Raw genomic sequence first — 224,599 nt, forward strand, 5'->3', positions numbered from 1 at the left:
TTCGCCCATCACCGCTTTGGCGTGCTGGCCCCTGATCTGCCCGGTCACGGCCGCTCCCCCGGACCTTCGCTCGGCAGCATCGCCGAGATGGCCGACTGGACGGCGGCCCTGCTCGATGCGGCCGGAGTTACGAAAGCGCATCTGATCGGCCATTCCATGGGATCGCTGATCTCGCTGGAGACGGCCGCACGTCACCCCGACAAGGTGTCCGCGCTCAGCCTGATCGGCACGGCCGCGACCATGACGGTCGGCCCGGATCTGCTCAAGGCGGCCGAAGCCAATTCGCAGGATGCAAACGACATGGTCTCGATCTGGGGCCTCGGCTTCAACGCCGAGCTCGGCGGCAGCCTCGCGCCGGGCCTGTGGATGCATGGCGGCGCGCAGGCCGTGTTGAAGCATTGCGAGCCGGGCGTGCTGTTCAGGGATTTATCAGCCTGCAATGCTTACGCGAATGCGCTTCAAGCAGCCGCGAGCGTGACGGTGCCCACGACGCTCATCCTCGGCGAGCGGGACATGATGACTCCGGTGAAGGCCGGCAAGGCACTTGCCGCGGCGATCCCGCATGCGAAGACCGTCGTGGTGCCGGGCGCCGGCCACATGATCATGGCCGAACGCCCGGATGAATTGCTCGTTGCGCTACGGAACTGACAGGATCAATCGTCCGTCTTGCGCGTTGCGGTCAGACATCCCTGTGAATTGCAGAGGGAACTGGACCATGCCAAGACAGGAAGTCATTCGCAAAGCCAGGCAAGACAAGCGTGCCGGAAAATCGGCAAGCACGCAGGCCGGCGAATTCGTCAAGGACCAGATCGACAAGATCCGCAAGGGCAAGCATGGCGCGCGCTCGACGAAACAGGCCATCGCAATCGGTCTGTCCGAGGCGCGCCGCGCCGGCGTCGATCTTCCGCCGCCGCGCAAGGGACGCGTCAAGAAGGCGACGCGTCGCAGCGCCAAATATGCCTATGAGGTCGGTCAGGGCAAGCGCACGGCGAAGCGCCGGCCGCGCGTGTCGCGGGCCGTCGAGAAGGTTTTGAAAAAAGAGCCGCGCTCGACCGCATCGCGCAGCGCACTGTCGAAACAGGGCAAGCGTGCCGCGAGCCAGCGATCGGCCGCGTCGCGTTCAGCCACCGCGCGCAAGGCAAGCCGCACCAAGGGTGCCAAGGCCCGCTCCACCGCCGCGAAGAAGGCGGCGCGCACCAGGGCGCGCCGCCGGAGCTGATCAATCCGCGCGCCGGCTCCGCTCGGAGAACACCGCGCGTGCGGCGCGCTCGGCCTCGCGCGCCGAGCGGAACTGCCGGCCTTCGAGGCTGTCGAACAGACGCTCGGAGGAGAAGAAGCGGAAGCCGCGCGTATCCTTCGTGACGATGCCGGCGGCGCGGTCGTGGATTTCGATGATGTAGGCATTCGATTGAATTTTGGACATGACTGCTCGTCCACCGGGGTCTCGGCGTTGCTGCTAGAAGACGGCGGTCAGCAACAACAACAGGCGCCGGTGGCCGCTGAGAAACAGCGCGGCGTCATGCACGCATGCATGTCATTGTTACTGCGCTGGTGATCGGTTCTCATATCGCGGCTTCGGCTCGAGGAGCAGTGTCGATGCCTGGAATATCGAGCGTTTAGCGCGATCGGTCAATGAAATGGCCATCCATAATTGCCACCGGCGCGCATCGGCACTTCTCCGGGCGCGAGCGCAGGCAAACGAATTCATCTCGCGATGAGTTCTTCTCTTGCGGGAGAAGGGAAGACGCATCACCACATCGTCGCGGCCGCCCGCTCGGGCCAGGCGCGATCATATTCCGCGCCGCCGACCTTGTTCTCGCTCATCTCGGCGAGGATCTGGCCGGGCGTCGGCAGCGTCTTGGGGTCGATGCGCTTGTCGGGATTCCAGAGATCGGAGCGGACGATGGCGCGGGCGCACTGGAAGTAGATCTCGTCGACCGTCATCACCATGACACTGCGCGGCGCCTTGCTTTCGACCTTGAACGAGGCCAGCAGCTCGGGATCGATCGAAAGATGCGCCCGGCCATTGGCCCGGACCGCATTGCCGGAGCCGGGGATCAGGAACATCAGGGACACCCTGGGATCGCGCACGATGTTGCGCAAGGAATCGACCCGGTTATTGCCGCGGCGATCCGGCAGCATCAGCGTCTTCGGGTCATGAATGCGGACGAAGCCGGAGAGATCGCCCCGCGGCGAGCAGTCGATCCCCTCGGGTCCGATGGTGGCGAGCGCGGCGAACGGCGCCTTTTCGATGAAGACGCGATAGAGCGGGGTGACGTGGTCGGCGACTTTCACGGTCGAGGCGTCGTTGGTGACGCCGTAGATGGCCTCGAGCTGCTCGACCGTTTCAATCACCGACATTCCAGTCTCCTTGTTGCGCGGGCTATTCGTGCCAGCCCTGGTTCTTGATCACGCGCAGAAGCTGGTGGCCGTGATACTCTGCGCCGCCCGCGTTGAGGATGGTGACGTCGGCCTGCGCCGATGCGTCCTCGACGCTGCGCGTCAGCCGTTCCGTGATATTGCCGTCACTGTTCCGGGCGCGTGCGGCAAGCCGCTGCGCCAACACATCCGGCGGCGCCGTGATCGCGACCACCACGACGTTGGCGTAAGCTTTGCGTAACGCGCCGATCACCGTGCGCGACACATTGGCCACGACGGCGCGTCCGGAACGAATATCGTCGTTGAGGTTGCGCGGCAGCGCGTAGCAATGCCCATGCGCTTCCCATTGCACGGCGAAATCCCCACGCTCGAGCGCGCGGCGGAACTCGTCAGGGTTCACCGCGACATTGTCTTCGTCGGCCGAGGATTCGCGGGTCACGACACGGCGCGGAAAGACGATGTCGTGGTCCTCGATGCACGCCGCCCGCGCCAGCCGCAGCAGCGTGTCCTTGCCGGCACCGCTGGGACCGACCACGAGCACGAGCCGGCCAGGGCCGATCGCGCCCGTCTGCGCTCCCGCCATGGTGACGGTCTCGCTCATGCCACGCGGCTCCCTTCGCGCCAGACGCTGCGGACCGCGGGGACGCTGCCGGCAACATGCACGCGGATCAGATCGGCACGCTTGCCGACGGCAATTTCACCGCGGTCGGACAGGCCGACCGCCTCGGCGGGCGCCTTCGTCACCGTGCGGATCGCCGCCGCAAGGCTGATGGCGGGCACATGCTCGGGCAAATGCAGCGCGGCCATCAGGAGGCTCGAGGGGATGTAATCCGACGACAGGATATCGAGCAGGCCTTCGCGAGCGAGATCGACCGCGGCGATGTTGCCGGAATGCGAGCCACCGCGCACGACGTTCGGCGCGCCCATCAGGATGTCGATGCCGGCCTCGTGCAGGCCGCGCGCGGCCTCCAGCGTGGTCGGGAATTCCGCGACCGAAACCCCATCGCGCACGGCGTCCACGACGTTCTCCTCGGTGGTATCGTCATGGCTCGCCAGCGGGATCTTGTACTTGTGTGCCAGCGCCACGATCTCGCGCATGTTGGTCGCGGCATAGGCCTTCTGATACTCGAAACGCTTCGCGAACAGTTCGTCGAGTTGGGCGTCGGTCTTGCCGCCGCCCTTGCCGCGGTAATAGTCGCGCAGCTTGCCTTCGTCGCGGAACTGGCGCTGGCCGGGGGTGTGGTCCATCAGCGACATCAGCCGCACGTCGGGACGGTCGATCAGCTCCCTGGCCTCCTCGACCACGCTCGGCATCGGGATTTCGCAGCGCAGATGCAGGAAGTGATCGGCGCGCAGCAGGTCGGCATCGCGCGCGGTCGTGATGGCGGCTGCGAGCGTGCCGGCGCGTCCGTCGACTTCCTCGGCGCCGTCCTCGCGCCAGACCCGGAGCGAGTCGAACACCGTGGTGATGCCCGATGTCGCGAGCTGGCCGTCGTAGGAGACGACGGCGGCGACCGGATTCCAGAACACTTTCGGCCGCGGCACGTAATGCGCTTCGAGATGGTCGGTGTGGAGCTCGATCAAGCCGGGCATGATCAGATCGCCGCCGGCATCCTCTGCCCCCGCAGGCACCCTGCCCTCCCCGATCTCGGCAATACGTCCATCGGCGAGAGCAAGCCAGCCCTGCTCGATCACCCGTTCCGCCAGCACGATCCTGGCGTTGGCGATCACGATGTCCTTCTTGGCGTTCATGTCCATTTCCTTCAGGCCGCGGCGGCGAAGTTGGTAACGTCGACGATGCGGTCGGCAATCTGATGACGGATTTCGTCGTCATGGACAATGGCAACCATGGCGACGCCCTGGCGCTTCTTTTCGGCGACCAGCCCGACCACGACGGCGCGGTTGGCTGCGTCGAGCGAGGCGGTGGGCTCGTCGAGCAGCAGGATCGGCAGGTCCGAGATGAAGCCGCGCGCGATGTTGACGCGCTGCTGCTCGCCGCCGGAGAAGGTCGCCGGCGGAAGCTGCCAGAGTCGCTCGGGGATGTTGAGCCTATGCAACAGTTCACCAGCACGGGCCTGCGCCTCCGCGCGCGCCACGCCGTTGACGATCAGCGGCTCCGCGACGACGTCGACGGTCGCAACCCGCGGCACCGCGCGAAGGAACTGGCTGACATAGCCGATGGTCGCGCGGCGGATGTTGAGGACCTGCCGCGGCTCGGCGGTGGCAAGATCGACCAGCGCGCCGCGATGGCGGATGCCGATGCGGCCGGAGTCGCAGCGATAATTGCCGAAGATCATCTTCAGGATCGACGATTTTCCGGCGCCTGATGGCCCAGACAGCACGACGCATTCGCCGGGGTCGACGTGGAAGGTCACGCCGCTGACGACAGGCAATTCGATGCCGCCCTGCAGGTGCATCGTAAAAGTCTTGTTGGCGTCGGCGATGTCGATCATGGCGGTCATTGGAAAACTCTTCTCGCAAGGCTCATGGCGTTGAAGGCTCATGGCGGCAGGATCGAGGAGACGAGGAGTTGAGTGTAGGACTCGCGGGGATCGTCGAGCACCTGGTCGGTGAGGCCGGTCTCGATGACGCGGCCGCCCTTCATCACCATCACGCGGTGCGACAGCAGGCGCGCGACCGCGAGATCATGGGTGACGATGATGACCGCGAGGTGCAGCTCGGCGACCAGGCTGCGCACGAGGTCGAGCAGGCGGGCCTGAACGGAAACATCGAGGCCGCCGGTCGGCTCGTCCATGAACACCAGCCGCGGCTCGGTGACGAGGTTGCGGGCGATCTGGAGACGCTGGCGCATGCCGCCGGAATAGGTCCGCGGCGCATCGTCGATGCGTGCGATGTCGATCTCGACACGGGTCAGCCAGTCCGAGGCGGTATCGCGAATGCGGCCGTAATGGTTCCAACCCACCGCCATCAGCCGCTCGCCGACATTGGCGCCGGCCGAGACCGCCATGCGCAGGCCCTGCGCGGGATCCTGGTGGACGAAGCCCCAATCGGTGCGGAACAGGAAGCGCCGCTCGGCCTCGCCCAGCGTAGCGAGATCGCGGGTGGCGCCGTCGCGCATCCGATAGGAGACGTGCCCACCGCTGGCCGCGAGCTGACCCGACAGGAGCTGGAGCAGCGTCGATTTGCCCGAGCCGGATTCGCCGACGATTGCCAGCACCTCACCGGGATAGAGTGCAAAGGACACGTCGCGGCACGCCGCGATCCGGCCGTAGGACTTGCTGAGGGATTTTGCGACCAGCAGCGGCTCGTCGTTCTCGAGCATGTGTTGATCAGCCATTGGATGCCTCCTGCGCCTTGTCCTTGTACGGCGCGGCGCTGAGGCTGCCGTGATGGCCGGCGGCCTGGCGGCCCTCGCAATAATCGGTGTCGGAGCAGACGAACATGCGCCCGCCCTTGTCGTCGGTGACGATCTCGTCGAGATAGGAATTTTCCGCGGCGCACAGCGCGCAAGGCGCGTTGAAGCGATACGGCTCGAAGGGATGGTCCTCGAAGTCGAGCGACACGACTTGCGTATGGGGCGGGATCGCATAGATGCGCTTCTCGCGGCCGGCGCCGAACAATTGCAGCGCCGGGCAATTGTCCATCTTGGGATTGTCGAATTTCGGCGTCGGCGACGGGTCCATCACGTAGCGCGCGTTGACCTTCACCGGATAGGCGTAAGCGGTCGCGATGTGGCCGAAGCGAGCGATATCCTCATAGAGCTTCACATGCATCAAGCCGTATTCGGCGAGCGCATGCATGCGCCGCGTCTCGGTCTCCCGCGGCTCGAGGAAGCGCAGCGGCTCCGGGATCGGCACCTGATAGACCAGCACCTGATTTGCGTGCAGCGCCGTCTCCGGGATGCGGTGCCGGGTCTGGATCACGGTCGCATCTTCAGTCGCGGTCGTCGTGGCGACGCCGGCGGTCTTGGCGAAGAATTTGCGGATCGAGATCGCGTTGGTGGTGTCGTCGGAGCCCTGGTCGATCACTTTCAGCACGTCCTCGGGCCCGAGGATCGCCGCAGTGACCTGGACGCCGCCGGTGCCCCAGCCGTAGGGCATCGGCATTTCACGGCTGGCGAACGGCACCTGATAGCCGGGGATCGCGATCGCCTTCAGGATCGCGCGGCGGATCATCCGTTTGGTCTGTTCGTCGAGATAGGCGAAATTGTAGGTGGGCGCGTTCATTCCGCGGCCTCCTTCATGGCGTCGGGCGCATTGGCTTCAGTGAATTCCTTGCGCAGCTTGCGCAACAGGCCGAGCTCGGACTGGAAGTCGACATAATGCGGCAGCTTCAGATGCTCGACGAAGCCGGTCGCCTGGACGTTGTCCGAATGCGACATCACGAATTCTTCGTCTTGCGCAGGGGCGAGTGCCTCTTCGCCGAGCTCGCGCGCACGCAACGCGCGGTCGACCAGCGCCATCGACATGGTCTTGCGTTCGCTCTGGCCGAAGGCGAGGCCATAACCGCGCGTGAAGCACGGCGCTTCGGTCGCGGAGCCCTTGAACTGGTTGACCATCTGACATTCGGTGAGCTCGATCGAGCCGAGCGGAACGGCGAAGCCGGCGTCTTCCGCCGAAAATTCGACATCGACCTCGCCGAAGCGAATCTCGCCGGCGAAGGGATGGTTGCGGCCGTAGCCGCGCTGGGTGGAATAGCCCATCGCCAGCAAGAACCCTTCGTCGCCACGCGCGAGATTTTGCAGGCGCAGGTCACGATCCGCCGGAAAGTTCAGCGGCTCGCGGGTGAGGTCGCCGACGCTGGCGCCCTCTTCCGCTTGAGGCGAGGATTCGATCAGCCCGTCGCGGCCGAGGATATCCGTCACCCGCGGGGTGGGCACTGTCGATGCTTCGGCCGTCGCCGGCGCTTCCGGCACGAAGCCTTCGGCGAGCGAGGGATCGAGCAGACGGTGGGTATAGTCGAAGGTCGGCCCGAGAATCTGGCCGCCGGGAATGTCCTTGAAGGTCGAGGACACCCGCCGCTGCACCCGCATCGCGCCGGTCTCGACCGGCTCGCTGGCGCCGAAGCGCGGCAGCGTGGCGCGGAAGGCACGGACCAGGAAGATCGCCTCGATCAGATCGCCGCGCGCCTGCTTGATGGCGAGCGCCGCGAGCTCGCGGTCATAGAGCGAGCCTTCGCTCATGACGCGGTCCACGGCGAGACCAAGCTGCTCCGAGATCTGGTCGAGGGAAATTTCCGGCACGCTTTGATCGCCGCGCCGCGCACTGGCGAGCAGGCGATGGGCGTTCTCGATGGCGCGTTCGCCGCCTTTGACTGCGACATACATGCTTAGCTTCCCTTGCTCACGACACGCGTGGTGCGCGGGATCGCAACCACGGCGTCATCGGCCACCAGCACCACATCGACGCCGCGCGGAAACAGCGCCTCATTAATACGAAGTCGCTCGAACAGGTCGAACGGCTTGATCGAGGCCTTGAGCGTGGCGACACCGTCGATGCCGGGGCCGCGCAGCTCGAAGCTGCGTCCGGCGTCAAGGCTATCGACCTGGACGATCAATGTGGTCGAGCGATCCGGATATTCGCTGGTGCCGAGCGCGAAGCGCTCGAGCGAAGACAGCACTCCGCCGTCGCCGATCAGCGCGAAGCTGGCGATCGAGGGATCCTGCACCACCGGTGCGCCGGTGTGGAACTTCAGCCATTTTGTCACGTCGGTGCTTTCCGACATGCGCGCATCGAGCCAGAGCGGCGTGTCGTGGTCGAACAGCGTCAGCGCGATCGCGGCCGTGCCGCGCATCATCGTTTGAGGCGCTCCTGATGTCGGCACGATGCGCTGGACCGATCCCGGCCGCGCCATCGCGTCCATGACCGAGCGAAAGGTCGATTGCGCCGACAGCACCTTGTCGGCGAACCCCGGCGGCAGTTCCGCAATCGTGGTCATGATCTCACCCCTCACCGCGCACCATGGTGTAGAAATCAACCTTCGTCGCGGCGGTCTCGGCCGCCACCTGTTTGCGCTTGGCCATCAGCTGCTCACGCAACGGCGCGATAATGTCCCGCTCCACCGCGCCGCCGAAATCGCTGGACTGCACCAGCGCATCGCACAGCGCGATCAGCCGCGCCTTCTCGCCGTCGCGACCGAGCGTGTAACCGAAGCCGACCTCGCCGCTCGCAAGCCGCACCGCGGCGCGCGACACCGTGGCCTCGCCAAGGTTGAACGGCGCGCCGTCGCCGCCGACCCGGCCGCGCAGCATGACGAGGCCGTTTTCCGGCGCGCGCAGATCCTGATGCGCTGGCAAAACGAGAGCGCGGAGGCGGGCGGCGATCTCGCCCGCCTCTGCGTGCGCCAGCACGGCCATTGCGGCCTTGCGCTGGGCTTGCTGATTGTTGTGCTGGGTCACCACATCCACCGACTTTTCTGCAGAACTTGCCGAATCCAAGTTGTCTATGATACTAGACAACTTGATAGCGGAGCGCCATGACTGTTTGGTGACAAGGGCGTGATTTCTGGAGTAGCTTCCCGGCCACATGAGCATGCAGGACACAGCTTCCTCCGGCGTCGCATTGTGGCGCCTCGTTGCCGACGGCATCGAGCGCGGCATCGCCGACGGCCGCTTTGCGGCCGGCGACAAGCTGCCGGGCGAGGTGGAGATCGCCGAAATCTATCGCGTCAACCGCCACACCGTGCGGCGCGCGCTGGCCGCGCTTGCGGAGCGCGGCATCGTGCGGGCCGAACGCGGTAGCGGAACCTACGTCGAGGCGCAGAAGCTCGCCTATCCGCTGCGCTCGCGGACCCGTTTCTCCGAGATCGTCGGCGCGGACGGCCGCGAACCGCATGGCCGGTTGATCGAGGCGTCCGATGATGTCGCGACCCGCGAACTCGCGCGGGAACTCGGCCTCAAGACCGGTGCACCGCTGGTGCGGATCGAGGCGATGCGCCTCGCCGACCGCACACCGATCTGCGTCTCCACGACGTGGCTGTCGGCGCAGCTGTTTCCGGGTGCGGGCGACGTCTTTGCCGCGACCCGCTCGATGACGAAACTGCTCGAGCATTACGGCGTCCGCGACTATCGCCGCGGCGCGACCCGGATCACCGCCGGCATCGTTGACGCAACCGACGCCGCACGGCTCGATCTGGCGCTGGGACGGCCGATCCTGGTGGTCGACGCCACCGATCACGATCTCGACGGCAAGCCGCTGGTCACCAAGCATTCGCGCTTTGCGGCGGAGCGGGTGGAATTTTTGGTGGAGTCGTAGGGTGGGCAAAGGCGCACTTGCGCCGTGCCCACCATCCATCCAGTGCTGCGATTGAACTGGTGCGCACGCGGCGCTTTACCACCCTACGAAATCGTGATCAGGCCACCGCCCTTCGCCCAATAATCGCGAAGCGCAGTTTTCCCGAGACGAAATCGATCGCGGCGACCGCGACCAGGATCATCAGGATCAGGAACGACACCTTCTGCCATTCCAGCACGCGGATCTGCTCGGCGAGTTGGAGGCCGATACCGCCGGCACCGACGATGCCGATGATGGTAGCCGAACGCGTGTTCGACTCGATGAAATAGAGCACTTGGCCGGCGATCACGGGCAAAACCTGCGGCAGCAGACCGAAGCGGATCTCGTGCAGCGCACTGCCGCCGGAGGCGCGGATGCCCTCGACCTGCTTCTGGTCCGCGCCCTCGATCGCCTCCGAGAACAGCTTTCCAAAGGCGCCGAAATCGGACACGGCAATGGCGAGCACGCCGGCAAACGGGCCGAGCCCGACCACGTTGATCCAAACCAGCGCCCAGATCAGCGTATCGACGCCGCGGATCGAATCCAGGAAACGTCGAATCGGGAAGCGCAAAATGCTCGACGGCACCACGTTACGCGCGGCAAGAAGACTGATCGGCAGCGCGAACACCGCAGCCAGCGTCGTGCCGAGCAGCGCGATCGACAGCGTCTCGCCCAGCGCCTTCAGATAGATCGGCAGCGACGAGCCGGGATCCGGCGGAATCATCATCAGGCTGATCCAGCCGAGCTGGCTGAGGCCGGCGACGAAGCGCGAGGGCGAGAAGTCGAGATCGACGAGGCCATAAATCAGGATCGCGAGCGCCGCGACGATCATCCCCGGCATGGCGAGCCGCGCCGAGGCCGGCCGGTCGAACACATCGGAGTAGCGCGCGCGAAGCGCGGCGATGTCGATCTCCTGCGGCCCCGTCACGTCCGCGTCTCCCTGCCGAACAGGCGGCCGCGCAGCCAGCCGGTGCTGATGTCGATAATGAAGACCGTGACGATGATGGTGAGCAGGATGGCGCTGACGTCGGAGTAATAGAACTTGCGGATGGCGACGACCAGCTCCTGGCCGATGCCGCCGGCGCCGACGAATCCCATCACGGAGGCCTCGCGGACGTTGATCTCGAAACGCAGCAGCGCGTAGCTGGCATAGCCCGCCGTGACCTGCGGCAGGATGGCGAAGCGCATGCAGGAGAGCCAGCTCGCGCCGGTCGAGCGGACGCCTTCGACCGGCTTCATGTCGGCGTTCTCGACGATCTCGGAGAACAGCTTTCCGAGCGCGCCGGTGGAGTGAATCGCAACGGCCAGTACGCCCGCCATCGGTCCGAGCCCGAAGGCGATCACGAAGATCAGCGCAAACACGATGCCGGGCACCGTGCGGGCGAATTCAAGCAGGCGCCGCACCGCGAACCGCAGCCAGGGCGCGGGCGAGGTGTTTTCAGCCGCGAAGAAGTTCAGGCAGAAGGCAAAAGTCGCGCCGATCAACGTGCCGACATAGGAGATCAGCAGGGTCTCGCCCAGCATCCTCAGCCATTTGCGCCAGCCCCAGAGCCACTCGCCGACATCGGTCCAGACCCGCTGCCCGCTGTCGAGTGTGAGGATGCGGTCGAAATAGCTGATGAAGTTGCTGTAATGGGCGAACAGCGTCCGCAGATTCACTTCCGCGCCGATCGCCGCCAGAAGCAGCGCAGCGGCGAACACCACGGCTCCGAACAGGAGGCGCCCTCGCCTGCGCGCGACCGCCTGGCGATAGGCGGCGTTGAGCACGGCGAGCTGCTGCTCCGGGAGGATCGAAACCGCGACGGTCATCTTGGCCAGGAAAAATGGTCAATCAAAGAGAAAGAGCCGGGTCCATCGACCCGGCTCCAGTGGCATCGTCCCGAAACTCAGGACGCCTTCTTCTTACGCAGCGCATCGACGAACTTGATCAGCTCGATCGTGCCATCCCAATCCTTGGTGGTCGCGGGATGAAAACCCTTCTTCTGGCCGTCCTGGAGGCGGTCGAAGGCAGCCTTGTCCTTGGCCGGCGCGTCGAAGAACGCCTTCGCGATCGCGGCCTTGGCCTCTTCCGGCAGATCGGAATTGTAGGCATACGGGCCGTTGATGATCGGCGCCGACTTGTGGATGATGCGGAAATCATCCTTCTTCATCGCCGAGCCATCGGCATTCTTCAGCATGCCCTTGGTCAGCATCTGCGCCAGCGTCGAATCGTCGTCGCTGGTCCACTGGTTGGCCGCGACGTCGACCGTGCCCTGCGCCAGCGCCAGGATCGCGTTCTCGTGGCTGCCGGTAAAGACGACCTTGCTGAAATAGGTGTCGGCGTCCGCGATGCCCATTTTGTCGAGCTCGAAACGCGGCACGTTGTTGCCGGAGGTTGAGTTCGGGTCGACCAGGCCGAGGTTCTTGCCCTTGAGCTGGTCGATGCTCTTGTAGGGGCTGCTCGCCTTGACGAAGAACACCGAGTAGTAGCCGGTAGAGCCGTCGGAGTTGATGTCGTTCGCGAAGGCGTCGGTCTTGACGCCGGTCAGGCGGGCGCGGGCAAACGACGCTGAGCCATAGCTTGCGATATGAATGTTGCCGGCACGCTGACCTTCGATGACGGCCGCGTAGTCGTTGGCGATTCGCAGCGTGACTTTCACGCCCAATTCCTTGGAGAGATAGTTCATAAACGGCGCCCAGCGCTCGGTGACGCCCGAGGCGTTTTCCGCCGGAATGACCGCGAAGGTCAGTTCGGGATATCTAGCTTTCCAGTCCTCGGCGGAAGCCGAGGTCGTGAACGCGAGCGCGGCGGCGCCGGCAAGAATCAATCTGCGAGTGATCATGATAGCCTCTTCATTGGTTGAGGTCGGTTGACGCAAAACTGGTGGGTCCTGATGCGGCGCCGCTCAGGCGGCGGCCGCCGTTCCAAGCACCGGAATGCCCTGTCGCACCGGTGCGAGCGTGCCGCCCATGACATCGGCGGCTTCGAGATCGTAGAGCTCGCGCGCAACGTGCTCGGTCAACTCAGCCGGTGCGCCGTCGAACACCACGCGTCCCTGCGCCATGCCGATCAGGCGGTCGCAATAGCTGCGCGCCAGGTCGAGCGAATGCAGATTGCAGAGCACGGTGATGCCAAAATGCTTGTTGATGCGCAAAAGCGCATCCATGACGATCTTGGTGTTGCGCGGATCGAGCGAAGCGATCGGCTCGTCGGCGAGGATGATGTCGGGCTGCTGCACCAGCGCGCGGGCGATCGCGACGCGCTGCTGCTGGCCGCCGGAGAGTTGGTCGGCGCGCTGGGCTGCTAGCGGGGCGATGTCGAACTGCTCAAGCGCGGACATCGCCAGCGCCTTGTCCTGCTCGGGCCAGGTCTGCGACAGCGAGCGCCAGGCCGGCATCGTCGCAAGCCGTCCCATCAGGACGTTGGTGAGAACATCGAGCCGGCCGACCAGATTGAACTGCTGAAAGATCATCGCTGAGCGCGCCCGCCACTGCCGCAGCTCCTTGCCGCGCAGCGCCGTGACGTCGAGGCCGTCGAACAGGATGCGGCCCTGCGAAGGGGCCGCGAGACGGTTGATGGTCCGCAGCAGGGTCGACTTGCCGGCGCCGGACCGTCCGATCACGCCGACGAAGCCGCCGGGAGAGACTTGAAACGAGGCGTCGTCCACCGCGGCTTTCACGCCGAAGCGACACGTTAGACCTTCAACCACCAGCATGCAGGGCTCCAGAGTAGCTGGGACCCACCGCTAACGCCGGCGCTTGACACTTGTGTGACACGGACGTTGCGGTGCGGCGATCCTACACACATCATCCCCTGTTCATCCCCTGTCATCGCGTCGTCATGACATTGTCATCAAGCCGCTCGAAGAGAAACGCCCGCCCTCTCGTTCGGATGCAACATGGCCGCCAAAGCTCTTTCGGTCCAGCCGACCATCGATCCCTCGGCGAAGCTGCACGACGCCAGGCTTGGCGCCTATACCGAGGTCGGCGCGCGCACGATGCTACACGAGGTGACGATGGGCGATTACTCCTATGTCGTGAACGACGCCCAGATCACCTACACCACCATCGGAAAGTTCTGCTCGATCGCGGCGATGACACGGATCAATCCGGGCAATCACCCGATGCACCGCGCCACGCAGGCGCACTTCACCTATCGTTCGAGCGCCTATTTCGAAGGCGAGAGCGACGACACGGAATTCTTCGACTGGCGGCGCCAGCATCACGTCCATATCGGGCATGACGTCTGGATCGGCCATGGCGCGATCGTGCTGCCGGGCCGCAACATCGGCACCGGCGCGGTGATCGCGGCCGGCGCCATCGTCACCAAGGACGTTCCGGCCTACACCATCGTCGCCGGCAATCCGGCGCGCATCGTTCGCCGGCGGTTCTCGGAAGAGGTTGCCGGACGGCTCGCCACCCTCGCCTGGTGGGATTGGGATCACGACAAATTGCGTGCAGCATTGCTCGATTTCCGCAAACTCGGGATTGAAGATTTTCTCTCGACATATGAAGCACGAGGAAGTTCTCTCAACAATTCTGTTGGCAGCAAACCAAGCGCGGTCGCGTGACAGACATTTTCCTTGAGGGCGGCCGAACCCTGATCCGCTCCGAGCTCGTCGAAACTTCTCTTGCCCTGTCCGGAACGGACATCGCAGAGATCGATGCCTCTCGCGGCCGGGCGCGGCTGGCTATCGACGCGCGCGACCTGCTGGTCCTGCCTGGCATCGTCGATCTGCATGGCGATGCCTTCGAGCGGCAGATGATGCCGCGCGCCGGGGTCGATTTTCCGATCGACGTGGCGCTCGCCGATAGCGACCGCCAAGCTATCAGCAACGGTATCACCACGGTGTTTCACGCCACGACCTGTTCGTGGGAGCCGGGCCTGCGCAGCGCCGACAATGCGCGCGGCCTGATGGAGGCGATCGAACGGCAGCGCCCGCAATTCGCGGCCGATACCCGCTTTCACCTGCGCCACGAGACCTACAATCTCGACGCCGAAACGGAGATCAGCCAGTGGCTCAGCGATGGGCGCGTCGACCTGTTCGCCTTCAACGACCACATGGACGGCACGGTTGGGGACATGGCCAAGCCGCGCAAGCGCAATCGCATGGTGGAGCGCACCGGCCTGTCGGGCGAGGATTTCGACCGGCTGGTCCGACACGTGCTTTCGTACGCCAGCGAGGTCCCTGCTTCGGTGTCACGGCTGGCCGCCGCGGCCCGCGCCGCCGGGATGCGGATGCTCTCGCACGACGACGCAACGCCGGCGATGCGCGAGGGCTTTCGCGCCATGGGCGTGGCGATCGCGGAATTTCCGATCAACGAGGAGACGGCGCGGGCGGCGGCAAGCCACGGCGACGACATCGTCTACGGCGCACCGAACGTCGTGCGCGGCGGCAGCCACACGGGCTGGACCAAAGCATCCGACATGATCGCCAAGGGGCTCTGCTCGGTGCTGGCCTCGGACTATTACTATCCCGCGCAGCTGCTCGCTGCGTTCCGCCTCGCCGCCGATGGCGTGCTGCCGCTGACCGAGGCCTGGAACCTGGTCTCCGCCGCGCCGGCGCGCGCGACCGGCCTTGCCGATCGCGGCGTGCTCGCGGAAGGCCGGCGCGCGGATATTGTGCTGGTCGATGACAGCGTGCCGCTGCGGCCGCGGCTGATCGCCGTGATATCGGGCGGCAAGCTCGTGCATCTCACCGACGCGACGCGGTTGCTTGGCATGGCAGCTACCCCGCGCGAAGCTGTCGTCGCGGCATAAACCCGCTATGCTCGGACGATGACCGCCCCCTCCCGCTACGCGATCTATTTTGCCGCAGGCAGCGACAGCGCCCTCTCCCGCTTCGGCGCGGAGCTGCTCGGTTACGATGTCTATACCGGCAACGAGCTGCCCTTTCCCGCCGAGGCAGCGCGTCTCGCGCCGGACTGGCGCGACATCACCGCCGATCCTCGCAAATACGGTTTTCATGGCACACTGAAAGCGCCGATGGCGCTCGCGCCGGGCAGGACGGAGGCGGAGCTTTTGGCGGCCTGCGTGGCCTTCGCTGGCGAGGCGCGGTCGATCCCGGTGATCCGCCCGATTGTCGATGCCATCAGCGGCTTCATCGCGGTCATTCCGGCCGAGCCGGTCGATGCGCTCCAAGAGTTCGCCGCCGATTGCGTCCGCGCGTTCGATGGCTTTCGCACCGCCCTGACGGCGGAAGATCGCGCGCGGCGCAAGCCCGAGAAGCTCAGCGAGCGGCAGCGCGACTATCTCGACCGCTGGGGCTACCCCTACGTGATGGAGGAATTCCGCTTCCACATGACGTTGACGGGGCGGCTGGACGTGGAGCGCCGCGGCCCGATTCTGGAGATGCTGCGCGCGCGGTTCGCGGCGCTCGGGCTTGATGCGCTGGCGATCGATCGCATTGCGCTGTTCAAGCAGGATGATGCGGGGGCAAGGTTCCGCATTGTGGGCGAGTGGGTGCTGGCGAGATAGCTCCCTCAAGCTCCGTCATTGCGAGCGCAGCGAAGCAATCCAGACTGCGTCCGCGGAAATAGCCTGGATTGCTTCGTCGCTTCGCTGCTCGCAACGACGATGAGTGAGTTACTTCCCCCACCGCAACGCCAGCGCATCGCGCTCCTTCGCGAGCTCCAGCAGCCCGGCCCGCGTCGCCGGGTGCAACGGCTGCAGCGGATGCCGCACCGTGTCCGACTTGATCACGCCGCCGGCCTGCATCATCGCCTTGCAGGCGATCAGGCCGCATTGGCGGTTCTCGTAGTTGATCAGCGGCAGCCAACGTTCGTAGGCGGCTTTGGCCTCTTCACGCTTGCCGGCGAAATAGGGATCGACGATCTGGCGGATGCCGTCGGGATAGCCGCCGCCGGTCATCGCGCCGGTGGCGCCGGCGTCGAGATCGGCGAGCAGCGTGATCGCCTCCTCGCCATCCCAGGGCCCCTCGATATCGCTGCCGCCCGCCCCGATCAGGCTGCGTAGCTTTGACGCAGCGCCTGGAACCTCGATCTTGAAATAGCGGATGTTGGAGAAATCACGCGCCAGCCGCGCGAGCAGCTCTACCGACAGCGGCGTGCCGGCGACAGGCGCATCCTGGATCATGATCGGAATTTTGATCGCGCCCGACAGCACCTTGAAGAATTCGACGACGCCTTTCTCGGGCACGCGGAAGGTGGCGCCGTGATAGGGCGGCATGACCATGACCATGGCGGCACCGGCCGCCTCGGCCTGCTGGCTGCGCGCGGCGCAGACGGCCGAGCTGAAATGCGTGGTCGTGACGATCACGGGAACGCGGCCCGCGACGTGCTCCAGCACCGCATGCATCACGGTCTCGCGCTCCGCATCGGTGAGCACGAACTGCTCGGAAAAATTGGCGAGAATGCACAGACCATTCGAGCCTGCGTCGATCATGAAATCGATGCAGCGGCGCTGTCCCTCGAGGTCGAGCTCGCCGCGCTCGTCGAAGATGGTGGGTGCAACCGGGAACACGCCGCGATAGGGGCGCTGGGCCTTGTGTTGGGGCGTGACCGGCATCGAACTCTCCATCCCTGATATCTCTTACATCTGCCGCGGCGCTCGCGCAGCGTCACAGATGTACCCGCCGCGCGCATCTGCGGCAATGCCGATCGCGCGACGTAGGGAGGGAAGATTGTCGAAGTTATGCGGTCCTCACCGCGCCCAAAAAGCCCTCGACCGCCACGCGGAGACGATCGGCGTCGGCGGACATTTTCGACACGGACACCGACAGCACCGAACCGGCATTGCCCGTTTCCTGGTTGAGCCTGGCGACGCTGCCGATGGTGTCGGTGACCTCGCGGGTTCCCTGCGCGGCCTGCTGGAAGTTGCGGGAGATCTCGGTGGTGGCAGCGCGCTGCTGTTCGACCGCTGCCGCGATCGCCGTCATCTTCTCGTCGATGCCGCTGATCGCGCCGCCGATCGCGCGGATGGCAGTGACCGCCTGGCCCGTCGCGCCCTGGATCTCCGCGACCTGGCGGGAGATCTCTTCCGTCGCCGTCGCCGTCTGCGAGGCGAGGCTCTTGACCTCGCCGGCGACCACGGCGAAGCCGCGGCCGGCCTCGCCCGCGCGCGCAGCTTCGATGGTGGCGTTCAACGCCAGCAGATTGGTCTGTCCTGCAATGGCATTGATCATCTTCACGACCTCGCCGATGCGGCCAGCGGTCTGATCGAGGATCTCGACCGTCGCATTGGTCTGCGCTGCCTGCGACACGGCTTCACGGGCCTCGCGTGCGCTGGCCTGCACCTGCGCGGAGATCTCGCCGACGGACGCGGAGAGTTCTTCGGTTGCGGCCGCGATGGTCTCGAGATTGTTGGTGGCCTGTTCGGCGGAGGACGAGACCGCCGCGGTCTGGCTGCTCGATTCTGACACCAGCGAGCGCACGTCGGTCGCGGTGGCATCGAGCTCCTTCGTCGACGCCGCAACGCTGTGAATGACGGCTTGCACGGTGTCGTCGAAACTGCGGCAAGCCGCATCGACGGTACCGGAGCGGGCGAGCTGCAGCGCCTGCTGCGATTCGCGTTCCCGGCCCAGGCGTTCCGCGGTCGCCGCGCTCTCGCGCAAGCTTTCGAGCGCGGCGGCCATGGTGCCGAACTCGTCGGGATACCTGGATTGCGGGACGGGCGTCGCGTAGTCGCGGGCGCTGATCTTGGCGATAGCATCCAGGATGGCACGCACCGGGCGCATGAGGCGGTTGCGGATCACGTACACGCCGGCCAGGGTCACGGCGAGCGCGAGCAGGAACGCGAGCGACTGCACGACGAGATTGGTGAGCGCCCTAGCCTGCACCGTCTCCGCCCGGACGATCGACTGGTCGAGCGCCTTGTTCGCCACCGCGACGATGGACGCGAAGGGTGACTGACACAGCGTATTCCATTCCGCGGCGGGCATCGCGGGCTTGCCGCTGCCGTCGAAATTCTTGGTGAGGTCGCCGATCTGCTTGAGGGCACCGTCGGTCTTGGCCTTCGCGTCCGTCGCTGCCGTCACCAGCTCCGCCGCTACGCCCGGCGCAGCCAGCAACTCGGCCATGCCCGCCCAGCCGGAGGTGATCGTGCCATCCCATTGCGCCACTGACCGCTTCTGAACGTCGTCGAGCGGCTTGCTGCCGTTGACGTTGGAGCGCAGCGACGAGCAATGGATTCCATAGCGATCGCGCACCTGCCAGGCGAAGCGCCGGACCTGGATCATGCGTGCGATGAAGGGGTCGTCCATCCAGGCACGGTTCGACACCGCGGTGGAGGCGAGGTTGGCCGTGTCGATCACCTTCGTGACGGCGTCATACCAGGAGTTGGTGCGCTCGATCTTGCGCTCGGCACGCGGACGCTTGGCCTCGTCGTAGAACAGCTGGAATTGCGGCGCCGCGGCGCTCCAGCCCTGCTTCAATGTGCCGGCGAGTTCGTCGCGGCGGGCGAAGTCGACGGTGGCAAGCGCGGCTCCGATCGCGTCATAGCCGCCCTGCTCGGCCTTCTCCGCCGCCTCTAGTTTTGCTCGCGGATCATCCTCGCCGAGAATCGCGCTCTGGGCATCGCCACGATTGTTGCGCAGCGCCAGCACGCCATGGAAGATCGCCTTGTCGGCCGCGGCAAGCCGCGCGGTCTCGAGGCTGTCGCTATAGCGGCCGAACGCCCCGACCATCTGGATCGCCGTGGAGGCCAGCGCACCCGCGGCCAGCAGGGCCATCAAGGTCAGGAGGAGCGAACTTACCGATTTCTTAAACATTGCCATGGTGTCGGGGGCCTATTCTTTCGAGCGCCACCTTGCCCGCGACATGCCAATGTTCCGTTAAGGTTTTAATCGAATTGTCGTGAGTTTCCCGGCCCGACAAGCCTTCCTGCAGCCCGGACTTCACGCAACTTTCGTGAAATCCGGCGGGCGGCGCTCCGCAAATGCCGTGAAGGCCTCGCGCGCCTCGGCGGTACGCAGGCGCAGTCCGAACTGCTCGCCTTCGGCATTCATCTGCGCGACCAGCGCCTCGCCATTGCGCATCAGCTTCTTGGTGGCGGTGAGCGCGCCGGCCGGCTGACGGGCAAGACGCTGCGCCAGCGCGAGCGCTTCGGCATCGAGCTTGTCGAGCGGCACCACGCGGTTGGCGAGCCCCCATTCCAGAGCGGATTTGGCCGGCACGGTCTCGCCCAGCGCGAACATCTCGTAGGCCCGCGCGTAGCCGATGCGCGCCGGCATCAGCAGGCTGGAGGCGGCTTCCGGCACAAGCGCAAGGCTGACGAAGGGCGTCGACAATTGCGCGTTGTCGGCAAGCACGACGAGATCGCAATGCAGCAGCATCGTGGTGCCGACGCCGACGGCGCGGCCCTGCACCGCCGCAACCAAGGGCCGGGTGCAGCGCGCCAGCGACTGGATGAAGCGCACGACGTTGCGGCTTCCTTCCGACTTGCCCGCTGCGACCGCGGCGAATTCGCCGACGTCGTTGCCGGCAGTGAACATGTCGCCTTCGCCGCGGATCAGGATCACGCGGGCCGACGCATCCGACTCGGCGGATTCGATGGCGTCGGCAAGTATGCCGTACATCGCATCCGTCAGCGCGTTCTTCTTGTCGGGGCGCGCCAGCGTGAGCGTGAGAATTCCGCCGTTGTTCTCGATCCGGACTTGGTCAGTCATTCGTTCGCTCCTCTTGGGAATTTATCCTGAATGCGCGTCAGCCAGCGCGCGACGACGTCGATCTCCGCGCCGGTAAATCCTTCCGTCAATGCCGCATTGACCTTTGCTGCGCTGGCCTTCGCCTGCGCCAGCGCCGTTCGCCCCTTCGGCGTCAGCCAGACGCGCCAGGCGCGACCATCCTCGTGATCCGCGCGCCGCTCGACCAGTTTAGCCGCCGCCGTACGGTCGACCAGCCCCGAGATGCCGGCCGGCCCCATGTCGAGCGCCGCGGCGGCCTCGCCCATCAGGACGCCGTCCTGCTTGCCGAGGATGAACAGGAGTCCTGCCTGCGCCGGCGTGACCTCGCTCGAAGGCTGCCCCGCCATCCAGCGCTGCAAGCGCCGCTGCGCGACGCTCAGCAGGTAGATCAGCCGATGATGCCCCCCGCCGACTTCTTTATTTCGCATGCGAAATATATAATCGAAGCGGCCCGGAATGTCAAAGGACGGCAGCTGGATCGATGTGCCACGGCATCGTCGAGCAACAGCGCCGCACCGGCGCACCAGAACCTCACCCACCAATCGCAATTAGTCGCCGCCGCCCAGCTTGACGATCGCTTCTTTTTGTTCCCTATTCGTTCTATTCAATCATAGATTGTATCGAAGACCTTTCGTGATGAACAGTATGCGTGGCGAGAACCAGCCGACCCAGCTCGTAATTCATAATGACGATGATACGCCGGACCAATTCGTGATGGATCTGCTTCGGCAGGTTTTCGGCAGATCAGACCGTGAAGCGACCGCGCTCATCACCCAGATCGAGCAGAAGGAAAAAGCGGTTTGCGGGCCTTACCCGCAATCGGTTGCCGAAGCCCTTTTCAAATCTGCGCAACAATCCATCGAATTGGCCGGCCACCAACTGCAGGTCACGCTAGAGGCGGTCAAGACTCCTTGCGAACTCTGTGGCAAGCCTGAGGGACAGACCGACGTTCGTATCGGCGACCGAACGGTCTGGCTGTGCAGCGACTGCATGCGTGCGGCGGATGAACCCTCGAACGAACAAGAGGAAGATTTCGACTTTGCTTGCGACGTTCTCGATTGGCACCTTGCCAGCACCGCGCGCAGCAAACTCGTGACCACGATCCGCCAATTTCCCGGCCACATGCGGGTCGATCTTCAAGCCGCGGTCGACCGGCTCTTCGGCAAGGCCATCCGGCTGGTGGGACTGAACGAGGAGCAGCGCTACGAAACGCTGTCGATCCCACGACTGCTCAAGGAGGGCCGCTATGCGATCGCGATTGCCCGCTGCAATATTCCGACGTCGATGTAGGCGAGAAGAGCCCGGTCAAGTGTCTGGATAACGGACTATGGCTGTGTGAGCAGGATCATCTCCGCTATGCGGTTTTGCTCTGCGCACACCGCGAATACAGTCGCGAGCCCGGCATTCGGATCGAGATCCTGGTGCCTTCAGGTTCCGCAGGCGCGGCTCTCGTCCAGCAATGCTTCAATGAATTGGAGGAAGCCGTACAGGCTGCGCGGACCTATCGCGGCAAGATCCTGTCGCTCGATGCCGACTCCGACTATCGCGGTCGCTCGCGCGGCATCACGGTGCATCGCTTGCCGCAGGTCGCGCGCGACGAGGTGATTCTGCCGGAGCAGACCCTGCGGCTGCTCGATCGCAACGTTCTGACCTTCGTCAACACCCGAGACCAATTGCGCCGGCTGGGTCAATCGACACGCAAAGGCATCTTGCTGTACGGGCCGCTGGGCACCGGCAAGACCCACACGATCCGCTATCTCGCAACGCATTTGCCCGGGCATACGACGTTGATCATCACGGCCGAGCAGATCGGTCTGCTCGGCGCCTATATGAGCCTGGCACGCCTGCTCCAGCCGTCGATGGTGGTGATCGAGGATGTCGATCTCATCGCCCGCGACCGCGATGACATGGGGCCGTGTGCGGAATCCATGCTGAACAAGCTGCTCAACGAGATGGACGGGCTGAAGGAAGACGCCGACATCCTGTTCGTTCTGACCACCAACCGGCCGGAGGACATCGAGGGAGCTCTCGCGGGTCGCCCCGGCCGCATCGATCAAGCTATCGAAGTGCCGCTGCCCGACGAGACCGGCCGCGGCAAGCTGGTCCGGCTCTACGGCAGGGGACTGCCGCTCGAGGGGGCGGTGATCGCGGAGGCTGCCCGACGCAGCGAGGGCACCAGTTGCGCCTTCATCAAGGAGCTGATGCGGCGGCTGGCGCAAGGAAGCATCGCACGGGACGGCGGCAACACCGTGATCTCCGCCGATATCGACGAAGCCCTTGACGACATGCTGTTCTCCGGCGGCCGGCTCAACGCGCAGCTGCTCGGCGGCGCGCAGGCAATGGCCGCCGGGTGACGCTCCGAAGTGGCGCGCCGGCTACGGCGCGCAGGTGAAGCTCGCTGCCTCCGTCACCGGACCGCTCTTGTAGTGCGGCCAGGCCGGCCAGCGGCACAGCGGCAGCGCGCGAAGCGTCGCAAAGGACGGCGCTTCGACCTTCTGCTCGGCGACTTCCAAATCGCCGGGCGCCTTGCCCTTTTCGACCCAGTCGACCAGCGCGCTCAGCATGTCGACATTGGCCGGCGCGCCGGAGCCGACATGGTCGACCCCGGGCGCGGTGTAGAGCCGCGCGAATTCGGCCGTCTCGGCCTTGCCGAGCTTGCGTTCGACGCTCTCGAAATAGCGGATGCCGGCATAGGGGCTCTGCGCGTAGTCCGCCATGTGTTCGAGCATGATCAGCCGGCCGCCGCGAGCGCGGAAGCGGCTGAGGTCGGGATCGGTGGAATCCATCAGGCTGGAGACCTCGAGCAGCCGCCCCTTGTGCTCTTCGGGCTTATAGGTCGTCACGTCGAGCTTGGGATCGCGCGCGAACACATATTGGATGCCGCCGGCACCGTAGATCCAGGCGATGCCGTTATTGGGCGCAGGCGGCTGCGCAGGAGACGCCGTGCCGAGCCACCATGCGACCCAGCCGCCGGTCGGCCCAACCGCCGGCGTATCCTCGCCCGACACGCCCCAGCCCGGATAATCATCGAGACCATTGGCGAGGGGAAACGGGAATTTGTAGGTCGCATGCAGGGTGTCGATCGCCTTGATCTGCGCGTCGGTGAGGCATTGATCGCCCGTCTTGCCGCTCGCGCAACGCAGCGTCTCCGCCTTGAACGCCGCCTTGCAGGACACGGGATCTTGCACCAGCGCGTCGTCGGAGCCGTCGGCCTTGTCGCAAGCCGCGCGCACGGCGTCGCCGACGAGCTTCACCTGCGCCGGATTGATCCAGCCATCGCCCATGGTCACGAGACCCGAGCGGGTGCCGGCATGCTGCAGGCCGACCCAGTTGATGACGGGCACGCGGGCAAAGATGCCGTCGAAATCATCGGGATAGCGCTGTGCCATGGTGAGGCCTTCGCGGCCGCCTTCGGACGACCCCATGAAGTACATTTTCTCAGGCCTCTTGCCGTAGGCGCGCTGCATCAGCGCGACGGCGGCATCTCGTACCTTCTTGTAGGCGCGATGGGCGAAATTCTCGAAGGCTTCGTCGTTGAGCGCGAACAGTTGCGGCGGCTCGCCCGGCTTGGACTCATGACCGGAATCGGTCCCGTAGGTGACGAAGCCGCGCGCGAGCGGCGACGGCTTGTCGAAGGGATAGGCCGGCGGCAGCGTCAGGCCCGTGATCAGCACGCCGTTGAATCCGCCCCCGCCATATTGCAGCGAGCGGCCGTTCCATTCGACGGGAAGATTGACCTGAAATCTGATCGGCGGCGCCTTGGGATCGGTGGGATCGATATGGCCGAGCACCTTGCAGAAGCCGGGATTGGCGGGCGTGACGCGCCCCGACGGCGTCGGGCCGCGTTCGGCGACGGCCAGTTGCGACGGCGCCAGCAACGTCGCCGAATCGATCTTCACGGCGTCAGTGCCGCCGACCAGGCCCTTGCAGACGGCGTCCGCATCCTCGGCCAGCGTCACCGCTGCAGCGGAGTTCGCGCCCAGTGCAGTCACTGCGCCCACGAGCAATACACACAGCTTCGCACGCCCTTGCGCCATCGTTTCCCCCTGCACTTTCTGTTCTCGTTCGTTCCGCCAGCAGGCCGTATTCAAGGCGCCTTCCGACCGGCCGTCAATGACGCTAGTGCTCAAACACCAGCCGCGCGCCGACAGTGCCCTCGAGGCTGCGGATCTGCTGCAGCAGCGCGCCTGAATCCTGGCCGCCGAGGTCGGCGTCGAGCACGACGTAACCGAGGTCGCCGGAGGTCTCCAGATATTGCGCGGCGATATTGATGTCGCGCTGCAGGAACACTTCGTTGAGCCGGCGCAGCATGCCGGGCACGTTGCGATGGACGTGGCTGAAGCGCGCGCCGGAGGGGCGCAGATGCAACTGCACCTCCGGAAAATTCACCGCCCCCGTGGTCGAGCCGGTGATGAAGAAGTCGACCAGCTTGCGCGCTACCTCGCCGCCGATGCGCTCCTGCGCCTCCTCGGTCGAACCGCCGATATGCGGGGTGAGGATGACATTGCCGAGGCCCTGCACCGGGCTCTTGAAGCGATCGGAGTTCGAGGACGGCTCGACCGGAAACACGTCGATGGCGGCGCCCGCGAGGTGACCGTCGCGCAGAGCTCCCGCCAGCGCATCGAGATCGACGACGGTGCCGCGGCTGTTGTTGATCAGGAGGGAGCCGGGCTTCATCGCCCGCAGCTCCTTCTCGCCGATCATCCCGGCGGTCTCCGGCGTTTCCGGCACATGCAGGCTGACGACGTCGCTCTGCGCCAGCAGCTCCTCCAGCTTCTCGACCGGCTCGGTGTTGCCGTGGCGGAGCTTGTCGGTGCGGTCGAAATAGATCACGCGCATGCCGATCGCCTCCGCCAGGGTCGAGAGCTGCGAGCCGATATTGCCGTAGCCGATGATGCCGAGGGTACGGCCGCGTACCTCGCGGCTGCCGGTCGCCGACTTGTCCCAGCCGCCCTCATGGGCCGACACCGAGCGCGGGAAGATGCGCCGCAGCAGCATCACGATCTCACCGATCACGAGCTCGGCGACGCTGCGCGTGTTGGAGAACGGCGCGTTGAACACCGGAATGCCGCGCTTGCGCGCCGCCAGCAGATCGACCTGGTTGGTGCCGACGCTGAAGCAGCCGACGGCGAGAAGCTGGTCGGCCGCTTCCAGCACCTGATCGGTGATCTGGGTGCGCGAGCGGATGCCGAGCAATGACACGCCTTTGAGCGCCCGCCGCAAATCCTCGCCGTCCAGCGCCTTGGTCAGGCGCTCGACATTGGTGAAACCCGCCGTTCTGAACAGGTCCACGGCGCTGTCGTTGACGCCTTCAAGCAGCAGCGCCTTCGCGCTCCGCTCAGGGCTTTGGCCTGGGACTGACATGAAATCTCCGTGGGTCACAGCTTCGCCGCAGCTCATAGACCGCGGGGGATGCGCAGCACAATAGGGTTCGGATACGGGGAGAAGATGGCGGGCGCTCGTCAGATCACGTAAAACCCGTGCGTGCCGTCCAGACGCAATTGTTCGACCAGGCCATACTCCCAGTCGAGATAGTCCTGCATCGCACGCTCGTCGACACCGGTGCCTTCATAGGGGCGGCGGTAACGGTAGGCGGGGTCGGGCTTGGGCAGGACGTGCGGCGGACCGATTTCGAGCGCGCCGTCATAGCCACCTTCCCGCACATAGACCTCCCAGCCCATCTGCGCGAGCCAGGACGCCGTCATGTCGGCGCGGACGCCCTTGTCGTCGGTCAGCGCGATGCGCGCGCCGCGCACCGGTGCGGCCATATCGGTTTCCTGGACCAGCTGTCCGCCGGGATAGTGACGAAACCCCGGGAGATGGCCGGCGGCATATTCCTCGGCGTCACGCACGTCGAAGCGATAGAGCGTGCGATCGGTCTGCGCGACAAGCCCAGCCATCTCGCTCGCACCGATGTGGCGCACACCGGCGCGATAGGCGACGTCGCGCGCATTGGCCGGGCCGCCCTCGAACGGCCCGATCGCGCCACGCCGGTCGGCACCGTGGTCGAGCGTATGCCGCGCCAGCGTCCAGCCGATGGTTCCGTTGCGCAGCGCCCGGACCTTGTTCGGCACGCCGGCATTGATCAGCGATTGGGTGCCGATGATCGAGCGGGTGCGGCCGGCGCAATTCACGATGATGGTGGTGTCGACATCGGGTGCCGCCTGCCCTGCCCGCAGCACCAGCTCCGCGCCGGGCACGCTGACCGAGCCCGGGATGTTCATGGTGGCATACTCGTCGAAGCGGCGCACGTCGAGGATCGCGATGTTGGCCTTGTCCGCGATGAGTTTTGCCACCTCGTCGGCACTGAACGACGGGGTGTTCCGGCGCGATTCGACCAGCTCGCCAAAGGCTTTTGAGTAGGAGTTGACGTCCTCGAAGATTTGATAGCCGGCGTCGCGCCAGGCCTTCAGCCTGCCATCGAGCGCGCGGACATTGGTATAGCCGAGCGCGGCCAACCGCTCGGCGCCGGCAGTGACGAGGCCCTCGCCGTCATCATAGAGCACGATCGCCACGTCCTTGCGCGGCAGCCGCACCTCGGCTTCGATCCCGATCCGGTCCGCGGCCATGTTGGCAGCAAACAGCGGATGTCCCGTCGCGAAACCAGCCTCGTGCCTGAGATCGAGCAGAGCGATCTCCTCGCGGAGCAGCAGTGCCCGGCGGATATCGGCGGAAGTGACGGTCGAAGGCTTCATGAGACAGGCAACCTTGGGGGACTTGAACGGGACTGGTTCTTGAATGATTGCCGGCCGGTTGGCCAGCCCGATCCGGGGGGTATGGCTCCGACCGGCGGGCGCGCCCACCGTGGTCCCCGGCTGAAAATCGTTTCGTATGCCGCGCTTGAGGGCTAAAGTTCCGAATCGTCTGGGGGGCGCAATATGAAAGTGCTAAATTCCTGGTGGTGTTTCTGGCGCTTCCGGGCGTCGCCATGGCCGCGCTCACCTATGCCGAACGCAAATCGCAATTCGAGCGGGCAATGGCCTCGATCATGGCCGCAGCGACGCCGGCCGTACACCCAACGCTTCGCGACACGCTGATCAAGGACTATCTCGCCTGCAAACCCAACAAGGGACAGGCCGTGGAGCTCGTCAATGCGAGCTACCTTCGGACCTGCGAACAGGACGACGCTTCGGCGACGGGAGACCGTGCACTGGAATCCTGTCAGCTTCGCTACGGCAAGCCATGCGCCCTGCTGGCGGTCAACGAGGAAATCGTCGCTGAAGGCGAGCTCGCGTCGAGAGACATGCCGCGGCTGCATTATGCAGGCAAGTACGACTTGTCGCAGATTCCAATCATCCGGCGGATCACGCGACAGCGCCCTGACGTGCAGAACTACGACAAGGCCATGGAGCCCAAGGCGATCGCGATCCATCCCTGGGGTAAGCTGTTCATCTCGGCAGGGGACCCCAGCCTTAAAGACGCCCAGACCTCCGCGCTTGCGAAATGTAACAGCGATCCCGCGCGGAACGGCCGGGATGGCGGCTGCTTCGTCTACGCCATCAACAACGACATCGTCCTCGACGAACGGCGCATGCAGGCGAAGTGATACGACGACGGCGGCTCACCCGGGCAACACCAAGCCCTGTCGAAGCAGTCCGCCCGTTCACTCGCCCGGCACGAGCTGCCCGAGCGGTGACTGGGCCGGCCGCCGCAGCTTGCGGCGCGACAGATAAAGCAAAATGCCGGTGACCACGAACAGCGGCATCAGCGCGGCCGCGATCATAAACGCAAGTTTGCCGGGCCAACCCAGAATCGCACCGCGGTGGATGTCGAGCACATTCGCAATGATCTTCTCACCGAACACCTTGTCGGCGTAGCGTTCCGCAGAAACGAATTGGCCGGTAACGGCATCGACGCGGAATTCGTCGCGGGTGGTGTCGAGGGTCGAGTCTTTCCCCCAGGAGCGGATCCGGATCACCGTGCCCGGACCGGCGGGCAACGTCAGCAACGCCTTGGAGAAGCGGCTGCCCTCTTCGTGCAGGAAGGCGCCCCACGCGCGATCAAAGCCGATCGGCTGTGCCGTCTCGCTGGCGCCTGCAGGCATCTTCGGCTGCATCTTCGCCGAGGCGGCCTGCGGGCGCGACAGCAACCAGACGGCACCGTCCTTGTACCAGTCGAACGAGTACCACAGCCCGGTCAGCGTCATCACCAGATAGACCGGCAGGACCCAAGTGCCGATCACCGCGTGCAGCGAGCGATGGAGGCCGCGTCCGCTGAGGCCGAGATTGGGCTTCAGCCACATCTTCGCGCTGCCTGCACGCCGCGGCCAGCGCAGCACGAGGCCCGAGATGAGCATCACGATCAAGCCGAGCGCGGCCACGCCCGTGATCTGACGCCCCCAGCCCTTGGCGTCGCCGGGAATCAACAGCCAGCGATGCAGCTTGCGCACGGTCGCGAAAAACGCTTCGCCGCGAGGTGCGCCCAACACGCGCGCGTCATAGGGATCGACATAGAGCGAGGACGGCCGCGCGCCTCGTTCGTCGCGGGCGAAGCGCACATGCACCGCGGCGGACGGATCACTTGCTAGCGTCACGGCGGAGACCTTGCCGACATCCTGCGCCGCAGACAGGCGCGCAACCAGTTCGTCCGGCATCAGCGCCGGTGACTGGCGCGGCGCGACCTGCATGATGCCGGCGTTGAGATGATCGACGATCTCATCCTCAAAACTCATGATCGCGCCGCTCAACGCGATCACAGCAAGCAGCAGCGCGAGCACGAGGCCGGCGATGGAATGGACCTGGTGGAGGGCGGCCTTGATCGCGCGCCAGCACTCACGCATCGGCGCCGGTCCTTCTGATCTGCACGACCGGGAAATCGGCTTCCTCGCGCCACACTGTCATCGCTAGAACTTCACCGTCGTCGACAGAGATACCCGGCGCGCGTCGCCGATCGCGACGTTTAAGGCGTTCCCGGTGGTGGACGTATAATAGACCTTGTCGAACAGGTTCTTGACGTTGAACTGATAGGTCACCGGCAGATTGTCGACTTTGGTGTCGTAGGTCGCAAAGATGTCCGCGACGGTATAGGCCGGCATGAAGAACGTGTTGGCGGCGTCGCCCGGTCGGTCACCGACGTAGTGCGCGCCACCGCCAAGCCGCAGACGTCCGGGCAGCGCATCGCCGAAATCGTAGACGAGATAGAGCGAAGCCGTGTTCATGGCGGCGTTCAGGAGCTTGGCGTTACCGACAGCGGGATCATTGATCAGCCGGGCATCGGTATACCCATAACTTCCGATCAGGCTCCATTGATCGGCTAGTTTGCCGGTCACGTCCAATTCGACGCCGCGCGACCTGGCCGCGCCGGAGGCACGCGCCGCCGACTTGCCTCCGCCGATGTCATCCAGCACCAGCACATTCTTCTTCTGGATGTCGTAGACGGCCAGGGTGCCCGACAGCCGCTTGTTGACATCGAACTTCAGACCGGTCTCCCATTGCGTTCCTTCTTCAGGCGCGATGGTGGAGTCGACGACAAAGCCGGTGGTGAACGCCGCGATGACCGATGTCGGCTTCAGCGACTGCGTATAGCTCACGTAATAGGAGAGCTGATCGTTCAGCTTGAAGATGACGCCGCCTAGCGGCAGCACCTTGTCACCCGCCAAATTGGTGTTTGTGATGAAGTTGGGCCGGCCTTTTCCCGCGAACTGCTCGTATTCCATCCAGCGCACGCCTCCGACCACGGACAGCCAGTTGGTCAGATGGAAGGTGTCCTGGGCGAAGAAACCGCGGGTGCCGAGCTTGTCCGTCTGCTCGCTGTCCACTGGCGAAACGGTCGTGCCCGGCACGACCAGCCCGTAGATCGGGTTGTAGAAATTGAAGCTCGCCGTCGCCTGCCGAATCAAATCGTGGCGGTCGATCGTGCGATAGAGCGCCTCGCCTCCGAACAAGATCTCGTTTCGGAAGCCGCCGACCCAGACGTCACCCTGCAAATAGGAGGTGCCGTAGCTGGCGTTGCTCAGCGAGTTACGCGTGCCGTCGTTGCTGCGGGTCTCGACGCCAGTCGTCGCGTTGACGCCGGTGATGCGAAGTTGGTTGGCACTGAACGTCTCGGTGTTGTAGCTGTAGGCTGCGGTGACCTTCCAATTGTCGTCGAGCTTCTGCTCGACCGAGGCCTGCACCAGGTCGGAGATGCCCCACATGTTGTTGAAGGGCTCGTCGAGCCGGCGCGTCTTCGGGATCGCCAGCGGAGCGCCCTTGACGAAGGCAGTGCCGCGGTCGAATGGGTAGATGAATTCGCGGTGCTCATAGGTGAGCTGGACCGTCGTGGTGTCGCCGTACCAGGCCAGCGACGGGTTCACCAGCATTTCCCTGTGGCGGCCGAAATTGCGCCAATAGTCCTCGCTGACGCCGTAACCGACGAACCGATAGGCAAGGCCTTGGTCGCCGATCGGACCGGTGATGTCGAGCGTGCCGTCGGCGCCGTTGCGATTGTTCGCGAATGTCGAGCCGAGCAGCGTGACCGAACCGTGCTGGTAGAGCTCCGGACGCTTGCTGATGGTGTTGACGATGCCGCCGGGATCCATGATGCCGTAGAGCAGCGAAGCCGGCCCCTTCAGCACCTCAACGCTTTCGACCGCGGCGTTCAGGCTGCGCCCCTGCACCAGCGGCATGCCGTTGCGCATGATCGAGCCGTCGCGGTTGTCGCCGAAGCCACGGCGGATCACGGCATCCTGGGTGCCGGCGAGCGTGTTGGTCTGGGTGATCCCGCTGATGTTGACCAGCGCGTCGTCGATATTGCGTGGCAGTTGGTCCTTCAACACCTGCGCGGGCACGACGTTAACGGATTGCGAGGTGTCGAGCGGAGAGGCCCCGCTGCGCAGCGTCGTCGCGCTCGGCATCGCGCGGTAGCCGAGCTTTGCGGCTTGTTGCGCGGCGGCATCAGCCGCGGCGCGTTCCGATGGCGTCGGAGCCGCGGGGGTGGTCGCATTGCGGCTGCGCTGACGTGCGGCCGCTTGCGTCCGGCGTTGAGATGTTTCCGATGCGCGCGCCGTTTTCGGCCGCGGCGCCGGCGCTTCCACCGTCACCGGCGGCAGTGCGGATTGGGCCTGCGCGGTCGCCGAGCTGGAGAAAAATTCGGCGAGCAGCACGGCCGCTCCGATGAGAAGAGCCGCGCGGCTGTCGCCGGCAGGCGTTCGGCGGCCGCTGACGCGCTGGCCGTCCAGATAGACACGCACTTTCGATTCACTTCCAGGTCAGACGCAGAAGCTGGCGCGTCTAACAGCCGCTGTGCGTGAAGAGAACCGCAAGCGGACTTGAATCGCTCTAGTGTTGAATGGTTCTAGGCTCTAGTCGCGGTATTCGGCAATCCTCGATTGATTGCGCAGCGGTCGCGACACGCAGCGCGCGAATTCGCGGCAACTTGTCACGGTTTTGCGCGTTCTCACGCGATAGCGGGAGCCGTCAGCTCGTCGAGCTTCCGCTTGAGCGCGGTGCCGTCGGACAACGCCCGGAGCGGCGGCCGCACGCGCAGCCAGCTCGCATCGCCCGTCTGTGCCGCGAGGATGGCTTTCAACGTCGTGAGGAAGGATGGTGATTTCACCACGATGTCCACGGCAGCCTGCATGCGTGCTTCGACATCCTTGCCGTCGATCATCGCCTTGACCAGCTCCGGCGCGATGTTGGCCATGCCGCAGATGGTGCCGGCACCGCCGGCGGCGATCGCGCGGGCGATGTCAACTTCGTTGCCGACGGTGATGGCGAGCTCGGGAGCGGCGGCACGGAACGCCTGGAACTGCTTGAAGTCGCCGCTGGAGTCTTTCAGGCCCGCAACGACCTTGCCGTAGCGCTTGCGCAAATTCGCGGCGACGCCGGTCGGGATCGCGACACCCGAGATCTGCGGGATATGATAGAGGTAGGCGCGCAGGCGATCGTCGGCGACGCGGTCGAGGATCGCCGCAAACGCATCCTCGATACCCTCAGGGGTGACGCTGCGGTCGAAGTAAGGCGGCAGATACAGCACGTGACGCAGGCCGAGACCGAGCACGGCGCGCGTCAGAGCGATGCTGTCGCTGATCGCGGGGAAGCCCCCGCCGATTCCAATGCGGTCCGGCGCGACGCCGGCCTTGAGCACGGCTTCGATGGTCGCGACCCGTTCGGCGACATTGAACGAGGTGCCCTCGCCGGTGGTGCCGAACAGCACGACACCGTCGACGCCCTTGGCGAAGAGTTGCTTGGCGTGGGCGGCGAGCTTTGCGGAGTCCACGCTGCCGTCCGTCGCCAGCGGCGTCGCCGACGCCACCCAGAACCCGCGAATTGCCTCGGTCATCACACCAGCCTTGTTTTTGCTTTACTTTCTGCCTTGTACCTTACATACAACAAACACGCAAACCCTTTCCGCCGTCATGGCGGACATAACACGCAGCCAGATTCCGAGGAGGTCTCGCATGAACATGGTGACCCCCATCGAGCGGCCCGACCAACTGTTCGGCGCCCTGCGCGACAGGCTCGGCGCGGCTGCTGTGCTTGTCGGCACCGACGTGCCCGCGCGCAATTGCAACGACTGGAGCGCGAGCCTGCCGCAAACGCCGCTGGCGGTGATCCGCCCGGTCGACGCCCAAGGCGTGGCGGATGCGATCGCGACTTGCCGGCAGGCACATCTGCCGTTCGTGCCGCAGGGCGGATTGACCGGGCTGTGCCGCGGCGCATCTCCTGAAGCAGGCTGGGTCGCGATCTCGCTGGAGCGCATGAGCGGCATCGAGGAGATCGATCACGCCTCGATGACGATGACGGTGAAAGCAGGTACGCCGCTTCAGACGATCCAGATGGCGGCTGACGAAGCCGGGTTCTTCTTTCCGCTCGATCTCGGCTCGCGCGGCTCCTGCGCGATCGGCGGCAACCTCTCGACCAATGCCGGCGGCAACCGCGTGATCCGCTACGGCATGACGCGCGAGTTGGTGCTCGGGCTCGAAGTCGTGCTGCCCGACGGCACCATCATCACCAGTCTCAACAAGCTGATGAAGAACAATGCCGGCTATGATCTGAAGCATCTCTTCATCGGCTCGGAGGGCACGCTCGGCATCATCACCCGCGTGGTGCTGCGGCTGTTTCCAAAACCGCGCTCGACCATGGCCGCGCTCTGCGCGCTCGAGGACTATGCCGCGGTGATCGCGCTGCTCGGCGCCGCGCGAAGCGGGCTCGGCCCGCTGCTGTCGGCATTCGAGGTGATGTGGCCGGACTATTGGGACGTGATCACGAATCGCGCCGGCGTCAAGCCGCCGGTCGCGGCAGGCCACGGCCTCTACGTGCTGGTCGAAGCGCAGGGCACCGACGAGAGCCTCGACGCGCCGCGCTTCCAAAGCTGGCTCGAAGAGCTGATGGAGCGCGGGTTGCTCGCCGACGCTGCCGTGGCGCAATCGCTGACGCAGACGCAAAGCTTCTGGCGCGTGCGCGACATCTGTGCCGAGTTCGGCCAGGTGCTGGGGCCGCACATCTCCTACGACATCGGCCTTGCCGTGGCGCGGATGGACGAGTTCGTCACGCGCTGCAAGGCGGCGCTCGCAAAGGGCATCGAGGGATGCGAGAGCGTCTATTACGGCCATATCGGCGACGGCAATCTGCATCTCGTCTCCTGGGTGACTGGCCTTGCCGTCGAGCAGCAGCCGAAGGAAGCGATGGACGCGATCATCTACGGTCTCGTGCGTGAGATGGGCGGCAGCGTCTCCGCCGAGCACGGCATCGGCACGCTGAAGAAGAAGTGGCTGGGTCATGCCCGCAGTGAGGTCGAGATCGCGCTGATGCGGACGCTGAAGGCCGCGCTCGATCCCGATCATCTGCTCAACCCAGGCAAGGTGATCTGAGAGAGCCGATGCGACCGCTGAAGCTCGATGCACCGAAATCGCTGTCGCAACGGGTCGTGCAGCGGCTGCGCCAGGCCATCATCGACGGCGAGTTCGCGCTGGGTGCAGCCATCTCGGAGGAGATGGTGGCAAACTCCTTCGGCGTCAGCCGCACCCCGGTGCGCGAGGCGATGGGTCAGTTGCAGGCGCAGGGCCTCGTGGTGATCCGCCCGCAGGTCGGCAGTTTTGTCTTTACGCCAAGCGCCGAAGACATCACAGCGCTCTGCACGTTCCGAATCGCGCTGGAGCCCAAGGCCGCCGAGCTCGCCTTCCATCATGATCGCGCCGGTGCGATCGCGACGATGAGCGAGGCGATCGCGGCGATGGAGCCGGCGATTGCGGCCAGGGACAATATCGCCTACGGGCGCGCCGATGCCGCCTTTCACGAGGCGCTGTTCGCCCATTGCGGCAACCGCTATCTCGCCGAATCCTATCAGCTCGCATCCAGCCGCGTCGCAGCACTGCGCACCAATTTGACTTCGCCGATCGACGTGCGCACACGCACGTCCTTCGACGAGCATCGCAAGCTGCTCGATCTGTTCGCCCGCGGCGAGTTCGCCGCCTTCGCGACGCTGATGACCACGCACGTCACCAATTCGGGCGTGGTCTACGCAAAAGCGCTGCAGGTGGATTGAGCGCTGCTACCGCGCATTTTTCGTGCCGGGCCTGTCCAGAAAATCCAGCGCGGTGTTGATCTGTTCGAGCTGGTGTTCGATTTTGTCGCGGTCCTCGACCGTGGGCGCCTTCTCGAGCTGCTCAACCAGCTTCTGCTTTCGAAGCAGCAAGTTCTCTATGACTGTACTCACGGCTCCCCCATCCGCCAGAGGCGAACATCGAGGCGATACTAAACCCCGGGCGCGAGCGCGCGCCAGCCGGGCCGGCGCAAACCCTGCATCAGAATGTTCGCGAGGGCAGTTGGTTCCTGCGCATGACCCGAGAAGGTGCACACCTGATGGCGGCGCTCGCGAACGGTTAACGGGTTCGCACGCCCGGGCTGCCGGCCAGGAACCGCATCTTTCACGCGCCTGTCGGTTGTATTCGCCGTCTCGGAGTCCTATGCGTAGGCGCCATGGACATCCAGATCATCGCCGCCGAAAAGCCCCTGATGGCGCAGGCACGCCCGCACGAGCCGGCGCCATTCCTCCCGATGAGCCGCGCCGAGATGGATGCGCTCGGCTGGGACGCCTGCGACATCGTGCTGGTGACGGGCGATGCCTATGTCGACCATCCCAGCTTCGGCATGGCCATCATCGGCCGCCTGCTGGAGGCGCAGGGTTTTCGCGTCGGCATCATCTCGCAGCCGGACTGGCATTCGGCCGAGCCGTTCAAGGCATTGGGCAAGCCAAAAGTCTTCTTCGGCGTCACCGGCGGCAACATGGATTCGATGGTGAACCGCTACACCGCGGACCGCCGCTTGCGCCATGACGATGCCTATACTGCGGGCGGCGAAGGCGGCAAGCGGCCGGACCGCTGCACCGTGGTCTACGCGCAGCGTTGCCGCGAGGCGTTCAAGGGTGTCCCGGTCGTGCTCGGCGGCATCGAGGCCTCGCTGCGCCGGATCGCGCATTACGATTACTGGTCCGACAAGGTGCGCCGTTCGGTGCTGGCCGACGCCAAGGCGGACCTGCTGCTCTACGGCAATGCCGAGCGCGCCGTCGTCGAAGTGGCCAACCGTCTTGCCGCCGGCCAGGCGCCGCGCGAGCTCGACGACATCAGGGGCGTCGCGCTGTTCCGCCGCGTGCCCGACGATTACACCGAGCTGCACGCCGACGATATCGACTCCGCCGACGAAGGCGCTTCGCGCACCAAAGGCTTGACCGTGATCCGTCTGCCGGCGCTGGAGCAAGTCGAGCAGGACAAGGAGGCCTATGCCCGCGCGTCACGCGTGCTGCACCGGGAGAGCAATCCCGGCAATGCGCGGCCGCTGGTGCAGCGTCACGGCGATCGCGATCTCTGGCTCAACCCGCCGCCGATCCCGCTGACCAGCGAGGAGATGGACGCGGTCTACGATCTTCCTTACGCGCGCGCCCCGCATCCGTCCTACGGTGACGCGAAGATCCCGGCGTGGGACATGATCAAATTCTCGGTGACGATCATGCGCGGCTGTTTCGGCGGCTGCACCTTCTGCTCAATCACCGAGCACGAGGGCCGCATCATTCAGAACCGCTCCGAGGGCTCGATCCTGCGCGAGATCGAGAAGATCCGCGACAAGACGCCCGGCTTCACCGGCGTCATCTCGGACATCGGCGGTCCCACCGCCAACATGTACCGGATGGCGTGCAAGGACCCGAAGGTCGAGGCGGCGTGCCGGCGGCCGTCCTGCGTCTTCCCCGAGATCTGCCCGAACCTCAACACCTCGCACGACGATCTGATCCGGCTCTATCGGAAGGTGCGCGAGACCAAGGGCATCAAGAAGGTAATGGTGGCCTCCGGCGTGCGCTACGACCTCGCGGTCGAAAGCCCCGAATACATCAAGGAGCTCGTCACCCATCACGTCGGCGGCTATCTGAAGATCGCGCCGGAGCATACCGAGCGCGGGCCGCTCGACAAGATGATGAAGCCCGGCATCGGCGCCTACAACCAGTTCAAGCGCATGTTCGATGCCGCGGCCGAACAGGCCGGCAAGAAATATTATCTGATCCCGTATTTCATCGCGGCGCATCCGGGCACGACCGACGAGGACATGATGAACCTCGCGCTCTGGCTGAAGAAGAACCGCTACCGCGCGGATCAAGTGCAGACCTTCCTGCCCTCGCCGATGGCGACCGCGACGGCGATGTACCACACCGGCGTCAACCCGCTGCGCGGCGTGCGGCGCGGCGGCAGCGACAAGGTCGAGGCCATCAAGGGGCTGCGCCAGCGCCGCTTGCACAAGGCGTTCCTGCGCTACCACGACCCCGACAATTGGCCGGTGCTGCGTGAAGCCCTGAAAGAGATGGGCCGCGCCGACCTGATCGGCTCGCGCCCCGACCAGCTGGTCCCCGCGCACCAGCCGCCCGGCACCGGCAAGGCCGCCGGCACGCGGCGACCGGTTCGTCCAGACGGCAAGACCCAGCGGTTCACGACCAAGAATCTGCGGGTGATGAAGTAGCGGGCGAGCCGGGCCAGGTCCGGTTCATCCTCGCACTGTCGTGCTCTCAAAACAAAAACCTCGAAAACAACCCCATGCACAGTAGCCGGCATGAGCGGGATCAATGACTTAGGTGCTTTGCGAATCCGTTGAATCCGCCGGGCAAGATAGCGAAAAACGAAAATTAGGTTTTGGCGAAATATTGACTCGTCGGGCAAAACAGGCGCACGATGCCATTGTCGCGGCACGCGTGACAGGGCGAGCCCCAACCGCTACTCCGGATCGATATCCTCGAGCTTCACGCCACCTCGCGCGCAGGCTCGAAACAATCGTCCTCAGACTTGAATCCATTCAACACAGCAGACTCGGTGCGCGCCCGGATGCGCTGGGGAGCGTAGTCGTAAACGCGCTAGCTCGCGGGGTAGCCGGTGTCCGCTCTGTCCGCGAAACCGGACATGGCCAGTCCGGCTTTGTGAGTCAGCTTCGGGCCAGCAGCGGAAGTGCTGGCTCTGCGTTGCTGCTGACCTAGTTTACTTTCTCATCGGACCTAGAAGGTCCCCAAGCATATGCCTCTTCGGGGCTGCTAAACGCTCGTATGATGGGTTCGGAGAAGCCAAGCACCTCGTAGCAGTAGTCGCCTCCGACAAAGGAGAAGTGCCGCGGCTTCCGACCGACCGGATCGGTCGCAGCGTAGGCTTTCAGCAATGCCGAGTTCTCAGCTTCTTTAACGTAGACTCCGCCGTCGTAGCGGCCAGTTGTTTTGTCCCCGTGATCGGCGACCGAATAGATCATTTCTTCGATGCCCGAATAGATCTCGCAGGACATTTCGATGCCGTAAGCGCGAAGGCCGGGGTTCGGTGCCACCACGATGAGATAGAGAACGCCGCGCCAAAGGCCTTGATCGAAAACAAAAGGTGGGCGTTCGATGCCATCGATTATCGAAGGGTAGGGCCGCCATTTGATAGTGGAATCAGGAAACAATTGGAGTCCTTTTCGGTTTGAAAGTTGCGTCATGCCGACAACAAGGCGCTGGGTCAAGATTGTCGCAATGGCCAGAAGCAGACCTCGCAGCTCATTGGGCTTTCTATTCCGACGTCGAGGGCGGAGTGGACCTCTCTTCCCCTGGGAGAAAAGGTGGCGTCACCCGAACTGCGCGACCACGGCCGACCACAGACGCCAGATTTCGGGGGACTTTTCATCGACGGCGGTCTGCACCATGACCAGCTTCGAGGGCGGATCAACGAGGATGCGCTGCCCGAGGTGCCCCAAGAGCGCGAATTGCCGTCTGCTGCCGGGAAACAGGTAGACCTGATAGCCGTACCCGAACCCTCCCTCGGCTTTTGCCAGATACGTCTCGGAGGCAAGCACCGTGGTCGCATCAATCATCCACTGTGCCGGTATTATCTGTTTGCCTTCCCACGCTCCGTTGTGGGCCAGCAGACGGGCGAGCCGCGCGTAATCGCGCAGTACCGCATTGAAGAACCCGTGCGCTACCTCACGGCCATCCGCATCAATCAGCCATTTGGCATCCGCTTCCGTGCCGATCGGCTGCCAAACTTTTTCCTGGAGATAGCCGCACATTGATTGACCGGTCGCGTAATGCAGCACGAGACCAAGCACGTCCGTCTCGATACTGGCGTAATGGAATCGCGTCCCCGGCGGCGCGATCCGTTGGTTGAATTGCGCGATGCTGGCAACGGTGCCTTTTTGGGAAAACCAGTGTTTGCGCACCATGTCGCCCCACAGGCGATCGAGGTCGTCTCCGCTGCCTTTCGCTTCATCGTTCTCTTCACCGAACTTCACGCCAGACGACATGTGCAGCAGCGCGCGGATCGGCGTTGCACCGTATTCCGTGCCCTTCAAGCCGGGAACATAGGTCTCCGCAGCATCGTCGATCGACTTGATCGCGCCTTCCGCGGTCGCGATCCCTACCAGCATGCCAGTGATAGATTTTGCCATCGACTGCGATATCAGCCGGTCTCGATCGGTGCGGCCGTACTGATAGCACTCAACCAGAATCCGGTCGTCCTTAGCGATCAACAGGCCCGTCACCGGATTGCGCGACAGATAATCCGCAAGCGAAGCGCGGTTTCCCTTGTACTGGTAGCTGACATCCGCCGGCGTTCGCTTGAATGGCCAGGATGTGGCCGCGCGATCGACGTGGCGTGTCGGGAATATCTCATCGTAATGACTGAATGCGCCGACGCGGTATTTTGGCGAGGCCGGATTGCCGGGCTGGAAGATCCTCCACCGGTCCTTGATCGGGTAGTTCTCGGCCGCGCCGTAAAGTTCGGCGTCCGGGCCATCGGGGAAAAAGGACGGACCACCACCGATTTCGGCAGCCCAACTCCATTTCGCCGGCGCCGCAACGCAGGTTGCCGCCAGTCCGGTCAGCATAGAGCGTCGCGAGAGTGCATTCCCGGCGCTGGTATCGGACTTTAAAGGCCTTCTCATTGCTCATTGTTCCAAGCTACCGCTGCGCCGCTTGCAAGAGCGATAAAATCGCGCCTTCGCAAACTTGGCCCATCCGACCTTGAAATCGCTGGAGAGGGGCCAACTGCTCCTCACCGCGAATGCTACGGCGCGTAACATTGAGCCAAGCAGCGTGCTGTGTCAATGGCCTACAGCTTTTGAGCGAGGTCCGATTTGGGTCGATTTTGTTGCAAAAGTCGGTCACAAGCGGACCTGCACCGGCTGCTCGCGGCAGGTCAGCTGTGGGCCAAGAGGAGACTAACCAGTCTGAGCGCGAACATACGTCTCCGCTTCTTCGAGCAGGTGATCGAGCGAGCTAACGGCCGTATCGAGCACCAGGTGTTCTCGATCCCACGGTTCATAGTCTCGGTTCACTACCTCAGCCCACGTTGGCTGCTTGAGACCGCTGATGTCTGAGGTGCGTGTTTCCACTCGTTGTCGATGCAAGATCAGGTCGCTGCAAACCACTTCAATCTCAACGACGCATGTCGACTTCTGAGCGGCGACCTGTCGCCATCCGACGCGGCTTGCCAGGACTGGATTTACGCAGTCTACGACAACGACACGACCAAGCTCGAGTTTTTCAGCCGCGAGTGCGGTGGCTACCACATAGCCCATCGCGCCGACCCTATGACCTGCGGTCCGTAGCGTCTGCTCAACGGCATCGATACGAAGGTACGTGGCCGCGAGACGTCTGGTCAGCTCCCGGAAAACTGTTGTCTTGCCCGTGCCGGGAAGGCCACCAAAGACTATCAGCGCTGGTGGACGGCCTGTCATGCGACATCATCGGCCGGCATTCGGAAGTCCGCAATGGTCACCGGCGGTCCTCCACCGGCTGCGTGCGGCAGGTCAGCTAGCGGACAAGATGCGACATCCCGGGTCGATGAGCTTCCAGTATGAGCGGCAAAAGTTCTGAATCATGCCAGAGCTTTGGAATGCACAATGATAAATCCTTCGCGATGGCGGAACCGCGGAACTCGTCGCTCAGACGCCCGGTTCCGGGTCAACACGGTTCCTCAATTAACAAATGACCAGAGCGTTCCACACGTAGATCGGCGACGTGTGTCTCGCGCGCTACAGCAAATCCGATGAGTTGGGGTAGCGTTTGGCACACCTATTTAAACCTGAGAGACTCGAAATGAAAAAGTTCCTTCTCGCTACTGTCGCTTTCGCCGCCCTAGCGGGTACAGCATCGGCAGCTGATATGGCCGCGCGTCCTTACACCAAAGCCCCACCGATGGCGGCCTCGCCGATTTACAACTGGACCGGCTTTTACATCGGCGGTCACGTCGGCGGCGCATTCGGCGGCAGCAACAACATTCTGGCCCCCGGCTTCACCGGCACCAGCAGCAACGATGGTGTGTTCATGGGCGGCGCGCAGGTCGGTTACGACCATCAGTTCTCGCCGAACTGGGTGCTGGGCATTGAAGCGAACTACAGCTTCCTCGACACCAACAACAATCCCTTCGTCAACCGTGGGCTCGGTTCGGTCACCGGTCGCCTCGGCTACACCTGGGGTCCGGCGCTGCTGTACGTCAAAGGCGGTTACGCCTGGGCTGACTCCCGCCTTACGAACGGTTTCGGCGGCGGCACCTTCACCAACAACGGCGGTGGTCGCGACGGCTACACCGTGGGCGGTGGTCTCGAATACATGTTCGCCCAGAACTGGTCGGGCAAGGTCGAATACCAGTACTACGATTTCGGCACGCGGAACGCTCTCTTCACCAGCGCCGGCGGTGTTGTTACCGCCGTCGGCTTCCGCAATGACGAGCACACCATCAAGGCCGGCCTGAACTACCGGTTCAATTGGGGCGCCGCGTCGGCTTCTCGTTACTGACGGCTTACGTAATATACCTAAAGGGCCAGCCATACGGGCTGGCCCTTTCTGCTAAGACGGAATGGCTGGCGCGAGTTGGCGGCTTGCGTTTTTACGAAGCTCTCCAGAAACTACTTGATGTCAGTTCATGATCGGACCTCCACTCCTGTGGTGGAAGATTACCGAGCCTGAACAAGATGTAGCCTCTGCTGAGAGGCGACCAAAATACGTTCGGTTGCTCGCGACAGCAACACCGGGCAATGCGCTGAATTTCAGATCCGGGTCAAAAAGGCGTGCTTGCAGCTTTGTCCGCTTAGGTGCTTTCCCCCGCGCGACATCACCTACAAGCACACGCCCTTTCTACGTTTGCCATCTTTCCTACGGCCGAGGTGTCGCAAACTCCGCCCGTCGTCCATATGTTGCCTTCATGAAAAAGATCGGATTCCTCTCCTTCGGGCACTGGACGCCCTCGCCGCAATCGCAGACCCGCTCGGCCGCGGACACGCTGCTGCAATCGATCGAGCTTGCGGTTGCGGCCGAAGAACTCGGCGCCGACGGCGCCTATTTTCGCGTGCACCATTTTGCGCGGCAGCTCGCCTCCCCCTTTCCGCTGCTGGCCGCGGTCGGCGCCAGGACCAGCAAGATCGAGATCGGCACGGCCGTGATCGACATGCGCTACGAGAATCCGCTGTACATGGCGGAGGACGCGGGCTCCGCCGACCTCATCGCCGGCGGGCGGCTGCAGCTCGGCATCAGCCGCGGCTCGCCCGAGCAGGTGATCGACGGCTGGCGCTATTTCGGCTACCAGCCGGCCGAGGGCGAGAGCGACGCCGAGATGGGCCGGCGTCATGCCGAGGTCTTTCTCGACATCTTGCGCGGCGAAGGTTTTGCAAAGCCCAACCCGCAGCCGATGTTTCCAAATCCGCCGGGGCTGTTGCGGCTCGAGCCCCATGCGGAAGGCCTGCGCGAACGGATCTGGTGGGGTGCCGGCTCGAACGCGACGGCGGTCTGGGCCGCCAAGCACGGCATGAATCTGCAGAGCTCGACGCTGAAGAACGACGAGACCGGCGAAGCCTTCCATGTGCAGCAGGCCGCGCAGATCCGCGCCTATCGCGCCGCGTGGAAAGAGGCCGGCCATACCCGCGAGCCTCGCGTGTCCGTCAGCCGCAGCATCTTCGCGCTGGCCGACGATCGCGACCGCGCCTATTTCGGCGGCGAGCGCGGCAGCGAGGACCAGGTCGGCTTGATCGACCCGCGCACCCGCGCGATCTTCGGCCGCTCCTATGCCGCGGAGCCGGATGTGCTGATCGAGCAGCTCCGAGCGGACGAGGCGATTGCGGAGGCGGACACGCTGCTGCTGACGATCCCGAACCAGCTTGGTGTCGACTATTGCGCGCACGCCATCGAGGCTATCCTCACGCACGTGGCGCCCGCGCTTGGGTGGCGCTGAGGCGAACGATCGACTTGGCGAAGCGCGCGCTCTCAAAACAAAGCGGCGCTGGCAGCCTGTCCGTAGATCATTGCGGCCACGAGAGAGAGCAGCAAGCCCGCGCCCGAAAAGATCACGAGGACTTTCAGAGTTTCGACGTCGACGTTGGTTCTCGTCGCGCGGGATATCGCCTTTGCAAGTGCAGCCATCATCGCCAGCTCCGAACACGCCGCGCGGAGGCACGGCCTATTCCATCTAGCGTGATTGGGCGCATTTGCGTGTGAAGCAGATTACAGGTGATCTTTTGCGTGCTGAACCACACGGCAGCGATGCGCGAAGAAGATCCAACCGGATTGTCTCGCCTTGGCGCCAAGGATGCCGCCAGCAGACAAACGCTGATCCGGCCGTCAAATCCCGCCGGGAAGCTCAACGCCGGCTTCCGTCAGGTCACGGAGGAATTTCCGCACCAGGAGCATGTTGGTTCTCTGCAGCTCGTGATTATTGCCGAACTTGAACTGGTTGGCTTCGGTTACGATCAGTCCCTGGTCGGTCTCGCGGAAAATGCCTTGCTTCTTCAAGCGATCGGCGCGCCGTCGGACGGTTTCGATCGGCAGACCGAAAAAGCGGGACAGGGCGGCACGGGAAACGCCCTGCTTGATCCTATCCGGCTCAACCGCCTGGATGCTGCCAAATTGCCGGTCCAGTTCGGGGTTCTTCATGATCTTGAGAACGTTGGCGTTCAAGACCGCATGAATGATCATCAAGTCCAGCGGATCGAAATCGTAGTGGCGGAACATTTCGCTGGCTGCGCACAGCATGTAGGCCAACGAGTGGCGAGAGACGGTTCGGATCAAATCCGCCGCGATGTCCTCGCCTTCAGTCGTACCAACCATGGCCAGTGCCCGCTTCTACGGATGTCCGGTTCGACGCCCACAAGCCGGTTCTATGTATCCTTGGCGCACCGCGCGTGAGGCAGGACCGGTCTGCTGTTTCCCCCAATATGGGTATGGTCGCGATTCCAGCGGGTCAATAGCTGGCTTGTCGGCAATATCATTTTCACCGATACGAGGTTGAGTTGCCGGGCGCGCAATTGGCGCGTGCCAATTGTGGTCATGGACCAAATGACATTTATCATCGAAGCTATTAGAGACGACTGCCGCACCGTGGATTTCCGTGACAGCGCGATCGTTGCGGTGATCCTGGCCCGCAAGCACGCGGTGAATGGTTTTGTGGTTTCGATCACGGCTCCGGACGGGCAGCTTTTTTCAGCCGATCAGTTCAACCATTTGCTGGCGAGCAGGGGGCTTGGTTCGAATCCAGCGGCGCAGGAAGTTGGGCGGCGCTAAAGCGGGCGTTGTTACGCGCCATCTTGGAACCGGTGCAACCATTTGCAGCGGCTTCGGTAGCGGTGCGAGCAGGGCATCGTCGGCGCGCCGGCCGATTGGATAGAGACTGATCTGCGGAATGTAGCCCTAGGTTTTCGGAAATCGCATTCGTCTTCGCCCGATCAGTGCTCGACCAAGGGAATGAAGAGATCCGAGCCTATGATCCATTCACGGAGCGGACCCGGAGCAGTGGCTCGCGCTGGACGAACAAGAACGTATCGATTGTGTGACGGAGTATCATCGGCGCGCGCGGATCCACCTCACGCGCGCGACATTGCACGCCGTTATTCACGCCGTCGTCGAGAGCCAGATTGCGGATCGCGAACTGCCGGTCCGAGCCGCGGCGCAACGGCTGATGTCAGAGGGGCTCGATCGTCACGAAGCCATCCATGCGATCGGCTCGGTGCTGGTCGGATACTTGAACGACCGGATGCGCGGACTCAGGTCGGGCGGCGGCGACCTCGATACGAGGTCCGAGCAGGATCTGAACGAGGCTTATTTCGCCGAGCTGGAAGCCTTGACCGCGGAAGGATGACTTCACCGCGGAAGGATGACTTCACCGCGGAAGGATGGCTTCGGTCCGCGTGACCAGGCGACAGTCGGTACCGAAATGGCGCGCCCGGAACGATTCGAACGTCCGACCCTCAGATTCGTAGTCTGATGCTCTATCCAGCTGAGCTACGGGCGCGTTTTTCGCTGACAGTGCGGGCGTGGCCCGCAGGCAGCCCCCGGCGACGCCGGAGGGGTGCGAAAGAGCGCTCTGACTAACCGCTCTTGCCCCGATTGGCAAGGTCCGGATTGGGGAGATTTTGCTGGGAAATGAGAGTTTCCGCACTCAACCGCGAGCCGACTATGCCCGCGCCCGCTCGTTACGGACGGAGAGCAGTTCCACGGGGCGGTCGGGGATGACGATCCGGAAGGTGGCGCCGATGGTGCCTTCGACCAGATGGATGTCGCCGCCATGGGCGCGGACCAGCTCGGCGGCGATGGCAAGGCCGAGGCCGCTGCCGCCGGGGCGGCCGGAGGTCTGGAACGCCTCGAACAGGTGATCGCGGGTCCTCTGGGGCACGCCGGGGCCGGTGTCGGAGACTTCGAGGATGGCGACCGCGCCCTCGCGTTTTCCCGTGATCCGGATCTGCTGCGCGCCGCCCTCGGCCGAGGCATGGCTTTCCAGCGCCTGGGCGGCGTTGCGGACGAGGTTGAGCAGCACGCGAAACAGCTGGTCGGGATCGGCGTCGACCGCGAGCCCGCGCTCGATTGCGGCGACCCAGGAGATCGAGGCGTCGGAGGCAAGGCCGGCGGTCTCGCGCACCTCCAGCACCACCGGCTCGATCATGATCATGCGCCGGTCGGGCGCGGCTTCCTGGGCGCGGCCATAGGACAATGTCGACTGGCAGAAGGCGATGGCGCGCTCGAGCGAGCGCACGAGCTTTGGCGCAAAGCGCTGCACCCGCGGATCCGGCACGCTGGCGAGCTGGTCCGACAGGAGTTGCGCCGAGGCCAGCAGATTGCGCAGATCGTGATTGATCTTGGACACCGCGAGGCCGAGGGCGGCGAGTCGGCTCTTCTGATGCAGCATCGACATCAGGTCGCGCTGCATGTCCGACAATTCGCGCTCGGCGACCCCGATCTCGTCGCTGCGCTGGCTCGGTACGATGATCCCCGCCGAACTCTCGGGATTTTCGTGGAAGCCGACCAGGCTCGCGGTCAGCCGTCGCATCGGGCGCACGAAGAGATAATGCATGGCGAGATAGACGAGGCCGGCGGTCAGCACCGCGATGATGAGCGCGACCACCACGACGTTGCGGGAGAAGCGGTACATCGACTGCCGCAGCGGCAGCTCGTCGGTGACGATCTCCATGAACTGGGCGTTGCCGACGCCCGGCCCGACGATCCGGATGGCCTGGTTGCCGGTCTCCAGCATCATCCGGAACGAGCCGGTGATCGCCTCCCACGCCGTCATGTCGCGCAGGTCGATGTCGTGCTCGATCGCCGCGGGTAGATTGTCGCTGGCGAGCAGACGGCGCTGCTGGCCCATCTTGATGGCGACGGCGCGCGCATTGATGCTCTTCAGGATCTGGCGCGAGAGCGAATCGGGGACCATGCCGAGCGGCGCGGCATCGAGCACCAGCGCCGCCGTGTTGGCCGCCGCGACGCGGTCGTTGAGCCGGTTGACCCAGAAGTTGGCGATGGCGGGCACGTAGAGCAGGATGGCCGCGATCATCACCAGGGGAACGGTGAGCAGCAGCAGCTTGCCGGACAGCCCAAGCCCGCGCGTCCCCCGCGGCAGCGCCGTCGGCGGGTCCCGCTGATCCCCATCCTGGATCGGCTGGAGGTCTGTCGCTGCCACGAAATTCGCCCTCGCTGCCTTTACCGGATTAAAGATGTCGCCGGGTGAAGGGTCTTGGCGCGTATCAAGATGCGGCCCGCCCCCAGCGCGGTCAAATTACAGATCGTCAATCTGCCAAGGTCGGATGTAAGCGCAGATTTGGCGAGTCGCCACCTCAAGGGTTAAAAACCCCGCACAAACAGCGATATTCGCCGGAATTGAGCGCTTGTGCGGCGTTGACGAAAAGAAGGCGCTCGCTTATAAGCCGGCCAATTGTCCGCGATGACCCGGTGTGACCGCCGGGAGCGGCTCTCTTGGGGCCGAAAAAGGCCCGTTTTGGGCAGCATCTTCCGGACTTTATCATCAATTCTACAGGCAAATTGCCCGGTCAGCGGAGAAAAACCCGTGAAGCGGACTTATCAACCCAGCAAACTGGTGCGCAAGCGCCGTCACGGCTTCCGTGCCCGTCTCGCCACGGCCGGCGGCCGAAAGGTGCTCGCCGCCCGCCGCGCCCGCGGCCGCAAGCGTCTGAGCGCCTGAGCCGGACCCCCTTTTTGGGATTTCATCATGGATCGGCTGAGGCAGCGGGCGGATTTCCTCGCCGTTGCCAATGGCGCGCGGGTGAATAGTCCTGCGTTCGTCCTGCAACGCCTTGACCGCCAAAGCCTTGACCACGACGATCGCGGCCCGATCCGGATCGGCTTCACCGTCACCAAAAAGAACGGCAACGCCCCCGAGCGCAATCGCATCCGGCGCCGGCTTCGCGAACTGGTGAAGCGGCTCGATCCGATGTCGATGCAGCCCCATCATGATTATGTGCTGGTCGGCCGAAGGGACGCGCTCTCGCGCGGCTTCGCCACCATGCTCGACGATCTGCGCATGGCGTTCGCGAAGCCCGCGCGGCATACGCACAAGGGACGCGGCCCAAAAACCAACTCAAGAACCGACGGCTCAAAGCCCGGCCCCGCTCCTGCGACCAGCCGCAAACCGGATTGATGACGAGAGAATGATGACTGACAACCGCAATACCATCCTCGCCGTCATTCTGTCGGGCTTCGTGCTGATCGCCTGGCAATATTTCTACAACATGCCGGCGATGGAGAAGCAACGCGCCCTGCAACAGACGCAGGCCGAGCTGCATAAGACCACGCCGCAGCCGACGGCTTCCGGGACGCCGAGCGCCACGCCGCAGCCCGGCAGCGCAGGCGCGCCCTCCGCTCCCCAGATCGCCAATCAACCGGCCCAGCCGACCGTCAGCCGCGAGGCGGCGATTGCCGCCTCTCCGCGTGTCAAGATCGATACGCCCCGCTTGACCGGCAGCATTGCCTTGAAGGGCGCGCGCATCGACGATCTTGCGCTGGTGCAGTATCGCGAAACGGTCGACCCGAAGTCGCCGCCGATCATTCTCTATTCGCCGTCGGGCACCGCAGAGCCCTATTACGCCGAATTTGGCTGGGTAGCCGGAACGGCTGGCACAAAGGTGCCCGACCGGACCACCGATTGGCAGCAGGAGGGCACCAACAGCCTGACGCCGTCCACGCCGGTCATGCTGAAATACGACAATGGCGAAGGCCTCACCTTCCGCCGCACCGTCACGATCGACGACCACTACCTCTTCAGCATCAAGGACGAGGTGACCAATGTCGGCAACGCGCCGGTCAAACTCTTTCCCTTCGCACTGATTTCGCGCCACGGCACGCCGCAGGTCTCGGGCTACTACATCCTGCATGAAGGCCTGATCGGTTACCTGGGCGAGCAGGGTTTGCAGGAGAAGGCCTATAAGGCTGTCGGCGAAGCACCCGCGATCGGCAACGGCGGACACGGGTTCGAATTCAACAACGTCACCAATGCCTGGCTCGGTATTACCGACAAATATTGGGCGTCTGCGCTCCTTCCCGACACGTCGGCAACGCTCAAGGCCCGTTTCGTCGCCGAACCCGGCACCCAGATCCGATACCAGACCGACTATCTGCAAAGCGAGCAGACGGTCCCGATCGGTGGCACGACGACAACGAACGCGCGGCTGTTCGCGGGCGCCAAGGAAGCCGGCGTGGTCGGCATCAACTTCCCGCTCGCCGGCCATGGCGGCTACAACAAGGAGCTCGGCCTCAACCATTTCGACCTGTTGATCGACTGGGGCTGGTTCTACTTCATCACCAAGCCGATGTTCCTCGGCCTCGACTTCTTCTACCGCTTCTTCGGCAATTTCGGCATCTCGATCCTGCTCGTGACCGTGATCGTGAAGCTGTTGTTCTTCCCCTTGGCGAACAAGTCCTACGCCTCGATGGCGAAGATGAAGTCGGTCCAGCCGCAGCTTCAGGCTCTGAAGGAGCGCTTCCCCGACGACAAGGTGAAGCAGCAGCAGGAGATGATGGAAATCTACCGCAAGGAGAAGATCAATCCGGTCGCCGGCTGTCTTCCGGTGGTGATCCAGATCCCGGTGTTCTTCTCGCTCTACAAGGTGCTGTTCGTCACCATCGAGATGCGGCACGCGCCGTTCTTCGGCTGGATCAAGGATCTGTCCGCGCCGGACCCGACCAATCTGTTCAACCTGTTCGGGCTGATCCCGTTCGACCCGACCACGATCCCGCTGTTCGGCCACTACCTCGCGCTCGGCATCTGGCCGATCATCATGGGCATCACGATGTGGTTCCAGATGAAGCTGAACCCGACGCCGCCGGATCCGACGCAGCAGATGATCTTCAACTGGATGCCGCTGATCTTCACCTTCATGCTGGCGGGCTTCCCGGCGGGCCTCGTGATCTACTGGGCCTGGAACAACACGCTCTCGGTGCTGCAGCAGAGCTTCATCATGCGCCGCAACGGCGTGAAGGTGGAGCTGTTCGACAATCTCAAGGCGACGTTCGCGAAGAAGGCGACGTAGCGGTCGTCATTGCGAGGAGCGAAGCGACGAGCAATCCAGAGTCCCTCCGCGGATGCATTTCTGGATTGCTTCGCTTCGCTCGCAATGACGCGGACAGACAGAAAGCTTTCGCATGACCGACGACAAAGATGCGAAGCTGATCGAGGTCGGGCGAAAGCTGTTCACGCGCGACTGGCAGTTCATCTGGGCTTCGCCCTCGACTGAAACGCTGCCGCCGATGGCGGGGCTGGAGATCGCCTTTGCCGGCCGCTCCAATGTCGGCAAGTCCAGCCTGATCAACGCGCTGACCGGCCGCAACGCGCTCGCGCGCACCTCGCACACACCGGGCCGCACCCAGGAGCTGATCTTCTTCGAGGTCCCCGGGAAAGGCGAGCTGCGCCTCGTCGACATGCCCGGCTACGGCTATGCCAAGGCCCCGAAGAGTCAGGTCGCGTCCTGGACCGAGCTGATCCACAAATTCCTGCTCGGACGCGCCAGCCTCGCGCGCGTCTACGTGCTGGTCGACGCGCGGCACGGCCTCAAGGACGTCGATCTCGAAGTCCTGAAGACTCTCGATCGCTCCGCGGTCAGCTACCAGCTCGTGCTGACCAAGGCCGACCAGATCAAGGCCACCGAGCTCCAATCGCGCATCGTCGAGACCGAGGCCGCGCTCGCCAAGCGTCCGGCCGCGTTCCCGAACGTGCTCGCGACCTCGTCGCGCAGCGCGACCGGCATGGCCGAGCTGCGCGCCGCGATCGCAAAGCTGCTGGAAGAGCGGACCTCGTGATGGCGGCATTCCGGCTGCTGATCGGGCTTGCCGGTCTGATGGGCGCTGCCGGCGTCGCGCTGGCCGCCGCTTCCGCGCATGGCGGCGATGCGAGCCGGCTCGCCGCCGCAAGCGCCATGCTGCTGTTTCATGCAACGGCCGTGCTAGCGGCCGTCGCCCTGCTCGGCCGCGACCTTCTGCACGGCGGAATTGGCATCGTCGCCGCGTCCGGCTTCGCAGCCGGCGCCGCGCTGTTCGCGGGCGATTTGACCTTGCGGCAATTTGCCGGCCATTCGCTGTTTCCCTATGCGGCGCCGACCGGTGGATCGGTGATGATTCTGAGCTGGCTGGCGGTGACGCTCGCGGCGGTGGTGGTGAAGCGCAGTCCGTAGCCCGGGGACGAAGACCACTTTGCGCCCCGCCCGCCAATCGGATAGAACGCGGCCCGAGTATCCCGCCAGCGAGATCCGCCTCATGACCGAAATTTCCCCGCTCGACCAGGCCCGCATCCTGTCCGAAGCGCTGCCGCACATGCAGCAGTATGACGAGGAAACCATCGTCATCAAGTATGGCGGCCATGCCATGGGCGACGAGGAGACCGCGAAGAATTTTGCCCGCGACATCGTGCTGCTCGAGCAGACCGCGATCAATCCGGTGGTGGTGCATGGCGGCGGCCCGCAGATCGCGACCATGCTCAAGCGTCTCGGCATCGTCTCGGAATTCGCAGCCGGCCTGCGCATCACCGATGCGGCCACCATCGAGATCGTCGAGATGGTGCTCGCCGGCTCCGTCAACAAGCAGATCGTCGGCTACATCAACGAGGCCGGCGGCAAGGCGGTGGGGCTATCAGGCAAGGACGCCAATATGGTGAAGGCGTCGAAGACGACGCGCACCATCATGGATCCGGACTCGCACATCGAGAAGGCGGTCGATCTCGGCTTCGTCGGCGATCCCGAGAAAGTCGATCTCACGCTGCTCAACCAGCTGATCGGCTACGAGCTGATCCCCGTGCTCGCGCCGCTCGCGACCTCGAAAGAGGGCCAGACGCTGAACGTCAACGCCGACACTTTCGCCGGCGCCGTGGCCGGCGCGCTGAAGGCAAAGCGGCTGCTGCTGCTCACCGACGTGCCGGGCGTGCTCGACAAGTCCAAGAAGCTGATCCCGCAGCTCTCGGTGAAGGACGCGCGAAAGCTGATCGCCGACGGCACCATTTCCGGCGGCATGATCCCGAAGGTCGAGACCTGCATCTACGCGCTCGAACAGGGCGTCGAGGGTGTCGTCATCATCGACGGCAAGATGCAGCACGCGGTGCTGCTCGAGCTCTTCACCAACACCGGCACGGGAACGCTGATCCACAAGTGATGCGAGAGGCGCCACGCATGAAAGCCGTCATGGCCGGGCAACAGCGCGAAGCGCGTCTTCGCGAAGATGTCCCGGCCATCCACGATCTTTCGTCCCGCGCCAAGAACGTGGATGCCCGGGACAAGCCCGGGCATGACGAGCGGAGCGCGAGGCGGCATCGACGCTCCACTCTCACCCGCTTCCTGATGACGCTCCCCGCCGCAGCCGTCTCGTTCGTCTTCTCCTCCGCGCCCGCCTTCGCCGACCTCAAGATCTGCAATCGCATGTCCTATGTCGTCGAGGCCGCGATCGGCATCGACGACAAGGCGGCGACCGCCACGCGCGGCTGGTTCAGGATCGACCCCGCCACCTGCCGCGTGGTGGTGCAGGGCACGCTCTCCGCCGACCGCATCCTGCTCAACGCCCGCGCGCTCGGCGTCTACGGCGCATCCCCGATCCCACAGAACGGCAGCGACACGCTGTGCGTCGCGCAGGACAATTTCGTCATCGCGGCCGCGCGACAGTGCCGCAGCGGCCAGACCCAGGCCGCCTTCACCCAGATCACGCCGACGCAAGGCGCGGACGGCAATTTCGTCGCCTATCTCGCCGAGGACTCCGAATATGACGACGAGCAGGCTCGCCTTGCCGGCATCCAGCGGCTTTTGGTGATCGCAGGTTACGACGCCGCGCCGATCGACGGCGTCGACGGACCGAAGACGCAAGGCGCGTTGGCCGCTTTCCTGAAGAGCCGCGGATTGTCGTCCGACATCCTGTCGTCGCCGAACTTCTTCAAGACCATGGTCGATGCCGTGCAGACGCCGTCTGCGACCGGCCTCACCTGGTGCAACGACACCGCGCACAAGGTGATGGCGGCGGTCGCCACCGACGACGGCAAGTCGGTGACGAGCCGCGGCTGGTATCGCATCGACCCCAAGACCTGCCTGCACCCTGATGTGAGCGGCCAGCCGAAGCAGATCTTCAGCTTCGCGGAAGCCATCGACGCCGACAACCGAATCGTCAAGCTGAAGGACAAGCCATTGAACTGGGGTGGCGACAAGCAGCTTTGCACGCGCGAGACCAAGTTCGAAACCAACGAGCAAACCGACTGCGGCGCGCGCGGATTCGCGGCGACGGGCTTCGGCGCGGTGGACATGTCGAGCGGCGGCAAAACGCTGCGGTTTGCGATGCCGTGATTGCTTTTGTGATGACGCAACAAACACCATCGTCGTCCCGGCGAAGGCCGGGACCCATAACCCCAGGATTGGTTTTGCGAAGAACGACGATCAGGGTGCCCCATTGATAGATCACGCGGTATGGGTCCCGGCGTTCGCCGGGACGACGACGGAAAGCTGGGGCCCCTCTCCGATAACGAATAGAGAGCCGCAATGACCTCACCCCGCGCCTTCGGCCATGTCGACACCTGGGTGTTCGACCTCGACAACACGCTCTATCCGCACCACGTCAATCTGTGGCAGCAGGTCGATGCGCGGATTACCGAGTTCGTTTGTAATTGGCTGAACCTGACACCGGTGGAAGCGCGCAAGATTCAGAAAGATTATTACCAGCGCTTCGGCACCACCATGCGTGGCATGATGACCCTGCACGGCGTCCGCGCCGACGACTATCTCGCCTACGTCCACAAGATCGACCACTCGCCGCTGGAGCCGAACCCGGCGCTGGGCGAGGCCATCGCAAAACTGCCGGGACGAAAGCTGATCCTGACCAACGGTTCGGTCGATCATGTCGATGCGGTGCTGGCGCGGCTCGGCTTTGCCACGCATTTCGACGGCGTGTTCGACATCATCGCCGCCGACTTCGAGCCGAAGCCGGCGCCGCAGACCTACCGCAAGTTTCTCGCCGACCATTCGGTTGATCCGACCCGCGCCGCGATGTTCGAGGACCTCGCCCGCAACCTCACTGTCCCGCACGAGCTCGGCATGACCACCGTGCTGGTGATACCGGACGGGACGAAAGAGGTCGTGCGCGAGGACTGGGAGCTGGCGGGCCGCGACGCCGCCCATGTCGACCACGTCACCGATGATCTGGCAGGGTTTTTGGGCAGGCTGTCCTCTCTCTCCCCACGTCGTCCCGGCGAAGGCCGGGACCCATAACCCCAACACTCGGTTGTAGCGCGCAACTGGTAACTCCGAGTCTTCGCCAAACTTGACCCTGTGGGTATGGGTCCCGGCCTTCGCCGGGACGACACTGAGTATGCCTTGACTCCGTCCCCCCAAATCCCGAAAAAGCGCTCCAAATCACCGCAAATTCCCGCCCGCCTCTGAGGAAATCCCGATGTCCCTGTCCGCCCTCGAATCCACCATCAACGGCGCCTTCGACGCGCGCGACGGCGTCTCGACCTCGACCAGGGGCGAGGTCCGCGACGCCGTGGATCACGCGCTGGAGATTCTGGACAAGGGCGACGCCCGCGTTGCCGAGCGCGGGGCCGACGGCAAGTGGAAGGTCAATCAGTGGCTGAAGAAGGCGGTGCTGCTCTCGTTCCGCCTCAACGACATGGGCGCCATTCCCGGCGGCCCCGGCAAGGCGGCCTGGTGGGACAAGGTGCCCTCGAAGTTCGACGGCTGGGGTGAGAACCGCTTTCGCGACGCCGGTTTCCGCGCCGTCCCCGGCTCCATCGTGCGCCGCTCGGCCTTCATCGCCCGCAACGTCGTGCTGATGCCGTCCTTCGTCAATCTCGGCGCCTATGTCGATGAATCCACCATGATCGACACCTGGTCGACGGTTGGCTCCTGCGCGCAGATCGGCAAGCGCGTGCACATCTCCGGCGGCGTCGGCATCGGCGGCGTGCTCGAGCCGCTGCAGGCCGAGCCTGTCATCATCGAGGACGATTGCTTCATCGGCGCGCGCTCCGAGGTCGCCGAAGGCGTGATCGTGCGCAAGGGCGCGGTGCTGTCGATGGGCGTGTTCCTGGGTGCTTCGACCAAGATCGTCGACCGCGACACCGGCGAGATCTTTATCGGCGAAGTGCCCGAGTATTCGGTCGTCGTTCCCGGCGCGCTGCCCGGCAAGCCCATGAAGAACGGCCAGATCGGCCCGAGCACCGCCTGCGCCGTCATCGTCAAGCGCGTCGACGAGCGCACGCGCTCCAAGACCAGCATCAACGAGCTGCTGCGGGATTGAGAGTCTAACTTTCTCACCGTCACCCTGAGGTGCTCGCCTCTTCGGCGAGCCTCGAAGGGCGACGGCCCGGTTGCCGGCTGAATCGTGGCCGCTCATCCTTCGAGGCTCCCCCTGCGGTGCTCTGCACCGCAGGCCTCGCACCTCAGGATGACGGGTCTGGCAGCTCCGTCGAACCCACCCTCCCCCCACCGCGACCAACATCCGGGCGACCTCTCCCGCCCGGAGCCTTTGGCATGGACTGGACCTGGTATCTCTTCCGCTTCGACGGCCGCATCAACCGCGCCTTGCTGTGGCAGGCGCTGCTGATCGTCATGGTGCTGGCCTGCATGCTCGGGATGATCGACCAGGCCATCAAGGTGCTGAACGGGGCCGCGACTTTCGCCTTCAACTTCAAGGTCGACTTCGATTTCGGTGTCGACGACATCTTCAACGTGGTCGATCCCAGGGCCTATCGTCTGCTGGCAACGACCGATCGCGCGACCCTCATCCTCAAGGTGCTCGGAAGCTCGCTATTCCTGTGGATCTATCTCGCGACCGCGACCAAGCGGCTGCACGATCGCGACCGGAGCGGCTGGTGGCTGGTTTCGTTCTTCGTCGTGCCCGCGTTGTTCGACCAGTTCTCGGACCTGCTGCCTACCGAATCAAACTGGGTTGTTGCCCTCGCCTGGGCCGTGCACATTCCGTGGTTTTGGGGCCTCGTGGAAATGTTCATTGTGCCCGGCACCTCGGGCGACAACCGGTTCGGCGCCGATCCGTTGGCCGACGTTGAAGATGACTCGGCGCCCGCCCCGCCGCTGGCGAAAACCTGGGACCAGCAGAGCGAGATCGAATTTGTCCCGCCCAGTGCTAGCCCACCCGGCGGCATGCATGTTAAGCGGGGCGCATGACCGATGCTCTCTCGATTGCCCGCGATCTCATCCGCTGCCCCTCGGTAACCCCGGCCGATGCCGGTGCGCTGGGCGTGCTCGAACAAGCCCTCAATGCGGCAGGCTTCACATGCCACCGCGTGACCTTCAGCGAGCCCGGCACCGCCAACGTCGACAACCTCTATGCGCGGATCGGCACTGACGGGCCGCACATCACCTTTGCCGGCCACACCGACGTGGTGCCGCCTGGCGACGAGAGCGCCTGGAGCGTCGGCGCGTTCTCGGGCGAGGTGAAAGACGGCTTTCTGCATGGCCGCGGCGCGGTCGATATGAAGGGCGGCATCGCCTGCTCGGTCGCCGCGGTGCTGGGGCATCTCGCCGCGAACGACGGCAAGCCGCGCAGCGACGGCCAAAAATCGGGCTCGGGTTCGATCTCGTTCCTGATCACCGGCGACGAGGAAGACGTCTCCATCAACGGTACCATCAAGCTGCTGAAGTGGGCGGCGGAGCGCGGCGAGAAGTTCGACCATTGCGTGCTGGGCGAGCCCTCCAATGTCGAGACGCTCGGCGACACTATCAAGGTCGGCCGCCGCGGCTCGCAATCCGGCACGCTGTATGTCGACGGCGTGCAGGGCCACGTCGCCTATCCGCACCGCGCCGCCAATCCGGTGCCTGATATCTCGCGGCTGATCGTGGCCATCTCGGACGAGCCGCTCGACCATGGCAGCGCGCAGTTCCAGGCCTCCAATCTCGAATTCACCTCGGTCGACGTCGGCAACACCGCCAACAACGTCATCCCGGGACAAGCCCGCGCAAAATTCAACATCCGCTACAACGACAACCACACCCAGGCGAGCCTGCGCGAGCTGGTCGAGACGCGGCTGACCAAAGCCTGCGGCAACCGCATTCGCGCCCGCATCGTCTGGGAGCCCTCGAACTCGAACGTATTCGTGACCAAGCCCGGACCGTTCACCGAACTCGCGGTGTCCGCGATCGAGGAGGTGACGGGCCGCAAGCCGGAGCTGTCGACCTCAGGCGGCACCTCGGATGCGCGCTTCATCTCGAGCTATTGCCCGGTGATCGAATTCGGCCTGGTCGGCCAGACCATGCACCAGGTCGACGAACGTGTGCCGGTTCAGGATCTGGAGCAGCTGACCAAGGTGTATCGCGGGATTTTGGCGAGGTATTTTGGGTAGGGCGCGATTGCCTGCCCAAACTCCGCTGTCATCGCCCGCCTTGACCGGGCGATCCACTAATTCGAGACAGCAGTGATTGATCCGAGGGGCCGCGGCGTACTGGATTCCCCGCCTTCGCGGGGAATGACAGTGGTGGGCGTGGCGAGAGTTTCTAGCCTCGCGCTCTAATAATCTACCTGCATCAGATACAGCCCGTCCGGCGGGGCGACGATGCCGCAGGCGGCGCGGTTGCGCGCGGCGAGCGCTGCGGAGAGATCGTCGGCGGTCCAGCGGCCTTCACCGACCCACATCAGCGACCCCACCATGGAGCGCACCTGGCTGTGCAGGAACGAGCGCGCCGAAGTGAGAATAACGATCTCGCGCCCGTCGCGCAGCACGTCGAGCTGATCGAGCGTCTTCTCCGGCGATTTGGCCTGACACTCGGTGTCGCGGAAGGTGGTGAAATCGTGCTTGCCGAGCAGGCGCTGTGCCGCCGCATGCATCGCATCGGCATCGAGCCGGCGCGGCACGCGCCAGGCGTGGCCGGCATCGAGCGCGAGATTGGCACGGGTGTTGACGATGCGGTAGCGGTAGTGGCGCTTCACGGCCGAGAAGCGCGCTTCGAAACTATCAGGTACGATGTCGGCCTCGAGCACGGCGATCGGATGCGGGCGCAAATGCGCATTCAAGCCGTCGCGAAAACGGCCCGGCGGAAACTGCTTGTCGATATCGACATGCGCGACCTGGCCACGCGCATGCACACCGGCATCGGTGCGCCCGGCGCCGTGCACGCGCGCATCCGCGCCGGTCATCGCCTTCACCGCCGCTTCCAGCGCGCCTTGCACCGAGGGCAGCGTCTCCTGCACCTGCCAGCCGAAGAACGGTGCGCCGTCATATTCGATGATGAGCTTGTAGCGGGGCATCAGGCCAGCCGCATCGGCGGCTTCAACGGTACGCCGCGCAGGAAATCCGCGGCCTGCATGCGCGCCTTGCCTTCGCGCTGGAGCTCGATCAGACGGATTGCACCGTCGCCGCAGGCGATGGTGAGGTGATCGTCGAGCACCTCGCCGGGTGCGCCCGCGCCTTTCGCCAGCTCGCAACGCAGGATCTTGACCCGCGCATTCTCAAGCTCGGCCCAGGCGCCGGGAAACGGCGACAGTCCGTGGATATGACGCAGCACCTCCCGCGCGGGCCTGGTCCAGTCGATCCGCGCTTCGGCTTTGTCGATCTTGGCGGCATAGGTGACGCCGTCCTCGCTCTGCTTTTTGAGCTGGAGCCCGCCGCGGTCGAGCGCGGCCATGGCGCGCACCATCAGGTCCGCACCAAGCCGGGACAGACGATCGTGCAGATCGAGCGCCGTCATGGTGTCCGTGATCGCGAGACGCTCGGCCATGGCGACGTCGCCGGTGTCGAGGCCAACATCCATCTTCATCACCATCACGCCGCTCTCGGCATCGCCGGCCATGATCGCGCGGTTGATGGGAGCTGCACCGCGCCAGCGTGGCAGCAGCGAGGCGTGCAGATTGTAGCAGCCGAGCTTTGGCGCATCGAGGATCGCCTGCGGCAGGATCATGCCATAGGCGACGACGACGGCGGCATCGGCGTCGAAGGCGCGGAATTCTTCCAGCGCCTCCGGCGTTTTCAACGTCTTCGGCGTCAGCACGGGCACGCCAAGCTTTCGCGCGGCCTCTTCCACCGGGGTCGGCTGCAATTGCAGGCCGCGCCGGCCGCCGGGCTTGGGCGCGCGCGTATACACGGCCACGATCTCGTGGCCGTGCGCGACGAGCTCGAGCAGCGTCGGCACGGAGAAATCGGGCGTGCCCATGAAGATCAGGCGGAGGGGCATGTGGCGGCGCTCGGTAAGGCTTGTTTCTCCGTCATGCCCGGGCTTGTCCCGGGCATCCACGGTCTTGGCGACAAAGCAAGCAAGGCGTGGATGGCCGGGTCAAGCCCGGCCATGAGGACGAGAGAGAACCCGGCTCACTCCGCGCGCTTGGCGGCTTTCTCGAACTTCTTGATCACGCGGTCGCGCTTGAGCTTGGACAGATAGTCGACGAACAGGACGCCGTTGAGATGGTCGATCTCGTGCTGGATGCAGGTGGCGTAGAGGCCTTCGGCGTCCTCCTCGTGCACCTTGCCGTCCAGATCGATGTAGCGCACCCGCACCTTCGCGGGACGCTCGACCTCCTCGTAATATTCGGGGATCGACAGGCAGCCTTCCTCATAGACAGACAGGTCCTCGGAGGAGGCGATGATTTCCGGATTGATGAAGACGCGCGGCTCGGGCTTGGTCTCGCCGTCCTGGTCGGGCTTGGCGAGGTCCATGGTGATCAGCCGCAACGGCCGCGCGACCTGGATCGCCGCGAGCCCGATCCCGGGCGCGTCGTACATGGTCTCGAACATGTCGTCGGCAAGCTTGCGGATCTCCGGCGTGACCTTCTCGATCGGCTTGGAGACCAGACGCAGCTGCTTGTCGGGCAGGATGATGATTTCTCTGAGGGCCATGGCCGCGATTTAAGCCGCGCGCCCGATGCGGTCAATCCGGCCCGGAACCCCGTTAACCCTCCGCTAACCATAAAACTTCAGGTTTCGTTAACCATAAAATTTAACGGGGCATTTACCCTAAATGTTCGCTATTCGTTCGTGCGGCCGAGCGAATCGGCTAGAAGCAGGGGCATGAACGAGATCATTTTCATGCTCGGCGACTGGCCGGTGCGCACCGTGGACGCGCTGATCGGCTTCGGTGCCCTGGTCCTCATCCTGATGGTGGTGATCGCCGTCGTGATCGCGCGCTCCGGGCGGCGCGGGGCGGAACTCGCGATGGCCAACGCCATCCGCGCCGACGAACTCGAGGAGCGCATCAGCCAGATGCTGCATGCCCAGAGCGAGGCTTCGGGGCGGGTCGACGCCATGACCCAGACGCTGGCCGGCCGCCAGGCCGACATGGCACGCGCGGTCAACGAGCGGCTGGATTCGGTGACCCACCGCGTCGGCCAGTCCATGGAGCACACCACCCGCAACACCATGGAGAGCCTGCGCGCGCTGCACGAGCGGCTCGGCATCATCGATAGCGCGCACAAGAACCTCACCGACCTCACCACGCAGGTGACGACCCTGCGCGATGTGCTCGCCAACAAGCAGTCGCGCGGCGCCTTCGGTCAGGCGCGGATGGAAGCGATCGTCCAGGATGGTCTGCCGAAGGGCGCCTACGAGTTCCAGTTCACGCTCTCGACCGGCAAGCGTCCGGACTGCGTCGTATTCCTGCCCGACCAGCGGCCACTCTGCATCGACGCGAAGTTTCCGCTGGAAGCGATGACCGCGCTGCATGACGCGCGCACCGACGAGGAGAAGCGCATCGCCACGCAGCGGCTGCGCGGCGATGTCATGAAGCATGTCAGCGACATCGCCGAGAAATATCTCGTCGCCGGCGAGACCCAGGACATGGCGCTGATGTTCGTGCCGTCGGAATCGGTCTACGCCGAGATCCACGACGGTTTCGACGACGTCATCCAGAAGGCGTATCGCGCCCGTGTCGTGCTGGTGTCGCCGTCGCTTTTGATGCTGGCGATCCAGGTGATGCAGCAGATCATGAAGGACGCGCGCATGCGCGACGCCGCCGACCAGATCCGCACCGAGGTGATCAAGCTCGGCGACGACCTCGGCCGCCTGCGCGATCGCGTGCTGAAGCTCCAGAAGCATTTTGCCGACGCCAACGAGGACGTGCGGCAGGTGCTGATCTCCGCCGACAAGATCGAGAAACGCGCCGGGCGCATCGAGGAGCTCGATTTCAGCAAGAGCGATGCGCCGGAAGCGCCGCATCTCGTAGCGACCGGCGCTGCCGAACTGTTCCCGCGGAAGCTCCAGGCGGGGGAGTGAGATTGTGGCACACTGTCATGCCCCGCGAAGGCGGGGCATCCAGTACGCCGCGGCAGTCATGATTGAACCGGGACGCTGGTGATTACTGGATCGTCCGCCTTCGCGGACGATGACAGCGGAGGGAGAGGTAGCAGTTGGGCACACGCCACTACTACGTTTACATCCTCGCCAGCAAAATCGGCGGAACGCTGTACATCGGCGTGACCAATGATCTCATTCGTCGCGTGGCGGAACATAAGTCCAAGGTCATCGAGAGCTTTACGGAGAAGTACGATGTCGCAAGGCTCGTCTATTTCGAGCAGTTCGACGATCCCGAGAATGCTATCAAAAGGGAGAAGCGGCTGAAAAAGTGGAACAGGGCCTGGAAGGTTCGATTGATTGAGAAGAGCAATCCGAAATGGAACGACCTTTATCCCGGGATAGCCGGCCCACCATGAGTCCGTCATGCCCCGCGAAGGCGGGGCATCCAGTACGCCGCGGCGGCCGCGATTGAACCGAAATGCTGGTGGGTACTGGATCGTCCGCCTTCGCGGACGATGACAGCGGAGGGGGCGACGACACCTCCTCTTTGGCTGGCAGGAGCGACACCTCACTTGTGGCCGCCAGAATCTGCTAACACCACCCCATGACCGCACCCGACGCGACCTCGACTGCCGGCCCCGGCACGGCCCCCACCTCCTGGCGTGACAGCCTTGCCGTTTACCTGCAGCCGAGGGTGCTGATCGTGCTGTTCCTCGGCTTCTCGTCCGGGCTGCCGTTGGCGCTGTCGGGCTCGACGCTGCTGGTGTGGATGCGGGAATCCGGCGTCGATCTCAAGACCATCGGGCTGTTTGCGTTGGTCGGCACGCCCTACACGCTGAAATTCCTGTGGGCGCCGCTGGTGGATGCGATGCATGTGCCGCTGTTCACGCGCGCGTTCGGGCGGCGGCGCGGCTGGCTGCTGTTCTCGCAATTGCTGCTGATCGTCGCCATCCTGCTGCTGGCGCTGACCGATCCCGCGCGCTCGCCGTTCTACGTCGCGCTCGGCGCGTTGCTGGTGGCGACGGCCTCGTCGACGCAGGACATCGTGGTCGATGCCTTCCGCGTCGAGAGCCTGCCGGAAAGCGAGCAGGCTGCCGGCATGGCGTCCTATGTCGCGGCCTATCGCATCGGCATGCTGGTCTCGACCGCCGGCGCGCTGTTCATCGTCTCGGGCTTCGAGAGCACCGGCATCACCCGCACGTCCGCCTGGATGTGGGGCTATGTGGTGATGGCGGCGATGGTGCTGATCGGGACGATCACGGCGCTGGTCGCGACTGAGCCCGAGCAGTCGGTGCGGGCAGAAGCCGCGACGCAGACGCAAACCGCGTTCGCGCGCGTGCTGCACGCGGCGGTCGGAGCCTTCTCGGAATTCCTGACGCGCAAGGACGCGCTTGCGGCACTCGCCTTCGTCGTGCTGTTCAAGTTCACCGACGCCTTCTCCGGCACGATGACCGCGCCGTTCGTGATCGACCTCGGCTTCTCCCGCAACGACTATGCGGCGATCGTGAAGGGCGTGGGCCTCGCGGCGACGCTGATCGGCGGCTTTGCCGGCGGCTTCGTCGCCCGGCGCTATTCGCTCGCAACCAGCCTCTGGATCGGCGGCGTGGTGCAGGCGCTCGCGAACCTCTCCTTCTCCTGGCTGGCCTTCGTCGGCACCAGCCAATGGGCGCTCGCCTTCGCCATCACTTGTGAGAACTTCACCAGCGCCATCGGCACGGTGATCTTCGTCGCCTATCTTTCGGCGCTCTGCCAGAACCCGCTGCACACGGCGACGCAATATGCGCTGCTCACCGCTCTTGCCGCGGTGGGGCGGACCTATCTCTCGTCAGGCGCCGGCTTCGTGGCTGATACGACTGGCTGGCCGCTGTTCTTCGTGATCTGCATGCTGGTGGCGATCCCAAGCCTGGTGCTGCTGGCCTGGCTGCAGAAGCGCGGGCATTTTGATGCGCTGGGGCCGATGAGGGTTTAGACCGGCTCTCTCACCTTCGTCATTGCGAGCGAAGCGAAGCAATCCAGACTGCCGCCGCGGAGGCGGTCTGGATTGCTTCGTCGCAAGTGCTCCTCGCAATGACGACGGAGAGAGCAGAGCGAATCGCCTCTACTGCTTCTTGATCAGGCTCCACTTCGTGATCACGGCCTCGCTCATCTGGCCGGGGTCGCTGGCGCAGGCGACTTCGTCGACCTTGACCGAGATCTCCTTGCCGGCGAACGTCTTCAGCTGTGCGGCCTGCGCATCGCCGCTGGGAACGAGCTGGAAGGTTTCGGGGCCGGTCTCGAGATTGCACAACCCGTTCGGTGGCGGCAGCCGGCGCGGCTCGGAGGTGATCTGGTAGGTCGCAACCCGCTTGCCGACGTTCTTGACGTCGCGCACTTTCATCGTGTTCAGCTCGCCCGAGAGCACCTCGCCGGCATTGATCGGCTTGCCGGGCTTCGACGGCGGCGGAGCCCCGTCGTCCTGCTGCGCGGAGATAGCCGGCGTCGCCAGCATCGCCATCGTCGCAACCAAAGCCCATCGTGTGGCGAAAAGTTTCGTCATATCGTCCGTTCCGTAAGTCTGGATGTCTAGAACAGGGTACGCTGCCGCATCGCGGCCGATAGCGTACCTTCATCGAGATAATCAAGCTCGCCGCCGACCGGCACACCATGGGCGAGCCGGGTTACTTTTACGTTGGCGTCCTGAAGCAGGTCGGTGATGTAGTGTGCCGTGGTCTGGCCGTCGACGGTGGCATTCAGCGCCAGGATGACCTCATGCACCTGCGCCTCATGCGCGCGCGCGACCAGCGCCTCGATGGTGAGGTCCTGCGGGCCGACGCCGTCGAGCGGCGACAATGTCGCGCCCAGCACGTGATAGCGCCCTTGAGTGGCATTGGCCCGCTCCAGCGCCCAGAGATCGGCAACGTCGGCGACGACGACGATGATCGAGGGATCGCGCCTCGGATCGGTGCAGACCGTGCAGGGACTTTGCGTGTCGATGTTGCCGCAGGTCTTGCAGACCTGGACCTTCTCGAGCGCGACCTGCATGGCCGAGGACAGCGGCATCATCAGCGCTTCGCGCTTCTTGATCAGATGCAGCGCCGCGCGCCGCGCCGAGCGCGGGCCGAGGCCCGGCAGCCGCGCGAGAAGCTGGACTAGCCGCTCGATTTCAGGACCCGCAACAGCGCCCATCCTACTGGCCGAACAGCCCCGACAGCCCCGGCGGCAGGCCGAGCCCCCCGGTGAGCGACTGCATCTTCTCCTGCATGGCGGCTTCCGCCTTGCGGCGGGCCTCGCCGAACGCGGTGACAAGCAGATCCTCGAGCACTTCGCGCTCTTCCGCCTTCATCAGCGAAGGATCGATCTTGACGCCCTTGACGTCCATCTTCGCGGTCATGCGCACAGCGACGAGACCGCCGCCGGAGATGCCCTCGACCTCGACGTTGGCGAGCTGGTCCTGCATCTCCTGCATCTTGGATTGCAGCTGCTGCGCCTGCTTCATCATGCCGAAAATATCGACCATCGGTGCTGTCCTTGGAAAATTGGCTCTAGAGATCGTCGCCGTCGGAACCGTCGGGCGGATCGTCACTGCCGTAGTCGGCGTTAATATCGGATTCCGGCGCCTCGGGGGCAAGCCTGCGGACCTCGACGACCTTCGCACCCGGAAAACGCGACAGCACCTCGCGCACGCGCGGATCGGCCTCGGCGGTGCGCGCATGTTCCTGCTTGGCCGCCTGGCTCACCGAGCGCAGCGTCGGCTGGCCCGGCTCGTTGGAGACGATCACGGTCCAACGGCGCCCGGTCCAAAGCTCGAATTTGCGCGCGAGATCGGAAATCATGGTCTTGGAGGCGTTGGGCTCGAGCGCAACTTCCAGCCGGCCCTCCTCGAAACGAACGAGGCGCATGTCGCCTTCGAGCGCGCCCTTGGTGAGGAGGTCGCGCTTCTGCCCGGCCAGCGCAACGAGCTGGGTGAAGCTCGTGACGCGCAACACGGGCGCGGCAGCTTGCGGATCCGGCGCGGGCGTTGCCATCTGCGGACGGGCACCGCCGCCGCCGAACGAGGACGGTGAGGATGTCGGCATGCGAACTGGCGCTGCGGACGCCACCGGCCCCGCCGGCGCGTTGCGCGCGGCACTGCCGCCGCTCACGACCGGCGAACCGCCGCCGTTCTGCTCCAGCATCTTGATCGCTTCGTCCGGCGTCGGCAGGTCGGCGACATAGGCAATGCGCACCAGCACCATCTCGGCGGCTGCCGCGGGCCGCGTCGCGGCCTGCACCTCGGTGATGCCCTTGAGCAGCATCTGCCACATCCGCGACAGCACGCGCATCGAGATCTTCGAGGCGAAATCCCGCGCGCGCACGCGCTCGGTCTCGCCATAGGCGACGTTGTCGGCGGTCGCCGGCACGATCTTCACGCGGGTGACGAAATTGACGAACTCGGCGAGATCCGAGAGCACCACGATCGGATCGGCGCCGACGTCGTACTGGTCGCGGAACTCCCTGAACGCGGACGCGATGTCGCCACGCGCCAGAGAATCGAAAAGATCGATGACACGGGTGCGGTCGGCGAGCCCCAGCATCTGCCTGACGGCATCGGCCTTCACGGTGCCCGCGGCATGCGCGATGGCCTGATCGAGCAGCGAGAGCGAATCCCGCACCGAGCCTTCCGCGGCGCGCGCGATGATGCCGAGCGCTTCAGGCTCGATCTCGACGTTTTCCCTGGCCGCGATGTTGGCGAGATGCTTCATCAGTACGTCGGCCTCGACGCGGCGCAGGTCAAAACGCTGGCAGCGCGACAGCACGGTCACCGGAACCTTGCGGATCTCCGTCGTGGCGAACACGAACTTGGCGTGCTCCGGCGGTTCCTCCAGCGTCTTCAGGAAGGCGTTGAACGCCGCCGTCGACAGCATATGGACTTCGTCGATGATGTAGACCTTGTAGCGGGCGCTGGCCGGCGCGTAGCGGACGCTGTCATTGATCTGACGGACGTCGTCGACGCCGGTATGCGAGGCCGCGTCCATCTCCAGCACGTCCATGTGCCGGCTTTCCATGATCGCCTGGCAATGCACGCCGAGCGTCGGCATCTGGACCGTCGGGCCCTTCACCGAGCCATCCGGCATCTCGTAGTTGAGCGCACGGGCTAGGATGCGCGCCGTGGTGGTCTTGCCGACCCCGCGGACGCCGGTGAGAATCCAGGCCTGCGGAATGCGGCCGGTCTCGAACGCATTGGAGACGGTGCGGACCACGGCCTCCTGGCCGATCAGATCGTCGAAGCTGGAGGGACGGTATTTCCGCGCCAGCACCCGGTAGGGCGTGCTGGCCTGGCCGGCGCTGTCAGAGTTGGGAGGGGCGCCAGCGTCGGTCATCGGTCGATCCGCAATGAAGTGTCTTTCGGCCGGCTTTTGCGGAAAGGAGCGCGCTGGCGGCCCGAGCCGCCGGCGCAATTCGCTCGGAAAAACAGGTAGGAGACTGACGAGCGACCCGATCCGGACCTCGTTAGGGCTGCTTCCTTCCGGACCTGACCCGGTTGGCGAGTGGCTCGTCCACCGCCAATCTCCCGATCCCTATTTGGGGCCAAAAGGACCGGAAAGCAAGCGGGTATCGGCTTGAACGGGCTCCGCTTCATGATGGTTTGCCCAGCATCCGGGCAATTCCCGGCCTGCCCAGCCGATAGGCTGTGCTTTCACTGCCGGAGGCGCCTTGGTAAGAACGCTGCCGGAACTTCTTCCAACAGAAAAGCGATTGATCCCAATGGTTACACGTCGTGATGTTGCATCGATTGTCGGACTTGGCGCGATTGGCGCGGCGACGCTGGCCTCCCCGGCCGTGGGGCAGACCGCCGATACCAACGAATCGACCTTCGCCCGCATCCGCCGCACCAAGAAGATGCGGATCGGCGCGGTCGGCGGCGGCGCACCCTATTACATGAAGGATCTTTCGACCGGCCAGTGGAAGGGATTTTACGTCGACATCGCCAAGGCGCTTGCCGAGGACATGGAGGCCGAGCTCGACATCACCGAGACCACTTGGGGCAATTCGGTGCTCGACCTGCAGTCCAACAAGATCGACATCTTCTTCGGCCTCAACCCGACCCCGAAGCGCGCGCTGGTGGTCGACTTCTCGGTGCCGGTCTTCAACAACGCCTTCGGCATCCTCTGCAAGAAGGACTTCAAGCCGAACAGCTGGGCCGAGTTGAACTCGCCCGACGTCAAGATCGCGGTCGACCAGGGCTCCTCGCACGACCAGGTCGTCAGCCGCCTGACGCCGAAGGCGCAGATCTCGCGGCTGAAGACCGCCGACGACGCCACCGCCGCGCTGCAGACCGGCCGCGTCGACGCGCAGTGCCTGATCACCATGCTGTCGCTGACCGTGCTGAAGAAGAATCCCTCGCTCGGCCAGTTCGTGCTGCCGACGCCAATCTTCGCCACCACCTCGAACGCCGGCTTCCGCCGCGAGACCGACAAGACCTGGCGCGACTACGTCAACACCTGGATCGACTTCAACAAGGGCCTCGGCTTCATCCGCAACGCGATCATCACCAACATGGAGCTGGTGGGCGTGACCGAGGCGGACATCCCGCCGGGCGTGTCGTTGTAGTCTTCCACTGTCATTCCGGGCGCCCGAAGGGCGAACCCGGAATCTCGAGGTTCCGGGTTCGATGCTTCTGCATCGCCCCGGAACGACAATGCCGGCGGTCAAGCCGTACGACGAGTGACACACGCATGTATCAGTGGGACTTCGGCATCCTCTGGAGCTATCGCTGGCTCTTTCTCAACGGGCTCGGCGTCACCGTCGGCTTCACATTGGTCATCGTGGTGCTCGGGCTCGTCTTCGGCCTGTTCGGCGCGTTCGGCACCCTGTCGCGCTTTCGCGCGGTGCGCCTGATCGCGCTCACCTTCATCGAGGCGTTCCGCTGCACGCCGATCCTGGTGCAGCTGATCTGGTTCTATTACGCGCTGCCGATCCTGGCCGGTGTCGAGATGACGCCGATCACCGCCTCGGCGCTCGCGCTGTCGCTCTATGGCGGCTCGTTCTATTCGGAGATCATCCGCGGCGGCATCATTTCGATCGACCGCGGCCAGTCCGAAGCCGGCGCCGCGCTCGGCATGACGCCGGGACAGAGCATGCGGCGCATCGTGCTGCCGCAGGCGATCAAGCGCATGATCCCGGCGCTGATGAACCAGTCGATCATCCAGTTCAAGAACACCTCGCTGGTCTCGGTGCTGGCGGTGCCTGATCTGGTCTATCAGAGCCAGGTCGCCGCCCATGACAGCTACCGTCCGCTGGAAACCTACACCGCCGTCGCGGTCGCGTATGCGGCCATACTGATTCCCCTGACCATCATGGTCCGGCGCGGCGAGAAGCGACTGGCGGTCGGCGAATGAGCGAGACTTCCAAGGACGCTTCCAAGAACACCTCCAAGATCGAGATCCGTGGCTTGCGCAAAAGCTTTGGCAGCAACGAGGTTTTGAAGAGCATCAGCCTGGACGTCGCCAAGGGCGGTGTCGTGGCGCTGATCGGCCCGTCCGGCTCCGGCAAGTCGACGCTGCTCCGCTGCATCAACCTCCTGGTGGCGCCCGACGGCGGCAGCGTTCGCGTCGGCGACACGCGCTTTGCTTTCGGAGAAGGCACAAAGCTGCCTGACGTGAAGACGCAGGCCAAATTCCGCGCCACCACCGGCATGGTGTTTCAGCATTTCAATCTGTTCCCGCACATGACGACGCTCCAGAACGTGATGGAGGGACCGGTCACCGTGCGGCGCATGGTGAGGGCTGACGCGGAGAAGCTGGCGCGGGCCCAACTCGCGAAAGTGGGCCTTGCAGAGAAGGCCGACCAGTATCCGGCAACGCTCTCCGGCGGACAGAAGCAGCGCGTCGCGATTGCGCGGGCGCTCGCGATGGAGCCGGACGTGATGCTGTTCGACGAGGCCACCTCCGCGCTCGATCCCGAGCTTGTCGGCGAGGTGCTCGCCGTGATTCAGCAGCTGGCGTCGGAGGGCATGACCATGGTGATCGTGACCCACGAGATCGCCTTTGCCCGCGAAGTCGCCGACCGTCTGATCTTCATGCGCGACGGCGTCGTGGTCGAGGAAGGACCGGCGCGGCAGGTCATCGATCATCCGCAGGAAGCCGCGACGCGCGCCTTCCTCAGCCATTTCCACCGAACCGGCGCATTGCCGCCGGCCAACGCAGCATCGTGATGTCCGAAATCAATCGCGTCTATCTCATCACCGGCGCCGCCAGCGGCATCGGCCGCGCCACTGCAAAACTGCTCGCGGGGCCCGGCACCGCGCTGCTGCTGCACACGCGCTCCAACGCAGCCGGCCTCGACGCCACCGCGGCGGAAGCCGAAGCGCAAGGCGCGATCGTCGCGAAATGCCTCGGCGACCTCGCCGAGGAGGCCGCGGTCACCGACGCCGTCGCCGCTACACAAAGCGCCTTCGGCCGACTCGATGGATTGATCCTGGTCGGCGGCCATGCCCGCCGCGGCAGCGCGATCGGTACGCCGACGGATCAGTTCCGCAAGGCGATGGACGAATCGGCGCTGGCGTTCACACGGTTGGTGGACGCGGCGCTCCCGCTGCTCCGTGCGGGGCAGGATTCGCGGATAGTGGCAGTGTCGTCGTTCGTTGCGCACGCGATCCGGCCGGAGTTCGCGCCCTTCGCAGCGACGGCCGCGAGCCGCGCCGCGCTCGAAGCGCTGGTGCGCCTCACCGCAGTCGAACTCGCCAAGGAGGGCATCACCGTCAACGCCGTCGCGCCGGGCCTCATCGTCAAGGACAGACCCAGCGAAAGCCGGCTGTCACCTGAGCAGATCGCCGCGACCGAGGCGCTGATCCCGATGGGTCGCCGCGGGCGGCCGGAAGAGGTCGCCGAGATCATCGCTTTCCTGGCCTCCCCGAAAGCATCCTACGTCACCGGCCAAGTCTGGCACGTCAATGGAGGCCTGACATGACCGAAGCAACCGTCGAACGCATCAGGCTGTTCCTGATCGAAAGCCCGATCAAGATGGCGCGCCTGCAAGGCGTCGGCAATGTCAAGGGCACGGTGAAGCGCGTGCTGCTCGAACTGACGTCGAGCGACGGCGTGATCGGCTGGGGCGAGGCGGCACCGTGGGAAGTGTTCACGGGAACGCCGGAAGCGGCCTTCTCCGCGCTCGACATCTATTTGCGGCCAATCGTGCTCGGCAAACCGGTGCGTCGCATCCGCGCGCTGATGGCCGAGCTCGATCGCGCGCTGGTCGGACATGCCGAAGCCAAGGTCGCGATCGAAATGGCGCTGCTCGACATCGTCGGCAAGTCGTCGGGACTATCGGTCGCCGACCTGCTCGGCGGCCGCGTGCGCGACGCGATCCCGCTGTCGTTCTCGATCGCCGATCCCGATTTCGCCGCCGATCTCGAACGCATGCGGAAGATGGTTCCGGACGGCAACGTCATCTACAAGGTCAAGACCGGCGTGAAGCCGCACCGCGAGGATCTCGATCACCTCGCGGCGATCCGTAACGAGTTCGGCGACAAGGTCGATCTGCGGGTCGATTACAACCAGGCCTTAGCGCCGTTCGGCGCCATCAAGATCCTGCGCGACGTCGAGCAGTTTGCGCCGACTTTCATCGAGCAGCCGGTGCCGCGCAAATTTCTCGACGTGATGGCGCAGCTCACCGCGGCGCTTGAGACGCCCGTGCTCGCGGACGAAAGCTGTTTCGACCGCCGCGACATGATGGAGGTGGTGCGCCGCGAGGCTGCAGATGCCGTCTCGGTCAAGCTGATGAAGGCCGGCGGCCTGTTCGAGGCGCAGGCGATCATGGCGATCGCCGACATCGCCGGCCTGCCGGGCTATGGCGGCACGCTGTGGGAGGGCGGCATCGGGCTCGCCGCCGGGACGCAGCTGATCGCGGCGACGCCGGGAATCTCGCTCGGCTGCGAATTCTACATGCCGCACCACGTGCTGACCGAGGACGTGCTGGAAGAGCGCGTCGCCAATCGCGGCGGCCACGTCGTGGTGCCGGACGGCCCCGGCCTCGGCATTCGCGTCAGCGAAGCCTCGGTCCGCGCCAATGCGCGGGTGCTTGCGGAGGGGTAAGACGTCGCCACACATTCGCTGTCGTCCCGGCGAAGGCCGGGACCCATAGCCACAGGGGGATGTTTTGCGAAGATTGGTCGTTCGGGATCAGCACCAACCGCAAACCATAGACCTCGCGGTATGGGTCTCGGCCTTCGCCGGGACGACAACGGTGCATGCGGCCCCTGCGGAGGCTCATCCTTCCCCAATCAAACTCCGTATCGTATGGTCGGAGCAAATATTCAGGGGTTCCGCCCCGCCATGCCCGATTCCCAATGGGCCATCCGGAAACCTTCATGTCCGAACCCGCCTGGTCGCTGCACTCCCGCCTGAAAGAGGACACCATCGACATCGGCGATTTGCCGCTGTCCAAGGTATTGGTCATCAAGGACGCGCATTATCCCTGGCTGCTGCTGGTGCCGCGACGCGCGGATGCGGTCGAGATCATTGATCTCGACGAAGTGCAGCAGGCGCAGTTGATGACGGAGATCTCCCGCGTCTCGCGGGCGCTGAAGGAGATCACCCAATGCGACAAGCTCAACATCGCGGCACTCGGCAACCTCGTGCCGCAGCTTCACGTCCACATTATCGCGCGCCGCACCAGTGATGCCGCCTGGCCGCGGCCGGTCTGGGGCGTAATGCAGCCCTTGGCGCACGACGCCACAGAGGTGCAGACTTTCATCAGCGCGCTTCGCCGCAAGATCTGGTTGGGTTGAAAGAACAAGACATGTCAGCATTCGACTCGTTTCCGCTGGGGCAGCCGGCCTTCGTCACCAACATTCTCGACCGTGCCGCGCATCTGCGCCGCGATGACGAAAAGCTGTTCGCGCTGGAGCAGAAGCCGGCCTCGCGCGCCTATGTGGTCTACCGCGACTCGCTGCTGGTGAAGCGCGAGGGCGAAAAAGTGCGCGCGCTGCTCGGAATCGACGAGGCGCTGAAATGCGGCGCCAATCCCGGCACAATCTTCTTAGGCTTACGCGACGGCGCCGCGATGTTCGGGATGGGCCTGTCGCAGGCTGCGTCCGAGAAGCTGATCGGGCGCGAAGACTACGCCCTCAGTGAGCTGCGCGGCATGGCGATGCAGGGCGCGGTGCCGCCGCAGGAGCTGTCGGCGATCGCGATGGCGAAGTCGATGGTGAGCTGGCATCAGCGCCACGGCTATTGCGCCAATTGCGGCACGCGTACCGGGATGAAGGAAGGCGGCTGGAAGCGGGAGTGCCCGAGTTGCAAGGCCGAGCATTTCCCCCGCACCGACCCCGTCGTGATCATGCACGTCGCCGCCGGGGACAAATGCCTGCTCGGCCGCCAGAAGCAGTTTCCGCCGGGGATGTATTCGTGCCTCGCCGGCTTCGTCGAGGCGGCCGAAACCATCGAGGACGCGGTGCGCCGCGAGATCCTCGAAGAATCCGGGATTCGCTGCACCGACGTACAATATTATATGACCCAGCCCTGGCCCTATCCGTCGTCGCTGATGATCGGCTGCAGCGCGCGGGCCGTGAGCGAGGACATCGTCGTCGATCACTCCGAGCTGGAGGATGCGCGCTGGTTCACGCGTGAGGAGGCCGCTCTGATGCTGACGCGAACGCATCCCGACGGGCTGGCCGGCCCGCACCCGTTTGCGATTGCGCATCACCTGCTCGGCCGCTGGGTGCACGACAAGAGCTGACCGCCGATGGCGCACTCCGTGATCGCGCCGCGCATCCTCTGCATCGGCATTCCCGTGCGCGACCTGACCTTTCGTGTCGAGGCCGTGCCCGCGCGCGGCAGCAAGGCGAATGCCAGCCATCTCGCGGAGATCTGCGGCGGCAACGCGCTCAATGCCGCGATCGCCATCGCGCGGCTCGGCGGCCGCGTCTCGTTCGCAGGTCCGATGGGCGATGCGCAGGAGACGTCGAGCGACTTCATTCTCGAGCGCATGCGATCCGAAAACATCGACACAAGCCATATCGTGCGCATACCTGATGCGACCACGCCCGTCTCTGCCATCATCATTGACGCGACGGGCGAGCGAACGCTCACGATCTATCGCGATCCGGCCCTTTGGACAGTCGAGCTGCCCGACGCCGACAAGCTGCTCGCCGATTGTCAGGCGGTCCTCGTCGAGAGCCGCTGCGCATCGTTCTGCACGGATCTCTGCACTGAGGCACGCCGGCGCGGCATTGCCGTCATCGTCGGCGTCGATCGCGCGATGTCGTTGCAGGACGGCCTGCTCACGGCCGCCTCGCACCTGCTGTTCGCCAGCGAACAGGTGCAGGAGACCGCCGGCATCGCCGACGACGGCGAGGCGTTGCAGCGCCTGGCCGCGCTCACGCCCGCCTTCCTCGCCGCGACCCGCGGCCCGCGCGGCACGATCTGGCTGAACGAGAGCGGCGAACTGGAGCAGACGCCGGCCTTCCCGGTTCAGGCCGTCGATACGCTCGGCGCCGGCGACGTCTTCCATGGCGCCTTCACGCTTCGCCTTGCCGAAGGCGGCGGCGTGCGGCAGGCGCTGCAATTCGCCGCGGCCGCCGCGGCGCTGAAATGCACCCGCCACGGCGGTGGCCTCGCCGCTCCGCAACGTATTGAAGTCGAAGAGTTTTTGAACATGTCGCCGGCGGCGACGCTTGAGCGGGCGCCGAGATTATAGACTTGCTATAGAAAGATTTTCTCTATATCAGGGAAATCGACCCTCGATATGGAACAAAGTTCTTCAAATGACCGATCTCGCCGTCCCGCTCCCCGAGACCAGCCGCCGCCTCGACGCCATCGACCGTAAGATTCTGATGGTGCTGCAGGATGATGCCTCCCTCTCCGTCGCCGAGATCGGCGACCGCGTCGGCCTGTCCTCGACCCCCTGCTGGAAGCGCATCCAGCGCCTGGAGGCCGACGGCGTGATCACCAAGCGGGTGGCGCTGGTCGACCAGAACAAGATCGGGCTCGGCATCTCCGTGTTCGTGTCGGTCGAGAGCTCCGACCATTCCGACGCCTGGCTCAAGAAGTTCGCCGAAGCCGTCAGCGCCATGCCCGAGGTGATGGAGTTCTATCGCATGGCCGGCGACGTCGACTACATGCTGCGCGTCGTCGTCGCGGACATGCAGGCCTATGACGTGTTCTACAAAAAGCTGATCAGCGCCGTGCCGCTCAAGAACGTCACCTCGCGCTTCGCGATGGAGAAGATCAAGTCGGTCACCGCGCTGCCGATCCCGGCGGTGGTGGCGGCGTAGGGCTCACCACACGCAAACTGTCATCGCCCGGCTTGACCGGGCGATCCAGTATTCCAGAGACGACGATGGATACGGATAAGCCACAGCGTACTGGATGCCCCGGTCAAGCCGGGGCATGACAGCAAGTGAGGCTAGCCTCGCGCCTCAGATCTTCTGATTGTACTCGCCAACTTCGGGATGGGTGCGCAGCACGCTGTTCACCATCTCGAACATGTCGTGCATGCGCTGCTCGGAGACCGGGCTCTCGACCACGACGACGAGTTCGGGCTTGTTGGAGGAGGCACGCACCAGGCCCCAGCTGCCGTCCTCGACCGTGACGCGGACGCCGTTGACTGTGACGAGATCGCGGATCGACTGGCCGCCGATCTTGGCGCCCTTGGCCTGCAAGCCCTCGAAGTGCTTCACCACCTTGTCGATCACGCCGTATTTGACCTCGTCGGCGCAATGCGGCGACATGGTCGGCGACGACCAGGTCTTCGGCAGCGCGTTCTTGAGATCGGCCATCGACTTGCCGGGGGCGCGATCGAGCATGTCGCAGATCGCGAGCGCCGAGACCAGACCGTCGTCATAGCCGCGTCCATACGGCTTGTTGAAGAAGAAGTGGCCGGACTTCTCGAAGCCGGCGAGCGCACCCGTCTCATGGGTGCGGCGCTTCATGTAGGAATGGCCGGTCTTCCAGTAGGTGGTTTTTGCACCCTGCTTCTGCAGTACCGGATCGGTGATGAACAGGCCGGTCGACTTCACGTCGACGATGAACTGCGCATCCTTGTGGATCGCGGACATGTCGCGCGCCAGCATCACGCCGACCTTGTCGGCAAAGATTTCCTCGCCGGTGTTGTCGACCACGCCGCAGCGATCGCCGTCACCGTCGAAGCCGAGACCCACATCGGCCTTGTGCTGCAGCACCGCGTCGCGGATCGCGTGCAGCATCTCCATGTCTTCGGGGTTCGGGTTGTATTTCGGGAAGGTGTGGTCGAGCTCGGTGTCGAGCGGGATTACCTCGCAGCCGATCGCCTCCAGCACCTGCGGCGCGAATGCGCCGGCGGTGCCGTTGCCGCAGGCCGCGACGACCTTGAGCTTGCGCTTGAGCTTCGGACGGCTGGTGAGATCGGCGATGTAGCGCGCCGGATAATTCTCGTGGAATTGATAGGAGCCGCCGGCCTTGTTCTTGAACTCGGCGCCCAGCACGATCTCCTTCAACCGCGTCATCTCGTCGGGGCCGAAGGTCAGCGGGCGGTTGGCGCCCATCTTCACGCCGGTCCAGCCATTGTCGTTGTGCGAGGCCGTAACCATGGCGCAGCAGGGCACGTCGAGGTCGAACTGGGCGAAATAGGCCATCGGCGTCACCGCGAGCCCGATGTCGTGCACCTTGCAGCCGGCTGCCATCAGGCCGGAAATCAGCGCATATTTGATTGAGGCCGAATAGCCGCGGAAATCATGACCGGTGACGATTTCCTGGCTGACGCCGAGCTCCGCGATCAGCGCGCCCAGCCCCATGCCGAGCGCCTGGATTCCCATCAGGTTGATTTCCTTCTGGAACAGCCAGCGCGCGTCGTATTCGCGAAAGCCCGTCGCCTTCACCATCGGCTCGGATTCGAAGGCATAGGTGTTGGGCAGCAACACGGATTTCGGCTTGGGGAACATTGAGACGGTCTCGTGAAAAAGAGCCAGATTTGATGCAGCCTTAGCGAATGCCGGGCCGCAGCGGAAGGCGGGAATGGCAGCTTATGGATGATAATTGCGGCAGTTTGGTAACGGGGAAATCTGGCCGCGAGAGCGGCCGAAATAGTGATCTTCTTGAAATATGTGCTCGCTGGAGCCTTTGGGAGAACCTTTACTGCTCCAGCACCATCTGGCCGTTGGCATATTCGAAGCGCTTGAGGCGGGAGAGGAAGGAGAGGCCGAGCAGGTTCTCGGACAGCGCCTCGTCGGGCAGCACCATGGCATCGACGTCGCGCACGATTAGGCCGCCGACATCGAGCATGGCGATGCGGGTGCGCGCGGCCTTGATGGTGCCGTTGGCGGTGGAGACGGTGGCGTTGTAATCGCCGCGCGAGGGACGCAGGCCGAAGCGGGCGGCCGAGGTCTCGTTCAGCGCAACCACGGAGGCGCCGGTGTCGACCATGAAGCCGATGCGCTGGCCTTCGATCCGGCCCTCGGTCTGGAAGTGGCCGCGGCCGTCGCGGGGGATGTTGAGGCTGCGGCCGCCGGCCGGCGCGGTGGACGCGACTGCTACCGTACGCGGCACCGACGTCGCCGAAGCGGAGCTCATCCTGTCCGCCATCTGCGCCATGAAGGTGCCGAGGCCGATCATGATCGCCGCGAAGATCATTATGTTACGCATCACACCACTCGAAGCCGAAGCTCGATTTCACCACGCGGCAGGCCACTCCGCGAGCGACGCTGCGGCCAGAGCTGTGCTATTTTGACGAAAAGGATGAGCAGACGGTTAATGCGTGTTCGTAACGCTCACGTCCCGCGCGGCTTGACCCGGCGGGTCGGCAGCGCATTCGCCGGATCTTCCGGCCAGGGATGGCGCGGGTAGCGGCCGCGCAAATCGGAGCGCACTGCACTGTAGCTGCCGCGCCAAAAACCGGGGAGATCGCGCGTCACCTGCACCGGGCGCTGCGCCGGCGACAGCAGTTCCAGCACCAGCGGCACCTTGCCGGCGGCGATCGAGGGATGGGTGTTGAGGCCGAACAATTCCTGGAGCCGCACCGCGATGGTCGGCCCCTGCTCGGCTTCATAGTCGATCGCGAGCACGCTGCCTGTCGGCGCCTCGAAATGCGTCGGCGCCTCGCGGTCGAGCCGCGCGCGCATCTCCCACGGCAACAACGCCATCAACGCGTCGGAGAGATCGCCGGCGGAGATATCCTTCAGCGCGATCTTGTCGTAGAGCGCCGGCACCAGCCAATCGTCGCGCCGCGCGATCAACCCATCGTCCGACAGATCTGGCCAGCTGTCGCCCTCGGCCTTGCGCAAGAACATCACGCGGTCGCGCCATTGTTTGGCTAACTTCGACCAGGGCAGCCGGTCGAGGCCAGCGGCGATCAGCCCGTCTGCGAAGATGCGCGCAGTGTCCTCCGAGGGCGACACGGCAAGTGTCGCCTCCGAGAGCGTGATCGCGTGCAGCGCGCGCTTACGCCGCGCCCGCAGCGCCATCGCGCCGCGATCGAACGAGATCTCCTCGACGGATTCGATATGCTCGGCGAAATGCTGCTCGATCTCGTCCTGCGAGATTTGCGCTGCGAGCAGAATCCGCCCGCTCGCCGCCGTGCCGGTCATCTCGCCGATCGCGATATAGGGCGCGCGCGCGAGCGACGAGGTCTGATCCACGGCAGCGCCTCGACCGTTGGCGAGCACGAAGCTGCCATTGCCGCGGTTGCGCGCGACGCGATCCGGGAAGGCGTAGGCCAGCATCAGGCCGGTCGAGAGATCACCTTCGCCGGTCGCCATCTTCTCTGACGCCGCCACCTGCGAGGCCCAGCGCCGCGCGAGGTCGCGCGCGCTTGCGGCCCGCGGGGAACGGTCGCGGCGGAACTGATCCCGCCGGTGCTCGAGATCGACGCTGTCGCCGCCGAGCCCGCGCTCGGTGATGATCGCGGCGATCTCGGCGGCGGCTTCGCCTTCGCCGGCACGATGCGAATCCACGATCATGCGCGCGAGCCGCGGCGGCAGCGCCAACGCGCGCAGGCTCTTGCCTTCCGCGGTGATGCGGCCATCGCCATCGAGCGCATTGAGCTCGGCGAGCAGGCTTTTTGCTTCCTTCCAGGCCGGCTGCGGCGGCGGGTCGAGAAACGACAGCGCGGCAGGGTCGGCGACGCCCCATTGCGCGAGATCGAGCACCAGCGAGGACAGATCGGCGCTGAGGATCTCGGGCTGGGTGTAGGGCGCGAGCGAGGCTGTCTGAGGTTCGTCCCAGAGCCGGTAGCAGACACCGGGCTCGGTGCGGCCGGCGCGGCCGCGGCGTTGGTCCGCCGCCGCGCGCGAGACGCGCACGGTCTCGAGCCGGGTCAGGCCGATGTCGGGCTCGTAGCGCGGCACACGGGCAAGACCGGAATCGACCACGATGCGTACGCCCTCGATGGTCAGCGAGGTCTCCGCGATCGAGGTCGCCAGCACCACCTTGCGCGTGCCTCTGGGCGCCGGCGAGATGGCACGGTCCTGCACGGCGGCGTCGAGCGCCCCGAACAGCGGCACGATTTCAATGCTGGAATCCTGTATGCGTTCGCCGAGGAGATTCTGGGTGCGGCGGATTTCAGCGGCGCCCGGCAGGAACGCCAGCACCGAGCCGGCATCGGCCCGCAGCGCCGAGGCGATCGCATCCGCCATCTGCCGCTCGATCGGCGCGTCCGCCTTGCGGCCGAGATAGCGCGTCTCGACCGGAAAGGCGCGGCCCTCGCTTTCGACGACGGGCGCTTCGCCGAGCAATTTTGCCACGCGGGCGCCATCGAGCGTTGCCGACATCACGAGGATGCGCAAATCCTCGCGCAGGCCGGTTTGCGCATCGCGCGCGAGCGCGAGGCCCATGTCGGCATCGAGCGAACGCTCGTGGAATTCGTCGAACAGGACGGCGGCGATGCCCGACAGCTCGGGATCGTCGAGGATCTGGCGGGTGAAGATGCCCTCCGTCACCACCTCGATGCGGGTCGCGCGCGAGATCTTCGAGCCGAAGCGGACGCGATAGCCGACAGTCTCGCCAGCGCGTTCGCCCAGTGATTTGGCCATGCGGTCGGCGCTGGCGCGCGCCGCGATGCGCCGCGGCTCCAGCACGATGATCTTCTTGCCTTTGACCCAAGGGGCATCGAGCAGCGCCAGCGGCACGCGCGTGGTCTTGCCGGCGCCCGGCGGCGCCACCAGCACGGCGGCATGATGCGCCTCCAGCGTGCGCGAGAGCTCGTCGAGCACGGCATCGATCGGGAGGGGCGTGTCGAAACTGCGGGGCAAAGCTCGCTTCCGTCATCACCCGCGCATGCGGGTGATCCAGTAAACTCGAATCCCGGTTATTACGAAGATTGCGGATTACTGGATACCCCGCCTTCGCGGGGTATGACAATCATTTGCCGCTATCAGCCCTGCACCGGCGGTCGTCCAATGCTCTCATATACGAAGCCAGCCGCGGCCATTTCTTCGGGGCGGTAGATGTTGCGGAGGTCGACGATGACGGGCTGCGCCATGGTCGCCTTCAGCCGATCGAGATCGAGCGCCCGGAACTGCACCCACTCGGTGACGATCACGATCGCATCGGCGCCTTCCGCGCAGGAATAGGCATCCTCGCAATAGGTGATGCTGGGCAGCTCACTCTTCGCCTGCTCCATGCCGACGGGATCGAAGGCCTTCACCTTCGCACCCATGTCGATCAGGCCGGTGATCAACGGGATCGACGGCGCGTCGCGCATGTCGTCGGTATCCGGCTTGAAGGTGAGGCCGAGCACCGCGATGGTCTTGCCGCGCAGCGAGCCGCCGAGCGCCTGGCTGACTTTTCGCGCCATCGCCCGCTTGCGGTTCTCGTTGACCGCCAGCACGGATTCGACAATGCGAAGGCTCACATCGTAGTCCTGTGCGATCTTGATCAGCGCCTTGGTGTCCTTCGGGAAGCACGAGCCGCCGAAGCCGGGACCGGCATGCAGGAACTTGGTACCGATGCGGTTGTCCAGGCCAATGCCGCGGGCGACCTCCTGCACGTTGGCGCCGGCCTTTTCGGAGAGGTCCGCGATCTCGTTGATGAAGGTGATCTTGGTTGCGAGGAACGCATTCGCCGCGTATTTGATCATCTCGGCGGTGCGGCGTTCCGTGAACATCAACGGCGCCTGGTTCAGCGACAGCGGCCGATAGATGTCGCTCATCACCTTGCGGCCGCGCTCGTCGGCGGTGCCGACGACGATGCGGTCGGGAAATTTGAAGTCGCGGATCGCCGCGCCTTCGCGCAGGAATTCGGGGTTCGAGGCGACGACGACGTCCGCCTTGGGATTGGTCTCGCGGATGATGCGCTCGACCTCGTCGCCGGTGCCGACCGGAACGGTCGACTTGGTCACCACGACGGTGAAGCCGGACAGCGACTGCGCGATCTCTTTCGCGGCGGCATAGACATAGGACAGATCGGCGTGACCGTCACCGCGGCGCGACGGCGTGCCGACCGCGATGAAGACGGCATCGGCATCCGCGACCGGCTTGGACAAATCGGTGGTGAACTCCAGTCGCTTGGCCTTGACGTTGGTCGCAACGAGCTCGTCGAGCCCGGGCTCGTAGATCGGGATCTCGCCGCGATGAAGGGCAGCGATCTTCTTCTCGTCCTTGTCGACGCAGATGACGTCGTGACCGAAATCCGCAAAGCAGGCCCCGGACACCAGTCCCACATAGCCCGTGCCGATCATAGCAATGCGCATGAAAAACCCTGTTTGGCTTGGTTAACGAAACCGCAATTCCAAGGCGGTTTAGCATTTTCCCGTGGTGAGGGAACAGCCCGCGTGCAAAAAACGGCACGGCAATTGTACCGGTTAAGAAATCGTAAGCCGCAAGGCGCCAAACTGCTCCGCGTTCACACAGATCCTGGCGGAACACGCCTCGAAAAGAGACACCATGGCACCATCAGGCACAATCGCCGCGAGCGGGGGACTCAAGGCCCCGGCTGCTGCGCGTGTCGATTGGATCGATTACGCCAAGGGCATCTGCATCGTCATGGTCGTGATGATGCATTCGGTGCTGGGGGTCGAGCTCGCCGCCGGTGAGACCGGCTTCATGCATGTTTTGGTGGCCTTCGCAAAACCGTTCCGGATGCCGGATTTCTTCCTGATTTCGGGCCTGTTCCTGCCACTGGTGATCGACCGGGATTGGCGAACCTATCTCGACCGCAAGGTGGTGCATTTCGCCTATTTGTATGTCGTCTGGGTGACAATCCAGTTCGGCTTCAAGGCCCCCGCATTCGCGGCGGAAACGAGCTGGCGCGACGCCGGCTTGCTCTATCTGGAATCCTTCGTCGAGCCGTTCGGCACGCTGTGGTTCATCTACCTTCTGCCGATCTTCTTCGTCATCACAAAATTGACACGGCGCATCCCGCCGCTCGCGATCTGGCTGATCGCGGCCGCACTGGAGACGGCTCGTGTCGCAACGGGCTGGACTGCGATCGACGAGTTCTGCGCGCGCTTCATCTATTTCTATTCAGGCTATCTGTTCGCGCCCTACGTGTTCGCGCTGTCGGACCGCGCGCGCAATCATCCCGCATGGGCGCTGACAGCGCTCGCGACATGGGCGCTGGCCAATGCCGGCCTCGTTGCGCTCGGGGCCAGCGAATGGAAAATCGTATCGCTCGCGCTCGGCTTCGCCGGCGCCTGCGCCATCATCACGATGGGCACGCTGCTCGCGCGCGTGCAATGGCTGAACGTCTTCCGCTTCTGCGGCGAGCATTCGATCGTGATCTATCTCGCCTTCTTCCTGCCGATGGCGGCGACACGAACGCTGCTCTTGCGCACGGGCATCATTCCCGACATCGGCGCGGTGTCGTTGATCGTGACCATCGTCGGCGTGATCGGCTCACTCGCGATCTGGCAAATCGCATTGCGCCTTGGCGGCAGTTTCCTGTTCGAGCGACCTGATGCGTTCTGGATCGCACCGAAGAAAACAGGGCCGCGGTTGCAGGCGGCGGAGTGATACTCTGCTGTCATCCCCGCGAAGGCGGGGATCCAGGATTCCAGAGGCAGCAGTCGCATACGGATAAGCCCTTGCGTACTGGATTCCCCGCCTTCGCGGGGAAGGACAGCGGGGGATGCGGGAAATGACAGTGGGGATAGCGGCTCCAGCAAGCCAAAAATCCACCTCCCGAGGCTGTCAAATCCCGCAAAAATTCATACATTGCGGCCATGCCCAAGAGCTCCCCGAAGACCACCGCCCAAGCTGACACCAAGGCTGCCGCGCCCAAGGCCGCCGAAACCAAGCCCGCTGCCGCGACAGCTGCTGCCAAGCCCGTCGCCGCGAAGGCGGCCGGCAAGGGCGACCATGTCTTCCTGGTCGACGGTTCCGGCTACATCTTCCGCGCCTACCATGCGCTGCCGCCGATGAACCGCAAGTCCGACGGCTTGCAGGTCAATGCCGTGCTCGGCTTCTGCAACATGCTGTGGAAGCTTTTGCGCGAGATGGCGGAGGACAACCGGCCGACGCATCTGGCGATCATCTTCGACAAGTCGGAAATCACCTTCCGCAACAAGATCTATCCTGAGTACAAGGCACACCGGCAGCCGGCCCCGGACGATTTGATCCCGCAATTCGCGCTGATCCGCGAAGCGGTACGCGCCTTCGACCTACCTTGCCTGGAACAGGTCGGCTTCGAGGCCGACGATCTGATTGCGACCTATGTGCGGCAAGCCTGCGAGCGCGGCGCGAGCGCGACGATCGTGTCCTCCGACAAGGACCTGATGCAGCTCGTCACCGATTGCGTCACCATGTACGACACCATGAAGGACCGCCGCATCGGCATCCCCGAGGTGATCGAGAAGTTTGGCGTGCCGCCGGAGAAGGTGGTGGAAGTGCAGGCCCTGGCCGGCGATTCCACCGACAACGTTCCTGGCGTACCCGGCATCGGCATCAAGACCGCGGCGCAGCTGATCGTCGAATATGGCGATCTCGAGCAATTGCTGTTCCGCGCCACCGAAATCAAACAGCCGAAGCGGCGCGAGGCGCTGATCGAGAACGCCGAGAAGGCGCGCATCTCGCGGCAGCTCGTATTGCTCGACGACAAGGTCGACCTCGACGTCCCGCTGGACGATCTCGCCGTCCACGAACCCGATGCGCGCAAGCTGATCGCGTTCCTGAAGGCGATGGAATTTTCCACGCTGACGCGCCGCGTCGCCGAGTTCTCGCAGATCGATCCGGCCAACGTCGATGCCGATCCGGGCTATTCCAGCGGCGCCAGCGTCTTCTCGCCGCTGCCGCCTTCGGACGTCGTGCCAGCCCCGGGAGCCGGCGCGCCGGCGCAAGCGCCAGTGGGCCAGCGCAATGCATCGGCGACCAAGGAGGACAAGGCCGCGAGCCCGAAGGGCGCGCCGATCTCTCTCGCCGCCGCGCGCGAAGAGGCTTTGCGCAAGCTTCCGGTCGACCGCAGCAAGTACCAGGCCGTCAAGACGCTGGCGGAACTGAACGCGTTCATCGCGCGCATCCATGATGCCGGCCATGTCGCGGTCGAGATCCGGGCAAACTCGATCGACCCGATGCAGGCCGATCTCTGCGGTATCGCGCTGGCGCTGGCGCCGAACGAAGCCTGCTACGTGCCGCTGGCGCATAAGCAGTCCGGCGGCGGCGCCGGCCTGTTCGACGCAGGCCTCGCGCCCGATCAGGTCAGGCACAGTGATGCGATCGAGGCGCTGCGGCCGGTACTGGAATCACCAGGCATTCTCAAGATCGGCTTCGACGTCAAATTCACCGCGGTGATGCTGGCGCAGCACGGCATCACATTGCGCAACACCGATGATGCCCAGCTGATCTCCTACGTGCTCGACGCCGGCCGCGGCTCGCATGCGCTGGAGCAGCTGTCCGAGCGCTGGTTCGGTCACGCCATGCTCAAGGAGAACGAGCTGCTCGGCAGCGGCAAGGGCAAGATCACGTTCGACCAGGTGCCGATCGACAAGGCCGCGGCGCTGTCGGCGGAAGGCGCCGACATCACCTTGCGCGTCTGGCGCGTGCTGAAGCCGCGCCTTGTCGCCGAGCACATGACCACGGTCTACGAGACGCTGGAACGGCCCCTGGTATCGGTGCTCGCGCGCATGGAGCGGCGCGGCATTTCGATCGACCGCCAGGTGCTGTCGCGTCTCTCCGGCGACTTCGCTCAGACCGCGGCCCGCGTCGAAGCCGAGATCCAGCAGATCGCGGGCGAGCCGGTCAATGTCGGCAGCCCGAAGCAGATCGGCGACATCCTGTTCGGCAAGATGGGACTGTCCGGCGGCACCAAGACCAAGACCGGCGCGTGGTCGACCACCGCTCAGGTGCTCGACGAGCTCGCCGAGCAGGGCCACGACCTCCCGAAGAAGATCCTGGAGTGGCGCCAGGTCTCCAAACTGAAATCGACCTACACCGACGCGCTGCCGACCTACGTGAATGCCCAGACCCACCGCGTCCACACGACCTACGCGCTGGCCGCGACCACGACCGGCCGGCTGTCGTCGAACGAGCCAAATCTGCAGAACATTCCGGTGCGCACCGAGGACGGCCGAAAAATCCGCCGCGCCTTCATCGCAACGCCGGGGCACAAATTGGTCTCCGCCGACTATTCGCAGATCGAGCTGCGGCTGCTCGCCGAGATCGCCGACATTCCCGTGCTGCAGCAGGCGTTCCGCGACGGTCTCGACATTCACGCCATGACGGCGTCGGAAATGTTCGGCGTGCCGATCAAGGGCATGCCGAGCGAAATCAGGCGCCGCGCCAAGGCGATCAATTTCGGCATCATCTACGGCATTTCGGCATTCGGTCTCGCCAACCAGCTCGGCATCGCGCGCGAAGAGGCCTCCGCCTACATCAAGAAATACTTCGAGCGCTTCCCCGGCATCCGCGCCTACATGGACGAGACGCGCGACTTCTGCCGGAACCACGGCTACGTCACCACGCTGTTCGGACGGAAGATGTACTATCCCGACATCAAGGCTTCGAACGCCTCGGTGCGCGCCTTCAACGAGCGCGCCGCGATCAACGCCCGGCTCCAGGGCACCGCCGCCGACATCATCCGCCGCGCCATGACGCGGATGGAGGCTGCACTCGCCGAGAAGAAGCTTTCGGCGCAGATGCTGCTCCAGGTGCACGACGAACTGATCTTCGAGGTGCCGGACGCGGAGGTCGAGGCCACGCTTCCCGTCGTGCAGCACGTGATGCAGGACGCGCCGTTCCCGGCCGTGCTGCTCTCGGTGCCGCTACATGTCGATGCACGCGCAGCCAACAATTGGGACGAGGCGCATTGAAGCTACGTCTTCGCTTCGCTCCTTCCAAACTTACAGTGTCGTCCCGGCCCCCCGTGCGCAATTGCGCACTAGGCCGGGACGACGCTGGAGGGACACGCACAAGCTGAATTGTCCTCCGAGCAATTGCGCGATGGCGGCGCGATCGCCCGCACATTAAAATCGTGCCGTCTCCCGCACCGGTTCAGCCATGCCCCACGCCTCCGCCCTGCTCGGCTTCGCTCTCGTCTGCCTCGGCCTCGTGCTCACCCCCGGGCCGAACATGATCTACCTGATCTCGCGTTCGATCACGCAAGGGCCGGCCGCGGGCATCGTCTCGCTCGGCGGCGTGGCGCTCGGATTCGTGTTCTACATGCTGTGCGCGGCGTTCGGCATCACGGCGCTGCTGCTCGCCGTTCCCTTTGCCTATGACGCGTTGCGCTTCGCCGGCGCCGGTTATTTGCTGTGGCTGGCCTGGCAGGCGGTAAAGCCGGGCGGTCGCTCGCCATTCCAGGTCAAGCAGCTTGCGATCGACAGCCCGCGCAAACTGTTCGCAATGGGGTTCGTCACCAATCTGCTCAACCCGAAGATCGCGATGCTCTACCTCGCGCTGCTGCCGCAGTTCATCGATCCCACCGCCGGCAGCGTGCTGACGCAGTCGGTGGTGCTCGGCGCGATCCAGATCGCGATCAGCGTCAGCGTGAATGCCATGATCGCGCTCGCGGCAGGATCGATCGCGCTGTTTCTCGCAAACCGGCCAAGCTGGATGCTGGTCCAGCGCTGGCTGATGGGCACGGTGCTGGCCGGGCTTGCGGTGCGGATGGCGGTCGAGGCGCGGAAGGTGTGATTTTCACCTCTCCCCGTAAGAACGGGGAGAGGGAGAAGAGCCACCCTCAATCCAGCTTCGCCTCCATGCCCCGCTTCACCGGCGGACGGGCCATCAGGGCCTCGTACCAGCGCTTGACGTGGGGGAAGTCGGCCAGGTCAACCTTGTGGCGAGGGTGACGCCAAGCCCAGCCCAGGATAGCAAAATCGGCAACCGATAGCTCGCCGGCGACGAAATCGCGGGCCTCCAGCCGGCGGTCGAGGACGCCGTAGAGCCGTCGCGTCTCCGCCATGTAGCGCTTGAGGCCGTAGGCGCGGTCCTGCTCGTTCTCGAGCGCGATGAAATGGTGCACCTGGCCCGGCATCGGCCCGAAGCCGCCCATCTGCCACATCAGCCATTCATAGACGGGGATGCGGCCCGAAAGCGATTTCGGCAGGAATTTGCCGGTCTTTTCGCCGAGATACAGCAGGATCGCACCCGACTCGAAGATGCTGACCGGTTTGCCGTCCGGGCCATCGGGATCGAGGATCGCGGGGATCTTGTTGTTGGGCGAGAGCTTCAGGAACTCCGGCGCCATCTGCTCGCCCTTGCTGATATTCACCGGGATCACCTTGTAGGGCAGCCCCATTTCCTCCAGCGCGACCGAGATCTTGCGGCCGTTCGGCGTGTTCCAGGTGTGCAGCTCGATGGTCATTTGTCGCGTGTCCTTCCCCGGGGATATCCGGCATCCACCTACTCCAGAACGTTGCACCCCCACAACCGACGGGCCGGGATGGCCGATCCCTGTTGACGGGGGAAGCCCCCTCTGGAATGTCGGGGCCGTCGCGGATAAATTCCGCCACCTCCAAAAACGCTCCCGAGGGCCCGCCGTGTCTAAATCAGCCTCCCGCGCCCGCCTGTTCGAGATCATCCGCCGGCGCTCTTTCGGCCGCGGCGAGGTGACGCTCGCGTCGGGTCGCAAGAGCGACTTCTACTTCAACCTCAAGCCGACCATGCTCGACCCGGAAGGTGCGACGCTACTCGCCGAGCTGACCTATGAGGCGCTGAAGGACGACCAGCTCGATTTCATCGGCGGGCTCGAGATGGGCGCGGTGCCGCTGGCCGGCGCGCTGGCGCAGATCTCCTGGATCAAGGGCCATCCCATCGCGGCCTTCTTCGTGCGCAAGAAGCCGAAGGAGCATGGCGCGAAGCTCGCGATCGAGGGGCTGCCCAAGGGCGAAACGCTGGAGGGCAAGCGCGTCGTGATCGTCGAGGATGTCACCACCACCGGCGGATCGGCGATGAAGGCGGTGGAAGCGGTACGCGAGACCGGCGCCGAAGTGGTGCTGGTGCTGACCATGGTCGACCGCGAGGAAGGCGCCGACGACACCTTTGGCGCGGCCAACCTGCCATTCCGCTCGCTGTACAAGGCGTCGGAGTTTTTGAAGGCTTGAGGGGCTAAACTTTCTCCGCCGTCGTGCCCGGGCTTGACCCGGGCATCCACGTCTTTGCCGCACCAGAGATCGTGGATGGCCGGGACAAGCCCGGCCATGACGAGGTCCACCTCGTCCGGCGACACCGCTGCCCCTCAACCGCTCATTTACCATCCCGCCTTATGGTGAATCATGTGCTGAGACCTGAGGGTCCCGGCCGGTTGGGTAGCGTCGGGTGGAGTAAGCGTTTGCGTACAGTCATGTCCCATGCGCGCCGGTGGCGTCGCGCGATACTCGCAGCCGCCACATTGGCAGCACCGCTGCTTGCGGCTCCGGCCCCGGTTTCGGCCGAAGGCCTCTTCGACTTCTTCTTCGGCGGAATGCAGCAGCAGCGGCCGCAGCGTGAGGTGCCGCAACAGGCGACCTCCTACGCCGATCCCTTCACCGGCCAGCAGAATGCCGCAAGCCCGCCATACGTGCCGCCGACACGTGCGGCCGCGGCCGGCGGCTCGGGACCGGCGTTCTGCGTGCGCAGCTGCGACGGCAAATATTTTCCGCTGATGCGCGGCCTCACCTCGCCCGCGCAGATGTGTCAGGCCTTCTGTCCTGCAAGCGCGACCAAGATCTATTTCGGCTCCTCGATCGACGGCGCGGCGTCGCAGACCGGCGAGCGCTACGCCGATAGCGAGAACGCGTTCGCCTATCGCAAGGCGCTGCGCACCGACTGCACCTGCAACGGCCGCGAGCCGGTCGGCCTCGCTCCGGTCGATCTGGCGCTGGACTCGTCGCTGAAACCCGGCGACGTGATCGCCACCAGCGACGGCCTCGTCGCCTATACCGGCATCCGCGTCGGCAACGACCAGGCCGCGGACTTCACCCCGGTCGCCTCCTATCCCGGTCTCACCGCGCAGGTTCGCGCGCGGCTCGGCGAGATGAAGGTGGCGCCGGTGCGCGCCGAGACGGTGGCGGCGGATAGCCCCGCCGCGGAGATCGTGCGCGAGACACTGCCCGACGTGACGGTGCCGAAAACGCAGAAGCCGGCGAAGCGGGCGGGGCTGGAGTAGCTCTCAGAAGCGCTGCGCTGCGTCCGGGGCACGAGACCGTCACCGTCCGATGATCACGCCGATCACATTCGGCGCCGCCAGATATTTCTCCTCGATTGCCGCGCGCGCGGCGGCGCGGTTGTCTGCCGTGAGCAGGCCGCGCTTCTCGGCCAGGATCATCCAGCAAAAACCCCACCAATCAGTGAGCATGCCCTGATCGTCGACGAGGTCATACCCCTGCTCGGCGGCGAAGATGCGCGCATGCGCTTCGTCCAGCGTATCCAAGAACAGATGGTCCTCGGCCGAGAACAGATCGTCGCTGACATCGTCGATGGTGTAGCCCCAGATCGACTGGCACACCGCGTTGAACTCGCGGTCGAACTGGTCGTCGTCGACCGCGTAGCGCCGCGCCGCCTGATGCAGCCGCGACAGCGAGCGCGCGAAATCGGCGATCCTGGTGAGGGCAAATTGATCGAAGGCAATGGTGGACATGTAGTCCTCGCGAAGTCTGTCAGACGCTAGATATTGTGCCGGCAACGCGCCGAATCACAATGATATATCAAAGACTTGCTAAAGTGTTCTTAATTTGTTCCGAGGCTTGCCGTTGTCGTCCGGCGAAGGCCGGGCCCCATAACCACCGTTGCCAGACGTTTTCAGAATCGGTGCCCAGCGATGAATGCACCAGCCGTGTACTACGTCTACATTCTCGCGAGCCGACGTTACGGCACGCTATATATCGGCATCTGCAACGACCTGGGCAATCGATTGTCACTACATCGTTCGGGACGCGGTTCGAAGTTCGTCAGCAAGTACGGCCTGACGCGGCTCGTCTATGTCGAGACATACGCAATTCCATCCGAAGCAATCGCACGTGAGAAAGCGCTGAAGGAATGGCACCGCGACTGGAAGATTCGCCTGATCGAACAGGAAAATCCGGATTGGCGCGACCTGTCTCATCTTCTCTGACAGCGGTGGTTGTGGGTCCCGGCCTTCGCCGGGACGACACCGTTTTTGTAGCGCGCGACCAGCCTCACATCGCCGACATCAACCTATCCCCGCACGCGCTCGCATAAAACTTGCCGCCGCATTGGCGCTTGATGGCGGCGCAGCGGGCGGCGGGCGTGGCGTTTTGCGGGAGCGAGACCGCGCAGCTCAGGCCGTCGGCGCTGCGGCCCGTCTTGCCGGCGGCGAAGGCGGCGCTGGACGCGGTGGTGCAGACGACGAGGAAGGTGGCGGCGGCGATTTCGATCAGCCGTCTCATCAGAGCTTTCATCGGAGAGTTCATGGGGCGCCTCCTCCACACTGATGGCTGAATTGGCCGCCATTCTAGCACCAAATCCACGTTTCCCCGTATGCGTCCGGGTTCCCAAATCGGCCCGTTCCTTGCATAATTTTACGCCAACGCAGTGCACGGTCGCACCAGCAATGGTTCCGGTACAGAGGCAAGATGCGTAGGGTCAGTAGTGTTCTCGCGACCAGGAAGTGACGACTTTGCAAGATTCATCGTTCCAGCCCAATTTCCCCGCCCCCAACCAGCCCATCGACGAACTCGCGCTGGCTGAGATCAAGGGCGCGATCCTGGCGAAGCTGCGCCTTGCCATCGGCAAGGATGCGGGCATGGCGACCAAGCACGACTGGTACCAGGCCGCGGCGCTGGCGCTGCGCGACCGCATCGTGCATCGCTGGCTCACGGCCGAGAAACACAGCTACGATGCGGGGCGCAAGCGCGTCTACTATCTCTCGCTCGAATTCCTGATTGGCCGCCTCTTCAGCGACGCGCTGAACAATATGGGGCTATTGAAGATCTTCGAAGTCGCGCTCGGCGATCTCGGCGTCTCCTTGCCGGAGCTGCGCAAATGCGAGCCGGACGCGGCGCTCGGCAATGGCGGCCTCGGACGGCTCGCCGCCTGCTTCATGGAAAGCATGGCGACGCTGTCGATCCCCGCGATCGGCTACGGCATCCGTTATGATTACGGCCTGTTCCGTCAGATCATCAATCAGGGCTGGCAGCAGGAATATCCGGACGAATGGCTCGGCTTCGGCAACCCCTGGGAATTGCAGCGGCCCGAAGTGATCTACGACATTCGCTTCGGCGGCGGTGTCGAGCATGTCGAAGACAAGGGCCGCGATCGCGCGATCTGGCATCCGTCCGAGACCGTGCAGGCGATGGCCTATGACACGCCGATCGTCGGCTGGCGCGGCCAGCACGTCAACGCGCTGCGGCTGTGGTCGGCACGCTCGCCCGATCCGTTGAAGCTCGACGCATTCAACACCGGCGACTATGTCAGCGCCAGCGCCGAGCAGTCGCGCGCGGAAGCCATTTGTAAATTCCTCTACCCGAACGACGAGAGCCCGGCGGGCCGCGAGTTGCGCCTGCGCCAGGAATATTTCTTCGTCTCGGCTTCGCTGCAGGACCTGATCAAGCGGCACCTTGCGTCGGATGGCCAGCTCCGCAGCCTGTCGAGCAAGGTCGCGGTGCAGCTCAACGACACCCATCCGAGCCTGGCCGTCACCGAGCTGATGCGGATCCTGATCGACGATCACAATTTCCGCTGGGACGAGGCCTGGAAGATCACGGTCGCCACGCTGTCCTACACCAACCACACGCTGCTGCCCGAGGCGTTGGAGACCTGGCCGGTCGAGCTGTTCGAACGGTTGTTGCCGCGGCATCTCGAGATCATCTACCGCATCAACGTACAGCACCTCGCGCTCGCAGAGGCGCGCGCCCCCGGCGACATCGACTTCCGTGCCTCGGTCTCGCTGATCGACGAGCGGAGTGGCCGGCGCGTGCGCATGGGCCAGCTCGCCTTCGTCGGCTCGCACCGCATCAACGGCGTCTCGGCGATGCATTCGGACCTGATGCGCGAGACCGTGTTCCATGACCTCAACCATCTCTACCCCGGCCGCATCACCAACAAGACCAACGGCATCACCTTCCGCCGCTGGCTGATGCTGGCGAACCCCAAACTGACAGATCTGTTGCGCGAGACCTGCGGCGATGCCGTGCTCGATGATCCGACGCAGCTCAGCCTGATCGAGGCCCGCGCCAGCGACGTCGAATTCCAGAAGAGGTTCCGCGCAGTCAAGCTTCACAACAAGACGGCGCTGGCGCGCCTGATCGGCGAGCGGCTCGGCATCAAGGTCGATCCGAGCGCGCTGTTCGACGTGCAGATCAAGCGCATCCACGAATACAAGCGCCAGCTTCTCAACGTCATCGAGACCGTGGCGCTGTACCAGGCGATCAAGGACGACCCCAACGGCAACTGGGTGCCGCGGGTGAAGATCTTCGCGGGCAAGGCGGCGGCGAGCTACCGCTACGCCAAGTTGATCATCAAGCTGATCAACGACGTCGCGGAAGTCGTCAACAACGATCCCGCGATCGGCGGCAAGCTCAAGGTCGTCTTCCTGCCCGACTACAATGTCAGCCTCGCCGAGGTGATCATTCCCGCCGCCGACCTGTCCGAGCAGATCTCGACGGCCGGCATGGAAGCCTCCGGCACCGGCAACATGAAACTGTCGCTGAACGGCGCCCTCACGATCGGCACGCTCGACGGCGCCAACATCGAGATCCGCGACCATGTCGGCGCGGAGAACATCGCGATCTTCGGCATGGAAGCCGGCGATGTGATGATCCGGCGCAAGCAGGGGCTGGACGCCTCCGACGTGATCCGCAATTCGCCGAAGCTCCAGCGCGCCATCAACGCGATCGGCGCCGGCGAATTCTCGCCCGGCGATCCCGGCCGCTTCGAATCGATCGCGCACGCGCTCCGCTATCTCGACCACTACATGGTCAGCGCCGATTTCGATTCCTATTACGAGGCGCAGCGCAGCGTCGATGCGCGCTGGCAGGTGGCGCCGGCCTGGACCCGCGCCTCGATCCTCAACGTCGCGCGCATGGCGTGGTTCTCCTCCGACCGCACCATTCGCGAATATGCCGAGGAGATCTGGAACGTGCCGGTCAATCCGACCACGCCGCTCCTGCCGACCTTGCGCGACGTCGCGGGCTGAATTTCCGCGACGTGAAATCGGTTACTCACGAGGTAATTGCACAAGCCGGCGGCGAACGTGATATGACGTCCGTCATTGAACGCCGGATCGAATAATGCACGCCAAGCTCCCGCACCCTTTCGACGACGCCACCGGCGTCACCGCCGGTGACTCCAGCTGGCAGGGGCACACCAGCGACGACTATTGGGCGTTTGTCGGCCCGTTCGGCGGCGTCACGGCCGCGACTATCCTGCGTGCGCTGATCGAGCATCCGGAACGTGCCGGCGATCCGCTGGCACTCACCGTCAATTATTGCGCGCCGATCGCGAAGGGACCGTTCGATCTGGACGTGCGGCTGGTGAAGGCCAATCGCTCCAGCCAGCACTGGAGCGTCGAACTGTCGCAAGGCGGCGGCGAGGTCGCAACGCTCGCCACCGCCGTATTCGCCGAACGCCGGTCGTCCTGGGAGCACAGGGTGGCGCAATGTCCCGATGCAAAGCCGTTCGAAGAGACGATGCCGTTCCCGAAGATCGCGGCGTCCTGGGCCAACCAGTACGAATTCCGCTTCGTCGAGGGCGAGATGCGGATCGGCCCGCCCAAGCCCGAGCTCGCCAGCACTTACTCAAAGCTCTGGATCAGCGATCGCGAGCCGCGCAAGCTCGACATGCCGTCGCTGATGTCGATGTCGGACGCTTTCTTCGGCCGCATCTTCCACGCACGGCGCGAGCTGGTGCCGTTCGGCACGGTGTCGCTGACGACGTATTTCCACACCGACAGCGAAGAGCTCGCGGCCGAGGACATCACCCGCGTGCTGGCGACCGCCGATTCGAAGATCATGCACAAGAGCTACGCCGACCAGAACGCCGAGCTGTGGTCGCCGAACGGAAGACTGCTCGCGACGAGCACGCAGATCGCCTATTTCAAGGTGTAGCTGCTTCCGCAAGTTCGTCATTGCGAGCGCAGCGAAGCAATCCAGACTGTTTCCGCAGAGGGATTCTGGATTGCTTCGCTGCGCTCGCAATGACGGTGGAGAGACATCTCGAAAAGCAAAAGGGCGGCCTCACGGCCGCCCTTTCGAATTTCAAACGACGCAAGCTTACTCCGCCGCGAGCTTCACGTCCGGTGCAGCGGCGCGGACCTCGGCGTCGACCTGGGCTTCGAACTTAGCAAAGTTCTTCTGGAACATGCCGACGAGCGCGCGGGCGGTCTTGTCGAACTCGTCCTTGTCCTTCCAGGTGTTGACCGGGTTGAGGATCTCGCTCGGCACGCCCGGCAGCGCGGTCGGGACCGCGAAGCCGAAATATTTGTCGGTGCGGAATTCGACGTTGCGAAGCGAGCCGTCGAGCGCAGCGGTCAGCAGCGCGCGCGTCACCTTGATCGGCATGCGCGAGCCGGTGCCGTACTTGCCGCCGGTCCAGCCGGTGTTGACCAACCAGCAGTCGACATTGTGCTGGGCGATCAGGTCGCGCAGCATGTTGCCGTAGACCGAGGGATCGAGCGGCAGGAAGGGCGAACCGAAGCAGGTCGAGAATTCCGGCTGCGGCTCATTGCCGAGACCGCGCTCGGTGCCCGCGACCTTGGCGGTGTAGCCCGACAGGAAGTGATACATCGCCTGCGCCGGCGAGAGCTTGGCGATCGGCGGCAGCACGCCAAAGGCGTCGGCGGCGAGCATCACCACGTTCTTCGGCTGCGGGGCGCGGCCGGTGCGGGAGGCGTTCGGGATGAATTCGAGCGGATAGGCCGAGCGCGTGTTCTCGGTCTTGGAGCCGTCGTCGAAATCGACCACGCGGGTGTCTTCGTCGAGCACGCAATTCTCGAGCACCGCGCCGAAGCGGGTCGAGGCGGCATAGATCTCGGGCTCGGCTTCCTGCGACAGCTTGATGCACTTGGCGTAGCAGCCGCCTTCGAAGTTAAAGACGCCGTTCGGGCCCCAGCCGTGCTCGTCATCGCCGATCAGCGTGCGGTTCGGATCGGCTGACAGCGTGGTCTTGCCGGTGCCGGACAGGCCGAAGAAGATCGCGGCATCACCCTTGGCGCCGACATTGGCCGAGCAATGCATCGGCATCACGCCGCGCTCGGGCAGATAGTAGTTCAGCGTGGTGAAGACCGACTTCTTCATCTCGCCGGCGTAGTAGGAGCCGGCGATCAGCACGATCTTGCGGGCGAAATCGATCGCGACGACGTTCTCCGACTTGCAGCCATGGCGCTTCGGATCGGCGCGGAAGCTCGGCATGTCGATGATGGTGAGCTCGGGCACGAACGCCGAGAGCTCGACCGCCTCGGGGCGGATCAGCAGCGTGCGGATGAACAGCGAGTGCCAGGCGAGCTCGGTGAAGACGCGGGTCTTGATGCGATAAGCCGGATCGGCGCCGCCGTAGAGGTCCTGCGCGAACAGCGACTTGCCTTCGGCGTGCTTGAGGAAGTCCTGGTAGAGCGTCTCGAATTGTTCTGCGGTGATCGACTGGTTGCCGGCCCACCACATCTTCTTGTCGGTGGTGGCGTCACGCACCGTGAACTTGTCCTTGGGGCTGCGGCCGGTGAACTCGCCGGTGTCGGCGCAGAGCGCGCCATCGGCCGACAGCACCGCCTCGCCCGCGGAGAGCGAGTATTGATAGAGTTGCGGCGCACCGAGGTTCCAGTGAACCTGCTTGAGATTCTTTAAGCCGAATTTGTCGGCGCCGAAGGCACCGTTGCGCACGCCCGTCTCTTGCACGAAAAATCCTCCTAGAACCCACTCAGCGCGATCATGCTTGGCGCCGCCGCGGTCACCGTGATTACAGGCCGTCCGGCCTCGGTTGGAACGACCTAATACTGATGAACGCTGGCGTTGCCAAGCTGATCCCTTAGGATTTGGTTTATTCAAGGACCGCGCCAAACGTCGCGCATGTCAGCTCTGAGCAGGCGCATCAAAAAATCGGCAATGATCGCGCAACCAAATCGGCGTTTCGGCGTTTCCTGAGGTTATTGCGACGCACAATGTCGAAGACAACTGAAGGACAACCGCAGTCCACCCTATCGTACCGCGCCTTCGCCGATGAGCGCGAAGGGCCCCCACATCGCAGGATAGGCGTTGCGCGGTGACGAGGTGTCGTCAACATAGGTTAACATTGCGCGGCGCAAGGCTTCGGCACGGCCGATTTTTGGTTCGTTTTTGAGCAGCTCGAAAGTCATCGTGGTCAGACGTGTGGCAGCTTCCGAATCCACGGCCCAATGCGAGACCAGGAGTGCGCGCGCACCGGCGTAGAAGAACGAGCGCGCCAGTCCCGACAGGGCCTCGGCGCCGGGCTTGTCGCCCGCGATGGTGTTGCAGGCCGACAGCACAACCCAATCCGCGTTGAGCTTGAGCTGAGCGACTTCACTTGCGGTGAGCAGACCGTCGTCGAGCTCAGTGGGCTGATCGGGAATGGAGAGCGCGAGCGAGGGCTCACCCAGTCCCTTGATGTCGCCGGCAACCAGGCCGTGGGTGGCAAAGTAGATGATGCCGTATTGAGCAAGCGCTGCACGCTTGAGCGTCGTCTCGCTGGCGTCGCGGCCGAGATGAATATCGGCCTCGGCAGCCCCGACATCCCTGGCCACCGCGTTCAACTCATCGGCGGTGTCGGGCAGTTGCGGCAGCGCCTGCGCAAGCCGCGTGCGATCGACGCCGGCACCGCGCCAGAAGTCGCTATAGGCGATGGTCGCGATGCTGCGCGCGGCGACCTTGCCGTTGGCGGCGCGCCGCTCGGCGGGCGCTTCCACTGCGGGATTGAACACGGGATCGCCAAAGCCTGTCATCGGCTTCACGCTTTGATCCCGACGCGCGAAGGCGCGCAGCGATTTCAGACTGACCACCGACGGCAGCACCGAGACGGCCTGACGCCGCAGCAGCCAGGCGGCGCCGCGATAGCCTTCGAGCGTGTCCGGGATCGCAGCCTGCGGCTTCTCGGTGACGAGCAGATGAAACGGCAATGCGGTCAGCGCAGCCGACGGCACCACCAGCAGGCTGCGCTTGTCCTTTGCCAACGCCTCGACCGGACCGAGCAGCGCGACATGGAGTTCGTTGGCGAGCGCGAGATCGAACAATCCGGATTTGCCGGAGGCATCGCGCGCTTTGCCGACATCGAGTCCCTTGCGGAATGCCGTCACCTTCTGCGTCAGCGCATCCGCGCCGAGTGGAATAGCCTTCCAGTCGACGCCCTCGCGCGTGATCGCGATGACATAGCTCTGCGTGTCGACGACGGAGTAGAGCACCATCGCCTCGTCGGCCGACAGCAGCAGCTGGATGTCCTTTGCCGTCAACGGCAGAGGATTGGAGAGCGACGCGTAGTCGGGAAACTCGACCGCGAGCGTCTTCAGCAAGCCCGTACGCTCGTTGGCAATCGTTGCAATCCGCGCGCGGCTGCGCTGCTCGGTTGCGAGATCGCGCTGCGCGGATTGCTTCGACACCGCCGTGACGATCGCCTTGTCGAGTGCCTCGGACTCAGCCGCGAGATCCTGGTCCCGGCGCACCAGCTCGGCGAGGCGGTCGCTGCCGGCGGCAAGCCGCACCGCGAGCTTGTTCACGGCGGACGCCGCGGACGATTGTGTGCCGCGCTGGATCGCGGCGAGGGCCTCGTCCAGCGCCTTGTCGCCGGGCAGCAGATCCTGTTGGCGCGCGGCAAACAGGACCGGCAACACGACGCGCAGCTGGGCGCGATCGCTCCGAAGCGTCTTTTCCGTGAACGGCAATGCGTCCGCGGTGCGCCCGGCCACGTAGAGGAAATAAGCGAGATTGCTGGTCGAGGTCATGACGTCAGGATGATCGGGCCCAAGCGCATTTTCGCGGATGAGCAGCGCGCGGCGAAAGAGCGGCTCGGCGTCGCCGTAGCGTTGCTGGTGCTCGTAGAGGCCGGCGAGATTGTTCAGCGAGCGGGCAACGTCGGGATGATCCGGTCCGAGCACCTTCTCCCGGGTCGCGAGCGAGCGCTTGATCGGCGCTTCCGCGTCCGTATCGCGGCTGAGATCGCGATAGACCTGGCCGAGATTGTTCAGGACGGTGGCCACCGCCGGATGCTCGGGTCCGCCGGCCTTCTGGTAGATCGCGAGCGCGCGCTGAAACAGCGGCTCGGCTTCGGCATAGTGCTGCTGCTTCACATAGAGCGTGGCGAGATTATTGAGCGACTGGCCGACATCGGGATGCTCGCGCGACAATCCCTTCTCGCGAACGGCGAGCGCGCGCTTGAATAGAGGTTCGGCCTCGGCAAAGCGGCTCTGCCGCTGGTAGAGCGCGGCGAGGTTGCTCAGTTCGGCTCCGATCAACGGGGTTTCGAGACCGAGCGACTTTTCCATCAGCATGATGGCGCGCTTGTAGAGCGGCTCAGCCAGATCGTCGTGGCCCTGACCGGCATGAACCTGGCCGAGGTTGTTCAGCGCGGCGGCGAGTTCGCGACCTGTGTCGCTCTTCTCCAGGTTCGCGACCATACCTTGCGCCAAAGGCAGTGCTTCCGAATATCTGCCGGCGCTCATGAGGGTGTTGATCCGCGCGCTCTCCGCGGCGAGACCTTTCTGGGCGACGCTAGGCGTGACAAGCGATGCGGTGATCGCGAGCGTCAAACCCGCAACCACCGTCCGTCTATTCCATTCTGCCATGACGCTCTCGCCGCCGCCTTCTGACCGGTAACGAACTTGGGTCGCGGCGATGGGCAGCAGCGTTCAATGTGTTGCGCTCTGGTCCATCCTGGTGCGCGCTTCGCCGGCGAGGCGAACCAGCATCTTGCGCAGCGCCGTGCCATCAGCGACGCGCTCCGGGAAGTCCAGCCGCAAGACGGTCTGGCCGTCCTGCATGTCGAGGCCCTCCGGATCGCAGCCTGTGCAGCGCCAGTCGCCGGCAGCAGCGCCCAGCAGTTCTGTTGCATAGAGTCCCATGGCGTCGCGGTGGTCGGCATTCATGTGCTCCACCGCGCCCTCCTCCGCCGCCAACAAGTCCTCGGCCCCCGTGAGGTCGGTCAGGAATTGCTCCGGCTTGAGGTCGACGATCCGACCGAAGCCGGCGACCAGATGAGTTCCCGTGGGCCGAATCCGAAAGAAGGAGAAATCCTTAAAGGAAACAAAGGTTTCCGCTGAGGGATGAGCATTGAGATACCGTCGCCGGAGCAGATCCTTGTCCGTATCGGCCGACTCGGCATGGCCGGACAGCATGATCCGGGCGCCTTCCAGCGGATCGCCCGCCGCCCGCTCGTCCAGCATCAGGGACACCCGGCTGTCGGCCAGGATGTTCCTGGTGTGCACGGCCAATGCCGAGATCAGCAGGATCGGAGAGCCATCCGGATGGCTGGCCAGATTGACCAGGGAGCAATAGGGATCGCCGCTGCCGGCCATCAATGTCGCCAGGGCCCCCTGCCGTGACCGCCGCAGCAGCGATTTGGCGAGCCTTCCGGGGTCGAAATCGGGGGTCGGTTGCATCGGCTTTCTCGGGTCAGGTGGTTGCATGGAGGGCCTTTTTTCGGGTAAACCGGGGCCCGGTTATGGGTCGAGATGCGGCGAATCTGCCGTGTTTCGTGGAACTTGGTCACACTTCAGCCTAGCTTGCATTGCTCGGTGACAAGGTTCGAATGCCAACATCGGCACCCATGTATGCGGCGCATCAGTGGATTGCTCGCCGTTTCAAGCCACGACCCAAACGGAAAGCAGAAAGCAGAGGCTCATGCCCACAATCGCTTTGGTCGACGACGACCGCAACATTCTCACATCCGTCTCGATCGCGCTGGAGGCCGAAGGCTATCGCATCATGACCTACACCGACGGCGCCTCCGCGCTCGACGGTTTCCGCACCACCCAACCCGATCTTGCCATCCTCGACATCAAGATGCCGCGCATGGACGGCATGGAGACGTTGCGCCGGCTGCGGCAGAAATCCGACCTGCCCGTGATCTTCCTGACCTCCAAGGATGAAGAGATCGACGAGCTGTTCGGCCTCAAGATGGGCGCCGACGACTTCATCCGCAAACCGTTCTCGCAGCGCCTGCTGGTCGAGCGCGTCAAGGCGGTGCTGCGCCGTTCGGCGCCGAAGGACCCGACCGTCACGCCGAAGGAGAACGACGCCAAGGCGCTCGACCGCGGCCTGCTGCGCATGGATCCTGAACGGCACACCTGCACCTGGAAGAACGAGCCGGTGACGCTGACCGTCACCGAATTCCTGATCCTGCAGGCGCTCGCGACCCGGCCCGGCGTGGTGAAGAGCCGCAACGCGCTGATGGACGCCGCCTATGACGACCAGGTCTATGTCGACGACCGCACCATCGACAGCCACATCAAGCGGCTGCGCAAGAAGTTCAAGGTGGTCGACAACGAGTTCGAGATGATCGAGACGCTCTACGGCGTCGGCTACCGCTTCAAGGAAGCCTGAGGCGCGCGCGCCTCCACGAAAGACCGAGAGCATCGCCGGTTCTGATTCCATCGGGACCGGGATGGCTCTAGGATGCGGGGACCTTCGCACGAGCTGTCCTAACGCGGGCGTGAGCATTGCTTGACCGAACGCAGCCTGACGAGAACCAGAACGCCGAGGACGTCACCGCCCACGGCGCTCCGGATCAATTGGCCGAGGACAAGCCGGCCGTACTGGGCTGGCGTCCGCTGAACTGGCTGAAGCGCGCCGGGCAGTTCTTCTTCGCGCTGTCTTTCTCGAGCCTGACCCGCCGTATCGTCTCGCTCAACCTCGCCGGCCTCGTCGCGCTGGTGGCGAGCATCCTCTATCTGTCGCAATTCCGCGCCGGTCTGATCGACGCGCGCGCGCAGAGCCTGCTGGTACAGGCGGAGATCATCGCCGGCGCCATCGCGGCCTCCGCGACGGTGCAGACCAACGCCATCACCATCGACCCCGACCGGTTGCTCGACCTCAAGCCGGGCGAGACCTATGGCGGCTCGGACGAGTATTCCCCGCTGGATTTCCCGATCAATCCGGAGCGCGTGGCGCCGGTGCTGCGCACGCTGATCTCGCCGACCAAGACGCGCGCCCGCATCTACGACCCGAACGGCAGCCTGCTGGTCGACAGCCGCAGCCTCGATACCGTGGTGCGCTTCCCCCTGCCGTCGGTCGCCGCCGAGAAGCCGGGCATGGTCGAACGCGGCATGGTCGCGGTCCGCACCTGGCTCAATCGCGGCGACCTGCCGCTCTATCGCGAGCTCGGCCCCGAGAACGGCAATGGCTATGCGGAGGTCGGCGACGCGCTCCAGGGCCAGAAGCGCTCGATGGTGCGGGTCAATGCGCGCGGCGAGGTGATCGTCTCGGTCGCGGTCCCCGTGTTGCGCTCGCGCGCCATCCACGGCGCGCTGATGCTGTCGACGCAGGGCGACGACATCGACCAGATGGTCACCGCCGAGCGCCTCGCGATCCTCAAGGTGGGCGGCGTCGCCGCCGCGGTCATGATCATGCTGTCGCTGCTGCTCGCCAGCACGATCGCAGGTCCGGTCCGCCGGCTCGCCGACAGCGCCGAACTGATCCGCCGCCGGATCAGGACCCGGGTCGAGATTCCCGACTTCACCCGTCGTCGCGACGAGATCGGCCATCTCTCCGGTGCGCTGCGCGACATGACCAGTGCACTGTACAGCCGCATCGAAGCGATCGAAATGTTCGCCGCCGACGTCGCGCATGAATTGAAGAACCCGTTGACCTCGTTGCGCTCCGCGGTCGAAACCTTGCCGCTGGCGCGCAACGAGAACAGCCGCGCGCGGCTGCTCGAGGTGATCGAGCATGACGTCAAGCGGCTCGACCGGCTGATCTCGGACATCTCCGACGCCAGCCGTCTCGATGCCGAACTGCAGCGCCAGGATGCGATCCCGGTCGATCTGCGCCGCCTGCTGACCACGCTCGTGTCCGTCGCCAATGAAACCAAGCTCGGCCATGACGTCGCGGTCGAAATGCGTTTCGAGGGCCGCGGCCCGACCGACAATTTCGCCGTGACGGGCCACGATTCGCGGCTCGGACAGATCGTCTCCAACCTGCTCTCGAACGCACAGTCCTTCTCCGAGCCCGGCAACAAGGTGCGCCTCACCTGTCGCCGCGTGCGCGGCGAGATCGAGATCGTGGTCGACGACGACGGGCCCGGAATCCGCGACGACGCGCTGGAGCGCATCTTCGAGCGCTTCTACACCGACCGCCCTCATCAGGGCTTTGGCCAGAACTCCGGCCTCGGCCTGTCGATCTCCAAGCAGATCGTCGATGCGCATGGCGGACGCATCTGGGCGGAGAACCGTCCCGGCCCGGCGGACGAGGACGGAGCGCCTAGTGTTGTCGGCGCGCGCTTCGTGGTGAGGCTGCCGGCGCTATGAGCGACGGCGGCCCCAGCATTCACGCCTCGGCGGTCAAGGTTGGAGATCTGGCGGTGCTGATCCGCGGGCCCTCGGGCTCCGGCAAGTCGCGCCTTGCCTTCGATTTAATCATGGCGGGACGTAGCGGCGTGCTGGAAAGGGCCGTTCTGGTCGGTGATGACCGTGTCCATCTGGCGACACTCGGCCGCGAAATTGAGGTCCGCCCCGCCCCGGTCCTGGCCGGCCTGATCGAGATCCGGGGGCTCGGAATCCGGCGCTGCGACTTTGTGGAGCATGCGACCCTCGGCCTCGTGGTCGATCTGGACGCCGCGGATGCGGAGCGGCTGCCGCCGGCCGAATCCCTGAAAACAGCCGTTTTAGGTGTCGAAATACCGCGAATCCCAATCGGCCGCGACTATTCGCCCCTTCCTCTGGTTGTCGCGGCCTTGACCACTACCAAGAGTTCATCTTCCGTTAACCCTTCAGGCGATTGTTTGAAGGGAAATGGTAACCATATGAACCCCACACTCGCGACCGAATAGACCGGCGCAGCTCCCCTTATCCATCCGTCTAGATTCAGGGAGATACGCAACATCCCCTCTTGCGCGGGGGCTCTGGATGGTCAAAGTGGCGCGTTCGTGCGGTGCACCAAAAGCGCCCGCGAGGAGTTTTCCGATGATTGGTCTAGTACTTGTGACCCACGGGCGCCTTGCCGACGAATTCAAGGCAGCGCTTGAACATGTCATGGGCCCACAAAAGCAAATCGAAGCGATCACGATCGGCGCCGAAGATGATTCCGATCTCTGTCGAAGCGACATCATCGAGGCGGTTAACCGCGTCGATTCCGGCGACGGCGTCGCGATCCTCACCGACATGTTCGGCGGCACGCCGTCCAACCTGGCAATATCCTGCATGAGCCGGCCGAAGGTCGAAGTGCTCGCGGGCATCAACCTTCCCATGCTGGTGAAGCTCGCCAAGGTGCGCGAGGAGCGTCCGCTACCCGACGCGATCGCGATGGCCCAGGAAGCCGGCCGCAAATACGTCACCATCGCCAGCCGCGTCCTCGCCGGCAAATGAGCGACGAGGCGCCGCAAGCCGGGACGGGCGTGCCCGCGGGCGCGATCTCCAAGGACCTCCTGATCATCAACAAGCGCGGCCTGCACGCGCGGGCCTCCGCCAAGTTCGTCCAGGCCGTGGAGCGCTTCAGCGCGCAGGTCTGGGTGACGCGCGGCGGCGAAACCGTCGGCGGCACCTCGATCATGGGCCTGATGATGCTCGCCGCCGGTCCCGGCACCACCATCACGGTCGCCGCTTCCGGCGATGATGCCGAAGCCGCGCTGGCGGCGATCACCGAACTCGTTGAAAGCAAATTCAACGAGGAAGGGATTTAGGCGGCGTCGCCTCGATCACTTCCCCGGCGGCGCGATGTAGATGTTCCAGCTCATCGACGGACCGGCCTTGCCGTGGGTGAAACGGCGCGTTGTCATCACGATGCGCTCGGCGTTCGGCGCAACCTCGGACACCCATTTCTCGAACGCCGGCAGGCGACCGTCGGCCGGATCGAACACGCCGATGAAGCCGAATCTCTTGACGTCATCGGGCGAAATCAACCCGGACCCCCAGGCCTCGAGCGGCGTGAACGCGGCCGGATGATCCGGGCTGTAGAACACCATCGGCTGGATCGACTCCATGGTGCCGGCGACGACCGCCCAGCGCGAGGCGAAGCGCGCGTGCCAGGCCTGCGTCAGCTCGCGCGCGAGATCCGAGCGCGCGCCATAGGTCGCCGTGTTGCCGGCATTGGCCGCCATCTCGCGCGCAGCGATCCAGGGCGAGGCAGCGAGCGTAGCGACGCTGAGCACGAGCCAGATCGCGACAATGTTGAACACCGCAGCACTCTGCACCCGCAGCGCCGGGATCGCGACCAGCGCGAGCGGCACCAGGAAGAACAGCGAGATGCCCCAATCGGTCTTCATGTAGATGCTGAAGGCCAGCGCGCCGAGCGCGGGTCCGACCGCGACGATGATCTGAATGAGCCAGACGTTGCGCGCCTGCGAAAGGTTCACGCTGGCATTCGCGCCGCGGGCCCAGGCCCGCGTGACGATGCGCAACGGCGCACGCAGCAGCAACCTGAACCAAGGCGGCACCAGCGCCATTGCCAGCGCGGCCAGCGCCACCGGCAATGCCAGCAGCGCGACATTATGCAGGACATAGCCGGCCACGAGCTGATGCACCTGGCCGCTGTCCTCGAGGCTGTAGGTATCGCCGGCATAGGTCAGCGGCACGAAATGCGCGTCCGCCAGCCAGACGATGTGCGGAATCATCGCCACCACCATCGTCGCGATCGCAGCCCATGGCGCCGGTGACGACAAGAACCTCATTCGCTCCGGATGGATCAGCGCGGCAAGCCCGATGGCGCCGATCATGGTCAGCACCCAATATTTGGTCATCAGCGCCAGCGCGCCGGCAAGGCCGAGCAGGACTCCGGATTGCCAGCTCCGCTTCTCGAACGCATTGAGATACGCGAGCACGAGGAGCGGCAAAGTGACGAGCTGGAGCAGGTCGGGATTGTACTTGAAGCCCTTGAAATTGAAGATCGGGTAGAGCGCGACCATCACCACGACCAGGAACGCGCGCCGCGCATCCACGACGCGCAGCGCGATGAGCCAGCAGATCACCATACCGGTGCTGACGGTCGCCATCGCGAGCGCATAGGTCGCCCAATCCGTCGGCGGGAACACTGTGAACCAGAGGCCGGCGACCCAGCCCGACAGCGGCGGGTGCTTGCCATAGCCCCAGAGGAATTTCTGGCCCCAGCCCCAGGCTTCCGCGACGTCCATGTGAACGTCCTGCGCTGCCTTGAGATTGATCAGGATGAAGGTCCAGAGCACCGCATGCAGGATGGCAAGCTGGATCACCAGCCACAGGCGTGCCTCCGGGCGGGTCGCGCTGGCAACCAGCCAGGCCCGAAAGCGGGCATAGCTCACCCGGGTCTTCGCGCGGGCTCGGGCAGACGGGATCGAGGTCGTGGACATGGGCCTGGACATCAGGCGTTGCGTAGCGCGTTTCGGGCCTTCGTGGAATCAGCTTGGCGTGAACAAAGGCCCTGAAAATACAGCAATATGGTTGCCGCACGGGGGTGTGAGTGGTATCCCGCGCCCATGACGACCGTCCCCATTTCCAACATCCGCAATTTCTCCATCGTCGCCCATATCGACCATGGCAAATCGACGCTGGCCGACCGCCTGATCCAGATGACCGGCGGCCTCACCGACCGGGAAATGGCGGGCAAGGAGCAGGTGCTCGATTCCATGGACATCGAGCGCGAGCGCGGCATCACCATCAAGGCGCAGACGGTGCGCCTCGCCTACCGCGCCAAGGACGGCAAGGATTACATCTTCAACCTGATGGACACGCCCGGCCATGTCGACTTCGCCTACGAAGTCTCGCGGTCGCTGGCGGCCTGCGAGGGTTCCCTGCTGGTGGTCGATGCCAGTCAAGGCGTGGAGGCACAGACGCTCGCCAACGTCTACCACGCGCTCGATGCGGGGCATGAGATCGTTCCGGTCCTGAACAAGGTCGACCTTCCCGCCGCAGAGCCGGAGAAGGTCAAGCAGCAGATCGAGGACGTCATCGGCATCGACGCCTCCGAGTCCGTGATGATCTCGGCCAAGACCGGCCTCGGCGTGCCCGAAGTGCTGGAGGCGATCGTCACCCGCCTGCCGCCGCCGAAGGGCGACCGCGAGGCGACGCTGAAGGCGTTGCTGGTCGACAGCTGGTACGACGTCTATCTCGGCGTGGTGGTGCTGATCCGCGTCGTCGACGGCGTCATGAAGAAGGGCAGCCGGGTCCGCATGATGGGCACGGGCGCGGCCTATGACATCGAGCGCGTCGGCTTCTTCACCCCGAAGATGACGCAGGTCGACGAGCTCGGCCCGGGCGAGATCGGCTTCATCACCGCCGCGATCAAGGAAGTGGCCGACACCCGCGTCGGCGACACCATCACCGACGACAAAAAGCCTGTCACCGAGATGTTGGCGGGCTTCAAGCCGGCCATACCCGTGGTGTTCTGCGGCCTGTTCCCCGCCGACGCCGATGACTTCGAGACCTTGCGCGCGGCGATGGGCAAGCTGCGCCTCAACGATGCGAGCTTCTCCTACGAGATGGAGACCTCGGCCGCACTCGGCTTCGGCTTCCGCTGCGGCTTCCTCGGGCTGTTGCATCTGGAGATCATCCAGGAGCGTCTGTCGCGGGAGTTCGATCTCAACCTGATCGCGACCGCGCCGAGCGTGATCTACAAGATGAGCCTCACTGACGGGCAGGAAATCTCGATTCACAATCCTGTCGACATGCCGGACGTGGTCAAAATTGCGGAGATCCAGGAGCCCTGGATCGAGGCCACGATCCTCACCCCCGACGAATATCTCGGCAGCGTGCTGAAGCTGTGCCAGGACCGCCGCGGCTCGCAGAAGGAGCTGACCTATGTCGGCTCCCGCGCCATGGTGAAATACGATCTGCCGCTCAACGAGGTCGTGTTCGACTTCTACGACCGCTTGAAGTCGGTCTCCAAGGGCTATGCCTCGTTCGACTATCATCTCACCGACTACAAGCCGGCCGATCTGGTGAAGATGCAGATCCTCGTCAACAACGAGCCGGTCGACGCGCTCTCGATGCTGGTGCATCGCACCCGCGCCGAGGGCCGCGGCCGCGCCATGGTCGAGAAGATGAAGGATTTGATCCCGCCGCACATGTTCCAGATTCCGATCCAGGCAGCGATCGGCGGCAAGGTGATCGCGCGCGAAACGGTGCGCGCGCTGCGCAAGGACGTCACCGCAAAGTGCTACGGCGGCGACATCACGCGTAAGCGCAAACTTCTGGAGAAGCAGAAGGAAGGCAAGAAGAAGATGCGGCAGTTCGGCAAGGTCGACATCCCGCAGGAAGCCTTCATCGCCGCGCTGAAGGTGGACAGCTGAGGCCAGCGCCTCGCCCGGCTCTAGGGAGATGAGAGGCCGGGATCTTTAGGGCGATAATAAAAAACCGCGAAAACAACCCCATGCACAGTAGCCGGCCTTTGCCAGCATTGGGCTTTTTCGAGCTTCCGATTTTACGAAACCTGTTTGACTCGTCGGGCAAAACAGGAGCATGATGCCATCGTCGCACTCCGCCAGCTGCCGCATGAAACAGCTGGAAGCCCCTTGTGGGGCTTCTCGTTCTTCATTCGACCTCGAAGGCACGGCGTGCCCCACGACCATGCGGTTATCGCTTAGCCACTGACCTCGGTCTCCCCGACGAGCCCGACTGTCGCGAAGTAGCCATCCAGCCGCTCCACATCGACTGACGAGACCACCGCACCGACATATCCGTCCGGCCGCACCAGCCACCATTGACCTGGCTCAGGCGCATAGGCGCCCTCGAAATAACCGTTGCTGTCGGCAAGGTCCCCGCCGGCACCAATGTGATGAATATGCAGACCGGCGCGTGGCGCTATGAGGTTCCGCTCCGCGTTGAACGCGAGAAGCGTCCAATGGGCCCCGGCGAACAGCTCAAACAGCCGCCGCGTCTTGCCTGCCGAACCTTGAAGCGGTGCATCGGGTGCACGGTTTCCTGCGACGACGAGGCCGCGACGCTCGGGCGCGTCCAGCGCCAACGGGGAGCCCGCATAACCGATGTCTAGTTGCTGAACCTCTCTGCCGCGCCGGCTGTCTCCTCGCTTGGTCGCATCCAGCAACTTGGTCGCCAGTCCCAGCGTCGCCGCTGCGACCGGCCGCCGTTCTTCCTCATAGGTCTCGAGAAGCGCAGCCGGAGCCCGAGAGGCGAGCACGGCCGCAAGCTTCCATCCGAGGTTATAGGCGTCCTGAACGCTGGTATTGAGCCCGAGACCGCCGGTTGGCGGATGTGTGTGCGCGGCGTCGCCCGCCAGGAAGACGCGGCCGACGCGGTAATGGTCGGCGAGGCGCGCGTTCATGGTGAAGGCCGAGGCCCAGGATACCGAGTGAACGCAAACATCTTTCCGGCCGGTGCGTCCGGTCAACATCGCGGTGAGGCCGTCCTCGGACAGATCGACATCTCCCTCGAGCGGAACGGGGGCCTGCAACTGAAAGAGTTCGGTGCCTGCCAGCGGGCAGACCGAGATCTGCCGCTCCATGTCGCCTTCGTTGAAGCGGTGCCAGGCGTCGCGCCCGAAGCCGGTCAAATTGATATCGGCAACGACGGCGCGGACGCCCAGTGTCTTGCCCGGGAAATCGATGCCGAGCGTCTTGCGAACGAAGCTGCGCCCGCCGTCCGTGCCGACAAGATAGCCAACACGGATGACGTCCTCTGCGGACTTGCGGGCGAGACGCGCGGTCACGCCATCCTCGTCCTGCTCGAAGGAGACCAGTTCGCAGCCGAACTCCGGCTCATACCCAAGCTCGAGCAGGCGTTCTCGCATCACCCGCTCGGTCAAGAACTGCGGCACCATGAGCGGAATGTGGAAGGGCTCGGCTGCGCTTGGCTCTGACGGCTCGAACGGAGCCTTCTCGGAAAAGCTGCCATCGGGACGATACTCGCGCGGCATCGGGTACAGGCCCCCGGCAGCGACCAAGCGATCGAGAATGCCGAGGTCCTCGAATATCTCCTGCGTCCGCGGCTGAATGCCCTTCCCGCGGGAGCCGCGGAATGCATCGTCCATCTTCTCGATCAGGCGGAACGGCACGCCGCGCCGGGCGAGTTCGATTGCCAGCGTCAATCCAGCCGCGCCCGCGCCGCAGATAAGCACCTCGGTTTCATATCTGGTTGTCATGATCTTTCCTTTCCGTGTATTTTGCACGTAATCGGGAAGCAAAATCATGTCAACAAAAAACGTGCAAAATACACGCATCTCGGAACAGATCCGGGAGATCCATGGCGCACTGCTCGACATCGTGAGCGTCATAAACCGGCCGGATCGCGATGAGGTCCTGATCAAGGAAGCGGGTATTCGGCTCGATCGGGCACTCTTCCCACTGCTTGTAGGCATCGAACGGCTGGGGCCAATCAGCATCGTGGAGCTGGCCGCGAGAACCGGCCGCGATCACACGACGGTCAGCAGGCAGGTCGCAAAGCTCGAGAGCCTTGGTTTGGTGGATCGCCGGGCGAACGAAACCGACCGGCGCGTGCGCGAGGCGGTGGTGACCAGGCAAGGCAAGGAAATGACGATGCATATCGATGCGGCGCGCGAGCGCATCGGCACCGCGATCTTCGCAAGCTGGAAGCCGGCCGAGATCGATGACCTTGTGAGGCTCATGCGCAAATTCGCAGATGCCATGAAGGACCAGCCGCAGGGCTGAAACGGATACGACCCAGAGACGGATACGACCCAGAGAGAAGGCGTGCTTGCGTGCGCTGTCGGCATCTCAAGCCAGTGAAGCTCGCAGGATGGGTTGAGCTCTTGCGAAACCCATCGCCCGACGAGCGCAGTCTAGAAGTTTGATGGGTTTCGCTTCCGCTCTACCCATCCTACGAGCTTCGGGCGAATCGCTTCTATGCCGGAGGCAACGTCACCCCGGTCAACTCGCCCAGCCTGTCGAGAAGTCTCTCCTGAAAATCGGGACCGGTCGCTTCGTGCGCCGGCGCTTGTTGCCGGAGGTCATGCCAGTAACGACCGCTGACCAGGGCGGCGGGATCATCGCTCACCGCCAGCCAGGTCTGCGTCCGTTGTCCGGTGGCCACGCCGACCGGCGCTCCGGCACCGCCCATTTTGGTGCGGACCCAGCCGGGATCGACGGCGTTGCTCAGCACCTGCGGCCAACGCCGCGCCAGGGCAAAGGCCAATGCGACCATGTGCAGCTTGCTCTCCGCATACGCCTTGGCCGGATCCCAGGTTCGCCTCGTCCAGTCGAGATCGCCCAACGATCCCTCTCCGCCGCGATGGAGTCCGCTGCTGAGATACACCAGCCGATCGGGGCGTTTCATCAGGGCGGTGAGCAAATAGGGCGCGAGCGTGTTGACCGCCAGGGTGGTGGCGTGGCCTTCGGGCGTCGGGCCGCGGCTGCGCTCGGTATAGACCCCGGCGTTGTGGATGACCGCGTCCATTCGTCCAATTGCGTTGACCTGGTCTGCCACGTGCCTCGTCTGGGCGACGCTCTTGAGATCGCCGATCACGACCCGTGCGGAATGCGATTCAAGCCCGGCGATTGCCGCCGCACGTTCCGCCGATCGCGCGTGCAGGACGACTTGGTGGCCCTGTTCGAGGAGAGACTGGGCAGCTGCGCGGCCCAAACCGTCCGTGCTGCCCGTGATGAAGACGATTGCCATGGCCACTCCTGTTCGATCCCCGCTTCGGCGCCTCCGTCGAAACCTCAACGAGAATGCAACATGTTCGACTGATCATGCCGTGGCGAACGGGAGCGCCGAACGAAGACATCACAACCGAACAATCCTCGAAGAAGCGCATTAACATCCGATAAGTTGGGAATGACCGCATGTCGAATTTCGTCATGCTGCTGGTCGAGGACGACTCGCTCCAGCGCGAAGTTCTATCCGACCTTCTCAAGGACGAAGGGTTCGAAGTCGTCGAATGTGCCACCGCAGAAGCGGCGGAGCTAATCGTGGCGTCTACTGGCAATGAGCTACGGGCGCTCATCACTGATCACAACCTCGCTGGGAGAATGACCGGGCTCGAGCTCGCGGAGTACGCTCGCAGTGCGCATCCCGGGCTCAACATCGTGCTGATGTCCGGGACGGTGATGGCGCCCCTCCCGCCCAACACGACCTTTTTGCACAAGCCGTTCGCGCCCGCCCATTTGCTGGCGGCCGTGTAGAATCAGAATGCCCTCGAAGGTCATCCGCCCGAATTTTCTGCGCCGACGGCGTTCTCGCTCTCCGGCACCGTCAGCCGGACGGAGTGCCCCTGCCGCATGGCGAGCGATGCCGCCGCAACGGCCGCCTCGAAAGCGGCTTCCTTGGTCTGGTAAGTGTTCCGGACTTCGCCATCGTGGTCGACGTGCCATGCACCGTCCCTGCCAACAATATCATAGGCTGCGAGGCCCATAGTCTATCCCTCCTTCATGCGTCCGGTGTTGCCTTGGACGCCTGGGTGCTGCTCACCGGGTCCGACGCCGGGAAACTGTCCTTCAAGCCCTTGTCCAACTCGTCGTCCTTGGCCTTGTCGCGTCGGATGCCACGCTTGAGATCTTCCGCGTTCTTATCCGGCGGTGCCGGATCGAATTTTTCGGTCATGGAAGTGTCCTTTCGCTACCTCAAACGCCTTGAGCTCCCGACCGTTCCTTTCGAGGAACAACGCGGTCGCGGTTTGCTGTCGAACGGAAAAAACCAGAAAGCGCCTGCCGCGCGGGCTCTTTCATTCAGGTTGCATTTACTGCTACAACACACCCTTAGATCGTATCAGGCATCCGCCAATCAGGAGAAGGCAATGAAAGCTTCGGTTTTTGCGCTGGGGGGCTTGATGATTCTGTCGATCACATCAGCGAACGCAGCTCCCAAAGCGATGGCCGCCCCGACCACGGCGGCCAGCTCGGTCGCATGTTCCACCTCGGGTGGCGGCTTTGGGAGCTACCCGTCAGGCTGCCGAAACGGAGCAAACTTCAAGACCTACAACGAATGCAAGGAGTCAGGCGTCAAGCGCGGCTGGAGACACGAAGATATGGCGTGGTACTGCAGCGGTCTGGGACTGCAATAGCTTGCAGTTGCGAGGCATGGCGGGACGGCCGAACGGCATTGGCTGTTTACGGCCGCGGACCTACAGCGACGGTGGGAGCGCCCCATGGAATGCACAATCCGGCCCGCACTCGCGAATGATGCCGATGGGATCAGTGCTATCATCTTGCGAGCGCTGCGGGAAACGAACGCGAAGGACTATGCGGACGAGATCATCGAAAGGATCGCGCATAGTTTCAGTCCCGATGCCGTGCGGCGGCTGATCGGACAACGCACCGTGTTTGTCGCCACGATCCGCAGCCGCGTAGTTGGAACAGCAAGCCTCGACGGAAACGTGGTCCGCACGGTCTTCGTGGCTCCCGATGTTCAGGCCGGGGGCATCGGCAAGCTGCTGATGGCCGAGATCGAGCGCACGGCGCGCGCACGAAACGTCGCTTCGCTGACCGTCCCTTCTTCCGTCACCGCCGAGACTTTCTACGCGCGGCTCGGGTTCAAGGCGGTGCACGACAGCTATCATGGTGACGAACGCACGATCATCATGGAGCGCCTGCTAAAGGACCCGATCTAGGTTTGGCTGTTCTCCAGGATTCAGCGGCCAGCGGGCTTATCGTATCGCTACCGCCGCGCGGCGAGCACGTTCGAAGGAGCCGTTTGCAACGCTGCGCGCCTCTCGCTGAGGGCATGATCGAACAGTTCGAGCACCAGGCCAAAGGCTGCCAGCTCCTCCTCCTCGATGGCGCCGTCATCGTAGCAGCCAAGCGTTTCCTCGATGATGGCGTCGACCTCCTGCTGCATAGCCAGCAGTTCGTGGTCGAACTCCGCGGTGCGCACCCTGGAAACCAGGGCCAGAATTCTGTTGCGATGGCCGGTGTTCTCGTCCCTTTCATCCCGATTGAGATATTGACGCAGCCAGGCGCCGGCCGAACCAATGCCGGAGAGAAGCAGGAGCGCAAACCAGAAGTAGTCGCCGTATCTGTCGAGGAAGGTGCGCTCAGTGCCGTCGATCACGGCCGCCGCTCCCCGGTGTACCGGCAGCTCGGCTTCTTTCTCGGTGTCCGGCTTGGTGATTTGCGCAGCGCCAGGCACTTGCCTGGCAATCGCCTGCCGGAGGGCGAATTGCTGGCGGTAAAACGCCGCCACTGTCGTTTCGGACAAGGCATTCCGTGCGACGATCAAATGACTGACACTGACAGTCTCCACCTTGTCATCGGGCCAGGCCGGACTCGCATTGAAAATGCTTGGTGGAATTTCCTCCGATTCATAACGCGGATGCTTCAAGGCGATGGCTTCCGATGCGTCGATCGCGAGAAATTTGGGCTCGCCACGTGTCCGCGCCGTCGCGGCGACCGCGTCGGCGGTTATCTTGCTGTCGAGCGGACCGACCGCCATGTAGGCGTCAAGGCTCGGGTCGCGCGCCAGCTCCTCAATCTGGCCCGTGCCGAACTGGCTAATCGTGACCTTGTCCGCTGCCACCCCGGCGGCGCTCAGGATGACCCTCAGCAATGCGGCGTTCGCCGGCGTCCCGCCGATCACTCCCACCTTGCGGCCTTCGAGATCGGCGACCTCCTTGATTTTCGGCGCCGGTTTCCGCTTGGAGCCCTTGCCCGCAACTCCCGAAGAAGACCACAGCACGACGAAATTCTTGCGCAAGATGACGACTGTTTGCGCGTCCGCCGGCATTTCCAGATCGCCGCGACCGACCGCGAGGTCGGCCTTGCCGGCACCGAGCAGAGCGAGAGCTTCGGCCGCCCCGGCGGTCACGATCGGAGACAGCTTTACAGTCCTGCTTTCGCTGGCAAAGGCCTCGGTCATCGCTTCGATCACCTTGTGATCGTTGCTTCCCGGCGGTCCGACGGCAATCCGGAGAGTTATCGGCCGCAGCGCGTAATACAATGTACCCGCAGCGGCTCCGAAAACGAGAAATCCGACGGCCAAAATCAGCAGCAGGGTCTTCGTCTGTCTCCGCCCTCGGCGGGCTGCGTCACTGCGTATCATCGGGGGCTCAGACGAGGACATTTGGCGCTGCCGGTTGGAGGTCAAAAATCGCTGCCTGCTTTGGAAGCATACCATGGTCTTCTGGAGGACGATAATGTCCGAGAAGCGCCGCTGGTTTCTCGGTGGCCGGCGTAAGCTTTCGATCTTGCACCATTCGCTCTGGATTCCGCATTCCACGCCTGGCGATTCCCGGAATGACGGGCCGCACCACCTTGATCCTCCTCGCCAAATAGATCACCATCGCGCGATTGACCGCTCACGGCAGAATGGGCGAGGAAACGCGAATGAACGCTCCCTCCGGCGTCGATCTCGGCGAACGCGCCCGCGCCATCGCGCCGCTCATTGCCAGCGAGGCTGACGAGATCGAGCGGACGCGGCGGCTGACGCCGGCCGTCGTCTCTGCGCTGATCGAGAACGGGCTCTATCACGCGCTGCTGCCGCAAAGTCTTGGCGGCGGCGAAGCGCCGCCGGAAGCCTTCATGCAGATGCTGGAGGAGATCGCGAAAGCGGATGCCTCCACCGCCTGGTGCCTTGGTCAATGCGCGGTCTGCGCGATGATCGCGGCCTCGCTCGACCACGACACCGCGCAGGAGATCTTCAACACGGCGCCGGGCATCCTCGCCTGGGGCGCAATCGCGCACGAGGCGCGCATCGTCGAGGGCGGTTATCGCGTCACGGCGCGCTGGGATTTTGCCTCGGGCTCGCGGCAGGCGAGCTGGCTCGGGGCGCATGTCCGCATCGTCGGCGCCGACGGCACGCCGCGCAAGAATGCCGACGGCTCGGCGGAGGTGCGCACCATCCTGTTTCCGGTCGCGAGCGCCGTGCTGCACGACGTCTGGCAGGCGATCGGGCTCGCCGGCACCGGCACCGATTCCTACGAGGTCGCCGACCTCTTCATCCCCGAGCGCTTCACCGCGTTTCGTGACGTCCCGTCCGCGCTACGCGAGCAGGGGCCGCTCTACAGGATCGGCACCGGCTCGACCTTCAGCCTCGGCTTTGCCGCGGTGTCGCTCGGCGTGGCGCGCGCCACGCTCGATGCCGCGATCGCGCTGGCGCGCGGCAAGCATCAGTCGCTGGCGGCCAGCGCCATGCACGACAACCATGCGGTCCAGGGCCTGATCGGCCGCACCGAGGGCGACCTGCGGGCCGCACGCGCCTATCTCTATGCGACGGCAAGCGCGATGTGGCGCGATCTCTGCACGACCGGCGAATTCAGCGCGGCGCATCGGAGCTCGGTTCGCCTCGCCGCGACCTGGACCATTCACCAGTCGGCCAGGGTGGTCGACAGCGCCTATCACATGGCCGGCGCCACGGCCGTATTCCGCAGCAATCCGTTCGAACGCCGATTCCGCGACATGCACGCCATCGCCCAGCAGATCCAGGCGCGCGATACGCATTACGAAGACGTCGGTAAGATGATCCTTTCCGGAGACCGCTGACGTGGACCCGTTGCGACAGTGCACCCACGCTGACCCATATTAAGTTCGCCATCCGGCGTCTTCGCCGCTGAACCTTTGCAGATCTTGCCGGACCAATTTCTATAGCTACAAAAACAACAGCTTTTCCGCTGTGACCGCGCCGACCATTTGGAAGTGATAATTCTGAATTATTTCTAGCGCGCTGCCTTTGCGCAAGAGAGGTCCGTTATGGGCCGAACAGCTGGCAGGAAAGTCAGTCGCCATGCCATTCAGGGGCGTTCGCCGGGATGGCACCAAGGTGGCATTCTCGTTGTGGCCATCCTCTGCGTCGCATGCACTGTCCTGTTCGCGAGCGAAGCCCTGGCGCAATGCTCGGCACGAGACGTCCTGCGGAATCACCTGAAGCTCAAGCAAGCGCGCTCTGACGGGCCGCAAATCCCAATCAGATCCGCCGTCGATGTCCCGGCGTGGAAGACGATCAGGATCGGGACGTTTGCAAACTTCTTCGCCCTCAGTAACGCGTTGGATGCGGCAGGCTGCGGCATCGGAAACTCGGCCGGCGAAATTCTCGCGCGACCGACGTTTACCGTCAGCGCCACGACAACAAGCGTGGAGCTTTTCGCGGTGTCGGCGGCCGAATTGGGCTTTCGAACCGACACTGCGTTGCTGGCGGACATCTATGCGCGCGCCAAACAGCTGGGCTTCGGCCTTGCGGCTGCAGAAGTCGGACCACAACTGAGGCTTCAATATTTCGACCAGCCCATCGGCGAATTTCTCATCATCGGAATGGAGCCAATCAGGACCTGGCAGGGCGCCCCCATTATCTTGAATGTAGCCAATGGCGGAGCGGGACTCATTCTCATCGGCCAGGATGGCAGCGCCGATGCTCAGATCCCCGCGGCATCCCGCTTCGTATTCGTGCGGTCCCATGAAACCGCTCCGGCCGAGGCCGTAACACTTGTCGGCCACTGAATTTCAACTGTGCCCAACTCAGGACGCAAGCCGGCATCCCGCAGCCTAGGCCACCATTGCGGCGTCCTCCTCGGCACCATCGATGCCCCGTTGCGCGGCGAGCAGACTGATAATCTCGATATTCGGCCGGGCCTTGCTGAACAGAAAGCCCTGGCCTTCGTCGCAGCCCTCAGTGCGCAGACAGCTCAACTCGGCCTCGGTCTCGACGCCTTCGGCGGTGATGGTGACGCCGAGGCCTTTGCCGAGGCTGACGATGGAGCGGATGATCGCCTGGGCCTCGCGGTTGGCGCCGAGATCGCGCACGAAGGATTGGTCGATCTTGATCTTGTCGAACGGGAAGCTGCGCAGATAGCTCAGGCTGGAATAGCCGGTGCCGAAATCGTCCATCGAGATGCGCACGCCGAGCGCGCGCAGCGCGTGCAATGTCGCCAGCACCTGGGCGCTTTTCTCCAGCAGCAGCGTCTCCGTGATCTCGAGCTCGAGCCGCCGCGGCGGCAGGCCGGAATGCTTCAGCGCATCCGTGACCACCGAAAGCAGATTGCCGCTGCGGAACTGGAGCGGCGACAGGTTGACGGCGACGCGGACGTCGTCCGGCCAGGTCGCGGCATCGTGACAGGCCCGGCGCAGCATCAGGCCGCCGAGCGGATTGATCAGCCCGGTTTCTTCCGCGACCGGAATGAACTCGGCCGGCGAGACCATGCCGCGCTCGGCATGCGGCCAGCGCACCAGCGCCTCGAAGCCGGTGATGCGGCCGCTCTGGAGGTCGATCAGCGGCTGGTAGTACGGCCGCAGCACGTCGTTCTGGATGGCATCGCGCAGCTCGACCTCGATCTTGCGGCGGGTCTGCGCTTTCGCATCGAGCGCCGCCTCGAAGAACGCGAACGAGCCGCGCGCATCCAGCTTGGCGCGCGACAGCGCCATGTCGGCGCTCTTGAGCAGCTTTTCGGAATCGTCGCCGTCGCCCGGCGCCATCGCGATGCCGATGGAGGCGCCGATCACCACGGAATGGCCGTCGAGCAGATAGGGATCGGCGATGGCTTCCAGCAGGCGCTTGGCCAGCAGCACCGCATCCTCGGGACGCGTCAGGCCGCTCTGCACGATTGCGAACTCGTCCGAGTTCAGCCGCGCCAGCGCGTCCTCCTCGCGCAAGGTCGAACGCAGCCGCTTGCCGACACCGCGCAGCAGCTTGTCGCCGATCGCGTGTCCCAGCGTGTCGTTGACCGCCTTGAAATTGTCGAGCCCCAGCATCAGCAGCGCGACCTTGTCGGTGCTGCGCCTCGTATGCAGCAGCATCTCGTCGATCTGCTGGCGCAGCAGATTGCGGTTTGGCAGACCGGTCAGCCCGTCATGCTGGGCCATGAAGGCGAGCCGTGCCTCGGCGCGCTTGCGCTCGGTGATGTCCATCAGCGCGAGCAGCACCGCGGGCCGCTCGGCATAGGTCAGTTCGCGCGAATAGATCGCAAGGTCGATCAGGGCGCCGTCGGCCTTGACGTGCTTCCAGGTGCGTCCGGCCTGCTCCTCGCCGGCCGAATCGGTGGTCCAGGGCGGCTCGCTGTCGAAGGCCTGAAGGGAACGGATCGTCAGCAGCTCGAACTCGGCGCGGCTGTAGCCGTAATGGGCGACCGCGGCATCGTTGACGCCGAGGATGCGCTCGTCGTCGAGTGCGCAAACGATCATGGGGACGGGATTGCCGTCGAACAGCAGGCGGAACGAGGCCTCGCGCTGCTTCAACTCGGTGATGTCCACGCGCAGGCCGACGACGCCGCCGTCGTCGGTCAACCGCTCGTCGATCAGGATGACGCGGCCGTCCGCCAGCTTCTGCTCGTGGCGCGCGCCGGGCTGATAGAGCTTTTGCAGCCGCTCGGCGATCCATTCTTCCTCATGGCCGGCAGCCTCTGGATAGTCGCCGCGGGTGACGCCGATGCGCAGCGTGTCCTCGAGGCGCGCGCCTTCCTCGAACAGATCGGCGGTCTTGCTGTAGATTTCCGCGTATTGCTTGTTCCAGAGGACATAGCGGCCCTCGGCATCGAGAAACACGATGCCTTGCGGCAGGATCTCGATGGCCTGGCGCAGGCGCTCATGGGATTTGCGCGCTTCCGCGATCGCGGCCTCGGCGCGGCCGCGCAGACCTTCGTCGCGTTCGGACGGAGGATGAGGGGCGCGCGCAAAGCGCGGCTTGCGCGGGTGCAGGCCGGACCTGCCAAGCACGCTTCCCTTTCGCTTTTTTGGCTTTCGAAAACCCAAACTCAACTTCACTCGTCCCAGTCGCGCCCAGCGACCGCAACTCTTGGGGCAAGTGTCTGAAAGAAAGGTAATCTTGGGTGGCATGGCGAGGGGACGCACGGTCTGGCAGTCTCGACAAAACAGCCCTCATTGCCCGTTTGCAAGGCGCGACAGTGCCGATGGGCGCTCCAGGCGCATCGCATTGTCGTCATCGGAGAACGAGATGGCGCAAAATTGCGCGCTGCCTTGAATCATTTCCGGGATCGCGCGCGCTTGCATGCAGAAGGGGGTGAGTACGCGTCCCGCGCACGAATTTTGGTCAATGCATGAGAGGGTTATCGCATTGTTAAAAATCGGCCGGCCGACGCACCGGGAACTACGACTTCGAGACGATATTTCAGCGGAGGGACTGTTTCTTAACCCTGACGCGGTGTTGGGCTATAAGAATGTCAACATGAGTCCCCGCCGCTTCGCCCCTCTCCTGCTCGTCATGACGCTCCTGGCCGCCGGCGACGCGCTGGCCCAGGACAAGGGCAGCGTCAACCCAAAGCCGCTGCCGCCGCTCGCCAATCCGAACGATCCCAGTATTGGCGCCAAGGAACTGTTCGCGCGCAAGCTGCTGCCGTCGAAGGGACCGGCGCACGTCATCGGCTCCTATGTGAAGGGCTGCATCGGCGGCGCCGAGCAGATGCCGCTCAACGGCGACAATTGGCAGGTGATGCGGTTGTCGCGCAACCGCAGCTATGGTCACCCCGCGATGATCGCGCTGATCAAGCGGCTTGCCGCCAGGGCGCACAAGGACGCGGGATGGCCGGGCATCCTGGTCGGCGACATCGCCCAGCCGCGCGGCGGGCCGGCGCTGTCCGGCCATGCCAGCCACCAGATCGGCCTCGATGCCGACATTTGGCTGACGCCGATGCCGGACCATCGGCTCTCGCGCGAGGAGCGCGAGGACATGTCGGCGGTGATGATGGTCCGCCCGGACCGGCTCGACATCGATCCGAAGGTGTTCACGCCGGGCCATGTGCTGGTGCTGCGCGACGCGGCGCAGGAGCCGGCGGTGCAGCGCATCTTCGTCAATGCCGCGATCAAGAAGGCGCTGTGCCGCGAGGCCAAGGGTGACCGTTCCTGGCTGTCGAAGATCCGGCCGTGGTGGGGCCACGACTATCATTTCCACATCCGGATGCACTGCCCGGCGGGCGCGAGCGACTGCGAGGGCCAGCCGTCGCAATCCGAGGACGAAGGCTGCAAGCCCTCCGATCTCGCCTATTGGTTCAGCGACGGCGTGCTGCACCCCAAACCGCCGGCGGAGCCGCCGAAGCCGAAACCGCCGATGACGCTGGCGCAGATGCCGGCGGCGTGCAAGGCCGTGCTGCACGCGGGCGACGCGAAACGGTAAAGCCTCCGCGATCATCCCGGCCTAGTGCGCAATTGCGCACTAGGCCGGGATGACGAATTCCCGGTTGGCGCCATGCGAACCGTCGCCTTTGACCTGTTCGGCCACCCTGTTATGATGACCCAGCGATCGCTTGCCGGACCGTAAGTCCGTCGGGCTTGCCGGAACAGCGCTTCCGCCGGTCGCAAGCCTAATTCAACCAACGCCGTCTTGCGCGCGCCGCCTTGCGTGCCCTGAACGCGCGCATGGAGCGCTTCCGATGTCCCGCCTTTCCGTGCTGCTTTCGGCTATGTTCCTTCTGGCCGCGAGCCTTTCGCCTGCTGGAGCCGAAGACAAGACCATCACCGTGTTCGCGGCAGCCTCGATGAAGAACGCGCTCGACGAGGTCGACGCGGCCTACACCGCCAGGACCGGCGTCAAGTTCAGCGTCAGCTATGCCGCAAGCTCAGTGCTCGCCAGGCAGATCGAGCAGGGCGCGCCGGCCGATGTGTTCGTCTCCGCCGACACCGACTGGATGGACTACGCGATCTCCAAGAAGACCATAAACGAGCCGACCCGGGTCAATCTGCTCGGCAACAGCATCGTGCTGATCGCGCCGAAGGATTCCAGGCTCGACAACGTGCCCATCGCGCAGGGTTTTGACCTCGCAAAGCTCGCCGGCGACGGCAGGATCGCGACCGGCGACGTCAAGTCCGTGCCGGTTGGGAGGTATGCCAAGGCGGCGCTGACGAGCCTCGGCGCCTGGCAGGCGGCGGAGCCGAAATTCGCCATGGCCGAGAGCGTGCGTGCCGCGCTGACGCTGGTCGCGCGTGGCGAGGCCAATCTCGGCATCGTCTATTCCACCGATGCGAAGGTCGAGCCCGGCGTGAAGATCGTCGGCACCTTCCCGGCGGATTCGCATCCCGCGATCATCTATCCCGTCGCTGCGACCACGACAGCAAAGGGCGAGACCAGCGACTATCTCGCCTTCCTGCGCTCGACCGCCGCCAAGACCATTCTGGAAAAATACGGTTTCAAGTTCCTGATCAGCCCCTCCACTTAATTTGCGATTTGATGCTCGACATCTCTCCCGCCGAATGGACGGCGATCCTGCTCTCGCTCAGGGTTGCCGTCATCGCGACGCTGGTGGCAACGCCGTTCGGCATTGCGCTGGCATGGCTGCTCGCGCGGCGTGATTTCTGGGGCAAGTCGGTGCTCGATGCGCTGGTGCATCTGCCGCTGGTGCTGCCGCCTGTCGTCACCGGCTATCTGCTGCTGCTGACCTTCGGCCGCCGCGGCCTCGTCGGCGGTTTTCTGGCCGATACTCTCGGCATCGTCTTCGCCTTCCGCTGGACCGGCGCTGCGCTTGCCTGCGGCCTGATGGCGTTTCCGCTGCTGGTGCGCCCGATGCGGTTGTCGATCGAGGCGATCGACCGCCGGCTCGAGCAGGCCGCCGAGACGCTCGGCGCCACGCCTTTCAAAGTGTTCTTCACGGTGACGCTGCCCTTGGCGCTGCCCGGCGTGCTCGCCGGCATGGTGCTCGGTTTTGCGAAAGCGATCGGCGAGTTCGGCGCCACCATCACCTTCGTCTCCAACATTCCCGGAGAGACCCAGACGATTTCGTCCGCGATCTATTCGCTGATCCAGACCCCGGACGGTGACGCCGCCGCGGGACGGCTCGTGATCGTCTCGATCGTGCTGGCGCTCGGCGCGCTGATCGCGGCCGAATGGTTCGCCCGCCGCGCCACCGCGCGCTTGCACGGGAATTGACCATGCTGCGCGTCGACATCGAAAAGCAGCTCGGCGAATTCTCGCTGTCCGCATCCTTCGAAAGCGAAGGCCGCGTCATCGGCCTGTTCGGAGCGTCGGGCGCCGGCAAGACCTCGCTGGTCAACATGATCGCGGGGCTGCTGCGGCCCGACCGCGGCACCATCGTGATCGACGGCGAGACGGTCGACGACAGCGCGGCCGGCATTCATGTGCCGACCTGGCGCCGCCGCATCGGCTATGTGTTCCAGGATGCGCGGCTGTTTCCGCATCTCAACGTCGCGCAAAATCTCGACTATGGCAGGCGGATGAACGGCCTCGCGCCCGATCCGGCGCAGCACAAGCGCGTCATCGAGCTGCTCGACATCGGCGCGCTGCAGGGTCGCCGCCCCGGAAAACTCTCTGGCGGCGAGCGCCAGCGCGTCGCGCTCGGCCGCGCGCTGCTGTCGAGGCCGCGCCTGCTGCTGCTCGACGAGCCGCTCGGCGCGCTCGACGAAGGCCGCAAGCTGGAGATCCTGCCCTATCTGGTGCGGCTGCGCGACGAGGCTAATGTCCCTATGGTCTATGTCAGCCACGACGTCGCCGAGCTGCGCCAGCTCGCGACGCAGATCGTGATGCTGAAGCAGGGCCGCGTGACGTCGTTCGGCGGGGTGAAGGTGCTGACGTAGCCATACTGGCCGTCGCACCCACCGCCGTCGTCCCGGCGAAGGCCGGAACCCGTACCGCGTGCTTTATCGGTAGGCGGCAGTGGGAGTACCGGCGAAGAATAGCAGGCGGTCTTCGCCAATTAACTTTCCTGTGGCTATGGGTCCCGGCCTTCGCCGGGACGACGTTGAGGAGACAGTGGGGCTAACGCGCCTTCCGCCGCTTCGGCTTCACCGCGCCAAACACGCTCGTCAAATCCTCACTCACCGGCGCCGCATCGTCATCCAGATGCAGGCGGCTCTCGACATGCAGGAAATGCTCGCGCGACACCGCAATCGCACGCGCGACGTCGCGGGCACGCAGCGCTTCGACGATGGCACCGTGCTCGTCCACCGCACAGATCGAATCGGTGGCGGGTTCGTAGACCGAGACCATCACCGAGGAGCGGCTGAGCAGATCGGCGAGGAAGCGCGAGAGCTCTGCATTGCCGAGCGCCTCCACCAGATGAACGTGGAACGCGCCCGACAGCCGCACCGACGCGGCGCGGTCACCGCGCGTTGCCGCGGCGCGCTCCTCGGCGAGATGCGCCGTCAGCCGCTCGATCAGGGCGTCGTCGACATGACGCACGAGCTGCGTCAGCACGCCGGCCTCGAGCACGCGATGCGCCTCGTAGACGCTGCGGACGTCGTCGAGCGTCGGGCGCGGCACGCGAGCGCCGCGGTTGGGGATCATCTCCAGCCGCCGCTCGGCGCCGAGCCGATGCAGCACCTTGCGGATGCGCTCGCGCGAGACGCCAAATATCTCGGCGAGCGGCGGCTCGGCCAGCTTCGCCCCGGCCTTCAGCTTGCCCTCCAGCAGCGCGTGCAGGATGGCCTGATAGACCGCCTCGTCCTCCGCCGGATTGGCCTTGCCGAGCCCTTTGCCGCTTCTCTTGCCGCTTTCTTTGCCGTCTCGCCCGCGCTGCGTCGTCATGGCGGTAGCTAGGCCTAAAGGATGCGCAGCGTCACCTCCAAAAAATGTGCACATTTGCTGCGCCGGCATGCAGGCGCCGCGCAGGCGCCAAAACCATCATCCAGCTAACTGACTGATACAAATCGCAATTATGAAAATGTGCACATTTGGCATGGCGCTTGCTGCGTCTCCGCTGCAAGCTTTACGCACAACAAACGGGACATGCCCATGCACACCCCCTCCCGACGCAGCGTTTTGACCTCCGGCGCGGCCCTGGCCGCGATCATCGCCGCTCCGGCGCGGCTGCGCGCCGCGCCCAGGGAGATCGTCATCGGCGGCCCCGCGGGCGCCGCGAAATATTTCAATGCCGATTTGTTTCCCGTGCTGGAGAAGAAGCTCGACTGCAAGGTGCTCTACGAGGGCACAAACTCGCTGACCAATCTCCAGAAGATGCAGGCCGACAAGGCCGCGCCGAAGATCTCCGTCGTCATCATGGACGATCCGGTGATGCTGCCGGCAGCCAGCGACGGCCTGATCACCAAAATGTCGGCATCGTCCATCGCCAACCTCGGCAAGCTGGTCGACGGCGCGGTGCATCAGGACGGACTATGGGCGAACTATCAGCGGCCCTGGGCCGGCATCGCCTATTCGACCAAACGCATGAAGACGGCGCCTGGCAATTGGTCCGACCTCTGGGATACGAAATATGCCTCCAGGGTGATCGTGCCGTCGCTGTCGAACACCGAAGGTTTCTGGACGCTGCTCGCCGCCGCCCATCTCGAGACCGGCAAGCCCTACAAGGAGGCGCAGTACGAGATCGACGCCGCCTTCAAGAAGGCGAAGGAGCTGAAGGCGAACCTCTTGAACGTCTACACCAACGCGCCGCAGGCCATCAATCTGATGGAGCAGGGCGAGGCGTGGATGATCGGCGGCCAGTTCTCGGCCTACACGCTGATCCGCAAGGCGGAAGGGTCGCCGGTCGATCTCGCCGTGCCGCAGGACGGCGGCTTTGCGATGCCGTCGGGAATAGCGAAGGTGAACGGCGCACCGGCCGGCGATCTCGCCGATGCCGTGATCGACTTCTTCCTCAGCCCGGAAGCGCAGATCATCCTCGCCGACAAGGCCTTCGTCGCCCCGACCAACAAGGGCACGCCCACGCCGGCGGGCTTCCCGGACCCAGCCTCGCTGTTCGCGCCGGACTGGGCGTTCGTCGCCAAGAACCGCGCCTCCTGGGTCGACCGCTGGAGCAAGGAGATGACATGAGCGAAGCCGCCCCGCATCTCGTCGTTCGCGGCGTCTCCAAGACATACGGACCCACGACGGTCCTCGACCACATCGACCTGACCATCCGCCGCGGCGAGCTGGTGACGCTGCTCGGCCCGTCCGGCTGCGGCAAGACCACGCTGCTCCGTGCCATTGCCGGCCTGGCGCAACCCGACACCGGCAAGGTCGAACTCGCCGGGCGCGACGTTACCCACGTGCCGCCGCACAAGCGCAATGTCGGCGTGGTGTTCCAGAGCTATGCGCTGTTTCCGCATCTCACCGTCGCCGGCAATATCGCATTCGGGCTCAAGGTGCGCGGCGCGGCCAGGCGCGAGATCGACGCCGCGGTGGAGCGCGCGCTGTCGCTGGTCAAGCTCGGCCACCTCGCCGGCCGGCGCATCTCGGCGCTGTCCGGCGGCCAGCAGCAGCGCGTGGCCCTGGCGCGCGCCATCGCGGTCGAGCCTGACGTGCTGCTGTTCGACGAGGCGCTGTCCGCGCTCGATCGGAAATTGCGCGAGGAGATGCAGGTCGAGCTGCGCCGCCTGCTCCAGGACGTGAAGGCAACCGCGATCTTCGTGACGCACGACCAGGACGAGGCGCTGACCATGTCCGACCGCGTCGCGGTCATGAACAAGGGACGCATCGAGCAGCTCGCCGAGCCGCGCGAGCTGTATCTGCGGCCCGCAAGCCTGTTCGCACTCAACTTCGTCGGGCTCTCGACGCGGATTGCCGGCACGGTGCTGGCGGCCGGCAACGGCAAGGTCGAGGTCGAGACCAGGGTCGGCCGCTTGTCGGCGCTCGGCAATTTCCAGGCGGGTTCGCCTGTCATCGTCGCAGCACGCCCCGAGCAGTTGCGGATCGGCGAGCAAAGCGAAGCGAATACGGCCGCCGGCCGGGTCCGCTCCGTGGTGTTCCAGGGCTCACGCACACTGGTCGACGTCGATGCCGGGGCCGGTGAAAGCCTGCTCGCCGAGCTCTCCGGGCGCGACGGCGCGATCCCTGTCGTGCATGACGAGATCCGCCTGAGCTGGCCGGTGACCGAGACCTTTGCATTTCCGATGGAGGCGCAGGCATGACCGAGGCGGCCCTTGCGGCGCCAGTGGCCGCGCCTTCGGTCGATCGCGAGCGGCTCGCCGCGATCGGATTCGTGCTACCGTCCTTCGTCATCATCGCCGGCGTGTTCGCGCTGCCGCTGGTGCTGCTGCTGGGCGTCAGCATCGTCGATGCCAACGGGCTGACCTTCGCGAACTACAAGCGCCTGCTCGGCACGCCCTATTATCTCGGCGTGGTCTGGAATTCCTTGCGGCTCGGGCTGCTGACGACGCTGATCGCCTTCCTGATCAGCTATCCCGCCGCCTTCGCGCTGGCGCGCGCCCGCGGCGCCTTGCGCTCCGTGCTGCTGGCGACGCTGTTCCTGCCGCTGGCGGCCAGTGTCATCGTCAAGGCGTTCGCCTGGACCATCCTGTTGCGCAGCGACGGCATCGTCAACGAGACGCTGATGGCACTCGGCATCATCGAAGATCCGATCCGCATGATTTTCACCGAGACCGCGCTGATCGTCGGCGCCGTCAACATCTTCCTGCCCTTCATGATCCTGCCGATCTACGCGATCGTAGCCCAGCTCGATTCCCGCTACGCCGAAGCCGCCGCCACGCTCGGCGCCTCGCCGGTCGTGACGTTTGTCCGCGTCATCCTGCCGCTGACCTTGCCCGGCATCATCGCCGGCGTGGCGCTGGTGTTCTCGCTCTCGGTTTCCGCCTATGTGGTGCCGACGCTGCTGATCGGTGAGAAATATCCGACGCTCGCGACCGCCATTGCAAAAGCCTATCTGCTGGCGCGCGAGCCCGGCTTCGGCGCCGCCGCCGGCGTCGTGCTGCTGGCGATTGCGATTGCCATCGTGACGCTGAGCGCGCGACTATCGCGGGAGCCGAAGTGATGGCGCGCGCCGCAATCGCCGTCTGCTGGATGATGGCCGTCGCGCTGGCCTTGTTCCTGATCGCGCCGCTGCTGGTGATCGCGGCGGCAAGCTTCTCGCCGACGCCGGTGTTCGACCTGCCGCTCACGGGTGCATCGACGCGCTGGTACGGCAAGATCGGCCGGCTCGACGGCTTCTGGCCGTCGCTGCTGCTGTCGCTTCAGATCGCGCTGCTGTCGACCGTAATCTCGCTGATCTCAGGCACGTTCGCCGCGATCGCGATCGCGCGCGGAAAGCTGCCGGGCGCAAACATCTTCGCCACCGCGCTGGTGTCGCCGCTGATGATGCCGGGCCTCGTGCTCGGCATCGCGCTGCTGCAGGGCTTTCGCGCAGTCGGGTTCACCGCGCCATGGGCGACGCTGCTGGTCGCGCATCTCGTCATCACGCTGCCCTACGTCGCGCGCACGATGATCGCGGGTCTTTCGCGATTCGACTTCACGCTGATCGAGGCGGCGCGCACGCTCGGCTGCACCTATCCCGGCAGCGTGCTGCGGGTGATGGTGCCGGCCTTGGCGCCGTCATTCCTGATCGCCGGGATCTTCTCGTTCCTGGCCTCGTTCGACAATTATCCGGTGTCGATCTTCCTCGCCGACGTCCGCACCAAGACGCTGCCGATCCGCATGCTGCAATATATCGAGGAAGCGCCCGATCCGACGTTAGCTGCGCTCTCCACCCTCATCCTCCTAGGCACGGTGATCCTGCTGTTCGTCAGCGACCGCGTCGTCGGCCTGCATCGCATGGCCGGAACCTCGGACTGATCCATGAGCGAAATAAATCAACCCGTCTCACAACGCGACTTCGTCGGCTATCGCGGCAAGCCGCCCAATCCGCATTGGCCGAACGGCGCGCGCGTCGCGGTGTCGCTGGTGGTGAATTTCGAGGAGGGTTCGGAGTTTTCCGTCAACGATGGCGATGTGGACAACGAGGCGATCTACGAAGTGGTCCACAAGCTCGACGGCCCGGATTCCTGCATCGACAGTCATTTCGAATACGGCACGCGCGCCGCATGGTGGCGCATCATGGACCTGTTCGACGCCTACGGCGTCAAGGCGACGGTAAGCTCCTGTGGCCGCGCGGTCGAACGCTCGCCGGAGCTGGCGCGCGATGCCATTGCCCGCGGCCACGAGGTCTCGGCCCATGGCTGGCGCTGGCAGAGCCACGCCGACATGGACGAAGCGAGCGAACGCGAGGTCATCGCGAAGTCGGTGGCGACGATCGAACGCGCCACCGGGCAGCGCCCGGTCGGATGGCACACACGCTCGGCGACCTCACCGAACACGCGGCGCCTGCTGGTCGAAGACGGCGGGTTCCTCTACGACAGCGACGCCTATAATGACGACCTGCCCTATTACAGGGAGGTTGCAGGCCAACAGCATCTGGTGCTGCCCTACGCTTTCGACACCAACGACATGCAGTATTACAACGCCGCGCGTTTCAGCGGAGACGACTTCGCCGACTATGTCATTGACGCCTTCGAATGGCTCAGGCGCGAGGGCGAGGCAGCGCCGAAGATGATGTCAGTCGGATTGCATTTGCGCATGATCGGCCGCCCCGGCCGCATCGGTGCGCTGGAGCGGATCCTCGCACACATCACCGGAAGCGGCGCCGCGTGGATCGCGCCGCGCGCGGCGATCGCGCGGCATTGGATGCAGGTGGTGCCGGCGGGGGTGTGATCTGCGGCGGCCTTCGCCACACGGAAGGTGTCATGCCCCGCGCAGGCGGGGCATCCAGTACGCCGCGGCGTCTCGGCTCTATCACGACTGTCTCTGGAATACTGGATCGCCCGCCTTCGCGGGCGATGACAGTGAGGGTATGGTGGCAGCTCTCACTCTCGCGAGCCCTAAACCCCCGCCACCGACGTCCACAGCTCCGCCAGCTTGCGCCGCAGGGCCTGCCTGCGGGTCAACGTCGCGGGCGTTTCTTCGTCTTCCGGAAGGCGCAGGCCGACGACATTGACGCGGCCGCCGGAGATCGAGCGCGCCACAAGTACGATCGGATCCAGCACGAGCTCCGCCCCCTCTTTCGGCGCGCGTTCGAGATGGACGTCGAAATAATCAGCGAGCGTGTGCCCGCGCTCGTCCTCGCCGACCTCCACGCCGTAGATCTCCGCGAGCTCGGCGAGCGTGTGCTCGCCGGAGACCATGAAGTCGCCCAGCAGATGCGGGTCCGGCGCCGAGCTCGGCTGCATGTCGACGAAGAAGCGGTCGAGCGATTCGGCCTTTTCCGGCGGCGCCAGCAGATAGATGTAATCGCCGGGCGCGATCGGCTCGGCTTCCGCCGGCGTCAAGATGTTCTCCTTGCGGATCACGAGCGTCGGCTTCGACCAGGACGGGATCAGGCCGCGGCGGAAATACAGGCTCTTGGACCGCACCGGATAGCCGACGAGCTGCTGCTCGAGCTGCCCAGGCAGATCCAGTTCGACACGGCGCGGGCCGCGTTCGGCGCGCGGGAGCGCAACATGGAGCTTGCGCGCGGCCGGCCCCAGGGTCCAGCCCTGCAGCAGGAGCGAGATGATGACGACGACGAAGGCGACGTCGAAATAGAGATAGGCCTTCGACAGCCCGACCAGCATCGGGATCGAGGCCAGGAAGATCGCGACCGCGCCGCGTAGGCCGGTCCAGGCGATAAAGATCTTTTCGCGCCAGTTGAAGCGGAACGGCGCCAGGCACACGAACACCGCGATCGGCCGCGCCACCAGCATCAGGACGAATGCGACCCCCACCGCCGGCAGCACGCTGCCGCCAAGCCGGCTCGGCGAGACCAGCAGGCCGAGCAGCACGAACATCACGATCTGGGCCAGCCAGGTCGCGGCGTCCAGGAAGGCCACCACCGAATTATGCGCGCGCGTCGGGCGGTTGCCGATGATGATGCCGGCGAGATAGACCGCGAGGAAGCCTGAGGCGTGCATGATCTGCGAGCCGCCGAAGATGACGAGCGCAGCGGTGGTGACAAACGGCGCGTGGAGGCCCTGCGGCAGCGCGACCTTGTTGAGCGCGATGACGACCAGACGCCCGCCGATCACCCCGACGACGGCGCCCAGCACGGCCTCCTGGGCGAACTCCATCAGCACATGCGCGGCCGTGCCCGTTCCCAGCGAGATGTACTCGACCAGCATCAGGGTCAGGAAGATCGCGAAGGGATCGTTGGTGCCGGATTCCACCTCCAGCGTCGCGCCGACGCGCGGGCGCAGGCGCAGGCCCTGTGTATGCACCAGCAGGAACACTGCGGCCGCGTCAGTCGAGGCCACCACGGCGCCGACCAGCAGCGACTCCGTCCAGTTGAGGTCGAGCGCATATTTCGCGAACGGCGCCGTGATCAGCGCGGTCAGCAGCACGCCGACGGTCGCGAGCACCATGGAAGGCGCGAGCACGGTGCGGATGCTGGCAAAGCGGGTCCGCAAGCCGCCGTCGAACAGGATCAGGGCGAGCGCGACCGAGCCGACCAGATAGGTGGTTCGGACGTCGTCGAACTGCAGCTGTCCGGGACCGGAATCGCCCGCGAGCATGCCGATCGCGAGGAAGACGAGCAGAAGGGGCGCGCCGAAGCGCAGCGCAAGCAGGCTTGACAGGATCCCGGCCAACACCAGGACGGCGCCGAGCAATATGGCGAGGCTGACACTGTCGAGGGAAGCCATCCACCTTCCGGGTACGAAATCGCTGGAATTGCATCCTTATCGTCGGCAGACTCCCACGCCAACCCATTTCTCCCGCTCGCGGCAATCTGCCCGCATTTTGCGGCCTTAACGCACTTCACTTGGCGGTGTATCGGTGGTCCGGCCGCGCCCTTTGTGGGATTCTCCGGCGCGCTCGAATCAATGCCTCCCGCCCGCTCCCCGACGAGACCGATAGACATGGACCTCAAAGACTTCATGGAGTTCGTGCAGACCACCGCGCGAAGCGTCGGGGCCGAAATCTCCTCGCCCTGGTTCTACCTGCAATTCGGGCTCATTCTGGCCGCGGCCGGCATCGCCTATGCCGCGGAAGCCGCCGTTCGCAGCCGGGTCGACATGACCTCGCTGGCGATGCGCTGGCCGCTGCCGCTCCGGCACTTCGTCCGGGTGATGGTCTCCAGCGCCTCGACGGCCGTGTTCACCCTGCTCGTGATCGTCTCGCGCGTGGTGATGTACCACGCGACCTGGCCGAGCCGCAGCTATCTCCTGATGGTCGCCGCCAAGCTGGGCCTGGCCTGGCTCGCGATCCGGCTCTTGACCTCGGTGCTGCGCAACGCCTTCATCGTCAAGCTGGTGTCGATCATGGCCTGGTTCGTCGCGGCGCTCTCGATCCTCGGCCAACTCGATGCGACGGTCGACCTGCTCGACTCCTTCGCCATCGTGCTCGGCGGCCTGCGGCTGACGCCGCTGCTGGTGATCAAGGCCGGCGCGCTGCTGCTCATCGCGCTCTGGCTCACTAACATCGCCAGCAATTTCGCCGAGAGCCGGATCAACTCGACCACCGATCTGACGCCGTCGGTGCAGGTGCTGCTGGTCAAGATCATCCGCATCGGCCTGCTTGCAGTCGCGATCGTGATCGCGCTCGGCACGGTCGGCATCGATCTCTCGGCGCTCGCGGTGTTCTCAGGCGCGGTCGGTGTCGGCATCGGTATCGGCCTGCAGAAGATCGTCGCCAATTTCATCTCGGGGATCATCCTGCTCGCCGACAAATCGGTGAAGCCGGGCGATCTCGTCACCATCGGCGACAACACCGGGCGGATCAGCGCGATGAAGACGCGCTATATTTCCGTCGCCGCAGGCGATGGCCGCGAATTCCTGGTGCCGAACGAGGATCTGGTGACGCAAAAAGTCGTCAACTGGACCTACACCGACAAGAACACGCTGGTGAAAATCGCCTTCGGCACCAATTACGACGCGGACCCGCGGCTGGTCTGCAAGCTCGCCGCCGAGACCGCGGCCGCGCATCCGCGCGCGCAGAAGGGCAAGCCGCCGAATTCCATCCTGACCGAGTTCGCCGAAGCCGGGATGAAGTTCTCGCTGACCTTCTGGATCGCCGACCCCGACGGCATGGACAACGTCAAGAGCGACGTGATGCTGGCGCTGTGGGACGCCTTCAAGCGCGAGGGCATCCGGGTTCCCTACCCCGTCCGCGAAATCCGCATCCGCGGCGGTGCGCTGCCGGTGGAAACCACCGTAGAAGTCCCGAATTGAACCGGTTTTCGGGCGCATGCCCGCCAAGCTTGGCTTGCATGAAGGCTCGCGATCATTAAATTAGGGCCTTAAATCAGACCCTTGCGCCCACCTCGATACCGGCCCCGTGCCGAGAAGACCGCATCCGCATGAGCTACGTCGAAGCTACCGATACCTCGCTCCGCAAGACCGGGCAGATCAAGCTGCATGGACCAAGCGCCTTTGCCGGCATGCGCAAGGCGGGAGCGCTGGTGGCGAAGTGCCTGGACGAGCTCACCGACATCGTCGGGCCCGGCGTTCCGACCGACCGCATCGACCAGTTCGTCCGCGACTTCGCCTTCAGCAACAATGCCTATCCGGCGACGCTGATGTATCGCGGCTACCGCTATTCGACCTGCACCTCGCTCAACCACGTGGTCTGCCACGGCATGCCTGGCGACCGTCCGCTGAAAGAGGGCGACATCGTCAACATCGACGTCACCTTCATCGTCGACGGCTGGTACGGCGATTCCAGCCGGATGTATGCAGTCGGCCCGATCGCCCGCAAGGCCGAGCGGCTGATCGAGGTGACCTATGAGGCGATGATACGCGGCATCGCCGCGGTGAAGCCCGGCGCCACCACCGGCGACATCGGCCATGCCATCCAGAGTTTCGTCGAGCCGCAGGCCATGAGCGTGGTGCGCGATTTCTGCGGCCATGGCCTCGGGCGCATGTTCCACGACGAGCCGAACATCATCCATATCGGCCGGCCCGGCGAGGGCGTGCAGCTCAAGCCCGGCATGTTCTTCACAATCGAGCCGATGATCAATCTCGGCAAGCCGCATGTGAAGATCCTCTCCGATGGCTGGACCGCCGTGACCCGCGACCGCTCGCTATCGGCGCAGTTCGAGCATTCCGTCGGCGTCACCGCGACAGGCGTCGAGATCTTCACGCTGTCGGAGCGGCACGGCGAGAAGCAGATCGGGTGAGGGCGGCTGGCGGCTGACCTTCGGGATCGTCGGCTGGCGTGAACCGGATTTGCCGCCGCAATTGACGGTTGCAAAAAGGATTACCCGCGGCAATGCTGGCGGCCGATGCCTGCCAAGCCCGACCACGACAAGAGCAAGCCCGAAGAAGCGCCGCACTATCTCGGCCATCGCGAACGGCTGCGCGAGCGCTTCTACAGCGCCGGTGCGGACGCGCTCAGCGACTACGAGCTGCTGGAGATGGCGCTGTTTCCGGCGCTGCCGCGGCGTGACACCAAGCCGCTGGCGAAGTCGCTGATCAAGATTTTCGGCTCGTTTGCCGAGGTCGTGCATGCACCGGTGGCGCGCCTGCGCGAGGTGGACGGCATTGGCGAATCCGCGATCCATCAGCTCAAGCTGCTCGCGGCGGCGGCGCATCGCGTCGCCAAGGGCGGGGTCAACAGCCGCAACGCGCTGTCGTCCTGGAACGAGGTGATCGACTATTGCCGCACCAGCATGGCGTTCGCCGAGAAGGAGCAGTTTCGCCTGCTGTTCCTCGACAAGCGCAACCAGCTGATCGCCGACGAGGTACAGCAGACCGGCACCGTCGATCACACCCCGGTCTATCCGCGCGAGGTGATCAAGCGCGCGCTGGAATTGTCCGCGACGGCGCTGATCCTGGTGCACAACCACCCCTCAGGCGATCCCTCCCCTTCACAGGCCGACATCCAGATGACCAAGGCGATCATCGACATCGCAAAGCCGCTCGGGATTGCGGTGCACGACCACATCATCGTCGGCAAGAGCGGGCATGCGAGTTTGCGCGGGATGCGGCTGATCTAGTAGCAATAGCGCGGATCGACCGGGACGTAGGAGCCGTCCCGGCGCTGCATGTAGCAGCCGCGCTGATAGGCGTAATAGCCGGAGCGGCGGCGTTCGCCCTCGGAGGCGATCGCAGCGCCCGTGCCGGCACCGACGACAGCGCCGATGGCCGCGCCACGGCCTCCGCCGATAGCGCCCCCCACGATCGCTCCACCGACGCCGCCGAGGATGGCACCGCCAATGGCGTCCTGCGCTGCCGCCTCATGAGCCGGCATCGCCATCACAACCGCCAGACATGCCGCGATAGCGAAACTTCCAATGCGAAGACCTCGAAGCATGCTCGCCCTCCCCTGTGGTCAGACGAGTCATAGCGCCGCAGCCGGATTCGGACCAGACAAATCACCATGCCGGGACCCCGCACTCTCGCCATGGCGTCGGAGGCTCGGCTCGAAGGCGGCTCAGGCCACGCCCCGTGTCCAGCGCGGGCCGTCCCCATTCATCTCAAGCATCGACCCAGCGCTGCACCGCCTCGGCGGTGTCGGCCGGCGTGGTGTTGAAGCAGATCGCGGCGTCGGGCGCCAGGCGGTGGACGAGGTTGAGCACCTTCTCGAACAGCAGCAGGCGCTCCCTGGGCTCGCGCAGGCCCGCGCCGATCACGATGCAGTCGAAATTCTCCTCGCGCAGCGCTGCCGTGACGGCGGCTTCCGCCGCGGCATCGAGATCGATCAGGCAGCTCGTGACTTCGTAACCGAGATCGCGCAAGCGCAGCAGTTGCGCATCGATATAGTCGCGCACGAGCGCCGGCGTGAGCTGCGGGAATGCACTGTAGTCCGCGTTGCCGGGTTCGATGCCGATCGCGAGGACGCGCGTGGTCATGCAGGGCTCCGTTGCCGGACTGTCTCGCGTCGCTAACCGAGCAGCGGCCCTTTCGGTTCCCTCGCGGGCTGCCGCCCTGATCCCGGTCCTGCCGCTCATTTTCTCGGCGAGGTTGTAACCCACTTCACACGCGGCGCCCCGGCGGCCTGCCAGACTTGCGGGAGATCACGCTGGTCTCACGCCTGATCACGGCACCTGGTTCATTTCGACTGACGCGCGGTTGCAAAATCCATTCATTGCGGGAGCGGAAAATGATTTCATTCGAGAGTTTGAAAAGCGAATACGAGCAGAATTGGGCCAATCTCGAGATCCGGCCTGCACGCCTCTCCGACGCGAACGCGGTCGCACGCAAGGCCATCAACGGCAAGGCGACCTATCAGCAGATCGAGCGGTTGACCGGCGTCCCCTGGTATTTCGCTGCCCTCTGCCACTACCGCGAGTCCAATTTCGATTTCGACACTTATCTCGGCAACGGCGAAACGCTTCATCGCGTGACGACGCTCGTTCCGAAGGGGCGCGGTCCGTTTGCCACGTTCGTGGACGGCGCCGTGGACGCCTTCAGGATCGAGAATTTCGTCGGCGCTCACGATTGGGCGATCGCGCGGATTCTGTTCCGGCTCGAAGGGTTCAACGGCTTCGGCTATCACGCCAAGGGCTGCAATTCGCCCTATCTCTATGGCGGTTCGACGCTGTATGGCCCGCCCGAGGCAAGAGCCGGCAAATTCGTCCGCGATCATGTGTTCGATTCGGGTCACGTCGATTCCCAGCTCGGCACCGCGGTGATCCTGCATGCAATGATGTCGCTGGATTCCTCGATCACCCTCGACGGCAGCCCGCAATTCGCGAGCCGCGCCGAACCGGAGGACGACGCGGCGTCGACGATAGTTCTCATGCAGCAGGCGCTCAACAAGCTCGGCGCCAATCCGCCGCTCGCCGAGGACGGCGTCAGCGGACCGAAGACCAGGGCCGCTGTCTCGCAGTTTCAGCAGCAGAACGGCTTGAGAGATACCGGACTTCTCGACGGCGCCACGGTCGCCGCCCTCACGCGCGCTGTGCAGTCGGGCCCCACCGGATCGAGCGGCGATGTGTCCAGGATCATGAAGCGGCTAGAGGACCTCGCGCAATTGCTGCGGCCGCCGGTCGGCGCCGTGATCCCGGCAACGACGGCATCGGGCAACACGCTGCCCGCCACCAATGATCCGATCAGCCTTTTCGAACGGCTATTTTCCCTCGTCAACAAGACGGCCCCCATGCCAGGACCCCTCACCCCGACCAGCCCCGCCCCCGTCGATCAGTTGAAGCAGGTCGTCGACCTGCTCGGCACTTTGCTCAACCGGGACGGCAAGCCCGTCCTCGGCCAGGTCAATGGCGCGCTCGGCGATACCATCGGCAAGATGCTCGACGGCAAGAAGACTGCGCTCGGCATCGGCGGCTCGCTGATCACAGCGCTGCTCTCTTCGGTGACGGCGAGCCCCAACGCTGGCGGTCTTGCCGGGTTGCTCGGGACGCTGGTGTCGGCGGTGCCGGGCCTCGGCCAATTCGCGATGCCGATCTCCCTGGCGCTCACGGCCTGGGGCGTGCTCGGCAAGATGGAGAAGTGGGCCCAGGGCACCGCGCCGCCGCCCAAGCCGACGACGTAGCCTGCGGCCGTCCCTTCGAGACGCCCGCCTATGGCGGGCGCTCAGGATAAGCTCGCGTTTCGCGGCGCCTACTGGCGCAGCATGATCAGGGGATCGGCGGTATCGGGGACGCGCCGCCATTGCGCGTTGTCGTCGGCCTCGAACTGCCAGGCCTCACCGGCCTTCGACAGCAGGATGATCTGGCCGCGCTCGAGCCGCCATTGCGTCGGGTTGAACTGCGCAATGGCCGCATCGCATTTCGGCTTGAGGAAGACCTGGAAATTGTCCGGCCCGGCTTCGGTGTTGGTCAACGTCAGCCCGCAGACCGGCTGGCCGTTGCCCCGCACGATCGACCAGTCGCCGATCATCTGGTCCATCGACTTCGCCATCGAGCGGGCGGCGGCGAGGTCTTGCAGGATGTAGACGCCCTCGCCCTGCCGCAGGCCCTCGAAGATGCCGGCCTCGACCTCGGTGAAGTCGATCACGGCTTCACCGCTCGAATCCTGCAGGCGGACGATGTCGAGACCCCTGACGCTCCAGGCGACGATATCCTTGGTGAAGGGCAGCGCGGCCTTGCAGGCCGGCTCCAGCTCGAGCTTGAAGCCTTGAGCCGCAGCGTCGGCCTTGAGCGTGACGACGCAGGTCTTGCTGCGCTCGGTGGTGGAGAGCTCCCACTGCCCGGGCATTTCCTTCTTCAGGGTCGTCGTATCCTGCGCCAACGCAAGGCCGATCGCGGCCAAGTAGGCCGAGACGGTGAATGCAACGACCCCAAGAACTCTCATCAGCGCCCCTTAAAAGGCGTTTCCGCAACCGGCGTCAACGGCGCCTTGCCTGAGAACCAGGACTTGAGATTGTCGACCACGAGCTGATCCATCGCGTTGCGCGTCACCACCGAGGCCGAGCCGATATGCGGCAGCAGCACCACGTTCTGCATGGTCTTAAGCTCGTCCGGCACGTTCGGTTCGGCCGCGAACACGTCGAGACCGGCCGCAAGGATGGTGCCGGACTTGAGCGCCTGGACCAGCGCCGGTTCGTCGATCACCGAGCCGCGCGCGACGTTGACCAGCACACCGCGCGGGCCGAGCGCCTTCAGCACCTCGGCATTGATCATCTTGTTGGTGCTGGCGCCACCGGGCACGATCACCATCAACGTGTCCACCGCCTTCGCCATCTCGATCAGGTCGGGGTAGTGCTTGTAGGAGACGTCCTTGGACGGATTGCGGGTGTGATAGACCACCGGCACCAGCGAGGCATCCAGCCGGCGCGCGATCGCCTGTCCGATCCGGCCCATGCCGACGATGCCGACCTTGCGATCGCGCAGCGAGCCGACGCTGAGCGGATAGTTCTGGGTCTGCCAGAGACCGGAGCGCACATAACGATCGGCCTTGATGAATTCACGCACCGTGGAGATCAGAAGGCCCATCGCGACGTCGGCGACCTCCTCGGTCAGCACGTCGGGCGTGTTGGTGACGATGATGTTGTGCTCGGCGGCGTATTTGGCGTCGACGTGGTCGTAGCCGACGCCGAAGCTCGCCACCATCTCGATCTTGGGCAATTGCGACAGCGAATCCCGGTCGGCGCGCACCGTGTGATAGGTCACCGCCACGCCGCGGATCTTTTCGCGGATTGCCGGCGTCAGCCGCTCGAGATCGCCCCGCGTCTCCGCCTTGTGCACGACGAAATGATCGGAAAACCCGTTCTCGAGGATCGGCCGGACCGGCCCATAAATCAGAAGGTCGATCTTTTCGGACGAAATCGAACCGGTGGTCATCAGTTGTCCTTTCCAAGCGCGCTCTCGTGCCAGCGCCGTAAAACGAGATGGGAAACTAGCGCCAGCACCCCATAGATGACAATCCCGGCCAGCGACAACAGCAGCAGCGCTGCGAACATGCGGGGTATGTTCAAGCGGTAGCCGGATTCCGCGATCCTGTAGGCGAGCCCGGAGCCGGCCCCGGCCGTTCCCGCCGCGATCTCGGCCACGACAGCACCGATCAGCGACAGGCCGCCGGCAATGCGCAGGCCGCCGAGAATGTAAGGCAGCGCCGCCGGCAGCTTGAGAAAGCGCAGGGTTTCCTGCGGCGAGGCGCCATAGAGCTGGAACAGGCCGGCGAGGTTGCGATCGACTGAATTGAGCCCAAGCGTGGTGTTCGACAGCACCGGGAAGAAGGCGACGATGAAGGCGCAGACCACGACCGCGGTCTGCTGCTCCAGATAGATCAGCAGCAGCGGCGCGATCGCGATGACAGGCGTGACCTGAAGCACCACGGCATAGGGGAACAGCGATGCTTCCACCCATTTGGACTGGTTGAACAGCAGCGCCAGCGCGATGCCGCCGATGCTGGCCGCGACAAAACCTTCGAGCGTGGTCAGCAGCGTCGCGGCGAGCGACTGTGACAGCACCGACCAATCCTTGATCAGTGTCACGAATATGACGGAGGGCGCCGGCAGCACGTAAGGCGGGATGTCCTTGATCCGAACCACGAGCTCCCAGGCGAGCAGGCCCGCCGCGAACACGATGACGGGCAGCGCGAAGCGCACCGCGCGTTGCGCGCCGGACGGCTTCGCAGTGACGGAAGCTTGCGCGTTCATAGCGTCGACTGCCCTGCATAGGACGGCGCCAGCGCCGCCGACACTTTCCGGCAATAATCGGAATAGGCGACTGAAGTGCGAAACTCCTCGCCACGCGGCTCGACCGTCTCGATGCGGAAGTCGGCCTGGATGCGGCCCGGCCGCGCCGTCATCACCACCACGCGCTGCGACAGATAGACGGATTCGAACACCGAATGCGTGACGAAGATGACGGTCTTGCCGAGCCTGCGCCACAGCGCGAGCAAATCGTCGTTGAGGCGGAAGCGCGTGATTTCGTCGAGCGCCGCGAACGGCTCATCCATCAGGAGGATATCAGGGTCGGTGACGAGCGCGCGCGCCAGCGACACCCGCATCTTCATGCCGCCGGAGAGCTCGCGCGGAAAGGCGTCGGCAAAATCGGCAAGCCCGACGCTGGCCAACGCCTGATCGGCACGCGCGCGCGATTCCGCCTTCGGAACGCCTGCGAGCTTCAGCGGCAACCGCACGTTCTCGCGCGCGCTGGTCCAGGGCATCAGGGTCGGCTCCTGAAACACGAAGCCGATGCCATGACCTGGTTGAATATGACCTGGCTGAACATGACCTGACTGCGCACCACCCTCGCGACGCGCCAGCCGCACGATTCCGGACGATGGCGCGCTGAGCTCGGCAATCAGCCGCAGCGCGGTGGATTTGCCGCAACCTGACGGTCCCAGCAACGAAATGAACTCGCCCTTGCGCACCGCAAGGTCGAGCGGGCCGAGCGCCAGCACGCCGTTGTCATAGGTCTTCGTCACGCCGCGCAGGCTGACAGCCAGGGCCGTCAGGCCGGTCTCGACCCCCGCCAACGTTTGGACTGATGACATCGGCCTTGCGCTACGGCTTGCTCGGGCGCAGCTCGGCGCCGACGCCCTTGTTGACGAAACGCAGCGTATAGGATTTGCGAAAATCGAGGTCTGCCTTCACGACGCCTGCCTTCACCATCTTGTTGAAGAAGGAGGTGTAGCGCTCGTCGCTCATCGCGCCGATGCCGTTCTTCAGCGAATCGCCGGAATCGACGATGCCGTATTCCTTCATCTTGGCGACGGAATAGGCGAGCAGCTCGTCGGTCATCTCCGGATTGAGCTTCTTGATCATGGCGTTGCCCGCGGAATTGTCGCGGTAGATGTAATTGTACCAGCCGACCATGGAGGCATCGACAAAGCGCTGCACCAGGTCGGGCTTCTTCTCGACCACGTCGCGGCGGCTCTCGATCAGGGTCGAATAGGTGTTGAAGCCGTAATCGGCGAGCAGCAACACGTTGGGCTTGAAGCCGGCGGCCTTCTCGACCGCGAAGGGCTCGGAGGTGACGTAACCCTGCATCGCGCTCTTGGGATTGGCGATGAAGGGCTGCGGATTGAAATTATAGGGGCGAACGTTCTTCTCGCTGAAACCGTATTCGGATTTCAGCCACTGGAAATAGCTGGTCATGCCCTCCTTGGAGACGAACAGCGTCAGCGGCTTGAGGTCCTCGATCTTGGCGACCTTGGCATCGGGCTGCGTCAGCATCACCTGCGGATCCTTCTGGAACACCGCGGCGATCGTGACGACCGGGACGTTGTTGGCGACCGCGTCGAACGACATCAGCGTGTTCGCTGCCATGAAGAAATCGATCTTGCCGGCGATCAGCAGCATCCGGTTGTTCTCGTTGGGCCCGCCGGGGACGATGGTGACGTCCAGCCCATATTTCTTGTAGGTGCCGTCGGCGACCGCCTGGAAGAAGCCACCATGCTCGGCCTCGGCGACCCAATTGGTGCCGAACATGACCTTGTCCAGGGTTTCGGCGCGCGCCGGAACGACCGAGACGAAAGCGGCCATCAGACCCGCCGTTAAGGCTCGCCGCAGATGAGAGGGGCTCATGATGGGACTCCGTCGATCGCTTCTAGCCGATGTCCAAGCAACGCGATAAAACCGCAAGACATTCAGGGACGCGAGCCGGCCTGGCCCGCGTCCCCTGATAACCCAAATTACGCGACAAATTCGGGCAAAGAAACCTTGATGACGCCTTCCCGCGACTGGACCGAGATCCGCTGGGCCGATGCCAGCCCCGCCGAGGTGTCGCGCTGGATCGCAGTGCTGCCGCTGGCGGCGACCGAGCAGCACGGCCCGCATCTGCCGCTCGAGACCGACGTGCTGATCGCGGACGCCTATCTCGCGCGGGTGCGCGAGCTCCTGCCCGAAAGCGTTCCGGCCACTTTCCTGCCCGTTGAACGGATCGGGATTTCCACCGAGCATATCGACTATCCGGGCACGCAGACGCTAGCGACTGAAGTCGCGTTGAAAAAATGGACCGCGATCGGCGAAGACATCGCGCGCCGCGGATTGAAGAAGCTCGTCATCATCACCAGCCATGGCGGCAACAGCGCGGCAATGATGCTGATCGCGCAGGATCTTCGCGCGTATCAGAAACTGTTCGTGGTGACCACGTCGTGGTCGCGGCTGTCGGGCGCGGACCAGCTGTTCCCGGCCGACGAAGTACGCCACGGCATCCACGGCGGTGCAGTCGAGACCTCAATCATGCTGGCGCGCTATCCCGATCGGGTGCGCGGTGATGCGATCGCGGATTTTCCCGCGAGCAGCATCGCGATGGAGCAGCAATATCGCTGGCTGTCGACGCAGCGACCCGCACTGTTCGCCTGGCAGGCGCAGGATCTCAACCCCAGCGGCGCCGTCGGCAATGCGACGCTAGCCGTCGCCGCGAAAGGCGAGCGGCTGATCGACCAGGGCGCCCGCGCTTTTTGCGAGCTGCTTGCCGAGGTTGATAACTTCGACGTGAACAGGCTCGCCAAAGGCCCGCTCGGTTAGCGCTTATCCTCCTGGAATCATTCTGAAAAGAGCCAGACTCGACCTCCGCTTTTGCCGGTTTCGAACCGGACGCGCGGAGCCTCCGTCCAACTCGGTACGCGGCCACAACGGACCGCCTCAACCCGGATGGAGTTTCACATGTCGATCAAGACCAAGATTTTCGCAGTTGCTCTCACCGCGCTCACCCTGACCGGCAGCGTCGTCGCCACCACCTCGCAGGCGCAAGCCAAGCCGCTCGGCTGGGGCGTCGGCGTCGGCCTGGGCATCGCCACCGCCGCCGTCGTCGGCTCCGCGATCGCCGCCAGCAACGACCCCTATTACAACGGCTATCACCGCTGCGGCTGGGCCGCCCAGTACAACGCCTTTGGCCAGTACGTTGGCCGCGTTCGTACCTGCTTCTGATTTGAGTCCCTGAGGCCGATCTCACGTGGATCCTGCGTCCGACACGGGCGCCTCATCCACCCCGTGTCGTGCCCCCGACCCCGCCCGGATGTCCCCCCGGGCGGGGTCAACTGTTTTGGGGCCTCGGGATTTTGTTGCAGCCCCGTCACACAGCGGTGCGAACCATCCCCTGCGGCAATCTGCACTAGTTGCTATTGCGAATTAATCGCAATAAGGTTTGCAACAAGCTCAGGGGCTTGGGAAGAAGTCGCGCCGGACTGAGATCATCAGGTCCGATCGCGGAGCACCTAAGCCTGATGACAGGGTCGCCGCGAATCGGCAGGGATAGTGCGGCGAGTGGACACACTCGCTTTTGGGGGCGTGCGTTTTGACGTTGAGGGGTCACCGTTACAGGTATTTGCGGACGGCCGCGGCAATTGCCTCGGGCGTCTTGGCTTTGCCCGCCAGCAGCCGCGCGGCTGATCTGCCGCTGAAGGCACCTGCGCTCAGGGCCGTCTACGACTGGACGGGCCTCTATATCGGTGCACACGCCGGTTTCACCCGCGGCACGTCCTCGGCCATGCTGACCGATCCCGCGGTCGCGACCGATAATCATGTCTTCACCGGCGCGACCGGCGGCGTGCAGGCCGGCTACAATTGGCGCCTCAACTCAGGGCTTCTGCTCGGCGTCGAAGGCGACATCTCCTTTCCGAACTATCTGCCCTCCAACCACGTGGTGTCGTCGACGACCACCGCGCTATCGAGCGCGGAGGAGCGCTGGGATTACGTCGCGAGCCTGCGCGCGCGGCTCGGCTACACCACGGGCGCATTCCTGTTCTACGCGACTGGCGGCGCCGCTTTTGCCGGCGAGCGCTTTCTCTCGACACCGGCAGGCGGCAATGAGGAGAAGGTGTTGAACACGCGGTTCGGCTGGACCGCCGGCGGCGGCGTCGAATATGCCTTCGCGCCGCACTGGAGCGCGCGGCTCGAATATCTCTACAGCAAGTTCGAGAACGCCCGCGTCACCTTCCCCTCGGGCGCGCAATATTCGTCCTCGATGGATTTCCAGAGCCTGCGGATCGGCCTCAATCGCAAGATCGACTGGCCGGGCCTGCCGACCTACAATCCGAAGTCTGACATCACCGATACCGAGTCCAGCCGCTGGGAGATCCACGGCCAGTCGACAGCGCTGGCCCAGGGACATCCCTCGTTCAGAGCGCCCTATACCGGGCCGAACAGCTTCACCCCCTCGCCGGATCTGCAGCAGACCTGGAGCAATTCGCTCTATCTGAATGCGCGGCTGTGGGACGGCGGCGAGGTCTATTTCAATCCCGAGCTGCTGCAGGGCTTTGGCTTCAACAACACGACCGGCGCGGGGGGCTTCCCCAACGGCGAAGCGCAGAAGTCCGGCTTTCCCTATCCGCACTTCAACGCCTCGCGGCTGTTCGTGCGCCACACCTTCGGCTTCGGCGGCGAGCAGGAGGAGCTTGCCAGCGGCCAGTTTCAGCTTGCTGGCAAGGCCGACGTGTCGCGTTTGACTTTGCAGGTCGGAAAGCTCTCCGTGGTCGACGTCTTCGACGGCAATTCCTACGCGCACGATCCGCGCAAGGATTTCATGAACTGGTCGATCTGGGCATCCGGCGCCTTCGACTACGCCGCTGACAAGCTCGGCCTCGGCTATGGTGCAACGGCCGAATTGAATCAGAAGCAATGGGCGCTGCGCGCCGGCTACTTCCTGATGGACGCCCAGTCCAACTCGAACAATTTCGACATGAATATCGGCCGCCGCGGCGAATATGTCGCGGAGCTCGAGATGCGCTACTCGCTGTTCGGCCAGCCCGGCAAGCTGCGTACTCTCGGCTTCGTCAACAGCGCCTATTCCGGCAGCTATCGCGAGACGCTGGATAATCCGCTGCTCAACCTCGACATCAGCCAGACCCGCCGCGGCCGGCTCAAATACGGCTACGCTTTGAATGTCGAACAGGCGATCACCGACGATATCGGCGTGTTCGGCCGCTGGAGCTGGAACGATGGCCGCAACGAGATCATGGCCTTCACCGACATCGACCGTAGCCTGTCCGGCGGTGTCTCGGTCAAGGGAGCGAAATGGGGCCGACCCGACGACGTCGTCGCCATTGCCGGCGCGATCAACGGCCTGTCGCAGGACCATCGCGACTTCATCGCCGCCGGCGGTCTCGGTCCGCTGATCGGTGACGGCCAGCTCAACTACCGCAGGGAACGCGTGCTGGAGACCTATTACGCCTACGCGCTCAACAAGGCGCTGACCTTCACCGCGGACTACCAGCTCATCGTCAACCCCGCCTACAACGCTGATCGCGGCCCGGTGTCGGTGTTCTCAGGTCGGCTGCACGGGGAGTTCTGACCGCGGCTCAGAACAGCAGCGCGACGCCGGAGACGAACAGCAACGCGAGCACGATCTTACGGAACATCGCCTCATCGATCCGGCCGAACAGTTTTAGCCCGAGCCACGTTCCCGCAAAGAGAAACGGCAGGCCGAGCGCGAACAGCTTTGCGGTGTCGAACGTGAGCGCCCCCTTGGCGCCCAGCAGCAGTGCCGCAATGGCAAACACCACAACCGCGACGGGCTGGAACGTGGCGCGCTGAACATCCTTCGGCAGGCCGCGCAGATTGCACCAGATGGTGACGATGATGCCGGCGAGGCCGGTCAGCCCACCAAGCAGACCGTTGACGAAACCAATTGTCATGTCTGCGGCCGGGGGCACGATTGTCGCGACCTTGAGCTGCGGCCTGAAGAACGCGTAGAGGCTATAGACGATCAGGATCGCCCCAACCGCGATGCGGACGCTCTTGGGATCGGCCGAGGTCAGGAGTGACACGCCGACCGGCACGCCCACGACGGCACCGATCATGAAGGGCCATAGCCGGCGCCAGTCGAGCGCGCTGCGCAGCTTCCAGACCGAGTAGCCCTGCACCAGGAGGCCGAAGCCGACGATCAGGCTGGCGCTTTGAAGTGGCGTCAGCACGTAAAGCCACAGCGATGCCGCCACCAGGCCGAAGGCAAAGCCGGAGAGGCCGGCGACGAACGCGCCGGCGAAGGTGGCCGTCAGGAAAAGGGTAAGCTCGATTGTGATCCCGTCCATTGCTCGCTCCAAACATCAGCGAGCAGCGCTTGCGTGGGATCACCCACTTCACGGGGAGGCTGCGACACCCCCAAGGCTGCAAGCCTAGGTGAAGCCGCTTCCTTCCACAATGACGATGTTACGCGGCCCGGATCGCGTCCAGGAACTTCCCGACCTCGACCTTGAGGCGGCTGCTCTCGCCGGACAGTGACTTCGCTGACGCAAGCACGGTGGAGGAGGCCGATCCGGTCTGGCTCGCGCCGCGCTGCACGTCGACGATGCTGGCGGAGACCTGTTGGGTGCCGCGCGCCGCCTGCTGCACGTTACGGGAAATCTCCCGCGTCGCGGCGCCCTGCTCCTCGACCGCGGAAGCGATCGCCGATGCGATCTCGGACATGCGGGTGATGGTGTCGCCGATCGACTTGATGGCGCCGACCGAATCCTCCGTCGCGCTCTGGATTCCCGTGATCTGCTGGCTGATCTCGCCGGTGGCCTTGGCGGTCTGCTCGGCCAGCGCCTTGACCTCGGAGGCGACCACGGCGAAGCCGCGCCCGGCCTCGCCGGCGCGCGCCGCCTCGATCGTTGCATTGAGCGCCAGAAGATTGGTCTGGCCCGCGATCTGGCTGATGAGCTCGACCACGTCGCCGATCCGGCCGGCAGCCTTGGCGAGCTCGCCGACATAGTCGTTGGTCCGCGCCGCCTGCTGCACCGCTTCGCTGGCGACCCGCGCGGAGTCCTGAACCTGTCGACCGATCTCGTCGACCGAAGACGCCATTTCCTCCGCGGCCGCGGCAACGGTCTGCACGTTGCTGGAGGCCTGCTCGGAGGCGGCCGCCACCGTCGCGGTGACCTTTTCCGATTGATCGGCGGTACTCGTCAGCGTTCCCGCCGACACTTCCAGCTCCGACGATGCCGACGACACGGTGTTGATGACGTCGCCGATCAACGCTTCGAAATCGCGCGCGATCTGGTCCATGCGCTGGCTGCGCCGGAGTTTCGCCTCGGCTTCCACCGCGGCGGCCTCGTCGGCAGCCTTCTTGGCGGAGAGCGAATCCTTGAAGTGCTGGAGCGAGCCCGCCACCTGGCTGATCTCGTCGTTACGGCCCGTCACGGGAATCTCGACCTCGTGCTGTCCGGCGGCAAGCGTTGCGATCACGTCCGCGAGCCGGCTCAGCGGCGTCACCACGCGCCGGCGCAGCATCATGGTCACACCACCGAGTGTCCCCAGCAGCGCCAGCACCGCCACGCCCGCGAGCGCGAGCATCGCAAGCGCGCCATCACGCGCGGCCGAGGCGCGCTCGGCAGCTTCCGTCAGCGCGGCATCGCGCACGCCGTAGAACATCTGGATGGCGGGGACAATGACGGTGGCCAGCTCTTCGGCGTTGATGCCGTATTTGCCGTCGCCACGAGCCGCGGGCATCTCTTTGTCCACGGCAGCGGCTGCTTTTCCGAAATAGGAATCCGTTGCCGCTTTCAGTGCGGTGGCGATGCGGGGCGGACTTCCGAGCTGGTCGATGCCGGCCTCGATGCGCTCGCGGTCGGCCTCGACGCGCCCCTGCATCCGATCCATCAGCGAGAATTCGGGAGCCGTGAGCGGGCGGCGCGCGCTCAGCGCCGGCGACAGCGTGGCGGCGCGGCTGCCGGCCGAGACGCGCAGGTCCTGCGCCGTTCGCGCCAGGCTCAACAGCGCCGCAAGCGAAGAATCGGCATTGATGACCTTGGCTTCGAGCCGGTTCATGATCGGCTCGATATTGCCGATGACCTCTGCAACGCCCGGTAGGAAGCCCTTGACTACAGCGCTGTCGCGCGCCGCCAAGGGAACGCTCATCGCGAGGTCTGCAGCGGTGTAGATATCCTTGAGCCGCCGGGCGGTACGGTCCAGGTTTTCGATCATCGGTCCGGAATCATCCAGCACAAGGATGGCGCGCCTTGCCCCCTCAAATGCGGCATCGGCTGCTTTCGCGGCCTTCGCGGCGCCTTCGATCTGGGCCTGCGTCGCAGGGTTCTCCTGGAAAATCGGCGAAATGTAGGGGGCACGAAGGCCGGCAACGTGCTGACTGACCATCAAGGTCGCACCAAAGGCGTCGACCGTCTTGATCGCGTCGGAGCGGTTCGTGAAGATGCGCGCCTGGGGTACGAGCACCTCGGCGCCAAGGATGACTGCAAACACCGTCACCGTCAGCATCGACAGCGCAAAGAGTTTCCCGATCCGCATTCTGATCCCCGAATACATTCCTGCAAATGTCGAGAACCTAGCCGGTGGCCGCTAAGAGCCCGTTAAGCAACGGCATGCCCGTAGTTCCGCGGGGTATTGGGCTTCGAGTGCCTTCCGGGACGGTGTCGCCGAAGTTCCTTCGCGATGCCGGATGCGACAGAATCATCGGCATTTCTTCCCCGAATACCTATATCAATGCTTGGGCCGCCATCCGGCCACACTCCCTTACCTCGGAACGTCAATGCTCTCCGCCGAACTCGCCATCGTCGTCGTCCTGATCGTCATCAACGGCTTGCTGTCCATGTCCGAGCTCGCCGTGGTCTCGTCACGCCCGGCCCGGCTGTCGATGCTCGCCGCAAAGGGCGTCCGCGGCGCCGAGCGGGCGCTGACGCTCGCGGCCGACCCGGGCAAATTCCTCTCGACGGTGCAGATCGGGATCACGCTGGTCGGCGTGCTCTCCGGCGCGTTCTCGGGCGCGACGCTCGGACAGCGGCTGACGCAATGGCTGCTCGAGCTCGGTCTGTCCGCAGGAATTGCCGACATCGTCGGAGTGGGCCTGGTCGTCACGCTCATCACCTACGCCACCCTGATCGTCGGCGAGCTGGTGCCGAAGCAGGTGGCGCTGCGCGACCCCGAGAGCATCGCGGTCAGGGTTGCACCCGCGATGCACGTGCTTGCGAAGGTCTCGCTGCCGCTGGTCTTCCTGCTCGATCTCTCCGGCAAGCTGATCCTCACGCTGCTCGGCCACGGCGGCAAGTCCGAAGAGAAGGTCTCGGAAGACGAGATCCATCATCTCGTCAGCGAGGCGGAAAGCGCGGGCGTGCTCGAGTCAGGTGAAAAGGAGATGATCGCGGGCGTGATGCGGCTCGGCGACCGGCCGGTCGGCGCGATCATGACGCCGCGCACGGAGGTCAACGAGATCGACCTCAACGATACGCCGGAGAGCATTCAAGCGACCATCGCCAAGAGTCCGCATTCGCGCTTTCCAGTGTCCGACGGCGACCGCGACAAGCCGATCGGCGTGCTCCAGGCCAAGGACCTGCTGGTCGCCTTCATGAACGAGCGCACGCCGGATTTGCGCGTGCTGGTCCGCGAGGCGCCCGGCATTCCCGCCTCAGCCGATGCCCGCGACGTGCTGGCGATCCTGAAGGCTGCGCCGGTGCATGTCGGCCTCGTCTACGACGAATACGGCGCGTTCGAAGGCATCGTGACGACGGCTGACATTCTGGAATCCATCGTCGGCGCCTTCCATTCCGAGGAAGGCCCGCCGGAACCGGCCTACGTCAAGCGCGCGGATGATTCGCTGCTGGTCTCAGGCTGGATGCCAGTCGACGAGTTCGGCGAGCTGATCGGCATCGAACTGCCGCCACACCGCTACAACACCGTGGCCGGCCTCGTGCTGCAACAGTTCAACGTGCTGCCTAATGTCGGCGACGCCTTCGATTTCGGCGACTGGCACATCGAAGTGGTCGATCTCGACGGACGGAGGATCGACAAGATTCTCGCGAGCCGGCGGAGCGAAGTAGAGACGGGGTGAGCGAGCGCGACGTGAGGTGGTGCTGAACTCACCACGTGTCGTCCCGGCCCTCACCCGAACCTCACTCCGATCCGCTTCTCCTTGCGCCAGATCACGGTGCAGGCGAGATGTTTTCCATCGACCTGGACGAACAGGCTGAAATGGTCGGGGATGCCGACGGGACTGCTGACGTCGAGCGCGGCGCCGGTATCTGACAGGTTGCGGATAGTGCAGTCGATCGCGCCGCCGCCGCCGAACTCGATCGTTCCGGCCTTCAGCACGCGATGCCTTGCCTTGTCGCGCCGCTCGTCCATGGGGACAATCTATACCCAAAGTTGAACAAAACGTTAAACGCAGCCCATGTCGTGATGCCTTTGCGCAGGACCTGCGGCCTTGCCCTACGGCGCCGGCTGGAACGTCTCCGTCCGCGCCATCCGCCAAGCATCACGGAAGCGTGCGTCTTCGGTACCTTCGAGCAGCTCGCCCGGACGCAGCGAGGGATAGAGCTGCGCGAAGGATTTCACGTCCGTCGTCGAGGTACGCTGGGAGAAGTGGATCGGGCGCAGCTGCTGCGGATGTTCGAGACCGGCCGCGGCGACCAGCTCGGTCAGCGAGTGAAGCGTCGCAAGGTGATAATTGTGCACGCGGTCAATCTTGAGCGGCACGTAGAGTGCGCGCGCCCGCGTCGGATCCTGGGTCGCGACGCCGGTCGGGCAGCGGTCGGTGTGGCAGCTCAGCGACTGGATGCAGCCGAGCGAGAACATGAAGCCGCGCGCCGAATTACAGTAGTCCGCGCCGATCGACATGGCGCGTGCCATGTCGAAGGCGGTGGCGATCTTGCCGGAGGCGCCGATCTTGATGCGATCGCGCGCGTTGATGCCGATCAGGGCGTTGTGGACGAAACTGACGCCCTCCCGCATCGGCATGCCCAGATGATCCATGAACTCCAGCGGCGCGGCGCCGGTGCCGCCCTCGTTGCCGTCGACCACGATGAAGTCGGGATAGATGCCGGTCTCGATCATCGCCTTGCAGATCGCCAAAAATTCCCAGGGATGGCCGATGCACAGCTTGAAGCCGGTCGGCTTGCCGCCGGAGAGCTTTCGCATCTCGCCGATGAACTGCATCATGCCAACAGGCGTCGAGAAGGCGCGATGCGAGGCCGGCGAGATGCAATCCTCGCCCATGGCGACTCCGCGGATCTTGGAAATCTCCTCCGAGACTTTCGCCGCCGGCAGCACGCCGCCATGACCGGGCTTGGCACCCTGGCTGATCTTGAGCTCGACCATCTTGATCTGGTCCTGGCGCGCGACGCGCGCGAAGGCTTCGGGATCGAAGGTGCCGTCGAGATGACGGCAGCCGAAATAGCCCGAACCGATCTCCCAGATGATGTCGCCGCCCATCTCCGCGTGATAGGGGCTGAAGCCGCCCTCGCCGGTGTCGTGCGCGAAGCCGCCCTTCTTGGCACCGGCATTCAGCGCGCGCACGGCGTTCGGGCTGAGCGCGCCAAAACTCATCGCGGAAATGTTGAACACGGAAGCCGAATACGGCTTGGCGCAATCCGGCCCGCCGATGGTGACGCGGAATTTCTCCTCGGCATGCGTCTTCGGCGAGACCGAGTGATGCATCCACTCATAACCCTGGCGGTAGACGTCCTCCTGGGTGCCGAACGGACGCTTGTCGAGCTGCATCTTGGCGCGCTGATAGACCACCGCACGGATGTCGCGCGAGAACGGCATGCCGTCCTTCTCGCTCTCGAAGAAGTACTGCCGCATCTCCGGGCGTATCTCTTCGAGCAAAAAACGGATATGGGCCGAGATCGGGTAGTTGCGCAGAACGGCGTGGCCCTTCTGCATGAGGTCGCGGACGCCAAGCGCCGTCAGCGCGCCGAAGATCAGGATCGGGATCAGCAGGATGTCGAAGATCTTGCCATCGGCGAAGCCGATGCCGGTCAGCAGCGCCGTGACCACCGCGCAGATCGTCAGGACGATGAAGCGCGGAGAGAATGGCAGCAGCAGGGTTTCCATGATCCCCTCTTCCGCCAGCGGCAGCCGTTTGGCCGATGGGTTGGGCGATAAGCTGGGCGATTCCTGCGTTTTGTTCTCGTCGGCCACGATTCCCATCCTCTCGCCAGCATGAGGCGGTACGATACGCCCGCGCCTGTCATACGGATATGACGCGGCGGTTGTTTCACGCTAGCGAATTCGGCGGGGACAAATCAATCAGCCCGATAGGCGGGCTGCTGCGGTGCAGCAGGGCTCGGAAGGGACGGGCATTAACCCGTCAGGGCGCTTTACCCAGGCAAGCGTCCTGGCTTTTGCCAGGACGACACGAGAGGGCCTACCGCTCGACGAACGCCTTTTCGATCACGAAATGGCCGGGCTTGTTGCCGGAGCCCTCGACGAAGTCGCGGCCCTCGAACATCAGTTTCAGCTCTTCGAGCATCGCCGGGCTGCCGCACATCATGATGCGGTCGGTCGCGATGTCGAGCGGGCCCTGGCCGATGTCGTTGAAGATCTGCTCGGAGCTGATGAGGTCGGTGATGCGGCCGCGGTTCTTGAACGGCTCGCGGGTCACGGTCGGATAGTAGATGAGCTTGTCCGCGAGCAACTCGCCGAACAGTTCGTCCTCGCGAAGACCGGCGACGAGCTTCTCGCCATAGGCGAGCTCGGAGACCTGACGGCAGCCATGCACCAGCACGATGCTGTCGAATTGGTCGTAGACCTCGGGGTCCTTGATCAGGCTGGCGAAGGGCGCCAGGCCCGTGCCGGTCGAGAGCAGCATCAGCCGCTTGCCGGGAATGAGATTGTCGGTGATCAACGTGCCGGTCGCCTTGCGGCCGACCAGGATGGTGTCGCCTTCCTTGATCTTCTGGAGACGCGACGTCAGCGGGCCGTCCTGAACCTTGATCGAGAAGAACTCGAGCTCTTCCTCGTGGTTGGCGCTGGCCATGCTGTAGGCGCGGAGCAGCGGGCGGCCCTCAACCTCGAGGCCGATCATCGCGAACTGGCCGTTCTGGAAGCGGAAGCCGGAATCGCGGGTTGCGCGAAAGCTGAACAGGGTGTCGGTCCAGTGCTGGACGGAAAGAACCTTCTCTCGGTAAAACGCGCTCATGATTTTCGATATTCCGAATAATTGCGGTTTTAGGGCAAAAGCGTTGCCCGGCCCCTGAAAGCGGAGCGGACACCATTGCCATGGCGGAGGATTTCGCGTGTGTGATCTACGCCATTGAGACCAATAATCAACCTCGTTCCGGATGCAATTGATGCCGGTCAAACCGGCATTTGCGGCGGAAATGGTCGCATCATTAATGGATCTGCTGTCCGGCGCGCGCGGAGGGCAATTTCTTTTCCCTCCGGGGCCCGAATACAGCACTTAATTTCCGTGGCGCTCGCGAGAATTTCATTAAGAATAGCTCTGATTTCACTCTCGTTTGGCGCCGTTTCCCGCTTTTTTGCGGCTTTTGGCGCCAAGCTCGACTGGAACTGACGGCTGCGAGTGGCGACAAGACACATGGTGAACGGCGAGCGGATCTTCGTCCAGGCGATCAGGCGCTATTGCGCGACCCATGGCATCGCGCTCGAAGTCCGCGCCGATGGCTGGCTGCTCGCGATGCGCCGGGGCGAGCAGCGCCGCTTCGCGTTCGGCTACGATATCGGCCTCAACAGCGCCATCGCGCACCGCCTGGCCAACGACAAATCGGCCACCGCCGAGGTGCTGGCGCTCGAGGGCGTGCCTTGCATTCCCCATCGCCTGTTCCTCAATCCGAAGTTGGGCGAGAAGGTTGTCGGCGTCGCCTCGCGAGAGGCAATGCTGGCGCTGCTTCACGACAATCCGCAAGGCGTGGTGGTGAAGCCGAACGAGGGGACGTCGGGACGATCCGTCTTCAGGGTCACGACGGAAACAGAACTCGATCATGCGGTTGGCGAAGCCTTTTCGATGAGCGCCGGACTCGTGATCTCGCCCTATCTCGTGATCGAGGACGAAGTTCGCGTGGTCCTGCTCGATGATGTGCCACTCGTCGTCTACAGCAAGCAGCGCGGCTCGGATTGGCGGCACAATCTCGATGCGGGTGCAAAGCCCGTGCTGATGCAGGATTGCGATCTTCGCGCAGCCTGCGCAAAGCTCGCTATCGACGCCGCCAAGGCCATCGGCATCACCTTCGCCTCGATCGACCTCGTCCGCGTCGACGGCGTCTGGCGCGTGCTCGAGATCAATTCCGGCGTGATGATGGAGACGCTGGCGAAGCTGCATCCGGCGCTGGTGCGGACGACGTACGATGCAGCGCTGGATCGGGTGTTTGGGGAACGCTGAGCAACACGCGCGCTGTCGGCTTCAACCAACCGCCAACCGATACGCAGCCTTCGCGTTCACGCCAAACGCCTTCTCACGCGCCTGCGGACCGAGCTTCATCAGGCAGGCCTCCAGCGCGCCCTTGATCTCACCATAGCTCCCCGCGAGCAAGCATACCGGCCAGTCCGAGCCGAAGATCAGGCGATCTTCGCCAAAGCATGTCGCGGCGTGCGCGACGAACGGAAACAGCAGCTCCGCATTCCAGTCGCTCCAAACCGCTTCTGTCGCCAGCCCCGAGACCTTGCACCAGACATTGCCGCAGGCCGCGAGTGCCGCGATGCCATTGGACCATTCAGTGCTTCCACCGTCGGCAATCAGCGGCTTGGCCGCGTGGTCGAGCACGAAGCGCGCCTGCGGGAACGCTTGTGCGGTTGCGATCGCGGCCGGCAGCTCGCGGGCGCGGACCAGGAAATCGTAGGCGAGATCGTGCGCGAACACGGCCGTGAGGCCGCGCTGGACGTCCTCGCGCAACAACCAATCCGGATCGGCCTCGTCATGGACCTGGTGGCGGATGCCGACCAGCTTGTCACCGCCGGGCGAAGCGCGCAGCCGGTCCAGCGTCTCACCAAGTGCAGCGTCGGTCAGATCGGCCCAGCCGACGACGCCGATCACCGAGGGCGTCGCATGCGCGATCCGCAGGAATTCCTCGGTCTCCGCCAGCGCGGAGCGGCACTGCACCAGGATGCTCGCGTCGATGCCGTTCGCGCTCAAAAGGGGCGCGAGATCGGCCGGACCGAAGGCACGCCGGATCGGCTTGAGCTCGGGCGCATCCATCCAGGGATAGTCGGCGCGCGCGGGATCCCAGAAATGCTGGTGAGCGTCGATGATCATGCCTTAAGCTCCGTCCGGCAATGGCGCGCGGGCGTCGACGAGTTCTCGCCTACGCAGCTCCTGCCAGAACGCCGCCGGTACCCCCAGCTCCGACATCGCGATGTTGTCGGCAACTTCCGCGGCGTTGCGCGCGCCCATCACGGCGACCGTGACTGCCGGATGGGCCATGCAGAACTGCAGCGCGGCGGCTTTCAGCTCGGTGCCGTGCTTGCGGCAGAGCTCGTCGAGCGCCAGCGCACGGGCGACGAGTGCCGCATCGGCATCCTGATAATTGAACTTCGCGCCGGTGTGCGGATTGGCCAGGATGCCGCTGCTGTAGATGCCGCCGAGCAGGATGCCGATGTGCTTCGACGCGCAGAGCGGGAACAGCGCATCCAGCGCGCCCTGGTCGAGCAGCGTGTAGCGGCCGGCGAGCAGGAAGCAGTCGACCGGAACGGCCTCTGCGAACCGGACCAGCATGTCTGACTGGTTCATGCCGGCACCGATCGCCTTGACGGTACCCTCAGCGCGCAGGCGCTGGAGCGCGCGGAAGGCGCCGGCGACGGCGTCGTCGTAGTGATCGTCGGGATCATGCACGAGCAGGACGTCAACGCGGTCGAGCCCAAGCCGCGCCAGGCTTTCCTCCACCGATCGCATCACGCCGTCATAACTGAAATCGAACACCGGCCGCTCGCGCGGCGTGCCCTTGTAGTGCTCGTCCTCGGCGGCCGCGCCATCGGGCACGCGCAGCAGGCGGCCAACCTTGGTCGAGATGGCGTAGGAATCACGGGGCTGTTGCCGCAGGAATGCGCCCAGGCGTCGCTCCGCAAGGCCAAAGCCGTAGAGCGGCGCGGTGTCGAAGAAGCGAATTCCGAGCGACCAGGCGCGGGCGATCGTCGCTTCCGCATCGGCATCGCTGACGGGGGTGAACAATCCGCCGAGCGGGGCGGAACCGAGGCCGAGTGAGGTGACATCGAGAGAGCCGAGCCGCGACCTTTTCATTCCCATTGCCTCAACCGTCTTCCCCAACAACCAAGATCATCTCTCCCGCTTGCGACAAGCGCAAGCGGGAGAGGCACGCAGGAGCGCGGGGCTGGCGACGCTCCTACTTCAACATCTGCGCAACGTTGTCCTTGGTCACGAGATCGAGGCCGGTATAAACGATCTCCGGCACCTTCTCGCCTTTCTTGATGGCGAGCAGCGTGTCCATCGCCTTCTCGCCCATCTCGAACGGACGCTGGCCGACCAGCGCATTGGCATAGCCATCGCGCAACAGCTCGAGCTGCATCTTCAGCGTATCGGCCACGACAAGCGTGAACTTGCCGGAATCGATATCCTTCTTGTACCTGGACGCGAAGGCCTTGAAGCCTTCGGGGGCGAACATCGGCCAGCCGCCGATGGGAACGATCGCGGCGAGGTCGGGCGTCGCGGTGCGCATGTCAGTCATCTGCTGGACCGCCAGCGCGGGATCGTCGTTGCAGAACGTTGGAGAGCCCGCGACCTCGGTCCATTTCGAGCCCTTCAGCGCCTCGCGGACGCCGTCGACGCGTTCAGCGAGGTTCTTGGCGCCGGGACCACCCGAGACCATGGCATATTTGCCGCCGTCGGGCCGCAGCTTCAGGAGCTGCTTGCCGAGGGCGACGCCGAACTCCTTGTTGTTGGTGCCGATATAAGCGATGCGCTTGGCGCCGGGCGCATCGGCGTCGAAGGTGATGACGGGGATGCCGGCCGCGGTCGCCGCGTCGATCGACTTGGTCATCGCCGCGACGTCGGCAACCGAAATGGCGAGGCCGTCGACCTTCTGAGTGACGAAGTCCTGGATGATCTGGGCCTGCGTCGCCGGCTCGTGCTCGACCGGCCCCTTGTAGATGCACTCGATGTTGCCGAGCTCCTTGGCACGCTTCAGGCAGCCGTCGCGCGCGAAGTCGAAGAACGGATTGTTCATCGCCTTGGGCACGATCACGAACCGGTAGTTTGCGGCAAACGCCGGCGTAGCCATCATCGCGACCGCGATGCCGGCAAGTAGATATTTCCTCATCGTCTCCTCCACCCTTCTTTGGCGCCTGTCCTCTCAAGATCGTCCGGGAAGTGGACAGGCGGCATTTTCGTTGCCGTCCCGGAACGACGTCGTTTCAGATCATCCGCGAGCGGATGCGGTCGACCAATACGGCCAGGATGATGATCACGCCCACCAGCGTCTGCTGCCAGTAGGAGCTAACCTGGGCGAGCACGAGGCCGTTGCGGATCACCTCGAGCAGCACGCAGCCGACGATGGCGCCAAGCGGTCCACCGATGCCGCCGGCGAGATTGGCACCGCCGATGACGGCCGCGGCGATCACGTTGAGCTCGTAGGACGTCGCCATGTTGGCCGGCGCCGACCCAAGCCAGCCCGAGATGATGATGCCCTGGAGGCCTGCGGCGAGCGCGCAGATCACATAGACCTCGATCTTCACCCGCACGACCGGGATGCCGGTGAGTTCGGCCGCCTTCTCGTTGCCGCCGAGCGCGAACACGTGACGGCCGAACGAGCTGTGGTGCAGCACCACGGCCATCGCCAGCGCGAGGACGATCAGATAAATGAATGGCACGGGCACGCCGAGCACGTCGCCCGAGGTGAGCGCGTAGAAATAATCGGCATCCGGCCCACCTGGGAAGCTGCCGCGTCCGTTCGAGACGACATAGCCGAGCCCGCGCACGATCGAGAGCATGCCGAGCGTGGTGACGAACGGCGACAGGCCGAGCACCGCGATACAGAAGCCGTTGACGAGGCCGGCGAGCAGCGCGACGCCGAGGCCGGCGAGAAGCGAGACCACCAGGATCAGGCCGGGGACATTGGCAAGCACGGTCTTGCCGTCGGCCGCCATGTGCACGAACAGGGAGCCCGCCGGCGAGCCGGGCGCCGACAGCTCGGTCATCACCATCGAGGTGACCATGGCGGAGAAGCACATCATCGAGCCCACCGACAGATCGATGCCGCCGGTGATGATCACGAAGGTGACGCCGAGCGTCGCAATGGCGATGAAGGAGAAATTCTTCGCCACGTTCTGCATGTTGCCTTCGGTGAAGAAGTACGGGCTGGCGAAATGCATGACCACCAGCAGCACCGCCAGCGCGAGCAGGACATAGCCAGTCTGGGACGCGAAGATGCCGCGCTGCCACCATCTGATCTTGCCGATGTTCGAAAAGGTGATCGGGGATTCCATGGGCATGGCCATCACGCCGCCTCCTTCGCGCCGGTGATCAGGGCGGTGACCTCCTCGGGGGAGGTCTGGTGGATGGGCTTATCGGCCCGCTTTTCGCCGCGGCGCATGACGATGACGCGATCGCACACCGCGAACACGTCCGGCATGCGATGCGAGATCAGCATCACGGCAACGCCCTGCTCTTTCAGCCGGTGGATCAGGCCGAGCACCTGCTCGACCTGGCGGACCGAGATCGCGGCCGTGGGCTCGTCCATCATGACCAGCTTCGCGTTGGAGAGCCGCGTCCGCGCGATCGCAACCGCCTGGCGCTGCCCGCCCGACATCTGCTTGACGAGATCGTCGGGGCGCGTCTCCGAGCGCAGCTCACCGAACAGCTCCAACGCACGCGCCGCCATCGCCTTGTGGTCGAGCAACGCGAACGGCCCGATCCTGCGCTTCAGCTCGCGGCCGAGAAAGACGTTGGCCGCCGCGGTGAGATTGTCGGCGAGCGCAAGGTCCTGATAGACCACCTCGATGCCTACGCCGCGGGCATCGACGGGCCGGTTGAAATGAACCGCGCTGCCGGCGAAGCGGATTTCGCCGTGGCTGGGGCGGAAATTCCCGGCGATGATCTTGACCAGCGTCGACTTGCCCGCGCCGTTGTCGCCCATCAGGCCGACGACCTCGCCGGGAAGGACCTGCATGTCGACATCATGCAGCGCGCGGATCGCGCCGAACTCCTTGCCTATGCCGGTCAGCTCGAGGACCGGTGTCGCTTGTGCATTTGTCATCAGCGGCCTTCCTCAGACGTAGCGGTTGACGAGGGATTCCAGATATTCCTGCCGGCCCGAGCGCGGCTGCGGGTCAAAGCCCGGGCCGTGCGCGCGGTCGGCAAGTTCGGCAAGCGAGCGCTGCCCGCCGAGAATGGCGCGGCCCTCGGGCCCGGCCCATCCCTCGTAACGTTTCGCAAGCGGCGCAGTGAACACGCCGGCGTCGAGCATGTCCGCGGCGGCGAGCAACGCCCGCGCGCAGGCATCCATCGAGCCGACATGGGCATGGATCAGATCGTCGGGATCGATCGACTGGCGGCGGATCTTGGCGTCGAAATTCAGCCCGCCGGAGCTGAAGCCGCCGCGGCTCAGGAGCTCATGGAACACCAGGGCAAGCTCGGGCACGTTCATCGCGAACTGGTCGGTGTCCCAGCCGAGCAGATCGTCGCCGCGGTTGATGTCGAGCGAGCCGAACACACCCAGCGCCTGCGCGAGTGCGACCTCGTGATGGAAGGAGTGGCCGGCGAGGATGGCGTGGTTCTGCTCGATGTTGAGCTTGACGTCCTTCAGCAGGTCGTAACGCGCGAGGAAGCCATAGCAGGTAGCGACGTCGAAATCATATTGGTGCTTGGTCGGCTCCTTCGGCTTCGGCTCGATCAGGATCGGCCCCTTGAAGCCGATCTTGTGCTTGTGCTCGACGACGAGCGAGACGAAGCGGCCGAGCTGGTCGAGCTCGCGCTTGAGATCGGTGTTGAGCAGCGTCTCATAGCCCTCGCGCCCGCCCCACAGCACATAGTTCTGGCCGCCGAGACGGTGCGTCACTTCCAGCGCGGCGCGGACCTGGCCGGCGGCATAGGTGAATATCTCGGGATCCGGATTGGTGGCCGCGCCCGCCATGTAGCGCCGATGCGTGAACAGATTGGCGGTGCCCCAGAGCAGGCGTACCTTGCTCGAGGCCATCTTCGCTTCGAACAGATCGGCGATGGCATTGAGGTTGGCGACGGATTCCGCGAGTGAGTTCCCTTCCGGCGCCGCATCGACGTCGTGGAAGGTGAAAAAGGGCACGTCGAGCAAGCGAAACAGCTCGAAGGCAACGTCGGCCTTGGCGCGCGCCTGCGCCATCGCATCGGTGCCGTGGTGCCAGGGCCGCAGGAACGTCTCGCCGCCAAAGGGATCGCCGCCGGGCCAGCACAACGAGTGCCAATAGCAGACCGCAAAACGCAGATGGTCCTCCATCCTGCGGCCATGGACGAGGCGGTCCTTGTCGTACCAGCGGAAGGTGGGCGAGTTTCCCGCATCCTTGCCGGCGAAGGCGACAGGTGCGGTTGTATCGAAGAATTTCACAGACGCGTTCACTCAGGCACACTCCTTCAACGCAGGATAAAGCTCGCGCCAGCGGCGATAGGCCTCGTCATAGGCCGCAGCGACGGATGCGCGGGGCGTAAAACTCGCGAGCCGGCGCGGACGGGTGCAAACCGCAGCCGCGTCTTCGCCGGTGGCGGCGAGCCGTCCGAGCCTGGAGGCACCGAGCGCGGCACCGACCTCGCCCTCCTCGACGCGGTGGACGGGAATGCCGAGCACATCGGCGCAGATCTGCGCCCACAGCGGCGAGCGCGAGCCGCCGCCGACGAGATCGACCTCGGCAAGCGGCCCACCCGCCGCGCTCAGCGCCGCCAGATTGTCGCGCGCGGCGAAGGCGACGCCTTCGAGCACGGCCTGAACGATCTGGGAGCGCCCGGTCGCACCGCGCAGGCCGACGAAGGCGCCGCTGGCGGCGGCATCGTTGTGCGGCGTGCGCTCGCCGTCGAGATAAGGCAGGAATTTGACTGGACTCGGTCCATCGACGCGCTCGCCGAGCGGCGCCAGCAGCGCTGCAGCCGGAACCTCCATCACGCCCGCGAGCCAGGCCAGCGAAGCCGCAGCCGACAGCATCACGCCCATCTGATGCCAGCGGCCGGGCAGTGCGTGACAGAACGCATGGACCGCCGAGGCCGGAGCCGGTGCAAACCGATCAGTGACGCGGAACACTACACCGGATGTGCCAAGCGACAGGAAAGCATCGCCCGGCGCGATGGCGCCGAGCCCGATCGCGCTCGCGGCATTATCGCCGGAGCCGCCGGCGACCACGACATTCCTAGCCATGCCCCAGCGTTGCGCGTAGTCCGGCGCGAGCGTCGCGCTGACCTCGCTGCCCTCGACGAGGCGTGGCATGTGATGGAGATCGAGCCCGGTGGCATGCAGCAGCAGGGGCGACCAGCGGCGCAGACCGACGTCGAGCCACAGCGTGCCGGCCGCGTCCGACATGTCCTCGACCATCTCGCCGGTCAGGCGATAGCGGACATAGGCCTTCGGCAGCAGCACCTTTGCGACGCGCGCGAAGATTTTCGGCTCGTGCCTGGCGACCCAGAGCAGCTTCGGCGCGGTGAAGCCGGGCATGGCCAGATTGCCGGCGATCGTGTGCAGCGACGGGCAGCGCCGCTCCAGCGCGACGCATTCGGCGTGCGAGCGGCCGTCGTTCCAGAGGATCGCGGGACGCAGCGGCCGTCCGTCCTCGTCCAGCAGCGTCGCGCCGTGCATCTGGCCCGACAGCCCGATGCCGCGCACCCGCGCGACCTCGCGCGGATGGCGGGCGGCAAGATCGTCGACCGCGCCGACCGCCGCATCGACCCAGCCATCGGGATCCTGCTCGGACCACAGCGGCGCGGGATGCGATAGCGCAAGCTCGCGCGCCGCCGTCGCGACAACCGCGCCGGCTTCGCTGACGAGCACCGCTTTCACACCTGATGTGCCGATGTCGATTCCGAGATACACGCCGTCCTCCCTTTCGCCTGTTGCGGTGCGCGAACTCAAAGTCGCCTTATCCGCAACGGGTCATTTTGAATTCCACCTGCCGCTAAGGCAGATTGTCCCGCATCACGATGTCGATCCTGATCTTCTCCTGTTCGCGCAAGATCGGCTCGCCACGGGCGAGCGCGAGCAGCACACGCACGGCGGCGCGCGCTTCATGTCCGGGGTTCTGCGAGATCGCGGCATGCATCACGCCCTGCAGCAGCAGCCGGCGCGTCAGCGCAGTGACGTCGTGTCCGACAAACACCACCTGCTTGTCGCGGCTGGCATCGCCCAAGGCCTTTTCATTCAACGCGTTGGCGACGCCTTGCGTACCGGCGCCGACATTATAAAGACCCACGATGTCGGCATGCCGGCTCAACAGCCGCGTCAACACCTGCTCCGAACGCGCGTCCTCGTCGCGTCCTTCGAGCACCGGCAGCACGCTGAGGCCGGGGAATTCCGACGCCATCACCTGGTTGAAGCCAAAAATGCGCTCGGCATGATCGCGCAGGCCCTGCGAGCCCGCGACGATCGCGACCTTGCCGGACTTTTGTCCGACCAGCCGCCCGACCAGCGCGCCGGCGGTGCGTCCCGCGGCAATGTTGTCGATGCCGACATAATGGTGCCGGCGCGACGACGGCACGTCGGAGACCAGCGTCACGACCTTGGCGCCGGCATCGACGAGATCGTCGATCGCGGCGCGGACGCCGGGATGGTCCAGCGCCACCACGGCGATGCCGTCGTAATCGTCGGAGAGCCCTTCCAGGGAAGCCGCGAGCACGGACGGATCGAACACGTCGGTCGCGACGGTCTCGACACCAAGGCGGCGTGACGACAACCAGCCCGACATCTCGCCGAGATAATCCTGAATCTGCTGCATGAACGGGTTCGGCCCCGACGGCATCACAAAGGCAAAACGGCGGGCGCGGCCGCGGGCGAGCTCGGCGGCGGCCACGTGAGGCTGGAACGAATTGCGCTCGATCGCCTCTTTGACGCGCCGGACCGTATCCGGCCGCACGCCCGGACGATTGTGCAGGACGCGGTCCACCGTCGCGAGGCTGACGCCGGCCTGGCGGGCGATGTCCTTCAGCGTCAGCGCGGTCGTGGTGAGCGTCTCGGCCATGGCTGAAGGCTAGCAGAGGTGTTTTGAGGTACGCAACTCATTTTGAGGGGCGGCAGGCATTTTCCGGCAGCTGGGCCTAGGAACAGCCTTTCCTGTCCGCCGTTGCTGCCCCGTGCGTAACGATATCACCCATGATCCCGGCGAGGGATTGAGCCCGACGCTCGAGCGCAACATCCAGGCGTTGGTCGCGCGCCGCCGCCGCGAGCAGCGCGCCGCCAAGGGTCAGGAAAAGGTAGCCGATGCGATCACGGCGTTCACCGGCAGCATGGCGTTCGTCTATCTCCACGTCGCGGTGTTCGGCTTCTGGATCATCGCCAATCTGCACTGGCTGCCGGGAATTCCGGCCTGGGACGAGAGCTTCGTGGTGCTGGCAATGATTGCTTCGGTCGAGGCGATCTTCCTGTCGACATTCGTGCTGATCTCGCAGAACCGCATGAGCGCAGCAGCGGATAAGCGCGCCGATCTCGATCTCCAGATCAGCCTGCTCGCCGAGCACGAATTGACCAAGGTTGCCCGCCTCCTCACGCGGATCGCCGAGCGGCTGGACGTCCAGCCCGACTCGAAGCGGGATCTGGAGGAGGCAAGCCGCGACATCGCCCCCGAGCGCGTGCTCGATAGGATCGAGCAGACGCGCTCCTGAGCTATCGGCTCGCCGACAGATCCAGGGTCAGGAACAGGCTGTTGGGATCGTCGACATAGCCTTGGAACGGGCCGCAGAGGACAAAGCCATGCGCCCGGTAGAGCGCGTGCGCCGGCTTGAAATAATCCCACGAGCCGGTCTCGAGGCTGAGCCGCGCCATGCCGCGCGCGCGGGCTTCCGTGATGATGTGGCGGAGCATCTCACCGCCAAAGCCGCGCCGGCGCGTGGTCTGGAGCGTGTGCATCGACTTCACCTCGCCATGCGCTCCCGACAGCGACTTCAGCGCACCGGTGGCGACCAGCGTGTCGCCGTCCCAGCCGGTCCAGAACGCGACTTCCGGGGCACGAAGCCCGGCGAGATCAAGCGCATGCGCACTGCCCGGCGCGGTCTGTGCTCGCGCCGCCGCAACGTGATGGTCGAGCAGCGCGATGACGCGTGGATCAAAGGTGTCGCCGGTGCGGATCTGCATCGTCAGGGCTCACATCTTGCCGTAGGACGCGCCGCGGCGCGTGATGATGACGTAGCGCGCATCCTGTCTGGTCTCGTTCTCGAAGATCACCGCGCGCATCACGTCGAAATCGAGACAGTCGCCTTCGCGCAGGCGAACCGCCTTGGCGTCGATGTGCACCGCGATCGCACCCTCCAGCATCAGCAGTTGCTGGGTGAAGGCATTGCGCCCCCAGGGGCTGTACGGCACCCGCGCACCCGCCGGCAAATCGACGACGATGATCTCGATGCCGCTCGCCGCGTCCGTCGGCGAAGCGTGGCGGCGGCGATAGCCGCTGTCGGGATCGCGCCAGTGCGGCTGGTCGGCGAGCCGCACCAACCGCTCCGGCGGCTTTTCGGCCAACGCGACGACGTCGCTGAGCGACACGTCGAGCGCGGCGCAAAGTTTACCCAGCAGCGCAGCCGTCGCACTGCTCTGCGCCCGCTCTACCCGTCCGATCATCGCACGGCTGACGCCGGAGCGGCCTGCGAGCTCATTCAGCGTCATGCCGGCCTGCGTCCGAAGCGTCTTCAAGCGACGACCGATCGCGCGATCGAGCTTTTGCTGGTCCATTGCTTGTAGGTCCTGACTTTCATCCGAACATGGCCCGGCGCGGTGACCGCAAGCCACCAGGCGAGAGAGCTTAACCGAGAGCGCGCCGGGTGCCGGTCACGACGAGCTAATATATTGGAAACTTGGTCTGGCGCACGCGAGAGAGCATCGGCCCTTCTTCGCCGAGGCTTCGAAGGGCATCCTGCTTCGCGTTGCCGAGATATCAAAGTCCTGCGAAGCGCCTTGACGCGAAGCAGGGTGGAGCGGGCGAAGGGAATCGAACCCTCGTATGCAGCTTGGGAAGCTGCCGTTCTACCATTGAACTACGCCCGCGGATGCGCAGCCTGCGCCCGCTCTGATTAGCCGAGACGGCGCATCTCGCCAAGCGCTTTGGCGCAGCCCGCCTGACCCTTCTTAAGTTTCCGTCAAGATTTTGGGTGCGCCAGATTGTGGCGGTGTTATGATCGCCTGTCTGGGGAGACGTGCACTGAGTGGGGCGTGTGCATGGTGGGGCGTGGCTACGCGATATTCGACACGACCATAGGGCGCTGCGGCATCATCTGGAGCAGCACCGGTATCGTCGCCGTGCAATTGCCGGAGGCGCGGGAGATCGACACCCGCCGCCGGATTTTCCAGGTCCATCCCGAGGCGCGCGAGCAGCGGCCTTCCGCGAACGCCGAGTTCGCAATCGAGGGCATCGTGGGCTTGCTGCAAGGCAGCGATGCCGATTTTTCCGAGGTCAGCCTGGACGCGAGCGGCGTGCCCGGTTTCAACCGGCGGGTCTATGAAGCCGCCTGCGCCATCCCGCGCGGGGAGACGCGCACTTATCACGAGATCGCCAAGACGCTGGGCGCCTCCGGCGCCGCGCATTCGGTGGCACAGGCGATCGCGAGAAATCCCTACATGCTGATCGTGCCCTGCCACCGGGTGCTGGAGGCCGGCAATTACACCGACCGGCTCTCGCCCTATGGCGGCGTGATCTCCAAGCGGCGGCTGCTGTCGCTCGAGGGCGCCCATCCGATCGCCAGCAAGACGCTGTTCGACGTTCTGCTGCCCGTTGCCCCGCCGAGACCCTCCACCTAGATAGGTGGCATGGATGCAACGACGCTGCTGACCACCCCCTCGATGACGGTCTCCGAGTTTCGCTGCGACGCGGGACCGGACGACAGCCCGTTTGCGGAGTGCCGCACCGGCCATTCCATCGCCTATGTCCGCGCGGGCAGCTTTGGCTGTCATTGCCGCGCCGGCTTCTTCGAGCTGGTGGCCGGCTCGATGCTGGTCGGCGCGCCGGGCGAGGAATACACCTGCACGCATGAGCATGTCGCCGGCGACGTCTGCCTGTCCTTTTTCCTCAGCGACGATCTGGTCGACGCACTCGGCGGACGGCGCGACGTCTGGCAAGTCGGCGCGACGCCGCCGCTGCCCGAGCTGATGGTGCTGGGCGAACTCGCCCAGACGGCGGCAGATGGCAACAGCGACCTCGGTCTGGACGAGCTCGGGCAGATCCTCGCCGGTCGTTTCGTCGATGTCGTGTCGGGCAAGACGCGCAAGCCGACGACACCGACGGCGCGTGATCGCCGCCGCGCCGTGGAAGCCGCGCTGTGGATCGACGCGAACTCGCATGCCGAGGTCGACCTCGAACAGGCGGCGCGGCAGGCAGGCCTCAGCCCCTTCCACTTCCTGCGGCTGTTCTCCGCCGTGCTCGGCGTCACCCCGCATCAATATCTGGTGCGCTCGCGGCTGCGGCATGCGGCGCGGCTGCTGACCGACGACGACATCGCAGTCACCGACATCGCCTATGACGTCGGCTTCGGCGATCTCTCCAACTTCGTCCGCACCTTCCACCGCGCCGCTGGCGTCTCGCCAACCAAGTTCCGTCAGGCCTCGAAGGGGGAGCGCAAGATTCTCCAAGAGCAGCTTGCGCTCAACTGACTAGGTTCGTCTCCGGCGCGCGCCGATTGCGGCGCGCTTTGGAAATGGAGACGACCATGTACGATCATATCGGATTGCGCGTTGCCGACCTCGACACCGCCAAGCGCTTCTACACCGCGGTGCTGGCGCCGCTCGGCTATGTCCTGTGCTCGAGCGGCGATGGTTATGCCGGCTTCGGGCCGAAGGGCGAGCCGGCGCTGTGGCTGCACCTGAACAAGGGGCGCAAGGCGGATGGCGCGCATATCGCGTTTCGCGCTGGGGATCATGATTCGGTCAAGGCATTCCATAGCGAGGGCCTGAAGAGCGGCGGTCGCGACAATGGCGGTGCCGGCCCGCGCAAGGATTACAGCCCGACTTACTACGCGGCGTTCTTGATCGATCCCGATGGTAACAATGTCGAGGCGGTCTGCACGTGAGCTCGCTCCGTCATTGCGAGGAGCACTTGCGACGAAGCAATCCAGACTCAAACCGCGGAAACATCTCTGGATTGCTTCGCTGCGCTCGCAATGACGGAGTCCTCGACCAAAATCCAACGCAACCAAGGACACCTTCATGGCCTCCATCCACAACGACATTCCCCTCCCCGCCCCGGCTCACGACGTCTGGGATGCGGTTCGCGATTTCGGCGCGCTGCATCAGCGTCTGGCGCCGGGCTTCGTCACGGCCTGCACGCTCGACGGCGACGCGCGCATCGTCACCTTCGCCAACGGATCGGTGGCGCGCGAGGTGCTGGTCGATTGCGACGACGCCGGGCGGCGGCTGGTCTATGCGATCAACAACGTGCGTCTGAAGCATTACAGCGCCTCGGTGCAGGTGATCGCCGAGGGCGAGGGAAGATGCCGCATGGTCTGGATCATCGACATGCTGCCGAACGAGCTCGCGCCCTATGTGCAGGGACAGACCAAGGACGCCGTCGCCGCCATACACCGAGCGTTTCCAGCCGCAGCTGCGTGATCTTTCTCACAGAGCCCAGCCCTCGTCCGCAATAACCATGGCGGCGTGCGTCCGGTTGGCTCCGCTCTCCCGGCGGCGCCCCGCACGCGAGGAGCAGGCCATGAGAGGTGCGGACAAGGTGATCTGCCAGGCGGCCGCCGTGCTGCTGATGTTTTCGATTTCGAGCGGACCGGCAAAGGCCCAGTTCCTCGGCGGCGGAGGTGCCGGCGGCGAGGACATGATGACCCAGATGGCGCCGATGCTGGAGATGATGAAGGCCAAGATGGGCAAGCGCCGCTTCGGCATGATGATGCAGACCATGGGCCCGATGATGAGCCGCATGATGGAGAATGGCGGTGGTGGTCTTGGTGGCATGATGCGCGGCGGCGGAATTGGCGGCCTCGGCGGCGGCAATCTCGGCGGCGGTTTCGGTGCGCCCAATTACGGCGGCTACGCCCCGATGGCCGGAGGCGGCTACATGCCGACGGGCATGGGCGGCATGGGCGGCGGCGATATCATGGGCATGCTCGGCGGCGCCGGCGGCGGCGACATGATGGCGATGATTCCGCAACTGATGCGGCTCGCCAATGTCGGCGGCAGTGGCGGCCATCGCCGCCACAGGCATCGCTAGTCCGCAGCGGCCGACAGAGCCGGCCTGATCGCAGGTTTGGTTTGGCGCGGTCCCCAGCGCGTCAGCACCACGCTGGAGCACGAGAGCAGGCCGAGCACGACCATCGAGCTCGCCGCCAGCCAGAAGAAGCTTTGCGCGGTGGCATCATGCGTCGACAGCCACCAGCCGACCGCCGAGATGTAGATCAGCCGCGCGGTCTGCGCCAGCACCGGTCCGATCACCTTGGCTGCGCCCTGCGACGAGAAATACATCGTCGAGGCGAGGCCGATGAAGGCGTAGAACGGCGCCACCGTCGACAAATATTGATGGCTGGTGGCGCGCACGGTCGCGCTGTCGGTGAAAATGTTGACCCAGAGATCGGGGAAGGCCGCGACCAGGCACGCCGGTGCACCGACGGCAACGAAGGCGCTCGCGGCCGCGATCCAGGCAATACGCCGGGCACGGGCGATGCGGCCGGCGCCGACCGCCATGCCGATCATCGGCACCGAGGCGATGCCGAACGAGAACGCGATCGAGGTCAGCAGGAATTCCAGCCGCGCACCGATGCCGTAGCCGGCGAGGATCGCGGTGCCGAATTTCGCAAGCATGTGAGTGAAGATCGAGATCGTCAGCACCGATTGCAGCGGCGAGAAGCAGGCGATGGCGCCGACCTTCAGGATGTCGAAAAACATCGCCCATTGGATGCGCAGCCCGCGCAGCTTCGGCGTCACGCGGGCGCGGCCGGAGAACAGGTACCAGCCCATCACACCGATATTCATGCAATAGGCAATCAGCGCGCCGGCGGCGACGCCGCGCATGCCGAATTGCGGCACCGGACCGAGGCCGAGACCGAGCGTGCCGCCGAGCACGATCTGCCAGGCCGCGGAATTGAGGATCAACAGCGACGGCAGCTTCATGTTGCCGGTGCCGCGCAAGACGCCGGCCATGGTGTTGAGCAGCCAGGGCAGCACGGCGCCGCCGAAAAACACCTGGGTGTAGGCGATCGCATGCGTCAACACGTCGCCGCGGCCGCCTAGCATTTCCAGAACCCGCGGCCCGAAGATCAGCATGCCCAGCATGAAGACAAGGCCGAAGCTGATGCCGATCAAGAGCGCGTGCGCGGCGAGCGTCCCGGCACGCTCGCGATCGCCGGCGCCGAGTGCCCGCGCGATGGCGGAGGCCACCGCGCCGCCCATCGCACCGCCCGACATGGTCATGGTCAGGATCACTGTCGGAAACACCAGCGCCATCGCGGCCAGCGCTTCCACGCCAAGGCGTCCGATATAGGAGGTCTCCGCAATCACTGTGCAGGTGCCGGCTGAAAGCGCGACGACGTTGGGCCAGGCCAGCCCGAGCAGCGTGCGCAGGATCGGCCCGTCGGTCAGTGCATTCTTCACCGGGGGTGGCGGCGGAGGTAGCGGTCGCTCTTGTTCATCGACCGGAATCTCGGCGATGTCGGACATGTCCTCTCCCGGGCGCGAGCGCCAGTTGCGGCGCGGCAATGACTGGGTGTGCCAATGAATTTGTTCGCGCAAAAGGCGCGGGGTTCAGCTTGTTAGCACGGCAATTGCCGATTCCTTCTGCGCCTGATGCAGGCGTGCCCTGCGGCAGCGCATTTCGGTCGGTGACATCAGCCGACCGTCCAGATCAGCGGCGGCCGGCCCCCCGCGGCCGGGCGCATGTGCACGCCGATGTGCCGCCCGCATCCGGCCGCGAGCCCTTCGAACAGCCCCGCCAGCACCTTGGCGCAAGCGGGGTGGCAATCGGCGACGCCGTCCATCAACTTCCAGCTCTGCTGACGGATTTCGAACGTGCCTTCGGATTGCGTTGTCTCAGCCACATCGTCCTGCGCGACAAACAGCGCGTTGAGGAACGTCGCGAACTCGCCCGCACCGCCGCGGCCCATCGACAGCGCCGCAGCGATCTCGTCAAAATATTGCATCCCGATCAGCTTGCCCGTGAGGTGCAGGAGATAGCCGGCATCCTCCGGGCCGAACAGCTGCACCATCACGGGCGCGGCGGTGCGCACATATTCCATCGCGTAGTTGCGATAGGCTTTTTCCAGTCGCGGTCTTGGCCAGCTTGCGACCGGCAATGCCGGAGCCGCGGCAGCATCGAACAGCGGCGCTTCGAGATGCCGCGCGAACACGAGGCGCTGGTCGAGCTCGAGGGGATGGTCATATTGATAATAGTAGCCTTCGAGCCCGTCCTGGCCGTCGACGCTCTGCTTGGTGCAGACGAACCCCAATCTGGTATCGCCGAGCGCCACGCCGTTGTTGGCGTGCCAGCCGCGCAGCATCGCGCGCGAGACTTCGCCCGGCACGCCGCAGATGGCAGTGCCTTTCCAGATCCAGCGCGGTGGCGGATAGCGGATCCAGGCTTTGCGGTCGCTCTCATACATGTATTCGACGTGCACGCCGCCGATCCAGTTCGAGAGGTAGTGATATTGCGCGGCGGCGACTGCTGGCGGCAGATGGCTCAGCCCGAGCTTCTCCAGCCCCAGCAGGAAGCGCTCCTGCTGCTGGCGGCGGAACACGCGAAAGACGAACTCCGCGGCATCTGCCGTGCCGCGACGCGTGACCACGGTGAGGATCAGGCCGGTGAAGTAGGCGTGATAGAGATCGGCAACCGCGCGCCAGCGTTTCCATTGAGCTTCCTGCGCGGGGTCTGATGCGGCGGTCATGTTCGCTCCCGATCGTTGTTTTGATCGAGTGTGTCACTGCAGCCGTCGACGGACAAGCTGAGCCGCATGCAGGGCGCCCTGCACGGCGGCTCGCCAATTCCGCATCACGAATTTTGCGCAGGTTTAAATTCGCGCAGCCTTGGCGGCACGCTCGCGCTCGAAGCGCTCGGTCACGTCGCGCGCCATCGCCACCGATCCCTGCACCACTCCAGCGGCGTCCCGCACCAGCGCAAAGGTCATCTCGATGTAGAGCTTGCGTCCGTCCTTGTGCAGCGCGCGGGTCAGTGTCGGTTTGCCCGCAAGCTTCATCGCGCCGCTGGCAAGCGCGGCCTCAAAACCCTTCCAGTGCGCGGCGCGCAGATGTTCGGGAATGATCAGGTCGAGATTCTGGCCCAGCGCTTCGTCCGCGGAGAAGCCGAACAGTGCGGACGATGCGCGATTCCAGCGCATGATGGTGCCGGAGCGATCCGAATAGATCAGCGCATCGGCGACGTCGTCGAGGATGTATGCGTCGAGTTGGGATGGATTGGTCATGTCAGCACCTGGTGGCCCGGATGGAGCACAGCGTAAGCCGGGATCGTGCCACAAGTGAGACTTTCCCGGATGACGCTTGCGCTCCATCCGGGCGACGGGTGATCGCTACACCCGGAAATGCTTGCTCAGCTTCAGGCCCTGCGCCTGGTAGTTGGAGCCGATGCGCTGGCCGTACATCGCGTCGGGACGGGCCAGCATCTTCTCGTAGACGAGGCGGCCGACGATCTGGCCGTGCTCGAGGATGAACGGCACCTCGCGCGAGCGCACTTCGAGCACGGCGCGCGACCCCAACCCGCCGGCGCCGGCATAACCGAAGCCGGGATCGAAGAATCCGGCATAATGCACGCGGAACTCACCGACCAACGGATCGAACGGCACCATCTCCGCGGCGTAATCGGGCGGCACCTGCACGGCCTCTTTCGACGCGAGGATATAGAACTCGCCGGGATCGAGGATCAGGCTGCCGTCGGGGCGGGCCGAGATCGGCTCCCAGAACTCCTCGACGGAATAGCCAGCGCGGCGATCGACGTCGATAACGCCGGTGTGGCGCTTGGCGCGGTAGCCGACGAAGCCACCGCTCTTTTCGCCGGAAAGATCAACCGAGACGGCGACGCCGCCGGTGAGATCGGCATCGTCGATATCGACGAGACGCTCGGTCGCATGCAGCGCCTCAAGGTCGTCGATGTTGAGGATGGCATCGCCGGTGCGGAAGCGCACCTGGCTCAGGCGCGAGCCCTCGCTGACCAGCACCGGGAACGTCTTCGGACTGATCTCGGCATAGAGCGGACCGTGATAGCCGGCACCAATCATGTCGAAGCGGCGGGTGCCGTCGGCGATCACGCGGGTGAAGACGTCGAGCCGGCCGGTCGAGCTTTTCGGGTTGGCGGCCGCGACGATCTCCGGCGGCAGCGCGAGGCTTTCGAGCAGCGGCACGATGTAGACGCAGTTGGTCTCCAGCACGGCGCCGTCGGCGAGGCTGAACTCGTGCAGCTTCAACTCGTCGATGCGCTCGGCGACAGTGGCGCCGGGACCGGGCAGGAAGCTGGCGCGAACGCGATAGGCGATGTCGCCGAGGCGCAAATCGAGGCTCGCCGGCTGGATCTGGCTTTCGACGAAGTCGTAAGCGGGCAGGATGAGACCGCCCTCCGCCATCGCCGCGATCATGCGGTCGGGCAGGATACCATTGGCGTCGGCGGCGACCGTGAACGTCAACCCGGGGTCCTCATCAGGGATCAAACACATCCCGACATGCGGGAAATATGAGCGTTTTACGGCTATCCGATGGACGTCTTGACGGAAAGGGCATTGCGGAATATGAGCATGACTTATCCCGTGGTGATTTGAGCCGGCCGGCTTGCAGCCACGTTAAATAAGTCGCTAAACAGGCCGGGGACCTCTGTGATCCCGGCCCGTGGAGATATTCCAGGCCGGTTTTTTTGTGACCATTTTCGATGGTCACTTCAGGAGGTCCTATGTCGAAGTCCCCGGCGTCCACCGCGTCCTACCGTCCCGAAACCCGCCTGGTCCATTCCGGCACCCTGCGCTCGCAATATGGCGAGACGTCGGAGTCGCTGTTCCTGACCCAAGGCTACGTCTACAACAGCGCCGAGGAGTGCGAGGCGCGGTTCAAGGGCGAGGACCCCGGCTTCATCTATTCACGCTACTCCAATCCGACCATCTCGATGTTCGAGCGGCGCATGATCGAGCTCGAAGGCGCCGAAGCGGCACGTTCGGCGGCGACCGGCATGGCCGCGGTGACGACCGCGATCCTGGCGCCGCTCAAGGCCGGCGATCACGTCGTGGCCTCGCGCGCGCTGTTCGGCTCGTGTCTCTACGTCGTGCAGGATTTGCTGCCGCGCTACGGCATCGAGACCACGCTGGTCGACGGCCTCGATCTCGACCAGTGGCAGCGCGCCATGAAGCCGAACACCAAGACGTTTTTCCTGGAGAGCCCGACCAACCCGACGCTGGATGTACTCGACATTCCCGGCATCGCAGAGATCGCGCACAGCGGCGGCGCGCGGCTCGTCGTCGACAACGTGTTCGCCACTCCGATCTGGCAGAGCCCGCTCGCGCTCGGCGCCGACGTGGTGGTCTATTCCGCGACCAAGCACATCGATGGCCAGGGCCGCTGTCTCGGCGGCATCATCCTGTCCTCGGAAGCGTTCATCGCCGAGCACATCCACAATTTCATGCGCCAGACCGGCCCGTCGATCTCGCCGTTCAACGCCTGGGTTCTGCTCAAGGGCCTGGAGACGCTCGCCGTGCGCGTGCGCGCGCAGACCGAGACGGCGGCGCGCATCGCAGACGTGCTGGCGAGCCATCCGAAGATTTCACGGCTGGTGTTTCCCGGCCGCGCCGATCATCCGCAGGCCGCATTGGTGAAGAAGCAGATGCGCGGCGGCTCGACGCTGGTCGGCCTCGAGGTCAAGGGCGGCAAGCAGGCGGCATTCCGCGTGCTCAACGAGCTCAAGCTCGCCAAGATCTCGAACAACCTCGGCGACGCCAAGAGCCTCGTCACGCATCCGGCAACGACGACGCATCAGCGCCTCAAGCCGGAGGACCGCGCCGCGCTCGGCATCAGCGAGGGCTTCATCCGCTTCTCGGCGGGGCTTGAGCATGCGGACGATCTGATCGAGGATCTGACCGCGGCGCTGGAGAAGGCGTAGCCACGCATCGACATCGTGGGGTGGTCAAAGCGAAGCGTGCCCACCATTCACGATGGCAGCGCCGATGGATGGTGGGCACGGCGCGCGAAGAGCGCGCCTTCGCCCACCCTACGCACCGATGCTCACATCGGCCGATAGGTCCGCACGTCCGCGGGCACGTTGACGCCGAGCTTGATCTGGCCGACAGAGCGGATGATGTCGTCGCCGAGGAGCTGGGCGAAGCAGGCGTAGCCCCAATCGTTCATGTGCAGGCCGTCGGCGATCACGAAGCTCTCGACCGGAATCGACTGCTTCTCGTGCCAGTCGCGCATCACCTCGAAGCGCGGGAAGATGCCGACATGACGAAGCTCGGCGACCTTGCCGAGCAACTTCACCATCTTGCCGGCGCTGTCCGCGCGCTGGTTGACGGCGGGCGAATATTGCGGATCGACCAGCACGACGTCGGTGCCGCCGGCAGCCTGGATGCGGCTGATGCCGTCCTCGACCAGTTTGGCGGTATCGCCGGGATCGAGATTGCGCAGCACGGCATTGGTGCCGACCTGCCAGATCACCAGATCCGGATGCACGTCGATCACCTCTTTCTGGAGGCGCTTCATCATCTCGGGTGCGTCCTCGCCGCCGACGCCGGCATTGACGACGGTGATGTCGGCAGTCGGATAGTGCCGGTGCAGCTGCGCGGCAAGGCGATTGGGATAGTTGAACTCCGGCGAGCTCGCGCCGAATCCCGCGGTCGACGACGAGCCGAATGCGACGATGACCACGGGCTGGCCGGCGACGAGCTTGCCCGCGACATGCGGCAGCGAGCCCATTGCCTTCGCGCCGCCCTTCGGCGACAGGCAGGGGACGCGGCTGAAGACGTCGCCGGCGGATTTCGCGACCTGCTTCACCTTGTCGATGGCGCGCGCCGTGATGCCGCGCTGGTCGGGGGACGTCGCTGCGACGGTGGTCTGGGACGGTGAAGCGGGAGCCGGATCAGCCGATTGCTGCGGGGCCGGTGTTGCCTGCGCGGCCTGCGTCTGCGCGCGCGACTGCGAGGCCGGACTCAGCAACAGCAGCACCGCTGCTGCGGGCACAGCCAGCCATGCCGTCAGGCAAAAAGGGCGGAGAGAACTCATTAACGCTAGACCTCAATTTTGCTGCTGGGCCGGCTCCAGATGGGCAGCGTCGATCACGAACTGTGCCAACGCCCGGCCAAGGCAATCATGGACCTGTTTCGCCAGCTCAGGCCCGCGCGACGGGCTGAACAGGTCGAACTGCCCCTGGTCATTCCACTGCCGCATGATCGCGAAACGATCGAACAGCGGAATATCGTGCTCCTGCGCCACCACCCGCATATTGTCGAGGTATGGCGGCACCGAGATCATGGTTTCGGTACGCGGACTGTACTGCAGATTCATCAAGACGACGTCAGCCCCTGCCTTTTGCAACGCAACAACCCCTTCGGTCACCGCGCCACGAAAATCGTCGGGATCAATGGCTCGGATAGCATCCACGGTCCCGGTCTGCCAGATGACCAAAGTAGGCGCTTTTGCTTCCATCAGCTTAACGAAGCTGGCGGCCGCCTCCTCAGCCGTTTTCTTGCTCTGTATTTCTACGGAGACGTGCACAGTCTCGGTCGGCGGCAGCTTGTCCTTCAGGATGGCCTGCATCCGCGCCGGATAAGAAGCGTCCTCGGAGGCCGGAATCGTGGTCGAGCGGCTGCCGATGACCAGGATTTCGAGCGGCTTGCCGGCCTTGATGGCATCGGCGACCTTGGGAAGCTGGCTTTCGCTGGTGAGCAGATAGGACGGCAATTCGCAGGCTGCGGGCGCGGCTGAAGCAGCAGGTGCCGCCGAAGCAGCAGGCGCAGCATCGTCCGCGCGCGCCGGAGGCGCGGCGAGACCACCGCACAGCAGGATCAGGCTCAGGAAAACCTTCGCCTTCATCAGCCCCCTCCCGCCATATCGGCGCTGCCGACGGCGCTTTTGGTTTTCGAACCGCTCTTGTCAGCCACCCGCTTGTACCACGAAATCAGCCAGGCCATGGCCCACATGATCAGGATTCCGGAGAGACTAATTAGCGCATGCATCACCGGGCCGCCCGAGACTTCGGCCAGGATGAAATGGCCGGCAAAGGCTAGGAAGACGCCAAGACAGAATATCTCCAGGGAATGCGAGCCGCACAGGATCAGCGGCCGCAGCCAGGGCGATTTCAGGCCCGGCCAGTCCCGGGGCAGGATGCGCACGGTGAGCGCGGCCAGCGCCAGGAAATGCGTGAAGCGCAGCACGTCGAGGTCGGCCTTGTCGATCGGATACATCCACTGCTCGAGCCGCTTCGGCATGAAGTGGGAGAGCTGCGGCACATACCAGGTCAGCGTCACGTAGAATGCCGCGACCAGATAGGCGATCGCGATCCACATCGTCACCCGCGAAGCGAGAATGTGCGACATCCGTCGCGCACCCCCGAGCGCGCACCATGCCCCGAACACGAACAGCAATTGCCAGGCGAAGGGATTGAAGGCCCAGAAGCCGTTTGGATAGGCCGACAGATAGAGATCGTATTCCCAGGTCACCGCGTAGAGCGCGACCGAGAGGCCGAGCGTCACGTCGGGGCGCCATTTCATCAGCCACAGGATCAAGGGCAGCGCCAGCATCAGCACGATGTAGAGCGGCAGCACGTCCATGTTGACCGGACGGAAGCGCAGCAGCAGCGCCTGCACGATCGTGACGTCGGGCTGCTTGAGGAAATCCATGATGCCCATCTCTTCGGTGTAGAGCGGGTTCTCGAACCTGGTCGCGACGTAGGAGATTTCGGCAAGGAAGATCGTGAACAGGAAGACGTGGGCGACATAGATCTGCCAGACGCGCCGCAGGATGCGCGCGGTGGCGACGACGATGCCGGACTCCAGCATCGCCCGACCATAGACGAAGGCGGCGGTATAGCCGGAGATGAAGATGAAGATCTCGGTGGCGTCGCTGAAGCCGTAATTGCGGATCGTGAACCAGGTCAGAAGGCTCGGCGGCAAATGGTCGATGAAGATCAGCCACAGTGCCAGGCCGCGGAACAGGTCGAGCCGGAGCTCGCGCTCGCCGATGGCGGGCAGCGAAATGGCCGGCGATGCCGCGCGCGGCTTCGCACCCGCGGATTTGACCTCCACAGGTTTGGCGGTTCCCGCGATCGTCGATCCCGTCACTTGGTCGGCAATGGTCATCGGGGGCTAAAAACCCTTCCGCAAATCGCGACGTGGCAAGGAGTGTACCGGTCCGGCCGTCATCTCGCAAAGCGCCCGCATCACATGCAAAGACACTTGGACGTGTACTTCCCTGCGAATTCTGGCGGGACGATGTCGCCAGAACCGCCTCCGGCGTTTGGTTCCCGAGCAGATTTCGGTATGATGGCAATCATGTACCGCGCCGTGACCCGCCAGATCGAAGTGACCGTCGAGCCGAACTTTGTTCCGGAGCAGTCGTCGGCCGACCGCTCCCGCTATTTCTGGTCCTACACCATCGTCATCACCAATTCCGGCGACGAGACCGTGCAGCTCAAGACGCGGCACTGGATCATCACCGACGCCACCGGCCGGCAGCAGGAGGTGAAGGGCGAGGGCGTCGTCGGCGAGCAGCCGACGCTCGCCCCCGGCGAACGCTTCGAATACACCTCCGGCGTGCCGCTGACGACCGCCTCGGGCTTCATGACCGGCCGCTACCAGATGGTCAGCGCAACCGGCGAACGCTTCGAGATCGACGTGCCGACGTTCTCGCTGGACAGCCCGGACAACAAGCGGGTGTTGAATTAGGGTCTGAGATGGTCGGCACGCTTCGCTTTACCCGCCCTTACGGCACTACAGCACCGCGCTACGCGTCCTCGACGCCCGCCTCGTCCGGTGTGAACTCGTACACCGAGCTGCAGAACTCGCAGGTCACGACGACCTTGTCGTCCTTGACCATCGCGGCACGATCGTCGGACGAAAAGCTCTTCAGCATCGATGCCACCGCGTCGCGCGAGCAGGAGCATTGCGCCTTCAAGGGCAGCGGATTGAACACGCGCACGCCGCGTTCGTGGAACAGACGGTAGAGCAGCCGCTCGCCGGACAGCTCCGGATCGATCAGCTCGACATCTTCGACGGTCTCGATCAGCGAGCGCGCCTCGACCCAAGCATCGTCTTCAGCGACGGCATGCACCTCGACGCCTTCGGGCGCATCGCCGGGATGCAGATCGGCCTGCCGCGCGCGCTCGGGCGCCTTCGGCAGGAACTGCATCAGCATGCCGCCGGCGCGCCAGCGATGCTTGCCGCCGTCGTTCGAGCGCCATTCCTCGCCGACGGCGAGGCGCACGCGGGTCGGGATCTGCTCGGAGCGCAGGAAATATTCGTGAGCGGCGTCTTCCAGGCTGCCGCCGTCGAGCGCGACCAGGCCCTGGTAGCGGCTCATGTCGGGGCCCTGGTCGATGGTCATGGCTAGATGACCGTGCCCCAGCAGCGCGCCGGAATCCTTTGCATCGCCGAGGCGCGCGGCGTCGTAGCGCGCATAGGCGCGCAGACGATCCGGCGCCTGATAGTCCACGACCAGAAACGACACCGGACCGTCGGTCTGGGCCTGGAGGATGAAGCGGCCCTCGAACTTCAGCGCCGAGCCGAGCAGCGTGGTCAGCACGATGGCCTCGCCGAGCAGCTTGCCGACCGGCGCCGGGTAATCGTGCTTGGTCAGGATCTCGTCGAGCGCCGGACCAAGCCGCACCAGCCGACCGCGCACATCGAGCGCGTCGACCTCGTAGGGCAGCACGGCGTCATCAATCGGAACCGCGGATGGCGCGCGAACCGGGCCTTCGGGCCCGGTTTTCATGTCAGGGGATTGGGAAACCATGGCGCTTTATCTGGGGTCGGAAGGCGGAATTGGAAGGGGTTCGGAGCAGCTCATCTGGACACTGGTTTGATCATGATACGGCAAATTCGGTGTCGTCCCGGCGAAGGCCGGGACCCATAACCACGAATATTGGTTTGGCGAAAACTCGTTGCCTCCGCCGATCTGCCACAAGAGAGATTCCGCGGTATGGGTCCCGGCCTTCGCCGGGACGACGGAAAGTTAGCTCGCCGCGTCGATCTACTTCACTGCGTCGAAGCACCAGGCCAGAATGCCCTTCTGCGCGTGCAGGCGGTTTTCGGCCTCGTCGAACACGACGGATTGCGGACCGTCGATTACCTCGTCGGTGACCTCCTCGCCGCGATGGGCGGGCAGGCAGTGCATGAACAGCGCATCCGGCTTGGCCAGCGACATCAGCTGGGCATTGACCTGATAGGGCTTGAGCACGTTGTGGCGGTGCTCGCCTTCTTTGTCGCCCATCGACACCCAGGTGTCGGTCACGACACAATCGGCGCCGCGCACGGCGGCTTCGGCATCGGTGCCGAGCATGATCGGCGCGCCGGTTGCCTTGATGAAGTCGCGCATGGCTTTTTTCGGGGCGAGCTCCGGAGGTGTCGCGACATTGAGCTGGAACTTGAAGCGCTCGGCGGCGTGCGCCCAGGACGCCAGCACGTTGTTGTCGTCTCCGGTCCAGGCCACCGTCTTGCCCTCGATCGGGCCGCGATGTTCCTCGTAGGTCATGAGGTCGGCCATCACCTGGCAGGGATGCGAGCGCCGCGTCAGGCCGTTGATGACGGGCACGGTGGCGTTCGCCGCAAGCTCCAGAAGGGCGTCGTGATTGAGGATGCGGATCATGATCGCGTCGACATAGCGCGACAGCACCCGCGCGGTGTCGGCGATGGTCTCGCCGCGGCCGAGCTGCATCTCGGCACCGGTGAGCATGATGGGCTCGCCGCCGAGCTGGCGCATGGCAACATCGAAAGACACCCGCGTCCGCGTCGAGGGGCGCTCGAAGATCATCGCCAGCGTCTTGCCTTCGAGCGGCCTGACCGGCTGATGCGCCTTCTGCTTCGCCTTCATCGCGGTGGACGCGGCGAGCATGAGCTTGAGCTCCGACAGCGGCAGCTCGTTGATATCGAGGAAGTGCTTCGGTGTTTTCTTGGGTGTTTTGTCGGGCGACTTGCTCATCAGCTTGCCGCCCGCTTGTTGCCGGACAACGCCGTGCAGGCGCGCTCGAGCCGCCCGACGCTGTCCTCGATCTCGGCTTCGGTGACGATCAAAGGCGGCAGGAAACGCACGACATTGTCGCCGGCCCCGACGGTGAGCAGCTTTTCTGCGCGCAAGGCTGCAACGAGATCGCCCGAAGGCACCACGGCCTTGATGCCGATCAGGAGGCCCTCGCCGCGCACTTCGCTGACGACATCAGAGTGGCGGTCGATCACGGAGGCGAGCTTCTGCTTGAGCAGCAGCGACATCCTCTGCACGTGATCGAAGAAGCCGGGCTTGAGCATGACGTCGAGCACGGCATTCGCAGCCGAGATCGCGAGCGGATTGCCGCCGAAGGTCGAGCCGTGCGAGCCCGGCGTCATGCCGGATGCCGCTTCCGCGGTCGCAAGGCAGGCGCCGATCGGGAAACCGCCGCCGAGCGCCTTGGCCAGCGACATCACGTCGGGTTCGACGCCAAGGCGGCGGTACGCGAACAGATCGCCGGTGCGGCCCATGCCGGTTTGCACCTCGTCGAAGGCGAGCAACAGACCCTTCTCGTCGCAGAGCTGGCGCAACGCCCTCAGGAAGGCGGGCGTTGCCGAACGCACACCGCCCTCGCCCTGGATCGGCTCGATCAGGATGCCGGCGGTCTGCGGACCGATCGCCTTTTTCACCGCGTCGAGACCGCCATGCGCAACCTGGTCGAAGCCCTCCATCGGGGGGCCGAAACCTTCGAGATATTTTGCCGAACCCGTCGCGGCAAGTGTCGCCAGCGTGCGGCCATGGAAGGCGCCTTCGAAGGTGATCATGCGATAACGGTCGGGATGGCCCTTCGCGGCGTGATAACGGCGCACGACCTTGATCACGCATTCCAGCGCTTCGGCGCCGGAATTGCAGAAGAACACAAAATCCGCAAAACTTTCATTGCACAGGCGCGCGGCGAGCTTTTCGCCGTCCGGGCTCTGGAACAGGTTCGACATGTGCCAGAGCTTCGTGGCCTGCTCCTGCAACGCCGCGACCAGCGCCGGATGGGCATGGCCGAGCGCATTCACCGCCACCCCGGAGGTGAAATCCAGATAGCGCTCGCCACTGGTCGCGATCAGCCAGCAGCCTTCGCCACGCTCGAAACCGAGGTCGGACCTGGCGAAAACGGGGAGCAAATGCGGCGCTGCGCTGTTAGTCATGACGGTCACTTGAATGTTGCGGACGGTGTGAGCGTGCATTGCGCAACGCACCATCGACCGGCCCGGAAAACGAAACGTGCCGCCTCTTGAGGGCGGCACGTGCGACTATCTTAGGCCTGGTGAAACGGGTGTCAATGCCGCCCGGAAAGCCTCGCGAAACGCTGAATCCGTAGTCTTGCGGTGCCGATTTTGCGGGATTTAGCCACGGAACATGTGGAAGCGAGTCGGCGGACTCTTGCGCGGGAGTCACGCCATATTGTAGCGTTTGGATTGTCAGATACGACATCTCGTGCAGTGGTTCTGATCTTTAAGTCCTTATGTACCGGCGTAAACGTTCGGGCGTTCAAGACGCGCCCGGCGAGCCTTAAGGGATTCTGGCGGCACGGGTTTTTGAAGGCTTAGGCATTCGCTGCGAGGCCCCAGGATGGCGGGCGCGCAGCGAGGGAAAGGGTGCAATGACGGTTTTGACCTGGTCCGATGATCGCGTCGAGCAGCTGAAAAAGCTCTGGGAGGCCGGACTTTCGGCCAGCCAGATCGCGGCGGAGCTCGGCAATGTGACCCGCAATGCCGTGATCGGCAAAGTGCACAGGCTCGGCCTTTCGGGCCGCGCCAAGAGCCCTTCATCGGCAGCGCCGCGGCCGCGCAAGGCGCGCCCCGCGCAGCACATGATGCGGGTGAGCCGCCCGATCTCGCGCGGCAACACCGCGCTGGCGCAGGCCTTCGAGGTCGAGGCTGAGCCGGATCCGGTCACCTATGACAACGTGGTGCCGATGAGCCAGCGGCTGTCGCTGCTGGAATTGAACGAGGCGACCTGCCACTGGCCGGTCGGCGATCCCTCGAGCCCGGACTTCTTCTTCTGCGGTGGACGGGCGCTGTCCGGCCTGCCCTATTGCGCCCAGCACTCGCGCGTCGCGTACCAGCCGGCGTCGGATCGGCGCCGCGCACCGGTGAAGCCGGGCCCGCGGTAATTACGGCAAGTCGTCGCGCGAAGAAGGTTCAATTTCCGTGTCGTCCCGGCCTAGTGCGCAATTGCGCACGGGGGCCGGGACCCATACTCGGAGCGCGCGGTTGTTGCGCGAAAGAGGTCACTCCGAGTCTTCGCCAAACCACGTTCGGTGGTTATGGGTCGCGGATCAGCGCTCGCTTCGCTCGCTTGTCCGGGACGACGTCGAAGAATTCGGGGACAGCTTGCCAAGAAACAAAGCTGCAACCCTACACCTGCTCCGCCTTCGCAAACCGATCATCCAGCGCGTAACCGGCCCCGCGGACGGTGCGGATCGGGTCCTGCTCGCGGCCGAGATTGAGCAGCTTGCGCAGGCGGCCGATATGCACGTCGACGGTGCGCTCGTCGATATAGATGTCGCGGCCCCAGACGCTGTCGAGCAGTTGCTCGCGCGAGAACACCCGTCCCGGGTGCTCCAGGAAGAACTCCAGCAGGCGATATTCGGTCGGACCGAGATCGATCGGCCGGCCCGAGCGCGCCACGCGGCGCTTGTCGCGGTCGAGTTCGATGTCGCCAAAAGCAAGGACGGTGGCGAGCCGCTCGGGGCTTGCGCGCCGCAGCAGGCCTTTCACGCGCGCCAGCAGCTCCGGCACCGAGAACGGCTTGACGATGTAATCGTCGGCGCCGGTCGCAAGACCCCGCACCCGCTCGCTCTCCTCGCCGCGCGCGGTGAGCATGATGATCGGGAGCTGCTTGGTCTCGGGACGGGTGCGAAGCCGCCGGCATAATTCGATGCCTGACAGGCCCGGCAGCATCCAGTCGAGCACGATCAGATCGGGGATGTGCTCCTTGAGGCGGGTGTCGGCGTCGTCGCCGCGCATCACCGTCTCGACGTCATAGCCGTCGCCTTCGAGGTTGTAGCGGAGAAGCTCGGTCAGGGCTTCCTCGTCCTCAACCACCATAATGCGTGCGCCCATCGGGTCGTCGCTCCCTTAAGTCTTCAGGTGTTCGGTACCGTGTTGGCGAAGGTCGTCATGTCGCCCTTCGGTCGCTTGTCGGTGATCGCCTGACCCTCGATCATGTAGAACACGGTCTCGGCGATGTTGGTGGCGTGGTCGCCGATCCGCTCGATGTTCTTGGCGCAGAACATCAGGTGAATACAGAACGAGATGTTGCGCGGATCCTCCATCATGTAGGTGAGGAGCTCGCGGAACAGCGAGGTGCAGATGGCGTCGACTTCCTCGTCACCCTTCCACACCGCCATCGCCGCCGGCAAATCATGCGCGGCATAAGCGTCCAGCACCGACTTGACCTGCTGCTGCACGAGGTCGGTCATGTGCTCGAGGCCGCGGAACAGCTTGAGCGGATGGAAGTCCGTCTCCAGCGCCGCGACGCGCTTGCCCATGTTCTTGGCGAGGTCGCCGATGCGCTCGAGATCGGTCGCGACGCGCATGGCGCCGACGATCTCGCGCAGATCGACCGCCATTGGCTGGCGCCGGGCGATGGTGAGCACCGCGCGTTCCTCGATGCGCTTCTGCAGCGCGTCGAGCTCGGTGTCGATGGCGACGACGCGCTGGCCGAGCGGGACGTCGCGGCGGATCAATGCGTCGACGGACTCTACGATCATGCGTTCGGCGATGCCACCCATCTCGGCGACCAGGCGAGTGAGTTCCTGGAGGTCGGTGTCGAAGGCCTTTGCGGTATGTTCAGAACCCATGTCGCGTCTCCTAGCCGAACCGGCCGGTGATGTAATCCTGCGTGCGCCGGTCGGACGGCGACGTGAAGATCTTGCTGGTGTCGTCGAACTCGATCAACTCGCCGAGATACATGAAGGCGGTCTTGTCGGAGACGCGCGCCGCCTGCTGCATGTTGTGGGTGACGATCGCGATCGTGTAATCCTCGGACAGCTCCTGGATCAGCTCCTCGACCTTGGCGGTCGAGATCGGGTCGAGCGCCGAACAGGGTTCGTCGAACAGGATCACCTCGGGCCGCACCGCGACGGTGCGGGCGATGCAGAGGCGCTGCTGCTGGCCGCCGGAGAGCGACAGGCCGGAGGCGTTGAGCTTGTCCTTGACCTCGTTCCACAGCGCGCCGCCGCGCAGCGCCTTCTCGACGCGCCCGTCCATTTCGGACTTCGATATCTTCTCATAAAGACGGATGCCGAACGCGATGTTCTCGTAGATCGTCATCGGGAACGGCGTGGGTTTCTGGAACACCATGCCGACGCGGGCGCGCAGCAGATTGAGGTCCAGCTTGCCGTCGAGGATGTTGGTCTGGTCGAGCATGAGCTGACCGGTGGCGCGCTGACCGGGATAGAGGTCGTACATCCGGTTGAAGATGCGCAGCAGGGTCGACTTGCCGCAGCCTGACGGACCGATGAACGCCGTGACACGGTTGGCGCCGAGCGTCAGGTTGATGTTCTTCAGCGCATGGTGCTCGCCGTAATAGAAGTTCAGGTTGCGCACGGTCACCTTGGGGGGCGCCTCCGGCAGCACTGCCGCGTGCGGCAGTCCACCTGACGCGCTCATCGATACGGAAAGATCACTCATTTTGCGGTCCTCTCGGCGCCAAGGATGCGCGCGAAAATATTAAGGGCAAGAACGGTCAGGGTGATGAGCAGCGCGCCGCTCCAGGCCAGCTGCTTCCAATAGGCATAGGGGCTCTGCACGAAGTTGTTGATGGTCACCGGCAGGTTCGCCATCGTTTTGTTTAGGCCGAGGCTGAAGAACTGGTTGGACAGCGCGGTGAACAGCAGCGGCGCGGTTTCACCGGCGACGCGAGCGGTCGCGAGCAGCACGCCCGTGATGAGACCCGAACGGGCAGCGCGATAAGCGATCCGCTTGATCACCAGCGAACGCGGCAGGCCGAGCGCCGAGGCCGCCTCGCGCAACGCGTTCGGCACCAGCAGCAGCATGTCCTCGGTCGTGCGCAGCACCACCGGGATCACGATGACCGCGAGCGCGAGCGAGCCTGCGATCGCGGAGAAGCCGCGCATCGGCACCACCACCGCGCCGTAGATGAACAGGCCGATGATGATCGAGGGTGCCGAGAGCAGGATGTCGTTGATGAAGCGGATCACCGAGGTCAGCCGGTCATTGCGGCCGTATTCGGCGAGATAGGTGCCGGCGAACATGCCGAGCGGCGCGCCGATGCCGACGCCGATCACGGTCATGATCAGCGAGCCGACGATGGCGTTGAGCAGGCCGCCCTCGTTCGATCCCGGTGGCGGCGTGTTCTCGGTGAACAGCTGGACATTGAGTCCCGCCAGTCCGTTGTAGAGCAGCGTGATCAGGATCAGCGCGAGCCAGGTCACACCGAAGGCGGTTGCGGCGATGCAGAGCCCGCGGACGACGATATCCTTGCGGCGGCGGCGTGAGTAGATCGGGTTCATGGCGCTAGTTCCCCGCCTTCTTTTCCAGCCGCATCAGCATCAGCCGCGCCGCCGCGAGCACGAAGAAGGTCAGCACGAACAGCAGGAGGCCGAGCAGGATCAGGCCGGACTGGTGCAGGCCGTCGCTCTCGGCGAACTCGGATGCGATCGCCGCCGAGATCGTGGTGCCCGGCGCGAAGATCGACGACGAGATCCGGAACGAGTTGCCGATAATGAAGGTCACCGCCATGGTCTCGCCGAGCGCGCGGCCCAGCGCCAGCATGACGCCGCCGATGACGCCGACGCGGGTGTAGGGGATCACCACGCTGCGGACGACTTCCCAGGTGGTGCAGCCGACGCCGTAGGCGGCTTCCTTCAGCACCGGAGGCACCGTCTTGAACACGTCGACCGAAATCGAGGTGATGAAGGGCAGCACCATGATGGCGAGGATCAGCGCGGCATTGAACAGGCTGAGATAGGACGGGGGACCTGCGAAGATCGCGCCCAGCACGGGCACGCCATCGAAGATCTTGATCATGAAGGGCTGGAACGTGTTGGCGAGGAACGGGCCGAGCACGAAGAAGCCCCACATGCCGTAGATGATCGAGGGGATGCCGGCGAGCAGCTCGATCGCCATGCCGATCGGGCGGCGCAGCCATTGCGGGCAGAGTTCGGTGAGGAAGATCGCAATGCCGAGACCCACGGGAATGGCGATCAGCATCGCGATGAAGGAGGTGACGAGCGTGCCGTACATCGGCCCGAGCGCGCCGAGCACGGGCGGATCGGCGGACGGCGCCCAGCGCTGCGTCCACAGGAACGAGACCCCGAATTCCTTCATCGCCGGGAAGGCGCCGACGATCAGCGAAAGGATAATGCCGCCGAGGATCAGAAGCACCGAGATCGCGGAGAGCCGCGTGATCCAGTAGAAGGTGACGTCCCCGAGCTTGAACGCGCTCAAGGCCTTGGCGCGATCATACGGTCCGGCATCGTCGATTACATCGCTCTGAACGGCCATCTCTGCCACGCCGATCCCCTGTACCAAATAGCATACGTTTTTTTGTTGGTCCGCGCCCCGGATGCGGCGCAGCGCATCCGGGGCGCGAGCGTCGCGAGCCTAGCTCTTGATGTCGGCAGCCCAGGTCTTCTCGATCAGCTGAACGACCGGATCCGGCATCGGGATGTAGTCGAGCTCTTCAGCCGCCTTGCCGCCGCTCTTGAAGGCCCAGCGGAAGAACTTGATGGCTTCCTGCGAGGCCGCCTTGTCGGTGGCGTCCTTGTGCATGAGGATGAAGGTCGCCGCCGTGATCGGCCAGGACTTCTCGCCGGGCTGGTCGGTCAGGATGACGTAGTAGCCGGGAGCCTTGGCCCAGTCGGCGTTGGCGGCGGCCGCCTGGAACGCTTCGACGGTGGGCTGCACCGGCTTGCCGGCCTTGTTGACGAGACCGGTGTAGGTCAGCTTGTTCTGCTTGGCATAGGCGTACTCGACATAGCCGATCGAGTTCTTGGTCTGGCTGATGTTGCCGGACACGCCTTCGTTGCCCTTGGCGCCGACGCCAACCGGCCACTCGACGGCGGTACCCTCACCGACCTTGCTCTTCCAGTCCGCGCTGGCCTTGGCGAGGTAGTTGGTGAAGTTGAAGGTGGTGCCCGAACCGTCCGAACGGCGGACCACGGTGATGGCCTCCGAGGGCAGCTTCACGTTCGGGTTCAGCTTCTTGATCGCGGCGTCGTCCCACTTGGTGATCTTGCCGAGATAGATGCTGGCCAGCGTCTCGCCGTCGAACACCATCTCACCGGGCTTCACGCCCTCGATGTTGACCACGGGAACGATGGCACCCATCACCATCGGCCACTGGACGAGGCCGTCCTTCTCGAGCTGCTCGGCCTTGAGCGGCGCGTCGCTCGCGCCGAAGGTAACGGTCTTGGCCTGGATCTGCTTGATGCCGCCGCCGGAGCCGATCGACTGGTAGTTCAGACCGTTGCCGGTCTCCTTCTTGTAGGCATCGGCCCATTTGGAATAGATCGGGAACGGGAACGTCGCACCGGCACCGGTGATGTCGGCAGCAAAGGCCGCCGTCGTCGATGCGGCGACCATGCCAGCAGCGACGAGTGTTTTGAGGAAATTCATGCTGGTCTCCATACAGGGGAGCGAAGCGCCATCCGCGCCCGATCGCGCTCCCCGTGCCGCCCCTTTAGGAGCGGACAGCTGAGCTTTTACGAAGGTTTGGTGACAGTCGGATGACAGTGTTAAGCAGCTGAAATCGCTGGAATTTAGCTCAGAGCCGCAGGCTTGCCCTGGGGGAAACAGGCAGCGAAAGTGGCGCCCTGCTTGGGCACGCTTTCGATCAAAAGCCGGCCGCGATGGCGGTTAAGAATATGTTTCACCAGCGATAATCCGAGGCCGGTGCCGCCCTGCGAGCGGCTGTCGCCGACATCGACCCGGTAGAACCGCTCCGTCAGCCGCGGCAAATGTTCCGGCGCGATGCCGGGGCCGAAATCCCGGACCAAGACCCGGATTTCCTGAGTTCCATCAGGGGCGGAACTGGACGTCAGCGACACGATGACACGACCGCCCGAGGCGCCGTATTTGAGCGCGTTCTCGATCAAATTCTCGAACAGGCGGAGCAGCTCCTCACGGTCGCCCGCGATCAGCACCGGGGTCTCAGGCAGCTGGGTCTCGACCTCGACCTGGCGTTCCCGGGCCAGCGGCTCGAGCCCGTCGGCGACCTGCAAGATGATCGGCAGCAGGTCGACCAGGGTGTCGGGCCGCACATGGGCCGACAGCTCCACCCGCGACAGCGACAGCAGATCGTCGATCAGACGCGCCATCCGGGTGGCCTGGTTGTGCATGATGCCGAGGAAGCGCTCGCGCGCCTTGGGATCGTCCTTGGCCTGGCCCTGGAGCGTGTCGATGAAGCCGGACAGCGCGGCCAGCGGTGTGCGCAGCTCGTGACTGGCATTGGCGACGAAATCGGCCCGCATCTCCTCGACCCGGCGCAGCGGCGTCTGGTCGTGGAAGGTCATCAGCATGCATTTGTCGGCGCCGCCGAAGGTGGTCGGCACCGGCACCGGCGTGATGGTCAGCTCCATCCAGCGATCGACCGGGACATGGTCGAGATAGGTCGCGCGCCGCGGCTCGGTGGTCGCGATCGACTCGCGCAGGGCCGTGATGATCTCGGGCGAGCGCAGCGCGAACTGGGCGAGCTCATTCCGGCGCAGCGCCGGCGCGAGCTGGGCGGCCGCAGCGTTGAGATGGATGACGCGGCCGGCGCGATCGAGCAGCACCGCGGGATCTGGCATGCCGGCGACCACCGCGGCGACTGCCGCGCTCTCGACCGGGTTGACGCGGCGGGTCTCTTCGCGCGAGGCGGCGGTATCGTGCAGGCGCCACGGGATCAGCGCGGCGGCCGCGATGCAGACGAACACCGCAATCGCATGCAGTGCCGACAATTCGCCCAGCGAGACCACCACCGACAGTGCCAGCGCCGCGGCGATCAGGATGACGGTCGAGTGCCGCAGCCGGTCGGACCAGGGCTGGGAGGAGGGAGAAGATGGGGCGTCGATCGCCATCGGGGCGGGCTTCTCCAAAGGACTTTGCGCCGGTCAGGCGCCGCTGTCGCTGCGCTTTCTCACGTAAGCGGCTTCAGGTGCGGGGCCGGGGTCGAGCTTGAGCGCCGCCTGCTGCAGGCGTTTCGATCGCGCGCCGATGATAACTTCGCGAAACGTCAGCAAGATTACAGAAATGACGAAAGGGGACAGATAATAGAGGACGCGGAACAGCAGCATCCCACCCAGCAGCTCCTCCCGGTCCATCTGCCAGAGCCCGACCAGCATCGCCGCGTCGAACACACCAAGGCCTCCAGGCGAATGGCTGGCAAAGCCGAGCAGCGTGGCCGAGACGAAGATCACCGCGACCACCACGAAGCCGAGATTGGGCTCGTCCGGGACCAGCACGTACATCGCGAGCGCGCAGAAGCCGAGATCAATGATGCCGATCGCGATCTGGAGCAGGGTCAGCGGGCCGCCCGGCAGCATCACGGTCCAGGGCCCGCGGCCGACCATCCGCGGCTGGGTCCAGACCCAGACCACGTAAGCGACCAGTCCGACGATGATCATCATCGCCAGCATCCGGTTCAGCCAGGGCGGAAGCATGTCGATCGAGGCCGCGGCCTCCGGATGATAGGAGATGCCGAGGCCCAGCACCGCGGCATTACCGAGCCAGAAGGTCAGGCCGGCGAGGAAACAGATTTTTGCGACGTCGATCGCGTTCAGGCCGTAGGCGGAATAGATGCGGTAGCGCACCGCGCCGCCGGTGAAGACGCTGGCGCCGACATTGTGGCCGATCGAATAGCTGGTGAAGGCGGCGAGCGCGTTGATCCGATAGGGCACGTGGGGGTGGCCGATCGCGCGCACGGCGAACAGGTCGTAGAAGGTCAGCGTGAAATATCCCGCGGCGACGAACAGCGCCGCCATCGCAATCTGGCTCGGCTCGGTGCTCTTGATCGCTTCGAGGACTTCGTTGACATCGATGCCGCGCAGCATGTGGTAGAGCACATAGCAAGCGATGCCGATGACCGCGACGCTGATCACAACTCCAAGCTTATGCAGGATTTGCTTCTGGCGCAGAAACGACATCGCCCTGCGTATGGCTTCCAGCATCTAAACCTCGAACAACGCTTCAGCGGCCAGGGTGGCCGGCGAACAGGCGGACGACACGCAGGCACCCGACGAATCCTCGCCGGCGGCTCCGGCATCGCGCATGCCCCCTGCCCCTCCACTAGCGCGTTTTGGGGCGGAGTGGAATTCGACAATTCGAACAAAAAGTCGTGGCTTCAAGGTTTTAGGCAGGTTGCGGGCTCCTGATGCACGGTTTGGCGCTTTCGGCGGCAAGCCTGACGCGAATCTCCATGGCAATCCTGCGCAGACGCCATGAAGTTTTGATGATTTCGGCCGTACAATGTTCCGTCACGGCTTAAGTCGAAATCAATCTATGGGCGGGATTCCGCTGTTGAAAGAGGGTCACGCCGCGCGCGGCCGCCGCGGCGCGCACGATTACGTGGCCGACGGCTCGCGCTCGATCATCCGGTTGCACTGCGACATCACAGACGTCATTGCGGCCGCCCGCCAGCGGCCGCGATGAGCACGTCGTTCGGAGGTAGCGTTCTGCTCAGGCCGCAAGCTGCGGGCGCACCGCCTCGATGCCCGCGATCCAGCCGGCGACGGAGCGCCCGATCGCCTGGGGGTGATCCTCCTGGAGGAAATGCAGGCCGGCGCCGAGACGAACCAGCGCGCAGTGCTTCAGGGAGGCTGCGAACCGTTCGGCAAATTCCGGTGCGACCAGAGCTCCGGGCTCACCGGTGAACAGGAGCTTTGGATAGGACGACGAGGCCAGCACTGCATGCGCGGACTGGAGCACCTGATAAACGTCAGCGGGCTCGCCTGCGATCGGCATGTCAAGCGCCCACGACGCCTCTTCGCGTTTCACCTGCCGAGCGATGAGTTATCGGAGTTTGAGGCCCAGCGGATTCGAACTCAGGCCGGCGGCATGCTGCGCGCGACCACCCGGTCGCGCAGCCAGGCGCCGATGGCGGCGCCGACGAGGTAGCAGGCGAACATGGTCAGGCCGAGGTCGAGCCAGTAGCCGAAGCGGCCGGGGACCACATGCGCGAGCGAGGCCGCGACCAGGCCGGCAACAAGCACGGCGAGCCAGCGCGCGGTCACCTTCGAGGTGCCGTTGCCGCGTTGGACCACCGAGATCCAGCCCATGCAGAAGCCGAGCAGCAGCGAGCCGATCAGCCAGCCCAGATGGAACGAGACGAGATAGGGCATCGTCACCTCACCAGAAATTCGATGCGGCGGTTCTGCGCCTTGGCGTCTTCGCTGTCGTTGCCGGCGACGGGCTGCGTGCTGCCGTAGCCGACCGCGGTGAAGCGGCTGGCAGGCAGGCCGGCCTTGACCAGATAGTCGATCACCGCCTGCGCGCGCTTCTCCGAGAGTGCCTGGTTGAAGGAATCCTCGCCGTCGGCATCGGTATGCCCGGCGACCTCGATATTGGTGGTGGGACATCGCAATGCCGTCTCGATCAGATGATCGAGAATGCCGGCGGAATCCGGATCGATGTCGGCGCGCTTCGCCCCGAAGCGAATCTTGGCCTTGGCCAAGAGCTCGGAGAACAATTGCTGGCACACGGTGCCGTCGACCGGGCCGGCTGCGGGTTTCACCGTGATTTCCGGCTTGTATTGCCAGTTTTTCGGAAAGTCCTTGCCAAGGGCTGCGCGGATGTCGTTGGCGGCACCTTCATAGAGCGCATCGCCCGACAGCTTCACCTCGCGGTCGGACACGACGAGCGTACCGGTCGACAGTCGCGACAGCGCGCCGAGCGCTGCGACCACGGCGGGGCTGAAGGCACCGGGCGCGCCAACGCTGGCCTTGAGATTGTCGACGACCTTTTCGTTGAAGAATTTCCGCGACGCGCTGGTGGCGATGGCGGCGTGGACATTGTTGTCGGGAACATAGCCGGTCAGCGTCACCGTCGCGGCCACCGGATCCTTGTAGGCCTGGAAGACGTAAGGCGGCGCCTTGACGTCGTTGGCGGCGATCGAAAAGCCCTCGGGCAGGTTTTTCAGCGCCGCTGCGACGGCTTCGCGGCCGCCGAGATCGCGCGCCATGCCCGACAGCGTGACTTTGGTGTCTGTGATCGTGATCTTGCCGTCCTTGAGCTTGCCGATCTGGTCGAGCAGCAGCATCGCAGCCGCCTCGAACCGCGGCGGTGCGCCGCGGGCCAAACCCATCTGATCGGCCACCTCGGTACCGGCAACCTCCTTGCGGGCGGCCTCGGTCAGGCGGCCCTTCATCGACGGCAGGGGCGCGGAGCCTGACAACGTCACCCGCACCACGTCGCGTTCGGCGTTCCAGACGAAGGGCTTTGCCTCGGGAACGAGGCGGGTCCGGTCGTCGACCAGGCGCACGCCGGGCACGGTCTCGACCGCCACAACAGCGTCGCGGCGACCCTCCTCGGAAAAGGCCTCCGCAGCCAGGCTGACGTCGCGGCCGTCCACCGCGATCCGGGTCTTGTCCAGAACGGTATCCTTTAGCGCCGCCGAGCTGCGGGCGGAAAGGTCTGCCTCGACCGGCAAAGTGTTGTTCCAGGCCGCAAATCCCCACATGACCGCCAGGGGGATGAGCCCCGGCCACCATTTGCTGGCCCACCTGAAAAGCTTCTGCATTCGACGACCCGAACTCTGGAACCGGAGACAAAACAAACCCTTGGCAGGCTGTCAAACCGGAAATGACGCCCTTCCGAAGGCCGGGCGTGGACAATTGGAATAACTTTTTCTTCAAGGGTTCTTCCGTAAGTTGAAGGCGGAATGCCAAAGTCCGCCAGCGGGTCATGAAACAACTTCGTAACAACTTCATCCGCGCCGGGCTGGAAGCACTCTATTTCAGCGGCGCCCACCACCTGTTGCGCCCGCTTTTGTCGGGCGTCGGCGCCATTTTCATGCTGCATCACGTGCGGCCGGCCCGCGCCGCAGCGTTTCAGCCGAACCGGCATCTCGAAGTCACCCCCGAGTTCCTGCGCGCGACCCTGTGCCATCTGCGCTCGCGTGAGATCGACATCGTCAGCATGGACGAGCTGCATGAGCGGTTGGTGCAGCGCCGGTTCGACCGCCGCTTCGCCGCCTTCACGCTCGACGATGGCTATCGCGACAATCTCGATTTTGCGCTGCCGGTTCTGCGCGAATTTTACGCGCCTCTGGCGGTCTATGTCGCCAGCGACTTCGCGGAGGGCACGGGTCGGCTGTGGTGGGAGGCGCTGGAAGCCGTGATCGCCAAGGCCGAGCAGATCGAGGTGACGATCGGCAATGCCGCGCTGCGGCTCGATGCGACGACGCCAGCCGCCAAGCAGGCGGCGTTCGACCGTCTGCACGACTGGTTGCGCGCATTGCCCGGCGAGCACGATCTCAAGCGCGAGATCGAGGCGCTCTGCACGAAGTACGGTGTCGACATGGCCGCGCTGTGCCGCAGCCTCTGCCTGTCCTGGGACGAGGTGAAGACATTTGCCGCCGATCCCCTGGTCACGATCGGCGCGCATTCTGTCAGCCATTGCAATCTCGCCAAGCAAAGCGAAGCGATCGCCACGCAGGAGATGGCCGTGAGCCGCGCCCGGATCGAGCAGGCACTCGGCCGCAATGTCCAGCATCTTGCCTATCCCTATGGCGATCGCGAGGCGGCGGGCGAGCGTGAATTCGTGCTCGCTGCATCCGCCGGTTTCAAGACCGCGGTGACGACGCGACCCGGCATGCTGTTCGCCGAAAACGCCGGCCACATGACCGCGCTGCCACGGGTCTCGCTCAACGGCAATTACCAGGACACGCGGATTCTGCCGGTGCTGACCTCGGGCGCCGCGACCGCGATGTGGAACGGCTTCCGCAGGATCGCGGCGGCTTAAATCTCTCCGTCTTCGCTGCCCGAACTCAGACGTCGTCCTGGCGAAAGCCAGGACGATGATGCGGCGCCTTCCTTGACTCCCCTCCCCACCCCGCTCACAACCGGCGCAAACCAAGGGAGGCACCATGTTCAACGATCTGTTCTCGCTCAAAGGCCGCGTCGCGCTGGTGACCGGCGGTTCGCGCGGCATCGGCAAGATGATCGCGGCGGGATTTCTCAGCGCAGGGGCCGCGAAGGTCTACATCACCGCGCGCAAGGCCGGGCCTTGCGAGGCGACCGCGAACGAGCTCTCCGCACAGTATGACGGAGAATGCATCGCACTGCCGATCGACATCTCGACCGTCGACGGCTGCGACAGGCTCGCTGGCGAAATCATCAAGCTGGAGCCGAAGCTCGACATCCTCGTCAACAATGCCGGGGCTGCCTGGGGCGCGGAGTTCGATGAATTCCCCGAAAGCGGCTGGGACAAGGTGATGGACCTCAACGTCAAGTCGCTGTTCTTCCTGACCAAGGCGCTGGCCAAGCCGCTGCGCGCGGCGGCTTCGCATGAGCGGCCCGCCAAGGTCATCAACATCGCCTCGGTCGACGGCATCTTCGTCAATCCCGGCGAGACCTACTCCTATGCCGCGAGCAAGGCCGCGGTGATCCATTTGACGCGGCGCATGGCGACGAGACTGATCAAGGACAACATCAACGTCACCGCGATCGCGCCCGGCGCGTTCAAGTCCGACATGAACCGGGCTGCGCGCGACCATTCGGACGAGGTCGCCAAGCGCATTCCGGCGCGGCGGATCGGAACCGACGAGGACATGGCCGGCGTGGCGATCTATCTCGCCTCGCGCGCCGGTGACTACGTGGTCGGCAACACCATCGCGGTGGATGGCGGCGTGGTGTACGCGAACGCGGGCCTGGAGATCGCGGGGTAGGCGGGGGCGCGTCAGCACGACGCCCTCACCTCACACTCCAGTGTCGTCCCGGCCTCATGCGCAATTGCGCACTAGGCCGGGACGACAGGTGAGTATGTCGCGCGGCCGTCGCGCCTCGCTGGCAGCCCCTACGACTCGATCCTCACATACTCGAAATCGCCGGGCTTGTTGTCGATGCCGACTTTCGGCGGCGAGATCCAGGAGGCGAACTGGCCGGTCTCAGTGACGGGCTGCATCAGCGAGGTGATGAAGTCGCCGTCGGCGGTCGATGGCAGCCATTCGTCCTTGCGCTTAGCCCAGGTGGCATCGTCGATCAAAATGCCGTCGGGCGTCGCGTGGATACTCTTGAACTCGCCGATATGGCGATGGAAGGCGACGTTGGGCAGCTTGAGCTGAAACTGGTAGCCGGAGGTCGAGATCACTTTGTTCCAGCGCAGCATGCCCTTGACGCAATCCTGGCTGTAATCGTCGCGCAGGCGCATGTTGAGCGCGGTCAGCGCCGGCTCGTCCACCAGCTTGATCTCGCCATCGATGAACTTCAGCACCGGATAGGTCGCGTTCTTGAGCTGATGATCGTCGTCGATCTGGGTCTCGTGATAGCGGCCCTTGATGCCGGTGTTGAAGGCGTTCGCCGCGTTGGTCGAGACTTCCGAGCCAAACAGATCGAGCGACAGCGTATAGTGCAGATTCAGCTTCTTCTGGATGGTCGGCAGGTCGATCACGCCGAGCGCGCGGACCTTCGCGATGTCGGTGGGATCGGTGATGCCGGCTTCCCGCATCGCGTCGCAGGTGCGCTGCACGACTCGGGTGATGCCGGTCTCGCCGACGAACATGTGGTGCGCTTCTTCCGTCAGCATGAAGCGGCAGGTGCGCGACAGGGGATCGAAGCCGGACTGCGCCAGCGAGTGCAGCTGCATCTTGCCGTCGCGGTCGGTGAAATAGGTGAACATGAAGAAGGACAGCCAGTCCGGCGTCGCCTCGTTGAAGGCGCCCAGCATGCGCGGCGAGTCGGCGTCACCCGAACGGCGACGCAACAAATCGTCGGCCTCTTCACGTCCGTCGCGCCCAAAGTACTTTTGCAGCAGGTACACCATCGCCCAGAGGTGACGGCCTTCCTCGACATTGACCTGGAACAGGTTGCGCATGTCGTATAGCGAGGGCGCGGTCTTGCCGAGGTGGCGCTGCTGCTCCACGGAGGCAGGCTCGGTGTCGCCCTGGATCACGATCAGACGGCGCAGCATGGCGCGATATTCACCCGGGACTTCCTGCCAGGCCGGTTCGCCAAAATGCTCGCCGAACGGCACGACGCGGTTCTCTTCCTGGGGAGCAAGGAGAATGCCCCAGCGATACTCGGGCATCCGCACGTAGTCGAACTTGGCCCAGCCGCGCGGATCGACCGAATAAGCGGTGCGCAAGTACACCAGCGATTCCTGGAAGCCTTCCGGCCCCATGTCTTTCCACCAGTCCATGTAGCCGGGATGCCAGCCTTCCAGCGCTTTGAGCACCTGACGGTCTTCGGCCAGATTGACGTTGTTCGGAATCTTGGTCGAGTAGTCGACGTTCATGATGTTCATGGAGGACCTCCCGTGGGGGACTTACTCGTTTAAAGGGTGCGAATGGCGAGTGGCGAGTAGCGAATGGAAATCCCTATTCGCCCTTCGCCACTCCCCACTCGCTAGACTCGCGTCATATCGAATTTCGGCTTCTGCCCGCTGCCGTAGCGGCGCAGCGCGCCTTCCTCGCCGACCGCGTTCGGGCGCTGGAAGATCCAGTTCTGCCACGCGGTGAGGCGCGAGAAGATTTTCGATTCCATCGTCTCGGGGCCGACGAAGCGCAGGTTGGCTTCCATGCCGGTGAGGCTGTCGGGCGAGAAGCTGGCGCGTTCCTCCAGAAACACGCGAACCTCGTCGTCCCAGTCGATGTCGTCGAGCGCGAAAGTGACGAGACCGAGCTCTTCGGCCTGCTCGGCGTCCAGAGCGGTGCCCATCGTGGCTTCCGCGCGTTCCACATCGGCTGGATCGGCCTGGAAGCGCGACTGAAGCCGCGTCAGGCCATGGCTCATCGGATACGGACCAAAATTCATCGCTGACAGTTCGATCGACGGCGGCGGGCGGTTGTCACCCTGACGCGTGCCGATCAGCATGTAGGAGCGGTCGGCGGCGAAGACGAGCTCGGCGAGCGTGCCGGCGAAGCAGGAGCCGGGCTCGACCAGCGTCACCAGCGTGCGCGAGGTGACGTCGATGCGCTTCAAGACGCGCTTCCAGTAATGCCTGATTTCGTTGACCAGCCATTGCGCCTTGTTGGCTTCGAGGAAGGCGTCGCAAGCGAGCACATGGGCGCGGTCGCCATGGCTCTTGAACACCAGCATGGCGATCTCGAGCTCGTTGATGCGCAGATGCAGGATGGCGTCATCGAGTTCGCGCGCGACCTGGAGCGGCCAGAACGCGACACCCTGCGCCATCATGCCGTCGATGTCAGCGGGCGGCGCGGCTTCAGGCGCCTTGATCGAGATCGTGGCGATGCGTGCCGCGCGGTCGATGTCGACGCTGACAAAGCCATAGCGGATGCTGGTCTCATCGATGATGCGCTTGAGCGGCGTCAGCGCGATGCCCTTGCCGCTGCCCTTGCGCTTCGAGCTGTCGGCGAATTCCCTCGCGCGCTCGGCAACCTTGCCTTCGAGCTTGCTGTTCGGCGCGATCTCGTCGACCAGGCGCCATTGCACGGCGCGCTTGCCCTTCACGCCTTCTTCGATGGTGCAGAAGAAATCGGCGTGATCGCGGCGCACCTTGCGCTTGTCGACCACACGCGTGAGGCCGCCGGTGCCCGGCAGCACGGCGAGCAGCGGCACTTCGGGCAAGGCGACGGCGGACGCGCCGTCATCGGCGAGCATGATGTAGTCGGTGGCGAGCGCGAGCTCATAGCCGCCGCCGGCGGCCGAGCCGTTCACGACGGTGATGAAGCGCTGGCCGGAATTCTCCGACGAGTCTTCCATGCCGTTGCGGGTCTCGTTGGTGAACTTGCAGAAATTGACCTTGTGGGCATGCGTCGAGCCCGCGAGCATGCGGATGTTGGCGCCGGCGCAGAACACGCGGTTCTTGGCCGAGCGCATCACCACGACCTTCACCTCGGGGTGCTCGAAGCGCAGGCGCTGGACCGCGTCGGCAAGCTCGATGTCGACGCCGAGATCGTAGGAATTGAGCTTGAGCAGATAGCCCTCGAACAGGCCGCCGTTCTCATCGACGTCCATGGTCAGGGTGGCGACGTCACCGTCGATCGCGAGCTTCCAGTGCCGGTAGCGGGACGGCTCGGTCTGGAAATCGATGAATGTCGCGCCGCCTGCGAGGCGCCGATCTTCCCCGGCCATGGGCCACCCTTGAGCTTGATTACGCGTTTTGGCTGTCGTGTTAGATGCACAATAATGCACATTTTCGCGCGCGTCTACCCGTTAAGCGACCGAACATGCATTTTGTTTCATGTCTTCGCGCAGCGAAGCTGCTGCAAATTGCTCAATCGCGTCAAGCGTCTGTCCCGGAGCTTCGCGGTGGGGAGAATGCGCCGCGCCTGAAATGACTTTCAAATCGACCGGGCAATAGCATTCTTGCTGCGCGATCTCGACCTGACGCAATGTCCCATATTGGTCGTCCGCGCCCTGCAGGATCATGACGGGGACGCGGATATAGGCGAGATATTCCGAGATATCCCAGTCGCGGAATTTCGGATCGAGCCAGGCGGCGTTCCAGCCGTAGAAGGCGTTGTCGACGTCCTTGTGCCAGCGCGCGAGCTTTGCCTTCAGGTCGGTGGTCTCGAAGGTGATCTTGATGTCCGCAATCGACTTCACCGAGATGTCCTCGACGATGAAATGCGGCGCGATCAGCACGAGGCCGTTCAGGCGATGATCCTGATGCGCGCCGGCATAGATCGTCGCGATCGACGCGCCGTCGGAATGGCCGAGCAGCAGGCCGCGCCTGAAGCCGATCGCGTCGAGGATCTTCGGCAGCACGTCCAGGGCCTCGCGCTGCATGTAGTCGAGCGGCCGCGGCAACGTGACCGGGCTCGATTGGCCATAGCCTGCACGCGAATAGGCAAAGATGCCGGCAGAGGTTGCCTGCTGCAGTTTTTCCGGGAAGTCACCCCAGAGCCCGACGGAGCCGAGGCCTTCGTGCAGCATGACGATGGTGGGTGCATCCGCGGATTGCGGCGCCAGCCATTTGTATTCGAGGCTGGCGTTGCCGATGCTGAGGAAGCCGGTGGGAGCAAGAGTCATTTCTTCGTCCGTCCTTCTCCGTCGTTGTGCCCGGGCTTGATCCGGGCATCCACGTCGCTCCTCAATCGCGGTCGCGCGTGGATGGCCGGGACGCTTTGCTCAAGACGCGCTTCGCACTTTTGCCCGGCCATGACGACCTGTTGTCAATTCGTCCCGTCCCGGAGCTTGAACCGCTGGATCTTGCCCGTCGCCGTCTTCGGCAGCGAGTCCACCACGTCGATCCAGCGCGGATATTTCCATGGGCCGATCTTCTGCTTGACGTGGTCCTTGAGCATCTCCTGCAGGCCCGTCGTCGTCGCGCCGGGGCGCAGCACGACGAAGGCCTTCGGCTTCAGCAGACCTTCCGGATCGGCTTCGGGCACGACCGCGGCTTCCAGCACGGCTGGATGCGTAATCAGCGCGCTCTCGACCTCGAAGGGCGAGACCCAGATGCCGGAGACCTTGAACATGTCGTCGGCGCGGCCGCAGAAGGTGTAGCGGCCCTCGGCATCCCTGACATATTTGTCGCCGGTGCGGGTCCATGGTCCCTCGAACGTGCGGCGGCTCTTGTGGCGCTGGTTCCAGTAGCCCTCGCCGGCGGAGGGCGCATCGACCAGGAGCTCGCCGACCTCGCCGTCGGCGACATCCTGTCCCGCCTCGTTGACGAGCCGCACCGCGTAGCCCGGCACTGGCTTGCCGGAGCAGCCGTACTTGATGTCGCCGGGCGCGTTCGACAGGAAGATGTGCAACAGCTCGGTCGAGCCGACGCCGTCGAGAATGTCGACGCCGAAGCGCGATTTCCAGTTGTTGCCGACCGATTCCGGCAGCGCCTCGCCGGCAGAGGTGCAGATGCGCAAGGCGCCGCCGCCGCGCTCGCCCTGCATCGCCTCGTCATTGAGCATCGCCGCGAACAGGGTTGGCACGCCGTAGAAGATCGAGGGATTATAGCGGTTCATCAGGTCGAACATGCGCGCCGGCGTCGGCCGTTCGCTGTTGAGCACCACGGTGGCGCCGACCGACATTGGAAAGGTCAACGCGTTGCCGAGGCCATAGGCGAAGAACAGCTTTGCCGCGGAAAGACAAACGTCGTTCTCGCGGATGCCGAGCACCTGCTTCGCATAAGTGTCCGCGGTCGCCTGCATGTTCGAATGGATGTGGCGCACGCCCTTGGGCATGCCGGTCGAGCCTGACGAGTAGAGCCAGAACGCCGGCTCATCCGGATGCGTCGCAGCGGTGGTGAACCGGTCGCTCTCGTCCGCAATCTCCTCGGCAAGCTGCTTGTGGCCATTCTGCTTGGCGCCGGAGACCACGACATGCTCGAGATCCGGCATGCGGCCGACGACGTCCTTGATCACGGGATAGAGCGCTTCCGAGACGATCAGCACGCGCGCGCGGCAGTCTGCGAGGATGTAGGCGTATTGATCCGATGTCAGCAGCGTGTTGAGCGGTACCGGCACGATGCCGGCGCGGATCGCGCCCAGAAACACGATCGGGAAGTCGACCGTATCCAGCATGATCATCGCCACGCGCTCTTCGCGGCGGACACCGAGCCGGCGCAGCATGTTGGCGGCGCGCCGCGTTTCGCGCTGGAGCTCGCCATAAGTGAGCCGTGAGACGGTGTCGTCGAAGGCGAGCTTGTTGCCGCGTCCCTCATCGACGTTCCGGTCGAGCAGCCAGGTCACCGCGTTATAGGATCCCTCGCTCACGGACTTCTCCCCTGAATTTAGAATTATAATTCATAGAAAGACACCGCATCGGCTTGCTGTCAATGCCAGCAGGCACTATGTTTCATTAATACGCGCCGCAGGACCTCTTTAAAAGAAGACATCCGCTCAAGCAGGCCCATGATCCGTAGTCCATGACTGACAGTCCCGACGCCGAATCCCGATTTCTCGAACAGCTCGGCCAGCGCGTGCGCAACATGCGCGCGCTACGCGGCATGTCGCGCAAGGTGCTCGCCAAGGTGTCAGGAATATCGGAGCGCTACATCGCGCAGCTCGAAAGCGGCAAGGGCAATGTGTCCATCGTGCTGCTGCGCCGCGTCTCTGACGCGATGGGCGCGCATCTCGAAGACCTGCTTCCCTCGGCCGATCCGACCCCGGACTGGCAGATGTTTCGCGATCTCTTGCGCAAGGCGACACCGGCGCAGATCGCGCAAGCCAAGGACCTGCTCGCGGGCGGCAGCGCCTCCGCGCCGCGGCGCGCGCCGTTCTGCGGCATTGCGCTGATCGGCCTGCGCGGCGCCGGCAAATCGACGCTTGGGCGGATGCTGGCGAAGAAGGTCGGCTGGAGTTTTGTCGAGCTCAACAAGGAGGTCGAGCAGCAGAACGGCCTCTCGGTCGCCGAGATCATCGCGCTCTACGGCCAGGAAGGCTTTCGCCGCATGGAGCAGGCGGCGCTGCAACAGCTGCTCGCGCGCAACGAGCTGATGGTGCTCGCGACCGGCGGCGGCATCGTCTCGGAGCCCTTGACCTTCGACCAGATCCTGTCGTCGTTCTACACGATCTGGCTGAAGGCCGAACCCGAGGAGCACATGGCCCGCGTCCGCCGCCAGGGCGATTTGCGCCCGATGGCCGACGACCGCTCAGCTATGGCAGAGTTGCGCAACATCCTCTTGAGCCGCGAGCCGCTGTATGCGCGCGCGACGGCCGTGGTGGACACGGCGGGACTGTCCGTCGATGCCGCCGCGGCAAGGCTGATCGATGCGGTGCGGCCGGTGCTGCAAAACGAGGCGCGCAGCTTTGGGCTGCGCAGCGTGGCGCTGTAGGTCTGAACTCCCATGACCGACGGCGACGTTGCAATCTCCATGTTCCAGCGGATCGGTGGTAGCGCCACCATCGATCGACTGGTCGATCGCTTCTATGAGCGGATGGATACGCTGCCGGAGGCGAGGATCATCCGCGCGATGCATGCGGACGACCTCGGCCTCATCAGGGATGTGCTGAAGCGCTATCTCACTGAGCGGACTGGCGGCCCGAAACTCTACTCGGTCGAGAAGGGCCATCCACGGCTGCGCCAGCGCCACATCGGCTTTGCCATCGGCGATGCCGAGCGCGACGCGTGGATGCTCTGCATGCGCGGGGCGCTCGAGGAGACCGTTGTGGACGCCGCGGCGCGGCAGGACCTCGACAAGGCGTTGTCCGGCCTCGCCGACTGGATGCGCAACCGGTAGCCAGGCTACAACAGTTGCGACCGCACCGCCTCCGCGCCGTCACGCAACAATGGCAGGAAGCGACCGATCAATTCGTGCGCCGGCACGCGGTCGACATGGGCGCCCATGTTGATCGCAGCGACGATCACGTCGTCGTAGCGGCGGACGGGGACCGAGATCGAGCGGAAATGCGGCTCGGCCTCGCGATCGACCAGCGCGTAACCTTGCGCGCGGTCGGCAACGATGCGCGCGAGCAATGCCTTGGGATCGGTTACCGTCTGCGGTGTCAGCGCTTCGCGCTCCGTCGCCGTCAGGCGCGCGGCAAGCTCGGCATCGTCGAGCTGACCGAGCATGACGCGGCCCACCGAGGTGCAGAAGGCCGGTAGGCGGTAACCGATGTCCAGCCCACCTGAAAACATCCGCGCCGGACTGCTACGCGCGATGAACACGACCTCATCGCCGTCGAGCACCGCGAGCGAGGAGATTTCGTTGGCCGCTGTCGCGGCGCGGTCGAGCACCGGTTGCAGGACCGTGGCGAGTTGGCTCGACCGCAGATAGGACGCGGCGAGCGTCAGCACATGTGGCGTCAGTGAGAACAGCTTGCCATCGCCGCTGACGAAGCCGCCGCGCTGAAGCGTGAACAGCATGCGCCGCGCGGTGGCGCGTGGAAGCTCCGCGGCACGGGCGAGATCGCTCAGCGTCATCGGGCCGGCCGTGGTGCCGAAGCATTGCAGCAGGCGCAGCCCGCGATCGAGGCTCTCGACGAAATCCGTCGCGCGTTCGTCGCTCTCGCTTCGCTTCAGCTTGGGCATGGTGTCGGGTCATTCCTGCAAAATAGTGCTTGCTGCCGGATCAAGGCATGCCATAATTCGCCCATTCGTTCAATAGGCGAACAAACGCCATTCCACAAAGGATGCAGTCGCCATGATGAGCCAGGAGCAGAACGACCTGATCACCCGCACCGGTGCGAAGGACCCGTGCGGGAAGCTGATGCGGAGCTACTGGCAGCCGGCGGCGCTGGTGGATGAGCTCGACGGCGATAGACCGATCTGTCCCGTCAGAGTGCTCGGCGAAAATCTGGTGCTGTTCCGCGACGAGACCGGGCGTTACGGCCTGATCGATCGGCACTGCGCGCATCGCGGCGCCGATCTCGCCTTCGGACGGCTCGAGCATGGCGGCCTGCGCTGCGCCTTCCATGGCTGGCTGTTCGACGCCACTGGGCAATGCATCGAGACGCCGGCGGAGCCGAAGGACTCAAAGCTCTGCCAGAACATCCGCCAGCGCTCTTATCCCGTGGTGGAGAAGAGCGGCATCCTCTGGGCTTATCTCGGCGAGGGCGAGCCGCCGGCATTTCCCGAGCTCGATTGTTTCGTCGCGCCCGGCACGCACACCTTCGCATTCAAGGGGCACATGGCCTGCAACTGGTTGCAGGCGCTCGAAGTCGGCATCGATCCCGCGCACGCCTCCTACCTCCATCGCTTCTTCGAGGACGAGGACACCTCGACGGCTTACGGCAAGCAGTTCCGCGGCGCATCTGCGGGAAGCGACCTGCCGATGACGAAGATTTTGCGCGAATACGATCGTCCGATCATCAATGTCGAGCACACCGAATACGGCCTCCGGTTGATCGCGCTGCGCGAGATCGACGAGGAGCGCACCCATGTGCGCGTCACCAACCAGCTCTTCCCGCACGGCTTCGTCATCCCCATGAGCACGGAGATGACGATCACGCAGTGGCACGTGCCGGTCGACGACGAGAACTGCTACTGGTACGCGATCTTCACCAGCTACACGAATGCCGTGGACAAGAAGAAGATGCGCGACCAGCGGCTCGAGCTCTATGAGCTGCCGGACTACAAATCGCGCAAGAACAGGACCAACGATTACGGTTTCGATCCGCACGAGCAGCAGACGGCGACCTATACCGGCATGGGCACCGACATCAACGTCCACGACCAGTGGGCGGTGGAATCGATGGGCGCGATCCAGGACCGCACCCGGGAGCACCTCGGCACGAGCGACAAGGCAATCGTGCAATACCGCCGCCTGCTGCGGCAGGAGATCGAGAAGGTCGCGGGCGGCGAGAAGCCAATGCTGCATCTCGACGAGGCCACCGCACGTTCGATCCAGGGCCCGGCGACCATGGACGGCATCGGGCCGACCCGAGGCTGGGAGATCTACTGGATGGAAGTCGACGTCAAGCGCCGCCGCAGCGCGCCGTGGACGGCGCCGGTACCGAAGGAGATCGCGGACAACGTGCATCGGCTGACGGCGGCGGAGTAGCGCAGAATGCAGGTCCCTCCTTCGTCATTGCGAGCGAAGCGAAGCAATCCAGACTGTCTCTGCGGAGGGATCCTGGATTGCTTCGCTTCGCTCGCAATGACGGAGAATGTAGCGCATGCTTCGCCTCTCACGGATAGAGGAGTGAAAAAGTGACTTTCGTCGCGCGTCATGCGCTGTGGTCGGATGAGCAGAGGGACGCGGCGACGCGCATGCGCCGCGTCGTCGAGGAGAAGAACCTCGAGGTCATCCGCCTCGCCTTCCCCGACCAGCACGGCATCTTGCGCGGCAAGACCATCATCGCGGCCGAGGCGATCGCCTCGCTCGAAAGCGGCTGCTCCATCACCACCACCATGCTCGCCAAGGACACCTCGCACCGCACGGTGTTTCCGGTATTCACGTCGGGCGGCGGCTTCGGCATGAAGGAGATGGAGGGCGCGGCCGACGTGCTGATGGTCGCCGATCCCACGACGTTTCGCGTTTTGCCCTGGGCGCCGACCACGGGCTGGGTTCTCTGCGACCTCTATTTCAACGACGGCCGTCCCGTGCCGTTCGCGACACGCGGGCTCTATCGCAAGGCGCTCGACGAGCTCGGCACGCGCGGCCACGATTTCGTCGCGGGGCTCGAGGTCGAATTCCACATCTTCAAGCTCGACGATCCGCATATGCGCCCGGAAGATGCCGGCCAGCCCGGCACGCCGCCTTCGGTGAGCCTGCTCAGCCACGGCTATCAATATCTCACCGAGCAGCGCTTCGACCAGATGGAGCCGGTGCTGGAAATCCTGCGGCGTGACATCGTTGCGCTCGGATTGCCTTTGCGCTCGGTCGAGGTCGAGTTTGGGCCGAGCCAGTGCGAATTCACCTTCGCCCCGAAGAAGGGTCTGGAGCCCGCGGACAACATGGTGCTGTTTCGGAGCGCCGTGAAGCAGATCGCGCACCGCCACGGTTATCACGCCACCTTCATGTGCCGGCCGAAGCTACCGAACCTGTTCGCGAGCGGCTGGCATCTGCACCAATCGGTGGTCTCACGCGCGAGCGGCGAGAACCAGTTCATGGCCAAAGACGGCGGCGAGCCGCTCAGCGCGTTCGGCCGCGCTTGGCTTGCCGGCCTGCTCGACCACGCCCGCGCGTCGACCGTGTTCACCACCCCGACCATCAATGGCTACAAGCGCTACCGCTCCTATTCGTTGGCGCCGGACCGCGCGATCTGGGGCCGCGACAATCGCGGCGTGATGATCCGCGTGCTCGGTGGCGCCGGCGATGCCGCCACGCGCCTGGAAAACCGCATCGGCGAGCCCGCCGCCAATCCCTATCTCTACATGGCCTCGCAGATTCTGACCGGCCTCGACGGCGTCGACCGCAAGCTCGATCCCGGCCCGTCGGCCGACACGCCCTACGAAACCAAGGCGCCGCTCTTGCCGAAGTCGCTTCGCGATGCGGTCAGCGCACTGAAGGACGATCCGTTCTTCCGGGAAAAGCTCGGGGCTGAGTTCGTCGACTACTACACCCACATCAAGAACGCCGAGATCGACCGCTTCCTGTCCGAGGTGACCGACTGGGAGCACCGCGAATATTTCGAGGTGTTTTGACCTCGGCTCTCTCCCGTCATTGCGAGGAGCTCTTGCGACGAAGCAATCCAGACTGTCACATCAGAAACAGTCTGGATTGCTTCGCTACGCTCGCAATGACGGGAGAGAGCGGAGCCTCAAATCCCCAGATATTTGTGCTGCAGATCCGGCTCTGCCAATAGCTCGTCCGAGGTGCCGCTCCACACCGTCTTGCCGCGCTCGATGATGGTGTGGCGGTCGCAGATGCGGGCAAGGTGGTCGACGTTCTTGTCGACGACCAGGATCGATTGTCCCCGGCTCTTGAGCAGCGACAGGCAGCTCCAGATCTCTTCGCGGATCAGGGGTGCCAGGCCTTCGGTCGCTTCATCCAGGATGAGGAGCTTCGGATTGGTCATCAACGCGCGGCCGATCGCGAGCATCTGCTGCTCGCCGCCGGAGAGCTGGTTGCCCATGTTGGAGGCGCGCTCGGCCAGGCGCGGAAACATCACGTAGATCGCCGCCAGCGTCCAGGGATTGCTGCTGTCGAAACGATCGGCGGCGGCCGCGACCAGGTTTTCGCGCACGGTAAGATTCGGGAAGATCTGCCGCCCCTCGGGGACGAGGCCGACGCCGAGTTGCGCGATCCTGTAGGACGGTTGCGTCCGCACCTCCGAGCCTGCGAAGCGGATGCTGCCTGCGCGCGCCGGCGTCAGGCCCATGATGGAGCGGATGGTCGTGGTCTTGCCCATGCCGTTGCGGCCCATCAGCGAGACCATCTCGCCTGATTTGACAGACAGCGACAAGCCGAACAGCACCTGGGACAGGCCGTAGCAGGTCTCGATGCCGTCGACCTCGAGCAGCGTGTCACCCATCCCTTTTTCAGACATGGTGCGCCACCACATGCGCCTCGCCGAGATAGGCGCGCTTGACGTCCTCGTTCGCCCGGATCGCGGCCGGATCGCCGGAGGCGATGACGCGGCCATAGACCAGCACGGAGATGCGGTCGGCGAGCGCAAATACCGCCGGCATGTCGTGCTCGACCAGCACGATCGAGACCTCCTTGCGCAGCTCCTGGAGCAGCTGCACCATGCGCTGGGACTCGGTGACGCCGAGGCCCGCCATCGGCTCGTCGAGCAGCAAAAGTTTCGGCTTGCTTGCCAGCGCAACCGCCAGCTCGATCTGGCGACGCTCGCCATGGCTGAGCCTGGACACCAGGACGTCGGCACGATGGGCGAGACCGACACGGTCGAGCGCGGCATGCGCGGCATCGCGCAGGCCCTTCTCCTTGCGTGCATCGGCGAAGAATCGGAATGAGGTGCCGGCATGCGCCTGCGCCGCGAGCGCGACATTGTCGGCGGCGGTGAAATCGAGCAGCAGCGAGGTGATCTGGAACGAACGTGCCAGGCCCAGCGCGCAGCGGCGATAGGCTGGCAGATAGGTGATGTCGCGCCCCGCCAGCGAGACGCTGCCGGAATGCGGCTCCAGATGCCCGGTGAGCTGGCTGATCAGCGTGGTCTTGCCGGCGCCGTTCGGGCCGATGATGGCATGCAGCTCGCCTGCCGCAACGTCGAGCGAGACGTTGTCCGTCGCAACGATGCCGCCGAAGCGGCGCACCAGCTTGTCGACACGGAGCAGCGGCTCAGCCACGGTTGAGCCTCCCGAGCAGGCCCATGATGCCGCCGCGGCCGAACAGCACGATCAGCAGCAGCAGCGGGCCCATGATCAGCGCCCAATATTCGGTGAGCTGCGACAAGAACTCTTCCAGCAGCAAATATACCACCGCGCCGATGACCGGACCGAACAGCGTGCCCATGCCCCCGAGGATCACCATCACCATAAGGTCGCCGGAACGGGTCCAGTACATCGCGGCCGGGTTGACGAAATCGGTGTTGTTGGCGAGCAGCGCGCCGGCAAGGCCGCACATCATGCCGGAGATGACGAAGCAGACCAGCTGGTAGCGTTTCGAGGGAAAGCCGATCGCCTGCATGCGCTGCTCGTTGGAGCGCAGGCCCTGCAGGACGAGGCCAAAGCGCGAATTGACAATGCGCCAGATCAGGAAGACCACGCCGAACAGGCAGGTGAGGCAGAGATAGTAGAACTGCGTGCGGTTCGACAGGTTGATCAGCCCGGAGAAGTCGCTGCGCTTGTAGACGGTGAGGCCGTCATCGCCGCCGTAACGCGCCAGCCCCGAGGCGACGTAATAGGCCATCTGCGCGAAAGCGAGCGTGATCATGATGAAGTAAACGCCACGCGTGCGAAGCGAGAGCGCGCCGATCACGACGGCGTAAGTCGCGGAGGCCGCGAGCGCGACCGGAAACTGGATGAAACCGCTTCCCACGCCTTCCTGCGCCAGCATGCCGACCGCGTAACCGCCGATGCCGAGATAGGCGGCATGGCCAAAACTCATCATGCCGCCAAAACCCATGATGAGGTTGAGGCTCGCGGCCGCCAGCGCCAGGATGACGATGCGCGTGAACAGCGTCAGGATGAAGATGTTGCCGGAGAGTTGCGAATAGAGCGGCAGCAGCACGAGGCCCGCCAGCATCAGGGCCGTGACGGCCTTGCTCACAGTGAATGACTTCATCGGCGGTTGGCCGGAAACAGCCCCTCCGGCCGCACCACCAGCACGATCGCCATCAGCAGATAGATCAGCATGGACGACAGCGCGGGCGCGGCAGTGGAAGCAGCAGCGCCGCTCAGCACCTGCCGCAACAAATTCGGCAGGAAGGCGCGGCCGAGCGTGTCGATCATGCCGACGAAGATCGCGGCCAGGAACGCGCCCCGGATCGAACCGATACCGCCGATCACGATGATGACGAAGGCAAGGATCAGGATGTTCTCGCCCATGCCGATCTGCACGGTGAGGATCGGCGCCTGCATCAACCCGGCAAGACCAGCGAGCGCGGCACCGAGGCCGAACACCAGGGTGTAGAGCAGCTTGATGTTGATGCCGAGCGCGCCGATCATCTCGCGATTGGAGGCGCCGGCGCGGATCAGCATGCCGATGCGGGTACGCATCACGCCGAGATAGAGCAACAGCGCAACCAGCAGCGCCACGACGATGATGGCGAGGCGATAGGCGGGATAGTGAATGCCGGGCAGGATCGGCACCGGCACGGTGAGCCAAGCCGGCAGCGGCAATGCAAGCCCGGCCGGGCCCCAGATCAGCCGCACGGCTTCATTGAAGAACAGGATCAGGCCGAAGGTCGCGAGCACGTGGTCGAGATGGTCGCGTCCGTAGAGGTGCCGCAGCGCGGTCATCTCGAGCACGATGCCGAGCACGAGCGTCGCGCCGAGCGCCAAAAGCGCGCCGAGCAGGAAGCTGCCGGTCCAGGCTGCGAAGGTCGCGGCGAAATAGGCGCCCATCATGTAGAGCGAGCCGTGCGCGAGGTTGACGAGATCCATGATCCCGAACACCAGCGTCAGGCCGGCGGCGAGCAGGAACAGCAGCAGGCCGAACTGCAAACCGTTCAAGAACTGTTCGACGACGAGCAGCATCAAAACTCTTTCAGGCGCACGCAGGTTCGCGCCGATGTTCGAACACGGTCGCCATCAGTGAAAGAGCTCCCCCTGCCTGTACAAGGCGGAAAAATGGGTAATGGCAGTATCGTTCCGAGGCAAGAGCGATTCGACACCCAACATGCACTTTGTTGCATGCCGATGCATCCGATCGATCCTGGCCCTGTAATTTGCCCTGCAAGAAGACTGCCGCGCAGGATGGGTCAACCTGCCGCACCCAAACGGATCACCCTCCCTCCGTTCCCGGAGAGAGGGTGTGAAATTCGTCGCAACGTATGGATGGAGACCCCTAGTGCGACGTCATCTGCCGGGGAAGGTCATCCGGCTCGGCAAGCACGCTATTGGCTGTCGAGGCCTCCAGCGCCGCCATCCGGAACAGATAGGCGAGCGTCGCCAATCCGGTGTCTTCCGCCATCTGCGCGAGCTCGAGCGCCATGTCGGACATGTAGCCGAGATTTTCGTCTTTGATCTGCGCCATGATCTGGCTGTCCCGCATCATGTTCGACATCTCAGGCGCTCTTTCGTTGCGCGGCGGCGAGGCCGCAGAGGTTGGCAAGGGCGATGCAATCGATACGCGGACCGTCCTGTTGGACGACGTTTGTCGTCCCGATACGGTCACACACGGCATCCAGCGACTCCTGACGGATCTCGATCGTGGCCGCCATCGTCCAGGAATCTTCGACCAGCGCCGGCAATCCCAGCGGCGTGACGATGAATCCGATCTCGTGGAAGCGCGGCAGCCACCAGGTCTCCATCACAAGAGAGAGACGCTCGATGCCCTGATCGAGACAGAACTCCTGCGCCGCTGCCATCAATTGCCAATTGAACGCGCCGTCGCGGCGCTCGCGCGAAACGAAGAAACGTGACCACTCCCATACCAGCGGGTTGGAGGGGCAACCGCGCACCGCGGCGAGATGCGGGAAGACCTCGCTCATCATCGTCGGCTTGGTGGTAGGATAGAGGCGGGAGCCGCCGAGCACCCGGCGATTTTCGAGCGCCAGCAGGTAGACCGCGTCCTCATTGTCGTAGGTATCGACCTCGCGGCCATCGGGCTTGCGCAGCGCCTCCCATTTCCGCTCCTCGACAAAAATCTCGTGACGCACCCTGAAATGTTGCTCGAGAACGTCCTCGTAGAGGTGCCGGTTGGCGGCAGAAATCACATGAATCATTTATTCCCCCATTGTTCGAAATAAGGGGAACACTCACGGAAAACGGCCAAAGCGACTATTGGGAAATTTCCCAGTAGGCGCGGATTTCAGGGGGTGATGATTCTGTGGCGGATTGCGATCGCAACCGCATGCGTCCGGTTGACGGCACCAAGTTTGCGCGCGGCAGTTGCGAGATGCTCTTCGGCGGTGCGCTGCGTGATGTGCAGGATCTCGCCGATTTCCCAAGCCGACTTGCCCTGCGAAGCCCAGGCGAGCACCTCGCGCTCGCGCGGGGTAAGGCGCATCGATCGATGCGGCGCCGGATCGAGCAATCGGCGAATGTGATCGAAGCCGTACATGCCGATCAGGTGCAGCGCCGGCTTGCTGCGCGCATTGAGATCGAGGTGAACGCCACCGAGCGAGACGCCGGCCTCGTAGCCGGTCAATCCGTGGATCGGCACGACGAAGCCGCGCGACATACGGAAATCGGCAGCGCGCCGCATCACCTCCACCGCGCCCGGCTCCAGCTCCGGATCGTACGGCGCCTCGGACCACTCGAAAGGGTTCACCGTCTGCCGGCATTTGCGGATCACGGGATCGACGCGGTCGTAGCCTTTTGGGTATAGAGGCTGAACCACTCCGCCGGCCACTTCTTGGCGAGCACCATCTGGGAAAAACGCTGATCGGGATTCGGCAAGCCGGTTACGATGATGTGCTCGAAGCCGTAGCGCCCGAACGCGGTCGCAAGCGCATCCATGGCGTCCGGAACCTTGGTATAGGCTCCAAGCCCCTCAATGAAGTCGAGCGCTTCCCGGCCATAATCCACGGCGGACATCGGTGCGTTTCCTGACCCTCGTTATCGCTATAGCACGTCCTGGCGACTGCCTCAATTCAGCGTTTCCGTAGTTTCCCGGTATCCCATTGACCCCGAAGGCTTAATCTACTTGTGGAAGAAGTGACGTCAAGTTACACCTACAATGTCTGAAGCGGGGAAACCACGATGGAAGACGAGGACATCGCCCTCAACAGCGTGCTCGGCCTGGAACTCAACCGCGTATTTTTCGCCGTCCGCGAAACGGCAAACAAGCAGAAGATCATCGAGTTCGCGCGCGGGGTGCTGCAAAGCGAGCGCACCAAGCCGGTCGAGAGCGCCTCGCCGGAAGGACCGGCGAGCTAGCACGAAGTTGCGGCAACCGACGCCGCTACAACAGATCCCGCGCCTCCCTGACCGCTGGCCGCCCTTACCGCTGGCTGACATCATGGCTCCCGTGAGATAATCGCCGCCAAGGATTATCTTTTGGATGCCCAAGACATGATGACGCTACGCCAGGTTGAAGTGATCCGTGCCGTGATGGTGACGGGCACGATCGGCGGCGCGGCGAAGCTGCTGAACGTTTCGGCACCGGGCATCAGCCGCCTCGTCAAATACACCGAGCGCTCGCTCGGCATCCGCTTCTTTCAGCGCCAGAACGGCCGCTATTTCCCGACGCCGGAAGCCGAGAACATCTTCGAGCAGATCAATGGCGTCTACAAGAAGGTCGACGACCTCTCCGAGATCATCTCCAAGATCGGACGCGGCGGATTGTCGGAGTTGCGAATCGGCTCGGTGCCGAGCATTTCGCAAGTCATGGTGCCGCGCGCGATCGAGCGGGTCCGGCGACGCTATCCGGATTTGGGCATCGACATCAACATCCTCAAGCTCGAGGAAGCGATCGACTATCTCATGCTCGGCCGCGGCGAGTGCGTGGCGATGAGCTACCGCCTGGAGCATTCCGGGCTCGACTTCATGCCGCTCGCCTCCGGCGAGCTCTATTGCATCGTGCCGCCGGGCCACGAGCTCGCCGGCCGCAAGCAGGTCTCCGCCGCCGAGATCACCCGCTATCCGCTGATCGGCATCGATCCCAACGATCCCTACGGGCGGATCATGGCCGAGATCTTCGCGCGCCACCGCCTCGAGTACAACATCACCATCCGCGCCCGCTTCGGCACCACGGTCTGCGCGCTGGTGAAGGCGGGGCTCGGCATCGCCATCATCGACCAGTTCACGGTGGCCCATGGGGGCTATCCCGGCATCGAGCTGATCAAGATCACCGAGCCGACGCGATTCGATACCTGTATCGCGGTGAAGCGCGGCGCGCCGCTGTCGCTTCATGTCGAGTATTTCATCGAGGCCCTGCGCGCGGAGATGCGCGCGGTCGAGCCGTCGCGGGGCAGAAGCAGGGCCGCGCCGCCACGGCGGAAGAGATAACATTACGTTAGGTTTGCAGGACAAGAGGGTAATTGTGTTAGGCCGAGGAAAGGCTATCGTCCCTGGTGGAAGCCCCTTGGAATTGGGCGGATTTCCCCGCTAATGGCCGGGACCAAACGCTCCCAACGAGACGATAGCGAACCATGTCAAAGCGCGGACCTGCCGCATCCAAAAAACTCCTGACCGGCCTGATCGGCGCACCCATCGCGCATTCCGCCTCCCCTGCCATGCATGAGCGCGCCGCGGAGGGGCTTGGCCTGCGCGGACATTATCAGCTCATCGAAGTGGCCGGCGCCGATGCGGCCGGGCTCCGGCTGATGCTGGAAGGCGTGCGGCGGCTCGGCTTTGCCGGCGTCAACGTCACCTTTCCCTACAAGGAGGCAGTGGTCCCGCTGCTCGATGAACTGGCACCGGGTGCGGCCGCGATGGGGGCGGTCAACACCGTCGTCGCCAGCAACGGCCGGCTGATCGGCCACAACACCGACACGACGGGCTTTGCGCGCGCCGTCGCGCCGCTGCTGGCGGCCTCTGGAAACGCGGTCGCTGTGATCGGCACCGGCGGCGTCGGCAAGGCGATCGCCTTTGCGCTGGCGAGCCTTGACGTGGCCGACATCCGCATCTTCGACAGCGAGCCGGCACGCGCCGAAAAACTCGCCGCACTGCTCGTCAAGCAGGGTGGCGCCAGGGTCGCCGCGAGCGTCGAGGACGCGCTCGATGGCGCAACGGGCCTCGTCAACGGCACGCCGGTCGGCATGCTGCCGAACCGGGAAACGCCGGTCGCGCCGACGCTGTTGCGTCAAAACCTGTGGGTCGCCGACGCCGTCTATTCGCCGCTGATCACGCCGCTGCTAGCGGCTGCCCAAGCCAAGGGGGCGCGGATCATGACCGGCCGGGAGCTTGCGATCTACCAGGCCGCCGACGCTTTCGAACTGTTCACTGGCCTTGCCCCATCCACCGAGATCATGGGAGAGGCATTCGACGAGGTGATGGCGGCACGAAGCCCGGCCTATCACGCAGCGTAACCGAAGCGGCCGGACACAAGGCCGCGCGTAACATCAAAAGAAATCGGAGGATAGACCATGAAATCGACCATTCTGGCAGGCGCCCTGCTTGCATTCGCGACCGCAACCGGTGTCCACGCCCAGGCGATCAAGCTCGCCGACGTCGCCGAGCTGTCCGGCGGCGGCGCCACCGTCGGCACCAACTGGAAGAACGGCATCGACCTCGCGATCGAGGAGATCAACGCCAAGGGCGGCGTGCTCGGCCGCAAGCTCGAAGTCACTCATGCGGACTCGCAATCCAACCCGGGCGTCGCGCGCGCGCAGGTGCAAAAGGCGCTCGACGCCGAGCCCTATGTGCTGCTCGGACCCGGCTATTCCGGGTCCGTGAAGGTGACGGCGCCGCTGGCGGCCGAGGCCGGCATCGCGCAGATCATGGGCGGCGAAGCCGCCGAGCTGACGCAAGGCGGAAACAAATTCCTGTTCCGCACCTCGTTCGGCCAGCAATCGTCGATGCCGAAGGTCGCCAAATACATTCACGACGACATGAAGGCGAAGTCGGTCGCGGTGGTCTGGGTCAACAATGACTTTGGCCGCGGCGGTCGCGATGTCGTCGTCAAGGAGCTCGACCGGCTCGGCTCCAAGGTCGTCGCCGATCTCTCCACCGAGGCGGGCCAGGCCGATTTCGCCGCCGACGTCGGCAAGATCAAGGCCGCCAATCCCGACGCCGTGTTCGTCTATTTGAACGAGGAAGAGAGCGCGCGCATCCTCAAGGAGCTGAAGCGCCAGGGCGTCACCGCGCCGCTGATGGGCGAGACCACGCTGATCGGCCAGAAGGTGATCGAGCTTGCGGGCGATGCCGCCAACGGCGCGCGCGGCCATGTCGGCCTCACCACCGATGCGCCGGTCGACCTGATCAAGGCGTTTCGCGACAAGTTCGCGAAGAAGTACAATTACGTGCCCGACCATAACGGGCTGAAAGGCTATCTCGCGGTCTACATGGTGAAGGCCGCCACCGACAAGATGGGCAAGGTCGATTCCAAGGCGTTCGCCGACACGCTGCACGGCCTGACCATCAAGGCCGCGGACGAGCCGGGCATCTTGATGGACGTCTCCTTCAGCGACACCGGTGACATCGATCGCCAGAGCTTTCTGGTCGAAGTGGTCGAAGGCAAGCAGGTCGTGAAACAGGTGCTGCCGAAGGTGAAGTGAGGTCTTTGCCCTTCGCCCGCTTCTTGCGGAGCGAGATCTTTCGTCTCCCTCTCCCGTAAGAATGGGGGAGGGAGAAGAAAGAGAGTGGGGAGAGGGAGAAGACAGCGCGCCGAGAGGGGAAAATGTCCAATCTGTTCGATCTTCTGGTCGCCGGACTTGCCACCGGCGCGATCTATGCGCTGGTCGCGGTCGGCTTCACGCTGCTGTGGCAGACCTCGCAGACCATCAATTTCGCGCAAGGCGAGTTCGTGATGCTGCCGGCGTTCCTGATGCTGGCGGCGATGCATGCCGGCGCGCCGTTCTGGCTCGCGATCATCCTCGGTATCCTGCTTTCGATGCTCCTGCTCGGCCTCGCCTTCAAGATGCTGCTGGTGGATCCGATGATGCGCCATGGCGTGCTGCCGCTCGCGATCGCGACCATGGCGCTCGCGATCGGCCTCAAGGAGGCCGTAAAGCAGTTCTTCAGCGCCGAAGCCTCACCCTTCCCCTCAATCGTGCCGACCGGGGACGTCTCCATCCTCGGCCATGCCGTCTCGCTGCAAAGCATCGGCGTCCTCGTCCTCGCTATCGTTGCCGTCTTCGGCTTGACCGCGCTTCTCAACCGCACCTCGCTCGGCCACCAGATGCAGGCGGCGGCGCAGAATCCGACCGTGGCGCGCATCATCGGCGTTCCGGTCGAGCGGATGATTCTCCTGACCTTCCTGATCAACGCGTTCCTGGTCGCTCTCGCCTCGCTGTTGATCACGCCGATCTATCTCGCGAAATTCACGTCCGGCGAGGTGCTGGGCCAGGCTGCCTTCATCGCCGCGATCGTCGGCGGGTTCAATCAGGTGCGCGGCGCGATCGCAGGCGGTCTCCTGATCGGCGTGCTCGACAATCTCGCGGCTGCCTATGTCTCGACGCAGTACCGCGCCGCCGTGCCGATGATCTTCCTGATCGCCGTCATCCTGTTCCGGCCGCAGGGCCTGCTCGGTCGCGCCGAGGAGCGGACCGTATGAGTGGCTTCGCCAAACCTCTCAAGATCGCGTTCGGCCTCATCGTCATCGCTGCGCTGATCGTCGTCCCCATGAACTTCAACCGCTATGGCCTGTTCATCCTGAGCCAATGGGCGGTGATGGCCATCGCCGCAATGGGCCTCAACCTCACGCTCGGTTATGCCGGCCAGGTCTCGCTGGCACAGGGCGCCTTCGTCGGCATCGGCGCCTACGCCGCGGCAATCATGACCACCCATGGCTGGCCGCTGCCGGCGGCGATCGTCGTTGCGATCGCCTTGAGCTTCGCGGTCGGCTGGATGCTCGGCTATCCCGCGCTGCGGGTGCAGCACCATTACCTGGCCTTCGTCACGCTCGCCTTCTCCACGCTGGCCTTCCTGGTGTTTCGCAACGAGAGCTGGCTCACCGGCGGCATCTACGGCATCTCCAACATTCCGCGGCCGCACATCTTCGGCATCGCGACCAACAAGCCGCTGCCGTTCTATTATGTCTGCCTCGGCTCGCTCGCGATCGTGTCGCTCGCGGTGTGGTGGCTGATCCGCTCGCCCTGGGGCCGCGCCTTCATGGCGCTGCGCGAAAACCCGCTGCGGGCGCAGTCGCTGGGCGTCGACACGCGCCGCTATACGCTGATGGCGTTCGCGATCGGCTCCGCGCTCGGCGGCGTCGCCGGCGCGCTCTATGCGCCGCTGACGCAATATATCGATCCCGTGCCGTTCAACCTGTCGCTCTCGCTCGACCTGCTGATGATGGTGATCGTCGGCGGTGCCGGCTTCTTCCTCGGTCCGTTCCTCGGCGCGATGATCGCCGTGCTGTTGCCGGAATGGCTGCGCTTCACCGAGGGCTATTATCTGATGCTCTACGCGATCGCGGTGATGGGGCTGCTGATCTGGTCGCCGACCGGAATCTTGGGAATCCTCGACCGCTATCTCGCCGAACGCCGTACCAAGGTGGCCTCCGCCCAGCGCGCCGTCGCAAAGTCCCGGCTGGAGACGGTGCAATGAGCGCGGTCCTCGAAGTCACCGACATCAAGAAGAACTTTGGCGGGATCAGCGCCGTCAGCGGCGTCTCTTTCGACGTCCGCGAAGGCGAGATCCTCGGCCTGATCGGGCCGAACGGCTGCGGCAAGTCGACCCTGTTCAACTGCATCCTCGGCCAGCTCACGCCGAGCGGCGGCGAGGTCAAGCTCGACGGCAAGGTCGTCACGGGCTTGCGCCCCGCCGAGCTCAACAAGCTCGGGGTCAGCCGCACCTTCCAGCTCCTGCAGGTGTTCCCAAAACTCTCGGTGCGCGAGAACCTGATCCTCGCGGGACAGGAGCACCAGGGCAGCATGGCCTCGCGCCTGGTCGGCCGCTCCGATGCCGGACTGACGGAGGCCGCCAACCAGATGATCGGATTTTTCAAGCTCGATCATCTCGCCGACGAGCCGGCCGGCGGGCTCTCCTATGGCCAGCAAAAACTGCTCGACGCCGCCATGGCCTTCATGGGCGGACCGCGGCTGGTGCTGCTCGACGAGCCCGCCGGCGGCGTCAACCCGTCGATGCTCGCTGACCTGAAGGACCGCCTGGTCGCGATCAACCGCGAGAAGAATGCCACCTTCGTCGTGATCGAGCACAACATGGAATTCGTGATGTCGCTGTGCTCGCGCGTGATGGTGATGGCGGAAGGCAAGGTGCTGGCGATGGGACGACCGGACGAGGTCCGAAAGAACCCCGCCGTGATCGAAGCCTATCTCGGACATTAGGAGAGCCATCATGAGCGATCCGATCCTCTCGGTTCACAACCTCGTCGGCGGCTACGGCAAGATGACGATCCTGAACGGCACCACCTTCGCCGTGCCGCAGGCCACCATCACCACCATCATCGGCCCAAACGGCGCCGGCAAGTCCACCGTGTTCAAGGCGATCTTCGGCCTGCTCAGGCTGCGCGAGGGCAAGATCAGCTTCGCCGGCCGCGACGTCACCCATCTGAGCCAGCGCGCGCTGCTCAATGCCGGCATCTGCTACGTGCCGCAGGGCCGCAACATCTTTCCCGAGCTGTCGGTGCGCCACAACATCGAGCTCGGCGGCGTTTCCGCCGGCAAGGGCATCGACCTGCAGAGCAGGATCGAAGCCGCGCTCGACCTGTTCCCGGCGCTGCGGCGGAAATCGACGCAGCAGGCCTCCACGCTGTCCGGCGGCGAGCAGAAACAGCTCGAAATCGCCCGCTCGCTGCTGCTCGAACCGAAGCTCGTTCTGATCGACGAGCCCTCGATCGGCCTGTCGCCGCTGATGGTGCAGCAGACTTTCGACATCCTGCAATCCCTGCGCGACCGCGGTGTCACCATTCTGATGATCGAGCAGAACGCACGCTCGGCACTGGAGATTTCCGACATCGGCATCGTGCTCGAGCTCGGCCAGACCCGGATGATCGACGGCGCGAAGCGCATATTGAATGATCCCCGCATCGGACAATTGTTCCTGGGCGGCGCGATGAAGGACAACGCAGCATGAGTAAACGCTCGATCGCAACGGTCTCTCTCTCCGGCGCCCTTGACGAGAAGCTCCGCGCCATCGCGTCTGCAGGCTTCGACGCGGTCGAGATTTTCGAGAACGATCTGCTGTCGTTCGGCGCCGGCCCGCGCGACATCGCAAAACTCTGCAAGGACCTCAATCTCGAGATCTGCGCGTTTCAGCCGTTCCGCGATTTCGAGGGCATGCCGGAGCCGCAGCGTTCGCGCAACTTTGCCCGCGCCGAGCGCAAGTTCGACCTGATGCAGGAGCTCGGCACTGACCTGCTGCTGATCTGCTCCAACGTGTCGCCGGCCTCGCTCGGCGGCATTGACCGCGCCGCGGATGATTTTCGCGAGCTTGGCGAGCGCGCGGCCAAACGATCTTTGCGGGTCGGCTACGAGGCATTGGCTTGGGGACGCCACGTCAACGATTACCGCGATGCATGGGAAATCGTGCGGCGCGCCGAACACCCCGCGATCGGTGTCATCCTCGACAGCTTTCACGCACTGGCCCCCGGCTTTCCAGTCCGCGCGATGGCCTCGATCCCCGGCGACAAGATCTTCCTGATCCAGCTTGCGGACGCGCCGAAGCTCGAGCTCGACATCTTGTCGTGGAGTCGGCACTTCCGCTCCTTTCCCGGCCAGGGCGACCTGCCGGTCGGCGAGTTCATGGCGGCGATCGCGGCAACCGGCTATGCCGGACCGCTGTCGCTGGAGATCTTCAACGACCAATTCCGCGCCGGCTCGGCCGTGCAGACCGCGGTCGACGGCCTGCGTTCTCTGATCCTGCTGGAAGACCAGCTTGCACCGGATTGGCCAAAGCTCATCAGCGAGCCCTTGGCGCCGAAGCCCAGAAGTCGCGGCACGGGCTTCATCGAGTTTGCCGTCAACGAAACCAAGGCCGGCGAACTCGCCCGCCTGCTCGCGCAGCTCGGTTTCCGCAAGACCGGCAAGCATCGCAGCAAGGCGGTGGAGCGCTGGTCGCAAGGCAAGGTCGAGCTCGTCGTCAACTCCGAGACCGACGGCTTTGCGCATTCGCACTACGTGACGCATGGCCCCGGCGTCTGCGCCATCGCGCTCGACGTCGACAATGCCGGCCTCGTCATGCAGCGCGCCGAAACACTGAAAGCGCGCACCTTCTACCAGCCGGTCGGACCGGGCGAGCTCGAGATTTCCGCAATCCACGGCGTCGGCGGCAGCCTGCTGTATTTCCTCGACCAAGCCGGCAAGAACTGGGACACGGATTTCGAACAAGTCCCGAGCGACGCTCGCGCGGACGCCCTGCTGGCCGTCGATCACATCGCGCAGTCGATGCCCTATGACGAGATGCTGTCATGGCTGCTGTTCTACACCGGCATCCTCGACCTCAAGCGGCTGCCGCAGATGGAGATCGCCGATCCCAGGGGCCTCGTGCAAAGCCAGGCCGTCGTCAACGGCGACCAGAGCCTGCGCTTCGTGCTCAACGGCTCATCCGCCAACCGCACGCTGCCGGCCCGCTTCATCTCGGAGTTTTTCGGCTCGGGCGTGCAGCACGTCGCGTTCACGTGCCGGGACATTTTCGCGGCGGTCGCGGAGATGCGCAAGCGCGGCGCGGATTTTTTGGATATCCCGGATAATTATTACGACGACATCGAAGCCAAATACGACCTCGCGCCCGAGCTGATGGCGCAGCTGCGCGCCAACCACATTCTCTACGACCGCGAAGGCGACGGGGAGTTCTTTCAGGTCTACACCCACATCTTCGACGAGCGTTTCTTCTTCGAGATCGTGGAGCGACGGGATTATCAGGGCTTCGGCGCGGCCAATGCCGGGATCAGGCTCGCGGCGCAAGCGCGCGAGGTGCGGCCTGTGAGCATGCCGCGGATGTAGTCTCTACCAAGGCCGTCATTGCGAGGAGCGAAGCGACGAAGCAATCCAGAGTCTTTCCACGGAAAGATTCTGGATTGCTTCGCTGCGCTCGCAATGACGTGGAGGGACTGTGAGTGTGCGGCGACAGGACAACTCGTAAAGGCCGCCCCTGACCCGTTCCCTCTCCCCGCAAGAACGGAGAGAGGGAGAAGCAATCAGCTCACTTCATCGTGCATTTGTCGTGGAAGCGATCCTGGTCGTTTTCAACGATGGTCGCGACCGTCTTCAGCGAGAGCTGGCCTTCGCCGTCCTTGACGACGTCCTGGAGATAGAAGTTCTGCACCGGGATGTGGTTCTTGCCGTACTTGAAGGGGCCGCGTAGCGACTTGAAGTTGGCCTTCTCCATCTCGGCTTTCATCGCGTCCTTCTTGCTGGTGTCGCCCTTCACCGCGACCACCGCGCTGTTGATGAGCTGGGCCGCGTCATAGGCTTGCGCGCCGTAATAGGTCGGGCGCAGGCCGGGGTACTTCTTGCGATAGTCGGCGACGAAGCGCTTGTTCTGCTCGTTGGGCAGATCATTCACCCATTCCTGCGCGCCGGGAACGCCGAGCGCGTTCTCCTTTTGCAGCGGCAGCGACAGCTCGTCGACGGTGAACGCCGTGTAGAGCGGCATCGTGCTCTTCAGCCCGGCTTGCGCATATTGGTTGAGGAACTGCACGCCGGCTGCACCGGGATAGAACACGAAGATCGACTCGGCACCCGAGGCGCGCGCCTTGGAGAGCTCGGCGGAGAAGTCGAGCTGGCTCGGCCAGACCGTGTATTCCTCGCCCTTGACCTCGCCCTTGAACGTGCTCTTCACGCCCGCGAGCATGTCCTTGCCGGCGGCGTAGTTCGGGCCGATCAAGAAGACGCTCTTGACGCCCTTCTGGTTCATGTAGAGGCCCATGGCGGCCGGCGTCTGGTCGTTCTGCCAGGAGGTCGAGAACACGTAAGGCGAACAGAGCTCGCCGGCTAGCTGCGACGGACCGGCATTGGCCGAGATCAGGATGGTCTGCGAATCCACGGCGGTCTTGAGCGAGGCCAGCAGCACGTTCGACCAGATGTAGCCGACGATGAAGTCGACCTTGTCGGACTGCACCAGCTTCTCGGTCTTCTGCTTGCCGACGTCGGGCTTCTGTCCGTCGTCCTCGTAAATCACCTCGACCGGCTTGCCGTCCATCTTGCGGCCGATGTGATCCAGCGCGAGCTCGAACGAGTTGCGCATGTCGTTGCCGATCACGGCGGTCGGGCCGCTGAAGGTCGAAACGAATCCGATCTTGATGGTGTCGCCGGCGGATGCCGGGCCTGCCAGCACCAGCGCCGCTGCGCCCGCCAGCCAGAATGCCGTCCTCATAACCACTCCCCTCCATATTATTATGCCCGGAAGCGGGGTGATTGCCGCCCCGGGTCATCTCTATTGAACGCAAAATCTGTCGCGCCGCCAATGGCTCAGCGCCCGCCCTGCACCATATTTCACCCCGATCGTTAATGGCAAGAAATATAGTTCTACTCACTTCGGCGAGGGCTGCGGCGCTTTTTCGCGGGATATCGATACGTCAGGCCTATCCAGCGATTGATGACGGCTATTGGACCGCGGCGCCCGATCAGCGTTTAGATGAGGATAGAGCCGCGAGATTCGGAGGGGCGCATCATGACCACGACACCGCATCGCGTCGTCATCGTCGGAGCCGGCTTCGGCGGGCTGGAGACGACCTACCGGCTCGCCGGCAGCCCGGTCGAGATCACGCTGATCGACCGCCGCAACCATCATTTGTTCCAGCCGCTGCTCTACCAGGTCGCGACCGCCTCGCTCGCCACCAGCGAGATCGCATGGCCGGTCCGGCACCTGATGCGCGACCGGCGCGATGTGACGACGCTGTTTGCGACCGTCAGCGGCGTCGACGCCGACAGGCGCTGCGTGCTGATCGACGACGGCAGCGAGGTGCCGTACGACACGCTGGTGCTCGCCACCGGCGCGCGGCATGCCTATTTCGGTCACGACGAATGGGAGAAGTTCGCGCCGGGCCTGAAGACGCTGGAGGACGCGACGACGCTGCGCCGTCACATCCTGGTGGCGTTCGAGCGCGCCGAGCGCGAGACCGATCCGGAAAAGCGCGCGGCGCGGCTGACCTTCGTCATCGTCGGCGCCGGCCCCACCGGCGTCGAGCTCGCCGGTACCATCGCGGAGATGGCGCATCACACACTGCCCGCCGACTTCCGCAACATCGACACCAACAAGGCGCGCGTGGTGCTGATCGAGGCGGGTCCGCGCGTGCTCGCAGGCTTCCCTGATGACCTTTCGGCCTACGCGCAGGCCTCGCTGGAGAAAATCGGTGTCGAGGTCGTGCTCGGACAGGCCGTCACCGAGATCAATCGCGAGGGCGTGGTGTTCGGCGGCAAGCTGCTCGAAGCCAAGACACGAATCTGGGCCGCCGGCGTGCGCGCCTCGCCCGCGGCCGAGTGGCTGGGCGCACCGGCCGATCGTGCCGGGCGCGTGCAGGTCGAAGACGATCTTACGATCCCCGGTCATCCCGAAATCTTTGCGATCGGCGATACCGTCTTGATCAACGCCTGGGACGGCAAGCCCGTGCCCGGCATCGCGCCCGCCGCCAAGCAGCAGGGCCGTCACGTGGCCGAGACCATCAAGGCCCGGCTGCGCAAAGAGCCGACCGGCCCGTTCCGCTACAAGCACTCCGGCAGCCTCGCGCAGATCGGCAAGCGGCTCGCGGTGATCGACTTCGGCCGCATCCAGCTGCGCGGCACCATCGCGTGGTGGATCTGGGGCATTGCCCACATCTACTTCCTGATCGGCTTGCGCCACCGCCTCAGCGTCGCCCTGAGCTGGCTCTGGATCTACGCCCGCGACCAGCGCGCCGCCCGGCTGATCACGCAGGGAAGCAGCAAGGTGGTGTAGGGCTTCTTCTCCCTCTCCCCGTTCTTACGGGGAGAGGTTAAGTGAGGCGCGCTCGCCGCCCCTATTTCACCAGTTCACAGCCGCCTTCCGCCAGCGGGCGGAACGCCTGCTCCGCAGAGATCGTCGAAACCAGCTTGTAATAATCGTACGGATATTTCGACTCCTCCGGCTTCTTCACCTCGAACAGATACATCGGATGCACGACGCGGCCATCCTGGCGGATCGCGGTATCGCCGAACAGCTTGTCCTTGCCCCTGAACTTCTTCATCTCGGGCACGGCGTCCTTGGCATTGTCGCTGCCGGTGGCGGCGACCGCGTTGAGATAAGCGAGCGTGGAGGCATAGACCCCGGCCTGGTTGCCGCTCGGCATCTTGCCGTTCATGCCGGGCCGCGCCGCGAACCGCTTGGCGAAGGCGCGGGTATCGTCGTTCATGTCCCAGTAGAAGGCTTCCATGAGCTGAAGCCCTTGCGCGACCTTGATGCCCATGCCGTGGACGTCGTTGATGAAGAGCAGGAAAGCGACGAGCTTTTGCCCGCCCCGCTGGATCCCGAACTCGGCCGCCTGCTTCACCGCGTTGATGGTGTCGCCGCCGGCATTGGCGAGCCCGATCACCTGCGCCTTCGAGCCCTGCGCCTGCAACAGGAACGACGCGAAGTCGGAGGTGCCGAGCGGATGTTTGCTGGATCCGATCACCTTGCCGCCATGCGCCTCGATATATTTCTGGGCTTCCGCCTCGATGCCCTTGCCGAGCGCGTAATCGACCGTGAGGAAATACCAGTCCTTGCCGCCGCGCGACATCATCGCGGCCGCGGTGGTGTTGCCGGTCGCCCAGGCGTCGTTGACCCACTGGATGGTGTTGGGCGAGCAGGCCTTGCCGGTGAGATCGGAGCTCGCGGTGGACGACGCCAGGAACGTCATGCGGCTGTCGCGCAGCAGCGTGTTGATGGAGAGACCAACGGCCGAGTTCGGCACGTCGACGATGGCATCGACACCCTCGACATCGAGCCATTTGCGCGCGATGGCGTTGCCGACATCGGCCTTGTTCTGGTGATCGGCGTAGACGATCTCGACCTTGATATTCTTGCCGCCGCCGTTGAAATCCTCAGCCGCCATGCGCGCGGCCTCGACCGAACCCATGCCGTTGGTGTCCTGGAAGATGCCGGAGACGTCGTTGAGCACGCCGACGCGCACGACATTGTCGGAGATCTCGGCATTTGCCGCGCCGCCAATCAGGCTCGCGGCCAGCGCAAGCGTCCACTTCAAGTTCTTCATTGGTCCCTCCCCTGTCGTATTGATTATTTCCGATGCCGGCAGCGTCAGCCCGGCGTGATGGTTACAGGCAGGCTGTCGAGCCCGCGCAGCGTGTTGTTGAAACGGCGCTGTGGCTCGCCCGTGATCTCGATCTTCGCGATCCGGCGGGCCAGAGCCGCGAGCATTGTCTCGCCTTCGAGCCGCGCGACCAGCTGGCCGACGCACATGTGAATACCTGAGCCATAGCCGACATGGCCCGACGTGCGGCGGGTGACGTCGTAGCTGTCCGGCTTGTCCCAGCGCCGCGGATCGCGATTGGCAGCCGCCAGGAACATCAACACCTTCTCGCCCTCACCGATGGTCGCGCCTGACAGATCGACCTCGCGCGTTGTCGTGCGGAAGAAGGTCTGCACCGGACTTTCAAAACGGACGGCCTCCTCGAAAGCGTTGCGCGCCAGCGTGAAATCGCCGCGCAAGCGCTGCCACTGCTCCGGGAAGCGCGCGAGACAGTAGACCGCTGCACCGATGCCGTTGACGGTGGTGTCGAGGCCCGCCGACAGCAGCGAACGCACCAGCAGCGGCGCTTCGGTCGCGGTGATGGCACCCTCGTCGACATGAGCGTGGATGCAGGCGCCGATGCCGCCGGGCGCGAGGTTGTCCCGCTGGCACTGCTCGGTAACATAGGCCTGGTGCGGCGCTGAGCGCGCGATCGCCTCGTTGCGCAACTGGTTCGGCGGGCCGAAGGCGTTGAACACCACGCTCGCATAGGGAATGAGATTCTCGCGTCCCTCAGGCTTCAGCCCGAGCGCATCCGGGAAGATCGACAGCGGATAGGCTTCGGCGAGGTCCGTAATGGCATCGAAGCTGCGCTTCTCCAGCAAAGCGTCCACACGCTCTTCCGCTGCCGCGGCAAAGCGGTCGCGGAGCCCCTTCATCACCGTCGGCGACAGCACCTTCGAGAGCACGGCGCGGGTGCGGGCGTGCGCGGGTGGATCGGCTTCGAGGATCAGGCTTGGCGGCCGCCACGGCGTCTCCTTCTTGAAGTCGGACAGGCCGACGCCGCGGCTGGAGCAGAACGTCGCGGGATCATTCAGCACGGCATGGACCTCGGCATAGCGCGCCACGCCATAGACGTTCCACTTGTCGAGATAGACGACAGGTCCCGCCTCCCGCAGCAGCTCATGCGTGGGATAGGGATCGGCGAAAAAATTCATGTCGAAGGGATCGACGTCGAGATGCGGGACGGCCGACGAACCGCTGATTTCCGGGGAGCTGGAAGTGCTCATGGAAGTCCTCCCTCATTTTGATCTTGTGAAAGGGCCGCGCTTACCTTTAGGTCTCCAGACACGCCGCGAGACAGAATCCCGACATGCCGCCGTCTTCGACCAGAGCCCGCCAAAAACCTGCGCCCGCCGAGACGGGACCGACGCTCGATCTCGACCGCTACGTCCCCGCGTTCATCACCTTCATCGCCAACAAGCTCTCGAACAGCGCCACCGCGTTCTATCAGCGAGAGTTCGGCGTCAACGTCACGGAATGGCGGATCATGTCGCTGCTGGCGATCGAGCCCGGCATTCCCGCCTCGCGCATCTGCCACGTCATCGGTTTCGACAAGGGCCCGGTGAGCCGGACGCTGGCTGGTCTGGAAAAGCGGGGGCTGATCTCGATCCGCACCGATCCCAACGACGGGCGCACCCATTCGATCGCGCTGACGGCGAAGGGCCGCGCCATCCATGACAAGGTGATCGTCGCCGCATTCGAGCGCGAACGGCGCCTGTTGTCCTGCCTGGACAAGGACGAGCGCGAGGTGCTGATCGACCTGTTGCGCCGCCTGCACGAAAATCTCGGCGCGGTGACCGGCAGCACCGAGACCTGACGGACCCCACCCCGGGCGCAGACCCCTGTCATATCCAGGCATGCGCGGGCGTTCGCCTGCGGCACCCTCTCTGCCGAGCATTGCTCCCTCCGAGATCCGACGCGACGGTTCCTTCCCGCCGTCATCCTTGTCTGGAACGGTTCGCACAAATTAGTTGCTCCGGCAACAAAAGAATCGTGCAGGATATTGCGGCAGGTTTGCTGGCCCAATGGCGAGCTGTTTCAGCCCCGTCATTGTGAGCGCGGCGAAGCAATCCAGACCGTCTCCGCGGCGGGATTCTGGATTGCTTCGCTGC

At 64.6% G+C, this 224,599-nt stretch carries 217 protein-coding genes, 2 tRNA genes, 1 other RNA gene, 2 pseudogenes and 1 riboswitch (1 of these 223 cut by a window edge); of the genes and pseudogenes, 104 read left to right on the forward strand and 118 right to left on the reverse strand.

Translation table 11 applies throughout. From position 1 onward, the window contains the following. Positions 1–648, forward strand: the 3' portion of a protein-coding gene (locus tag IVB45_RS34225; RefSeq protein WP_247357714.1) for an alpha/beta hydrolase. 135 nt of this gene lie to the left of the window's left edge; 648 of the gene's 783 nt are visible here — the last part of the coding sequence; its start codon lies off the left edge, out of view; the stop codon is at positions 646–648. A 67-nt stretch (positions 649–715) separates the two neighbouring features. Next, a complete protein-coding gene (locus IVB45_RS34230) occupies positions 716–1,219 on the forward strand; it encodes a DUF6496 domain-containing protein (protein WP_247357713.1) in 504 nt (167 codons plus the stop codon). On the opposite strand, the gene IVB45_RS34235 is transcribed toward IVB45_RS34230, so the two are convergent. The 10 genes from IVB45_RS34235 to phnG form a co-directional block, all read right to left on the reverse strand. Then, positions 1,220–1,423, reverse strand: a complete 204-nt coding sequence (locus tag IVB45_RS34235) for a hypothetical protein (protein WP_247357712.1) — start codon at positions 1,421–1,423, stop codon at positions 1,220–1,222. A 326-nt stretch (positions 1,424–1,749) separates the two neighbouring features. After that, positions 1,750–2,361: a pyridoxamine 5'-phosphate oxidase family protein gene (locus IVB45_RS34240; RefSeq protein ID WP_247285664.1), complete on the reverse strand. Its 612-nt coding sequence runs from the start codon at positions 2,359–2,361 to the stop codon at positions 1,750–1,752. Between the two features lie 22 nt (positions 2,362–2,383). Continuing rightward, on the reverse strand, positions 2,384–2,980 hold the full coding sequence (gene phnN, locus IVB45_RS34245; RefSeq protein ID WP_247357711.1) for a phosphonate metabolism protein/1,5-bisphosphokinase (PRPP-forming) PhnN: 597 nt from the start codon (positions 2,978–2,980) through the stop codon (positions 2,384–2,386). Then, the gene (locus IVB45_RS34250; RefSeq protein ID WP_247357710.1) at positions 2,977–4,131 is read right to left on the reverse strand and encodes an alpha-D-ribose 1-methylphosphonate 5-triphosphate diphosphatase; all 1,155 of its coding nucleotides are present in this window, start codon (positions 4,129–4,131) and stop codon (positions 2,977–2,979) included. Before IVB45_RS34250 ends, phnN begins: the two co-directional genes overlap by 4 nt. A gap of 11 nt (positions 4,132–4,142) precedes the next feature. After that, positions 4,143–4,841 carry a phosphonate C-P lyase system protein PhnL gene (gene phnL / locus IVB45_RS34255; protein ID WP_247357709.1) on the reverse strand — a complete coding sequence of 233 codons (699 nt, stop codon included), beginning with the start codon at positions 4,839–4,841 and terminating at the stop codon, positions 4,143–4,145. 38 nt (positions 4,842–4,879) lie between these two features. After that, positions 4,880–5,677, reverse strand: a complete 798-nt coding sequence (gene phnK / locus IVB45_RS34260; protein WP_247357708.1) for a phosphonate C-P lyase system protein PhnK — start codon at positions 5,675–5,677, stop codon at positions 4,880–4,882. Continuing rightward, positions 5,670–6,566 (reverse strand): alpha-D-ribose 1-methylphosphonate 5-phosphate C-P-lyase PhnJ, encoded by an 897-nt coding sequence (locus IVB45_RS34265; RefSeq protein ID WP_247357707.1) that lies wholly within the window; start codon positions 6,564–6,566, stop codon positions 5,670–5,672. The genes phnK and IVB45_RS34265 overlap by 8 nt, the downstream gene beginning before the upstream one ends. After that, complete coding sequence (locus IVB45_RS34270) at positions 6,563–7,666, reverse strand: carbon-phosphorus lyase complex subunit PhnI (protein ID WP_247357706.1); 1,104 nt, start codon at positions 7,664–7,666, stop codon at positions 6,563–6,565. Before IVB45_RS34270 ends, IVB45_RS34265 begins: the two co-directional genes overlap by 4 nt. 2 nt (positions 7,667–7,668) lie before the next feature. Beyond that, on the reverse strand, positions 7,669–8,277 hold the full coding sequence (gene phnH, locus IVB45_RS34275) for a phosphonate C-P lyase system protein PhnH (protein ID WP_247357705.1): 609 nt from the start codon (positions 8,275–8,277) through the stop codon (positions 7,669–7,671). Between the two features lie 4 nt (positions 8,278–8,281). After that, the gene (gene phnG / locus IVB45_RS34280; protein ID WP_247357704.1) at positions 8,282–8,746 is read right to left on the reverse strand and encodes a phosphonate C-P lyase system protein PhnG; all 465 of its coding nucleotides are present in this window, start codon (positions 8,744–8,746) and stop codon (positions 8,282–8,284) included. Positions 8,747–8,864: 118 nt separating this feature from the next. Here phnG and phnF point away from each other — a divergent pair, with 118 nt between their 5' ends. Continuing rightward, positions 8,865–9,593: a phosphonate metabolism transcriptional regulator PhnF gene (phnF, locus tag IVB45_RS34285; protein ID WP_247357703.1), complete on the forward strand. Its 729-nt coding sequence runs from the start codon at positions 8,865–8,867 to the stop codon at positions 9,591–9,593. A 97-nt stretch (positions 9,594–9,690) separates the two neighbouring features. Here phnF and phnE (IVB45_RS34290) read toward each other — a convergent pair whose 3' ends face one another. From phnE (IVB45_RS34290) to phnC, 4 genes are all read right to left on the reverse strand, one after another. Then, on the reverse strand, positions 9,691–10,452 hold the full coding sequence (gene phnE / locus IVB45_RS34290; RefSeq protein ID WP_247358116.1) for a phosphonate ABC transporter, permease protein PhnE: 762 nt from the start codon (positions 10,450–10,452) through the stop codon (positions 9,691–9,693). Between the two features lie 83 nt (positions 10,453–10,535). Beyond that, positions 10,536–11,420, reverse strand: coding sequence for a phosphonate ABC transporter, permease protein PhnE (gene phnE, locus IVB45_RS34295; protein ID WP_247357702.1), 885 nt, complete (start codon positions 11,418–11,420; stop codon positions 10,536–10,538). A 77-nt stretch (positions 11,421–11,497) separates the two neighbouring features. Beyond that, positions 11,498–12,433 (reverse strand): phosphonate ABC transporter substrate-binding protein, encoded by a 936-nt coding sequence (gene phnD, locus IVB45_RS34300; protein ID WP_027565753.1) that lies wholly within the window; start codon positions 12,431–12,433, stop codon positions 11,498–11,500. A gap of 63 nt (positions 12,434–12,496) precedes the next feature. Then, positions 12,497–13,306: a phosphonate ABC transporter ATP-binding protein gene (gene phnC, locus IVB45_RS34305; protein ID WP_247285653.1), complete on the reverse strand. Its 810-nt coding sequence runs from the start codon at positions 13,304–13,306 to the stop codon at positions 12,497–12,499. A 183-nt stretch (positions 13,307–13,489) separates the two neighbouring features. Between phnC and IVB45_RS34310 the strand changes: the two genes are divergently transcribed. From IVB45_RS34310 to IVB45_RS34320, 3 genes are read left to right on the forward strand one after another with little or no spacing between them, the layout of a single operon-like run. Next, the gene (locus tag IVB45_RS34310) at positions 13,490–14,161 is read left to right on the forward strand and encodes a chloramphenicol acetyltransferase (protein ID WP_247357701.1); all 672 of its coding nucleotides are present in this window, start codon (positions 13,490–13,492) and stop codon (positions 14,159–14,161) included. After that, positions 14,158–15,351, forward strand: a complete 1,194-nt coding sequence (locus tag IVB45_RS34315) for an alpha-D-ribose 1-methylphosphonate 5-triphosphate diphosphatase (RefSeq protein WP_247357700.1) — start codon at positions 14,158–14,160, stop codon at positions 15,349–15,351. Before IVB45_RS34310 ends, IVB45_RS34315 begins: the two co-directional genes overlap by 4 nt. Before the next feature lie 18 nt (positions 15,352–15,369). Next, a complete protein-coding gene (locus tag IVB45_RS34320; protein WP_247357699.1) occupies positions 15,370–16,068 on the forward strand; it encodes a DUF1045 domain-containing protein in 699 nt (232 codons plus the stop codon). 108 nt (positions 16,069–16,176) lie between these two features. Here the strand turns inward: IVB45_RS34320 and IVB45_RS34325 are convergent, their stop codons facing one another. The 4 genes from IVB45_RS34325 to IVB45_RS34340 form a co-directional block, all read right to left on the reverse strand. Continuing rightward, entirely contained in the window at positions 16,177–17,118 is a 942-nt protein-coding gene (locus tag IVB45_RS34325) for a dihydrodipicolinate synthase family protein (protein ID WP_247357698.1), read from the reverse strand. A gap of 124 nt (positions 17,119–17,242) precedes the next feature. After that, the gene (locus IVB45_RS34330) at positions 17,243–19,324 is read right to left on the reverse strand and encodes a methyl-accepting chemotaxis protein (RefSeq protein ID WP_247357697.1); all 2,082 of its coding nucleotides are present in this window, start codon (positions 19,322–19,324) and stop codon (positions 17,243–17,245) included. Between the two features lie 120 nt (positions 19,325–19,444). Beyond that, positions 19,445–20,215, reverse strand: a complete 771-nt coding sequence (locus tag IVB45_RS34335; protein ID WP_027565760.1) for an enoyl-CoA hydratase — start codon at positions 20,213–20,215, stop codon at positions 19,445–19,447. Then, positions 20,212–20,661, reverse strand: a complete 450-nt coding sequence (locus tag IVB45_RS34340) for a MarR family winged helix-turn-helix transcriptional regulator (RefSeq protein WP_247357696.1) — start codon at positions 20,659–20,661, stop codon at positions 20,212–20,214. Before IVB45_RS34340 ends, IVB45_RS34335 begins: the two co-directional genes overlap by 4 nt. A 208-nt stretch (positions 20,662–20,869) precedes the next feature. Here IVB45_RS34340 and IVB45_RS34345 point away from each other — a divergent pair, with 208 nt between their 5' ends. Together IVB45_RS34345 and IVB45_RS34350 are read left to right on the forward strand one after the other, a co-directional pair. After that, on the forward strand, positions 20,870–21,523 hold the full coding sequence (locus tag IVB45_RS34345) for an ATP-dependent Clp protease adaptor ClpS (RefSeq protein WP_247358115.1): 654 nt from the start codon (positions 20,870–20,872) through the stop codon (positions 21,521–21,523). A 131-nt stretch (positions 21,524–21,654) separates the two neighbouring features. Next, positions 21,655–22,587 carry an ATP-binding protein gene (locus tag IVB45_RS34350; RefSeq protein ID WP_247357695.1) on the forward strand — a complete coding sequence of 311 codons (933 nt, stop codon included), beginning with the start codon at positions 21,655–21,657 and terminating at the stop codon, positions 22,585–22,587. 21 nt (positions 22,588–22,608) lie between these two features. On the opposite strand, the gene IVB45_RS34355 is transcribed toward IVB45_RS34350, so the two are convergent. From IVB45_RS34355 to IVB45_RS34365, 3 genes are all read right to left on the reverse strand, one after another. After that, positions 22,609–24,270, reverse strand: a complete 1,662-nt coding sequence (locus tag IVB45_RS34355) for a tannase/feruloyl esterase family alpha/beta hydrolase (protein WP_247358114.1) — start codon at positions 24,268–24,270, stop codon at positions 22,609–22,611. Between the two features lie 82 nt (positions 24,271–24,352). After that, a complete protein-coding gene (gene serA, locus IVB45_RS34360; protein WP_247357694.1) occupies positions 24,353–25,597 on the reverse strand; it encodes a phosphoglycerate dehydrogenase in 1,245 nt (414 codons plus the stop codon). A gap of 98 nt (positions 25,598–25,695) precedes the next feature. Next, positions 25,696–26,928 carry a rhodanese-like domain-containing protein gene (locus IVB45_RS34365; RefSeq protein WP_247357693.1) on the reverse strand — a complete coding sequence of 411 codons (1,233 nt, stop codon included), beginning with the start codon at positions 26,926–26,928 and terminating at the stop codon, positions 25,696–25,698. A gap of 233 nt (positions 26,929–27,161) precedes the next feature. Here IVB45_RS34365 and IVB45_RS34370 point away from each other — a divergent pair, with 233 nt between their 5' ends. Further along, positions 27,162–27,779: a hypothetical protein gene (locus IVB45_RS34370; RefSeq protein ID WP_247357692.1), complete on the forward strand. Its 618-nt coding sequence runs from the start codon at positions 27,162–27,164 to the stop codon at positions 27,777–27,779. 57 nt (positions 27,780–27,836) lie between these two features. Here the strand turns inward: IVB45_RS34370 and IVB45_RS34375 are convergent, their stop codons facing one another. The 3 genes from IVB45_RS34375 to IVB45_RS34385 all read right to left on the reverse strand — a co-directional run bounded on the left by IVB45_RS34375 (position 27,837) and on the right by IVB45_RS34385 (position 32,494). Then, positions 27,837–29,012: a PepSY-associated TM helix domain-containing protein gene (locus IVB45_RS34375; RefSeq protein ID WP_247357691.1), complete on the reverse strand. Its 1,176-nt coding sequence runs from the start codon at positions 29,010–29,012 to the stop codon at positions 27,837–27,839. Between the two features lie 63 nt (positions 29,013–29,075). Beyond that, positions 29,076–31,403: a TonB-dependent siderophore receptor gene (locus IVB45_RS34380; RefSeq protein ID WP_247357690.1), complete on the reverse strand. Its 2,328-nt coding sequence runs from the start codon at positions 31,401–31,403 to the stop codon at positions 29,076–29,078. 206 nt (positions 31,404–31,609) lie between these two features. Beyond that, a complete protein-coding gene (locus IVB45_RS34385; RefSeq protein ID WP_247357689.1) occupies positions 31,610–32,494 on the reverse strand; it encodes a dihydrodipicolinate synthase family protein in 885 nt (294 codons plus the stop codon). A gap of 118 nt (positions 32,495–32,612) precedes the next feature. Between IVB45_RS34385 and IVB45_RS34390 the strand changes: the two genes are divergently transcribed. Both IVB45_RS34390 and IVB45_RS34395 read left to right on the forward strand, forming a co-directional pair. Continuing rightward, positions 32,613–34,025, forward strand: coding sequence for an FAD-binding oxidoreductase (locus tag IVB45_RS34390; protein WP_247357688.1), 1,413 nt, complete (start codon positions 32,613–32,615; stop codon positions 34,023–34,025). 8 nt (positions 34,026–34,033) lie between these two features. Beyond that, on the forward strand, positions 34,034–34,699 hold the full coding sequence (locus tag IVB45_RS34395) for a GntR family transcriptional regulator (protein WP_247357687.1): 666 nt from the start codon (positions 34,034–34,036) through the stop codon (positions 34,697–34,699). A gap of 6 nt (positions 34,700–34,705) precedes the next feature. Here IVB45_RS34395 and IVB45_RS34400 read toward each other — a convergent pair whose 3' ends face one another. Then, on the reverse strand, positions 34,706–34,870 hold the full coding sequence (locus IVB45_RS34400; protein ID WP_197031097.1) for a hypothetical protein: 165 nt from the start codon (positions 34,868–34,870) through the stop codon (positions 34,706–34,708). Positions 34,871–35,133: 263 nt separating this feature from the next. Here IVB45_RS34400 and IVB45_RS34405 point away from each other — a divergent pair, with 263 nt between their 5' ends. After that, positions 35,134–37,155 carry a YgiQ family radical SAM protein gene (locus tag IVB45_RS34405; protein WP_247357686.1) on the forward strand — a complete coding sequence of 674 codons (2,022 nt, stop codon included), beginning with the start codon at positions 35,134–35,136 and terminating at the stop codon, positions 37,153–37,155. Between the two features lie 504 nt (positions 37,156–37,659). On the opposite strand, the gene IVB45_RS34410 is transcribed toward IVB45_RS34405, so the two are convergent. The 3 genes from IVB45_RS34410 to IVB45_RS34420 all read right to left on the reverse strand — a co-directional run bounded on the left by IVB45_RS34410 (position 37,660) and on the right by IVB45_RS34420 (position 40,383). Then, positions 37,660–38,172, reverse strand: a complete 513-nt coding sequence (locus IVB45_RS34410) for a hypothetical protein (RefSeq protein ID WP_155809408.1) — start codon at positions 38,170–38,172, stop codon at positions 37,660–37,662. Between the two features lie 102 nt (positions 38,173–38,274). Next, positions 38,275–39,531: a serine hydrolase gene (locus IVB45_RS34415; RefSeq protein WP_027565773.1), complete on the reverse strand. Its 1,257-nt coding sequence runs from the start codon at positions 39,529–39,531 to the stop codon at positions 38,275–38,277. 333 nt (positions 39,532–39,864) lie between these two features. After that, complete coding sequence (locus IVB45_RS34420) at positions 39,865–40,383, reverse strand: AAA family ATPase (RefSeq protein WP_027565777.1); 519 nt, start codon at positions 40,381–40,383, stop codon at positions 39,865–39,867. Positions 40,384–40,744: 361 nt separating this feature from the next. On the opposite strand from IVB45_RS34420, the gene IVB45_RS34425 reads away from it, so the two are divergent. After that, complete coding sequence (locus tag IVB45_RS34425) at positions 40,745–41,443, forward strand: outer membrane beta-barrel protein (RefSeq protein WP_247285619.1); 699 nt, start codon at positions 40,745–40,747, stop codon at positions 41,441–41,443. Between the two features lie 406 nt (positions 41,444–41,849). Further along, a complete protein-coding gene (locus IVB45_RS34430; RefSeq protein ID WP_247357685.1) occupies positions 41,850–42,872 on the forward strand; it encodes an LLM class flavin-dependent oxidoreductase in 1,023 nt (340 codons plus the stop codon). A 32-nt stretch (positions 42,873–42,904) separates the two neighbouring features. Here the strand turns inward: IVB45_RS34430 and IVB45_RS34435 are convergent, their stop codons facing one another. Continuing rightward, positions 42,905–43,063, reverse strand: coding sequence for a hypothetical protein (locus tag IVB45_RS34435; protein WP_247357684.1), 159 nt, complete (start codon positions 43,061–43,063; stop codon positions 42,905–42,907). 195 nt (positions 43,064–43,258) lie between these two features. Further along, positions 43,259–43,669 (reverse strand): hypothetical protein, encoded by a 411-nt coding sequence (locus IVB45_RS34440; RefSeq protein WP_247285479.1) that lies wholly within the window; start codon positions 43,667–43,669, stop codon positions 43,259–43,261. 303 nt (positions 43,670–43,972) lie between these two features. On the opposite strand from IVB45_RS34440, the gene IVB45_RS34445 reads away from it, so the two are divergent. Further along, positions 43,973–44,197 carry a hypothetical protein gene (locus IVB45_RS34445; RefSeq protein ID WP_247357683.1) on the forward strand — a complete coding sequence of 75 codons (225 nt, stop codon included), beginning with the start codon at positions 43,973–43,975 and terminating at the stop codon, positions 44,195–44,197. Between the two features lie 313 nt (positions 44,198–44,510). Further along, on the forward strand, positions 44,511–44,771 hold the full coding sequence (locus tag IVB45_RS34450; RefSeq protein WP_247357682.1) for a hypothetical protein: 261 nt from the start codon (positions 44,511–44,513) through the stop codon (positions 44,769–44,771). Positions 44,772–44,847: 76 nt separating this feature from the next. On the opposite strand, the gene IVB45_RS34455 is transcribed toward IVB45_RS34450, so the two are convergent. Both IVB45_RS34455 and IVB45_RS34460 read right to left on the reverse strand, forming a co-directional pair. Continuing rightward, a tRNA-Arg gene (locus IVB45_RS34455) sits at positions 44,848–44,924 on the reverse strand. A 162-nt stretch (positions 44,925–45,086) separates the two neighbouring features. After that, a complete protein-coding gene (locus IVB45_RS34460; RefSeq protein WP_027565784.1) occupies positions 45,087–46,586 on the reverse strand; it encodes a HAMP domain-containing sensor histidine kinase in 1,500 nt (499 codons plus the stop codon). A 384-nt stretch (positions 46,587–46,970) separates the two neighbouring features. Between IVB45_RS34460 and rpmH the strand changes: the two genes are divergently transcribed. The 11 genes from rpmH (at position 46,971) to dapE (ending at position 56,735) form a co-directional block, all read left to right on the forward strand. After that, on the forward strand, positions 46,971–47,105 hold the full coding sequence (rpmH, locus tag IVB45_RS34465; RefSeq protein ID WP_008542748.1) for a 50S ribosomal protein L34: 135 nt from the start codon (positions 46,971–46,973) through the stop codon (positions 47,103–47,105). Positions 47,106–47,132: 27 nt separating this feature from the next. After that, a complete protein-coding gene (gene rnpA / locus IVB45_RS34470; RefSeq protein WP_027565785.1) occupies positions 47,133–47,561 on the forward strand; it encodes a ribonuclease P protein component in 429 nt (142 codons plus the stop codon). 13 nt (positions 47,562–47,574) lie between these two features. Beyond that, on the forward strand, positions 47,575–49,449 hold the full coding sequence (gene yidC / locus IVB45_RS34475; protein ID WP_027565786.1) for a membrane protein insertase YidC: 1,875 nt from the start codon (positions 47,575–47,577) through the stop codon (positions 49,447–49,449). 112 nt (positions 49,450–49,561) lie between these two features. After that, positions 49,562–50,215 (forward strand): ribosome biogenesis GTP-binding protein YihA/YsxC, encoded by a 654-nt coding sequence (gene yihA / locus IVB45_RS34480; RefSeq protein WP_027565787.1) that lies wholly within the window; start codon positions 49,562–49,564, stop codon positions 50,213–50,215. Then, positions 50,215–50,586, forward strand: coding sequence for a DUF423 domain-containing protein (locus IVB45_RS34485; protein ID WP_247358113.1), 372 nt, complete (start codon positions 50,215–50,217; stop codon positions 50,584–50,586). The genes yihA and IVB45_RS34485 overlap by 1 nt, the downstream gene beginning before the upstream one ends. Positions 50,587–50,668: 82 nt before the next feature. After that, positions 50,669–51,556 (forward strand): acetylglutamate kinase, encoded by an 888-nt coding sequence (argB, locus tag IVB45_RS34490; RefSeq protein ID WP_007597683.1) that lies wholly within the window; start codon positions 50,669–50,671, stop codon positions 51,554–51,556. Positions 51,557–51,741: 185 nt separating this feature from the next. Continuing rightward, positions 51,742–52,728 (forward strand): DUF1036 domain-containing protein, encoded by a 987-nt coding sequence (locus IVB45_RS34495; protein WP_247358112.1) that lies wholly within the window; start codon positions 51,742–51,744, stop codon positions 52,726–52,728. 192 nt (positions 52,729–52,920) lie between these two features. Beyond that, positions 52,921–53,646, forward strand: a complete 726-nt coding sequence (locus tag IVB45_RS34500) for a pyrimidine 5'-nucleotidase (protein ID WP_247357681.1) — start codon at positions 52,921–52,923, stop codon at positions 53,644–53,646. A 181-nt stretch (positions 53,647–53,827) separates the two neighbouring features. Further along, positions 53,828–54,673: a 2,3,4,5-tetrahydropyridine-2,6-dicarboxylate N-succinyltransferase gene (gene dapD / locus IVB45_RS34505; RefSeq protein WP_247285435.1), complete on the forward strand. Its 846-nt coding sequence runs from the start codon at positions 53,828–53,830 to the stop codon at positions 54,671–54,673. 233 nt (positions 54,674–54,906) lie between these two features. Continuing rightward, a complete protein-coding gene (locus IVB45_RS34510; RefSeq protein ID WP_247357680.1) occupies positions 54,907–55,560 on the forward strand; it encodes a DUF805 domain-containing protein in 654 nt (217 codons plus the stop codon). Further along, a complete protein-coding gene (gene dapE, locus IVB45_RS34515) occupies positions 55,557–56,735 on the forward strand; it encodes a succinyl-diaminopimelate desuccinylase (protein WP_247357679.1) in 1,179 nt (392 codons plus the stop codon). Before IVB45_RS34510 ends, dapE begins: the two co-directional genes overlap by 4 nt. A 164-nt stretch (positions 56,736–56,899) precedes the next feature. Here dapE and truA read toward each other — a convergent pair whose 3' ends face one another. The 3 genes from truA to def all read right to left on the reverse strand — a co-directional run bounded on the left by truA (position 56,900) and on the right by def (position 59,219). After that, positions 56,900–57,637, reverse strand: coding sequence for a tRNA pseudouridine(38-40) synthase TruA (gene truA / locus IVB45_RS34520; protein ID WP_027565794.1), 738 nt, complete (start codon positions 57,635–57,637; stop codon positions 56,900–56,902). Then, positions 57,637–58,560 carry a methionyl-tRNA formyltransferase gene (fmt, locus tag IVB45_RS34525; RefSeq protein ID WP_247357678.1) on the reverse strand — a complete coding sequence of 308 codons (924 nt, stop codon included), beginning with the start codon at positions 58,558–58,560 and terminating at the stop codon, positions 57,637–57,639. The genes truA and fmt overlap by 1 nt, the downstream gene beginning before the upstream one ends. A gap of 134 nt (positions 58,561–58,694) precedes the next feature. Then, entirely contained in the window at positions 58,695–59,219 is a 525-nt protein-coding gene (gene def / locus IVB45_RS34530) for a peptide deformylase (RefSeq protein WP_247357677.1), read from the reverse strand. Positions 59,220–59,390: 171 nt separating this feature from the next. On the opposite strand from def, the gene rmuC reads away from it, so the two are divergent. The 3 genes from rmuC (at position 59,391) to IVB45_RS34545 (ending at position 62,580) form a co-directional block, all read left to right on the forward strand. Beyond that, the gene (gene rmuC / locus IVB45_RS34535) at positions 59,391–60,590 is read left to right on the forward strand and encodes a DNA recombination protein RmuC (protein WP_247357676.1); all 1,200 of its coding nucleotides are present in this window, start codon (positions 59,391–59,393) and stop codon (positions 60,588–60,590) included. Positions 60,591–60,724: 134 nt separating this feature from the next. Further along, positions 60,725–61,027 (forward strand): GIY-YIG nuclease family protein, encoded by a 303-nt coding sequence (locus IVB45_RS34540; RefSeq protein WP_247357675.1) that lies wholly within the window; start codon positions 60,725–60,727, stop codon positions 61,025–61,027. A gap of 188 nt (positions 61,028–61,215) precedes the next feature. After that, the gene (locus IVB45_RS34545) at positions 61,216–62,580 is read left to right on the forward strand and encodes an MFS transporter (protein WP_247357674.1); all 1,365 of its coding nucleotides are present in this window, start codon (positions 61,216–61,218) and stop codon (positions 62,578–62,580) included. A 129-nt stretch (positions 62,581–62,709) separates the two neighbouring features. On the opposite strand, the gene IVB45_RS34550 is transcribed toward IVB45_RS34545, so the two are convergent. From IVB45_RS34550 to ffs, 5 genes are all read right to left on the reverse strand, one after another. Then, positions 62,710–63,147: a hypothetical protein gene (locus tag IVB45_RS34550; protein WP_027565800.1), complete on the reverse strand. Its 438-nt coding sequence runs from the start codon at positions 63,145–63,147 to the stop codon at positions 62,710–62,712. A 26-nt stretch (positions 63,148–63,173) separates the two neighbouring features. Beyond that, positions 63,174–63,776 carry a recombination mediator RecR gene (gene recR / locus IVB45_RS34555; protein ID WP_007604678.1) on the reverse strand — a complete coding sequence of 201 codons (603 nt, stop codon included), beginning with the start codon at positions 63,774–63,776 and terminating at the stop codon, positions 63,174–63,176. 1 nt (position 63,777) lies between these two features. Then, on the reverse strand, positions 63,778–64,107 hold the full coding sequence (locus IVB45_RS34560; RefSeq protein ID WP_007597704.1) for a YbaB/EbfC family nucleoid-associated protein: 330 nt from the start codon (positions 64,105–64,107) through the stop codon (positions 63,778–63,780). Positions 64,108–64,132: 25 nt separating this feature from the next. After that, the gene (locus IVB45_RS34565) at positions 64,133–65,950 is read right to left on the reverse strand and encodes a DNA polymerase III subunit gamma/tau (protein ID WP_247357673.1); all 1,818 of its coding nucleotides are present in this window, start codon (positions 65,948–65,950) and stop codon (positions 64,133–64,135) included. Between the two features lie 95 nt (positions 65,951–66,045). Continuing rightward, an RNA gene (gene ffs, locus IVB45_RS34570) (signal recognition particle sRNA small type) lies at positions 66,046–66,142 on the reverse strand. A gap of 193 nt (positions 66,143–66,335) precedes the next feature. Between ffs and IVB45_RS34575 the strand changes: the two genes are divergently transcribed. The 9 genes from IVB45_RS34575 (at position 66,336) to IVB45_RS34615 (ending at position 73,845) form a co-directional block, all read left to right on the forward strand. Then, positions 66,336–67,181 (forward strand): transporter substrate-binding domain-containing protein, encoded by an 846-nt coding sequence (locus tag IVB45_RS34575; protein WP_247357672.1) that lies wholly within the window; start codon positions 66,336–66,338, stop codon positions 67,179–67,181. Between the two features lie 125 nt (positions 67,182–67,306). Continuing rightward, positions 67,307–67,969: an amino acid ABC transporter permease gene (locus IVB45_RS34580; RefSeq protein ID WP_027565803.1), complete on the forward strand. Its 663-nt coding sequence runs from the start codon at positions 67,307–67,309 to the stop codon at positions 67,967–67,969. After that, positions 67,966–68,784 (forward strand): amino acid ABC transporter ATP-binding protein, encoded by an 819-nt coding sequence (locus IVB45_RS34585; protein WP_027565804.1) that lies wholly within the window; start codon positions 67,966–67,968, stop codon positions 68,782–68,784. Before IVB45_RS34580 ends, IVB45_RS34585 begins: the two co-directional genes overlap by 4 nt. After that, on the forward strand, positions 68,784–69,539 hold the full coding sequence (locus IVB45_RS34590) for an SDR family oxidoreductase (protein WP_027565805.1): 756 nt from the start codon (positions 68,784–68,786) through the stop codon (positions 69,537–69,539). The genes IVB45_RS34585 and IVB45_RS34590 overlap by 1 nt, the downstream gene beginning before the upstream one ends. Next, the gene (locus tag IVB45_RS34595; protein ID WP_247357671.1) at positions 69,536–70,663 is read left to right on the forward strand and encodes a muconate cycloisomerase family protein; all 1,128 of its coding nucleotides are present in this window, start codon (positions 69,536–69,538) and stop codon (positions 70,661–70,663) included. The genes IVB45_RS34590 and IVB45_RS34595 overlap by 4 nt, the downstream gene beginning before the upstream one ends. Positions 70,664–70,938: 275 nt before the next feature. Continuing rightward, a complete protein-coding gene (locus IVB45_RS34600) occupies positions 70,939–71,358 on the forward strand; it encodes an HIT family protein (RefSeq protein WP_247285423.1) in 420 nt (139 codons plus the stop codon). Positions 71,359–71,369: 11 nt separating this feature from the next. Next, the gene (nudC, locus tag IVB45_RS34605) at positions 71,370–72,308 is read left to right on the forward strand and encodes an NAD(+) diphosphatase (protein ID WP_247357670.1); all 939 of its coding nucleotides are present in this window, start codon (positions 71,370–71,372) and stop codon (positions 72,306–72,308) included. 6 nt (positions 72,309–72,314) lie between these two features. Beyond that, positions 72,315–73,268, forward strand: a complete 954-nt coding sequence (locus tag IVB45_RS34610; RefSeq protein WP_247357669.1) for a sugar kinase — start codon at positions 72,315–72,317, stop codon at positions 73,266–73,268. A 67-nt stretch (positions 73,269–73,335) separates the two neighbouring features. Continuing rightward, positions 73,336–73,845 (forward strand): Lrp/AsnC family transcriptional regulator, encoded by a 510-nt coding sequence (locus IVB45_RS34615; RefSeq protein WP_007604670.1) that lies wholly within the window; start codon positions 73,336–73,338, stop codon positions 73,843–73,845. A 144-nt stretch (positions 73,846–73,989) separates the two neighbouring features. Here the strand turns inward: IVB45_RS34615 and IVB45_RS34620 are convergent, their stop codons facing one another. The 4 genes from IVB45_RS34620 to IVB45_RS34635 form a co-directional block, all read right to left on the reverse strand. Further along, a complete protein-coding gene (locus IVB45_RS34620; RefSeq protein ID WP_027565811.1) occupies positions 73,990–75,489 on the reverse strand; it encodes a phosphomannomutase/phosphoglucomutase in 1,500 nt (499 codons plus the stop codon). A gap of 190 nt (positions 75,490–75,679) precedes the next feature. Next, positions 75,680–76,189, reverse strand: a complete 510-nt coding sequence (locus tag IVB45_RS34625) for a TIGR02281 family clan AA aspartic protease (protein ID WP_247357668.1) — start codon at positions 76,187–76,189, stop codon at positions 75,680–75,682. 125 nt (positions 76,190–76,314) lie between these two features. Beyond that, positions 76,315–78,792, reverse strand: coding sequence for an ATP-dependent helicase HrpB (gene hrpB, locus IVB45_RS34630; protein ID WP_247357667.1), 2,478 nt, complete (start codon positions 78,790–78,792; stop codon positions 76,315–76,317). Positions 78,793–78,914: 122 nt separating this feature from the next. After that, positions 78,915–80,231 (reverse strand): UDP-glucose/GDP-mannose dehydrogenase family protein, encoded by a 1,317-nt coding sequence (locus IVB45_RS34635; protein ID WP_247357666.1) that lies wholly within the window; start codon positions 80,229–80,231, stop codon positions 78,915–78,917. A 193-nt stretch (positions 80,232–80,424) separates the two neighbouring features. On the opposite strand from IVB45_RS34635, the gene IVB45_RS34640 reads away from it, so the two are divergent. From IVB45_RS34640 to IVB45_RS34650, 3 genes are all read left to right on the forward strand, one after another. Further along, positions 80,425–81,492 (forward strand): acyltransferase family protein, encoded by a 1,068-nt coding sequence (locus tag IVB45_RS34640; RefSeq protein WP_247357665.1) that lies wholly within the window; start codon positions 80,425–80,427, stop codon positions 81,490–81,492. Positions 81,493–81,701: 209 nt separating this feature from the next. Further along, positions 81,702–84,782: a DNA polymerase I gene (gene polA, locus IVB45_RS34645; protein WP_247357664.1), complete on the forward strand. Its 3,081-nt coding sequence runs from the start codon at positions 81,702–81,704 to the stop codon at positions 84,780–84,782. A gap of 187 nt (positions 84,783–84,969) precedes the next feature. Beyond that, entirely contained in the window at positions 84,970–85,605 is a 636-nt protein-coding gene (locus IVB45_RS34650; protein WP_247357663.1) for a LysE family translocator, read from the forward strand. A 46-nt stretch (positions 85,606–85,651) separates the two neighbouring features. Here IVB45_RS34650 and IVB45_RS34655 read toward each other — a convergent pair whose 3' ends face one another. After that, the gene (locus tag IVB45_RS34655) at positions 85,652–86,278 is read right to left on the reverse strand and encodes a glutathione S-transferase family protein (RefSeq protein ID WP_247357662.1); all 627 of its coding nucleotides are present in this window, start codon (positions 86,276–86,278) and stop codon (positions 85,652–85,654) included. A gap of 175 nt (positions 86,279–86,453) precedes the next feature. On the opposite strand from IVB45_RS34655, the gene pyrE reads away from it, so the two are divergent. Together pyrE and IVB45_RS34665 are read left to right on the forward strand one after the other, a co-directional pair. Beyond that, positions 86,454–87,017, forward strand: coding sequence for an orotate phosphoribosyltransferase (gene pyrE / locus IVB45_RS34660; protein WP_247357661.1), 564 nt, complete (start codon positions 86,454–86,456; stop codon positions 87,015–87,017). Between the two features lie 239 nt (positions 87,018–87,256). Further along, on the forward strand, positions 87,257–88,060 hold the full coding sequence (locus IVB45_RS34665; RefSeq protein WP_247358111.1) for a DUF2865 domain-containing protein: 804 nt from the start codon (positions 87,257–87,259) through the stop codon (positions 88,058–88,060). A 39-nt stretch (positions 88,061–88,099) separates the two neighbouring features. On the opposite strand, the gene IVB45_RS34670 is transcribed toward IVB45_RS34665, so the two are convergent. Next, positions 88,100–88,531, reverse strand: coding sequence for a hypothetical protein (locus IVB45_RS34670; protein ID WP_027514353.1), 432 nt, complete (start codon positions 88,529–88,531; stop codon positions 88,100–88,102). Positions 88,532–88,711: 180 nt separating this feature from the next. Between IVB45_RS34670 and IVB45_RS34675 the strand changes: the two genes are divergently transcribed. Then, entirely contained in the window at positions 88,712–89,005 is a 294-nt protein-coding gene (locus IVB45_RS34675) for a GIY-YIG nuclease family protein (RefSeq protein WP_247357660.1), read from the forward strand. Between the two features lie 64 nt (positions 89,006–89,069). Here IVB45_RS34675 and IVB45_RS34680 read toward each other — a convergent pair whose 3' ends face one another. Next, positions 89,070–89,324, reverse strand: a complete 255-nt coding sequence (locus tag IVB45_RS34680) for a hypothetical protein (protein ID WP_247357659.1) — start codon at positions 89,322–89,324, stop codon at positions 89,070–89,072. Between the two features lie 206 nt (positions 89,325–89,530). Between IVB45_RS34680 and IVB45_RS34685 the strand changes: the two genes are divergently transcribed. Further along, positions 89,531–92,047 (forward strand): glycogen/starch/alpha-glucan phosphorylase, encoded by a 2,517-nt coding sequence (locus tag IVB45_RS34685; protein ID WP_247358110.1) that lies wholly within the window; start codon positions 89,531–89,533, stop codon positions 92,045–92,047. Positions 92,048–92,141: 94 nt separating this feature from the next. Then, on the forward strand, positions 92,142–92,957 hold the full coding sequence (locus tag IVB45_RS34690; protein WP_247357658.1) for a thioesterase family protein: 816 nt from the start codon (positions 92,142–92,144) through the stop codon (positions 92,955–92,957). A 165-nt stretch (positions 92,958–93,122) separates the two neighbouring features. On the opposite strand, the gene IVB45_RS34695 is transcribed toward IVB45_RS34690, so the two are convergent. The 3 genes from IVB45_RS34695 to IVB45_RS34705 all read right to left on the reverse strand — a co-directional run bounded on the left by IVB45_RS34695 (position 93,123) and on the right by IVB45_RS34705 (position 98,446). Continuing rightward, on the reverse strand, positions 93,123–94,739 hold the full coding sequence (locus tag IVB45_RS34695) for a phosphoenolpyruvate carboxykinase (RefSeq protein ID WP_247357657.1): 1,617 nt from the start codon (positions 94,737–94,739) through the stop codon (positions 93,123–93,125). 299 nt (positions 94,740–95,038) lie between these two features. Next, positions 95,039–97,633 (reverse strand): CHAT domain-containing tetratricopeptide repeat protein, encoded by a 2,595-nt coding sequence (locus IVB45_RS34700; RefSeq protein WP_247357656.1) that lies wholly within the window; start codon positions 97,631–97,633, stop codon positions 95,039–95,041. 63 nt (positions 97,634–97,696) lie between these two features. Continuing rightward, entirely contained in the window at positions 97,697–98,446 is a 750-nt protein-coding gene (locus IVB45_RS34705) for a DUF2470 domain-containing protein (RefSeq protein WP_247357655.1), read from the reverse strand. 241 nt (positions 98,447–98,687) lie between these two features. On the opposite strand from IVB45_RS34705, the gene IVB45_RS34710 reads away from it, so the two are divergent. The 5 genes from IVB45_RS34710 (at position 98,688) to IVB45_RS34730 (ending at position 102,681) form a co-directional block, all read left to right on the forward strand. Then, positions 98,688–99,389: a response regulator transcription factor gene (locus IVB45_RS34710; protein ID WP_007597749.1), complete on the forward strand. Its 702-nt coding sequence runs from the start codon at positions 98,688–98,690 to the stop codon at positions 99,387–99,389. Positions 99,390–99,505: 116 nt separating this feature from the next. Next, a complete protein-coding gene (locus IVB45_RS34715; protein WP_247357654.1) occupies positions 99,506–101,311 on the forward strand; it encodes a sensor histidine kinase in 1,806 nt (601 codons plus the stop codon). Then, on the forward strand, positions 101,308–101,832 hold the full coding sequence (locus IVB45_RS34720) for an HPr kinase/phosphatase C-terminal domain-containing protein (RefSeq protein WP_247357653.1): 525 nt from the start codon (positions 101,308–101,310) through the stop codon (positions 101,830–101,832). The genes IVB45_RS34715 and IVB45_RS34720 overlap by 4 nt, the downstream gene beginning before the upstream one ends. A 133-nt stretch (positions 101,833–101,965) precedes the next feature. Then, positions 101,966–102,367, forward strand: coding sequence for a PTS sugar transporter subunit IIA (locus IVB45_RS34725; protein WP_007597752.1), 402 nt, complete (start codon positions 101,966–101,968; stop codon positions 102,365–102,367). Further along, the gene (locus IVB45_RS34730; protein WP_018460059.1) at positions 102,364–102,681 is read left to right on the forward strand and encodes an HPr family phosphocarrier protein; all 318 of its coding nucleotides are present in this window, start codon (positions 102,364–102,366) and stop codon (positions 102,679–102,681) included. Before IVB45_RS34725 ends, IVB45_RS34730 begins: the two co-directional genes overlap by 4 nt. A gap of 15 nt (positions 102,682–102,696) precedes the next feature. Here the strand turns inward: IVB45_RS34730 and IVB45_RS34735 are convergent, their stop codons facing one another. Beyond that, entirely contained in the window at positions 102,697–104,322 is a 1,626-nt protein-coding gene (locus IVB45_RS34735) for a glycosyltransferase family 39 protein (RefSeq protein ID WP_247358109.1), read from the reverse strand. 126 nt (positions 104,323–104,448) lie between these two features. Here IVB45_RS34735 and lepA point away from each other — a divergent pair, with 126 nt between their 5' ends. Further along, entirely contained in the window at positions 104,449–106,260 is a 1,812-nt protein-coding gene (gene lepA, locus IVB45_RS34740; RefSeq protein ID WP_247357652.1) for a translation elongation factor 4, read from the forward strand. Between the two features lie 290 nt (positions 106,261–106,550). On the opposite strand, the gene IVB45_RS34745 is transcribed toward lepA, so the two are convergent. Further along, a complete protein-coding gene (locus tag IVB45_RS34745) occupies positions 106,551–108,068 on the reverse strand; it encodes an FAD-dependent oxidoreductase (RefSeq protein ID WP_247358108.1) in 1,518 nt (505 codons plus the stop codon). 43 nt (positions 108,069–108,111) lie between these two features. Here IVB45_RS34745 and IVB45_RS34750 point away from each other — a divergent pair, with 43 nt between their 5' ends. Further along, positions 108,112–108,594, forward strand: coding sequence for a MarR family transcriptional regulator (locus IVB45_RS34750; RefSeq protein WP_247358107.1), 483 nt, complete (start codon positions 108,112–108,114; stop codon positions 108,592–108,594). Positions 108,595–108,787: 193 nt separating this feature from the next. On the opposite strand, the gene IVB45_RS34755 is transcribed toward IVB45_RS34750, so the two are convergent. Further along, positions 108,788–109,561, reverse strand: coding sequence for an SDR family NAD(P)-dependent oxidoreductase (locus IVB45_RS34755; protein ID WP_247357651.1), 774 nt, complete (start codon positions 109,559–109,561; stop codon positions 108,788–108,790). 167 nt (positions 109,562–109,728) lie between these two features. On the opposite strand from IVB45_RS34755, the gene IVB45_RS34760 reads away from it, so the two are divergent. Then, entirely contained in the window at positions 109,729–110,067 is a 339-nt protein-coding gene (locus IVB45_RS34760; RefSeq protein ID WP_027565834.1) for a response regulator, read from the forward strand. A gap of 20 nt (positions 110,068–110,087) precedes the next feature. Here the strand turns inward: IVB45_RS34760 and IVB45_RS34765 are convergent, their stop codons facing one another. Then, positions 110,088–110,297, reverse strand: coding sequence for a hypothetical protein (locus IVB45_RS34765; protein ID WP_027565835.1), 210 nt, complete (start codon positions 110,295–110,297; stop codon positions 110,088–110,090). A gap of 14 nt (positions 110,298–110,311) precedes the next feature. After that, positions 110,312–110,485 (reverse strand): hypothetical protein, encoded by a 174-nt coding sequence (locus IVB45_RS34770; protein WP_167552273.1) that lies wholly within the window; start codon positions 110,483–110,485, stop codon positions 110,312–110,314. Here IVB45_RS34770 and IVB45_RS34775 point away from each other — a divergent pair. Together IVB45_RS34775 and IVB45_RS34780 are read left to right on the forward strand one after the other, a co-directional pair. After that, positions 110,484–110,945, forward strand: a complete 462-nt coding sequence (locus IVB45_RS34775) for a hypothetical protein (protein WP_247357650.1) — start codon at positions 110,484–110,486, stop codon at positions 110,943–110,945. The two genes, IVB45_RS34770 and IVB45_RS34775, sit on opposite strands and share 2 nt — an antisense overlap. Positions 110,946–111,029: 84 nt before the next feature. Beyond that, positions 111,030–111,491 carry a GNAT family N-acetyltransferase gene (locus IVB45_RS34780; RefSeq protein ID WP_247357649.1) on the forward strand — a complete coding sequence of 154 codons (462 nt, stop codon included), beginning with the start codon at positions 111,030–111,032 and terminating at the stop codon, positions 111,489–111,491. A 47-nt stretch (positions 111,492–111,538) separates the two neighbouring features. Here the strand turns inward: IVB45_RS34780 and IVB45_RS34785 are convergent, their stop codons facing one another. Next, on the reverse strand, positions 111,539–112,918 hold the full coding sequence (locus IVB45_RS34785; RefSeq protein ID WP_247357648.1) for a TAXI family TRAP transporter solute-binding subunit: 1,380 nt from the start codon (positions 112,916–112,918) through the stop codon (positions 111,539–111,541). A gap of 284 nt (positions 112,919–113,202) precedes the next feature. Here IVB45_RS34785 and IVB45_RS34790 point away from each other — a divergent pair, with 284 nt between their 5' ends. Both IVB45_RS34790 and IVB45_RS34795 read left to right on the forward strand, forming a co-directional pair. Beyond that, positions 113,203–114,357 (forward strand): acyl-CoA dehydrogenase family protein, encoded by a 1,155-nt coding sequence (locus IVB45_RS34790; RefSeq protein WP_247357647.1) that lies wholly within the window; start codon positions 113,203–113,205, stop codon positions 114,355–114,357. Positions 114,358–114,564: 207 nt separating this feature from the next. Then, positions 114,565–115,308, forward strand: coding sequence for a hypothetical protein (locus IVB45_RS34795; RefSeq protein WP_247357646.1), 744 nt, complete (start codon positions 114,565–114,567; stop codon positions 115,306–115,308). A 45-nt stretch (positions 115,309–115,353) separates the two neighbouring features. On the opposite strand, the gene IVB45_RS34800 is transcribed toward IVB45_RS34795, so the two are convergent. Continuing rightward, a complete protein-coding gene (locus IVB45_RS34800; RefSeq protein ID WP_247357645.1) occupies positions 115,354–117,516 on the reverse strand; it encodes an EAL domain-containing protein in 2,163 nt (720 codons plus the stop codon). A 469-nt stretch (positions 117,517–117,985) separates the two neighbouring features. Between IVB45_RS34800 and mepA the strand changes: the two genes are divergently transcribed. The 4 genes from mepA (at position 117,986) to modC (ending at position 121,341) form a co-directional block, all read left to right on the forward strand. Beyond that, positions 117,986–118,930: a penicillin-insensitive murein endopeptidase gene (mepA, locus tag IVB45_RS34805; RefSeq protein WP_247357644.1), complete on the forward strand. Its 945-nt coding sequence runs from the start codon at positions 117,986–117,988 to the stop codon at positions 118,928–118,930. A 256-nt stretch (positions 118,931–119,186) separates the two neighbouring features. Next, the gene (modA, locus tag IVB45_RS34810) at positions 119,187–119,969 is read left to right on the forward strand and encodes a molybdate ABC transporter substrate-binding protein (protein ID WP_247357643.1); all 783 of its coding nucleotides are present in this window, start codon (positions 119,187–119,189) and stop codon (positions 119,967–119,969) included. Between the two features lie 11 nt (positions 119,970–119,980). After that, entirely contained in the window at positions 119,981–120,676 is a 696-nt protein-coding gene (gene modB / locus IVB45_RS34815; RefSeq protein WP_027565844.1) for a molybdate ABC transporter permease subunit, read from the forward strand. A gap of 2 nt (positions 120,677–120,678) precedes the next feature. Continuing rightward, complete coding sequence (modC, locus tag IVB45_RS34820) at positions 120,679–121,341, forward strand: molybdenum ABC transporter ATP-binding protein (protein ID WP_027565845.1); 663 nt, start codon at positions 120,679–120,681, stop codon at positions 121,339–121,341. Positions 121,342–121,522: 181 nt separating this feature from the next. On the opposite strand, the gene IVB45_RS34825 is transcribed toward modC, so the two are convergent. After that, a complete protein-coding gene (locus IVB45_RS34825; RefSeq protein ID WP_247357642.1) occupies positions 121,523–122,290 on the reverse strand; it encodes a GntR family transcriptional regulator in 768 nt (255 codons plus the stop codon). 207 nt (positions 122,291–122,497) lie between these two features. Between IVB45_RS34825 and IVB45_RS34830 the strand changes: the two genes are divergently transcribed. From IVB45_RS34830 to IVB45_RS34850, 5 genes are read left to right on the forward strand one after another with little or no spacing between them, the layout of a single operon-like run. Further along, entirely contained in the window at positions 122,498–123,532 is a 1,035-nt protein-coding gene (locus IVB45_RS34830) for an extracellular solute-binding protein (RefSeq protein ID WP_247357641.1), read from the forward strand. Next, entirely contained in the window at positions 123,529–124,608 is a 1,080-nt protein-coding gene (locus tag IVB45_RS34835) for an ABC transporter ATP-binding protein (protein WP_027565847.1), read from the forward strand. Before IVB45_RS34830 ends, IVB45_RS34835 begins: the two co-directional genes overlap by 4 nt. Next, the gene (locus tag IVB45_RS34840) at positions 124,605–125,468 is read left to right on the forward strand and encodes an ABC transporter permease (protein ID WP_027565848.1); all 864 of its coding nucleotides are present in this window, start codon (positions 124,605–124,607) and stop codon (positions 125,466–125,468) included. The genes IVB45_RS34835 and IVB45_RS34840 overlap by 4 nt, the downstream gene beginning before the upstream one ends. Then, positions 125,468–126,265, forward strand: coding sequence for an ABC transporter permease (locus tag IVB45_RS34845; protein WP_027565849.1), 798 nt, complete (start codon positions 125,468–125,470; stop codon positions 126,263–126,265). The genes IVB45_RS34840 and IVB45_RS34845 overlap by 1 nt, the downstream gene beginning before the upstream one ends. A gap of 3 nt (positions 126,266–126,268) precedes the next feature. Continuing rightward, a complete protein-coding gene (locus tag IVB45_RS34850) occupies positions 126,269–127,180 on the forward strand; it encodes a polysaccharide deacetylase family protein (protein ID WP_247357640.1) in 912 nt (303 codons plus the stop codon). Between the two features lie 167 nt (positions 127,181–127,347). On the opposite strand, the gene IVB45_RS34855 is transcribed toward IVB45_RS34850, so the two are convergent. Beyond that, complete coding sequence (locus IVB45_RS34855) at positions 127,348–129,141, reverse strand: potassium/proton antiporter (protein ID WP_247357639.1); 1,794 nt, start codon at positions 129,139–129,141, stop codon at positions 127,348–127,350. 210 nt (positions 129,142–129,351) lie between these two features. Between IVB45_RS34855 and IVB45_RS34860 the strand changes: the two genes are divergently transcribed. From IVB45_RS34860 to radC, 3 genes are all read left to right on the forward strand, one after another. Beyond that, positions 129,352–130,668 carry a mechanosensitive ion channel domain-containing protein gene (locus tag IVB45_RS34860; RefSeq protein ID WP_247358106.1) on the forward strand — a complete coding sequence of 439 codons (1,317 nt, stop codon included), beginning with the start codon at positions 129,352–129,354 and terminating at the stop codon, positions 130,666–130,668. Between the two features lie 128 nt (positions 130,669–130,796). Then, positions 130,797–131,615, forward strand: coding sequence for a type I methionyl aminopeptidase (map, locus tag IVB45_RS34865; RefSeq protein WP_027565853.1), 819 nt, complete (start codon positions 130,797–130,799; stop codon positions 131,613–131,615). Between the two features lie 105 nt (positions 131,616–131,720). Next, positions 131,721–132,434: a DNA repair protein RadC gene (radC, locus tag IVB45_RS34870; protein ID WP_027565854.1), complete on the forward strand. Its 714-nt coding sequence runs from the start codon at positions 131,721–131,723 to the stop codon at positions 132,432–132,434. Here radC and IVB45_RS34875 read toward each other — a convergent pair. Further along, positions 132,431–132,751 (reverse strand): glycine zipper domain-containing protein, encoded by a 321-nt coding sequence (locus tag IVB45_RS34875; RefSeq protein ID WP_247357638.1) that lies wholly within the window; start codon positions 132,749–132,751, stop codon positions 132,431–132,433. The genes radC and IVB45_RS34875 overlap by 4 nt on opposite strands. 163 nt (positions 132,752–132,914) lie before the next feature. Next, positions 132,915–133,289: a hypothetical protein gene (locus IVB45_RS34880; RefSeq protein WP_027565856.1), complete on the reverse strand. Its 375-nt coding sequence runs from the start codon at positions 133,287–133,289 to the stop codon at positions 132,915–132,917. A 251-nt stretch (positions 133,290–133,540) separates the two neighbouring features. Here IVB45_RS34880 and IVB45_RS34885 point away from each other — a divergent pair, with 251 nt between their 5' ends. Continuing rightward, positions 133,541–134,929: a peptidoglycan-binding protein gene (locus tag IVB45_RS34885; protein WP_247285381.1), complete on the forward strand. Its 1,389-nt coding sequence runs from the start codon at positions 133,541–133,543 to the stop codon at positions 134,927–134,929. Positions 134,930–134,997: 68 nt separating this feature from the next. Here IVB45_RS34885 and IVB45_RS34890 read toward each other — a convergent pair whose 3' ends face one another. Genes IVB45_RS34890 through IVB45_RS34910 form a run of 5 tightly spaced genes read right to left on the reverse strand, consistent with a single transcriptional unit; the run spans position 134,998 to position 139,372 of the window. Further along, entirely contained in the window at positions 134,998–135,690 is a 693-nt protein-coding gene (locus IVB45_RS34890; RefSeq protein WP_247357637.1) for an AprI/Inh family metalloprotease inhibitor, read from the reverse strand. Beyond that, positions 135,690–136,679 carry a 2-hydroxyacid dehydrogenase gene (locus tag IVB45_RS34895; protein ID WP_007604945.1) on the reverse strand — a complete coding sequence of 330 codons (990 nt, stop codon included), beginning with the start codon at positions 136,677–136,679 and terminating at the stop codon, positions 135,690–135,692. The genes IVB45_RS34890 and IVB45_RS34895 overlap by 1 nt, the downstream gene beginning before the upstream one ends. Then, a complete protein-coding gene (locus tag IVB45_RS34900; protein ID WP_247357636.1) occupies positions 136,679–137,497 on the reverse strand; it encodes an ABC transporter permease in 819 nt (272 codons plus the stop codon). The genes IVB45_RS34895 and IVB45_RS34900 overlap by 1 nt, the downstream gene beginning before the upstream one ends. Then, on the reverse strand, positions 137,494–138,339 hold the full coding sequence (locus tag IVB45_RS34905; protein ID WP_247357635.1) for an ABC transporter ATP-binding protein: 846 nt from the start codon (positions 138,337–138,339) through the stop codon (positions 137,494–137,496). Before IVB45_RS34905 ends, IVB45_RS34900 begins: the two co-directional genes overlap by 4 nt. A 10-nt stretch (positions 138,340–138,349) precedes the next feature. After that, positions 138,350–139,372 (reverse strand): ABC transporter substrate-binding protein, encoded by a 1,023-nt coding sequence (locus IVB45_RS34910; RefSeq protein WP_026233942.1) that lies wholly within the window; start codon positions 139,370–139,372, stop codon positions 138,350–138,352. 138 nt (positions 139,373–139,510) lie between these two features. Between IVB45_RS34910 and IVB45_RS34915 the strand changes: the two genes are divergently transcribed. The 3 genes from IVB45_RS34915 to IVB45_RS34925 all read left to right on the forward strand — a co-directional run bounded on the left by IVB45_RS34915 (position 139,511) and on the right by IVB45_RS34925 (position 143,081). Beyond that, positions 139,511–140,317 carry a creatininase family protein gene (locus tag IVB45_RS34915; protein WP_247357634.1) on the forward strand — a complete coding sequence of 269 codons (807 nt, stop codon included), beginning with the start codon at positions 139,511–139,513 and terminating at the stop codon, positions 140,315–140,317. Between the two features lie 138 nt (positions 140,318–140,455). Continuing rightward, on the forward strand, positions 140,456–140,719 hold the full coding sequence (locus tag IVB45_RS34920; RefSeq protein WP_007597808.1) for a hypothetical protein: 264 nt from the start codon (positions 140,456–140,458) through the stop codon (positions 140,717–140,719). A 397-nt stretch (positions 140,720–141,116) separates the two neighbouring features. Next, positions 141,117–143,081 carry a carbohydrate porin gene (locus IVB45_RS34925; protein WP_027565864.1) on the forward strand — a complete coding sequence of 655 codons (1,965 nt, stop codon included), beginning with the start codon at positions 141,117–141,119 and terminating at the stop codon, positions 143,079–143,081. Positions 143,082–143,088: 7 nt separating this feature from the next. Here the strand turns inward: IVB45_RS34925 and IVB45_RS34930 are convergent, their stop codons facing one another. Both IVB45_RS34930 and IVB45_RS34935 read right to left on the reverse strand, forming a co-directional pair. Continuing rightward, positions 143,089–143,820 (reverse strand): sulfite exporter TauE/SafE family protein, encoded by a 732-nt coding sequence (locus IVB45_RS34930; protein WP_247357633.1) that lies wholly within the window; start codon positions 143,818–143,820, stop codon positions 143,089–143,091. Positions 143,821–143,938: 118 nt separating this feature from the next. After that, positions 143,939–146,014 carry a HAMP domain-containing methyl-accepting chemotaxis protein gene (locus tag IVB45_RS34935; protein ID WP_247357632.1) on the reverse strand — a complete coding sequence of 692 codons (2,076 nt, stop codon included), beginning with the start codon at positions 146,012–146,014 and terminating at the stop codon, positions 143,939–143,941. 241 nt (positions 146,015–146,255) lie between these two features. Here IVB45_RS34935 and IVB45_RS34940 point away from each other — a divergent pair, with 241 nt between their 5' ends. Then, a complete protein-coding gene (locus IVB45_RS34940) occupies positions 146,256–147,551 on the forward strand; it encodes a hemolysin family protein (protein ID WP_247357631.1) in 1,296 nt (431 codons plus the stop codon). 50 nt (positions 147,552–147,601) lie between these two features. Here the strand turns inward: IVB45_RS34940 and IVB45_RS34945 are convergent, their stop codons facing one another. From IVB45_RS34945 to IVB45_RS34955, 3 genes are all read right to left on the reverse strand, one after another. Next, entirely contained in the window at positions 147,602–147,844 is a 243-nt protein-coding gene (locus tag IVB45_RS34945; protein ID WP_247357630.1) for a PilZ domain-containing protein, read from the reverse strand. Between the two features lie 84 nt (positions 147,845–147,928). Then, positions 147,929–149,650 (reverse strand): FMN-binding glutamate synthase family protein, encoded by a 1,722-nt coding sequence (locus IVB45_RS34950; protein ID WP_247357629.1) that lies wholly within the window; start codon positions 149,648–149,650, stop codon positions 147,929–147,931. A gap of 217 nt (positions 149,651–149,867) precedes the next feature. Beyond that, positions 149,868–150,641, reverse strand: coding sequence for a ferredoxin--NADP reductase (locus IVB45_RS34955; protein WP_007597827.1), 774 nt, complete (start codon positions 150,639–150,641; stop codon positions 149,868–149,870). A 399-nt stretch (positions 150,642–151,040) separates the two neighbouring features. Here IVB45_RS34955 and IVB45_RS34960 point away from each other — a divergent pair, with 399 nt between their 5' ends. Beyond that, the gene (locus tag IVB45_RS34960; RefSeq protein WP_247285367.1) at positions 151,041–151,841 is read left to right on the forward strand and encodes a RimK-like protein; all 801 of its coding nucleotides are present in this window, start codon (positions 151,041–151,043) and stop codon (positions 151,839–151,841) included. A 21-nt stretch (positions 151,842–151,862) separates the two neighbouring features. Here the strand turns inward: IVB45_RS34960 and IVB45_RS34965 are convergent, their stop codons facing one another. From IVB45_RS34965 to IVB45_RS35000, 8 genes are all read right to left on the reverse strand, one after another. Continuing rightward, positions 151,863–152,711, reverse strand: coding sequence for an amidohydrolase family protein (locus IVB45_RS34965; RefSeq protein WP_247357628.1), 849 nt, complete (start codon positions 152,709–152,711; stop codon positions 151,863–151,865). A gap of 3 nt (positions 152,712–152,714) precedes the next feature. Then, on the reverse strand, positions 152,715–153,692 hold the full coding sequence (locus IVB45_RS34970; protein WP_247357627.1) for an aldo/keto reductase: 978 nt from the start codon (positions 153,690–153,692) through the stop codon (positions 152,715–152,717). A 103-nt stretch (positions 153,693–153,795) separates the two neighbouring features. After that, on the reverse strand, positions 153,796–154,728 hold the full coding sequence (locus IVB45_RS34975; RefSeq protein ID WP_027514400.1) for a sugar-binding protein: 933 nt from the start codon (positions 154,726–154,728) through the stop codon (positions 153,796–153,798). 94 nt (positions 154,729–154,822) lie between these two features. After that, positions 154,823–155,905: an ABC transporter permease gene (locus tag IVB45_RS34980; protein WP_247357626.1), complete on the reverse strand. Its 1,083-nt coding sequence runs from the start codon at positions 155,903–155,905 to the stop codon at positions 154,823–154,825. Further along, the gene (locus tag IVB45_RS34985) at positions 155,905–156,663 is read right to left on the reverse strand and encodes an ATP-binding cassette domain-containing protein (protein WP_007597833.1); all 759 of its coding nucleotides are present in this window, start codon (positions 156,661–156,663) and stop codon (positions 155,905–155,907) included. Before IVB45_RS34985 ends, IVB45_RS34980 begins: the two co-directional genes overlap by 1 nt. Positions 156,664–156,675: 12 nt before the next feature. Beyond that, positions 156,676–157,998 carry a xylose isomerase gene (xylA, locus tag IVB45_RS34990; RefSeq protein ID WP_247357625.1) on the reverse strand — a complete coding sequence of 441 codons (1,323 nt, stop codon included), beginning with the start codon at positions 157,996–157,998 and terminating at the stop codon, positions 156,676–156,678. Further along, the gene (gene xylB, locus IVB45_RS34995) at positions 157,999–159,453 is read right to left on the reverse strand and encodes a xylulokinase (RefSeq protein ID WP_247357624.1); all 1,455 of its coding nucleotides are present in this window, start codon (positions 159,451–159,453) and stop codon (positions 157,999–158,001) included. A gap of 82 nt (positions 159,454–159,535) precedes the next feature. Beyond that, positions 159,536–160,594: a LacI family DNA-binding transcriptional regulator gene (locus IVB45_RS35000; RefSeq protein WP_247357623.1), complete on the reverse strand. Its 1,059-nt coding sequence runs from the start codon at positions 160,592–160,594 to the stop codon at positions 159,536–159,538. Between the two features lie 112 nt (positions 160,595–160,706). On the opposite strand from IVB45_RS35000, the gene IVB45_RS35005 reads away from it, so the two are divergent. Then, positions 160,707–161,234 carry a DUF1003 domain-containing protein gene (locus IVB45_RS35005; protein WP_247357622.1) on the forward strand — a complete coding sequence of 176 codons (528 nt, stop codon included), beginning with the start codon at positions 160,707–160,709 and terminating at the stop codon, positions 161,232–161,234. Between the two features lies 1 nt (position 161,235). Here the strand turns inward: IVB45_RS35005 and IVB45_RS35010 are convergent, their stop codons facing one another. The 3 genes from IVB45_RS35010 to IVB45_RS35020 all read right to left on the reverse strand — a co-directional run bounded on the left by IVB45_RS35010 (position 161,236) and on the right by IVB45_RS35020 (position 162,606). Next, entirely contained in the window at positions 161,236–161,703 is a 468-nt protein-coding gene (locus IVB45_RS35010; protein ID WP_247285352.1) for a GNAT family N-acetyltransferase, read from the reverse strand. A 9-nt stretch (positions 161,704–161,712) separates the two neighbouring features. Further along, positions 161,713–162,294 carry an XRE family transcriptional regulator gene (locus IVB45_RS35015; protein ID WP_018460106.1) on the reverse strand — a complete coding sequence of 194 codons (582 nt, stop codon included), beginning with the start codon at positions 162,292–162,294 and terminating at the stop codon, positions 161,713–161,715. 238 nt (positions 162,295–162,532) lie between these two features. After that, positions 162,533–162,606, reverse strand: a tRNA-Gly gene (locus tag IVB45_RS35020). Between the two features lie 171 nt (positions 162,607–162,777). On the opposite strand from IVB45_RS35020, the gene IVB45_RS35025 reads away from it, so the two are divergent. From IVB45_RS35025 to IVB45_RS35045, 5 genes are all read left to right on the forward strand, one after another. Continuing rightward, entirely contained in the window at positions 162,778–163,356 is a 579-nt protein-coding gene (locus IVB45_RS35025) for a methylated-DNA--[protein]-cysteine S-methyltransferase (RefSeq protein WP_247357621.1), read from the forward strand. 9 nt (positions 163,357–163,365) lie between these two features. Next, positions 163,366–164,205, forward strand: a complete 840-nt coding sequence (locus tag IVB45_RS35030) for an AraC family transcriptional regulator (protein ID WP_247357620.1) — start codon at positions 163,366–163,368, stop codon at positions 164,203–164,205. Positions 164,206–164,261: 56 nt separating this feature from the next. Continuing rightward, positions 164,262–164,621 (forward strand): VOC family protein, encoded by a 360-nt coding sequence (locus tag IVB45_RS35035; protein ID WP_247357619.1) that lies wholly within the window; start codon positions 164,262–164,264, stop codon positions 164,619–164,621. A 136-nt stretch (positions 164,622–164,757) separates the two neighbouring features. Next, complete coding sequence (locus IVB45_RS35040; RefSeq protein ID WP_247357618.1) at positions 164,758–165,159, forward strand: SRPBCC family protein; 402 nt, start codon at positions 164,758–164,760, stop codon at positions 165,157–165,159. 100 nt (positions 165,160–165,259) lie between these two features. Further along, positions 165,260–165,769, forward strand: coding sequence for a hypothetical protein (locus IVB45_RS35045; RefSeq protein ID WP_247357617.1), 510 nt, complete (start codon positions 165,260–165,262; stop codon positions 165,767–165,769). Here the strand turns inward: IVB45_RS35045 and IVB45_RS35050 are convergent. The 4 genes from IVB45_RS35050 to IVB45_RS35065 form a co-directional block, all read right to left on the reverse strand. After that, complete coding sequence (locus tag IVB45_RS35050; RefSeq protein WP_247357616.1) at positions 165,766–167,211, reverse strand: MATE family efflux transporter; 1,446 nt, start codon at positions 167,209–167,211, stop codon at positions 165,766–165,768. The two genes, IVB45_RS35045 and IVB45_RS35050, sit on opposite strands and share 4 nt — an antisense overlap. Positions 167,212–167,378: 167 nt before the next feature. Further along, positions 167,379–168,431: a hypothetical protein gene (locus IVB45_RS35055; RefSeq protein ID WP_247357615.1), complete on the reverse strand. Its 1,053-nt coding sequence runs from the start codon at positions 168,429–168,431 to the stop codon at positions 167,379–167,381. A gap of 123 nt (positions 168,432–168,554) precedes the next feature. Continuing rightward, on the reverse strand, positions 168,555–168,965 hold the full coding sequence (locus IVB45_RS35060) for a PAS domain S-box protein (protein ID WP_247285332.1): 411 nt from the start codon (positions 168,963–168,965) through the stop codon (positions 168,555–168,557). Positions 168,966–169,070: 105 nt separating this feature from the next. Further along, the gene (locus IVB45_RS35065) at positions 169,071–170,177 is read right to left on the reverse strand and encodes a 2'-deoxycytidine 5'-triphosphate deaminase (RefSeq protein WP_027565888.1); all 1,107 of its coding nucleotides are present in this window, start codon (positions 170,175–170,177) and stop codon (positions 169,071–169,073) included. Between the two features lie 110 nt (positions 170,178–170,287). Then, positions 170,288–170,367: riboswitch (SAM riboswitch) on the forward strand. Positions 170,368–170,437: 70 nt separating this feature from the next. On the opposite strand from IVB45_RS35065, the gene IVB45_RS35070 reads away from it, so the two are divergent. Next, the gene (locus IVB45_RS35070) at positions 170,438–171,634 is read left to right on the forward strand and encodes an O-succinylhomoserine sulfhydrylase (protein ID WP_247357614.1); all 1,197 of its coding nucleotides are present in this window, start codon (positions 170,438–170,440) and stop codon (positions 171,632–171,634) included. A 122-nt stretch (positions 171,635–171,756) separates the two neighbouring features. On the opposite strand, the gene IVB45_RS35075 is transcribed toward IVB45_RS35070, so the two are convergent. The 3 genes from IVB45_RS35075 to IVB45_RS35085 are packed head-to-tail and all read right to left on the reverse strand — an operon-like array spanning position 171,757 to position 174,824. Next, positions 171,757–172,749, reverse strand: coding sequence for an SGNH/GDSL hydrolase family protein (locus IVB45_RS35075; protein ID WP_247357613.1), 993 nt, complete (start codon positions 172,747–172,749; stop codon positions 171,757–171,759). 12 nt (positions 172,750–172,761) lie between these two features. Then, positions 172,762–173,559, reverse strand: a complete 798-nt coding sequence (locus IVB45_RS35080; protein ID WP_247357612.1) for an SGNH/GDSL hydrolase family protein — start codon at positions 173,557–173,559, stop codon at positions 172,762–172,764. Beyond that, complete coding sequence (locus IVB45_RS35085; RefSeq protein WP_027565892.1) at positions 173,559–174,824, reverse strand: OpgC domain-containing protein; 1,266 nt, start codon at positions 174,822–174,824, stop codon at positions 173,559–173,561. Before IVB45_RS35085 ends, IVB45_RS35080 begins: the two co-directional genes overlap by 1 nt. A 180-nt stretch (positions 174,825–175,004) precedes the next feature. On the opposite strand from IVB45_RS35085, the gene apaG reads away from it, so the two are divergent. Then, positions 175,005–175,409 (forward strand): Co2+/Mg2+ efflux protein ApaG, encoded by a 405-nt coding sequence (gene apaG / locus IVB45_RS35090; RefSeq protein ID WP_106941285.1) that lies wholly within the window; start codon positions 175,005–175,007, stop codon positions 175,407–175,409. A gap of 58 nt (positions 175,410–175,467) precedes the next feature. Here the strand turns inward: apaG and IVB45_RS35095 are convergent, their stop codons facing one another. From IVB45_RS35095 to IVB45_RS35105, 3 genes are all read right to left on the reverse strand, one after another. After that, positions 175,468–176,475, reverse strand: coding sequence for an Hsp33 family molecular chaperone (locus IVB45_RS35095; RefSeq protein WP_027514423.1), 1,008 nt, complete (start codon positions 176,473–176,475; stop codon positions 175,468–175,470). Positions 176,476–176,712: 237 nt separating this feature from the next. Next, entirely contained in the window at positions 176,713–177,660 is a 948-nt protein-coding gene (gene argF / locus IVB45_RS35100) for an ornithine carbamoyltransferase (RefSeq protein ID WP_247357611.1), read from the reverse strand. Next, positions 177,660–178,862 (reverse strand): aspartate aminotransferase family protein, encoded by a 1,203-nt coding sequence (locus IVB45_RS35105; RefSeq protein WP_247357610.1) that lies wholly within the window; start codon positions 178,860–178,862, stop codon positions 177,660–177,662. Before IVB45_RS35105 ends, argF begins: the two co-directional genes overlap by 1 nt. 455 nt (positions 178,863–179,317) lie before the next feature. Between IVB45_RS35105 and IVB45_RS35110 the strand changes: the two genes are divergently transcribed. Beyond that, positions 179,318–179,830 carry a GcrA family cell cycle regulator gene (locus IVB45_RS35110; protein ID WP_007597869.1) on the forward strand — a complete coding sequence of 171 codons (513 nt, stop codon included), beginning with the start codon at positions 179,318–179,320 and terminating at the stop codon, positions 179,828–179,830. Between the two features lie 244 nt (positions 179,831–180,074). Here the strand turns inward: IVB45_RS35110 and phoB are convergent, their stop codons facing one another. The 8 genes from phoB to IVB45_RS35150 form a co-directional block, all read right to left on the reverse strand. Beyond that, on the reverse strand, positions 180,075–180,782 hold the full coding sequence (phoB, locus tag IVB45_RS35115) for a phosphate regulon transcriptional regulator PhoB (RefSeq protein WP_007597871.1): 708 nt from the start codon (positions 180,780–180,782) through the stop codon (positions 180,075–180,077). A gap of 23 nt (positions 180,783–180,805) precedes the next feature. Continuing rightward, entirely contained in the window at positions 180,806–181,522 is a 717-nt protein-coding gene (gene phoU, locus IVB45_RS35120) for a phosphate signaling complex protein PhoU (protein ID WP_018456067.1), read from the reverse strand. Positions 181,523–181,532: 10 nt separating this feature from the next. After that, positions 181,533–182,354 carry a phosphate ABC transporter ATP-binding protein PstB gene (pstB, locus tag IVB45_RS35125; protein ID WP_027565896.1) on the reverse strand — a complete coding sequence of 274 codons (822 nt, stop codon included), beginning with the start codon at positions 182,352–182,354 and terminating at the stop codon, positions 181,533–181,535. Further along, on the reverse strand, positions 182,351–183,196 hold the full coding sequence (pstA, locus tag IVB45_RS35130) for a phosphate ABC transporter permease PstA (protein WP_018456065.1): 846 nt from the start codon (positions 183,194–183,196) through the stop codon (positions 182,351–182,353). The genes pstB and pstA overlap by 4 nt, the downstream gene beginning before the upstream one ends. A 4-nt stretch (positions 183,197–183,200) precedes the next feature. Continuing rightward, positions 183,201–184,190: a phosphate ABC transporter permease subunit PstC gene (gene pstC, locus IVB45_RS35135; protein ID WP_247285473.1), complete on the reverse strand. Its 990-nt coding sequence runs from the start codon at positions 184,188–184,190 to the stop codon at positions 183,201–183,203. Positions 184,191–184,289: 99 nt separating this feature from the next. Next, the gene (gene pstS, locus IVB45_RS35140; protein WP_106941486.1) at positions 184,290–185,303 is read right to left on the reverse strand and encodes a phosphate ABC transporter substrate-binding protein PstS; all 1,014 of its coding nucleotides are present in this window, start codon (positions 185,301–185,303) and stop codon (positions 184,290–184,292) included. Between the two features lie 143 nt (positions 185,304–185,446). Next, positions 185,447–186,745, reverse strand: a complete 1,299-nt coding sequence (locus IVB45_RS35145) for an ATP-binding protein (protein WP_247357609.1) — start codon at positions 186,743–186,745, stop codon at positions 185,447–185,449. A 33-nt stretch (positions 186,746–186,778) separates the two neighbouring features. After that, positions 186,779–187,834: a lysylphosphatidylglycerol synthase domain-containing protein gene (locus IVB45_RS35150; protein ID WP_018456061.1), complete on the reverse strand. Its 1,056-nt coding sequence runs from the start codon at positions 187,832–187,834 to the stop codon at positions 186,779–186,781. A gap of 349 nt (positions 187,835–188,183) precedes the next feature. On the opposite strand from IVB45_RS35150, the gene IVB45_RS38960 reads away from it, so the two are divergent. Then, positions 188,184–188,315: a hypothetical protein gene (locus IVB45_RS38960; protein ID WP_256469457.1), complete on the forward strand. Its 132-nt coding sequence runs from the start codon at positions 188,184–188,186 to the stop codon at positions 188,313–188,315. Between the two features lie 27 nt (positions 188,316–188,342). Here IVB45_RS38960 and IVB45_RS35155 read toward each other — a convergent pair. The 3 genes and pseudogenes from IVB45_RS35155 to IVB45_RS35165 all read right to left on the reverse strand — a co-directional run. Beyond that, a pseudogene (locus tag IVB45_RS35155) lies at positions 188,343–188,630 on the reverse strand (haloalkane dehalogenase); the annotation flags it as partial. Between the two features lie 77 nt (positions 188,631–188,707). After that, entirely contained in the window at positions 188,708–189,004 is a 297-nt protein-coding gene (locus tag IVB45_RS35160; protein ID WP_247357607.1) for a hypothetical protein, read from the reverse strand. A 2-nt stretch (positions 189,005–189,006) separates the two neighbouring features. Beyond that, complete coding sequence (locus IVB45_RS35165) at positions 189,007–190,401, reverse strand: OmpA family protein (RefSeq protein WP_247357606.1); 1,395 nt, start codon at positions 190,399–190,401, stop codon at positions 189,007–189,009. A gap of 164 nt (positions 190,402–190,565) precedes the next feature. Here IVB45_RS35165 and IVB45_RS35170 point away from each other — a divergent pair, with 164 nt between their 5' ends. Beyond that, positions 190,566–191,624 carry a polysaccharide deacetylase family protein gene (locus tag IVB45_RS35170; RefSeq protein ID WP_247357605.1) on the forward strand — a complete coding sequence of 353 codons (1,059 nt, stop codon included), beginning with the start codon at positions 190,566–190,568 and terminating at the stop codon, positions 191,622–191,624. Positions 191,625–191,748: 124 nt separating this feature from the next. Beyond that, positions 191,749–192,549: an SDR family oxidoreductase gene (locus IVB45_RS35175; protein WP_247357604.1), complete on the forward strand. Its 801-nt coding sequence runs from the start codon at positions 191,749–191,751 to the stop codon at positions 192,547–192,549. 128 nt (positions 192,550–192,677) lie between these two features. On the opposite strand, the gene boxB is transcribed toward IVB45_RS35175, so the two are convergent. From boxB to IVB45_RS35195, 4 genes are all read right to left on the reverse strand, one after another. Beyond that, entirely contained in the window at positions 192,678–194,114 is a 1,437-nt protein-coding gene (boxB, locus tag IVB45_RS35180) for a benzoyl-CoA 2,3-epoxidase subunit BoxB (RefSeq protein WP_247358105.1), read from the reverse strand. Between the two features lie 110 nt (positions 194,115–194,224). After that, the gene (boxC, locus tag IVB45_RS35185) at positions 194,225–195,913 is read right to left on the reverse strand and encodes a 2,3-epoxybenzoyl-CoA dihydrolase (RefSeq protein WP_247357603.1); all 1,689 of its coding nucleotides are present in this window, start codon (positions 195,911–195,913) and stop codon (positions 194,225–194,227) included. 81 nt (positions 195,914–195,994) lie between these two features. After that, complete coding sequence (locus tag IVB45_RS35190) at positions 195,995–196,813, reverse strand: alpha/beta hydrolase (protein WP_247357602.1); 819 nt, start codon at positions 196,811–196,813, stop codon at positions 195,995–195,997. Between the two features lie 143 nt (positions 196,814–196,956). Next, positions 196,957–198,498, reverse strand: a complete 1,542-nt coding sequence (locus tag IVB45_RS35195) for a benzoate-CoA ligase family protein (RefSeq protein WP_247357601.1) — start codon at positions 198,496–198,498, stop codon at positions 196,957–196,959. A gap of 152 nt (positions 198,499–198,650) precedes the next feature. Between IVB45_RS35195 and IVB45_RS35200 the strand changes: the two genes are divergently transcribed. Beyond that, positions 198,651–199,559 (forward strand): helix-turn-helix transcriptional regulator, encoded by a 909-nt coding sequence (locus IVB45_RS35200; RefSeq protein ID WP_247357600.1) that lies wholly within the window; start codon positions 198,651–198,653, stop codon positions 199,557–199,559. A 12-nt stretch (positions 199,560–199,571) separates the two neighbouring features. Next, positions 199,572–199,964 (forward strand): group II truncated hemoglobin, encoded by a 393-nt coding sequence (locus tag IVB45_RS35205; protein ID WP_247357599.1) that lies wholly within the window; start codon positions 199,572–199,574, stop codon positions 199,962–199,964. A 5-nt stretch (positions 199,965–199,969) separates the two neighbouring features. Here IVB45_RS35205 and IVB45_RS35210 read toward each other — a convergent pair whose 3' ends face one another. Continuing rightward, the gene (locus IVB45_RS35210) at positions 199,970–200,755 is read right to left on the reverse strand and encodes an IclR family transcriptional regulator C-terminal domain-containing protein (RefSeq protein ID WP_247357598.1); all 786 of its coding nucleotides are present in this window, start codon (positions 200,753–200,755) and stop codon (positions 199,970–199,972) included. Between the two features lie 112 nt (positions 200,756–200,867). On the opposite strand from IVB45_RS35210, the gene IVB45_RS35215 reads away from it, so the two are divergent. Beyond that, on the forward strand, positions 200,868–202,226 hold the full coding sequence (locus IVB45_RS35215; protein WP_247357597.1) for an aromatic ring-hydroxylating dioxygenase subunit alpha: 1,359 nt from the start codon (positions 200,868–200,870) through the stop codon (positions 202,224–202,226). A gap of 149 nt (positions 202,227–202,375) precedes the next feature. Next, positions 202,376–203,812 (forward strand): glutamine synthetase family protein, encoded by a 1,437-nt coding sequence (locus tag IVB45_RS35220; protein WP_247357596.1) that lies wholly within the window; start codon positions 202,376–202,378, stop codon positions 203,810–203,812. A gap of 116 nt (positions 203,813–203,928) precedes the next feature. On the opposite strand, the gene IVB45_RS35225 is transcribed toward IVB45_RS35220, so the two are convergent. From IVB45_RS35225 to IVB45_RS35255, 7 genes and pseudogenes are all read right to left on the reverse strand, one after another. After that, positions 203,929–204,657: an ABC transporter ATP-binding protein gene (locus tag IVB45_RS35225; protein ID WP_035961051.1), complete on the reverse strand. Its 729-nt coding sequence runs from the start codon at positions 204,655–204,657 to the stop codon at positions 203,929–203,931. Next, complete coding sequence (locus tag IVB45_RS35230) at positions 204,650–205,417, reverse strand: ABC transporter ATP-binding protein (RefSeq protein ID WP_247357595.1); 768 nt, start codon at positions 205,415–205,417, stop codon at positions 204,650–204,652. The genes IVB45_RS35225 and IVB45_RS35230 overlap by 8 nt, the downstream gene beginning before the upstream one ends. Continuing rightward, positions 205,410–206,354, reverse strand: coding sequence for a branched-chain amino acid ABC transporter permease (locus tag IVB45_RS35235; protein WP_247357594.1), 945 nt, complete (start codon positions 206,352–206,354; stop codon positions 205,410–205,412). The genes IVB45_RS35230 and IVB45_RS35235 overlap by 8 nt, the downstream gene beginning before the upstream one ends. Further along, positions 206,351–207,268 carry a branched-chain amino acid ABC transporter permease gene (locus IVB45_RS35240; protein ID WP_007615745.1) on the reverse strand — a complete coding sequence of 306 codons (918 nt, stop codon included), beginning with the start codon at positions 207,266–207,268 and terminating at the stop codon, positions 206,351–206,353. Before IVB45_RS35240 ends, IVB45_RS35235 begins: the two co-directional genes overlap by 4 nt. 310 nt (positions 207,269–207,578) lie before the next feature. Beyond that, positions 207,579–207,797 (reverse strand): hypothetical protein, encoded by a 219-nt coding sequence (locus IVB45_RS35245; protein WP_027514447.1) that lies wholly within the window; start codon positions 207,795–207,797, stop codon positions 207,579–207,581. 1 nt (position 207,798) lies between these two features. After that, the gene (locus IVB45_RS35250; protein ID WP_247357593.1) at positions 207,799–208,458 is read right to left on the reverse strand and encodes an acyl-homoserine-lactone synthase; all 660 of its coding nucleotides are present in this window, start codon (positions 208,456–208,458) and stop codon (positions 207,799–207,801) included. Between the two features lie 86 nt (positions 208,459–208,544). Continuing rightward, positions 208,545–209,272, reverse strand: a pseudogene (locus tag IVB45_RS35255) (LuxR family transcriptional regulator). Between the two features lie 165 nt (positions 209,273–209,437). On the opposite strand from IVB45_RS35255, the gene IVB45_RS35265 reads away from it, so the two are divergent. The 9 genes from IVB45_RS35265 to IVB45_RS35305 all read left to right on the forward strand — a co-directional run bounded on the left by IVB45_RS35265 (position 209,438) and on the right by IVB45_RS35305 (position 218,244). Then, positions 209,438–209,614, forward strand: coding sequence for a hypothetical protein (locus IVB45_RS35265; protein ID WP_247357592.1), 177 nt, complete (start codon positions 209,438–209,440; stop codon positions 209,612–209,614). Positions 209,615–209,749: 135 nt separating this feature from the next. Next, entirely contained in the window at positions 209,750–210,685 is a 936-nt protein-coding gene (locus IVB45_RS35270) for a LysR family transcriptional regulator (protein WP_247357591.1), read from the forward strand. A gap of 143 nt (positions 210,686–210,828) precedes the next feature. Then, a complete protein-coding gene (locus IVB45_RS35275; RefSeq protein WP_247357590.1) occupies positions 210,829–211,707 on the forward strand; it encodes a shikimate dehydrogenase in 879 nt (292 codons plus the stop codon). A gap of 57 nt (positions 211,708–211,764) precedes the next feature. After that, on the forward strand, positions 211,765–212,895 hold the full coding sequence (locus IVB45_RS35280; RefSeq protein WP_247285294.1) for an ABC transporter substrate-binding protein: 1,131 nt from the start codon (positions 211,765–211,767) through the stop codon (positions 212,893–212,895). A 122-nt stretch (positions 212,896–213,017) separates the two neighbouring features. After that, complete coding sequence (locus IVB45_RS35285; protein WP_027565921.1) at positions 213,018–213,893, forward strand: branched-chain amino acid ABC transporter permease; 876 nt, start codon at positions 213,018–213,020, stop codon at positions 213,891–213,893. Beyond that, on the forward strand, positions 213,890–214,888 hold the full coding sequence (locus IVB45_RS35290; protein WP_027565922.1) for a branched-chain amino acid ABC transporter permease: 999 nt from the start codon (positions 213,890–213,892) through the stop codon (positions 214,886–214,888). The genes IVB45_RS35285 and IVB45_RS35290 overlap by 4 nt, the downstream gene beginning before the upstream one ends. After that, complete coding sequence (locus tag IVB45_RS35295) at positions 214,885–215,628, forward strand: ABC transporter ATP-binding protein (protein WP_247357589.1); 744 nt, start codon at positions 214,885–214,887, stop codon at positions 215,626–215,628. Before IVB45_RS35290 ends, IVB45_RS35295 begins: the two co-directional genes overlap by 4 nt. A gap of 10 nt (positions 215,629–215,638) precedes the next feature. Continuing rightward, positions 215,639–216,376 carry an ABC transporter ATP-binding protein gene (locus IVB45_RS35300; RefSeq protein ID WP_247357588.1) on the forward strand — a complete coding sequence of 246 codons (738 nt, stop codon included), beginning with the start codon at positions 215,639–215,641 and terminating at the stop codon, positions 216,374–216,376. After that, a complete protein-coding gene (locus IVB45_RS35305) occupies positions 216,373–218,244 on the forward strand; it encodes a sugar phosphate isomerase/epimerase and 4-hydroxyphenylpyruvate domain-containing protein (RefSeq protein ID WP_247357587.1) in 1,872 nt (623 codons plus the stop codon). Before IVB45_RS35300 ends, IVB45_RS35305 begins: the two co-directional genes overlap by 4 nt. A gap of 199 nt (positions 218,245–218,443) precedes the next feature. Here IVB45_RS35305 and IVB45_RS35310 read toward each other — a convergent pair whose 3' ends face one another. Beyond that, the gene (locus tag IVB45_RS35310; RefSeq protein WP_247357586.1) at positions 218,444–219,616 is read right to left on the reverse strand and encodes an ABC transporter substrate-binding protein; all 1,173 of its coding nucleotides are present in this window, start codon (positions 219,614–219,616) and stop codon (positions 218,444–218,446) included. A gap of 297 nt (positions 219,617–219,913) precedes the next feature. Between IVB45_RS35310 and IVB45_RS35315 the strand changes: the two genes are divergently transcribed. Continuing rightward, positions 219,914–221,176: an NAD(P)/FAD-dependent oxidoreductase gene (locus IVB45_RS35315; RefSeq protein WP_247357585.1), complete on the forward strand. Its 1,263-nt coding sequence runs from the start codon at positions 219,914–219,916 to the stop codon at positions 221,174–221,176. Between the two features lie 61 nt (positions 221,177–221,237). Here IVB45_RS35315 and IVB45_RS35320 read toward each other — a convergent pair whose 3' ends face one another. Together IVB45_RS35320 and IVB45_RS35325 are read right to left on the reverse strand one after the other, a co-directional pair. Then, positions 221,238–222,449 carry an ABC transporter substrate-binding protein gene (locus tag IVB45_RS35320; protein WP_247357584.1) on the reverse strand — a complete coding sequence of 404 codons (1,212 nt, stop codon included), beginning with the start codon at positions 222,447–222,449 and terminating at the stop codon, positions 221,238–221,240. A gap of 44 nt (positions 222,450–222,493) precedes the next feature. Further along, positions 222,494–223,714: a cytochrome P450 gene (locus tag IVB45_RS35325; protein ID WP_247357583.1), complete on the reverse strand. Its 1,221-nt coding sequence runs from the start codon at positions 223,712–223,714 to the stop codon at positions 222,494–222,496. An 83-nt stretch (positions 223,715–223,797) separates the two neighbouring features. Between IVB45_RS35325 and IVB45_RS35330 the strand changes: the two genes are divergently transcribed. After that, on the forward strand, positions 223,798–224,304 hold the full coding sequence (locus IVB45_RS35330; RefSeq protein WP_247357582.1) for a MarR family winged helix-turn-helix transcriptional regulator: 507 nt from the start codon (positions 223,798–223,800) through the stop codon (positions 224,302–224,304). Positions 224,305–224,599 lie beyond the last annotated feature (295 nt).

The organism is Bradyrhizobium sp. 4 (assembly GCF_023100905.1).
In the GTDB taxonomy this organism is placed as follows: Bacteria; Pseudomonadota; Alphaproteobacteria; order Rhizobiales; family Xanthobacteraceae; genus Bradyrhizobium.

What these genes read in the sequence shown, in the direction of transcription:
- IVB45_RS34230 (WP_247357713.1), top strand. Translation starts at nt 716, where the DNA reads ATGCCAAGACAGGAAGTCATTCGCAAAGCCAGGCAAGACAAGCGTGCC.
- IVB45_RS34235 (WP_247357712.1), bottom strand. Translation starts at nt 1,423, where the DNA reads ATGTCCAAAATTCAATCGAATGCCTACATCATCGAAATCCACGACCGC.
- IVB45_RS34240 (WP_247285664.1), bottom strand. Translation starts at nt 2,361, where the DNA reads ATGTCGGTGATTGAAACGGTCGAGCAGCTCGAGGCCATCTACGGCGTC.
- phnN (WP_247357711.1), bottom strand. Translation starts at nt 2,980, where the DNA reads ATGAGCGAGACCGTCACCATGGCGGGAGCGCAGACGGGCGCGATCGGC.
- IVB45_RS34250 (WP_247357710.1), bottom strand. Translation starts at nt 4,131, where the DNA reads ATGAACGCCAAGAAGGACATCGTGATCGCCAACGCCAGGATCGTGCTG.
- phnL (WP_247357709.1), bottom strand. Translation starts at nt 4,841, where the DNA reads ATGACCGCCATGATCGACATCGCCGACGCCAACAAGACTTTTACGATG.
- phnK (WP_247357708.1), bottom strand. Translation starts at nt 5,677, where the DNA reads ATGGCTGATCAACACATGCTCGAGAACGACGAGCCGCTGCTGGTCGCA.
- IVB45_RS34265 (WP_247357707.1), bottom strand. Translation starts at nt 6,566, where the DNA reads ATGAACGCGCCCACCTACAATTTCGCCTATCTCGACGAACAGACCAAA.
- IVB45_RS34270 (WP_247357706.1), bottom strand. Translation starts at nt 7,666, where the DNA reads ATGTATGTCGCAGTCAAAGGCGGCGAACGCGCCATCGAGAACGCCCAT.
- phnH (WP_247357705.1), bottom strand. Translation starts at nt 8,277, where the DNA reads ATGACCACGATTGCGGAACTGCCGCCGGGGTTCGCCGACAAGGTGCTG.
- phnF (WP_247357703.1), top strand. Translation starts at nt 8,865, where the DNA reads ATGAGCATGCAGGACACAGCTTCCTCCGGCGTCGCATTGTGGCGCCTC.
- phnE (WP_247358116.1), bottom strand. Translation starts at nt 10,452, where the DNA reads ATGCCGGGGATGATCGTCGCGGCGCTCGCGATCCTGATTTATGGCCTC.
- phnE (WP_247357702.1), bottom strand. Translation starts at nt 11,420, where the DNA reads ATGACCGTCGCGGTTTCGATCCTCCCGGAGCAGCAGCTCGCCGTGCTC.
- phnD (WP_027565753.1), bottom strand. Translation starts at nt 12,433, where the DNA reads ATGATCACTCGCAGATTGATTCTTGCCGGCGCCGCCGCGCTCGCGTTC.
- phnC (WP_247285653.1), bottom strand. Translation starts at nt 13,306, where the DNA reads ATGCTGGTGGTTGAAGGTCTAACGTGTCGCTTCGGCGTGAAAGCCGCG.
- IVB45_RS34310 (WP_247357701.1), top strand. Translation starts at nt 13,490, where the DNA reads ATGGCCGCCAAAGCTCTTTCGGTCCAGCCGACCATCGATCCCTCGGCG.
- IVB45_RS34320 (WP_247357699.1), top strand. Translation starts at nt 15,370, where the DNA reads ATGACCGCCCCCTCCCGCTACGCGATCTATTTTGCCGCAGGCAGCGAC.
- IVB45_RS34325 (WP_247357698.1), bottom strand. Translation starts at nt 17,118, where the DNA reads ATGCCGGTCACGCCCCAACACAAGGCCCAGCGCCCCTATCGCGGCGTG.
- IVB45_RS34330 (WP_247357697.1), bottom strand. Translation starts at nt 19,324, where the DNA reads ATGGCAATGTTTAAGAAATCGGTAAGTTCGCTCCTCCTGACCTTGATG.
- IVB45_RS34335 (WP_027565760.1), bottom strand. Translation starts at nt 20,215, where the DNA reads ATGACTGACCAAGTCCGGATCGAGAACAACGGCGGAATTCTCACGCTC.
- IVB45_RS34340 (WP_247357696.1), bottom strand. Translation starts at nt 20,661, where the DNA reads ATGCGAAATAAAGAAGTCGGCGGGGGGCATCATCGGCTGATCTACCTG.
- IVB45_RS34345 (WP_247358115.1), top strand. Translation starts at nt 20,870, where the DNA reads ATGAACAGTATGCGTGGCGAGAACCAGCCGACCCAGCTCGTAATTCAT.
- IVB45_RS34355 (WP_247358114.1), bottom strand. Translation starts at nt 24,270, where the DNA reads ATGGCGCAAGGGCGTGCGAAGCTGTGTGTATTGCTCGTGGGCGCAGTG.
- serA (WP_247357694.1), bottom strand. Translation starts at nt 25,597, where the DNA reads ATGTCAGTCCCAGGCCAAAGCCCTGAGCGGAGCGCGAAGGCGCTGCTG.
- IVB45_RS34365 (WP_247357693.1), bottom strand. Translation starts at nt 26,928, where the DNA reads ATGAAGCCTTCGACCGTCACTTCCGCCGATATCCGCCGGGCACTGCTG.
- IVB45_RS34370 (WP_247357692.1), top strand. Translation starts at nt 27,162, where the DNA reads ATGGCCGCGCTCACCTATGCCGAACGCAAATCGCAATTCGAGCGGGCA.
- IVB45_RS34375 (WP_247357691.1), bottom strand. Translation starts at nt 29,012, where the DNA reads ATGCGTGAGTGCTGGCGCGCGATCAAGGCCGCCCTCCACCAGGTCCAT.
- IVB45_RS34385 (WP_247357689.1), bottom strand. Translation starts at nt 32,494, where the DNA reads ATGACCGAGGCAATTCGCGGGTTCTGGGTGGCGTCGGCGACGCCGCTG.
- IVB45_RS34390 (WP_247357688.1), top strand. Translation starts at nt 32,613, where the DNA reads ATGAACATGGTGACCCCCATCGAGCGGCCCGACCAACTGTTCGGCGCC.
- IVB45_RS34395 (WP_247357687.1), top strand. Translation starts at nt 34,034, where the DNA reads ATGCGACCGCTGAAGCTCGATGCACCGAAATCGCTGTCGCAACGGGTC.
- IVB45_RS34405 (WP_247357686.1), top strand. Translation starts at nt 35,134, where the DNA reads ATGGACATCCAGATCATCGCCGCCGAAAAGCCCCTGATGGCGCAGGCA.
- IVB45_RS34415 (WP_027565773.1), bottom strand. Translation starts at nt 39,531, where the DNA reads ATGCTGACCGGACTGGCGGCAACCTGCGTTGCGGCGCCGGCGAAATGG.
- IVB45_RS34420 (WP_027565777.1), bottom strand. Translation starts at nt 40,383, where the DNA reads ATGACAGGCCGTCCACCAGCGCTGATAGTCTTTGGTGGCCTTCCCGGC.
- IVB45_RS34425 (WP_247285619.1), top strand. Translation starts at nt 40,745, where the DNA reads ATGAAAAAGTTCCTTCTCGCTACTGTCGCTTTCGCCGCCCTAGCGGGT.
- IVB45_RS34430 (WP_247357685.1), top strand. Translation starts at nt 41,850, where the DNA reads ATGAAAAAGATCGGATTCCTCTCCTTCGGGCACTGGACGCCCTCGCCG.
- IVB45_RS34435 (WP_247357684.1), bottom strand. Translation starts at nt 43,063, where the DNA reads ATGATGGCTGCACTTGCAAAGGCGATATCCCGCGCGACGAGAACCAAC.
- IVB45_RS34440 (WP_247285479.1), bottom strand. Translation starts at nt 43,669, where the DNA reads ATGCTGTGCGCAGCCAGCGAAATGTTCCGCCACTACGATTTCGATCCG.
- IVB45_RS34445 (WP_247357683.1), top strand. Translation starts at nt 43,973, where the DNA reads ATGACATTTATCATCGAAGCTATTAGAGACGACTGCCGCACCGTGGAT.
- rnpA (WP_027565785.1), top strand. Translation starts at nt 47,133, where the DNA reads ATGGATCGGCTGAGGCAGCGGGCGGATTTCCTCGCCGTTGCCAATGGC.
- yidC (WP_027565786.1), top strand. Translation starts at nt 47,575, where the DNA reads ATGACTGACAACCGCAATACCATCCTCGCCGTCATTCTGTCGGGCTTC.
- yihA (WP_027565787.1), top strand. Translation starts at nt 49,562, where the DNA reads ATGACCGACGACAAAGATGCGAAGCTGATCGAGGTCGGGCGAAAGCTG.
- IVB45_RS34485 (WP_247358113.1), top strand. Translation starts at nt 50,215, where the DNA reads ATGGCGGCATTCCGGCTGCTGATCGGGCTTGCCGGTCTGATGGGCGCT.
- argB (WP_007597683.1), top strand. Translation starts at nt 50,669, where the DNA reads ATGACCGAAATTTCCCCGCTCGACCAGGCCCGCATCCTGTCCGAAGCG.
- IVB45_RS34495 (WP_247358112.1), top strand. Translation starts at nt 51,742, where the DNA reads ATGACGCTCCCCGCCGCAGCCGTCTCGTTCGTCTTCTCCTCCGCGCCC.
- IVB45_RS34500 (WP_247357681.1), top strand. Translation starts at nt 52,921, where the DNA reads ATGACCTCACCCCGCGCCTTCGGCCATGTCGACACCTGGGTGTTCGAC.
- dapD (WP_247285435.1), top strand. Translation starts at nt 53,828, where the DNA reads ATGTCCCTGTCCGCCCTCGAATCCACCATCAACGGCGCCTTCGACGCG.
- IVB45_RS34510 (WP_247357680.1), top strand. Translation starts at nt 54,907, where the DNA reads ATGGACTGGACCTGGTATCTCTTCCGCTTCGACGGCCGCATCAACCGC.
- dapE (WP_247357679.1), top strand. Translation starts at nt 55,557, where the DNA reads ATGACCGATGCTCTCTCGATTGCCCGCGATCTCATCCGCTGCCCCTCG.
- truA (WP_027565794.1), bottom strand. Translation starts at nt 57,637, where the DNA reads ATGCCCCGCTACAAGCTCATCATCGAATATGACGGCGCACCGTTCTTC.
- fmt (WP_247357678.1), bottom strand. Translation starts at nt 58,560, where the DNA reads ATGCCCCTCCGCCTGATCTTCATGGGCACGCCCGATTTCTCCGTGCCG.
- def (WP_247357677.1), bottom strand. Translation starts at nt 59,219, where the DNA reads ATGGCCCTCAGAGAAATCATCATCCTGCCCGACAAGCAGCTGCGTCTG.
- rmuC (WP_247357676.1), top strand. Translation starts at nt 59,391, where the DNA reads ATGAACGAGATCATTTTCATGCTCGGCGACTGGCCGGTGCGCACCGTG.
- IVB45_RS34545 (WP_247357674.1), top strand. Translation starts at nt 61,216, where the DNA reads ATGACCGCACCCGACGCGACCTCGACTGCCGGCCCCGGCACGGCCCCC.
- IVB45_RS34550 (WP_027565800.1), bottom strand. Translation starts at nt 63,147, where the DNA reads ATGACGAAACTTTTCGCCACACGATGGGCTTTGGTTGCGACGATGGCG.
- recR (WP_007604678.1), bottom strand. Translation starts at nt 63,776, where the DNA reads ATGGGCGCTGTTGCGGGTCCTGAAATCGAGCGGCTAGTCCAGCTTCTC.
- IVB45_RS34560 (WP_007597704.1), bottom strand. Translation starts at nt 64,107, where the DNA reads ATGGTCGATATTTTCGGCATGATGAAGCAGGCGCAGCAGCTGCAATCC.
- IVB45_RS34565 (WP_247357673.1), bottom strand. Translation starts at nt 65,950, where the DNA reads ATGACCGACGCTGGCGCCCCTCCCAACTCTGACAGCGCCGGCCAGGCC.
- IVB45_RS34575 (WP_247357672.1), top strand. Translation starts at nt 66,336, where the DNA reads ATGGTTACACGTCGTGATGTTGCATCGATTGTCGGACTTGGCGCGATT.
- IVB45_RS34580 (WP_027565803.1), top strand. Translation starts at nt 67,307, where the DNA reads ATGTATCAGTGGGACTTCGGCATCCTCTGGAGCTATCGCTGGCTCTTT.
- IVB45_RS34585 (WP_027565804.1), top strand. Translation starts at nt 67,966, where the DNA reads ATGAGCGAGACTTCCAAGGACGCTTCCAAGAACACCTCCAAGATCGAG.
- IVB45_RS34590 (WP_027565805.1), top strand. Translation starts at nt 68,784, where the DNA reads ATGTCCGAAATCAATCGCGTCTATCTCATCACCGGCGCCGCCAGCGGC.
- IVB45_RS34595 (WP_247357671.1), top strand. Translation starts at nt 69,536, where the DNA reads ATGACCGAAGCAACCGTCGAACGCATCAGGCTGTTCCTGATCGAAAGC.
- IVB45_RS34600 (WP_247285423.1), top strand. Translation starts at nt 70,939, where the DNA reads ATGTCCGAACCCGCCTGGTCGCTGCACTCCCGCCTGAAAGAGGACACC.
- nudC (WP_247357670.1), top strand. Translation starts at nt 71,370, where the DNA reads ATGTCAGCATTCGACTCGTTTCCGCTGGGGCAGCCGGCCTTCGTCACC.
- IVB45_RS34610 (WP_247357669.1), top strand. Translation starts at nt 72,315, where the DNA reads ATGGCGCACTCCGTGATCGCGCCGCGCATCCTCTGCATCGGCATTCCC.
- IVB45_RS34615 (WP_007604670.1), top strand. Translation starts at nt 73,336, where the DNA reads ATGACCGATCTCGCCGTCCCGCTCCCCGAGACCAGCCGCCGCCTCGAC.
- IVB45_RS34620 (WP_027565811.1), bottom strand. Translation starts at nt 75,489, where the DNA reads ATGTTCCCCAAGCCGAAATCCGTGTTGCTGCCCAACACCTATGCCTTC.
- IVB45_RS34625 (WP_247357668.1), bottom strand. Translation starts at nt 76,189, where the DNA reads ATGCGTAACATAATGATCTTCGCGGCGATCATGATCGGCCTCGGCACC.
- IVB45_RS34635 (WP_247357666.1), bottom strand. Translation starts at nt 80,231, where the DNA reads ATGCGCATTGCTATGATCGGCACGGGCTATGTGGGACTGGTGTCCGGG.
- IVB45_RS34640 (WP_247357665.1), top strand. Translation starts at nt 80,425, where the DNA reads ATGGCACCATCAGGCACAATCGCCGCGAGCGGGGGACTCAAGGCCCCG.
- polA (WP_247357664.1), top strand. Translation starts at nt 81,702, where the DNA reads ATGCCCAAGAGCTCCCCGAAGACCACCGCCCAAGCTGACACCAAGGCT.
- IVB45_RS34650 (WP_247357663.1), top strand. Translation starts at nt 84,970, where the DNA reads ATGCCCCACGCCTCCGCCCTGCTCGGCTTCGCTCTCGTCTGCCTCGGC.
- IVB45_RS34655 (WP_247357662.1), bottom strand. Translation starts at nt 86,278, where the DNA reads ATGACCATCGAGCTGCACACCTGGAACACGCCGAACGGCCGCAAGATC.
- IVB45_RS34665 (WP_247358111.1), top strand. Translation starts at nt 87,257, where the DNA reads ATGTCCCATGCGCGCCGGTGGCGTCGCGCGATACTCGCAGCCGCCACA.
- IVB45_RS34670 (WP_027514353.1), bottom strand. Translation starts at nt 88,531, where the DNA reads ATGTCCACCATTGCCTTCGATCAATTTGCCCTCACCAGGATCGCCGAT.
- IVB45_RS34675 (WP_247357660.1), top strand. Translation starts at nt 88,712, where the DNA reads ATGAATGCACCAGCCGTGTACTACGTCTACATTCTCGCGAGCCGACGT.
- IVB45_RS34680 (WP_247357659.1), bottom strand. Translation starts at nt 89,324, where the DNA reads ATGAACTCTCCGATGAAAGCTCTGATGAGACGGCTGATCGAAATCGCC.
- IVB45_RS34690 (WP_247357658.1), top strand. Translation starts at nt 92,142, where the DNA reads ATGCACGCCAAGCTCCCGCACCCTTTCGACGACGCCACCGGCGTCACC.
- IVB45_RS34700 (WP_247357656.1), bottom strand. Translation starts at nt 97,633, where the DNA reads ATGGCAGAATGGAATAGACGGACGGTGGTTGCGGGTTTGACGCTCGCG.
- IVB45_RS34705 (WP_247357655.1), bottom strand. Translation starts at nt 98,446, where the DNA reads ATGCAACCGACCCCCGATTTCGACCCCGGAAGGCTCGCCAAATCGCTG.
- IVB45_RS34710 (WP_007597749.1), top strand. Translation starts at nt 98,688, where the DNA reads ATGCCCACAATCGCTTTGGTCGACGACGACCGCAACATTCTCACATCC.
- IVB45_RS34720 (WP_247357653.1), top strand. Translation starts at nt 101,308, where the DNA reads ATGAGCGACGGCGGCCCCAGCATTCACGCCTCGGCGGTCAAGGTTGGA.
- IVB45_RS34725 (WP_007597752.1), top strand. Translation starts at nt 101,966, where the DNA reads ATGATTGGTCTAGTACTTGTGACCCACGGGCGCCTTGCCGACGAATTC.
- IVB45_RS34730 (WP_018460059.1), top strand. Translation starts at nt 102,364, where the DNA reads ATGAGCGACGAGGCGCCGCAAGCCGGGACGGGCGTGCCCGCGGGCGCG.
- IVB45_RS34735 (WP_247358109.1), bottom strand. Translation starts at nt 104,322, where the DNA reads ATGTCCACGACCTCGATCCCGTCTGCCCGAGCCCGCGCGAAGACCCGG.
- lepA (WP_247357652.1), top strand. Translation starts at nt 104,449, where the DNA reads ATGACGACCGTCCCCATTTCCAACATCCGCAATTTCTCCATCGTCGCC.
- IVB45_RS34745 (WP_247358108.1), bottom strand. Translation starts at nt 108,068, where the DNA reads ATGACAACCAGATATGAAACCGAGGTGCTTATCTGCGGCGCGGGCGCG.
- IVB45_RS34755 (WP_247357651.1), bottom strand. Translation starts at nt 109,561, where the DNA reads ATGGCAATCGTCTTCATCACGGGCAGCACGGACGGTTTGGGCCGCGCA.
- IVB45_RS34760 (WP_027565834.1), top strand. Translation starts at nt 109,729, where the DNA reads ATGTCGAATTTCGTCATGCTGCTGGTCGAGGACGACTCGCTCCAGCGC.
- IVB45_RS34765 (WP_027565835.1), bottom strand. Translation starts at nt 110,297, where the DNA reads ATGGGCCTCGCAGCCTATGATATTGTTGGCAGGGACGGTGCATGGCAC.
- IVB45_RS34775 (WP_247357650.1), top strand. Translation starts at nt 110,484, where the DNA reads ATGGAAGTGTCCTTTCGCTACCTCAAACGCCTTGAGCTCCCGACCGTT.
- IVB45_RS34770 (WP_167552273.1), bottom strand. Translation starts at nt 110,485, where the DNA reads ATGACCGAAAAATTCGATCCGGCACCGCCGGATAAGAACGCGGAAGAT.
- IVB45_RS34780 (WP_247357649.1), top strand. Translation starts at nt 111,030, where the DNA reads ATGGAATGCACAATCCGGCCCGCACTCGCGAATGATGCCGATGGGATC.
- IVB45_RS34785 (WP_247357648.1), bottom strand. Translation starts at nt 112,918, where the DNA reads ATGATACGCAGTGACGCAGCCCGCCGAGGGCGGAGACAGACGAAGACC.
- IVB45_RS34790 (WP_247357647.1), top strand. Translation starts at nt 113,203, where the DNA reads ATGAACGCTCCCTCCGGCGTCGATCTCGGCGAACGCGCCCGCGCCATC.
- IVB45_RS34795 (WP_247357646.1), top strand. Translation starts at nt 114,565, where the DNA reads ATGGGCCGAACAGCTGGCAGGAAAGTCAGTCGCCATGCCATTCAGGGG.
- mepA (WP_247357644.1), top strand. Translation starts at nt 117,986, where the DNA reads ATGAGTCCCCGCCGCTTCGCCCCTCTCCTGCTCGTCATGACGCTCCTG.
- modA (WP_247357643.1), top strand. Translation starts at nt 119,187, where the DNA reads ATGTCCCGCCTTTCCGTGCTGCTTTCGGCTATGTTCCTTCTGGCCGCG.
- modB (WP_027565844.1), top strand. Translation starts at nt 119,981, where the DNA reads ATGCTCGACATCTCTCCCGCCGAATGGACGGCGATCCTGCTCTCGCTC.
- modC (WP_027565845.1), top strand. Translation starts at nt 120,679, where the DNA reads ATGCTGCGCGTCGACATCGAAAAGCAGCTCGGCGAATTCTCGCTGTCC.
- IVB45_RS34825 (WP_247357642.1), bottom strand. Translation starts at nt 122,290, where the DNA reads ATGACGACGCAGCGCGGGCGAGACGGCAAAGAAAGCGGCAAGAGAAGC.
- IVB45_RS34830 (WP_247357641.1), top strand. Translation starts at nt 122,498, where the DNA reads ATGCACACCCCCTCCCGACGCAGCGTTTTGACCTCCGGCGCGGCCCTG.
- IVB45_RS34835 (WP_027565847.1), top strand. Translation starts at nt 123,529, where the DNA reads ATGAGCGAAGCCGCCCCGCATCTCGTCGTTCGCGGCGTCTCCAAGACA.
- IVB45_RS34840 (WP_027565848.1), top strand. Translation starts at nt 124,605, where the DNA reads ATGACCGAGGCGGCCCTTGCGGCGCCAGTGGCCGCGCCTTCGGTCGAT.
- IVB45_RS34845 (WP_027565849.1), top strand. Translation starts at nt 125,468, where the DNA reads ATGGCGCGCGCCGCAATCGCCGTCTGCTGGATGATGGCCGTCGCGCTG.
- IVB45_RS34850 (WP_247357640.1), top strand. Translation starts at nt 126,269, where the DNA reads ATGAGCGAAATAAATCAACCCGTCTCACAACGCGACTTCGTCGGCTAT.
- IVB45_RS34855 (WP_247357639.1), bottom strand. Translation starts at nt 129,141, where the DNA reads ATGGCTTCCCTCGACAGTGTCAGCCTCGCCATATTGCTCGGCGCCGTC.
- map (WP_027565853.1), top strand. Translation starts at nt 130,797, where the DNA reads ATGAGCTACGTCGAAGCTACCGATACCTCGCTCCGCAAGACCGGGCAG.
- radC (WP_027565854.1), top strand. Translation starts at nt 131,721, where the DNA reads ATGCCTGCCAAGCCCGACCACGACAAGAGCAAGCCCGAAGAAGCGCCG.
- IVB45_RS34875 (WP_247357638.1), bottom strand. Translation starts at nt 132,751, where the DNA reads ATGCTTCGAGGTCTTCGCATTGGAAGTTTCGCTATCGCGGCATGTCTG.
- IVB45_RS34880 (WP_027565856.1), bottom strand. Translation starts at nt 133,289, where the DNA reads ATGACCACGCGCGTCCTCGCGATCGGCATCGAACCCGGCAACGCGGAC.
- IVB45_RS34885 (WP_247285381.1), top strand. Translation starts at nt 133,541, where the DNA reads ATGATTTCATTCGAGAGTTTGAAAAGCGAATACGAGCAGAATTGGGCC.
- IVB45_RS34890 (WP_247357637.1), bottom strand. Translation starts at nt 135,690, where the DNA reads ATGAGAGTTCTTGGGGTCGTTGCATTCACCGTCTCGGCCTACTTGGCC.
- IVB45_RS34895 (WP_007604945.1), bottom strand. Translation starts at nt 136,679, where the DNA reads ATGACCACCGGTTCGATTTCGTCCGAAAAGATCGACCTTCTGATTTAT.
- IVB45_RS34900 (WP_247357636.1), bottom strand. Translation starts at nt 137,497, where the DNA reads ATGAACGCGCAAGCTTCCGTCACTGCGAAGCCGTCCGGCGCGCAACGC.
- IVB45_RS34905 (WP_247357635.1), bottom strand. Translation starts at nt 138,339, where the DNA reads ATGTCATCAGTCCAAACGTTGGCGGGGGTCGAGACCGGCCTGACGGCC.
- IVB45_RS34910 (WP_026233942.1), bottom strand. Translation starts at nt 139,372, where the DNA reads ATGAGCCCCTCTCATCTGCGGCGAGCCTTAACGGCGGGTCTGATGGCC.
- IVB45_RS34915 (WP_247357634.1), top strand. Translation starts at nt 139,511, where the DNA reads ATGACGCCTTCCCGCGACTGGACCGAGATCCGCTGGGCCGATGCCAGC.
- IVB45_RS34920 (WP_007597808.1), top strand. Translation starts at nt 140,456, where the DNA reads ATGTCGATCAAGACCAAGATTTTCGCAGTTGCTCTCACCGCGCTCACC.
- IVB45_RS34930 (WP_247357633.1), bottom strand. Translation starts at nt 143,820, where the DNA reads ATGGACGGGATCACAATCGAGCTTACCCTTTTCCTGACGGCCACCTTC.
- IVB45_RS34935 (WP_247357632.1), bottom strand. Translation starts at nt 146,014, where the DNA reads ATGCGGATCGGGAAACTCTTTGCGCTGTCGATGCTGACGGTGACGGTG.
- IVB45_RS34940 (WP_247357631.1), top strand. Translation starts at nt 146,256, where the DNA reads ATGCTCTCCGCCGAACTCGCCATCGTCGTCGTCCTGATCGTCATCAAC.
- IVB45_RS34945 (WP_247357630.1), bottom strand. Translation starts at nt 147,844, where the DNA reads ATGGACGAGCGGCGCGACAAGGCAAGGCATCGCGTGCTGAAGGCCGGA.
- IVB45_RS34950 (WP_247357629.1), bottom strand. Translation starts at nt 149,650, where the DNA reads ATGGGAATCGTGGCCGACGAGAACAAAACGCAGGAATCGCCCAGCTTA.
- IVB45_RS34955 (WP_007597827.1), bottom strand. Translation starts at nt 150,641, where the DNA reads ATGAGCGCGTTTTACCGAGAGAAGGTTCTTTCCGTCCAGCACTGGACC.
- IVB45_RS34960 (WP_247285367.1), top strand. Translation starts at nt 151,041, where the DNA reads ATGGTGAACGGCGAGCGGATCTTCGTCCAGGCGATCAGGCGCTATTGC.
- IVB45_RS34965 (WP_247357628.1), bottom strand. Translation starts at nt 152,711, where the DNA reads ATGATCATCGACGCTCACCAGCATTTCTGGGATCCCGCGCGCGCCGAC.
- IVB45_RS34970 (WP_247357627.1), bottom strand. Translation starts at nt 153,692, where the DNA reads ATGAAAAGGTCGCGGCTCGGCTCTCTCGATGTCACCTCACTCGGCCTC.
- IVB45_RS34975 (WP_027514400.1), bottom strand. Translation starts at nt 154,728, where the DNA reads ATGAGGAAATATCTACTTGCCGGCATCGCGGTCGCGATGATGGCTACG.
- IVB45_RS34980 (WP_247357626.1), bottom strand. Translation starts at nt 155,905, where the DNA reads ATGGCCATGCCCATGGAATCCCCGATCACCTTTTCGAACATCGGCAAG.
- IVB45_RS34985 (WP_007597833.1), bottom strand. Translation starts at nt 156,663, where the DNA reads ATGACAAATGCACAAGCGACACCGGTCCTCGAGCTGACCGGCATAGGC.
- IVB45_RS35000 (WP_247357623.1), bottom strand. Translation starts at nt 160,594, where the DNA reads ATGGCCGAGACGCTCACCACGACCGCGCTGACGCTGAAGGACATCGCC.
- IVB45_RS35010 (WP_247285352.1), bottom strand. Translation starts at nt 161,703, where the DNA reads ATGCAGATCCGCACCGGCGACACCTTTGATCCACGCGTCATCGCGCTG.
- IVB45_RS35015 (WP_018460106.1), bottom strand. Translation starts at nt 162,294, where the DNA reads ATGGACCAGCAAAAGCTCGATCGCGCGATCGGTCGTCGCTTGAAGACG.
- IVB45_RS35025 (WP_247357621.1), top strand. Translation starts at nt 162,778, where the DNA reads ATGGTGGGGCGTGGCTACGCGATATTCGACACGACCATAGGGCGCTGC.
- IVB45_RS35030 (WP_247357620.1), top strand. Translation starts at nt 163,366, where the DNA reads ATGGATGCAACGACGCTGCTGACCACCCCCTCGATGACGGTCTCCGAG.
- IVB45_RS35035 (WP_247357619.1), top strand. Translation starts at nt 164,262, where the DNA reads ATGTACGATCATATCGGATTGCGCGTTGCCGACCTCGACACCGCCAAG.
- IVB45_RS35040 (WP_247357618.1), top strand. Translation starts at nt 164,758, where the DNA reads ATGGCCTCCATCCACAACGACATTCCCCTCCCCGCCCCGGCTCACGAC.
- IVB45_RS35045 (WP_247357617.1), top strand. Translation starts at nt 165,260, where the DNA reads ATGAGAGGTGCGGACAAGGTGATCTGCCAGGCGGCCGCCGTGCTGCTG.
- IVB45_RS35050 (WP_247357616.1), bottom strand. Translation starts at nt 167,211, where the DNA reads ATGTCCGACATCGCCGAGATTCCGGTCGATGAACAAGAGCGACCGCTA.
- IVB45_RS35055 (WP_247357615.1), bottom strand. Translation starts at nt 168,431, where the DNA reads ATGACCGCCGCATCAGACCCCGCGCAGGAAGCTCAATGGAAACGCTGG.
- IVB45_RS35060 (WP_247285332.1), bottom strand. Translation starts at nt 168,965, where the DNA reads ATGACCAATCCATCCCAACTCGACGCATACATCCTCGACGACGTCGCC.
- IVB45_RS35070 (WP_247357614.1), top strand. Translation starts at nt 170,438, where the DNA reads ATGTCGAAGTCCCCGGCGTCCACCGCGTCCTACCGTCCCGAAACCCGC.
- IVB45_RS35075 (WP_247357613.1), bottom strand. Translation starts at nt 172,749, where the DNA reads ATGAGTTCTCTCCGCCCTTTTTGCCTGACGGCATGGCTGGCTGTGCCC.
- IVB45_RS35080 (WP_247357612.1), bottom strand. Translation starts at nt 173,559, where the DNA reads ATGAAGGCGAAGGTTTTCCTGAGCCTGATCCTGCTGTGCGGTGGTCTC.
- IVB45_RS35085 (WP_027565892.1), bottom strand. Translation starts at nt 174,824, where the DNA reads ATGACCATTGCCGACCAAGTGACGGGATCGACGATCGCGGGAACCGCC.
- apaG (WP_106941285.1), top strand. Translation starts at nt 175,005, where the DNA reads ATGATGGCAATCATGTACCGCGCCGTGACCCGCCAGATCGAAGTGACC.
- IVB45_RS35095 (WP_027514423.1), bottom strand. Translation starts at nt 176,475, where the DNA reads ATGGTTTCCCAATCCCCTGACATGAAAACCGGGCCCGAAGGCCCGGTT.
- argF (WP_247357611.1), bottom strand. Translation starts at nt 177,660, where the DNA reads ATGAGCAAGTCGCCCGACAAAACACCCAAGAAAACACCGAAGCACTTC.
- IVB45_RS35105 (WP_247357610.1), bottom strand. Translation starts at nt 178,862, where the DNA reads ATGACTAACAGCGCAGCGCCGCATTTGCTCCCCGTTTTCGCCAGGTCC.
- IVB45_RS35110 (WP_007597869.1), top strand. Translation starts at nt 179,318, where the DNA reads ATGACGGTTTTGACCTGGTCCGATGATCGCGTCGAGCAGCTGAAAAAG.
- phoB (WP_007597871.1), bottom strand. Translation starts at nt 180,782, where the DNA reads ATGGGCGCACGCATTATGGTGGTTGAGGACGAGGAAGCCCTGACCGAG.
- phoU (WP_018456067.1), bottom strand. Translation starts at nt 181,522, where the DNA reads ATGGGTTCTGAACATACCGCAAAGGCCTTCGACACCGACCTCCAGGAA.
- pstB (WP_027565896.1), bottom strand. Translation starts at nt 182,354, where the DNA reads ATGAGTGATCTTTCCGTATCGATGAGCGCGTCAGGTGGACTGCCGCAC.
- pstA (WP_018456065.1), bottom strand. Translation starts at nt 183,196, where the DNA reads ATGAACCCGATCTACTCACGCCGCCGCCGCAAGGATATCGTCGTCCGC.
- pstC (WP_247285473.1), bottom strand. Translation starts at nt 184,190, where the DNA reads ATGGCCGTTCAGAGCGATGTAATCGACGATGCCGGACCGTATGATCGC.
- pstS (WP_106941486.1), bottom strand. Translation starts at nt 185,303, where the DNA reads ATGAATTTCCTCAAAACACTCGTCGCTGCTGGCATGGTCGCCGCATCG.
- IVB45_RS35145 (WP_247357609.1), bottom strand. Translation starts at nt 186,745, where the DNA reads ATGGCGATCGACGCCCCATCTTCTCCCTCCTCCCAGCCCTGGTCCGAC.
- IVB45_RS35150 (WP_018456061.1), bottom strand. Translation starts at nt 187,834, where the DNA reads ATGCTGGAAGCCATACGCAGGGCGATGTCGTTTCTGCGCCAGAAGCAA.
- IVB45_RS35160 (WP_247357607.1), bottom strand. Translation starts at nt 189,004, where the DNA reads ATGCCCTATCTCGTCTCGTTCCATCTGGGCTGGCTGATCGGCTCGCTG.
- IVB45_RS35165 (WP_247357606.1), bottom strand. Translation starts at nt 190,401, where the DNA reads ATGCAGAAGCTTTTCAGGTGGGCCAGCAAATGGTGGCCGGGGCTCATC.
- IVB45_RS35170 (WP_247357605.1), top strand. Translation starts at nt 190,566, where the DNA reads ATGAAACAACTTCGTAACAACTTCATCCGCGCCGGGCTGGAAGCACTC.
- IVB45_RS35175 (WP_247357604.1), top strand. Translation starts at nt 191,749, where the DNA reads ATGTTCAACGATCTGTTCTCGCTCAAAGGCCGCGTCGCGCTGGTGACC.
- boxB (WP_247358105.1), bottom strand. Translation starts at nt 194,114, where the DNA reads ATGAACGTCGACTACTCGACCAAGATTCCGAACAACGTCAATCTGGCC.
- boxC (WP_247357603.1), bottom strand. Translation starts at nt 195,913, where the DNA reads ATGGCCGGGGAAGATCGGCGCCTCGCAGGCGGCGCGACATTCATCGAT.
- IVB45_RS35190 (WP_247357602.1), bottom strand. Translation starts at nt 196,813, where the DNA reads ATGACTCTTGCTCCCACCGGCTTCCTCAGCATCGGCAACGCCAGCCTC.
- IVB45_RS35200 (WP_247357600.1), top strand. Translation starts at nt 198,651, where the DNA reads ATGACTGACAGTCCCGACGCCGAATCCCGATTTCTCGAACAGCTCGGC.
- IVB45_RS35205 (WP_247357599.1), top strand. Translation starts at nt 199,572, where the DNA reads ATGACCGACGGCGACGTTGCAATCTCCATGTTCCAGCGGATCGGTGGT.
- IVB45_RS35210 (WP_247357598.1), bottom strand. Translation starts at nt 200,755, where the DNA reads ATGCCCAAGCTGAAGCGAAGCGAGAGCGACGAACGCGCGACGGATTTC.
- IVB45_RS35215 (WP_247357597.1), top strand. Translation starts at nt 200,868, where the DNA reads ATGATGAGCCAGGAGCAGAACGACCTGATCACCCGCACCGGTGCGAAG.
- IVB45_RS35225 (WP_035961051.1), bottom strand. Translation starts at nt 204,657, where the DNA reads ATGTCTGAAAAAGGGATGGGTGACACGCTGCTCGAGGTCGACGGCATC.
- IVB45_RS35235 (WP_247357594.1), bottom strand. Translation starts at nt 206,354, where the DNA reads ATGAAGTCATTCACTGTGAGCAAGGCCGTCACGGCCCTGATGCTGGCG.
- IVB45_RS35240 (WP_007615745.1), bottom strand. Translation starts at nt 207,268, where the DNA reads ATGCTGCTCGTCGTCGAACAGTTCTTGAACGGTTTGCAGTTCGGCCTG.
- IVB45_RS35245 (WP_027514447.1), bottom strand. Translation starts at nt 207,797, where the DNA reads ATGTCGAACATGATGCGGGACAGCCAGATCATGGCGCAGATCAAAGAC.
- IVB45_RS35250 (WP_247357593.1), bottom strand. Translation starts at nt 208,458, where the DNA reads ATGATTCATGTGATTTCTGCCGCCAACCGGCACCTCTACGAGGACGTT.
- IVB45_RS35265 (WP_247357592.1), top strand. Translation starts at nt 209,438, where the DNA reads ATGGAAGACGAGGACATCGCCCTCAACAGCGTGCTCGGCCTGGAACTC.
- IVB45_RS35270 (WP_247357591.1), top strand. Translation starts at nt 209,750, where the DNA reads ATGATGACGCTACGCCAGGTTGAAGTGATCCGTGCCGTGATGGTGACG.
- IVB45_RS35275 (WP_247357590.1), top strand. Translation starts at nt 210,829, where the DNA reads ATGTCAAAGCGCGGACCTGCCGCATCCAAAAAACTCCTGACCGGCCTG.
- IVB45_RS35280 (WP_247285294.1), top strand. Translation starts at nt 211,765, where the DNA reads ATGAAATCGACCATTCTGGCAGGCGCCCTGCTTGCATTCGCGACCGCA.
- IVB45_RS35285 (WP_027565921.1), top strand. Translation starts at nt 213,018, where the DNA reads ATGTCCAATCTGTTCGATCTTCTGGTCGCCGGACTTGCCACCGGCGCG.
- IVB45_RS35290 (WP_027565922.1), top strand. Translation starts at nt 213,890, where the DNA reads ATGAGTGGCTTCGCCAAACCTCTCAAGATCGCGTTCGGCCTCATCGTC.
- IVB45_RS35295 (WP_247357589.1), top strand. Translation starts at nt 214,885, where the DNA reads ATGAGCGCGGTCCTCGAAGTCACCGACATCAAGAAGAACTTTGGCGGG.
- IVB45_RS35300 (WP_247357588.1), top strand. Translation starts at nt 215,639, where the DNA reads ATGAGCGATCCGATCCTCTCGGTTCACAACCTCGTCGGCGGCTACGGC.
- IVB45_RS35305 (WP_247357587.1), top strand. Translation starts at nt 216,373, where the DNA reads ATGAGTAAACGCTCGATCGCAACGGTCTCTCTCTCCGGCGCCCTTGAC.
- IVB45_RS35310 (WP_247357586.1), bottom strand. Translation starts at nt 219,616, where the DNA reads ATGAGGACGGCATTCTGGCTGGCGGGCGCAGCGGCGCTGGTGCTGGCA.
- IVB45_RS35315 (WP_247357585.1), top strand. Translation starts at nt 219,914, where the DNA reads ATGACCACGACACCGCATCGCGTCGTCATCGTCGGAGCCGGCTTCGGC.
- IVB45_RS35320 (WP_247357584.1), bottom strand. Translation starts at nt 222,449, where the DNA reads ATGAAGAACTTGAAGTGGACGCTTGCGCTGGCCGCGAGCCTGATTGGC.
- IVB45_RS35325 (WP_247357583.1), bottom strand. Translation starts at nt 223,714, where the DNA reads ATGAGCACTTCCAGCTCCCCGGAAATCAGCGGTTCGTCGGCCGTCCCG.
- IVB45_RS35330 (WP_247357582.1), top strand. Translation starts at nt 223,798, where the DNA reads ATGCCGCCGTCTTCGACCAGAGCCCGCCAAAAACCTGCGCCCGCCGAG.